This is a genomic window from Telluria sp. BA11, assembly GCF_056680305.1.
Genome location: NZ_CM155275.1, coordinates 4,977,548 through 5,208,233 on the forward strand (window position 1 = coordinate 4,977,548; position 230,686 = coordinate 5,208,233).

The 230,686-nt window shown below is 64.0% G+C and carries 191 protein-coding genes, 6 tRNA genes and 1 pseudogene (1 of these 198 only partly in view); 130 read left to right on the top strand and 68 right to left on the bottom strand.

Annotated features, from left to right (window positions below; genetic code table 11):
• Positions 1-589, top strand: partial view of a malate synthase A gene (gene aceB / locus AC1MGT_RS22025; protein ID WP_499502108.1) — the final stretch only. The gene continues 1,001 nt to the left of window position 1, outside the view; the window shows 589 of its 1,590 coding nt (coding positions 1,002-1,590); its start codon lies beyond the left edge, outside the window; its stop codon occupies positions 587-589.
• Between the two features lie 7 nt (positions 590-596).
• Here aceB and gloB read toward each other — a convergent pair whose 3' ends face one another.
• Positions 597-1,397: a hydroxyacylglutathione hydrolase gene (gene gloB, locus AC1MGT_RS22030; RefSeq protein ID WP_499504349.1), complete on the bottom strand. Its 801-nt coding sequence runs from the start codon at positions 1,395-1,397 to the stop codon at positions 597-599.
• A gap of 26 nt (positions 1,398-1,423) precedes the next feature.
• Here gloB and AC1MGT_RS22035 point away from each other — a divergent pair, with 26 nt between their 5' ends.
• From AC1MGT_RS22035 to AC1MGT_RS22060, 6 genes are all read left to right on the top strand, one after another.
• Complete coding sequence (locus tag AC1MGT_RS22035; protein WP_332532697.1) at positions 1,424-2,212, top strand: class I SAM-dependent methyltransferase; 789 nt, start codon at positions 1,424-1,426, stop codon at positions 2,210-2,212.
• Between the two features lie 18 nt (positions 2,213-2,230).
• A complete protein-coding gene (gene rnhA, locus AC1MGT_RS22040) occupies positions 2,231-2,707 on the top strand; it encodes a ribonuclease HI (protein WP_499502109.1) in 477 nt (158 codons plus the stop codon).
• A gap of 100 nt (positions 2,708-2,807) precedes the next feature.
• Entirely contained in the window at positions 2,808-3,509 is a 702-nt protein-coding gene (dnaQ, locus tag AC1MGT_RS22045) for a DNA polymerase III subunit epsilon (protein ID WP_499502110.1), read from the top strand.
• A gap of 69 nt (positions 3,510-3,578) precedes the next feature.
• A tRNA-Val gene (locus tag AC1MGT_RS22050) sits at positions 3,579-3,653 on the top strand.
• 131 nt (positions 3,654-3,784) lie between these two features.
• Positions 3,785-3,859, top strand: a tRNA-Val gene (locus AC1MGT_RS22055).
• Positions 3,860-4,136: 277 nt separating this feature from the next.
• Positions 4,137-6,107, top strand: a complete 1,971-nt coding sequence (locus tag AC1MGT_RS22060; protein WP_499502112.1) for an MHYT domain-containing protein — start codon at positions 4,137-4,139, stop codon at positions 6,105-6,107.
• 2 nt (positions 6,108-6,109) lie between these two features.
• Here AC1MGT_RS22060 and AC1MGT_RS22065 read toward each other — a convergent pair whose 3' ends face one another.
• Positions 6,110-8,083 carry a diguanylate cyclase gene (locus tag AC1MGT_RS22065; protein WP_499502113.1) on the bottom strand — a complete coding sequence of 658 codons (1,974 nt, stop codon included), beginning with the start codon at positions 8,081-8,083 and terminating at the stop codon, positions 6,110-6,112.
• Positions 8,084-8,535: 452 nt separating this feature from the next.
• On the opposite strand from AC1MGT_RS22065, the gene bcaP reads away from it, so the two are divergent.
• From bcaP to cphA (AC1MGT_RS22085), 4 genes are all read left to right on the top strand, one after another.
• Positions 8,536-9,936 (top strand): branched-chain amino acid transporter BcaP, encoded by a 1,401-nt coding sequence (gene bcaP / locus AC1MGT_RS22070; RefSeq protein WP_499502114.1) that lies wholly within the window; start codon positions 8,536-8,538, stop codon positions 9,934-9,936.
• 97 nt (positions 9,937-10,033) lie between these two features.
• A complete protein-coding gene (locus AC1MGT_RS22075) occupies positions 10,034-10,648 on the top strand; it encodes an isochorismatase family protein (protein WP_499502115.1) in 615 nt (204 codons plus the stop codon).
• A 132-nt stretch (positions 10,649-10,780) separates the two neighbouring features.
• Entirely contained in the window at positions 10,781-12,235 is a 1,455-nt protein-coding gene (locus AC1MGT_RS22080; RefSeq protein ID WP_499502116.1) for an iron-containing redox enzyme family protein, read from the top strand.
• Between the two features lie 90 nt (positions 12,236-12,325).
• Complete coding sequence (gene cphA / locus AC1MGT_RS22085; protein WP_499502117.1) at positions 12,326-14,959, top strand: cyanophycin synthetase; 2,634 nt, start codon at positions 12,326-12,328, stop codon at positions 14,957-14,959.
• A 258-nt stretch (positions 14,960-15,217) separates the two neighbouring features.
• Here cphA (AC1MGT_RS22085) and cphA (AC1MGT_RS22090) read toward each other — a convergent pair whose 3' ends face one another.
• From cphA (AC1MGT_RS22090) to AC1MGT_RS22100, 3 genes are read right to left on the bottom strand one after another with little or no spacing between them, the layout of a single operon-like run.
• Positions 15,218-17,806: a cyanophycin synthetase gene (gene cphA / locus AC1MGT_RS22090; RefSeq protein WP_499502118.1), complete on the bottom strand. Its 2,589-nt coding sequence runs from the start codon at positions 17,804-17,806 to the stop codon at positions 15,218-15,220.
• Positions 17,803-18,672, bottom strand: a complete 870-nt coding sequence (locus AC1MGT_RS22095; RefSeq protein ID WP_499502119.1) for a cyanophycinase — start codon at positions 18,670-18,672, stop codon at positions 17,803-17,805. Before AC1MGT_RS22095 ends, cphA (AC1MGT_RS22090) begins: the two co-directional genes overlap by 4 nt.
• A gap of 8 nt (positions 18,673-18,680) precedes the next feature.
• On the bottom strand, positions 18,681-19,592 hold the full coding sequence (locus AC1MGT_RS22100) for an isoaspartyl peptidase/L-asparaginase (protein WP_499502120.1): 912 nt from the start codon (positions 19,590-19,592) through the stop codon (positions 18,681-18,683).
• Positions 19,593-19,795: 203 nt separating this feature from the next.
• On the opposite strand from AC1MGT_RS22100, the gene AC1MGT_RS22105 reads away from it, so the two are divergent.
• The 4 genes from AC1MGT_RS22105 to AC1MGT_RS22120 all read left to right on the top strand — a co-directional run bounded on the left by AC1MGT_RS22105 (position 19,796) and on the right by AC1MGT_RS22120 (position 24,800).
• On the top strand, positions 19,796-21,061 hold the full coding sequence (locus AC1MGT_RS22105) for an Hsp70 family protein (RefSeq protein WP_499502121.1): 1,266 nt from the start codon (positions 19,796-19,798) through the stop codon (positions 21,059-21,061).
• Between the two features lie 39 nt (positions 21,062-21,100).
• Positions 21,101-21,760 carry a 3'-5' exonuclease gene (locus AC1MGT_RS22110; RefSeq protein ID WP_499504350.1) on the top strand — a complete coding sequence of 220 codons (660 nt, stop codon included), beginning with the start codon at positions 21,101-21,103 and terminating at the stop codon, positions 21,758-21,760.
• 127 nt (positions 21,761-21,887) lie between these two features.
• A complete protein-coding gene (locus AC1MGT_RS22115; protein WP_499502122.1) occupies positions 21,888-22,535 on the top strand; it encodes a tetratricopeptide repeat protein in 648 nt (215 codons plus the stop codon).
• 93 nt (positions 22,536-22,628) lie between these two features.
• The gene (locus AC1MGT_RS22120) at positions 22,629-24,800 is read left to right on the top strand and encodes a prolyl oligopeptidase family serine peptidase (RefSeq protein WP_499502123.1); all 2,172 of its coding nucleotides are present in this window, start codon (positions 22,629-22,631) and stop codon (positions 24,798-24,800) included.
• A 79-nt stretch (positions 24,801-24,879) separates the two neighbouring features.
• Here the strand turns inward: AC1MGT_RS22120 and AC1MGT_RS22125 are convergent, their stop codons facing one another.
• Positions 24,880-25,455 (bottom strand): helix-turn-helix domain-containing protein, encoded by a 576-nt coding sequence (locus tag AC1MGT_RS22125; RefSeq protein ID WP_499502124.1) that lies wholly within the window; start codon positions 25,453-25,455, stop codon positions 24,880-24,882.
• A gap of 174 nt (positions 25,456-25,629) precedes the next feature.
• Here AC1MGT_RS22125 and kbl point away from each other — a divergent pair, with 174 nt between their 5' ends.
• The 6 genes from kbl (at position 25,630) to moaD (ending at position 32,394) form a co-directional block, all read left to right on the top strand.
• Complete coding sequence (kbl, locus tag AC1MGT_RS22130) at positions 25,630-26,835, top strand: glycine C-acetyltransferase (RefSeq protein WP_499502125.1); 1,206 nt, start codon at positions 25,630-25,632, stop codon at positions 26,833-26,835.
• A gap of 26 nt (positions 26,836-26,861) precedes the next feature.
• Positions 26,862-27,824, top strand: coding sequence for an NAD-dependent epimerase/dehydratase family protein (locus AC1MGT_RS22135; protein WP_499502126.1), 963 nt, complete (start codon positions 26,862-26,864; stop codon positions 27,822-27,824).
• A gap of 37 nt (positions 27,825-27,861) precedes the next feature.
• Positions 27,862-29,244 (top strand): L-serine ammonia-lyase, encoded by a 1,383-nt coding sequence (locus AC1MGT_RS22140; RefSeq protein WP_499502127.1) that lies wholly within the window; start codon positions 27,862-27,864, stop codon positions 29,242-29,244.
• Between the two features lie 148 nt (positions 29,245-29,392).
• Positions 29,393-30,868: a threonine synthase gene (gene thrC, locus AC1MGT_RS22145; RefSeq protein ID WP_499502128.1), complete on the top strand. Its 1,476-nt coding sequence runs from the start codon at positions 29,393-29,395 to the stop codon at positions 30,866-30,868.
• 1 nt (position 30,869) lies between these two features.
• Positions 30,870-32,129 carry a molybdopterin molybdotransferase MoeA gene (locus AC1MGT_RS22150; RefSeq protein WP_499502129.1) on the top strand — a complete coding sequence of 420 codons (1,260 nt, stop codon included), beginning with the start codon at positions 30,870-30,872 and terminating at the stop codon, positions 32,127-32,129.
• A gap of 7 nt (positions 32,130-32,136) precedes the next feature.
• On the top strand, positions 32,137-32,394 hold the full coding sequence (gene moaD, locus AC1MGT_RS22155) for a molybdopterin converting factor subunit 1 (protein ID WP_482898659.1): 258 nt from the start codon (positions 32,137-32,139) through the stop codon (positions 32,392-32,394).
• A gap of 44 nt (positions 32,395-32,438) precedes the next feature.
• On the opposite strand, the gene dctP is transcribed toward moaD, so the two are convergent.
• The 5 genes from dctP to AC1MGT_RS22180 all read right to left on the bottom strand — a co-directional run bounded on the left by dctP (position 32,439) and on the right by AC1MGT_RS22180 (position 35,439).
• Positions 32,439-33,479, bottom strand: coding sequence for a TRAP transporter substrate-binding protein DctP (gene dctP, locus AC1MGT_RS22160; protein ID WP_499502130.1), 1,041 nt, complete (start codon positions 33,477-33,479; stop codon positions 32,439-32,441).
• A gap of 179 nt (positions 33,480-33,658) precedes the next feature.
• Positions 33,659-33,883 (bottom strand): hypothetical protein, encoded by a 225-nt coding sequence (locus AC1MGT_RS22165; protein WP_499502131.1) that lies wholly within the window; start codon positions 33,881-33,883, stop codon positions 33,659-33,661.
• Between the two features lie 13 nt (positions 33,884-33,896).
• On the bottom strand, positions 33,897-34,832 hold the full coding sequence (locus tag AC1MGT_RS22170) for an alpha/beta fold hydrolase (RefSeq protein WP_499502132.1): 936 nt from the start codon (positions 34,830-34,832) through the stop codon (positions 33,897-33,899).
• Complete coding sequence (locus AC1MGT_RS22175) at positions 34,829-35,032, bottom strand: helix-turn-helix transcriptional regulator (RefSeq protein WP_183552114.1); 204 nt, start codon at positions 35,030-35,032, stop codon at positions 34,829-34,831. Before AC1MGT_RS22175 ends, AC1MGT_RS22170 begins: the two co-directional genes overlap by 4 nt.
• Entirely contained in the window at positions 35,029-35,439 is a 411-nt protein-coding gene (locus AC1MGT_RS22180) for a hypothetical protein (RefSeq protein WP_499502133.1), read from the bottom strand. Before AC1MGT_RS22180 ends, AC1MGT_RS22175 begins: the two co-directional genes overlap by 4 nt.
• Positions 35,440-35,575: 136 nt before the next feature.
• Here AC1MGT_RS22180 and AC1MGT_RS22185 point away from each other — a divergent pair, with 136 nt between their 5' ends.
• The 3 genes from AC1MGT_RS22185 to AC1MGT_RS22195 all read left to right on the top strand — a co-directional run bounded on the left by AC1MGT_RS22185 (position 35,576) and on the right by AC1MGT_RS22195 (position 38,509).
• Positions 35,576-36,832: a TIGR03862 family flavoprotein gene (locus tag AC1MGT_RS22185; protein WP_499502134.1), complete on the top strand. Its 1,257-nt coding sequence runs from the start codon at positions 35,576-35,578 to the stop codon at positions 36,830-36,832.
• A 74-nt stretch (positions 36,833-36,906) separates the two neighbouring features.
• Entirely contained in the window at positions 36,907-38,097 is a 1,191-nt protein-coding gene (locus tag AC1MGT_RS22190) for a tetratricopeptide repeat protein (RefSeq protein WP_499502135.1), read from the top strand.
• A gap of 52 nt (positions 38,098-38,149) precedes the next feature.
• Positions 38,150-38,509, top strand: coding sequence for a hypothetical protein (locus tag AC1MGT_RS22195; protein ID WP_499502137.1), 360 nt, complete (start codon positions 38,150-38,152; stop codon positions 38,507-38,509).
• A 3-nt stretch (positions 38,510-38,512) separates the two neighbouring features.
• Here AC1MGT_RS22195 and arfB read toward each other — a convergent pair whose 3' ends face one another.
• Complete coding sequence (arfB, locus tag AC1MGT_RS22200) at positions 38,513-38,920, bottom strand: alternative ribosome rescue aminoacyl-tRNA hydrolase ArfB (RefSeq protein ID WP_499502138.1); 408 nt, start codon at positions 38,918-38,920, stop codon at positions 38,513-38,515.
• A 187-nt stretch (positions 38,921-39,107) separates the two neighbouring features.
• Here arfB and AC1MGT_RS22205 point away from each other — a divergent pair, with 187 nt between their 5' ends.
• Entirely contained in the window at positions 39,108-40,325 is a 1,218-nt protein-coding gene (locus AC1MGT_RS22205; protein ID WP_499502139.1) for a YeeE/YedE family protein, read from the top strand.
• Positions 40,326-40,508: 183 nt separating this feature from the next.
• Here AC1MGT_RS22205 and AC1MGT_RS22210 read toward each other — a convergent pair whose 3' ends face one another.
• From AC1MGT_RS22210 to hpnC, 6 genes are all read right to left on the bottom strand, one after another.
• Positions 40,509-41,315: a GIN domain-containing protein gene (locus AC1MGT_RS22210; protein ID WP_499502140.1), complete on the bottom strand. Its 807-nt coding sequence runs from the start codon at positions 41,313-41,315 to the stop codon at positions 40,509-40,511.
• 5 nt (positions 41,316-41,320) lie between these two features.
• Positions 41,321-42,148 carry a DUF1700 domain-containing protein gene (locus tag AC1MGT_RS22215; RefSeq protein ID WP_499502141.1) on the bottom strand — a complete coding sequence of 276 codons (828 nt, stop codon included), beginning with the start codon at positions 42,146-42,148 and terminating at the stop codon, positions 41,321-41,323.
• Between the two features lie 15 nt (positions 42,149-42,163).
• On the bottom strand, positions 42,164-42,313 hold the full coding sequence (locus tag AC1MGT_RS22220; protein ID WP_343028146.1) for a hypothetical protein: 150 nt from the start codon (positions 42,311-42,313) through the stop codon (positions 42,164-42,166).
• Between the two features lie 31 nt (positions 42,314-42,344).
• Positions 42,345-43,754 carry a hydroxysqualene dehydroxylase HpnE gene (gene hpnE, locus AC1MGT_RS22225; protein WP_499502142.1) on the bottom strand — a complete coding sequence of 470 codons (1,410 nt, stop codon included), beginning with the start codon at positions 43,752-43,754 and terminating at the stop codon, positions 42,345-42,347.
• A complete protein-coding gene (gene hpnD, locus AC1MGT_RS22230; RefSeq protein WP_258837886.1) occupies positions 43,741-44,574 on the bottom strand; it encodes a presqualene diphosphate synthase HpnD in 834 nt (277 codons plus the stop codon). The genes hpnE and hpnD overlap by 14 nt, the downstream gene beginning before the upstream one ends.
• Positions 44,575-44,679: 105 nt before the next feature.
• Positions 44,680-45,489 (bottom strand): squalene synthase HpnC, encoded by an 810-nt coding sequence (hpnC, locus tag AC1MGT_RS22235; protein WP_499502143.1) that lies wholly within the window; start codon positions 45,487-45,489, stop codon positions 44,680-44,682.
• Between the two features lie 119 nt (positions 45,490-45,608).
• Between hpnC and AC1MGT_RS22240 the strand changes: the two genes are divergently transcribed.
• From AC1MGT_RS22240 to lon, 7 genes are all read left to right on the top strand, one after another.
• On the top strand, positions 45,609-46,778 hold the full coding sequence (locus AC1MGT_RS22240) for an efflux RND transporter periplasmic adaptor subunit (RefSeq protein ID WP_499502144.1): 1,170 nt from the start codon (positions 45,609-45,611) through the stop codon (positions 46,776-46,778).
• Positions 46,775-49,873: an efflux RND transporter permease subunit gene (locus AC1MGT_RS22245; RefSeq protein WP_499502145.1), complete on the top strand. Its 3,099-nt coding sequence runs from the start codon at positions 46,775-46,777 to the stop codon at positions 49,871-49,873. Before AC1MGT_RS22240 ends, AC1MGT_RS22245 begins: the two co-directional genes overlap by 4 nt.
• 158 nt (positions 49,874-50,031) lie before the next feature.
• Positions 50,032-50,118: transfer RNA gene (locus AC1MGT_RS22250), tRNA-Leu, on the top strand.
• 31 nt (positions 50,119-50,149) lie between these two features.
• On the top strand, positions 50,150-51,490 hold the full coding sequence (tig, locus tag AC1MGT_RS22255; RefSeq protein WP_499502146.1) for a trigger factor: 1,341 nt from the start codon (positions 50,150-50,152) through the stop codon (positions 51,488-51,490).
• Positions 51,491-51,568: 78 nt separating this feature from the next.
• Positions 51,569-52,186 (top strand): ATP-dependent Clp endopeptidase proteolytic subunit ClpP, encoded by a 618-nt coding sequence (clpP, locus tag AC1MGT_RS22260; protein ID WP_307732379.1) that lies wholly within the window; start codon positions 51,569-51,571, stop codon positions 52,184-52,186.
• A gap of 182 nt (positions 52,187-52,368) precedes the next feature.
• Positions 52,369-53,637 carry an ATP-dependent Clp protease ATP-binding subunit ClpX gene (gene clpX / locus AC1MGT_RS22265; RefSeq protein ID WP_183552143.1) on the top strand — a complete coding sequence of 423 codons (1,269 nt, stop codon included), beginning with the start codon at positions 52,369-52,371 and terminating at the stop codon, positions 53,635-53,637.
• 269 nt (positions 53,638-53,906) lie between these two features.
• Positions 53,907-56,321 (top strand): endopeptidase La, encoded by a 2,415-nt coding sequence (gene lon / locus AC1MGT_RS22270; protein WP_183552144.1) that lies wholly within the window; start codon positions 53,907-53,909, stop codon positions 56,319-56,321.
• Between the two features lie 73 nt (positions 56,322-56,394).
• Here the strand turns inward: lon and AC1MGT_RS22275 are convergent, their stop codons facing one another.
• Positions 56,395-57,363 carry an IS1595 family transposase gene (locus tag AC1MGT_RS22275; protein WP_499502147.1) on the bottom strand — a complete coding sequence of 323 codons (969 nt, stop codon included), beginning with the start codon at positions 57,361-57,363 and terminating at the stop codon, positions 56,395-56,397.
• A 241-nt stretch (positions 57,364-57,604) separates the two neighbouring features.
• Between AC1MGT_RS22275 and AC1MGT_RS22280 the strand changes: the two genes are divergently transcribed.
• The 5 genes from AC1MGT_RS22280 to AC1MGT_RS22300 all read left to right on the top strand — a co-directional run bounded on the left by AC1MGT_RS22280 (position 57,605) and on the right by AC1MGT_RS22300 (position 62,581).
• Entirely contained in the window at positions 57,605-57,877 is a 273-nt protein-coding gene (locus AC1MGT_RS22280) for an HU family DNA-binding protein (RefSeq protein WP_499504351.1), read from the top strand.
• An 81-nt stretch (positions 57,878-57,958) separates the two neighbouring features.
• A tRNA-Asp gene (locus AC1MGT_RS22285) sits at positions 57,959-58,035 on the top strand.
• Positions 58,036-58,060: 25 nt separating this feature from the next.
• Positions 58,061-58,137: transfer RNA gene (locus AC1MGT_RS22290), tRNA-Asp, on the top strand.
• 234 nt (positions 58,138-58,371) lie between these two features.
• Positions 58,372-60,291, top strand: a complete 1,920-nt coding sequence (locus AC1MGT_RS22295) for a SurA N-terminal domain-containing protein (protein ID WP_499502148.1) — start codon at positions 58,372-58,374, stop codon at positions 60,289-60,291.
• 142 nt (positions 60,292-60,433) lie between these two features.
• On the top strand, positions 60,434-62,581 hold the full coding sequence (locus AC1MGT_RS22300; protein WP_499502149.1) for a beta-glucosidase: 2,148 nt from the start codon (positions 60,434-60,436) through the stop codon (positions 62,579-62,581).
• 2 nt (positions 62,582-62,583) lie between these two features.
• On the opposite strand, the gene mnmH is transcribed toward AC1MGT_RS22300, so the two are convergent.
• The gene (gene mnmH, locus AC1MGT_RS22305; protein WP_499502150.1) at positions 62,584-63,645 is read right to left on the bottom strand and encodes a tRNA 2-selenouridine(34) synthase MnmH; all 1,062 of its coding nucleotides are present in this window, start codon (positions 63,643-63,645) and stop codon (positions 62,584-62,586) included.
• A complete protein-coding gene (locus AC1MGT_RS22310) occupies positions 63,642-64,298 on the bottom strand; it encodes an arylesterase (RefSeq protein ID WP_499502151.1) in 657 nt (218 codons plus the stop codon). The genes mnmH and AC1MGT_RS22310 overlap by 4 nt, the downstream gene beginning before the upstream one ends.
• A gap of 49 nt (positions 64,299-64,347) precedes the next feature.
• On the opposite strand from AC1MGT_RS22310, the gene AC1MGT_RS22315 reads away from it, so the two are divergent.
• Entirely contained in the window at positions 64,348-65,025 is a 678-nt protein-coding gene (locus AC1MGT_RS22315) for an ABC transporter ATP-binding protein (RefSeq protein ID WP_183553667.1), read from the top strand.
• 4 nt (positions 65,026-65,029) lie between these two features.
• Here AC1MGT_RS22315 and AC1MGT_RS22320 read toward each other — a convergent pair whose 3' ends face one another.
• Positions 65,030-66,550, bottom strand: coding sequence for an NAD(P)H-hydrate dehydratase (locus AC1MGT_RS22320; RefSeq protein ID WP_499502152.1), 1,521 nt, complete (start codon positions 66,548-66,550; stop codon positions 65,030-65,032).
• Positions 66,551-66,659: 109 nt separating this feature from the next.
• Between AC1MGT_RS22320 and AC1MGT_RS22325 the strand changes: the two genes are divergently transcribed.
• Together AC1MGT_RS22325 and AC1MGT_RS22330 are read left to right on the top strand one after the other, a co-directional pair.
• Positions 66,660-70,259 (top strand): hydantoinase B/oxoprolinase family protein, encoded by a 3,600-nt coding sequence (locus AC1MGT_RS22325; RefSeq protein WP_499502153.1) that lies wholly within the window; start codon positions 66,660-66,662, stop codon positions 70,257-70,259.
• An 85-nt stretch (positions 70,260-70,344) separates the two neighbouring features.
• Positions 70,345-70,818 (top strand): FKBP-type peptidyl-prolyl cis-trans isomerase, encoded by a 474-nt coding sequence (locus AC1MGT_RS22330; protein WP_499502154.1) that lies wholly within the window; start codon positions 70,345-70,347, stop codon positions 70,816-70,818.
• Here the strand turns inward: AC1MGT_RS22330 and AC1MGT_RS22335 are convergent.
• From AC1MGT_RS22335 to AC1MGT_RS22350, 4 genes are all read right to left on the bottom strand, one after another.
• Entirely contained in the window at positions 70,815-71,747 is a 933-nt protein-coding gene (locus AC1MGT_RS22335; protein ID WP_499502155.1) for a YdcF family protein, read from the bottom strand. The genes AC1MGT_RS22330 and AC1MGT_RS22335 overlap by 4 nt on opposite strands.
• Positions 71,748-71,828: 81 nt before the next feature.
• On the bottom strand, positions 71,829-72,068 hold the full coding sequence (locus AC1MGT_RS22340) for a hypothetical protein (protein WP_499502156.1): 240 nt from the start codon (positions 72,066-72,068) through the stop codon (positions 71,829-71,831).
• Between the two features lie 28 nt (positions 72,069-72,096).
• Complete coding sequence (locus AC1MGT_RS22345; protein WP_499502157.1) at positions 72,097-73,404, bottom strand: TonB family protein; 1,308 nt, start codon at positions 73,402-73,404, stop codon at positions 72,097-72,099.
• 11 nt (positions 73,405-73,415) lie between these two features.
• Entirely contained in the window at positions 73,416-75,047 is a 1,632-nt protein-coding gene (locus AC1MGT_RS22350) for a response regulator (RefSeq protein WP_499502158.1), read from the bottom strand.
• Positions 75,048-75,272: 225 nt separating this feature from the next.
• Between AC1MGT_RS22350 and purL the strand changes: the two genes are divergently transcribed.
• A complete protein-coding gene (gene purL / locus AC1MGT_RS22355; RefSeq protein WP_499502159.1) occupies positions 75,273-79,304 on the top strand; it encodes a phosphoribosylformylglycinamidine synthase in 4,032 nt (1,343 codons plus the stop codon).
• A 427-nt stretch (positions 79,305-79,731) separates the two neighbouring features.
• Here purL and AC1MGT_RS22360 read toward each other — a convergent pair whose 3' ends face one another.
• From AC1MGT_RS22360 to AC1MGT_RS22390, 7 genes are all read right to left on the bottom strand, one after another.
• The gene (locus AC1MGT_RS22360) at positions 79,732-80,112 is read right to left on the bottom strand and encodes a GNAT family N-acetyltransferase (RefSeq protein ID WP_499502160.1); all 381 of its coding nucleotides are present in this window, start codon (positions 80,110-80,112) and stop codon (positions 79,732-79,734) included.
• Between the two features lie 114 nt (positions 80,113-80,226).
• A complete protein-coding gene (locus AC1MGT_RS22365) occupies positions 80,227-81,003 on the bottom strand; it encodes a peptidylprolyl isomerase (protein ID WP_258834112.1) in 777 nt (258 codons plus the stop codon).
• Between the two features lie 84 nt (positions 81,004-81,087).
• Positions 81,088-81,867 carry a peptidylprolyl isomerase gene (locus AC1MGT_RS22370; RefSeq protein ID WP_499502161.1) on the bottom strand — a complete coding sequence of 260 codons (780 nt, stop codon included), beginning with the start codon at positions 81,865-81,867 and terminating at the stop codon, positions 81,088-81,090.
• Positions 81,868-81,971: 104 nt separating this feature from the next.
• Complete coding sequence (locus AC1MGT_RS22375) at positions 81,972-82,265, bottom strand: BolA family protein (RefSeq protein ID WP_499502162.1); 294 nt, start codon at positions 82,263-82,265, stop codon at positions 81,972-81,974.
• Positions 82,262-82,894 (bottom strand): septation protein A, encoded by a 633-nt coding sequence (locus AC1MGT_RS22380; RefSeq protein WP_499502163.1) that lies wholly within the window; start codon positions 82,892-82,894, stop codon positions 82,262-82,264. The genes AC1MGT_RS22375 and AC1MGT_RS22380 overlap by 4 nt, the downstream gene beginning before the upstream one ends.
• Before the next feature lie 13 nt (positions 82,895-82,907).
• Positions 82,908-83,303, bottom strand: a complete 396-nt coding sequence (gene msrB, locus AC1MGT_RS22385) for a peptide-methionine (R)-S-oxide reductase MsrB (protein WP_183552199.1) — start codon at positions 83,301-83,303, stop codon at positions 82,908-82,910.
• A gap of 31 nt (positions 83,304-83,334) precedes the next feature.
• On the bottom strand, positions 83,335-84,825 hold the full coding sequence (locus AC1MGT_RS22390) for a protein adenylyltransferase SelO (RefSeq protein WP_499502164.1): 1,491 nt from the start codon (positions 84,823-84,825) through the stop codon (positions 83,335-83,337).
• Positions 84,826-85,023: 198 nt separating this feature from the next.
• On the opposite strand from AC1MGT_RS22390, the gene AC1MGT_RS22395 reads away from it, so the two are divergent.
• From AC1MGT_RS22395 to AC1MGT_RS22405, 3 genes are all read left to right on the top strand, one after another.
• On the top strand, positions 85,024-86,691 hold the full coding sequence (locus tag AC1MGT_RS22395; RefSeq protein WP_499502165.1) for a 3-(methylthio)propionyl-CoA ligase: 1,668 nt from the start codon (positions 85,024-85,026) through the stop codon (positions 86,689-86,691).
• Between the two features lie 73 nt (positions 86,692-86,764).
• On the top strand, positions 86,765-86,962 hold the full coding sequence (locus AC1MGT_RS22400; RefSeq protein ID WP_499502166.1) for a YqaE/Pmp3 family membrane protein: 198 nt from the start codon (positions 86,765-86,767) through the stop codon (positions 86,960-86,962).
• Between the two features lie 103 nt (positions 86,963-87,065).
• On the top strand, positions 87,066-89,156 hold the full coding sequence (locus tag AC1MGT_RS22405; protein WP_499502167.1) for a 3-hydroxyacyl-CoA dehydrogenase NAD-binding domain-containing protein: 2,091 nt from the start codon (positions 87,066-87,068) through the stop codon (positions 89,154-89,156).
• A gap of 63 nt (positions 89,157-89,219) precedes the next feature.
• On the opposite strand, the gene AC1MGT_RS22410 is transcribed toward AC1MGT_RS22405, so the two are convergent.
• Positions 89,220-90,923: an MFS transporter gene (locus tag AC1MGT_RS22410; protein WP_499502168.1), complete on the bottom strand. Its 1,704-nt coding sequence runs from the start codon at positions 90,921-90,923 to the stop codon at positions 89,220-89,222.
• A 224-nt stretch (positions 90,924-91,147) separates the two neighbouring features.
• Between AC1MGT_RS22410 and AC1MGT_RS22415 the strand changes: the two genes are divergently transcribed.
• Genes AC1MGT_RS22415 through AC1MGT_RS22425 form a run of 3 tightly spaced genes read left to right on the top strand, consistent with a single transcriptional unit; the run spans position 91,148 to position 93,176 of the window.
• Positions 91,148-91,450, top strand: coding sequence for a Dabb family protein (locus AC1MGT_RS22415; protein ID WP_499502169.1), 303 nt, complete (start codon positions 91,148-91,150; stop codon positions 91,448-91,450).
• Between the two features lie 11 nt (positions 91,451-91,461).
• On the top strand, positions 91,462-92,244 hold the full coding sequence (locus tag AC1MGT_RS22420; protein WP_499502170.1) for an SDR family oxidoreductase: 783 nt from the start codon (positions 91,462-91,464) through the stop codon (positions 92,242-92,244).
• 23 nt (positions 92,245-92,267) lie between these two features.
• Positions 92,268-93,176 (top strand): SDR family oxidoreductase, encoded by a 909-nt coding sequence (locus tag AC1MGT_RS22425; RefSeq protein ID WP_499502171.1) that lies wholly within the window; start codon positions 92,268-92,270, stop codon positions 93,174-93,176.
• Between the two features lie 15 nt (positions 93,177-93,191).
• Here AC1MGT_RS22425 and AC1MGT_RS22430 read toward each other — a convergent pair whose 3' ends face one another.
• Genes AC1MGT_RS22430 through ygfZ form a run of 3 tightly spaced genes read right to left on the bottom strand, consistent with a single transcriptional unit; the run spans position 93,192 to position 95,319 of the window.
• Complete coding sequence (locus AC1MGT_RS22430) at positions 93,192-93,953, bottom strand: NRDE family protein (RefSeq protein ID WP_499502172.1); 762 nt, start codon at positions 93,951-93,953, stop codon at positions 93,192-93,194.
• A complete protein-coding gene (locus AC1MGT_RS22435) occupies positions 93,944-94,249 on the bottom strand; it encodes a DUF4936 family protein (RefSeq protein WP_499502173.1) in 306 nt (101 codons plus the stop codon). The genes AC1MGT_RS22430 and AC1MGT_RS22435 overlap by 10 nt, the downstream gene beginning before the upstream one ends.
• 2 nt (positions 94,250-94,251) lie before the next feature.
• Positions 94,252-95,319 carry a CAF17-like 4Fe-4S cluster assembly/insertion protein YgfZ gene (gene ygfZ, locus AC1MGT_RS22440; RefSeq protein ID WP_499502174.1) on the bottom strand — a complete coding sequence of 356 codons (1,068 nt, stop codon included), beginning with the start codon at positions 95,317-95,319 and terminating at the stop codon, positions 94,252-94,254.
• Positions 95,320-95,431: 112 nt separating this feature from the next.
• On the opposite strand from ygfZ, the gene mltG reads away from it, so the two are divergent.
• The 13 genes from mltG to AC1MGT_RS22505 all read left to right on the top strand — a co-directional run bounded on the left by mltG (position 95,432) and on the right by AC1MGT_RS22505 (position 104,988).
• On the top strand, positions 95,432-96,433 hold the full coding sequence (gene mltG / locus AC1MGT_RS22445) for an endolytic transglycosylase MltG (protein ID WP_499502175.1): 1,002 nt from the start codon (positions 95,432-95,434) through the stop codon (positions 96,431-96,433).
• A gap of 14 nt (positions 96,434-96,447) precedes the next feature.
• Positions 96,448-97,056, top strand: coding sequence for a dTMP kinase (gene tmk / locus AC1MGT_RS22450; protein ID WP_499502176.1), 609 nt, complete (start codon positions 96,448-96,450; stop codon positions 97,054-97,056).
• A gap of 2 nt (positions 97,057-97,058) precedes the next feature.
• Positions 97,059-98,075, top strand: a complete 1,017-nt coding sequence (locus tag AC1MGT_RS22455) for a DNA polymerase III subunit delta' (protein WP_499504352.1) — start codon at positions 97,059-97,061, stop codon at positions 98,073-98,075.
• A gap of 10 nt (positions 98,076-98,085) precedes the next feature.
• A complete protein-coding gene (locus AC1MGT_RS22460) occupies positions 98,086-98,463 on the top strand; it encodes a PilZ domain-containing protein (protein WP_183552247.1) in 378 nt (125 codons plus the stop codon).
• A gap of 35 nt (positions 98,464-98,498) precedes the next feature.
• The gene (locus tag AC1MGT_RS22465; protein WP_258834127.1) at positions 98,499-99,017 is read left to right on the top strand and encodes a GNAT family N-acetyltransferase; all 519 of its coding nucleotides are present in this window, start codon (positions 98,499-98,501) and stop codon (positions 99,015-99,017) included.
• Positions 99,018-99,082: 65 nt separating this feature from the next.
• Positions 99,083-99,865, top strand: a complete 783-nt coding sequence (locus tag AC1MGT_RS22470) for a TatD family hydrolase (protein WP_499502177.1) — start codon at positions 99,083-99,085, stop codon at positions 99,863-99,865.
• 3 nt (positions 99,866-99,868) lie between these two features.
• On the top strand, positions 99,869-100,537 hold the full coding sequence (locus AC1MGT_RS22475; protein WP_499502178.1) for an ankyrin repeat domain-containing protein: 669 nt from the start codon (positions 99,869-99,871) through the stop codon (positions 100,535-100,537).
• A 124-nt stretch (positions 100,538-100,661) separates the two neighbouring features.
• Positions 100,662-101,576 carry a class I SAM-dependent methyltransferase gene (locus AC1MGT_RS22480; RefSeq protein WP_183552254.1) on the top strand — a complete coding sequence of 305 codons (915 nt, stop codon included), beginning with the start codon at positions 100,662-100,664 and terminating at the stop codon, positions 101,574-101,576.
• Positions 101,577-101,914: 338 nt separating this feature from the next.
• Positions 101,915-102,115 (top strand): hypothetical protein, encoded by a 201-nt coding sequence (locus tag AC1MGT_RS22485; protein WP_499502179.1) that lies wholly within the window; start codon positions 101,915-101,917, stop codon positions 102,113-102,115.
• A 113-nt stretch (positions 102,116-102,228) separates the two neighbouring features.
• Positions 102,229-102,456: a DUF6139 family protein gene (locus AC1MGT_RS22490; RefSeq protein WP_499502180.1), complete on the top strand. Its 228-nt coding sequence runs from the start codon at positions 102,229-102,231 to the stop codon at positions 102,454-102,456.
• A gap of 189 nt (positions 102,457-102,645) precedes the next feature.
• Complete coding sequence (gene lpxO, locus AC1MGT_RS22495) at positions 102,646-103,545, top strand: lipid A hydroxylase LpxO (RefSeq protein ID WP_332532131.1); 900 nt, start codon at positions 102,646-102,648, stop codon at positions 103,543-103,545.
• 125 nt (positions 103,546-103,670) lie between these two features.
• Positions 103,671-104,270 carry an NAD(P)H:quinone oxidoreductase gene (wrbA, locus tag AC1MGT_RS22500; RefSeq protein WP_499454467.1) on the top strand — a complete coding sequence of 200 codons (600 nt, stop codon included), beginning with the start codon at positions 103,671-103,673 and terminating at the stop codon, positions 104,268-104,270.
• 19 nt (positions 104,271-104,289) lie between these two features.
• Positions 104,290-104,988, top strand: a complete 699-nt coding sequence (locus tag AC1MGT_RS22505) for a glutathione binding-like protein (protein WP_499502181.1) — start codon at positions 104,290-104,292, stop codon at positions 104,986-104,988.
• Positions 104,989-105,007: 19 nt separating this feature from the next.
• Here AC1MGT_RS22505 and AC1MGT_RS22510 read toward each other — a convergent pair whose 3' ends face one another.
• Positions 105,008-105,742, bottom strand: coding sequence for an SDR family oxidoreductase (locus AC1MGT_RS22510; protein ID WP_499502182.1), 735 nt, complete (start codon positions 105,740-105,742; stop codon positions 105,008-105,010).
• A 224-nt stretch (positions 105,743-105,966) separates the two neighbouring features.
• Positions 105,967-107,937 carry a peptidase U32 family protein gene (locus AC1MGT_RS22515; RefSeq protein ID WP_499502183.1) on the bottom strand — a complete coding sequence of 657 codons (1,971 nt, stop codon included), beginning with the start codon at positions 107,935-107,937 and terminating at the stop codon, positions 105,967-105,969.
• A gap of 164 nt (positions 107,938-108,101) precedes the next feature.
• Between AC1MGT_RS22515 and AC1MGT_RS22520 the strand changes: the two genes are divergently transcribed.
• The 9 genes from AC1MGT_RS22520 to AC1MGT_RS22560 all read left to right on the top strand — a co-directional run bounded on the left by AC1MGT_RS22520 (position 108,102) and on the right by AC1MGT_RS22560 (position 119,964).
• Entirely contained in the window at positions 108,102-109,205 is a 1,104-nt protein-coding gene (locus tag AC1MGT_RS22520; protein ID WP_499502184.1) for a LacI family DNA-binding transcriptional regulator, read from the top strand.
• 386 nt (positions 109,206-109,591) lie between these two features.
• Positions 109,592-110,812 (top strand): fumarylacetoacetate hydrolase family protein, encoded by a 1,221-nt coding sequence (locus AC1MGT_RS22525; RefSeq protein WP_499502185.1) that lies wholly within the window; start codon positions 109,592-109,594, stop codon positions 110,810-110,812.
• Between the two features lie 65 nt (positions 110,813-110,877).
• On the top strand, positions 110,878-111,681 hold the full coding sequence (gene xylB, locus AC1MGT_RS22530; protein ID WP_308638191.1) for a D-xylose 1-dehydrogenase: 804 nt from the start codon (positions 110,878-110,880) through the stop codon (positions 111,679-111,681).
• Positions 111,678-112,550, top strand: coding sequence for an SMP-30/gluconolactonase/LRE family protein (locus AC1MGT_RS22535; RefSeq protein ID WP_499502186.1), 873 nt, complete (start codon positions 111,678-111,680; stop codon positions 112,548-112,550). Before xylB ends, AC1MGT_RS22535 begins: the two co-directional genes overlap by 4 nt.
• 21 nt (positions 112,551-112,571) lie before the next feature.
• The gene (locus tag AC1MGT_RS22540) at positions 112,572-114,350 is read left to right on the top strand and encodes an IlvD/Edd family dehydratase (protein ID WP_499502187.1); all 1,779 of its coding nucleotides are present in this window, start codon (positions 112,572-112,574) and stop codon (positions 114,348-114,350) included.
• Between the two features lie 112 nt (positions 114,351-114,462).
• Complete coding sequence (gene xylF, locus AC1MGT_RS22545) at positions 114,463-115,467, top strand: D-xylose ABC transporter substrate-binding protein (RefSeq protein ID WP_499502188.1); 1,005 nt, start codon at positions 114,463-114,465, stop codon at positions 115,465-115,467.
• Between the two features lie 95 nt (positions 115,468-115,562).
• Positions 115,563-117,116, top strand: coding sequence for a D-xylose ABC transporter ATP-binding protein (xylG, locus tag AC1MGT_RS22550; RefSeq protein ID WP_499502189.1), 1,554 nt, complete (start codon positions 115,563-115,565; stop codon positions 117,114-117,116).
• 16 nt (positions 117,117-117,132) lie between these two features.
• Positions 117,133-118,275, top strand: coding sequence for a sugar ABC transporter permease (locus tag AC1MGT_RS22555; protein ID WP_499502190.1), 1,143 nt, complete (start codon positions 117,133-117,135; stop codon positions 118,273-118,275).
• Between the two features lie 168 nt (positions 118,276-118,443).
• Positions 118,444-119,964: a tyrosinase family protein gene (locus tag AC1MGT_RS22560; RefSeq protein ID WP_499502191.1), complete on the top strand. Its 1,521-nt coding sequence runs from the start codon at positions 118,444-118,446 to the stop codon at positions 119,962-119,964.
• 67 nt (positions 119,965-120,031) lie between these two features.
• Here the strand turns inward: AC1MGT_RS22560 and AC1MGT_RS22565 are convergent, their stop codons facing one another.
• Positions 120,032-121,612, bottom strand: coding sequence for an aldehyde dehydrogenase (NADP(+)) (locus AC1MGT_RS22565; protein WP_499502192.1), 1,581 nt, complete (start codon positions 121,610-121,612; stop codon positions 120,032-120,034).
• A gap of 213 nt (positions 121,613-121,825) precedes the next feature.
• On the opposite strand from AC1MGT_RS22565, the gene AC1MGT_RS22570 reads away from it, so the two are divergent.
• The 8 genes from AC1MGT_RS22570 to AC1MGT_RS22605 all read left to right on the top strand — a co-directional run bounded on the left by AC1MGT_RS22570 (position 121,826) and on the right by AC1MGT_RS22605 (position 133,892).
• Entirely contained in the window at positions 121,826-124,072 is a 2,247-nt protein-coding gene (locus AC1MGT_RS22570; protein WP_499502193.1) for an exo-alpha-sialidase, read from the top strand.
• Positions 124,069-126,372 carry a glycoside hydrolase family 95 protein gene (locus AC1MGT_RS22575; RefSeq protein ID WP_499502194.1) on the top strand — a complete coding sequence of 768 codons (2,304 nt, stop codon included), beginning with the start codon at positions 124,069-124,071 and terminating at the stop codon, positions 126,370-126,372. Before AC1MGT_RS22570 ends, AC1MGT_RS22575 begins: the two co-directional genes overlap by 4 nt.
• Before the next feature lie 29 nt (positions 126,373-126,401).
• Positions 126,402-128,081 carry a GH35 family beta-galactosidase gene (locus AC1MGT_RS22580; RefSeq protein WP_499502195.1) on the top strand — a complete coding sequence of 560 codons (1,680 nt, stop codon included), beginning with the start codon at positions 126,402-126,404 and terminating at the stop codon, positions 128,079-128,081.
• 47 nt (positions 128,082-128,128) lie between these two features.
• Entirely contained in the window at positions 128,129-130,996 is a 2,868-nt protein-coding gene (locus AC1MGT_RS22585) for a glycoside hydrolase family 31 protein (RefSeq protein WP_499502196.1), read from the top strand.
• A gap of 64 nt (positions 130,997-131,060) precedes the next feature.
• Positions 131,061-132,152, top strand: coding sequence for an SGNH/GDSL hydrolase family protein (locus tag AC1MGT_RS22590; RefSeq protein ID WP_499502197.1), 1,092 nt, complete (start codon positions 131,061-131,063; stop codon positions 132,150-132,152).
• 231 nt (positions 132,153-132,383) lie between these two features.
• Positions 132,384-132,662 carry a hypothetical protein gene (locus AC1MGT_RS22595; RefSeq protein WP_499504353.1) on the top strand — a complete coding sequence of 93 codons (279 nt, stop codon included), beginning with the start codon at positions 132,384-132,386 and terminating at the stop codon, positions 132,660-132,662.
• On the top strand, positions 132,587-132,910 hold the full coding sequence (locus AC1MGT_RS22600; RefSeq protein ID WP_499504365.1) for a hypothetical protein: 324 nt from the start codon (positions 132,587-132,589) through the stop codon (positions 132,908-132,910). Before AC1MGT_RS22595 ends, AC1MGT_RS22600 begins: the two co-directional genes overlap by 76 nt.
• A 247-nt stretch (positions 132,911-133,157) precedes the next feature.
• Positions 133,158-133,892: an SDR family oxidoreductase gene (locus AC1MGT_RS22605; protein WP_499502198.1), complete on the top strand. Its 735-nt coding sequence runs from the start codon at positions 133,158-133,160 to the stop codon at positions 133,890-133,892.
• Between the two features lie 79 nt (positions 133,893-133,971).
• Here AC1MGT_RS22605 and AC1MGT_RS22610 read toward each other — a convergent pair whose 3' ends face one another.
• On the bottom strand, positions 133,972-134,115 hold the full coding sequence (locus tag AC1MGT_RS22610) for an alpha/beta fold hydrolase (RefSeq protein ID WP_499502199.1): 144 nt from the start codon (positions 134,113-134,115) through the stop codon (positions 133,972-133,974).
• A gap of 595 nt (positions 134,116-134,710) precedes the next feature.
• Between AC1MGT_RS22610 and AC1MGT_RS22615 the strand changes: the two genes are divergently transcribed.
• Entirely contained in the window at positions 134,711-137,590 is a 2,880-nt protein-coding gene (locus tag AC1MGT_RS22615; RefSeq protein WP_499502200.1) for a PAS domain-containing protein, read from the top strand.
• Here the strand turns inward: AC1MGT_RS22615 and AC1MGT_RS22620 are convergent.
• The 5 genes from AC1MGT_RS22620 to AC1MGT_RS22640 all read right to left on the bottom strand — a co-directional run bounded on the left by AC1MGT_RS22620 (position 137,523) and on the right by AC1MGT_RS22640 (position 146,620).
• Positions 137,523-139,151 (bottom strand): GH39 family glycosyl hydrolase, encoded by a 1,629-nt coding sequence (locus AC1MGT_RS22620; RefSeq protein WP_499502201.1) that lies wholly within the window; start codon positions 139,149-139,151, stop codon positions 137,523-137,525. The genes AC1MGT_RS22615 and AC1MGT_RS22620 overlap by 68 nt on opposite strands.
• Positions 139,148-139,558: a helix-turn-helix domain-containing protein gene (locus tag AC1MGT_RS22625; protein WP_499502202.1), complete on the bottom strand. Its 411-nt coding sequence runs from the start codon at positions 139,556-139,558 to the stop codon at positions 139,148-139,150. The genes AC1MGT_RS22620 and AC1MGT_RS22625 overlap by 4 nt, the downstream gene beginning before the upstream one ends.
• Positions 139,559-139,599: 41 nt before the next feature.
• A complete protein-coding gene (locus tag AC1MGT_RS22630) occupies positions 139,600-141,804 on the bottom strand; it encodes a beta-glucosidase family protein (protein WP_499502203.1) in 2,205 nt (734 codons plus the stop codon).
• Between the two features lie 49 nt (positions 141,805-141,853).
• Positions 141,854-143,533 (bottom strand): sodium:solute symporter family transporter, encoded by a 1,680-nt coding sequence (locus AC1MGT_RS22635; RefSeq protein WP_499502204.1) that lies wholly within the window; start codon positions 143,531-143,533, stop codon positions 141,854-141,856.
• 90 nt (positions 143,534-143,623) lie between these two features.
• The gene (locus AC1MGT_RS22640) at positions 143,624-146,620 is read right to left on the bottom strand and encodes a TonB-dependent receptor (RefSeq protein WP_499502205.1); all 2,997 of its coding nucleotides are present in this window, start codon (positions 146,618-146,620) and stop codon (positions 143,624-143,626) included.
• 589 nt (positions 146,621-147,209) lie between these two features.
• On the opposite strand from AC1MGT_RS22640, the gene AC1MGT_RS22645 reads away from it, so the two are divergent.
• The 10 genes from AC1MGT_RS22645 to AC1MGT_RS22690 all read left to right on the top strand — a co-directional run bounded on the left by AC1MGT_RS22645 (position 147,210) and on the right by AC1MGT_RS22690 (position 157,925).
• Entirely contained in the window at positions 147,210-147,560 is a 351-nt protein-coding gene (locus tag AC1MGT_RS22645; protein WP_499502206.1) for a hypothetical protein, read from the top strand.
• 136 nt (positions 147,561-147,696) lie between these two features.
• A complete protein-coding gene (fdnG, locus tag AC1MGT_RS22650; RefSeq protein WP_499502207.1) occupies positions 147,697-150,771 on the top strand; it encodes a formate dehydrogenase-N subunit alpha in 3,075 nt (1,024 codons plus the stop codon).
• 3 nt (positions 150,772-150,774) lie between these two features.
• Positions 150,775-151,704, top strand: coding sequence for a formate dehydrogenase subunit beta (fdxH, locus tag AC1MGT_RS22655; protein ID WP_499502208.1), 930 nt, complete (start codon positions 150,775-150,777; stop codon positions 151,702-151,704).
• A 10-nt stretch (positions 151,705-151,714) separates the two neighbouring features.
• A complete protein-coding gene (locus tag AC1MGT_RS22660; protein WP_258834163.1) occupies positions 151,715-152,344 on the top strand; it encodes a formate dehydrogenase subunit gamma in 630 nt (209 codons plus the stop codon).
• 181 nt (positions 152,345-152,525) lie between these two features.
• Positions 152,526-153,557 (top strand): formate dehydrogenase accessory protein FdhE, encoded by a 1,032-nt coding sequence (gene fdhE, locus AC1MGT_RS22665; protein ID WP_499502209.1) that lies wholly within the window; start codon positions 152,526-152,528, stop codon positions 153,555-153,557.
• Positions 153,558-153,559: 2 nt separating this feature from the next.
• Positions 153,560-155,017 (top strand): L-seryl-tRNA(Sec) selenium transferase, encoded by a 1,458-nt coding sequence (gene selA, locus AC1MGT_RS22670; RefSeq protein WP_499502210.1) that lies wholly within the window; start codon positions 153,560-153,562, stop codon positions 155,015-155,017.
• Complete coding sequence (gene selB / locus AC1MGT_RS22675; protein ID WP_499502211.1) at positions 155,014-156,933, top strand: selenocysteine-specific translation elongation factor; 1,920 nt, start codon at positions 155,014-155,016, stop codon at positions 156,931-156,933. The genes selA and selB overlap by 4 nt, the downstream gene beginning before the upstream one ends.
• A 43-nt stretch (positions 156,934-156,976) precedes the next feature.
• Positions 156,977-157,072, top strand: a tRNA-Sec gene (locus AC1MGT_RS22680).
• Between the two features lie 23 nt (positions 157,073-157,095).
• A complete protein-coding gene (locus AC1MGT_RS22685; RefSeq protein WP_499502212.1) occupies positions 157,096-157,542 on the top strand; it encodes a glycine cleavage system protein H in 447 nt (148 codons plus the stop codon).
• The gene (locus tag AC1MGT_RS22690) at positions 157,539-157,925 is read left to right on the top strand and encodes a DsrE family protein (RefSeq protein ID WP_499502213.1); all 387 of its coding nucleotides are present in this window, start codon (positions 157,539-157,541) and stop codon (positions 157,923-157,925) included. Before AC1MGT_RS22685 ends, AC1MGT_RS22690 begins: the two co-directional genes overlap by 4 nt.
• 324 nt (positions 157,926-158,249) lie before the next feature.
• Here the strand turns inward: AC1MGT_RS22690 and AC1MGT_RS22695 are convergent, their stop codons facing one another.
• Entirely contained in the window at positions 158,250-161,480 is a 3,231-nt protein-coding gene (locus AC1MGT_RS22695) for a di-heme oxidoredictase family protein (RefSeq protein WP_499502214.1), read from the bottom strand.
• A 305-nt stretch (positions 161,481-161,785) separates the two neighbouring features.
• Here AC1MGT_RS22695 and AC1MGT_RS22700 point away from each other — a divergent pair, with 305 nt between their 5' ends.
• From AC1MGT_RS22700 to AC1MGT_RS22710, 3 genes are all read left to right on the top strand, one after another.
• Positions 161,786-162,484, top strand: a complete 699-nt coding sequence (locus tag AC1MGT_RS22700; protein ID WP_499502215.1) for a hypothetical protein — start codon at positions 161,786-161,788, stop codon at positions 162,482-162,484.
• 132 nt (positions 162,485-162,616) lie between these two features.
• Positions 162,617-163,591, top strand: a complete 975-nt coding sequence (cyoE, locus tag AC1MGT_RS22705) for a heme o synthase (RefSeq protein WP_499502216.1) — start codon at positions 162,617-162,619, stop codon at positions 163,589-163,591.
• Positions 163,592-163,686: 95 nt separating this feature from the next.
• Positions 163,687-165,249: an alpha,alpha-trehalose-phosphate synthase (UDP-forming) gene (locus tag AC1MGT_RS22710; protein WP_499502218.1), complete on the top strand. Its 1,563-nt coding sequence runs from the start codon at positions 163,687-163,689 to the stop codon at positions 165,247-165,249.
• A gap of 53 nt (positions 165,250-165,302) precedes the next feature.
• On the opposite strand, the gene AC1MGT_RS22715 is transcribed toward AC1MGT_RS22710, so the two are convergent.
• From AC1MGT_RS22715 to AC1MGT_RS22730, 4 genes are read right to left on the bottom strand one after another with little or no spacing between them, the layout of a single operon-like run.
• Complete coding sequence (locus AC1MGT_RS22715) at positions 165,303-166,016, bottom strand: glycosyltransferase family 2 protein (protein WP_499502219.1); 714 nt, start codon at positions 166,014-166,016, stop codon at positions 165,303-165,305.
• Positions 166,013-166,627 (bottom strand): class I SAM-dependent DNA methyltransferase, encoded by a 615-nt coding sequence (locus AC1MGT_RS22720; protein WP_499502220.1) that lies wholly within the window; start codon positions 166,625-166,627, stop codon positions 166,013-166,015. Before AC1MGT_RS22720 ends, AC1MGT_RS22715 begins: the two co-directional genes overlap by 4 nt.
• Positions 166,620-167,393, bottom strand: a complete 774-nt coding sequence (locus AC1MGT_RS22725; protein WP_499502222.1) for a PIG-L deacetylase family protein — start codon at positions 167,391-167,393, stop codon at positions 166,620-166,622. Before AC1MGT_RS22725 ends, AC1MGT_RS22720 begins: the two co-directional genes overlap by 8 nt.
• On the bottom strand, positions 167,381-168,406 hold the full coding sequence (locus AC1MGT_RS22730) for an acyl-CoA dehydrogenase family protein (RefSeq protein ID WP_499502223.1): 1,026 nt from the start codon (positions 168,404-168,406) through the stop codon (positions 167,381-167,383). Before AC1MGT_RS22730 ends, AC1MGT_RS22725 begins: the two co-directional genes overlap by 13 nt.
• Before the next feature lie 176 nt (positions 168,407-168,582).
• Here AC1MGT_RS22730 and AC1MGT_RS22735 point away from each other — a divergent pair, with 176 nt between their 5' ends.
• Positions 168,583-169,041, top strand: a complete 459-nt coding sequence (locus AC1MGT_RS22735) for a DUF2721 domain-containing protein (RefSeq protein ID WP_499502224.1) — start codon at positions 168,583-168,585, stop codon at positions 169,039-169,041.
• 130 nt (positions 169,042-169,171) lie between these two features.
• Here AC1MGT_RS22735 and AC1MGT_RS22740 read toward each other — a convergent pair whose 3' ends face one another.
• Complete coding sequence (locus AC1MGT_RS22740; RefSeq protein WP_332532083.1) at positions 169,172-169,552, bottom strand: translational machinery protein; 381 nt, start codon at positions 169,550-169,552, stop codon at positions 169,172-169,174.
• 180 nt (positions 169,553-169,732) lie between these two features.
• Between AC1MGT_RS22740 and AC1MGT_RS22745 the strand changes: the two genes are divergently transcribed.
• A complete protein-coding gene (locus AC1MGT_RS22745) occupies positions 169,733-170,146 on the top strand; it encodes an Rrf2 family transcriptional regulator (RefSeq protein ID WP_499502225.1) in 414 nt (137 codons plus the stop codon).
• Here the strand turns inward: AC1MGT_RS22745 and AC1MGT_RS22750 are convergent.
• Entirely contained in the window at positions 170,124-171,068 is a 945-nt protein-coding gene (locus tag AC1MGT_RS22750) for a LysR family transcriptional regulator (protein ID WP_499502226.1), read from the bottom strand. The genes AC1MGT_RS22745 and AC1MGT_RS22750 overlap by 23 nt on opposite strands.
• 116 nt (positions 171,069-171,184) lie before the next feature.
• On the opposite strand from AC1MGT_RS22750, the gene AC1MGT_RS22755 reads away from it, so the two are divergent.
• Positions 171,185-172,435, top strand: a complete 1,251-nt coding sequence (locus AC1MGT_RS22755; RefSeq protein ID WP_499502227.1) for an SGNH/GDSL hydrolase family protein — start codon at positions 171,185-171,187, stop codon at positions 172,433-172,435.
• A gap of 10 nt (positions 172,436-172,445) precedes the next feature.
• On the opposite strand, the gene AC1MGT_RS22760 is transcribed toward AC1MGT_RS22755, so the two are convergent.
• Positions 172,446-173,456 (bottom strand): tyrosine-type recombinase/integrase, encoded by a 1,011-nt coding sequence (locus AC1MGT_RS22760; RefSeq protein WP_499502228.1) that lies wholly within the window; start codon positions 173,454-173,456, stop codon positions 172,446-172,448.
• Positions 173,457-173,881: 425 nt separating this feature from the next.
• On the opposite strand from AC1MGT_RS22760, the gene AC1MGT_RS22765 reads away from it, so the two are divergent.
• Both AC1MGT_RS22765 and AC1MGT_RS22770 read left to right on the top strand, forming a co-directional pair.
• Positions 173,882-174,097 carry a hypothetical protein gene (locus tag AC1MGT_RS22765; protein ID WP_499502229.1) on the top strand — a complete coding sequence of 72 codons (216 nt, stop codon included), beginning with the start codon at positions 173,882-173,884 and terminating at the stop codon, positions 174,095-174,097.
• A gap of 298 nt (positions 174,098-174,395) precedes the next feature.
• Positions 174,396-174,983 carry a TMEM175 family protein gene (locus tag AC1MGT_RS22770; RefSeq protein ID WP_499502230.1) on the top strand — a complete coding sequence of 196 codons (588 nt, stop codon included), beginning with the start codon at positions 174,396-174,398 and terminating at the stop codon, positions 174,981-174,983.
• A gap of 158 nt (positions 174,984-175,141) precedes the next feature.
• Here AC1MGT_RS22770 and AC1MGT_RS22775 read toward each other — a convergent pair whose 3' ends face one another.
• Entirely contained in the window at positions 175,142-176,104 is a 963-nt protein-coding gene (locus AC1MGT_RS22775; RefSeq protein ID WP_499502231.1) for an alpha/beta fold hydrolase, read from the bottom strand.
• A gap of 207 nt (positions 176,105-176,311) precedes the next feature.
• Between AC1MGT_RS22775 and AC1MGT_RS22780 the strand changes: the two genes are divergently transcribed.
• Positions 176,312-176,782, top strand: coding sequence for a DoxX family protein (locus AC1MGT_RS22780; protein ID WP_499502233.1), 471 nt, complete (start codon positions 176,312-176,314; stop codon positions 176,780-176,782).
• On the opposite strand, the gene AC1MGT_RS22785 is transcribed toward AC1MGT_RS22780, so the two are convergent.
• From AC1MGT_RS22785 to AC1MGT_RS22800, 4 genes are all read right to left on the bottom strand, one after another.
• Positions 176,742-179,690 carry a sensor histidine kinase gene (locus AC1MGT_RS22785; protein WP_499502235.1) on the bottom strand — a complete coding sequence of 983 codons (2,949 nt, stop codon included), beginning with the start codon at positions 179,688-179,690 and terminating at the stop codon, positions 176,742-176,744. The genes AC1MGT_RS22780 and AC1MGT_RS22785 overlap by 41 nt on opposite strands.
• A 220-nt stretch (positions 179,691-179,910) precedes the next feature.
• The gene (locus AC1MGT_RS22790) at positions 179,911-180,744 is read right to left on the bottom strand and encodes an alpha/beta fold hydrolase (RefSeq protein WP_499502237.1); all 834 of its coding nucleotides are present in this window, start codon (positions 180,742-180,744) and stop codon (positions 179,911-179,913) included.
• Between the two features lie 59 nt (positions 180,745-180,803).
• On the bottom strand, positions 180,804-182,672 hold the full coding sequence (locus tag AC1MGT_RS22795) for an amidohydrolase (protein WP_499502239.1): 1,869 nt from the start codon (positions 182,670-182,672) through the stop codon (positions 180,804-180,806).
• Between the two features lie 27 nt (positions 182,673-182,699).
• Positions 182,700-183,326 (bottom strand): response regulator, encoded by a 627-nt coding sequence (locus tag AC1MGT_RS22800; protein ID WP_499502241.1) that lies wholly within the window; start codon positions 183,324-183,326, stop codon positions 182,700-182,702.
• Positions 183,327-183,534: 208 nt separating this feature from the next.
• Between AC1MGT_RS22800 and AC1MGT_RS22805 the strand changes: the two genes are divergently transcribed.
• From AC1MGT_RS22805 to AC1MGT_RS22830, 6 genes are all read left to right on the top strand, one after another.
• Positions 183,535-184,239, top strand: a complete 705-nt coding sequence (locus AC1MGT_RS22805) for a YoaK family protein (protein WP_499502242.1) — start codon at positions 183,535-183,537, stop codon at positions 184,237-184,239.
• Between the two features lie 107 nt (positions 184,240-184,346).
• Complete coding sequence (locus tag AC1MGT_RS22810) at positions 184,347-185,033, top strand: hydrolase (RefSeq protein ID WP_499502244.1); 687 nt, start codon at positions 184,347-184,349, stop codon at positions 185,031-185,033.
• A gap of 76 nt (positions 185,034-185,109) precedes the next feature.
• Positions 185,110-185,406: a XapX domain-containing protein gene (locus AC1MGT_RS22815; RefSeq protein WP_499502246.1), complete on the top strand. Its 297-nt coding sequence runs from the start codon at positions 185,110-185,112 to the stop codon at positions 185,404-185,406.
• 18 nt (positions 185,407-185,424) lie between these two features.
• Positions 185,425-185,829: a response regulator transcription factor gene (locus tag AC1MGT_RS22820; RefSeq protein ID WP_499502248.1), complete on the top strand. Its 405-nt coding sequence runs from the start codon at positions 185,425-185,427 to the stop codon at positions 185,827-185,829.
• Entirely contained in the window at positions 185,826-190,493 is a 4,668-nt protein-coding gene (locus AC1MGT_RS22825) for an AAA family ATPase (RefSeq protein ID WP_499502250.1), read from the top strand. The genes AC1MGT_RS22820 and AC1MGT_RS22825 overlap by 4 nt, the downstream gene beginning before the upstream one ends.
• Positions 190,490-191,113, top strand: a complete 624-nt coding sequence (locus tag AC1MGT_RS22830; protein WP_499502252.1) for a response regulator transcription factor — start codon at positions 190,490-190,492, stop codon at positions 191,111-191,113. Before AC1MGT_RS22825 ends, AC1MGT_RS22830 begins: the two co-directional genes overlap by 4 nt.
• Before the next feature lie 20 nt (positions 191,114-191,133).
• On the opposite strand, the gene AC1MGT_RS22835 is transcribed toward AC1MGT_RS22830, so the two are convergent.
• The 3 genes from AC1MGT_RS22835 to AC1MGT_RS22845 all read right to left on the bottom strand — a co-directional run bounded on the left by AC1MGT_RS22835 (position 191,134) and on the right by AC1MGT_RS22845 (position 194,755).
• Positions 191,134-192,243, bottom strand: a complete 1,110-nt coding sequence (locus tag AC1MGT_RS22835) for a porin (protein ID WP_499502253.1) — start codon at positions 192,241-192,243, stop codon at positions 191,134-191,136.
• Between the two features lie 133 nt (positions 192,244-192,376).
• Complete coding sequence (locus tag AC1MGT_RS22840; RefSeq protein WP_499502255.1) at positions 192,377-193,009, bottom strand: response regulator; 633 nt, start codon at positions 193,007-193,009, stop codon at positions 192,377-192,379.
• Positions 193,010-193,063: 54 nt separating this feature from the next.
• Positions 193,064-194,755 carry an ATP-binding protein gene (locus AC1MGT_RS22845; RefSeq protein WP_499502256.1) on the bottom strand — a complete coding sequence of 564 codons (1,692 nt, stop codon included), beginning with the start codon at positions 194,753-194,755 and terminating at the stop codon, positions 193,064-193,066.
• A gap of 255 nt (positions 194,756-195,010) precedes the next feature.
• Here AC1MGT_RS22845 and AC1MGT_RS22850 point away from each other — a divergent pair, with 255 nt between their 5' ends.
• From AC1MGT_RS22850 to AC1MGT_RS22865, 4 genes are all read left to right on the top strand, one after another.
• Complete coding sequence (locus AC1MGT_RS22850) at positions 195,011-196,801, top strand: amidohydrolase (RefSeq protein WP_499502258.1); 1,791 nt, start codon at positions 195,011-195,013, stop codon at positions 196,799-196,801.
• A 79-nt stretch (positions 196,802-196,880) separates the two neighbouring features.
• Positions 196,881-197,264: an OsmC family protein gene (locus AC1MGT_RS22855; RefSeq protein WP_499502260.1), complete on the top strand. Its 384-nt coding sequence runs from the start codon at positions 196,881-196,883 to the stop codon at positions 197,262-197,264.
• Between the two features lie 513 nt (positions 197,265-197,777).
• Positions 197,778-198,902 carry an MFS transporter gene (locus tag AC1MGT_RS22860; RefSeq protein ID WP_499502262.1) on the top strand — a complete coding sequence of 375 codons (1,125 nt, stop codon included), beginning with the start codon at positions 197,778-197,780 and terminating at the stop codon, positions 198,900-198,902.
• 64 nt (positions 198,903-198,966) lie between these two features.
• Positions 198,967-199,302: a hypothetical protein gene (locus AC1MGT_RS22865; RefSeq protein WP_499502264.1), complete on the top strand. Its 336-nt coding sequence runs from the start codon at positions 198,967-198,969 to the stop codon at positions 199,300-199,302.
• An 8-nt stretch (positions 199,303-199,310) separates the two neighbouring features.
• Here the strand turns inward: AC1MGT_RS22865 and AC1MGT_RS22870 are convergent, their stop codons facing one another.
• The 4 genes from AC1MGT_RS22870 to AC1MGT_RS22885 all read right to left on the bottom strand — a co-directional run bounded on the left by AC1MGT_RS22870 (position 199,311) and on the right by AC1MGT_RS22885 (position 205,995).
• Positions 199,311-202,271 (bottom strand): Tn3 family transposase, encoded by a 2,961-nt coding sequence (locus tag AC1MGT_RS22870; protein ID WP_103243983.1) that lies wholly within the window; start codon positions 202,269-202,271, stop codon positions 199,311-199,313.
• A gap of 174 nt (positions 202,272-202,445) precedes the next feature.
• Positions 202,446-203,609, bottom strand: a complete 1,164-nt coding sequence (locus AC1MGT_RS22875) for a chromate transporter (RefSeq protein WP_103244708.1) — start codon at positions 203,607-203,609, stop codon at positions 202,446-202,448.
• A gap of 182 nt (positions 203,610-203,791) precedes the next feature.
• A complete protein-coding gene (locus AC1MGT_RS22880) occupies positions 203,792-204,730 on the bottom strand; it encodes a chromate resistance protein ChrB domain-containing protein (RefSeq protein ID WP_103827480.1) in 939 nt (312 codons plus the stop codon).
• A gap of 287 nt (positions 204,731-205,017) precedes the next feature.
• Positions 205,018-205,995 (bottom strand): DNA-binding protein, encoded by a 978-nt coding sequence (locus AC1MGT_RS22885; RefSeq protein ID WP_103243981.1) that lies wholly within the window; start codon positions 205,993-205,995, stop codon positions 205,018-205,020.
• Between the two features lie 190 nt (positions 205,996-206,185).
• On the opposite strand from AC1MGT_RS22885, the gene AC1MGT_RS22890 reads away from it, so the two are divergent.
• The 4 genes and pseudogenes from AC1MGT_RS22890 to AC1MGT_RS22905 all read left to right on the top strand — a co-directional run bounded on the left by AC1MGT_RS22890 (position 206,186) and on the right by AC1MGT_RS22905 (position 210,225).
• The gene (locus AC1MGT_RS22890; RefSeq protein ID WP_103243980.1) at positions 206,186-207,199 is read left to right on the top strand and encodes a tyrosine-type recombinase/integrase; all 1,014 of its coding nucleotides are present in this window, start codon (positions 206,186-206,188) and stop codon (positions 207,197-207,199) included.
• A 207-nt stretch (positions 207,200-207,406) separates the two neighbouring features.
• Positions 207,407-207,904 (top strand): annotated as a pseudogene (locus AC1MGT_RS22895) (MFS transporter); the annotation flags it as partial.
• Between the two features lie 26 nt (positions 207,905-207,930).
• The gene (locus tag AC1MGT_RS22900; protein ID WP_499502266.1) at positions 207,931-209,316 is read left to right on the top strand and encodes a NarK family nitrate/nitrite MFS transporter; all 1,386 of its coding nucleotides are present in this window, start codon (positions 207,931-207,933) and stop codon (positions 209,314-209,316) included.
• Positions 209,317-209,502: 186 nt separating this feature from the next.
• Positions 209,503-210,225, top strand: coding sequence for a carbonic anhydrase (locus AC1MGT_RS22905; protein ID WP_499502267.1), 723 nt, complete (start codon positions 209,503-209,505; stop codon positions 210,223-210,225).
• A gap of 61 nt (positions 210,226-210,286) precedes the next feature.
• On the opposite strand, the gene AC1MGT_RS22910 is transcribed toward AC1MGT_RS22905, so the two are convergent.
• Both AC1MGT_RS22910 and AC1MGT_RS22915 read right to left on the bottom strand, forming a co-directional pair.
• On the bottom strand, positions 210,287-210,673 hold the full coding sequence (locus AC1MGT_RS22910) for a hypothetical protein (RefSeq protein WP_499502268.1): 387 nt from the start codon (positions 210,671-210,673) through the stop codon (positions 210,287-210,289).
• Between the two features lie 140 nt (positions 210,674-210,813).
• Complete coding sequence (locus AC1MGT_RS22915) at positions 210,814-210,972, bottom strand: hypothetical protein (RefSeq protein WP_499502269.1); 159 nt, start codon at positions 210,970-210,972, stop codon at positions 210,814-210,816.
• On the opposite strand from AC1MGT_RS22915, the gene AC1MGT_RS22920 reads away from it, so the two are divergent.
• The 19 genes from AC1MGT_RS22920 to AC1MGT_RS23010 all read left to right on the top strand — a co-directional run bounded on the left by AC1MGT_RS22920 (position 210,971) and on the right by AC1MGT_RS23010 (position 230,317).
• Positions 210,971-214,666, top strand: a complete 3,696-nt coding sequence (locus AC1MGT_RS22920) for a nitrate reductase subunit alpha (protein ID WP_499502271.1) — start codon at positions 210,971-210,973, stop codon at positions 214,664-214,666. The two genes, AC1MGT_RS22915 and AC1MGT_RS22920, sit on opposite strands and share 2 nt — an antisense overlap.
• A gap of 25 nt (positions 214,667-214,691) precedes the next feature.
• Positions 214,692-216,251: a nitrate reductase subunit beta gene (narH, locus tag AC1MGT_RS22925; protein ID WP_499502273.1), complete on the top strand. Its 1,560-nt coding sequence runs from the start codon at positions 214,692-214,694 to the stop codon at positions 216,249-216,251.
• Positions 216,248-216,898 (top strand): nitrate reductase molybdenum cofactor assembly chaperone, encoded by a 651-nt coding sequence (gene narJ / locus AC1MGT_RS22930; RefSeq protein ID WP_499502274.1) that lies wholly within the window; start codon positions 216,248-216,250, stop codon positions 216,896-216,898. The genes narH and narJ overlap by 4 nt, the downstream gene beginning before the upstream one ends.
• Before the next feature lie 10 nt (positions 216,899-216,908).
• On the top strand, positions 216,909-217,592 hold the full coding sequence (gene narI, locus AC1MGT_RS22935; protein WP_332532071.1) for a respiratory nitrate reductase subunit gamma: 684 nt from the start codon (positions 216,909-216,911) through the stop codon (positions 217,590-217,592).
• A gap of 31 nt (positions 217,593-217,623) precedes the next feature.
• Entirely contained in the window at positions 217,624-218,370 is a 747-nt protein-coding gene (locus AC1MGT_RS22940; protein WP_499502276.1) for a peptidylprolyl isomerase, read from the top strand.
• A 143-nt stretch (positions 218,371-218,513) separates the two neighbouring features.
• Positions 218,514-220,454, top strand: a complete 1,941-nt coding sequence (locus AC1MGT_RS22945) for a type IV pili methyl-accepting chemotaxis transducer N-terminal domain-containing protein (RefSeq protein WP_499502278.1) — start codon at positions 218,514-218,516, stop codon at positions 220,452-220,454.
• Positions 220,455-220,476: 22 nt separating this feature from the next.
• Entirely contained in the window at positions 220,477-221,157 is a 681-nt protein-coding gene (locus tag AC1MGT_RS22950) for a response regulator (protein WP_499502280.1), read from the top strand.
• A gap of 72 nt (positions 221,158-221,229) precedes the next feature.
• Positions 221,230-222,159, top strand: a complete 930-nt coding sequence (locus tag AC1MGT_RS22955; protein ID WP_499502282.1) for a DnaJ C-terminal domain-containing protein — start codon at positions 221,230-221,232, stop codon at positions 222,157-222,159.
• Positions 222,160-222,171: 12 nt separating this feature from the next.
• Positions 222,172-222,525 carry a chaperone modulator CbpM gene (locus tag AC1MGT_RS22960; protein WP_499502284.1) on the top strand — a complete coding sequence of 118 codons (354 nt, stop codon included), beginning with the start codon at positions 222,172-222,174 and terminating at the stop codon, positions 222,523-222,525.
• Between the two features lie 284 nt (positions 222,526-222,809).
• Complete coding sequence (locus AC1MGT_RS22965) at positions 222,810-223,667, top strand: tyrosine-type recombinase/integrase (protein ID WP_499504354.1); 858 nt, start codon at positions 222,810-222,812, stop codon at positions 223,665-223,667.
• Positions 223,668-223,976: 309 nt separating this feature from the next.
• A complete protein-coding gene (locus AC1MGT_RS22970; protein WP_499502286.1) occupies positions 223,977-224,807 on the top strand; it encodes a hypothetical protein in 831 nt (276 codons plus the stop codon).
• A 380-nt stretch (positions 224,808-225,187) separates the two neighbouring features.
• Positions 225,188-225,859: a hypothetical protein gene (locus tag AC1MGT_RS22975; RefSeq protein WP_499502288.1), complete on the top strand. Its 672-nt coding sequence runs from the start codon at positions 225,188-225,190 to the stop codon at positions 225,857-225,859.
• 155 nt (positions 225,860-226,014) lie between these two features.
• Positions 226,015-226,314 (top strand): hypothetical protein, encoded by a 300-nt coding sequence (locus tag AC1MGT_RS22980; RefSeq protein ID WP_499502290.1) that lies wholly within the window; start codon positions 226,015-226,017, stop codon positions 226,312-226,314.
• A 468-nt stretch (positions 226,315-226,782) separates the two neighbouring features.
• Positions 226,783-227,151 carry a hypothetical protein gene (locus tag AC1MGT_RS22985; protein ID WP_499502292.1) on the top strand — a complete coding sequence of 123 codons (369 nt, stop codon included), beginning with the start codon at positions 226,783-226,785 and terminating at the stop codon, positions 227,149-227,151.
• A gap of 427 nt (positions 227,152-227,578) precedes the next feature.
• Positions 227,579-227,752, top strand: coding sequence for a hypothetical protein (locus AC1MGT_RS22990; protein WP_499502294.1), 174 nt, complete (start codon positions 227,579-227,581; stop codon positions 227,750-227,752).
• Between the two features lie 579 nt (positions 227,753-228,331).
• Positions 228,332-229,120 (top strand): hypothetical protein, encoded by a 789-nt coding sequence (locus AC1MGT_RS22995; RefSeq protein ID WP_499502295.1) that lies wholly within the window; start codon positions 228,332-228,334, stop codon positions 229,118-229,120.
• 8 nt (positions 229,121-229,128) lie between these two features.
• Positions 229,129-229,566 (top strand): hypothetical protein, encoded by a 438-nt coding sequence (locus AC1MGT_RS23000; protein WP_499502297.1) that lies wholly within the window; start codon positions 229,129-229,131, stop codon positions 229,564-229,566.
• 16 nt (positions 229,567-229,582) lie between these two features.
• Entirely contained in the window at positions 229,583-229,762 is a 180-nt protein-coding gene (locus tag AC1MGT_RS23005) for a hypothetical protein (protein WP_499502299.1), read from the top strand.
• A 270-nt stretch (positions 229,763-230,032) separates the two neighbouring features.
• Positions 230,033-230,317, top strand: coding sequence for a hypothetical protein (locus AC1MGT_RS23010; protein WP_499502301.1), 285 nt, complete (start codon positions 230,033-230,035; stop codon positions 230,315-230,317).
• Positions 230,318-230,686: the final 369 nt, after the last annotated feature.

The following is a 230,686-nucleotide window of genomic DNA, read 5'->3' on the forward strand; positions in this document are numbered from 1 at the left end:
GAACGATCCGGAGAAAAACGAGATCGCAATGGGCGGCGTGCGCAACGACAAGGCGCGCGATGCGACCGATGGCTACGACGGCGGCTGGGTCGCGCATCCGGGGCTGGTGGGTCTGGCGATGGAAGAATTCACCAAGGTGCTGGGCGAGCGGCCGAACCAGTTCGACAAGCAGCGCCCCGATGTTGTCGTGACCGCCGCGCAATTGCTTGACTTCAAGCCGGAAGCGCCGATCACGGAAGCCGGCCTGCGCTACAACATCAACGTCGGCATCCATTATCTGGGCGCCTGGCTGGCAGGCAATGGCTGCGTGCCGATCCACAATCTGATGGAAGACGCCGCGACGGCCGAAATCAGCCGCTCGCAGGTGTGGCAGTGGATCCGGTCCGCCAAGGGCGTGCTGGAAGACGGCCGCAAGGTCACGGCCGACATGGTGCGCGCGATGATTCCGGAAGAACTGGAAAAAGTGAAGCTGGTGGCGGCCGATGGCACGCATGCGAGCTACGAGCGCGCCGCCACCATCTTTGAAGAGATGTCGACGGCGGACGCGTTCGCGGAATTTTTGACGCTGCCGCTGTACGAAGAAATCTGACGCCGCGTCAGAACGTATTCTTCCACGCCCGCAGCGCCGTAAACACTTCGAGCGGCGCTGCACCTTCAGCCACACGCCCTGCGGCAATCAGGCTGCGCACGATCGGCGCGCTCGTCGTGCGCAGGAATGGGTTGGTGGCTTTTTCCAGCGCAATGGTCGAGGGGATGGTCGGCTGGCCGGCGGCGCGGCTGGCCCCATCAGCTTCCACGCGCGCAGCAAGCGCCGTGTTGCCGCCATCCACGGCCTGCGCAAACGCCAGGTTCGACATCGTGTATTCATGCGCGCAATACACCAGCGTCTCATCCGGCAGCGCCGCCAGTTGCGCCAGCGACGCATCCATCTGCGCCGGCGTGCCTTCGAACAGGCGTCCGCAACCGGCGCCAAACAACGTGTCACCGCAGAACAGCCAGGGCGCGTCCGCGCCGCGGCGCACATAGGCGATGTGCCCCAGCGTATGGCCCGGTACATCCAGCACATCGAGCGCTAGACTAATACCCGGCACGGTAATGCGATCGCCCTGCGTCAACGGGTGCGTCACGACATCGATGCCGTCGTTCTTCGGGCCGAAGACCGGCACATCCCATTCGGCCAGCAGGGCGGGCACGCCACCGATATGGTCAGCATGATGATGGGTGAGTAGAATGGCAGTCAGGCGCAGGTCGTGCGCGGCCAGCGCCGCGCGCACCGGTGCTGCGTCGCCCGGATCGACGATGGCTGCATGTGTGCCGTCGTGAACCAGCCAGAGGTAATTGTCTTTGAAGGCCGGCACTGTCAGTACCGACAGGGCCGGCTGCCGTGGAGGTGTCATGGTCATGTGTATGGTCAAGAGGTGGCATGGATAGCGCTGCCGAGAAATCCATTATAGCGCTCGACAACTGGCTCCAATCGCCAGCTGGCGCGTACGTGCGCGCGTTCGAACAGGCCTGCCTCGAAGAATTGACGGCCGATATTTTCGGCTACAACGCGCTGCAGATCGGCGTGCCGCAGCTCGATGCGCTGGCCGCCAGCCGCATGCCCAACCGGTGGCAGGTGGCCACGCGCACGTCCAATGCGGACGAGCTTGCGTTCGCCTCAAACGGCCGCCAGATCGCTGCCGCGGCCGACTTCGCCGAGCTGCCGTTTGCGTCGAGCAGCATCGATCTGGTCGTGCTGCCGCACGTGCTCGAGTTCGCTGCAGAGCCGCACCAGGTGTTGCGCGAAGTCGAGCGCATCCTGATCCCGGAAGGACAGGTCATCATCTGCGGCTTCAATCCGGCCAGCTTGTGGGGCATGCGTCAGGGCATCGGGCGTGTCACTCGCAATGGCTACTTGCCGGACACGGGCGAATTCATTTCTATGCCGCGCCTGAAAGACTGGCTAAAATTGCTCAACCTGAGCGCCACGCGCAGCCATTTCGGCTGTTACGCACCACCATGCCGCACCGCTCATTGGCTCAGTCGGTTCGCGATGATGGAATCGGCCGGCGGCCGTTGGTGGCCGTATCTTGGCGCCGTCTACGTCGTGCATGCGATCAAGCGCGTCAAGGGGATGCATCTGATTGGCCCCGCATGGAACAAGAAAACCAGCAAGCGACCGGCGGCAGTGCCGGCGGCAAACCGGATTGAACGAATTGAAAGTGAATAGCAGGGCATGAGCGAAACAATGCACGACGCAAAAAGCGAAACGAACAACCATACCAACCCGACCCGGGTCGAGATTTTCAGCGACGGCGCCTGCAAGGGCAATCCGGGCACGGGCGGCTGGGGCGCGCTCCTGGTGTCGAACGGGCACGAAAAGGAAATCTTCGGCGGCGAACCCAACACTACCAATAACCGTATGGAATTGCGCGCCGTGATCGAGGCGCTGGGCGTGCTGAACCGGCCATGCGAGGTCGTGCTGCACACCGACAGCCAGTACGTCCAGAAAGGCATTTCCGAGTGGATCCATGGCTGGAAGGCGCGTGGCTGGAAGACGGCCGCGAAAGAGCCCGTGAAAAACGAAGACCTGTGGAAGGCCCTCGACCTGGCCCAGCAGCAGCACGCCGTCGAATGGCGCTGGGTGCGCGGCCACAATGGCCACCCTGGCAACGAGCGGGCCGACGTGTTGGCCAACAAGGGCGCCGCATCGGTACGGCGGTAGTCAGTCCCGCGTCCCGAGTCCCGCGGCCCGCGGCCCGCGCTGCGCAGCACGCCGCCGCAGTTGTTATACTGCGCCCGCACCCACTTTGAAGAATTGCACCATGCGTCAGATCGTTCTCGATACCGAAACCACAGGCCTGAACCCCCGCACCGGCGACCGCGTCATCGAAGTCGGCTGCGTTGAAATTTTCAACCGCAAGCTGACCGGCAATAATTACCACTGCTACATCAATCCCGAACGCGAGTCGGACGAGGGCGCACTGGCTGTGCACGGCCTGACCACCGAGTTCCTGAGCGACAAACCGAAGTTCCACGAAATCGCGCACGAACTGCGTGACTTCATCCAGGGCGCCCAGGTCATCATCCACAACGCGCCGTTCGACCTGGGTTTTTTGAACGCCGAATTCACGCGTATGGGCCTGCCGCCGTTCGTCCAGTATTGCGACGGCGTCATCGACACGCTGGTGCAGGCGAAAGAGCTGCATCCTGGCAAGCGCAACTCGCTCGACGCGCTGTGCGACCGCTACGACATCTCGAATGCGCACCGCAAGCTGCACGGCGCGCTGCTCGACTCGGAGTTGCTGGCCGATGTGTATCTGGCGATGACGCGCGGCCAGAATTCGCTGACCATGGATGTGGAAGAAGAAACCAGCAACGATGGCGAGGCGCTCGAAATCGTCCCGCTGGGCGAGATTATCGTCGTGACGGCCAGCAGCGATGAACTGGCCGAGCACGATACGGTGCTGGCTGGCCTGGATAAAAGTGTGAAGGGCAACTGCGTCTGGCGGACTTACGGGGCCTGATGATGTGAGCTGATTACGCTGCGCAGGGGTGACGCCAAGAAAATTCTGTGCCATAATATGCCTCGCTTCGGGAGGTTAGCTCAGGGGTAGAGCACTGCATTCACACTGCAGGGGTCGCAAGTTCGAAACTTGCACTTCCCACCAAGAATTTGCAAGGCCAGCAGAGATGCTGGCCTTGTTCGTTTCTGCGCCGGTTGTACAGTGCGCCGCTCGCATGCACACAGTCGATTGCCATTTGGCATAATTTATCCGCTGTGGCATAATACGGCCTCGCTGGGAGGTTAGCTCAGGGGTAGAGCACTGCATTCACACTGCAGGGGTCGCAAGTTCGAAACTTGCACTTCCCACCAACGAATATGGTTGACCAAAAAAGGCTTGCACTTCACTGTGCAAGCCTTTTTGCATTGTGCCCCGATCAGCGCTGCTCAACGACCAATCGGCCCGCTTACCGTCACGCACATTTTTGACATGAGTTAATGTCAAAAAAACGCGGTTAAACAGGCCGCGAGACGGTCTGAATTCAATCGCGCCCTTCGTTTCGCCCTGTACACTTGTCGTACAACCACCCGGCATGTGCTGTGTCCAAGCACGTGCGGGCATTCGAAACACTCAAGCAGCGAAGCTTTCATGGTGAATGGGCATTACCAACCCTTGCTGGTCGTCGTCTCGATCCTGGTCGGCATACTGGCGTCGTACACCGCCCTGAGTCTGGTCATGCGCGTCAGGCAGGCGCGGGGACGCGCACGGTATGTCTGGGTGACTGGCGGGGCCATGGCCATGGGCAGCGGCATCTGGGCGATGCACTTTGTCGGGATGCAGGCGTTCCGCCTCCCGCTGCCGATCGGCTTCGACACGACGACGACCTTCGTCTCGTGGCTGTTGCCGGTCGTCGCGTCCGGCCTCGCGCTCTGGCAAGTACGGCACCGCACGGTCCGGCCACGGCATCTTGCCGCCGGAGCCCTGCTGATGGGACTCGCCATCAACGCCATGCACTACGCCGGCATGGCCAGCATGCAGATGCATCCTGCAATCACCTACTCGCCATGGCTGTTCGGACTGTCGGTCGCCATCGCGATCGGCGCTTCGGCGCTGGCGCTGCAGATCGGCATGCGCATGCAGGAGGGGGCTCGCTCGCGCGGCACGCTGCAACTGGTGGCCAGCGTCGTCATGGGCGGCGCGATCGCCGGCATGCATTACACCGGCATGGCCGCCGCCCGTTTCGCACCGGGCAGTATCTGTGGCGCTGCACTGGTGGGCGTCAACCAGGATTACCTGGCGGCGATGGTGACGATCACGACGGTGCTGTTACTGAGCATCACGCTGCTCGCGACAATCTTCGACGCACGTCTCGAAGAGCGCAACCAGACCATCGCCGCCTCGCTCGTGGCCGCAGCCGAGCGCCAGAAGCTGTTCCTGATCGAGCAGCAGGCGCGACTCGATGCGGAAAACGTCAGTCAGATGAAGGATGATTTCCTGGCCACCCTGTCGCATGAGTTGCGCACACCGCTCAATGCCATGCTCGGCTGGTCGCAATTGCTGCTGCAAGGCGGGCGCGACGATGCTTCGCTCAAGCGCGGTCTGTGCACGATCGAACGCAATGCACGTGCGCAGTCCGAACTCATCGAAGACATGCTCGACATGAGCCGCCTGCTGGCCGGCAAGGTGCGCATCGATAACGTGCCGCTGCAGCCCCAGGACTTCATCAACACCGCGCTCGACACGACGCGGCCCGCGGCTCTGGCGCGCCAGGTAACGCTGATCAGCGATCTCGACGCCGGGGCCGGGCCCATTCTTGGCGACGGCGGCCGCATGCAGCAGGTGATGGTGAACCTGCTGTCCAATGCCATCAAGTTCAGCGAGCCGGGCGGTGTCGTGACCGTGACGCTGCGTACCCTGGAAGATGCCAGTGAGATCACGGTGCAGGATACCGGCGCTGGCATCCCGGCCGCGTTCCTCCCATTTGTGTTCGACCGGTTCCGCCAGGCCGATGGATCGTCTTCACGGCGTCATGGGGGCCTGGGCCTGGGCCTGGCAATTGCGCGCCAGCTGATCGACCTGCAGGGTGGCGCGCTGAGCGTGGCCAGCGCGGGCGAAGGGCAGGGGGCGGCCTTCACGCTGCGCATGCCGCTGGCAAGCAGCTGTGCCCCGGCGCCTGCTGCAGCGGTGCCTGTGCCAGGGTTGCCGCTGACGGCGCTGGCGCTACAGGGCTTGACGGTGCTGGTGATCGACGATGCGCTCGACTCGCTCGAACTGGTGCAGGCGGTGCTGGCGCCCAGCCAGGCCAGGATCCTGACCGCCACCGGTGCCCAGGAAGCGCTGCGCCTGATCGCGCTGCATCGGCCCGACCTGATCATCAGCGACATCGGCATGCCGGTTGTCGATGGGTTCGATTTCATCCGCAAGGTGCGCGCCTTGCCGGATCGCCTGATCGCCAGTGTGCCGGTGATCGCGCTCACGGCGTTTTCGCGCAAGGAAGACGAGCAAAAAGTCCTGGCGGCAGGGTTCGATGAATTTCTCGCCAAGCCGCTGGTGCCGGCGGCGCTGCTGCAGACCGTGGCGGCGGTCAATGCGCGTCGCGCACCGGTGCCGCTCGCTTAGGTTCAGGCCGCTACACCCGGCAACACCAGGTCAAGCTGCAGGGCGCCTTCCGGGCGGCGCAGGCCGGCCACGATATACGCGCGGTTGCGGCCTGCTTCCTTACCCTTGTACATGGCGCGATCGGCCAGGGCGATGGCTTGCTGCCAATCCATCGATGGCGCCGGCGCTTCATCCTCACCCGCGGCAAACGGGAGTGCCACGGCGCCGGCCGTGGCACTGATGGCCAGCAGCGTGCCGTCGGCCAGCAGCACCGGCGCGCTGGCGAGCGCGTCGAGGATGCGCTGCACCAGCAGTGGCCGCTGCGCCGGCGTGACGCCCTGCGAATACACGAGGAATTCTTCGCCGCCCCAGCGCAGCACCATGTCCGATTCGCGCAGCGTGGCGCGCAGGCGCTTGCCCACCTCGACCAGCACGGCGTCGCCGGCGGCGTGGCCGTAGTCGTCGTTGATGCGCTTGAAATGATCGATATCGAGCAGCGTGAAGCAGTCTGCGGCATCCGGTTGCGGCGCCGCTTCCCCGGTGCGGCTGCGCATGCGGTCCTGGAACGAGCGGCGGTTGTGCAGTCCCGTGAGCGGGTCATGCGCCGAATAGTGGGCCAGTTCGGCGTTCAATTCCGACAGGCGCTGGCCCGTGCGTTCCGATTTGCGATACAGCCATAGCACGCCCGAGCACAGCAGCAGCGCCAGCGCGGCACCCAGCGAGGCGGCCGTCTGGACCAGCGTGCGGTGACGCAGTTCAGCATCCTTCGCGGCGTTTTCCAGGCGCAGGCTGTCGATCTGGGCAACGCGCTCGCGTGACTTGAATTGCTCTTGCAACGCCGAGATCGCCTTGTTGCGGTCATTCAGCGCCAGTTGCTGCATGACCTTTTCGCGCTCCCGCAGCGTGGCGAGGGCCTCCTTGAAACGGCCCGCCCGCTCCAGCGCCTGGCTTTTTTCGTCCAGGATGCGCCCCAGTGTGGACAGGGCGCCGGCCTGGCGCATGGCGGCGCTGACCTCGTCGACCAGGCGCATGCCTTCCTGATAGCGCCGCTGGCCGAACAGCGCAAAGCCCAGGTTCGCTGTCGCCATCTGCAGGCTGATCCTGTCTTCGCTGTCCCTGGCAGGGATCAAGGCGGCGCGCGCGGCTGTTTCGGCCTGGCCGTAGCGGCCCAGCTTGAGGTAGGCGTTGGCGATATTACCCAGCACATTGGCCTCGACTGACAGCAGTTGATGCGTTTGCGCCAGCCCGAGCGCCCGCTCGAGCGCGACCAGGCCGGCTTCGGGCTGGCCTTGCGTGATGAGCGCGCGGCCTTCAAGGAACGACGCCGCCGCATCCAGCCGCGGCGGCAGGCTTGCCTTGCTGGCGCGTACTTCGCGCAGCGTCTCGAGCGCGCGCACGGGATCGCGCGCATTGACATACATGCGCGCCATGGCCAGCAGGATGTCGGCTTTGCGCGGGCTCCACAGGTCGGGATGGTTGTTGACCAGTTCGAGCGCGGGCAGGAAGCGCTGCAGCGCGCGATCGTACTGGCCGACGGTGCTGAAGGCGGCGCCCTGCAGTGCATCGAACCCGGCCTTGAACTCCAGGCTGTCGAGATCACGGTAGCGGGCGCCCAGCGTTTCCAGCAAGCCCAGCGCGCCGGCGGGATCATTGTTTTCAATCAGCCGATACACGCGGCCCAGGCTGGCCAGCGCCAGGTTGCGCGGATCGTGCGCAGTCGTGGCCAGCTTGATGATCTGTTCGTTGGTCTCGTACGCTTCGCGGTAATTGCCGCCATCGACCTGCACCCGGCGCAGCAGGAACAGATAACGGATCCGCACCGCATAGGGCGCGCCGGCGATCAGTGCCGGGCCTTCCTGCACCAGCAGGGTGCGGGCCTGTGCATGATATTTTTCCGCGATGACGGCAATGTCGTCGAGGCGCGACGTCTGGATGGGCGCTGCCAGGGCGCCGCCAAGCACCAGGGTGAAGCCGCCGGCCACCATTGCGCGGCGCATTCCAGGCCGCAGTCCGGGCCACCTCGACGCGTGCGCGGGCAAACCGGTAATCAAGTGTCCTGGGGTGACATTCATGGCGGGGAACAGCGGTGTCCAAACGGCGGGAGGCGGCCCATACGAGCTGGGGCGGTGACTACCCCCCATTATCGAATGTTGCACTTGGGAAATCAAGGACGCTCGATGCCGGCGCGCTGTTTACGCAACGCTCCTTTGGATTTGCCAGCGGGCACGTAAATTGCACCCGTTTCAGCAGATTGCTTTGATTCGAGACAACATTCTGGTTATATTGGCACACCTGCGAAAAAGCTGGAGATGACAGGTACAAGCAGCGGCGGTTTCAGGTCAGGCAAGCCGGCCCACCAGGCAGGATCCCGGGAGTGCGCCCGCCCATCAGGCAGGCGCAGTAATGACAAGACGCGGGACCACACCATTATTTGATTGGAGAACACGTAGTGAGTATTTTTAGAACCAAGAATCTGGATGCGATGATCGCCGCAAGCGCCAAGCCGGGCGGCCTCAAGAAAGTGCTCGGCCCGACCGACCTGATCCTGCTCGGCATCGGCGCCATCGTCGGCACCGGTATCTTCGTGCTGACCGGCACCGGCGCCGTCACGGCCGGCCCCGGCCTGTCGCTGTCGTTCGTCATCGCGGCCATGGCATGCTGCTTCGCCGCGCTGTGCTACGCCGAATTCGCCTCGACCGTCCCGGTCGCCGGTTCCATCTATACCTACAGCTACGCCACGCTGGGCGAATTCGTCGCCTGGATGATCGGCTGGGACTTGCTGCTCGAATACGGCCTGGCCACCTCGACCGTTGCGGTCGGCTGGTCGGGTTATTTCCAGTCGCTGCTGTCGGGCTTCGGCCTGGTGCTGCCTGATGCGCTGACCGCCGCCCCTGGCGCGCGCCCTGGCGTCGAGACCCTGTTCAACCTGCCGGCGTTCCTGATCATGATGGCCATCACGTTCCTGCTGTCGCTCGGCATGCGTGAATCAGCGCGCCTGAACAACGTGATGGTGATCATCAAGATCAGCGTCGTGCTGCTGTTCATCGCTGTCGGTGTGGGCCACGTCAAGCCGGAGAACTGGCAGCCGTACATGCCATACGGCATGACGGGCGTGATGAGCGCCGCCGCGCTGGTGTTCTTTGCCTTCATTGGCTTCGACGCCGTTACGTCGGCGGCCGAGGAAGTCAAGAACCCGGCCCGCGACCTGCCAATCGGCATCATCGGTTCGCTGATCATCTGCACCATCCTGTATGTCGTGGTCGCTGCGATCATGACCGGTATCGTGCCGCACATGGACTTCAAGGGCGTCGACCATCCGGTGTCGCTGGCGCTGCAGGTGGCCGGTGAAGACTGGGTTGCCGGCTTCGTCGACCTGGCTGCGATCCTGGGCATGAGCACCGTGATGCTGGTGATGGCGTATGGCCAGACCCGTATCCTGTTCGCGATGTCGCGCGACGGCCTGATGCCGGCGCGCCTGTCGAAAGTGCACCCGAAATACGGCACGCCATTCTTTGCAACCTGGCTGGTAGGCATCATCTTTGGTCTGATCGCTGCCGTGGTGCCGCTGACGGTGCTGGCCGAGCTGGTCAATATCGGCACGCTGGCTGCGTTCACGCTGGTCTCGATCGCCGTGATCGTGCTGCGCAAGAAGCGTCCTGATCTGCCACGTGCGTTCCGTTGCCCGGCTGTGCCGCTGATCCCGATCCTGGCGATCATCTTCTGCCTGGTCCTGATGTCGTTCCTGAGCTGGCATACCTGGGTCGCGTTTGCGATCTGGCTGACCATCGGCGCGGTCGTCTACTTTGGCTATGCACGCAAGCACTCGCTGCTGAATAACACGCCACAGTAAGCTGTTTTGCGCCCCTGCCAGCGCGGGGGCTTCATGGTAGGCTCTCGTTGGCGACGCCGTCATGGCGTCATGTGAACGAATAGCAAAGGAAACAACCATGAGTGCCATCGTGCTGGGTGGGGGCGACGCCCTCCTGATCGTCGACCCGCAGGTCGACTTCCTTCCCGGCGGCAGCCTGGGCGTCCCGCAAGGCGACGCCGTGCTGGCCCCAATCAATCGCCTGATCGACCTGTACCACGCGCATGCGCTGCCGGTGTACGTGTCGCGCGACTGGCATCCTGCATTGCATTGTTCGTTTGCCGACCAGGGCGGGCCGTGGCCCGTGCACTGCGTCGCAGGCAGCGATGGTGCGCGCTTTGCCGAGGGGTTGCATCTCGATGACGTCGTGGTCGTCTCCAAAGCCACCACGGTCGACGTCGATGCCTATTCGGCGTTCAACGGTACTGGTCTGGCCGACACGCTGCGTGAGGGCGGCATCCGGCGCCTGGTCGTGTGCGGGTTGGCGACGGATTATTGCGTGCTCAATACGGTGATCGATGCGTTGGCGGCAGGGTTCGAGGTGTTGCTCGCAACGGAAGCAATACGCGCCGTGGACGTCAATACGGGTGATGGCGAACGCGCCCTGGCGCGCATGCTCGATGCCGGTGCAATGCCGGTACAACTATCAAACAGTGGTCTGGTTCCAGAGCAGGCGTTGGGCGCAGCAGCGTAAGTCACTGCGTCACTCGATAATATTTTTGTAATCCCTATCTTACAGGCCGACAGCACGCCTACCGATTCTCTCGACATGCCTGAGCACGGATAATGCGGTACCGTCCATAGAACGCATTTCAAGAATCGAGACATGAGCCCAATGCTGTTAGCCGACGCGCCAGGCGTCCACCACGCGCCACTGCCTACCGGGCAGGGTGCGCGGAATCTGTATTTCTCGCTGTATGCCGATCCGGCAGCGCAGCCCGACGTCGCCAGGGCATTTGTCGACGGGCAGCTCGCGCTCGCGCGCGAGCTGCCCGTCGACCTGCCATCGAATATCAATGACCTGCAGGCGTGGATCGAAGAGCGCGCCGACATCGTCGGGCAGGAATACCGCGAATACCTGGCTGCGCGCAAGAATGGCGCGCCGCGCCGCTACTTCAGCACTCGCGCCCATGCGCTGTACTTCATCAAGGGCGTGGCCCCGACCAAGCTGGTCGACGGCGCCTGGCTGTATGGCCTGGTGCGCCAGTGGGACGACGTTGCATTCCACCCGCTGATCAAGACGTATCTCGAAGAGCTGGGTGACGGCTTGCCGGACAAGAACCACGTGACGCTGTACCGCAAGCTGCTGGCCACGCATGGCTGCGACAGCTGGGCAGGCTTGAGCGACAGCCACTTCCTGCAGGGCGCACTGCAACTGGCGTTGGGTCACAACGCCGAACATTACCTGCCGGAGATCATCGGCTACAACCTCGGTTACGAGCAATTGCCGCTGCACCTGCTGATCACGTCCTACGAGCTCAACGAACTGGGCATCGATCCGTATTACTTCACGCTGCACGTGACGGTCGACAACGCTGGCAGCGGCCATGCCCGCAAGGCGGTGCAGTCGGTCCACGACCTGATGCCACGCGTGGGCGACCGCGATGCCTTCTGGCAGCGCGTCGTCAACGGCTACCGCCTCAACGAGCTGGGCGCGAGCACCACGTCGGTGATCGGCGAGTTCGATCTGCAAGAGGAACTGGTCGACATCATGGCGGCGAAAAGCGTCGTCGGCAAGAACATGCACTCGGACTATTGCCGTGTGGCAGGGCGTTCGGTCAACGACTGGCTGGCCGAGCCAGCGCAGATTCCTGCATTCCTGGCCGCCCTGGAAGAAGCTGGCTGGATCAAGCGCGGTGAAGAGGTCGAGCACAGCCGCTTCTGGCGCCTGGTCGAAGGCGAGCGCGCCGAGATGTTCGGTGTGTTCAATGCCTACGAGCTGCAGGTGCTGCGCGACTGGATCACGAGCCACCCGGATGGCGGGCAGGCTGCCGGCCCGCGCGTGCTGACCGCCCGCGCGCGTCAGCGCACGCTCGACCAGCATGGCCTGGGCACCGAGCGCGGGACCGCGTTCCCGGTGCGCGGCCTGATCCGCCGCCATACTGGCGCCGATGCGCAGGACACGGGCAACGAACTGCGTGTGCTGGAACAGCAGGTTGCTTCCAGCAGCGGCAAGCAGGAAGCGATGGCGCTGCTGACGCGCCTGCTGTCGCCGCAAGTGCACCACACCACGGTGGGCCTGATGGCCACCCGGATGTACACGCAACTGTTCGACGCCTGAGGCGTCCGCACAGTGCACAAAGCGGCCGGTACACGTAGAGAGCGTGTGCCGGCCGTCGCTTCATCAACACCATAACAAGGGAACACCAACGTGCAAATCCTGGAACAACGCTTTCTGCGCGGACCGAACGTCCACGCCGATTCCCCCTGCCTGCTGTCCGTCGTCGATCTGGAAGACCTGTACGGCCTCTCGACGCGGGATATCCCTGGCTTCAACGATGCGCTGCTGGGCCTGCTGCCGGCACTGCGCGGTGAGCGCCTGTCCGACGGCGCCCCTGGCGGTTTTGCGCAGCGCCTGGCAGCTGGCACGTACCTGGGCCGGGTGATCGAAACCGTCGCCCTCGAGTTGCAGTCACTGGCCGGCGCACCCGCTACCTTTGGCCGTACGCGCCCGGTGAATGGTCATCCGGGCCAGTTCCGCGTGGTCGTCGCGTACACCTGCGAAAAGCTGGCCGAGCCGGCATTCGATCTGGCCGTTGACCTGGTCACGGCGCTGGCACGCGGTGAAGCGTTTGCGCTCGAACCGCGCCTGGAAGAACTGGGCGGTATCGCCGGGCGCTATGTGATCGGCACCAGCACGGCGGCCGTGTTGGCGGCGGCGCACGAGCGGGGCATTCCGACCCAGCGCATCACCGAAGAAGCGAACCTGTTCCTGCTCGGCTGGGGCGTGCGGCAAAAGCGTCTGCAAGCGACGACCACGGGCGAGACCAGCTTCATTGCCGTGAAGATCGCCAGCGACAAGCAGTTGACGAAAGCGTTGTTGAAGGAAGCCGGCGTGCCGGTGCCCGAGGGCGATGTCGTCACCACCGTGGAAGCAGCGCAGCGCGTGGCGCGGCGCCTGGCGGTGCCAGTCACGCTCAAGCCGCTCGACGGCAACCAGGGCAAGGGTGTCACGGTCGCCTGCGCGACGCCGGAAGACGTGGCGCTGGCATTCGAGTTTGCCCGTGGCTTCGGCCGGCGCGTGATCGTCGAACGCCATGTCGAAAGGCGCGATTACCGCGTGCTCGTGGCCTGCGGGCGCGTAGCGGCCGCCTCATGCCGCCGCCCGGCGCACGTCGTCGGCGACGGCAACCTGACGGTGCGCCAGCTGGTCGAGATCGAAAACGCGAACCCGGCGCGTGGCGCGGGCCACGCGACCATCCTGACCCGCATCACGCTCGACGAGCACGCCAACGACATGCTGGCGCGCCAGGGCTTCGACGTGGACAGCGTGCTGCCGGTGGGCGTCACCGCCGAACTGCGCGGCAATGCGAACCTGTCGACCGGCGGCACCGCCGAAGACGTGACCGACCAGTTGCCGGAATCGACGCGCCTGCTGTGCGTGCGGGCCGCCGCCAAGATCGGCCTGGACGTCGCCGGCATCGACATTGTCTGCCAGGACATCGCGCAGCCGCTCGCAGCGCAGCGGGGCGCCGTCATCGAAGTCAACGCCGCGCCGGGCATTCGCATGCACCAGTATCCGAGCGCGGGCGAACCGCGCGATGCGGGCGACGCCATCGTCGAAGGCTTGATGGGCAATACCGACGGGCGCATTCCCGTCATCGCGCTGACCGGCACCAACGGCAAGACCACCACCACCTTGCTGGTGGCCCACGCGGCGCGCATGGCAGGCAAGGTGACGGGCGTGACGACGACCGAGGGCGTCTTCATCGACGGCAAACAGGTCGTCAAGGGCGACTGCACCGGCTACTGGTCGGCGCGCACAGTGCTGGGTGCACCGGAAGTCGAGGTCGCAGTGCTGGAAACGGCGCGTGGCGGCATCCTCAAGCGCGGTCTCGCGTTCGATCGCTGCGACGTGGCGATCGTGCTGAACATCGCCGCCGACCACCTCGGCCTGGATGGCGTCGACACGATCGAAGATCTGGCGCAGGTGAAAGCGGTGGTGGCGCAGTCGGCCTCGAAAGCCGTCGTGCTCAATGCTGAAGATGCGCTGTGCGTGCAGATGGCGCGCCGCGTCAAGCCGGGCGCCGAAGTGCTGTTCTTCTCGATGGATCCGGAAAGCCCGGTGATGCTCAAGCACCTGGAAGATGGCGGCCGCGGCGCGTATCTGCAGGATGGCGCGGTGGTGCTGGCTGACGGCCACAGCCAGCAAGCGCTGTTGCGGGTGGAAAGCATGCCGATCTCGTTCGGCGGCCTGGCACGCTTCAATATCGCCAATGCACTGGCCGCCGCCGCCGGCCTGATGGCCGCCAACTTCAACCATCTGCACATCGCCGCCGGCCTGTCGACGTTCGTCTCGAACGGCCGCACGAATCCACTGCGCACGAACATGTTCGACGTGCGCGGCGTGACGGTCATCGTCGACTACGCGCACAACCCGGCCGCCTACGCCGCCATGGCCGACATGGCGCGCGGCATGCTGCCTGGTCAATTGATCGGCATCGTGACAGCGCCCGGCGACCGCCGCGACACCGACCTGGAACAGGTCGGCCGCGTCTGCGGCGAGCGTTTCGACGAGCTGGTGGTCTACGAATCGCAAAGCCGCGGTCGCGAACCCGGCGAAGCGGTCGACCTGATCCTGTCCGGCGCCGAAGAAGTGGTGGGCATCAGCGACACGCTGCACCGCGAGCTCGACGTCGGCAACGCCATCCGCCTCGGCCTGAGCCTGTGCAACCCAGGCGACGTCCTGATCTTCGCCTGCGGCTCATCCCTGCAAGTGTTCATCGACGCCATCCGCGTAACCGACCCCGAAAGCGCCGCCCTGATCGCCGCCCAAACAGCCTAACCCCAAGATCCCGAACAATTAGGGTCAGAGTAGAATTATTGAGCAATTGATCCGGATTTAAACAGACTCAGCTAATTGAGTCCGCCCAATCTGGAAAAGTTATCAAACAATTCGACACTGACCCTAATTGTTCATTTTCTTTGGTTACAGTTGTGCTGCAATGATTAATTGGGGTCAGTGTAGAATTATTGGGTCATTGATTCGGAGCAATGACGGTGCGTAAAAAAACGGCCCTTTGGGGCCGTTTGTCGTTGGGGCTCAGATTGCGGCGGCTTCGATTTTATTCGCCAGGTCCGGACGGGTGGGGCGGAGGGCTTCCGTGAGTTCGGAGATCGATGAACCGCAGCCGAAGACGAGGACGTCGCCGGGCACGCAGCGTGCCAGGCCCAGGCGGATGGCGCAGTGGACGTCGTGCTCGATCTGCAGGTGGTCTGGTGCAATCTTTGCCAGCTGGGCGCCGCGGGCGATGAGTCTTGCGGATTCACCCTTTGCGCGGCCGCGTGCTTCGCTGTCGTAGACGACCAGTTCGTCGAAGCCGGCGGCGCAGGTGCGGCCGATGTCGATCAGGTCGGCGTCGCGGCGGTCGCCTGGTGCAGCTACGACACCGACCAGGCGGCCGGCCGTCATGGCGCGCGCCATCTCGGCCAGCGCGGCGTAGGCGGCGCAGTTGTGGGCGTAGTCGACGACCACCGTCACGCCGTCGACATCGTACAGGTTCGAGCGCAGCGGATTGTGCTTGCTGTCCGAGACGAAACCCCGCAAGCCGGCGGCGATGTCGCGGTTGCTGAAGCCGCTGGCCATCAACGCTGCCGCTGCCGCCATCGCGTTGGCGATGTTGTAGCGCGCAAGACCGCCCAGCGACACGGGCATGTCGCGCACATCGAGCAAGGCTTCGTGCCGCATGCCCCCGGCCAGCACGATTGTCGAATCCTGCAGGTACACGCCGCGGCCACCGTGTTCGATGTGCGGCACCAGGACCGGGTCTTCGGCGTCCAGCGCAAAATAGATGATCTCGACGCCGTCAGCCAGCGTGTCCGCCATCTTCACGCAATACGCGTCTTCGGCATTGAGCACCACCGCGCGCGTCGCCCTGGCCGCCACGACCGCCTTCACCCTGGCCAGATCCTCGATCGTGTCGATGCCATCGAGCCCCAGATGATCGGCCGAGACATTCAGCACCACCGCCACGTCGCAGCGGTCGTAGGCAAGGCCGCGCTTGATGATGCCGCCGCGCGCCGTTTCCAGCACCGCGAAGTCGACCTCGGGCGAACCCAGGATGCTGCGCGCCGAATGGTAGCCGGTGCAGTCGCCTTCATAGGCCAGCTGCCCGTCCAGGTAGACACCGCTCGTCGTCGTGACGCCGGTACGCAGTCCGGCCAGGCGCACCACGTGCTCGATCAGCAGGCTGGTGGTGGTCTTGCCGTTGGTGCCCGTCACCGCGACCACCGGAATGCGGCCATCGTCGTCGCCGAACAGGGCCCGGGCGATGGCGTCACCCGCATCGCGCGGCGCGCCGCGGCTCGGGTACTGGTGCATGCGGATCCCCGGCGCGGCATTGACTTCGATGATGCCGCCGCGCTGATCGCGCAAGGGCAGGGCGATGTCGTCGCAGATGATGTCGATACCCGCGATGTCCAGGCCAATGGTGCGCGCAGCGCGGATGCAGATGTCGCGCGTTTCTTGCGGCAGCAGATCGGTCACGTCTTCGGCGGTGCCGCCGGTGGACAGGTTGGCGTTGCCCCGCAGGTCGGCGCTGATGCCGGCCGTGAGCACCGTATCGAGCTCGTAACCCTGGCTGGCCAGTGTCTCGACGGCCAGTGCATCGAGCGGAATCTTGGTGAGGATATTCGTGTGCCCGTCACCCCGTGCCGGATTGCTGTTCTCGCGTTCGACCAGCTCGCGGATCGTCGAGTGGCCATCGCCCGTCACGCCAGGCGGGCGCCGCCACGAGGCAGCGGCGATACGGCCGCCAGTGACCAGCACGCGGTAGTCGCGTCCCCGTAAGTACTGCTCGACGATCACGCGGCGACCGTGCAGGCGCGCGTGCTCGAAGGCCCGTTCGACGCTGTCCGGCGTGGCGCAATCGACCGTCACACCCTTGCCCTGATTGGCGTCCAGCGGTTTGACGACCACCGCGCAGCCCAGGCGGCGTGCGACGCGCTGGGCGGCCGTGCTTGTGGTCACGACCTCGCCACGCGGCACCGGTAGTCCGGCCTGCGCGAGCAGGGTCTTGGTCAGGTGCTTGTCGCTGGCGATGCTCACCGCGATCGAATTGGTGGCGCCGGTGATCGTCGCCTGCAAGCGCTTCTGGCGGCTGCCCCAGCCCAGCTGGAACAGGTTGGCGTCATCAAGCAGCCGGCGCGATGGAATGCCGCGCCGGTGCGCCGCATCGAGCACGGCGCCGGTGCTGGTGCCGATCGCATGCTCACTTGCGATCTCGCGCAGCGCCGCCACAGCGGCATCGAGATCGAACGCTTCATCGCGCGTCAGCGCGGTCAGCAGCTTGACGCCAACCTGCAGCGCTTCGCTGGCGACCTGCTCGACGCCGTAACCGCACACGATGCGCCGGCGCTGTTCGTACCCCGTGACCGCCAGCGTCGCACCTTGCACGCCAGGGGCGCCCGCGAGGCGCTGCAGTTCCATGATCACGGGTTCAAGCGCGTCGATGGCCAGGGCGTCGTCAGACAGCCGCACGGCCGCCGCCGCTGGCAGCTCCGGCATCAGCGCCAGCAGGCGCGCACCGAAGCCACGTCCCTTCGTATTCAGATTGTCGACGACCGCCATCAGGCACGGCGTCTCGGCATACAGGTTCGGGCCCCGCAGCAGGCGCTTTTCGACGACCTTCATGAAAGAGGCGTGCGCTTCGTGACGATCTGCAGGAAGTCCAGCAGCGACGCCGGAATGCGCCTGCCCACCTGTTCATCGCCAATCGGCAGTGAATACTTGGCGCCAGCGGGGAGCAGGTGCAGGCGCACGTCGATCAGTTCCGGGATGGCCCGGTCCTTGATCTCGGCGACGTTGCTGCTCATCGAGCGGCCGTCGACGACGGTCACCGCGCCTTCGCCCAGCACCTCGATGCCCACGCCGCGCTCGATCACGAGCGCCGTGTCTTCATCGATGCCAATGCCTTGCAGGTACGGGTTCTGCGCGACGATCGACAACAGGCGCGACAAACGCTGGCGCTCCGAGAAATGCTGGTCGACGACGACGCGGTGCAAAAAGCCCAGACCCGCGCCCAGGCTGACCGAGCCTTTTTCGGGCAGCAGGTCGGTGCGGCCCTGCGCGAGCATGTGGCCCGACATCGCCGATGCACCGGCGCTCGTGCCGCCAATGGTGGCGCCGCGCACCTTCAGTGCGGCGTGCATTTCCGCGTCCAGCGCCGTGCCACCGATCAGCGCGAGCAGGCGTTTCTGGTCGCCGCCCGTCATGAAGATGCCATCGGCTTCGGCGACCTGCCGCACGAAGTTCTCGTCGTTGGCGTCGTCGCGGCTCGTGATTTCGAGGTGGCTGTGCCGGGTCACGCCCAGTGCGCCGAAGGCATCATCGTAGATGTGCCACATCTCGTCGGCGATCTGGCTGGCGGCCGTGATCACGACGATGCGGGCGTCGATGCCGCCGGCCAGTTCGACAAAGCGCGACAGGATCTGCATGTCGTGCTGGCGGTCTTCATGGCCGCCAATGATGACGAGGTGGCCGTTGCGCGGTGCGTTCATTTCCTGGTTCATCGTTGTACCATTTTCGAAGTGGGCATATCGCTGTTGCTGAAAGCGCCGGCATCCGTGCGGCTCACCGCAATCAGGCCGACCTTGATGTCCGGGGTGAACAACGCCACACCGCGCTGCAGCGCGTCCGCCAGCGGGATGCCATCGGCAATCCAGCCGTACACGGTGCGCGCCAGCAGATGGCGCACGATCTGCTCACCGATGCCGGTGGCGGCGACGGCGCCTTCCGGGCCGGCAAAAAAGCCACTGCCGATGATCGGCGCATCGCCGACGCGGCCCAGCAGGGCCGGCGCCGAGCCGCCGCTCGAACAGGCCACGGCAAAGTGGCCATCGGCGCCCCGTACGACAGCGCCGACGGTGTCGCACGCCACGCCTTCGGGCAAGCGCATGGGGGTATTGTAATTCCAGTAGTGCTCGATCAGGTCGCGATCGAGGCCCGGCATCACCGGCATCGAGCCGGCCAGTTGCGCCAGCAGCTTGCGGTGCGCGGTGCGCTGGCGTTCCGTCACCGGGGCGGCGTCCGGCATGCCGATCGTGCGTGCGAAGCGGCTGGCGCCTTCGCCCACGAGCAGCCAGTGCGGCGTGTCGGCCACCGCACGCGCCAGGCGCACCGGGTTCTTCACCGACTGCACGCAGGCGACGGCGCCAAGACGGCCGCGCGTGTCCATGATTGCCGCGTCCATTTCGACTGTGGCGCCATCCAGGCCCAGCACCGAGCCGCTGCCGGCATTGAAGCGGCCATCGTCTTCCATCGTGGTCACGGCGCCGATGGCGGCGTCGAGTGCGTCGTCATTGATTTCCAGTTGCGCCAGGGCGCGGCGCGCGGCGAGCACGCAACCGTCTTCGTGGTCGCGCGACGTGCCGGCGCCGCCGTGAACAACGACAGCGCCAGCGTGGGGGGTATTGCTCATGCGGTCAATCTTTCTGCTTTATTGTTGTCGTGGCCAGCGTGCAGCACTGGCAGCGCATTGCCGGGCGATTATCCGGTGTTCACCCATGACGCCATATCGGTACGCCTGCCGCCTCCCTGTAAGAGCTTGCTTACAGCGGGAAGCGGGGGAGCGATACTTGACGGAATCTGTTACCATACCGCCCCTTCAAGATAAAGGTTCCTATGGTGCACGCTTGCGGCGTTGACTTCGGCACGTCAAATTCCACGGTCGGCTGGTATCGGCCCGGCATGATGCAATCCGCCCCGACGGCGCTGTTGACCCTCGAGGACGGCAAGCCCACGCTGCCGTCGGTGGTGTTCTTCAACGCCGACGACGACCGCGTCAGCTACGGCCGCGCTGCGCTTGCCGAATATCTCGAAGGCTATGAAGGCCGCCTGATGCGCTCGCTGAAAAGCCTGCTGGGCACGAGCCTGATCGATGGCCAGACCGAGGTCGCGGGCCGTTCGGTCTCGTTCCGTTCGCTGCTGGCCCAGTTCATCGGCGAGGTCAAGCACCGCGCCGAAAGACAGGCCGGCCAGCCGTTCCAGAGCGCGGTGTTCGGGCGCCCCGTGTTCTTCATCGACGACGACGCCCAGGCCGACCAGCTGGCCGAGGATACGCTGCTCGACGTGGCGCGCTCGGTCGGTTTTCGCGACATCGGTTTCCAGTACGAGCCAATCGCCGCCGCCTTCGATTACGAATCGCGCATCGACCGCGAAGAACTGGTCCTGATCGCCGACATCGGCGGCGGTACGTCCGACTTTTCGCTGGTGCGCCTGGGACCCGAGCGCGCCGGCCGGCCCGACCGCCGCGACGACATCCTGGCCAATGGCGGCGTGCACATCGGCGGCACCGATTTCGACAAGTACCTGAGCCTGGCGAGCGTCATGCCGTTGCTCGGCTACGGCAGCAAGCTGCGCTCGGGCGCCGAGATCCCGTCGAGCTACTACTTCAACCTGGCCACCTGGCACACGATCAACCAGGCCTACACGCGCAAGAGCGTGACGCAGCTGGCCGACCTGGCACGCGACGCAGCCGAACCGGCCCGCATCGCGCGCCTGCAGAACCTGATCGAAGACCGCGCCGGTCACTGGCTCGCAATGCAGGTCGAAGGCGCCAAGATTGCGCTGTCCGACACCGACATGGTCAACCTGCAGCTCGATCGCCTGTCGCCGCCCGAGTCGCTGGACATCGCGCGCGCGCAGTTTGAAGCGGCGATTGCGCAGCTGGTCGAGCAGGTCGCCACCACCGTCGGCAAGCTGTTCGCCGATGCCGGTGTCAGGCCGGCCGATGTCGATACGGTCTTTTTCACGGGCGGTTCGAGCGGCGTGGGCTTGCTGCGCGCGCGGATTGGTGCGATGGTGCCGGATGCGCGCCGCGTCGAGGGCGATCTGTTCGGCAGCATCGGCACCGGCCTGGCGCTCGATGCGCTGCGCAAGTTCGGCTGACACCCCGCTGGAACAGCACACAAAGGAGCAAGGATGAGTATGTACGACCGACCGCTGGTGATGCTCGACTTCGAGACCACCGGCCTGTCGCCCGACATGGGCGACCGCATCACGGAAGTGGCGGCGCTGCGCATCGTCGGCGGCGAAGTGACCGAGCGTTATGTCTCGCTCGTCAATTGCGGCGTGCGCGTGCCGTCGTTCATCACGGCCCTGACCGGCATCACGCAGCAGATGGTCGACAGCGCGCCGCCTTCGCACCAGGTTGTGCCAGAGCTGCTCGACTTCATCGGCGGCGACGTCCTGTCGGCGCACAACGCCAGCTTCGACGAAAAATTCTTGAAGGCCGAAGGTGCGCGCCTGGGCCGAACGACGCAGCACGTGGGCCTCGTGTGCTCGCTGAAACTGTCGCGGCGCCTGTTCCCGGGCCTGGTCAGCTACAAGCTGGGCCAGCTGTCGAGTCAGCTCGGCATTCCATTCGTCGGTACCGCCCACCGGGCCGAGGCCGACGCACAGGTCGCTGCCGACGTGCTGCTGCATGCTGCGCGGCATCTCGGGCGCACCTGCGGCATCGATCGCGTCGAGCCGAGTCTGCTGGTGTCGATCAACAAGGTCGCTGCCGCCAAGATCCCGGTATTTCTCGAAAAATACGCGGCCACCGTGCGCGAACGCCGGATGGCTGCCGAGGCGCATTGCGGCTGATCTCAGCTGATTTCGCCTGACGCCTGATTGTGCGCTCGCAAACCGCGCAGCGCCGATCTACTTAAACTTTTGGCAATGGAATCGGCTGCGCTTGCGGCCGTTCGCACGACTTGCCGAAAGGATCTGGATGAGCTCCGACCATGCCGCCCGCGCCGGCGCCGCGACGTTCTCCTGGTACCACCGCGCTGCCTGGCAAGGCAATCCCTACGCCCAGTTCAACCTGGCCCAGCTTTACCTGCGCGGGCACGGCGTCGAGCGCGACGATGTGCAGGCCGCCGCCTGGCTGGCGCGCGCCGCCTCCCACGGCCTGGCCTATGCCCAGAACCATCTCGGCGCCTTGCACTACAGCGGCCGGGGCGTGCCGCCTGACCACGCTCTTGCTGCGCGCTGGTTCCGCCGCGCAGCGCAGCAGGGCGATCGCTCGGCGCAATACAATCTCGGCCTGCTGTACCGCAAGGGGCGCGGCGTGACCCTGTCCCATCCCACTGCATTGAGCTGGTTCTACCGGGCGGCCGAGCAGGGCATGGCGCGCGCACAGGCGCAGCTGGCGCACGGCTATCTGCACGGGCTGGGCGTGACGGTCAGCCATCCGCTGGCGATGGCGTGGTACCGCAAGGCCGCTTTGCAGGGGCACGTGGCCGCGCAGGTTCAGCTGGCGCATATGTACGCGCGGGGCCTGGGCGTGACGGCCAGCAGCGCGCGCGCCCTGTACTGGTACCGCCATGCGGCAGGCGCGGGCAATGCCGTGGCCAGGCGCGCCCTTGGCCTGATGTAGCGGCCGCCGGCGGGCGGTTTGCACTGTTGTCGTTTCGCGCTATGATGCCCTGCGGCCACAAGCCGACCTCATCATTCACAGACCGAGAACAACATGCACATGAAACTTGCCACGCTTGCCGCCGTGTTGGCCACGACCTTCAGCGCCAATCCAGCGCTCGCACAAAGCTGTTCCACCAAAGGCACCGGGCCGACCTATCCGGTAACGAAGAAAGTCGACCAGACGGACAATTACCACGGCACCGTCGTCGCCGATCCGTACCGCTGGCTCGAAGACGCCAACAGCGCCGAAACGAAGATGTGGGTCGACGCCCAGAACAAGGTGACCCAGGCCTACCTGGCCGCAATCCCGCAACGCGAAGCGATCCGCCAGCGCCTGACGCAGTTGTGGAACTACGAGCGTTACAGCGTGCCGGGCAAGGAAGGCGGCCGCTACTTCTACACGCGCAACGATGGCCTGCAGAACCAGGCGGTCCTGTACACGTTGAAAAACCTGAATGACGAGCCGCGCCTGCTGCTCGACCCGAACAAGCTGGCCGCCGACGGTACCGTCGCCCTGGCCGGCACCGAAGTGAGCCCAGACGGCAAGCTACTGGCGTACAGCATCGCCGCGTCGGGCTCGGACTGGAACGAGATCAAGCTGCGTGACATCGAGACCGGCAAGGACCTGCCCGACCACATCAAGTGGGTCAAGTTCTCGAGCACCGCCTGGACCAAGGATGGCAAGGGCTTCTTCTACAGCCGCTACGACGAGCCGAAGGAAGCGACCAAGTTGGCCGACGTCAACTACTTCCAGAAGCTGTATTACCACCGCATCGGCACCCCGCAAAGCGCCGACACGCTCGTGTATGACCGCGCCGACCAGAAGGAGTGGGGCTTCGGCGGCCAGACCACCGATGACGGCCGTTACCTGATCATCACCACCACCAAGGGCACGGCGCCAAAGTACCGCGTGTCGTACAAGGATTTGTCGAAGCCTGACGCGAAGGTGGTCGACCTGATCGACAACTTCGACGCCGGCTACGACTTCATCGACAACGTCGGCAGCGTGTTCTACTTCAGCACCGACCGCAAGGCGCCCAAGAAGCGCATCATCGCGATCGACGTCAGCAAACCGGCGGAGTCCAACTGGAAAGAGGTCGTCGCCGAAAGCGCCGACACGCTGGCCGGCGCCGACATCGTCAACAACCAGCTGGTACTCGAGTACCTGAAGGATGCCCGCAGCGTCGTGCGCGTGGTCTCGCTCGAGGGCAAGCCGGTGCGCGAGATCGCGTTGCCGGGGATCGGCACCGTCGCCGGCCTGTCGGGCAAGCGTGGCGACACCGAGACCTTCTATTCCTATACCAGCTTCACCAGCCCGACCACGATCTACCGCCTGAACATGGCCACCGGCCAGAGCACCGTGTTCCGCCAGCCGAAGGTCGCGTTCAATCCGGCCGACTATGAAACGCGTCAGCAGTTCTACACGAGCCGCGACGGCACCAGGGTCCCGATGTTCATCGTGTCGAAGAAGGGCCTGAAAATGAACGGCCAGAACCCGACCTACCTGTACGGCTATGGCGGCTTCAATATCTCGCTGACGCCGGGCTTCTCGCCGGCCAACCTGGCATGGATGGAAATGGGCGGCGTGTATGTGGTGGCCAATCTGCGCGGTGGCGGCGAATACGGCGAAGCCTGGCACCAGGCCGGCACCAAGCTGCAGAAGCAGAACGTGTTCGACGACTTCATCGGCGCGGCCGAGTGGCTGGTGGAGAACAAGGTCACGTCGCCGCAGAAGCTGGCCATTGGCGGCGGCAGCAACGGCGGCCTCCTGGTCGGCGCCGCCACGACGCAGCGCCCGGACCTGTTCGCGGCGGCGATTCCGTCGGTGGGCGTGATGGACATGCTGCGCTTCCACAAGTTCACGATCGGCTGGGCCTGGACCTCGGACTACGGCTCGTCCGAGAACCCGGATGAATTCAAGGCGCTGGTCAAGTATTCGCCGCTGCACAATCTGAAGGCCGGCACCTGCTATCCGGCCACGATGGTGACGACGGCCGACCACGATGACCGCGTCGTCCCGGCGCACAGCTTCAAGTACGCCGCTGCTGCCCAGGCGGCGCAGGCCGGCAGCGCGCCGATCCTGATCCGCATCGACACCAAGGCGGGCCACGGTGCGGGCAAGCCGACGAGCAAGCAGATCGAGGAAGTCGCGGACCGCTGGGGCTTCCTGTCGCGCGAGCTGCACATGAATGACGCCGCCGTGACGGCCGCCGGCGCCAAGTAATACCGGGCACATGCAAACATGGCCGCCGGAGCGATCCGGCGGCCATGTTGTTTTGTACAGCCGCTGTCTGGTGCTTCTATTACCGGTGCACGACCACCAGCACCGCCTTGGCCTCGGTCTTGCCCGTATTGCGGATCACATGATTCTGGTCGGCCGGGTAGCGCGCCGTCGCGCCGTGGCGCACTTTTTTCTTCTCGTTGCCCACTTCCAGTTCCACGGTCCCCGTGATCACCGTCAGGTGTTCGCCCGTGCCGGGATCATGCGCCTGCGACGCCAGTTCGCCACCGGGCGCCAGGGTCAGCTCATACCATTCATACTTGCCAGCCAAATCCATCGGGCCGAGGATGCGCAGGCAATAGCCGGCGTGCGCGCCGGGCAGGGTGGGGATTTCGTGCGCGTCCACCAGCCGGATGAGTTCCGTCGGGCGCACTTCGGACGACAGCAGTTCGCCAATCTGCACGCCAAGCGCATTGGCCAGGCGCCAGGTGATGGCGATGGTGGGGTTGGCTTTTTCGCGTTCGATCTGCGACAGCATCGATTTCGATACGCCGGCAATGCGCGACAGGTCTTCCAGCGTCAGGCCACGGGCCAGGCGCAGGCGTTGCAGTGTGGCGCCGACTTCGGGCGGCGCGTTGTTGGTTGAAATAGTATTCATTGCCGCATAAGGTGTTGAGGACCGGCTTGCCAAGTCGATTGGGCAAGGGTAATATCCACTATATTGAATCTTTGTTCGATATACAGGATAAGTCTTCTACATCGAACAAACCCACGGTACAGCATCCGCCAACTGCCGGTCAAGCCGGACCATCCACGGAACAGGAAAAACACCATGAGCGACCAGACTTTCTACAGCGGCCTGCAGCAAAAACTCGACACCTTGCGTAGCGATGGCTTGTTCAAGCCGGAGCGCGTGCTGGCTTCGCGCCAGGGCGCCGAAGTGGTCGCGCAGGATGGCCGCACCTTGATCAATATGTGCGCGAACAACTACCTTGGCCTGGCGGGCGACCCGGAAACCCAGCAAGCCGCCGCCGCCGCGCTTGAAAAGTACGGCTACGGCCTGTCGTCGGTGCGCTTCATCTGCGGCACGCAGACCGTGCACAAGGAACTGGAAGCGGCGCTGTCGACATTTCTGGGCACCGAAGACACGATCCTGTACGCCGCCGCGTTCGACGCCAATGGCGGCGTGTTCGAGCCGCTGTTCGACGAGAACGACGCGATCATCTCGGACGCGCTGAACCACGCGTCGATCATCGACGGCGTGCGCCTATGCAAGGCAGCGCGCTACCGCTACGCCAACAACGACATGGCGGACCTCGAAAAGCAGCTGATCGCCGCCACCGAAGCGGGCAAGCGCCACAAGATCATCGTCACCGACGGCGTGTTCTCGATGGACGGCACGATCGCCCAGCTGGACAAGATCGTCGCACTGGCCGAGCAGTACGGCGCGCTGACCATGATCGACGAGTGCCACGCATCGGGCTTCATGGGCGCGACCGGCCGCGGCACCCACGAACACTGCGGCGTGATCGGCAAGATCGACATCATCACCGGCACGCTGGGCAAGGCCCTGGGCGGCGCGATGGGCGGTTTCACGTCGGGCAAGAAGGAAGTGATCGAGACGCTGCGCCAGAAATCGCGCCCGTACCTGTTCTCGAACACGCTGGCGCCGATGATTGCCGGCGCCTCGCTCGCGGTACTCGAGCGCATCTCCAAGTCCACCGAACTGCGCGACCGCCTGATGGAGAACACCGCGTACTTCCGCGCCGAGATCGAGCGCATCGGCTTTACGATCAAGCCGGGCACGCACCCGGTGGTGCCGGTGATGCTGTTCGACGCACCGGTCGCGCAGAAATTCGCGGCGCGCATGTTCGAGCTGGGCGTGCTGCTGTCGGGCTTCTTCTATCCGGTCGTGCCGATGGGCCAGGCGCGCGTGCGCGTGCAACTGTCGGCGGCGCATACCCGCGAACAGCTGGACGTCGTGCTCAAGGCATTCGAACAAGCCGGCCGCGAGCTGGGCATCATCAAGCAACAATAATAAATAAACACGCAAGGAATCACAGCATGGAACGCATCCTCATCATCGGCGCCAACGGCCAGATCGGCAGTGAACTGGTCAGCGCGCTGGCCGAGCGCCACGGCGCGCAGAACGTCATCGCGTCGGACATCGGCGAGAACAACCTGTACGGCGCCGCGCGCTACACCCGCCTGAACGTGCTGGACCAGGATGCGCTGGCAAGCCTGATCGCCGACGAAGACATCACCCAGGTCTACCAGCTGGCCGCCATGCTGTCGGCCACCGGCGAAAAAGCGCCACTGAAGGCCTGGAGCCTGAACATGGATGGCCTGCTCAACATCCTCGAGATCGCGCGCGAGCGCGGCGACGCCGGCAAGCCACTGAAAGTCTTCTGGCCCTCGTCGATCGCCGCCTTTGGCCCGAACACGCCGGGCGAACAGACGCCGCAGTTCACGATCATGGACCCGACCACGATCTACGGCATCAGCAAGCTGGCCGGCGAGCGCCTGTGCGAGTACTATCACAGCAAGTATGGCGTGGACGTGCGCAGCATCCGCTATCCCGGCATCATCAGCTACAAGTCGCCACCGGGCGGTGGCACCACCGATTATGCGATCGCGATCTTCCACGCGGCGCTGCACGGCGAGACGTACGAATGCTTCCTCGGCCCCGAGACCACGCTGCCGATGATCTACATGCCCGACGCCATCCGCGCCACCATCGAACTGATGGAAGCGCCCGCCGAACAGGTCGTGATCCGTTCGTCGTACAACGTGGCCGGCGTGTCGTTCAACCCGCGCGAACTGGCCGCCGCCATTCAAAAGGCGCGTCCCGGGTTCGCCATCGCCTACGCCCCCGACAGCCGCCAGCAGATCGCCGATTCGTGGCCGAAAAGCCTGGACGACAGCCGCGCGACGTCGGACTGGGGCTGGCAATCGCGCATCGGCATCGACGAGATGGTCGATTCGATGCTGGCCAATATCGATGTCGGCATCAAGGCGGCAGCGTAAGACCTCGCCTCAATAATAAAAAAGCAGGAGACACAAGATGGACATGAGCGTGTTTGATTTGTTCAAGATCGGTATCGGCCCGTCGAGTTCCCACACGGTGGGGCCGATGGTCGCGGCGCGCCGTTTTCTTCTTGAAAGCGGCATGCTGGACGAGGCGGTCGGCGTCGAGGCGCACCTGTACGGTTCGCTGGCGCTGACGGGCGTCGGCCATGCCACCGACAAGGCCGTGATCCTGGGCCTGATGGGCGAGACGCCGCAGGAGCTCGATCCGGCGTCGGTCGACGACAAGCTCGATCTCGCCGCGCTCGATGGACAGATCGCACTGCTGGGCATCAAGACGGTGCCGTTCGACGCCCGTGTCCACCTGGTCTGGCACAAGGCCTCGACGCTGCCCGAACACCCGAACGGCATGCGCTTCGTGCTGCAGCTGCGTGACGGCAGCATCATCGAGCGCATCTATTATTCGGTCGGCGGCGGTTTCATTACCGCGGCCGGCGAAGCGCAGGCGCGCACTCTCGAGCCCGTCGGCACGCCGGTGCCGTACCCGTTCGACACGATGGTCCAGCTGCTCGAGCACGGCCGCACGCACGGCCTGACGATCCCGCACATGCTGCGCGCGAACGAGCGCGTGCGCATGAGCGATGCCGATCTGGATGCTGGCCTGGATCGCCTGTGGCGCGTGATGCGCGACTGTATCTGCCAGGGCCTGAAGACGGAAGGGCGCCTGCCGGGCGGCCTCAATGTGCGCCGCCGCGCGGCAGCCCTGTGGAAGCAGGCGCAGGAAACCCAGCCACAGAACGCCTTGCCGCACGACGCCGTGCAGCAGGTCAGCCTGTACGCGATGGCCGTCAACGAAGAAAACGCCGCCGGTGGCCGTGTCGTCACGGCGCCGACCAATGGCGCCGCCGGCATCATCCCGGCCGTGCTGCGCTACTACGCCGAAGACTGCCGCCCGATCGATCCGCAGCGCGGCGTGCGCGACTTTTTGCTTACGTCAGCGGCGATCGGCATGCTGTGCAAGAAGAACGCATCGATCTCGGGCGCCGAAGTGGGTTGCCAGGGCGAGGTCGGCGTGGCGTGCGCGATGGCGGCCGCCGGGCTGGTCGCAGCGCTGGGCGGCACCAACGAGCAGATCGAAAACGCGGCCGAAATCGGCATCGAACACCATCTGGGCATGACCTGCGATCCGATCGGCGGGCTGGTGCAGATCCCGTGCATCGAGCGCAACGGCATGGGCGCGATCAAGGCGATCACGGCGGCGTCGCTGGCGCTCAAGGGCGATGGCGTGCACTTCGTGAGTCTGGACAGCGTGATTGAAACGATGCGCCAGACAGGCGCGGACATGCAGGTCAAGTACAAGGAAACGTCGCTTGGCGGCCTGGCCATCCACGTCGTGACGGTCAATCACGCCGCCTGCTGATTTACATCGGTTCAGCAATCGTTGGGCGGCCAGGGCATCGGCCGCCCAATCTTATTGGGTGACATGACTTTTTTGCAGCACAGCATACAATTTCTCTGGCTCCCACTATAATTGACGATCCACCCGAGCCAACTGGATCTACAACCGTATGCACTATGTGTCCACCCGCGCGACGAGCGCGTCCGCAGCACGCAATCCCGAGAATTTCTGTGACATCCTGCTCGGCGGCCTGGCCCCGGACGGCGGCCTGTACCTGCCGGCCGAGTACCCGCAGGTCACGAGCGCCGAGCTTGACGCGTGGCGCACGCTGTCGTACGCCGACCTGGCCTTCGAGATCCTGCGCAAGTTCGCTACCGACATTCCGGACGCCGACCTCAAGGCCATCACGACGCGCACCTACACGCCCGCCGTGTACTGCAACGCGCGTGCCGGCGAGTCTGCTGCCGAGATCACCCCGCTGCGCGTGCTGGAAGACGGCCGCAATGGCAAGCTGATCCTGCAGGCGCTGTCGAATGGCCCGACGCTGGCGTTCAAGGACATGGCGATGCAGTTGCTCGGCAACCTGTTCGAATATGCACTGGCCAAGAACAGCGATGAACTGAACATCTTCGGCGCGACCTCGGGCGACACCGGTAGCGCCGCCGAATACGCGATGCGCGGCAAGAAAGGCGTGCGCGTGTTCATGCTGTCGCCCCACGAGCGCATGAGCGCGTTCCAGACCGCGCAAATGTTCAGCCTGCAAGACCCGAACATCTTCAATATCGCCGTCAAGGGCAACTTCGACGATTGCCAGGACTTGGTCAAGGCCGTCTCGAACGACCTGACGTTCAAGGCGCGCCAGAAGATCGGCACCGTCAATTCGATCAACTGGGCGCGCGTCGTGGCCCAGGTGGTGTACTACTTCCGCGGCTACCTGGCAGCGACGACGAGCAACGACCAGAAGGTGTCGTTCACCGTCCCGTCGGGTAACTTCGGCAATATCTGCGCCGGCCACATCGCCCGCATGATGGGCCTGCCGATCGACAAGCTGGTGGCTGCCACCAACGAAAACGACGTGCTCGACGAGTTCTTCCGCACCGGCGTGTACCGCGTGCGCAAGGCGGCCGAGACGTTCCACACGAGCAGCCCGTCGATGGATATCTCGAAGGCGTCGAACTTCGAGCGCTTCGTCTACGACCTGGTCGGGCGCGACGCCGAACGTACGCACGCGCTGTTCCGCAAGGTCGACACGCATGGCGGCTTCGACCTGTCCGGCAAGCCGGGCAGCGATGGCGACGAATTCAAGCAGGTGGCCCGCTTCGGCTTCGCCTCGGGCCGCTCGACGCACAACGACCGCCTGGATACGATCCGGGACGTGGCCGACGACTACGACATCACCATCGACACCCACACGGCCGACGGCATCAAGGTCGCGCGCGAGCACATGGCGCCGCGCGTGCCGATGATCGTGCTGGAAACGGCGCTGGCCGCCAAGTTCAACGAGACGATCCTCGAAGCGCTGGGCACCGATGCCGAGCGGCCGGCCGGTTTTGACGACATCGAGGCGCTGCCACAGCGCTACGTCGTGATGCCTGCCGACGTCGCGCAAATGAAGGCGTACATCGCCGACCACACGGGGCTGTAGCATGAACGCACCAGGACAACGACCGCCGATGCTGACGGTGCGCGAGGCGCTGGACGTGCTGCTTGCCGCTGCGCGCCCCGTGACGGACATCGAAACGATCCCCACGCTGAACGCCAACGGCCGCGTGCTGGCAGAGGACCAGCTGGCTACCATTGACGTGCCATCGGCCGACAACACGCAGATGGATGGCTACGCCGTGCGCGCCGCCGACTGCGCGAGCGGCGAGGCGACGCTGCGCGTGGCCCAGCGCATCCCGGCCGGCCACGTCGGCCAGCCACTCGAACCCGGCACGGCAGCGCGTATCTTCACCGGCGCACTGATTCCACCGGGCGCCGACGCCGTCGTGATGCAGGAGCAGTGCGAGGCCGCGGGCGACAATGTGACCGTGCGCCATGCGCCGGCCGACGGCGAGTGGATCCGCCGCAAGGGCGAAGACATCGGCGCTGGCAGTGCGATCCTGACCGCTGGCACCCGCTTGCGCAGTCAGGAACTGGGGCTTGCCGCTTCGGTCGGCCTGGCGACGCTGCCCGTGCACCGGCGCCTGCGCGTGGCCGTGTTCTTCACGGGCGACGAACTGGCGATGCCGGGCGAGGTGGCAGCACAGGATCTGGCGCCCGGCGCGATCTACAACTCGAACCGCTTCACGCTGCGCGCGCTGCTGGAAAACTTCGGCTGCGAGATCACCGACTTCGGCATCGTGCCCGACACGCTGGCCGCGACGCGCGCCACGCTTCGCGATGCCGCGCAGGCGCATGACCTGATCATTACGTCGGGCGGTGTGTCGGTGGGTGAAGAAGACCATATCAAGCCGGCCGTCGAGGCGGAAGGGCGCCTGTCGATGTGGCAGATCGCCGTCAAGCCCGGTAAACCGCTGGCGTTTGGCATGGTGCGCCGTGAGGCCGAGGCCAACGCGGCTGATGCGTTCTTCCTTGGCCTGCCAGGCAATCCGGTGTCGAGCTTCGTCACGTTTCTGCTGTTCGTGCGGCCGTTCTTGCTGCGCCTGCAGGGCGTGCGTGGTCCGGTCGAGCCGCGCAGCTATCTGGTGCGCGCCGATTTCAACTTGCTCAAGGGCGACCGCCGCAACGAATTCCTGCGTGCGCGCTTCAATGCAGGCGGTGGCCTTGAACTGTTTGCGAACCAGGGTTCCGGCGTGCTGACGTCGACCGTGTGGGGCGATGGGTTGATTGATAACCCGCCGGGCAATGCGATTGCCGCGGGCGACCTGGTGCGCTTCATCCCGTTCGCCGAACTACAGCATTAGGATTGTCATGAAGATCAACGTGAAGTATTTCGCCGCGCTGCGCGAAGCAGTCGGTACGGGGCAGGAACAGCTGGACCTGCCCCCTGACGTGGCGACCGTGGGCGCCGTGCGTGAACTGCTGCGCGCGCGCGGCGGCGTATGGGCCGAGGCGCTGGCGCCCGAGCGTGCAGTACGCATGGCCCATCAGCAAGTGATGTGCGACGGCGCCACACCCGTGGCGGCCGGCGCCGAAGTGGCGTTCTTCCCGCCCGTGACGGGCGGGTAAGGCAGGTTTCTCCGCCCGTGACCGGCGGGTAAGTCCAAGCTCGACTAGATCGCGGAGATCGACTGCTCGGCCAGCGCCATCAGTTTGGCACAATTGCTGTTGCGGGCCGCGAAGTCCTTCCAGGCCGTATTGCGGGCGACTTCTTGCCAGCCGCGCAGCGCGTCGGGATTCAGGTCGACCACGCGCGCGCCGACGCCGCGGTACACGGTGGCGACTTCGGCATCGTCCATGCGCGCCGAATTCATCGCAAACTTTTCCAGATCGGCACCGACCGTCATCACCGCCTGCTGCTGCGCCTTGGTCAGGCGCTCGAACACGGTGCGCGACATCAGCAACGGCTCGAACATGAACCAGTACGAGCCGGCGCGCGCCGTCGTCAGCGAACGGGCGGTCTCTTGCAGGCGGAACGAGATCAGCGACGTCGATGACGTCAGCGCCGCATCGAGCGCGCCGCTGCGCAGGGCGTTGTAGATCTCGTTGGATGGCATGTTGACGACCGTGGCGCCGGCGTTTTGCAGCAGCATGTCCATCTCGCGCGAGCCGCCGCGCACTTTCAGGCCGCGCGCGTCTTCGGGCGTGATGATCGGGTCGCCGCGCGAGGCGACGCCGCCGGCCTGCCAGATCCAGCTGACGATGATCAGGCCCTGTTCGCGAAGGATGCGCGACAGTTCACGCCCGACAGGTGCGTTGCGCCAGCCATAGCCCTGTTCGTACGACGTGACCAGTGCCGGCATCAGGCCGATATTGGCTTCCGGCGCCTCGGCGCCCGCGTACGACAGCGGCACCAGCGCCATGTCGAGCTTGCCGCTGCGCAGCGCGCCGAACTGCGCGCCCGGCTGCATCATGGTTGAGTCCGGATAGATCGAAAACTTAACGCCGCCACGCGTGCGCTTTTCGACCTCGGAAGCGAACATGCGGCACAGACGGTCGCGGAAGTCGCCCCGCGCGATGCTGCCGCCGGGGAACTGGTGCGAGATCTTGAGATTGTTGGGCTGGGCCCACGCCGAGCCCATCCAGAGCGGGCTGGTGGCGAGCGCACCGAGTACTGTCCTGCGCGTAGCGAACGATTCGATTTCTACCGACATATACATCCTCCAAGATGTTGTAACGGACTGCCGGGCGAATCGTGGCGTGCCTCGTCGGTGCGGGCGTCATCGTTCGCAGCTGGCCACGACAAGAATATGCCTGCTACGCGGCATGTCAAGCAGAATATTGCAGATCTGACAAATCGAACATCGTGAAGGAATACTGTGGCCGGTGGTCGTCAGCGCACCTGCTCATCCTTGCAGACGGCGCAGCCGATCCCGCGGCTGGCCTGGCGCCAGCGCGAGCCGACGAAGATTGCCGCCGCCGCGGCGGACCAGCCCAGCGTCGCGGGCCAGGTGGCGGCCAGGCTGTCGCCGCGCATCAGGTCGACGGCGGCGAGCAGCAGGAACATGGTACCGGCGGCCAGCAGGAACTGGCCGATCCAATAGGTGACAGGGCGCATGGAAAACTCCTTATCAACGACGGTCGAAAAAGCGGCGCAGGATGCCGGCCAGGGCCAGCGGCTGGTCGATCATCAGGAAGTGCCGGGACGGCGCGATCGGTACCACCTCGACCGAGGGAATGCCCTCGACCAGGCTGCGGTAGTGCGCGACCTTGTCGTCGGCCGTCATGGTGTCTTGCGCCCCATCGTACTGGTAAAACGGCGCCACCACCAGCACCGGCGCGGTGATTTTTTCGAGGCCCGGGCGCAGGTCGAGCGCCAGCGCGTCGGCCACGTAGGCGCCGACGGCGGCGCGGTCGCTGCGCAGCAGCAGTGGCGTGATGTCGTCGGCCTTGCCGATGTCGAGCACGCCCTGGCCGCGCATGTACTGGCGCTGCTGGGCAGCCCAGGCGTTGGGGTCGGCGACGGCCATCGTGTCGCGCACCCGCTGCGCTGCTTGCGGGCGCTGTGCGGGCGGCATGTTTTCGGTGCCGGGGAACACCGGCAAGCCGTCGAGCGCCACGACGCCCCCGATGCCGTTGCCTAAATCCTGCGCCACGGCGTAGGCGAGCGTGCCGCCCAGGCTGTGGCCGACGAGGATCGGCTTATTGAGCTTGCGCTGCGCGATCAAACCTTCCAGTGCGGCGCGCGCGCCTTCGAAGGGTTCGCCAGTTGGGCCCGGGCGGCCGTCGAAGCCGGGCAGCGTCACGACATACAGTGTGAACTCGTCCTTGAACTGGCGGATCACGTCCTGCCACACCCACGGGCCGCTGGCCAGGCCAGGAATCAGGATCACCGGCCGGCCCTTGCTGCCATGGCGCTCGACCAGCAGCGCGCCGGATTCGAAGGTTTCGGCCGGCTTGATGCTGGCGGCAAAGCGGTTCGCAGTCTGGGGCGCCGGGGCCGAAGACTGGGCGGCGGCAAAGGGGGCGGCGCCAAGCGCCAGGGTCAACAACAGTGCAGCTTTCATGCGGTCTCCTGATCAGGTGTGAAGATGGCTTCGACCGGCAGGCCGAACAGCCGGGAAATGGCAAAGGCAAGGGGCAGGCTGGGATCGTACCGGCCCGTTTCAATTGCGTTGACACTCTGGCGCGAGACATCCAGGCGCTCGGCCAGGTCGGCCTGGCTCCAGCCCTGCGTGGCGCGCAGTTCGCGGATACGGTTTTTCATCGCGTCTGCAGCTTCTCGTACACCGAGCGTACCAGGCAGACGAGCATGGTCGCGACGCACAGCACCATCCACACGGCGAACATCGACATGCGTGGATAGCCGGCGGTCTCCAGAAAGCCGTAGCTGAAGGTGAGTCCGGCGGTCAGCCCGGAGGCCAGCGCGAACGATTCGAGCAAAAAGCTGCGAAGGTATTCGTCGACCCGGCCCAGATGACGGGCGATCGCCCACAGCGCCAGGCAAAAGCCGATCATCGGCGAGAGCAGCACCAGGATGCGCAGCAGGCCGTCGTCCATTGGCCTGCCGAAGCGGATGGAGGCCATCAGCAGCACAGCATAGACGAGGAACGCGCCGGCCATCTCGCGCAGATACGTCCTGTGAACCCGCTTCTCGTGCTTGCTCGCAGCCATCTGGTGCCTCTCGTGGTTAGTAAAGGATGCTTTACATCGTAGGCCCGTTATTTTGTGATGTCAAGCATCCTTTACATGATTTTCTGGGACCCGAAACCGACTACAATGCGGGTCCCGCTTTTTCTCGTTCGTCATCATGACCCAGCCCGCCAATCCTGCCGTTTCGCCCCGTGTCGTCGTGATCGGCGGCGGTCCTGCGGGCCTGATGGCGGCCGAGACGCTGGCGGCAGCGGGCGTGCAGGTCGACGTCTACGACGCGATGGCCAGCGTCGGGCGCAAGTTCCTGCTGGCCGGGAAGGGTGGCATGAACGTCACGCACTCGGAACCGTATGCAGATTTCGTGCAGCGCTACCGCGACCGCGCCGTGCACGTGAACGGCTGGCTCGAAGGGTTCGATGCCGACGCCGTGCGCGCCTGGATCCACGACCTCGGCATCGAGACCTTCGTCGGCACGTCGGGCCGCGTGTTCCCGCTCGAGATGAAGGCCGCGCCGCTGCTGCGCGCGTGGCTGCACCGCCTGAAGGACAGCGGCGTGCGCTTCCACATGCGCCAGCGCTGGCTCGGCTGGCAGGATGGCCGCCTGCGCTTTGCCACGCCGGACGGCGAACGGCTGGTCGAGGCCGACGCGACGATTCTGGCGCTGGGCGGCGCGAGCTGGGCGCGCCTGGGCTCGGACGGCGCCTGGGTCCCGCTGCTGCGCGAGCGCGGTGTCGAGGTGGCGCCGCTGGTGCCGGCCAACTGCGGGTTCGACACGGGTTGGAGCGCGCATTTCAGCAGCCGCTTTGCCGGCGCGCCGCTGTTGACGGTGGCGGCCGGCGTGCGCGGTGCCGACGGCGCCATCGCCTGGCGCAAGGGCCAGTTCGTCGTCACGGAAGGCGGCGTCGAAGGCAGTCTGGTGTACGCGTTGTCGGCACCGCTACGCGACGCGATTGCGCGCGATGGCAATGCCACGCTGTGGCTCGACCTGGCGCCGGATTACAGTGCTGAACGTGTGTTTGACGAGCTCACACGCGGGCGGGGTTCCCGCTCGATGTCCAGTCACCTGCAAAGCCGGCTCGGGATCAAGGGCGTCAAGGCGGGCCTGCTGCACGAGTGCCTGTCGAAGGCCGATTACGCCGATCCGGCGCGGCTGGCCGCTGCGATCAAGGCGCTGCCGGTGACCCTGCTCCGCACGCGCCCGATCGACGAGGCGATCAGCAGTGCGGGTGGCGTGCAATTCAATGCGATGGACGGCGAGAGCGCAATGCTGCGCGCGCTGCCCGGCGTGTTCGTCGCCGGCGAAATGGTGGACTGGGAAGCGCCCACCGGCGGCTACCTGCTGACTGCCTGCTTTGCCAGCGGACGCGCGGCAGGGCGGGACGTGCTGGTCTGGCTGGATGCTGCACAGCGGTGACATTCCGTGATCTAGTCGGGGCGCATGCTTGGTAAGATAAGCGCTTCATCAGCGTTTCGCGCCACGGCCCCTTCATGACTTCTTTTCGCGTACTGACGCTCGCAACCCTTCTCGCCGCTACGCATGTCGCCGGCGCCCCGAGCGCCCATGCAGACGTCGGTTGCGGCCAGCCGTGTCGTGGCCTGGTGCTCGAAGCGCAGGCGCTGGAGGGCCGCGCCCGCTACCAGGAAGCACTGGCGAAGTACAGGGCTGCCGAACAGGCCGATCCGACCGCCTCGATCCCACTGTCGCTGGCGGCGGGCCTGGTGCTGAAACTCTCGACGGTGGCGCCGCAGGACAAGGCGCCGCAGCTGCGCGACATGTCGCGCGCGCTGGCCGAGCGGGCAACGCTGCTGGCCGCCGACGATCCGGTGGCGCAGGAAGTCTTGCGCATGCTGGACGATCCTGCCCCACCACCGCTGCATCAGCCAAACCCCAGGGCGGCGAAATTGATGGCCGAAGGCGAGGCGGCGTTCGCGCGCCAGGACATCAAGGCCGCGCTGGCAAAGTACGAGGCGACGATGCTGGCCGATCCGCAGTATTCCAGCGCCTGGGTCGCTGCGGGCAACTGTCATTATGTGCAACGGGACTGGAAGGGCGCCGAGGCGCTGTTTCGCCAGGCGACCCTCATCGAGCCGCACAATTCGCAGGCCTGGCGCTACCTGTCCGACGCGCTGTTCTACCAGGACAAACGGGCCGCGGCCGAGGCCATGCTGTACAAGGCCATCGAGGCCGATCCGTCGCAGCGGCCCAACTGGAGCAAGCTGGCCAGGTACCGGGCCGGCGCCGGCTTGCCACTGAAGGCGCTGGGCTTGCGCCGCGGCGTGCGCGTGGCGGAGAATGCGGACGGGAAGTACGTGATCAGTCTCGATTCGAAAACGGATGCCGAGAAGACGCCCGATCACGCATTCCGGCTGGCGCTGGGTATGACGGAAGTAGCGCTGCGCACCGAAGACAAGGACAAGCGCCAGTCGGCGTTCGAGATCGAGCTCGAAACGTGGCGTCGGGCCTTGAAGATCGCCGACGAGGCCGAGGCCAATAGCGGCGAAGGCATCCTTGATCCGGGCCTGCTGCAGGTGCGGGCGCTGGCGCGCGAAGGGCAGCTCGAACCGGCGATCCTGCTGCTGATGTTCCGCCAGGCGTACCGGCCGGCGCTGGGAGCGTGGATGGTCGCAAATCCGGGTGGGGTCAAGTATTTCATCGACCGCTATGGCGTGATGCCTTGAGCATCCTGCAGCCGGGCGCTGGCATCCCGGGCTGGCAGGTATAGTCGACACCATGCCTTCTTCTTCCCGTTATCCGAATACGCCGGACGGCCGCTACTTCGTCGTCAAGGGGCGCCTCTGGCGCAGCAGCAATCCGCATCTGGCGCCGGAAGAGCGGCAGCAGTTGGTCAATGGGCTGATGGATGCAAGGCGGCAGGTCGGGGCGGCGCTAAAGGCGAACGATGATGCGGCCGAGCGTGCGGCCCGCGCCGGTGTCGACGAGGCCAAACGGGCGCTGGGAGAGCGCGGGCCGGTCTGGTGGACCGATGGCGCGCCGGATTACAACCGGCGCATGGTGGTCAATACGCCGTATGCGGTGTGGTATGCGGCGCTGGATAACGTGGAGTCCGAGACTTTGCACGCTTCCGAGTGACGTTCAGTCAGTAACCTTGCCCCGCAGTGCCTTGGTCTGGCTGCTGCGCGTCTTGCCGTCGAGCCGCCGCAGTTGCGAGCCGCGTGTCGGCCGGGTGGGGCGGCGGGTGACCGGCACGATCGCGGCCTTGTCGACCAGCTCCTGCAGGCGCCGCAGCGCGTCTTCCTTGTTCTGTTCCAGACTGCGCGACTGCTGCGCCTTCAAAACCAGCACGCCTTCATGCGAGATGCGCGTGTCGCGCAGCGCCAGCAGCCGCTCCTTGACCGGCTGTGGCAGTGATGACGCCGGAATGTCGAAGCGCGCATGGACGGCGCACGAGACCTTGTTGACGTTCTGGCCGCCCGGGCCCTGGGCGCAGATCGCGGTGAATTCGACCTCGGCCGGATTGATATGTGGAGTGATTGCGGCCATCTTGGTCCTGGTTTGGTCCTGATTGCATGATGCGCCGTGCAGGTTGGCAGCAGCTGGCGCATTGTAAGCGCTGACGCGCCGGCCTGCTGCCTGCCGTGTCTGCGGCGCGCAAAATGGGCGCGCGGCCAGCAACGATTGTCAAAAGCGACGACAATACCGGCCTACTTTCATTTGCACGGTCCCTGTCATGTCCAATTCTTCCACTCTGTCGATGCCGCCCCGTGTCGACCTCAATGTGCGCCCGCTTGGCGTGGCGTTGTTCCTGCTCGTGCTTGGCGCGTGGTATCTCGCACAGGCGGTGAGCGGCCGCCAGTCGGCGCTGTACATCGTCGGCGCGCTGCTCGGCGTGGCGCTCTACCACGCGGCGTTCGGCTTCACGTCCGCCTGGCGCGTGTTCATCGCCGACGGCCGCGGCGCCGGCCTGCGCGCGCAGATGGTCATGCTGGCCGTCGGCGTGGCGCTGTTCTTCCCGGCGCTGGCCGCCGGTACGCTGTTCGGCAACCCGGTGACTGGCCTGGTGCAGCCAGCCGGCACGTCGGTGATCTTCGGCGCGTTCATTTTCGGCATCGGCATGCAGCTGGGCGGTGGTTGTGCGTCCGGCACGCTCTACACGGTCGGTGGCGGCAGCACGCGCATGATCGTCACGCTGCTGTTCTTCATCATTGGCTCATTGATCGGCACCGCGCACATGCCGTTCTGGACCTCGATGCCGCAACTGGCGCCGCTCTCGGCCGTCAAGGAACTGGGCCTGGCGCCGGCGCTGGCGCTGAACTGGGGCATCTTCGCGCTGATCGCGTTCATCACGATCGTCGTCGAAAAGCGCCGCCACGGCAAACTGGTCCCGGCGCATGTGCAGCCGCCGCATCGCTCGCCATGGCTGCATGGCCCGTGGCCACTGCTGGCCGGCGCGCTCGCGCTGGTGGTGCTCAACTTCGCGACGCTGGCGCTGTCAGGTCGGCCGTGGGGCGTGACGTCGGCGTTCGCCCTGTGGGGCGCGAAAGCGGCTGCAGTGATGGGCATCGATACGGCCAGCTGGGCCTACTGGTCCACGAAAGCCAACGCCGCCGCACTGGCCTCGCCAATCTCGCAGGACGTCACGTCGGTGATGGACATCGGCATCGTGCTGGGCGCAATGCTGGCAGCGGCGCTGGCCGGCCGCTACGCCCCAGTCTGGCGCCTGCCGCTGCGCTCGCTGATCGCCGCCATCGTCGGTGGCCTGCTGCTGGGCTACGGCGCCCGCCTGGCCTACGGCTGCAACATCGGCGCGTACTTCAGCGGCATCCTGTCAGGCAGCCTGCACGGCTGGCTGTGGCTGGTCGTCGCCTTCATCGGCAACGTGGTCGGCACCCGCTTGCGCCCGTTCTTCGGCCTCGAAGTCGAGCGCCTGAAACCCACCGCTTGCTAAGCAAAAAGTAGGGTCAGTGTCGATTTATTGAGAAATTGATTAACTGAAGTTGTCAAACAATTCGACTCTGACCCTAATTATTCAAAAGGCAATTGCCCAACAATTGGGGTCAGAGTCGAATTATTGAGCAACTGATTTACTGAAGTTGGCAAACAATTCGACACTGACCCTATTTGTTGGGGGTTATTCTTCGTAGGTGACGCTGCCGCTGCCTGTGCGGCTGGTGCTGCGTTCGGCGGGGTTGCCGTAGACTTCGACGTCGCCGCTGCCGCTCAGGGTGATGCGGATGGTGTCGCGGGCTTGGACGACGCTGTCGCCGGAGCCGGTCTGGCTCAGCGTGACTTCGCTGGCGCGCAGGTGTTCGGCGTCGAGGCGGCCGGAGCCTGTTGTGTCGGCTTCCAGCGCGCGGGTGGTGCCGGAGACCGTGATGCTGCCGGAGCCCATCAGGCGGGTGTCGACGCGGTCCATGGCGGCGCCGCCATTGACGTCAAGGTCGCCGCTGCCCGTCAGGCCAACCGTGGCGTCGCGGTAGCGGCCATTGAAACGCACGCTGCCCGATCCATTGAGCTGGACCGCGATCGCGTCGCCCGAAAAGCCGCTGATCGTGCTGTCGCCGCTGCCTTCGATCGTCACCGACGTCAGCACTGGCAGCACCAGCTCGACCACCAGCGGTTCGCGGTGGCGCAGCACCATGCCGCGGATGCCAATCCGAAGGACCTTGCCGTCGCCGGTGACCTCGACGTTGCCCAGCATGCGCTGCTCGCCGCTCACCCGGAGCATTGGCGTGGCGCCGTAGCGCAGATTCAGGTCGATGGGGCCGTCGAGCTCGACGATCTCCACGCCGGCCGGCACCGGGCGCGTATCCTGCGCGACGGCGCGGCCTTCGGCGGCGCTGACTGTGCCGCTGGCCTTGAGCATGCTGTAGCTGAGCGCCACGAGCACCGCTGCCAGCAGCAGCAGGCTGAAACCCACTTTCATCAATGAGCGCATGGCGGCTATCCCTTCAACAACGACATGTTCATGTTCACGTAGCGGCGGATGCCGGCGATCGTGTACTTGCTGAACACCAGCGACAGCAGGAACAGCGCGATACCGCCGAGGATCAGCCCGCACCCGAGCACCACCTGCGTCGTGCGCGAATCGGGATCGAGGTCGGTCGTGATCTGAATGCGGCGCTCGGCCACCGCTTCGGCGCCGCGCAGCACGCGCGAGCGCTTGTCACGGTTGTCGCTGATGACGTCGGCGGCCTGTCCATCGTCGCCGGCCTCGGGCCGCAAATCCGGTCGCAGCACCGGCTCTTCGTACACTTGGATGCCATGCTCGCCGATCGACACCCGGGTCTGTGTTTCGCTTGCGCCGTCGTCGTTCGTCATTTCGAGGCGGCTCAGCGGGGCGCTCAGCACCAGCTCGTTCGAGCCGGCCAGGCCACTGGCGGTGACGGCAATGCCCGACACATAGACGCCAAACGCCGACATGTACAGCGCCATCAGCAGCGACGCAAACACCGCCGCCGGAATCAGCATGAACAGGTTGAACACCAGCAGGCCGAAGCCCGACACCATGGTGCGCGCCACGGAGCCCGCTGGCGGCGCCGGCTTGTGCGCCAGCTGCGCGAAATGGGCATTGGTGCGCAGCGTCAGTGCGACGTCGCGCGGGTCGCCCAGTTCGCGGGCGACATCCGGTTCAAGCCGCCCGAGCGCTGCGCCGTCGACGAAGCGCTGTTCGTACCAGGCGAGCGTCTTGGCCTGCACGTCGGGCGGCAGCCCCATCAACGCGCGCTTGAGAGCATCGAGGTAGTCGAGCTTGGAGAAAAAGTACGCCATACGATACGCGCCGGCCTAGTGGTGACCGAGGACCGGGATGGCACCGATCGCGCTGGCCGTGCCGTGCGCGGCGCCGCCGATCAGTTCCGGCATGACGAGTACGAGCGTGCTGGCCGCCACGAGAAGCAGCAGGGCGACCGTTCGCAGTCCGAGTCGGGGTGTCATGGTGGTGTCCATCAGGGGTGTTTCGATGGTGCTACTGTACGGCGCCGGCCGCCGCTGCACCATCGCCGTGCGACAGGCTGCGCTTTTCGCGGGGCAGGGCGCCGTAGGCGAGGATGGCCGTCGCTGCTGTCTGGCCGCTGCGCACCGCCGTCTCCAGCGTGGCCGGGTAGTCGCTGGCCGTGTAGTCGCCCGCCAGCACCACGCCCGGGAGTGGCGTAACGTTGCCTGGCCGGACCAGGCCGGGTGCGCAGGTGAACGTGGCGCGCTTTTCCGTGATCAGCTGTGTCCAGACCGGCGTGCCCAGTTCGGGCCGGCCAAAGTCGTGCGCCAGCTGCGCCGCAATGGCGCCCGCGAGCGCCTCGCGCGGCAGCGCTGCAGCCTCGGCGGCAGCGCTGACGACGACGGCGAACACGCCATCCTGGCCAGGATCGAGCTGGGCGCGGTCGAACACGAACTGGCCCCAGCGGCCCGCTTGCGGATCGTCCAGCAGTGCGTAGAACGGCAGGTCCAGGCGCGTGCCCGGTGCATATTGCAGGTAGCAGGTGGCAATCGGCTCGTAGGTGAAACCATCCAGTTGCGCGCTCAGTCCGGCGCAGTCGGCAAACGGCGCCAGCAGTGTAGCGCTTGTGCTGGCCGGCGTGGCCAGCACCACGGCATCAACCTGCTCGTCGCCCGCGCCCGTCGTCAGGCACCAGCCATCGCGATTCACGTTGCGCGCGAGCGCCGCAACCTTGACGCCAGCGCGCACCGCATGGCCTTCACGCGCCAGCCAGGCGCCGGTAGGCTCCGGAAACAGCGCACCCATCGCCACGCGCGGCAGCAGCATGTCGGATGCCGCGCGCCGGCTGGCGCCCAGGCTGTCGCGCAGCACGGCCAGGAACACATTGGCCGACGCGCGCTCGGGCGGCGTATTGAGCGCCGCGATGCACAGCGGACGCCACATCAGTGTGGTGAGTCGCTCGGTCTGGTCAAAACGTTCGAGCAGTTCGGCCACCGTGCAATCGACGTCCAGCGCCCAGCCCATCCAGCGGCCCGCGCTGTTGAAACGGGCCAGCGCGAGCTTGTCGGCGCGCGCCAGGCCCTTGGCGCGCAGCAGCGCGAATGCCAGGTGCAGCGGCGCGGGCAGGCGCGGCGCGACGAAATCCATGCCGGCGCCGCCGGGCGGATAGCGCATCTGCACCGGCAGGCGCAGCAATGCCGCATGGGGATCGACGCCCACCTGGCGCAGCATGCGCAGCGATTCGGCGTACGCGCCCAGCAGGATGTGCTGGCCGTTGTCCAGCGCCAGGCCGCGTACATCGACCCCGCGGGCACGCCCGCCAAGGGTGCGCGCCGCTTCGAACAGGATCACATCCGCGCCCTTGCGCGCCAGCGTCACTGCTGCCGCGCAGCCGGCCCAGCCCGCGCCGACGACTGCAACGCGCAGCCTAGGTGCGGACATACGTCTTCCACGCCAGCCACAGCTTGCGCAGCGGCGTGAGCGAGATGCGTTGATTGAGCACGTGGTAGCCGTCGCGCTGGATTTCATCGAGCAGCGTGCGGTAGATCGACGCCATCATGAGTCCCGGACGCTGGGCGCGCCGGTCTTCCTTCGGCAGCAGGGCCAGCGCTTCGTCGTAGATGGCTTGTGCGCGCTTGGCCTGGAACGCCATCAGCGCTTCGAATTTCTCGCTGTGCTGGAGCTTGAGCAGGTCGTTCGCCGTGACGCCAAACTGCTGGAGTTCGTTCACTGGCAGATAGATACGGCCCTTGCGCGCGTCGTCACCCACGTCGCGGATGATGTTCGTCAGCTGGAACGCGAGGCCCAGTTTTTCGGCATACGCCAGCGTTTGCGGATTGGTGTAGCCGAAAATGCTGGCCGACAGGATGCCCACGACGCCCGCCACGTGCCAGCAGTAGCGCTGCAGGCCCGGGTAATCGAGATAGCGGCTCTGGTCGAGATCCATCTCCATGCCGTTGACGATGGCCTGCAGGTGCTGTTCTTCCAGCTTGTAGACGGCGATATGGGGCTGCAGCGCCAGCATCACCGGATGCGTCGGCGTGCCCGCGTACATCTTCGAGACCTCCGTGCGCCACCAGGCCAGCTTGATGCGCGCGACGGAACCGTCGGTGGCTTCGTCGACGGTGTCGTCCACCTCGCGGCAAAAGGCGTACAACGCCGTGATCGCGCGCCGGCGTTCGGGCGGCAAAAACAGGAAGCTGTAGTAGAAACTGGAGCCGCTTTGAACGGTCTTTTGCTGGCAGTATTCGTCTGGAGACATGAAAATCGTCGTGGAGTGCTGGTTGGGCGGCTGCGGCACGGCTGTGCCGTCAGGCGAGCATTCTAGCAGGGTAGACAGCGCTGCCGGCGATGTGCGCCGTGACTTTTACATGCGCAGTGCGCCCCAGCCCACAGCAACCCAGTCCGCGGTGGCCAGCGTCGGGCGGTGCCTGAACACATCGTAACCGGCCCGCTCGATCCGGTCGAGGATGCGCAGGCCGCCCTGAACGATCATGCGCAGCTCCCAGCCGATGCGTCCCGGCAGCCGCCTGGCCAGCGGCGCGCCGGACAGCATCAACGCGCGAGCACGCTCGACCTCGAAGCGCATCAGGGCCTGGAAGGGTGCATCGACGACGCCCGCCTTCAGCGCCGTTTCGCTGACCTTGTACCGCGCCAGGTCTTCCAGCGGCAGGTAGATCCGGCCTTTCGTCAGGTCGATTGCGACGTCCTGGATGAGGTTAATCAGTTGCAGCGCGCTGCAGATCGCATCCGAGTCGCGCAGGTTGACCGTGTCGTCGGCCTCGTACAGGGCCAGCATCAGGCGCCCGACCGGGTTGGCCGAGCGGCGGCAATAGTCGAGCAGGGTCGCGTATTCCTGGTAGCGCGGCGTGACGACATCCTGCCGGAACGCCGACAGCAGGTCGCGCATCGGCCCCACCGACAGCCGGTACTGCGCCACGACATGCGCCAGCCGGGCGAACATTGGCTCATCGGGAACGCTGCCAGCCTCGATGCGGTCCAACTGCTGGTCATAGGCTTGCAGCGCCGCCAGCCGTTCGCCGGGCGCGGCGTCGCCTTCGTCGGCGAGGTCGTCGGCGCTGCGCGCAAAGGCGTAGATTGCCTCGACCGCCGGCACCAGGCGGCGCGGCATCAGGATCGACGCAACAGGAAAGTTCTCGTAGTGATTGACGGCCATATTTAGAGGGAAGACGCTAAAGTCGTCACATTGTCTATTTGCATGATTATAATTGCTGAATTACAAACTGGCGCCAGCGCAGCACTCCACGCGCCGCCAGCTTCGGCTTGAGACGCCGCATGCCCAGTCAAAGGATCACCACCGTGTTTGTCCGATTTTCTTCCCCAATCCTGCGGGCGGCCGTGCTCGCCTTCTGCGCCGCCGGCGCCCTGGCTGCATGCTCCAAGCCCGCGCCGCCGACTGAGGATATCCGTCCGGTGCGGGTGATCCAGCTGGTGGCAGATGCGGGCGCCGAGCGGTCCCAGTTTTCGGGCGACGTGCGGCCACGCTACGAGTCGCAACTGGGCTTTCGGGTGGGCGGCAAGATCATCGAACGCAAGGTGGACGTGGGCGCGACGGTCAAGCGCGGCACGGTGCTGATGCGGCTCGACCCGCAAGACATCAGGCTGGCCGAAACCCAGGCCCGCGCCACGCTGCGCGCTGCCGACACCGAGCGCGAACTTGCCGCTGCCGACTACCAGCGGCATGTCAATCTGCGCTCCCAGAATTTCGTCAGCCAGGCCGTCCTCGACGCCAAGCAAAGCGCGCTCAAGGCCGCCCAGGCCAATGTCGATGCAGCGCGCGCCGGCTTGCGCGGCCAGTCGAACCAGGCCGATTACACGACCCTGGTTGCCGACGTCGATGGCGTCGTCACGGCCATTGATGCCGAAGTGGGGCAGGTCGTTCAGGCTGGCACGCCGGTGGTGCGCGTCGCCCGAACTGCGGAGAAGGAAGTCGTCATCGGCATCCCCGAAAACAAGGTGGACGAATTGCGCCAGTCGGCCGACGTGGTCGTGCGCCTGTGGGCCGATGCAGAGCAGACCATCCCGGGCAAGATCCGCGAAATTGCGCCGATGGCCGATGCGGCGACCCGCACCTACACCGTGAAAGTCGCGCTGCCCGCCCGCGCCGATGCGCGCCTGGGGATGAGCGCGACGGTGGAACTGGCCACGGGCGCGGCCACCACCGGCGGCCTGCGTGTGCCGTTGAGCGCGCTGGTCAACAACAAGGGCGCGAGCAGCGTCTGGGTCGTCGAAAACGGCGCCGTCAAGCTCGTGCCGGTGCAGGTGGCCGGCCAGGTCGAGAACGACGTGCTGGTATCCGGCGCCGTGCGCGCCGGCCAGAACGTGGTCACGGCCGGCGTGAACCTGCTCAAGCCGGGCCAGAAGGTGCGCGTCCTCACCGCCGATGTCGCGCGCCGGGCGGACGCTGAAGCGGCCATGACGGCCAACGGCGGGGCCGCACGATGAAGGGCTTCAACCTGTCGCGCTGGGCGCTGGAGCACATCCCGCTCACGCGCTTTTTGATCGCCGCCTGCCTGCTGTTCGGCATCCTGAGCTACTTCGAACTGGGCCAGGACGAAGACCCGCCATTCACTTTCCGCGCGATGGTCGTGCGCGCCGTGTGGCCGGGCGCCACGGCGCTGCAGATGGCCGAGCAGGTCACCGATCCGCTCGAGCGCAAGCTGCAGGAAACACCCTACGTCAACACGATCCGCAGTTTCTCCAAGCCGGGTGAAACCACGATCCTGATCGAGCTGCGTGAATCGACGCCGCCAAAAGAGACCAGCGCCGCGTGGTATCAGGTGCGCAAGAAAATCGGCGACATCACCGCCACGCTGCCGCAGGGCGTCATCGGCCCGTTCTTCAACGACGAATTCGGCGACACGTACGGCTCGATCTTCGCGTTGTCGGGCGACGGCTTCACGTACGGCGAAATGCGCGACTACGCCGACTTCGTGCGCCAGCAACTGCTGCGCGTGCCGCTGGTGGCCAAGGTCGAGCAGTTCGGCGTGCAGAACGAAAAAGTGTATATCGAGTTCTCCAGCAAGAAATTCGCCCAGCTCGGGGTGCCGTTCGAGCAGATCGTGAACCAGATCGCCACGCAGAACGCAGTCGAGGCCAGCGGCGTGCTGGTCACGCCCACGGACAACCTGTCGGTGCGGGTGACGGGTGCGCTCGGCACGCTCGACCAGATCGAGGCGCTGCAGCTGCGCGCGGGCGGCACCACGTTCCGCCTCGGCGACTTCGCGACCGTCAAGCGTGGCTACCAGGATCCGCCGGCCGACAAGATGCGCTTCAATGGCAAGGAAGTCATCGGCCTGGGCGTGTCGATGGAAAAGGGCGGCAATATCATCACAATGGGCAAGGGGCTGGCCGACACGGTGACCCGCATCCGCGCGCAGTTGCCGGTCGGGATCGAGCTCGAACGGGTGGCCGACCAGCCGCAGGCCGTCAAGGAATCGGTCGGCGAGTTCGTCAAGGTGCTGATCGAGGCGGTCGTGATCGTGCTGGTCGTGTCGTTCCTGGCCCTCGGTCTGCACACGAAGCCTAAATGGCGCATTGATATCTATCCGGGCCTGGTGGTGGCGCTGTCGATCCCGCTGGTGCTGGCCATCACGTTCCTGGCCATGCGCATGCTCGACATCTCTCTGCACAAGATTTCGCTGGGCGCGCTGATCATCGCGCTGGGCCTGCTGGTGGACGACGCCATTATTGCCGTCGAAATGATGGTGCGCAAAATGGAAGAGGGCATGTCGCGCTTCGAGGCCGCCACCTTCGCCTACACATCGACGGCCATGCCGATGTTGACCGGTACCCTGATCACGGCGGCGGGCTTCCTCCCGATCGGCCTGGCCGAATCGGCCGCCGGCGAGTACACGTTCACGATGTTCTCGGTCAATGGACTGGCGCTGCTGATCTCCTGGGTGGTGGCGGTGATGTTCACGCCCTATATCGGCTTCATGCTGCTGAAGGTCAAGCCGCACGCCCATGGCGACAGTGGCCACGACGTCTTCGATTCCCCGGCCTACCGGCGTTTCCGGCGCATCGTGACCTGGTGCGTCGAATGGCGCAAGACCACCATCGCGCTGACGCTCGCCGTGTTCGCGCTGGGTATCTTCGGCTTCAAATTCATCGAGAAGCAGTTCTTCCCGGATTCGAGCCGGCCCGAGCTGATGGTCGAACTCTGGTCGCCCGAGGGCACGAGCTTTGCCGCCAACGAGGCGAACGTCAAGCGCTTCGAAGCGTTTCTGGCGCAGCAGCAGGGCGTGCGCAGCGTGACGAGCTATGTCGGCACCGGCAGCCCGCGTTTCTATCTGCCGCTGGACCAGATCTTCCCGCAGTCGAACGTCTCGCAGGTGGTCGTGCTGCCGGTCGATACCAAGGCGCGCGACGCGCTGCGCCTGAAGATTGTCGATATCTTCAAGCACGATTTCCCCGAAGTGCGCGGGCGCGTCAGGCTGCTGGCCAATGGCCCGCCGGTTCCGTACCCCGTGCAGTTCCAGGTGCTGGGGCCGGACATCGGCGTCGTGCGCGGGATCGCCGACCAGGTCAGGGCGACGCTGCTGGCCAATCCGAACACGCTGGGCGTGAACGATAACTGGAACGAATCGATCAAGGTGCTGCGCCTCGACCTCGACCAGGACAAGCTGCGCGCACTGGGCGTGACGTCGCAGGCCGTGCGGCGCGCGGTCAACACGACGCTCACCGGCACGGCGGTCGGCCAGTTCCGTGAATCGAACCGCCTGATCGACATGGTCGTGCGCCAGCCACTGGAAGAGCGCTCGACCATCACGCGCCTGTCCGAAACGCTGGTGCCCACCGCCAGCGGGCAGGCCGTGACGATCGGCCAGGTGGCGCGCGTGCGCTTCGTCTGGGAGCCGGGCGTCGTCTGGCGTGAAGGCCGCGAGTGGGCCATCATGGTCCAGGCTGACGTGGTCGACGGTATCCAGGGGCCGACCGTGACCGCGCAAGTCGACAAGCAGTTGGGCGCGCTGCGTGCCAGGCTGCCGGCCGGCTACGCCCTGACAATCGAAGGCGCCGCCGCCGACAGCTCCGAAGCCGAGGCCTCCATCGCAGCCAATGTGCCGCTGGTGCTGTTCATCGTGTTTGTGCTGCTGATGCTGCAATTGCACAGCTTCTCGCGTTCGCTGCTGGTGTTTCTGACCGGCCCGCTGGGCGTGGCGGGCGCCGCGATGGCGCTGCTGATCCTCGACCGGCCCTTCGGCTTTGTCGCGAATCTGGGCGTGATCGCGCTGTTCGGCATGATCATCCGCAATTCGGTGATCCTGGTCGACCAGATTGAGCAGGACATTGCCACCGGCAGCCATCCATGGGATGCGATCATCGAAGCGGCCGTGCGCCGCTGCCGGCCGATCCTGCTGACGGCCGCCGCGGCGGCGCTGGCGATGATCCCGTTGTCGCGCTCGACGTTCTGGGGCCCGATGGCGGTGGCCATCATGGGCGGCCTGATGGTGGCGACGGCATTGACGCTGTTATTCCTGCCGGCCTTGTATGCGGCGTGGTTCCGCGTCAAAAAGCCGGCAGGGGCGGGCGGCAAATGAATGCATCCACCCCCGCACTGGAAAAAATGATGCCCAATAGTGTCAGAAATTCCAGTAAAATAATCGATTGAAGTTGTAGCCCCTAAACAATGGAGTGCAGGGCGGCCGGGTTCTACTGTCGGGCGCCCTTTGTTTTTGAGGCGATATTGCAATCCTGAGCGAGGATGGCGAAATTGGTAGACGCACCAGGTTTAGGTCCTGACGCCAGCAATGGTGTGGGGGTTCGAGTCCCCCTCCTCGCACCACGAATAATTATTTTTTTGGACGATTTTTACAATGGCAACTGCAGTCGAAACCCTGGGTAAACTCGAACGTCGCTTGACGATCTCTTTTCCGGTCGCTGACGTCCGCACTGAAGTCGAGAAGCGCCTGAAACAGCAGGCCAAGACCGCCAAGGCGCCTGGCTTCCGTCCGGGCAAAGTGCCGCTCAAGATGGTCGCTGCCCAGTACGGCTACCAGATCGAATCGGACGTGCTCAACGACAAAGTTGGCCGCGCATTCAACGAAGCCGCTGTCGCCAACGAACTGCGCGTTGCCGGTTTCCCGAAAATCGAGCCAAAAGACGACGCCCCTGAAGGCGTCCTCGAATTCAACGCCACCTTCGAAGTCTATCCTGAAGTCGTCATTGGCGACCTGGCAGCCGTTGAAGTCGAAACCGTCGTGACCGAAGTGTCCGACACCGAAATCGACAAGACCATCGACATCCTGCGCAAGCAGCGCGTGCACTACCACACCAAGGGCGAAGAGGGCGAACACGGCACCGGCGGCGAGCCAGTCGCAGCTGAAGGCGACCGCGTCACCGTCGACTTCGTCGGCACGCTGGACGGCGTCGAATTCGACGGCGGCAAGGCTGAAGATTACGCGTTCGTGCTGGGCGAAGGCCGCATGCTGCCTGAGTTCGAAGCCGCAACGATCGGCCTGAAGGTCGGCGAAGCCAAGACCTTCCCACTGGCGTTCCCAGAGGACTACCATGGCAAGGACGTCGCCGGTAAAACCGCCGAGTTCACCATCACCCTGAAGGCTCTCGAGTGGGCGCACATGCCTGCAGTCGACACCGAATTTGCCCAGTCGCTGGGAATCGAAGACGGCTCGATCGAGAAAATGCGTGAAGACATCAAGGTGAACCTGGAGCGCGAAGTGCGCGCCCGCGTCAAGGCTCGCAACAAGGAAGCCGTGATGGATGCACTGGTCAAGGCCACCGAACTGGACGTGCCGACCGTGATGGTCGAGCAGGATTCCGAGCGTCTGGCCGAAATGACCCGCCAGGACATGGCACAGCGCGGCATGGACGTGGCCAAGCTGCCATTCCCGTCCGAGATGTTCAAGGACAAGGCCGAGCGCCGCGTGCGCCTGGGTCTGATCCTGTCGCAACTGGTTGCTGACAACGATCTGCAAGCCACGCAAGATCAGGTGAAAGCCCAGATCGAAGATTTCTCGCAAAGCTACGAAGATCCGAAAGAAGTCCTGAAGTACTACTTCAGCGATCGTCGTCGTCTGGGCGAAGTCGAAGCCCTTGTATTGGAAGAAAACGTCGTCAACTACGTACTTGGCAAGGCCAAGGTCTCGAACAAGACCGTCGCTTTCGATGAACTGATGGGCAGCGTCCCACAGGCTTAAGAAAAGCAGGCCGGCCCCTCGAGGCCGGCTTTTTTCAATGGCCCATTTGACCAACCCCTAACAAGGAACGAGACAGGTATGATGCACAATCCAGCACTGGATACACAGGCACTCGGCTTGGTGCCGATGGTCGTCGAGCAAAGTGGTCGCGGCGAACGCGCCTACGACATTTACTCGCGCCTCTTGAAAGAACGCGTGATTTTCCTGGTCGGTCCCGTCAACGACCAGATGGCCAACCTGATCGTCGCCCAGATGCTGTTCCTGGAAAGCGAAAATCCTGACAAGGATATCTCGCTCTACATCAACTCGCCGGGTGGCTCGGTCTCGGCCGGCCTCGCGATCCTCGACACGATGAACTTCATCAAGCCCGATGTCTCGACGCTGTGCACGGGTCTGGCGGCCTCGATGGGCGCCTTCCTGCTGGCAGCCGGCGCCAAGGGCAAGCGTTTCTCGTTGCCGAACTCGCGCGTCATGATTCACCAGCCATCGGGCGGCTCGCAAGGCATGGCCTCGGATATCGAAATCCAGGCCAAGGAAATCCTGTACCTGCGCGAGCGTCTGGCCCGCATCATGTCCGATAACACCGGCCAGAGCATCGAACAGATCCACCGTGACACCGACCGTGACCGCTTCATGTCGGCCGAAGAGTCGGTCGAATATGGGCTGATCGACAAGGTCCTCACGCACCGCGGTTAAGAAATTGCCCGAGCATCCAGCGTGATGTTGGAAAAAAACGCCCGGACGCGAACACGTTCGGGCGTTTGTTTTTTATTTCGGGTAGCATGTTCGCATGCGCACCAGTTGCGCCCTTGGATTCGCCCTTGTTGCGTTTCCGGTTAAGCGTTATATTCATAGCAATTCAATAGAGTCCTGCCCCCATGTCAGAGAAAAAATCCTCCAGCGGCGAAAAACTGTTGTACTGCTCGTTCTGTGGAAAGAGCCAGCACGAAGTCAAGAAGCTGATCGCAGGACCGTCGGTGTTCATCTGCGATGAATGCATCGACTTGTGCAACGACATCATCCGCGATGAAACCTCGAACGTCGAAACGGTCACGGGCGCCAAGTCCGACCTGCCGACGCCCCTTGAAATCACCGAACTGCTCGACCAGTATGTGATCGGTCAGCAAACGGCCAAGCGCATCCTGTCGGTGGCGGTGTACAACCACTACAAGCGCCTCAAGCACCTGGGCAAGAAAGACGAAGTCGAACTGGCCAAGAGCAACATCCTGCTGGTCGGTCCTACCGGCTCCGGCAAGACGCTGCTGGCGCAGACGCTCGCACGCATGCTGAACGTGCCGTTCGTGATCGCCGATGCGACCACGCTGACCGAAGCCGGCTACGTCGGCGAAGACGTCGAGAACATCATCCAGAAGCTGCTGCAGAGCTGCAACTACGAGGTTGAAAAGGCCCAGCGCGGCATCGTCTACATCGACGAGATCGACAAGATCTCGCGCAAGTCCGACAACCCGTCGATCACCCGTGACGTGTCGGGCGAAGGCGTGCAGCAGGCGCTGCTCAAGCTGATCGAAGGCACGATGGCATCGGTGCCGCCGCAGGGCGGGCGCAAGCACCCGAACCAGGACTTCGTCCAGATCGACACGACCAACATCATGTTCATCTGCGGCGGTGCGTTCGATGGCCTGGCCAAGGTGATTCAGAACCGTTCCGTCAAGAGCGGCATCGGCTTTGGCGCCACGGTCAAGAGCCTCGATTCCGGCTACAACGCCGAGATCCTGCTCGAAGCCGAACCCGAAGACCTGATCAAGTTCGGTCTGATTCCCGAGCTGGTCGGCCGTCTGCCGGTGGTAGCTGCCTTGTCCGAACTGACCGAAGAAGCACTGATCCAGATTCTGATCGAACCAAAGAATGCGTTGATCAAGCAATATTCGAAATTGCTGGAAATGGAAGGCGCCGAACTGGAGATTCGTCCGGCAGCGCTGCATGCAATTGCGAAGAAAGCACTGGCCCGTAAAACCGGCGCACGTGGCCTGCGTTCGATTCTCGAACATGCGCTGCTTGACGTGATGTATGAATTGCCAGGCCAGTCGAATGTCGTGAAAGTCGTGATTGATGAAAATACGATCACGAACGGCGCGAAACCTTTGCTGATTTACAGCGAAACGGCAAAAGCGTCGGGAGAAAACTGAAAAAAATCCGTCGGCGAGCGACAAATTGCTTGCCGCACGGATTCAACTCGGTACAATCAATCTCAATAAAAGAGCCCGGCTTCATTCGAAAAGCCACTCGCGGTACGCCGTGTGGTGGCTTTTTCATTTTCCGAGAGTCTTTTATTGGAACGGCTATATGCTCTGACAAGTAGGTTTTCTTTTACTTACAGAATATATTTTTGCCGGACGGTCTTGTGTTTTGGCTGTCCAGTGCCCAAGTTCAGAACACGCTTTTTATAAGGTATGCCATGACAACTTCGAAATTAACCGAGCAAACGACGCTGCCACTTCTGCCGTTGCGCGATGTGGTTGTGTTCCCGCATATGGTGATACCTCTGTTCGTTGGCCGCCCTAAATCGATCAAGGCTCTGGAAGCCGCGATGGAGCAGGGCAAAAGCATCATGCTGGCCGCCCAGAAGGCCGCCGCCAAGGACGAACCGTCCGCCGCAGACATCTACGAGATCGGCTGCGTCGCCAATATTCTGCAGATGCTGAAACTCCCGGACGGCACCGTCAAGGTCCTGGTCGAGGGTTCGCAGCGCGCCCGTATCGATACGATCAACGACGGCGCCACGCACTTCACGGCGCAACTGACGCCGGTCGAATCGGAAATCGGCGACGACTCCGAAGTCGAGGCGATGCGCCGCGCGATCGTCCAGCAGTTCGACCAGTACGTCAAACTCAACAAAAAGATTCCACCAGAAATCCTGGCGTCGCTCGCCGGCATCGATGACGCAGGCCGCCTGGCCGATACCGTCGCTGCGCACCTGCCGCTCAAGCTCGAGCAGAAGCAAGTGATCCTGGAGATCTTCAATGTCGCCAAGCGCCTCGAGCACCTGCTCGGCCAGCTGGAAGGTGAACTGGACATCCTGCAAGTCGAGAAGCGCATCCGTGGCCGCGTCAAGCGCCAGATGGAAAAGTCGCAGCGCGAGTACTACCTGAACGAGCAGGTCAAGGCAATTCAGAAAGAGCTGGGCGAGGGCGAAGAGGGCGCCGACATCGAGGAACTCGAAAAGAAAGTCGTCGCCGCCAAGATGCCGAAAGAAGCCATGGAAAAAGCCCAGGCCGAAATTCGCAAGCTCAAGCTGATGTCGCCGATGTCGGCCGAAGCCACCGTCGTGCGCAACTACATCGATACGCTGGTGTCGCTCCCATGGCGCAAGAAGTCGAAGGTCGCGATCGATCTGGCCAGTGCCGAAGCCGTCCTTGAACAGGATCACTATGGCCTGGACAAGATCAAGGAACGCATCCTGGAATACCTCGCAGTGCAACAGCGCGTCGACAAGCTGAAAGCACCGATCCTGTGCTTCGTCGGTCCTCCGGGCGTCGGCAAGACGTCGCTCGGCCAGTCCATCGCCCGCGCGACGAACCGCAAGTTCGTGCGCATGGCCCTGGGTGGCGTGCGTGACGAAGCCGAGATCCGTGGCCACCGCCGCACGTACATCGGTTCGATGCCGGGCAAGGTGCTGCAATCGCTGGCGAAGGTCGGCGTACGCAACCCGCTGTTCCTGCTCGACGAGATCGACAAGATGGGCGCCGATTTCCGTGGCGATCCATCGTCGGCCCTGCTCGAGGTGCTGGACCCTGAACAGAATCACACGTTCTCGGACCACTATCTCGAAGTGGACTTCGACCTGTCGGACGTGATGTTCGTGGCGACGTCGAACTCGTACAACATTCCGCCGGCGCTGCTGGACCGTATGGAAGTCATTCGCCTGTCGGGTTACACCGAAGACGAAAAGACCAGCATCGCGCTGCGCTACCTGTTGCCGAAGCAGTTGAAGAACAACGGCTTGAAGGAAGAGGAAATCAAGGTCGAAGAGACCGCGATCCGCGACATCATCCGTTACTACACCCGCGAAGCCGGCGTACGTTCGCTCGAGCGCGAAGTGTCGAAGATCTGCCGCAAGGTCGTCAAGATGCTGCTGCTGAAAAAGCCGGGCACGGGCGCCGACAAGCGCGTCATCGTCAACGGCAAGAACCTGGACAAGTTCCTGGGCGTGCGCCGCTATGACTTTGGCGTCGCCGAGAAAGACAACCAGGTCGGCCAGGTGGTTGGTCTGGCCTGGACCGAAGTCGGTGGCGATCTGCTGACGATCGAAGCCGTCAACGTGCCGGGCAAGGGCGCCATCATCCGCACCGGTACGCTGGGCGACGTGATGAAGGAATCGATTGAAGCCGCCCGCACCGTGGTGCGCAGCCGCGCCGCGCGTCTCGGTATCAAGAACGAGGCGTTCGAGAAGGCCGACATCCACATCCACGTGCCGGAAGGCGCGACGCCGAAGGATGGTCCGTCGGCCGGTATCGGCATGACGACGGCGCTGGTCTCGGCCTTCACGGGCATCCCGGTGCGCGCCGATGTGGCGATGACGGGCGAGATCACGCTGCGCGGCGAAGTCCTGCCGATCGGTGGTTTGAAAGAGAAACTGCTGGCAGCGCATCGCGGTGGCATCAAGACGGTGCTGATTCCCGAGCAGAATGTGAAGGACCTGGCCGAGATTCCGGACAACGTCAAGAACAAGCTCGAGATCGTGCCGGTGCGCTGGATCGAGAAAGTGCTGGAGATTGCACTGGAGCGTCAGCCGCAGCCGTTGGTGGAAGATCCAGCGGTGGCCGTCGCGCCAGCGCCGGTGGAAGCCAAGCCGGAAGTGGTCAAGCACTAAATAGTATCCAGCTGCTTGCAGCTTCCCGAAACAGGCGCCCGTGTGGCGCCTGTTTTTTTTGGCTCAGTCAGCGTTATCTGTTGATGACACTGATAGCAATACTAAAAAATTGTTCTGGCGAAAAAATTCGCGCACTATCCAGCGCCCAGCGCCAGCCCAGATAATTGGGTAGATAGCGTGACGCCACGCCCCGAAAGCCCTGTAGCCAGGTCTTGAACCGCTGGTGGTAGGCATTCACGTTCTGTACATGGATGGCAAGGTTGCCTGGCCGCCTCGCACGCACCCCGGCGCGCAAATTGACCGTCTCGTGCGCGATCCTGTGCTTGCGTGCAAAGGCGCGGTAGGCAGCGTGGCTGTCACTAACCAGCAAGGCCTGTCGATCGAGCCTGGGCAGCAAGTCACGGTCGAGTTGCGCAGCGGTGAGCGCTCCTCGGCCAGTGACGGCATCGCCCGTGCGCCCCTCGCGATCGCGCGCGACCAGGATGCAGTCCAGTTCAGCGGAAATGCCCCGTTTGGCAGCGTGGCCGCCGCGGCGGCGCGCTGGCCGATCGAGCGTGCGCGACCCTTTTTGTGACTTGAGTAGGAACGTTTCGTCAGCTTCGACGATGCCGTTGAGCGCCGCGGGCCGGTCGAGTTTGACCCAGTGCAGGAAGCGGTGGCGCCATCGAAAGGCTGTGTTGCGGTGTACCCCGACATGATCTGCGGCCTTGCGCACGGGGAATGAATCGAGCAGCACCTGCGAATACGCGAGCCATTTGGCTTTGTGCCTGAGCCGCGCCAGTGGCGTGCCGGTCAGGTCGTTAAAGGTGCGGCCGCAGGCGCAGCAGCGGTAGCGCTGCAAGTCGTTGGCGAACCCGTGCCGGTAGCAACGCTCGTTACCGCATCTGGGACAGCAGCGGCGTGGCGCTCTGACCTCACTGATGAGCGCGACCACCTGTTCGAGCCCGGCTGCAGGATGCAGGGCATCAAGCACTTGGCGGCGCTGCGGCTGATTCAGTGACGGCAGTTTTGCTATCCAGCCCTTGAAACGTGGCGCTTTCATGATTGACTCCTGACGCTGGGGACAGGGTTGGACCATTGGAGTGCTCGTCAGTTCAAAGGTAGTCTCTATTTAACGTTGACTGCGCCTTTTTTTTGCGTCGTCGGGATGGCGCATCTTATGCCACAGATGAACCTGCGTTGAAGCGGCCTCGCTTGACAGCGTCATGTTGCCCTTGTTTAATACGGCCTGCACTTTTGCAGCAGCGGCGCGTGTGCGTCACGAACGGGAAACGAGGGAACGAGTGAACAAGTCAGAACTGATCGAAGAAATCGCGAAGTCCGCGGACATTACCAAGGCATCGGCAGCGCGTGCCCTCGACGCCGTGATCGACGCCGTGACCGAAACCCTGAAAAAGAACGACAGCGTGACCCTGGTCGGCTTTGGCACCTTCACGGTCGGCGAGCGCGCCGCACGCACGGGCCGCGATCCGCGCACCAAGGAGCCCATCAAAATCAAGGCTGCACGCGTCCCGAAATTTAAGGCTGGTAAAGCGCTGAAAGATGCTGTAAACTAATGCCTTCTTCGCGGTGACAAGCGAAGGAAAGCAACAGGGGTGGTTGTGTAGTCCCTGATGTTTGTTGGTGTGTTTTTTGCTGGAGCGGTAGTTCAGTTGGTTAGAATACCGGCCTGTCACGCCGGGGGTCGCGGGTTCGAGCCCCGTCCGCTCCGCCACAAAAAACGCACAAACATTATGTCTGGAGCGGTAGTTCAGTTGGTTAGAATACCGGCCTGTCACGCCGGGGGTCGCGGGTTCGAGTCCCGTCCGCTCCGCCAGAATATAGTAGCAAGAATGCTCCCCCTGCGGGGAGCATGGCTTGGACGAGAAGGGATTTCCCTGTAGGGAAATCAGCGGCCTGCAGCATGTAGGCGAGTCCCGTCCGCTCCGCCAGAATTGCGTAAAATAGGGGTGGCTCGCTGAGCCGCCTCATGATGAGAAGAGGCGAACGCGAGTTCGCCTTTTTTTTTAACTTGTGCTGTTATTGCATTCTCAACCTTGAATGGCTGACCATGTTTGAATTTATTCGGAACAACAAGCGTTGGATGTACGGGATCCTGCTTCTTTTGATCGTCCCATCGTTCGTGTTTGTCGGGATGGAGAGTTACCAGAGTAATGATGCCGGGACCCACGTCGCCACCGTTGGCGGCGAAAAGATCTCGCGCCAGGAATGGGAAGATGCGCAACGTCGCCAGATCGACCAGGCACGCCAGATGATGGGCGCCCAGTTCGACCAGAAGATGTTCGAGACCGCTGAAGCCAAGAAAACGATCCTCAATAATCTGGTTGGCGAACGCGCCATCAGCACCGAGATCGCCCGCTCGCACATGAACGTCAGCGATGCAACGCTGCAAAAGACCATCATGGAGATCCAGCAGTTCCGCCAGCCGGACGGTGGCTTCGACATGGAAGGCTACAAGGCTGCTCTGGCAGCGCAGGGCATGACGCCGGCGATGTTCGACCAGCGCCTGCGCCGCGACCTCACCGTGCAGCAACTGACCGGTTCGATCCAGGCCACCGCCTTTGCACCGCGCAGCGTCGCAACGCGCCTGTCGAACATCAACGACCAGGAGCGTGAAGTGCAGGAGATCGTGTTCCCGATCGCGACCTACCTGCCGCAGGTCAAGGTTACCGACGCGATGGTCAAGGCGTACTACGACAAGAACGCGACGCTGTTCCAGATTCCGGAGCAGGTCAAGGCCGAATACGTCGTCTTTAACGCTGCCACCGTCGAAAACCAGGTGCAGGTGTCGGACGCCGAAATCAGCGACTTCTACAACAAGAACCTCAAGAACTACACGACGCCCGAGCAGCGCAGCGCCAGCCACATCCTGATCACGGTGGCCAAGGACGCCAAGCCAGCCGACCAGGCCGCGGCCAAGACGAAAGCGGAAGCCGTGCTGGCACAAGTGCGCGCAGCGCCGGCCAATTTCGCCGCGATTGCCAAGGCCAATTCGCAAGACCCGGGCTCGGCCCAGGCTGGCGGCGATCTGGGTGTGGTCGAGAAGGGTCTGTTCGTCAAGTCGGTCGAAGACGCGATCTATGCGTTGAAAGAAGGCGAAACGAGCGGCCTGGTGCAGTCGGAATTCGGCTGGCACATCATCAAGCTCAATTCGATCAAGCCGGCGACGCAAAAGTCGCTGGACACGGCCCGTGAACAGATTGCAGGCGACCTCAAGAAGCAGAAGATGGCTGCCAAGTACACCGAACTGGCTGGCGTGTTTTCCGAGACAGCGTATGACCAGTCGGACAGCCTGAAGCCGGTGGCCGACAAGCTCAAGCTGCAGATCCAGACCGTCGACAACCTGACCCGTACGCCGAATCCGGCGCTGGGCGATGCACCGTTCAACAACGCCAAGTTCCTGACTGCCCTGTTCAGCAACGACGCACTGAAGAACAAGCGCAATACCGAAGCGGTGGAAGTCGCGCCAAGCGTGCTCGTGGCAGGTCGCGTGGTTGAACTGCGTCCGGCAGCCAAACGTCCGCTGGCCGAGGTCGAAGCGCAGATTCGTCAGCGCGTGACGATCGAGGAAGCGGTGCGCCTGGCACGCCAGGCAGGTGAAGCCAAGCTGGCTGCGGCCAAGGCGGCAGGCGATGCGACCGGTTTCGGCGCACCAGTGGTCGTCTCGCGCACCAAGCAGCCGACGATCAACCAGCCCGGTGCGATTGCCGTACTCAAGGCTGACGCCACCAAGCTGCCGGCGTATGTCGGTGTCGATGTGCCGGGCCAGGGTTACGCCGTCTATCGCATCAACAAGGTCTCGCAGCCGGCGCAGCTCGACGCGGCGCGCCGCAAGCAGGAAGCCGACCAGATCGGCAACATGATGGGCCAGCAGCAGATGGTCGATTACGTTGAAGCACTGAAGGTCAAGGCCAAGGCCAAGGTAACGGCCACGCCGTCGCAGCTGGGCACGAATACCGACGCGCAGTAAGTCGTCGCCTGTTCGGTCCTGATTGAAAAAGCCCGGTTGCGCAAGCAGCCGGGCTTTTTTGCGATGTGCTTAACCGACCCGGCGGATGGCATCTGGAACACTGGACGGATCAGCTACTCTCCATCATGAAGGGACCGTTCCAATGACCACTGCCACCACGAGCCGTCAGCGCGCTCAGGATCTCGTCGCGCGCATGACGGAGGACGAAAAGTTCGCCTGGCTGTCCGGCCCGATGGCCATTCCTCTGACGGACGAGCTCAAAGCGCAGGGCGCCATCGGTTCGGCTGCGTTCTACCCGGGCATCCCACGGCTGGGCATCCCTGCCATGCAGCAGGCCGACGCCAGTCTCGGGATCAGCAATATCGGCGGCGTTCGCCCTGGTGACCATGCGACGGGAATGCCCAGCTCGCTGCTGCTGGGCGCCACCTTCAATCGCCAGCTGGCACACGACAGCGGCGCCCTGGTCGGACGCGAAGCGCAGGCGAAGGGCTTCAATGTGCAGCTTGCAGGTGGCGCGAACCTGATCCGCGAACCGCGCGGCGGACGCAATTTCGAATACATCAGCGAGGATCCGCTTCTGACCGGCGTGCTGGCCGGCCACTCGGTCGCCGGCATCCAGGCCCAGCGCATCGTCTCGACCGTCAAGCATTTCGTCGCCAACGGTCAGGAAACCGGGCGCGTGATGGTCAGCGCGAACCTGGCCGAAGCGGCGCTGCGCGAATCCGACCTGCTGGCGTTCCAGATCGCCATCGAGATCGGCAAGCCGGGCGCCGTCATGCCCGGCTATAACCTGGTCAATGGTCACTATGCGTCCGAGAACGCCTTTTTGCTGCAACAGGTCCTCAAGGACGAATGGGGTTACGCCGGCTGGGTCATGTCGGACTGGGGCGCCACGCATTCAACCGTCAAGGCAGCACTCGCAGGCCTCGACGTGCAATCGGGCGCCAATCTCGACGATGCGCATTACTTCGGCCAGGCCCTGCGCGATGCGGTGCGCGAGGGCCAGGTGCCGCAGTCGCGCATCGACGATATGGTGACGCGCATCCTCACGAGCCTGATCGACGTCGGCGCGCTCGATGCGCCGCCGCTTGAGGGCCGCACGCAGCCGATCGACTTCAGCCAGCACAAGCTGATCGCGCAGCGCCAGGCCGAGGAAGGCATCGTGCTGCTCACGAACCGGAACGCGACGCTGCCGCTGCCGCAGCGCCTGGCCCGCGTGCTGGTCGTCGGCGCGCATGCCGACCATGGCGTGCTGTGTGGCGGCGGTTCATCGGCCGTAACGCCCATCGGCAGCCTGCAACTGCCCGGCACCAGCATCATGGGGATGGACGTGGCCAAGGTCGTTCAGCCGTCGTCGCTCGTCACCGCGATCAAAGAAGAAAGCGGCGCAGGCGACGTCGTGTTCGTCGACGGCACCGATCGGCAACAGGTGCTGGACGCCGCGCGCCACGCCGATGCGGTGATCGTGTTCGCGCAGGAGTGGCGCTCGGAGGGCCTGGACGCCGTGGGCCTCGCACTGCCCGACGACCAGGATGCGCTGATCGAGGCCATCGCCGGCGTCAACCCGGCGACGATCGTCGTGATCCAGTCGGGCGGCCCCGTCACGATGCCGTGGCGCGACAGCGTGGCCGCGATCCTGGCGGCCTGGTACCCGGGATCGGGCGGCGGGCCGGCCGTGGCGGGCGTGCTGTTCGGGCGCGTCAATCCCTCGGGCCGGTTGCCAGTGACGTTCCCGGCCAGCGAGGCGCAGTTGCCGCGCCCCGAACAGATCGATCCGGAAACCACGACGTCCAACCCGGCCACGCCGCGCAAGGGCGGCATCATCCCGCTCGATTACGATCTTGAAGGGTCGGATGTCGGCTATCGGTGGTTCACGCGTGAAGGGCATCAGCCGCTGTTCCCGTTCGGGTTCGGCTTGTCGTACACGACGTTTGCACTGAGCGGTCTGCGCGTCAGTGTGGATGGGATTTACACCGCGAGCGTTGAGGTGGCCAATACCGGCGCGCGTAGGGGTGCGGTCGTGGTGCAGATCTATATTGCCAAGCCCGGCGCCGACGGCTTCGTCAAGCGCCTGGCAGGCTTCACCAAAACGACGTTGGCGGCCGGAGAGCGCGTCAGCGTCGAGATCGACCTCGAACCGCGCATCCTTGCACGCTACCGGGTGGGTGGCGACGCGCCGGGCTTTGCCATCGAGCCCGGCATCTACCGCGTGTGGGCGGCGCAGCACGCCGGTGACGACGCGCTCTGGCAGGATGTCGCAATCGACGAGGCCCGCCGCATCGCCCCGTAGCCTCAGGCTGGCGCGTCGTGCAGGCGGCGCGCCGCTGCCAAGAAATCGCTGGTGCCGATATCGGCCAGCTCCACCACCTGCGCCTGCGGATACTGGACGAAGTTGCGGTCGATCGAGCGCAGGTAGGCCGGGTCGTAGTGCTGCACCAGCAGCTCGTCGACCAGCGCCGGCAGCGCGCCGCCTTGCGCCATCGCCTGCCAGTCGGCGATCTTGGCGCGGCCATGCACCAGCGTCAGGTGCACCAGTTGATCGGCCAGCACGGAAGGATCGGCGCAGAAGTGCTGGTAGTCTTCCATCAGCAGGCGCACGCGCGCGGGGCGCGCCAGTTGCAGGTCGATGCAGGGCGCGGCGCGCATGCGCACCATCACGGCATCCGGCACGCGCAGGTTGCCGACCTTCTTGCTTTCGGCTTCGACAAACACAGGGCGGGCCAGGTCGAAGCTGCGCAGCCTGGCCAGCACCAGCGTCTCGAACATCTTCTGGCTTGGCTGTGGTTCGTTCGGCAGGTGGCCCAGCACCGAGCCGCGGTGCGCGGCAAGCTGCTCCAGGTCGAGCACCTGCGCGCCGATGCCGTCGAGCGTTTCGAGCAGGCGGCTCTTGCCGCTGCCGGTCGGGCCGCAGACGACCCGGAAATCGACGGCAGGCGGCTCGGCCAGCGCCGCGCTGACCCAGGCCCGGTAATTCTTGTAGCCGCCGTCGAGCTGCGCCACCGGCCAGCCGATGCGCGCCATGATCAGCGCCATCGCGCCGCTGCGGTTGCCGCCGCGCCAGCAATACACCAGCGGACGCCAGTCACGCGGCTTGTCGTGGAACAGCGTGTCGATATGGTGCGCGATATTGCGCGCGATGATCGGCGCGCCGGCCTTTTTGGCGTCGAATGCGCTGGTCTGCTTGTACAGCGTGCCGATCAGGATGCGCTCGTCATTGTTCAGCACCGGGCAGTTGATCGCACCGGGAATATGGTCGAGTGCGAATTCGGCTTCGCTGCGCACGTCGATGATCGCGTCGAATTCACCGAGGCGCGGGAGCAGTGCGTCGAATCCTGCGACTTCCGGGTACTTCATGGTTGTTTCACCATTTTCTCGAACGTCGGCCAGATATTGTTCAGGATGATCGGATGCGCCTGCGCGGTCGGATGCAGGCGGTCTTGCTGGAACAGGGCCGGTTTGTCGGCCACGCCCTCGAGCATGAACGGCACCAGCGGCGATTTGGTCGACGTCGCCACGGTCTTGAACATGCCGAAGAAGCGCTCGGTGTAGGCGCGCCCGTAGTTGGGCGGCATGCGCATGCCCACCAGCAGCACGCGCGCTTTCTGCGCCTGCGCTGCGGCGATCATTGCGCGCAGGTTTGCCTCGGCCGACGGCACGGGCAAGCCGCGCAGGCCGTCGTTCGCGCCCAGTTCGATCACGACCAGGTCCGGCTTGTGCTGGCCAAGCAGGGCAGGCAAGCGCGCCTTGCCGCCGCTGGTGGTCTCGCCGCTGATGCTGGCGTTGACGACCCTCGCGTCGATTTTTTCGTTCTTCATTTTTTGTTCGAGCAGCGCGACCCAGCCGGCACCACGGGCGATGCCGTATTCGGCCGACAGGCTGTCGCCCACCACGAGGACGGTTTTTGGTGCAGAATAAGCGTTCGCCGTCGCCGCCAGGGACAGACTCAACCCCAGTGCAGCGCCGACAATTAATTTACCGAGAACTGCGTTCTTAAGAAAAGCAAGCATGCGTGATCATCCCGAGGCATTCAAAAATGACGTCACTGACGTCGGTGTAATGACAGGCCGGCCGCCCGCAATTGAAGTCAGCGGCTTGTCGAAGAAGGTCGCAGACGCCAGCGGCGAGCTGACCATCCTGCAAGAGATTGATTTTACCGTGCAACCGGCAGAGACGCTCGCGCTCGTCGGCGCTTCCGGCTCCGGCAAGTCGACGCTGCTTGGCCTGCTGGCAGGCCTGGACACGCCATCGTCCGGCACCGTGCGCCTCGATGGCACCGATATCTTCGCGCTCGATGAAGACGGCCGCGCCGCGTTCCGCAAGGCCAAGCTGGGCTTCGTGTTCCAGTCGTTCCAGCTGCTCACGCACCTGAACGCGCTCGAGAACGTGATGCTGCCACTCGAATTGCGGGGCGAATCCGGTGCACGCGAAAAGGCGGCCGACATGCTTGGGCGCGTCGGCCTGGGCAGCCGCCTGAAGCACTATCCCAAGTTCCTGTCGGGCGGCGAGCAGCAGCGCGTTGCGCTGGCGCGTGCTTTTGTCACGCAGCCGCCGCTGCTGTTTGCCGACGAGCCGACCGGCAGCCTCGATGCCGCCACCGGCGAGTCGATCATCGGGCTGATGTTCGAACTCAATCGCGAACGCGGCTCGACGCTGGTGCTGGTCACGCACGATCCGGGCATGGCCGCGCGTTGCGGCCGGACGATCACGATCGCCGCCGGCCGACTCGTCAAATAATCAATCAGCTGCCTGCGCGCACCTGCGCGTTGAGCACCTTGCGCACGGCCGCTGGCAGCTCACCTGCCGTCAGGCCGATCGGCCCCACGCCATCTTCCACCAGCGCGTCGGCCGCCGCGCCATGCAACCAGGCCGCCGCCGCTGCTGCTTCCTTGCCCGGCCAGCCCTGCGCGAGCAGGGCGCCGCAGATCCCCGCCAGCACGTCACCACTGCCTGCCGTGGCCAGCCCCGCGTTGCCCGTCGGGTTGATCAGCACCGCGCCATCGGGTCCGGCGATCACGGTGCCGGAACCCTTGAGAATCACGACTGCATGCATGCGCTGCGCCAGTTCGCGCGCGCTGGCCAGCCGGTCGGCCTGCACCACCGACACCGTCATGCCGAGCATGCGCGCCGCTTCCAGTGGATGCGGCGTGAGCACGCTTGGGGCGCTCCGCTGCGCCAGCCGTGCCTGCAGGTCGGGGCTGGCGCCGACCAGGTTCAGCGCATCGGCGTCGAGCACGAGCGGGCAGTCGCTGTCGAGCGCCTTGGCCACCAGCCGGATCGCGTCGACCGAATCGCCCATGCCCGGGCCGAGCACCAGCGTACGGCCAAACAGATCCAGGTCGTCGGCCGCGCGGAACATGATTTCGGGCTGGCTGCTGTCGTAGCCGGGCGGCGTGTTGAGCGCCGCGACATACACGCGCCCCGCGCCGGCATACAGCGCGCCGCGCGCGGCCAGCACCGGTGCACCGGCCATGCCATGTGCGCCGCCGATCACGGCGACGTCACCGAAGCTGCCCTTGTGCGAATTCTGGCGGCGCGCCGTGAAGCAGTGCGCAAAGGCCGGCAGCCCGTTCATGGCTGCCGATGCGGGCGTGGCGCCCGCATCCACGCCCAGCGTGTCCACGCGCACCATACCTGCGTGATCGCGCCCGTCGGCCGTGTGCAGGCCCGGCTTGTCGGCGATGAACGTGATCGTGTGCGTGGCGCGCACCGCGATGCCGTCCGGGCCGATGACGGCGCCCGTGTCGGCGTCCAGGCCACTCGGCACGTCCAGCGCCAGGATTGGACAGCGCACGGTATCCAGGCCAGCGACCACGTCGCGGTACTCGCCGGCGAGCGCGCGGGTCAGGCCGATCCCGAACAAGCCGTCGACGACGAGCGCCCACTGGCCATCGGGCGGCAGCATGTCGAGCCAGCCAACGGTACCCGAACGCGCACGTTCGTAGGCCGCGGCGGTTTCGCTCGAGGCGTCGTCGTTGCCCTCGCCCGGCAAGTGCAGCACGGTGGCGTTGACGCCGGCTTCGGCCAGGTTGGCCGCCACCTCCAGTGCATCGCCGCCATTGTTGCCGGGGCCGGCGAGCACCAGCACCGGCGCGCCACGCAGGCCATCCGGAGATGCACCCGCTGATTCGCGCAATAACTCGAGTGCATAGTCGGCGGCGGCCTTGCCGGCACGGGTCATCAAGGTACCCGGCGCCAGCGTGCTGCTGGCCGCTTGTTCGATGGCGCGCAGCTGCGCGACGGTGTAGAGAGGGTATGCCATGGTCGTTTGCGTGAATGAGAATGCGACCATTGTCGTGCATTCGCGCCAACGTTGGCGCGCCGTCCGCACTACAATGGCTGCCATCATCTGGTCAGCACAGGGAGTGAGTATGGATTGGCAGTTCTGGATCGACCGTGGCGGCACATTCACCGACATCGTGGGGCGCCGCCCGGATGGGCAACTCGTCACGCACAAGCTCCTGTCCGAGCACCCCGAACAGTACCGCGACGCGGCGGTTGCGGGCATCCGTCACCTGCTGGGCGTCGCCGCGGGCGCGCCGCTGCCGGCGTCCGGCATCGAGGCGGTCAAGATGGGCACGACCGTGGCCACCAATGCGCTGCTCGAGCGCAAGGGCGAGCCGACGGTGCTGGCCATCACGCGCGGCTACCGCGACGCGCTGCGCATCGCCTACCAGAACCGGCCCCGCCTGTTCGACCGCCACATCGTGCTGCCCGAGCTGCTGTACGCACAGGTGATCGAGATCGATGAACGCGTCGGCGCGCACGGCGACGTCGTGCAGCCGCTCGATGAAGCCGCCACGCGGGCCAGCCTGCAGGGGGCATTCGACGCCGGCCTGCGCTCGCTGGCCATCGTGTTCATGCACGGCTACCGCTACACGGCGCACGAGGCGGCCGTGGCCCGCATCGCGCGCGCGATCGGCTTTACGCAGGTGTCGGTCTCGCACGAAGTCAGTCCAATGATGAAGCTCGTCGCGCGCGGCGACACGACGGTGGTCGACGCCTACCTGTCGCCAATCCTGCGCCGCTACGTCGACCAGGTGGCCGACGAGCTGCCCGGCGTGAACCTGCAGTTCATGCAGTCCAATGGCGGCCTGACCGATGCGCGCGCGTTCCAGGGCAAGGACAGCATCCTGTCCGGTCCCGCCGGCGGCATCGTCGGCATGGTGCGCGCGAGCCGGCAGGCCGGCTTCGAGCGCGTGATCGGGTTCGACATGGGCGGCACGTCCACCGACGTGTCGCACTTCGCGGGCGAGTTCGAGCGCGTGTTCGAAACCCAAGTTGCCGGCGTGCGCATGCGCGCGCCGATGATGAGCATCCACACCGTGGCTGCCGGCGGTGGTTCAATCCTGCACTTCGACGGCAGCCGCTATCGCGTGGGGCCGGACAGCACCGGCGCCAACCCCGGCCCGGCCAGTTACCGGCGCGGCGGCCCGCTCGCGGTCACCGACTGCAACGTCATGCTCGGCAAGGTGCAGGCGGATTATTTCCCGCACCTGTTCGGCGCGCGCGGCGATGAAGCGCTGGACGTCGCCGCCGTGCGCCGCCGTTTCGACGCGCTGGCCGACGAGATTGGCGCGGCGACGGGTGACCGGCCCGCACCGGAAGCCGTGGCCGAAGGCTTCATCGCAATCGCGGTGGGCAATATGGCCAACGCGATCAAGCAGATCTCGGTGCAGCGCGGCCACGACGTCACCGACTACGTGCTCACCAGTTTCGGCGGCGCCGGTGGCCAGCACGCGTGCCTCGTGGCGGACGCCCTCGGCATGCAGACGGTGTTCATCCACTCCCTGGCCGGCGTGCTGTCGGCCTACGGCATGGGGCTAGCCGACCAGAGCGCGATGCGCGAACAGGCCGTCGAAGAGCGGCTGGTCGATGCGGTACTGCCGGCGCTCGCCGAACGTCTCGGCGTGCTGGGCGAGGCTGCGCGCGCGCAGTTGCAGGCGCAGGGTGTGGCGCCCGGGCGCATCACGCTCGTCGAACGCGTGCACCTGCGCTACGAAGGCACCGACTCGGCGCTGGTCGTGCTCGCGGGTGACATGGCAGCGATGACGGCGCAGTTTGAACAAGCCTATAAACGCCGCTACTCGTTCCTGATGCCGGCACGCGCGCTGATCGTCGAGGCGGTGTCGGTCGAGGCCATCGGCCAGTCCGATGCGCCGCCGGAGCAGTTGGTGGCCTCCACCGCGCAGGTCGGGGAACCGGCCCCACAGGACACCGCGCGCATGTACAGCGCGGGCCGCTGGCACGATACCGGTGTCTATGCCCGCGGCGCGCTGCAGCCGGGACATGCGGTGCGCGGTCCGGCGATCATCGCCGAAGACAATGCGACCACGATCGTCGAGCCGGGCTGGGAAGCGCGCGTGACGCCGTATGGCCACCTGGTGCTGCAGCGCGTGGAAGCCTTGCCCGAACGCCGCGCGATTGGTACCACGGCCGATCCGGTGATGCTCGAGATCTTCAACAACCTGTTCATGTCGATTGCCGAGCAGATGGGCCTGCGCCTGCAGAACACGGCGCACTCGGTCAACATCAAGGAACGCCTGGACTTCAGCTGCGCGATCTTCGACCACGACGGCAACCTGGTGGCCAATGCGCCGCACATGCCGGTGCACCTGGGCTCGATGGGCGAGAGCATCAAGACCGTGATGCGCGAGAACGCGGGCCGCATGCATGCAGGCGACGTGTACATTTTGAACGACCCGTACAACGGCGGCACGCACCTGCCCGACGTGACGGTGATTTCGCCCGTGTTCGACGAAGCGGGCGCCGAGATCCTGTTCTACGTCGGCTCGCGCGGCCACCACGCCGACATCGGCGGCACCACGCCCGGCTCGATGCCGCCCGACTCGAGCCACATCGAACAGGAGGGCGTCCTGATCAACAACTTCAAACTGATCGACGGGCAGGACGGCGTGCTGCGCGAAGAGGCGGCGCGCGCGCTTCTGGTGGGCGCGCGCTACCCGGCGCGCAATCCCGACCAGAACCTGGCCGACCTGCGCGCGCAGGTGGCGGCCAACCAGAAAGGCGTCGAAGAGCTGCACAAGATGGTGGCGCACTTTGGCCTGGACGTCGTGCGCGCCTATATGGGCCACGTGCAGGACAATGCCGAAGAAGCGGTGCGGCGCGTGATCTCGGCGCTCAAGGATGGCAGCTTCCACTACCAGCTCGACAACGGCGCGCACATCGACGTCGCGATTCGCGTGGACGCTGCCGCGCGCAGTGCAGAGATCGACTTCACTGGCACATCGGGCCAGCTGCCGAACAACTTTAACGCGCCGTCGGCCGTGTGCATGGCGGCCGTGCTGTACGTGTTCCGTACGCTGGTCGACGATGAGATTCCGCTCAATGCCGGGTGCCTGAAACCACTCAAGGTGATCATTCCGCCCGGCTCGATGCTCAATCCGCATTATCCGGCGTCGGTTGTGTCGGGCAATGTCGAAACCTCGACCTGCATCACCAATGCGCTGTATGGCGCGCTGGGCGTGATGGCGGCGGCGCAGGGCACGATGAACAACTTCACGTTCGGCAATGACCGCTACCAGTATTACGAGACCATCTCGGGCGGCTCCGGCGCGGGCGACGGTTTCAACGGCACCGACGTGGTCCAGACCAATATGACCAACTCGCGCCTGACCGATCCCGAAATCCTTGAATTCCGCTTCCCGGTGCGGCTTGAGCGTTATGAGATTCGTCCGAATTCGGGTGGGGCGGGGCGCTGGCAGGGCGGCAACGGCGGCGTGCGCCTGGTGCGCTTTTTAGAGCCGATGACGGCGGCGATCCTGTCGAACAACCGGATTCACGCGCCGTTCGGCATGGCCGGTGGCGGGGACGCAGAGCGTGGCCGGAACAGCGTCGAGCGCGCCGACGGCCGCATCGAGCAGGTGGGCCATATCGGCAAGATCGACATTGCCGCGGGCGACGTGTTCGTCATCGAGACGCCGGGCGGCGGCGGTTACGGCAAGCCGTAGGATGGGGCCGCATATTGTGGCCGGACCGATCGCCCTGTATGCTGCACCAGCATCGATTTTCAACACTACTACTACGAGAGAAACCATGAAACGTGTACTGACCTGCTCCGCCCTGGTGGCGGCAATGCTGCTGACGGTCACCGCCTGCAAGCGCGCCGAAGCACCGGCTACCCCTGCTGCTGCCAGCGCCGACAGCACCGTTAGCGCCACTGCGCCGGCCGTCGCCTCGCAACAGATCGACACCGTCGTCGGCACCGGCAAGGAAGCCACGGCCGGCGCGACCGCTGTCGTCAACTACACCGGCTGGCTGTACGAGCCGGCGGCGCCGCAGCAGCGCGGCAAGGAGTTCGATTCGTCGATCGGTCGCGAGCCGTTCAAGTTCCAGCTCGGCGCCGGCCAGGTCATCAAGGGATGGGATGTGGGTGTGCAGGGCATGAAAGTCGGCGGCAAGCGCACGCTGATCGTGCCGGCCGACATGGGCTATGGCGCCGGCGGCGCGGGTCCGATCCCGCCAAACGCCACGCTGGTGTTCGAGGTCGAACTGCTCGACGTGCTTTAATTCACAGCCGGCGCCGGTGCCTTTGCCGGTGCCGGTGCTTTCTGCAGCGCCGGTGCTGTCTCCAGTGCTGGCGCCGCTGTTAACGGCGGCGCCACCGTCGTCCGGCGCGGTGGCGTCGCCACCGCATCCTGTTTGGCTCCCGGCGCTTCGCGATCCCGGATCCGGTACCACGCCAGACCCAGCAGCTCATAGGTTGCATACCACGAGCGCCGCATCCCTTCCGCGCTTGGCAGCCACGCATCGAATCCGTAGTGCGGGTTGTAGACGAACATGGTTGGCGCCTCGACCACCTCGAGGCCTTCGCGCTCGAACACATTGCGCGCGCGGTGCATGTGCATCGCATCGGTCACGAGCAGAATTCGTTTGATCCCCGCCGGGCGCAGCAGCACATTGCTGTAGATGGCATTCTCGCCCGTGTCGCGCGAGCGCCGTTCGATCCACTTGACCGGCACCCCGAAATCCTCGCGCAGCGCCCTGGCCATGGCGTCAGCCTTGGTGTACCCCATGTCGATCCTGGCCGGATCGACGCCGCTGCCGCCATTGCCGCCCGTGACCAGAATAGGCAGGCCGGTGCGCCGCTGCAGGTGCGCGCCGTAGCGCAGGCGCGCCAGTGCGGTGTGGTCGGGGATGTCGCGGTTGTCGTATTCGCCCGCGCTGCGCAACCGGCCCGCTGCCAGGACGACGATGGCCTGGGCGCCGGCGCTTTCGGGCCGCGCCAGCGGCTTGGTCAGCTGCTCCAACGGTCCGACCAGGAAGCTCGATCCCGCGTTACTCGACATGAAGGTCAGCAGGGCGAGCCCGGTACCGGCGACGATGCGCCCGGCTCTGGGCCGGAAACGCCACAGCAACAAACCCAGCGCGATGATCAGGAACAGGCTGGTGGGAGGCAGGAAGAGGTTGCGGGGAAGGGCGTTGATTAGGTCGAGCAAAATGGAAGGCGATCGGGCCGCTGTAGTAACAATGACATCGACAGTAGACCGTAACTTGTGCAGTGCGTCAAGTTTGCGGGCCTAGACGCGATAGCCGGCGTTGAGCACGTACAGTTCGAGAGGCATGGCGACGATGGCGAGCAGCATGGGCAGCAGCCACACCAGCTTTCGTGTCCCGCTCATGCGCGGCTGCTGTTGCCGACGCGTGCGATACGCCCGATAACCTGCATACGCGCCCAGCGGCGGCAGGATGAAGATCGGGATGGCGAGCCAGAAGGTCAAGGCCGACAGCAGCGTCAGGGCGAGAGAGAGCAATGCCATGAGATGTGATCGTGGTCCGGTTGCAGGATCATTCGAAGCGCGGCTGCATTGCGGGGTCGGTCCTGCACCAGCGTTGCCGGCGTTCCCAAAGCGGCGGATGACTGTCGCGGGGATCCGCCACCAGCACCGCGGGCCGCAATTGTACATATCTGAGCACGGCGTCGCAGTTGCGCTGCGCAGCGGCGTGCTGGTACAGGGCAACCGCCAGGGCTTCCTCGCCGCGCTGCTCCAGCAACAGCCCATACCGGTAGAACGCGGTCGCGTGGCGCGCTCCCATGGCGCGCTCGTACAGGAGCGCCGCTTCATCGTCAGCCTGCGGCTGCGCGCGCAGCGTATCGAGCAGGACGCCGAGGGCAGTCTCGGCCCGCCCGTCGCTACGGCCCAGCGCCTTGCGGTACAGTGCTGCTGCCTCGACGTCGTCCTGCACATTGCCGAGCCCCAGCTCGTACGTGCGGCCCAGCAGGTACAACCCGGATGGGTCATCCTGCGCCGCAGCGCGCGCCAGCCAGCCGGCAGCGGTATGGCGTTCATCGTCGTTTACTGCGCTGCGCATCAGCATCGTGCCGAGTCGTACCTGGGCGTCAGGCAGGCCACCATCGGCGGCTTGCGTCAGCCAGTAAGTGGCCAGTTCGGGGTCGAGGTCGTTGCCCAGGCCATGCTGGTAGCTCCAGGCCAGGTTGGCCTGTGCCCAGCCATGCCCCTGTGCGGCCGCCTGTGCATACCACCAGGTTGCCTTCTGCCGATCGCGCGGTACGCCAGCGCCGCGCAGGTACAGGACGCCCAGATTGTTCTGTGCATGCGCATTGCCGGCCCGCGCCGCCCTTTCGTACCAGAGCGCGGCTTGTGCGAGATCGGTCTTGACGTGGGTGCCGCGCTCGTACCAGGTGCCGAGCCGGTTCTGGGCCGCCGGATCGCCGCCGGTCGCCTGCGCCATAGTGGCCGCCAGCAGCGGCGCGTCGGGTGCCGGGAATGTGCCGGTGTATGACCATTTGAATTGCGTCTTGAGCCAGCCGCTCGGCGCCTCGCCCGTGGACACCACTGCGTGATAGGTGCAACCGCGCGTGTTGTCGAGCGCAGCTTCGTCCAGGTCGGCCCGGCCCGCAGAACCGGTCACGCGCGCTTCGAGGAGATAGCCTTCTTCGTGGATGCGTAATTCGAGCGTGGTCGTGCCGCTGGCGTGCTGCGCCAGCGCGGCAGCGGGCCAGACGGGGCGCTGGCAGGCGTACAAATCGTATTTGAGTGCCGACTGCGCGTCGGCGGCGCGTGCCATGCCCGATCCGGTGATGGCAGTCGCGCCGATGGCAAGATAAAGCAGGACGGCTTGCATGCAGGTCATGAGCACGGCGTTCAGCCGGCCGCGATCCCGTACTTGCGCCGCGCTGCCTGGTATTCCTCGGTCAGCGTGGCCAGCCTTGGATGCTGCGCATCCTGGGCCCGGATGCCATCCAGCAGCCCGGCGGCGGTCTGGCCCAGGGGATGGTCCCAACCCAGTTCGTTGATCTGGCGCAGGATGCCGCCAGCGGTGGCAGCCATCACCTGCAGATTGCGCGGCGCCAGGTGCAGCGCTTCGCGCAGCGTCTGGACCGCGCCGCGCACGTCGCCCATATTGCGTTTTTCGTCGGCCACGCCCAGCAGGATCTGCGCCTGCGCCTTGAGCTGCTGGTCCATGTTCTCCAGCAAATCGGTGCGGCCGGCATTCACGAAGACCGTCATTGCCTGGTCGGGCGAGACCCCGCTGCTGGCGTCGTTCACCACGGTCAGCATCACGCCAGCGGCCTGCTCGTCGAGCCGGTGCGCCAGGCAGGCGCGCGCCAGTTCGAGTTTGAGGCTGGAGGACAGCGCATTGTTGGCGCGCACCGCCGACACGGCGTTCTGCAGGCCAGCCACGGCCGCGCCGCTGTTGCCGGTCTTGTCATGCAGGAGCGCGTTGGCATAGGCGTGGCAGGCATCGTAGCCCGGGGCCGCGCGCAGCGTGCGCTCCAGGTCGCGGATCGCGCCGCTGGCCTGCAGCAGGTCGCCGCGCGCCACCAGCGTCTTGACCAGGCTGACGTGGTCTTCGGGATCGCGAAACGCCGAGTAGCGCGCCTTGCCCACGACCTGGCGGAACGACGTCTCGGCCACGGCCATGTCGCCTGTGGTCAGCGCGAGCTCGCCCAGTTTGCGCAGGCGCCCCACGACGTGGGGCGAGATGGCCACCGCATCGGCCAGCACGCTCTGGGCCAGTGCCGGCTCGCCGTCCGCTTCGAGGCAGCGCGCGAGCAGGTCGTAGGCAGCCATCAGGCGCGGGTTGGCCACCAGCAGTTCTTCGAGGATCGCGCGGGCGTCATCAGGCTGATCCAGCGCGAGCATCGTGCGCGCCAGGCCCAGCACCGCCCAGCCCAGCGGGCGTTCGGTCAGCACGTCGCGGTAGACAGCGGCAGCTTCGGCATGTTCGCCCAGCGTCGTGTGTAATTCAGCGCGTACGCGCGCGAGGTCGGCTGCGAAGCGCGGCTGCGCCTGGGCGCCATTGGCGCACGCGAGGATCGCCTCGCGCAGCCTGCCTTGCGCCGCCAGCTGCCAGGCCGGGAGCAGGGCGCCGCGCCGATCGAGCGCGCGTTTGATGCGCGTGCTGATCAAGTCGACCGTGAACGGCTTGAGCAGGTAGTCAGTGGGAGCCAGTTCGGCGGCGCTGACGACCTTGGCGCGCTCGGCCTCGGAGGTGAGCATGATGAAGATGGTGGAGGGCGTAATCAGGCGATGCTGGCGCAGGTCTTCCAGCAGTTGCTGGCCGTCCTGGCCTTCGCCGGCGCCGCTAGCCAGGTCGTATTCGCACAGGATGATGTCAAAGGCGCGTTGCTGCAATTGGCGAATCGCCGTGTTGGCATTGACCGCGTGTTCGATCTTCGTGATGCCGGCCAGGCCCAGCATGTTTTGCAGGCTGGTGCGCATGCCCGGATTGGGATCGACCACCAGCACCGCCAGGTTCGCGTTTTCTTGCATCGTCGCTCTCGTCTGCTCTGGCCGCGTACGCCGGACGGCGCACATCGCAAGATTGTCCACCGTTAAGATACCGGCAAGTGCCGAATCGATCAAGGAAACCGACTCGCTGCGTGCGCGGGGTGCCTGCCGGTCGTCGATGGCGGCCCGGCCAGAGGGGGGAGGCTGTATAATACCGGCCTATCTTCCACCCTAGCAGCGACGCTGCATCAACCGACTGTCCAAGCCATGTTGATTCTGCCGGGTTCCAATGCCCTGTCCGCCTTCCGTAGCCAACGCCTCCTGAGCCAACTGCAAGCTGTCGCCCCGTCGATCGCCGCCGTCCAGGGCCGTTTCTACCATTTCATCGACACCAGCGCGCCACTGTCCATCGACGATACGTCGCGCCTGTCGGCCATGCTCACCTATGGCGAGCCTGCGCCGGAGACCCTGTACGAAGGCGTGACCGAAGCATTCTTCGTCATCCCGCGCCTGGGCACCATTTCACCGTGGGCCTCGAAAGCGACCGATATCGCGCGCAACTGCGGCATGGGCCATGTCCACCGCATCGAGCGCGGCATCGGCTACACCGTCGTGCTCAAGACCGGCATCCTGGGCAGCAGCTTCGGCGCGCCCAAGAAGCTGGCGGACGACGAGCTGCAGGCGGTCATCGGCCTGCTGCATGACCGCATGACCGATACCGTCCTGCGCAATGCCGACGATGCGCAGCACCTGTTCAATGAACTCGAAGGCAAGCAGCTCGAGAGCATCGACGTACTGGGTCTTGGCCGCGCCGCACTGGTGCGCGCCAACACCGAACTCGGTCTGGCGATGTCGGACGACGAAGTCGATTACCTGAACGACGCCTTCACGAAGGCGCAGCGCAACCCGACCGACGTCGAGCTGATGATGTTCGCCCAGGCGAACTCGGAGCACTGCCGCCACAAGATCTTCAATGCCGACTGGGTCATCGACGGCGAGAAGCAAAGCATCTCGCTGTTCGGCATGATCAAGAACACGCACCAGCTGAACCCGCGCGGCACCGTCGTCGCTTACAGCGACAACTCGTCGATCATCGAAGGCGCGACCGTCACCCGGTTCTTCCCGCGCGACGGTGAAGAGTACGGCCCGTCGACGGAGCTCGTGCACACGCTGATGAAGGTCGAAACGCACAATCACCCGACCGCGATCTCGCCATTCCCGGGCGCCTCGACCGGCGCCGGCGGCGAAATCCGCGACGAAGGCGCAACGGGCCGCGGCGCCAAGCCGAAGGCGGGCCTGGCCGGCTTCACGGTGTCGAACCTGGTGATCCCGGATGCCGTGCGGCCGTGGGAAAACGCGTCGGACGTGACGGGCCAGGTGCGCTCGGATGCTCTGTACGGCAAGCCGGAACGCATTGCCTCGCCACTGCAGATCATGATCGAAGGCCCGATCGGCGGCGCCGCATTCAGTAATGAATTCGGCCGGCCGGTCCTGGGCGGCTACTTCCGTACCTACGAACAGAATGTCGGCGCAGCCGGCGCGGTCTACGGCTATCACAAGCCGATCATGATCGCCGGCGGCATCGGCAGCATCTCGGCCGCGCACACGCACAAGGACGAGATCCCGGTCGGTAGCCTGCTGATCCAGCTGGGCGGCCCCGGCATGCGCATCGGCATGGGCGGCAGCGCCGCGTCGTCGATGGCCACCGGTACCAACACGGCCGACCTGGACTTCGACTCGGTCCAGCGCGGTAACCCGGAGATGGAGCGTCGCGCGCAGGAAGTCATCAACGGCTGCTGGCAGCTGGGCGCGCATAATCCGATCATCTCGATCCACGACGTGGGCGCGGGCGGCTTGTCCAATGCGTTCCCCGAAATTGTCAACGATGCCAAGCGCGGTGCGATCTTCAATCTGCGCAAGGTGCCGCTCGAAGAAAGCGGCCTGGCGCCGAAAGAAATCTGGTCCAACGAATCGCAGGAGCGCTACGTGCTGGCGATCGCCCCCGAGAGCCTGGCGAAGTTCGCCGCGCTGTGCGAGCGTGAGCGCTGCCCGTTTGCCGTCGTCGGCACCGCGACCGAAGAGCGTCAACTGCGCCTGATCGACGAAGAGCAGGCCGGTGGCCCGAATGCATCGCCCGTCGACATGCCGATGGACGTCCTGCTCGGCAAACCGCCGAAGATGACGCGCGACGTGCAGCACGTGCAGAACACGTTCCCGCCGGTGGACCTGACCGGCATCGAGCTGGTGGAAGCAGCGCGCCGCGTGCTGCAGAATCCAACCGTCGGCGACAAATCGTTCCTGATCACGATCGGCGACCGCACGGTGGGCGGCATGACGGTGCGCGACCAGATGGTCGGCCCGTGGCAGGTGCCGGTGGCCGATTGCGCTGTCACGGCGATGGCGTACGACGGCTTCCTCGGCGAAGCGATGGCGATGGGCGAGCGCACGCCGCTGGCCGTTATCGACGCCGCTGCGTCGGGCCGGATGGCCGTGGCCGAGTCCATCATGAACATCGCAGCCGCTGCGATCGACGATATCTCGGACATCAAGCTGTCAGCCAACTGGATGGCGGCCTGCGGCCAGCCGGGCCAGGACGCTGCGCTGTTCGACACCGTGAAAGCGGTCGGCATGGAACTGTGCCCGGCGCTGGGCGTGTCGATCCCGGTCGGCAAGGATTCGCTGTCGATGCGCACGACCTGGAACGACGCTGGCGAATCGAAAGCCGTGATCTCGCCGGTGTCGCTGATCGTCTCTGCGTTCGCACCGGTGGCCGATATCCGCCGCTCGCTGACGCCGCAACTGCGGACGGATGCGGGCGAGACCGCCCTGATCCTGGTTGACCTGGGCCGTGGCAAGAACCGCCTCGGCGCGTCGATCCTGGCGCAGGTCACGCAGCAACTGGGTGACTCGGTGCCGGACGTCGATTCGCCGGACGACCTGAAAGCGCTGTTCGGCGCGATCCAGGCGCTGAACAAGGACGGCAAGCTGCTGGCCTACCATGACCGTTCGGACGGCGGTCTGTTCGCGACGCTGGCCGAGATGGCCTTCGCCGGTCGCACCGGCGTGTCGGTCAACCTCGACATCCTGACGATGGAGAGCGGCCATGGCGCCGACTGGGGCGATGCCAAGAACTGGGCCGGCCAGGTGGCCGAGCGCCGCAACGAAATGACGCTGCGCGCGTTGTTCAGCGAAGAACTGGGCGCCGTGTTCCAGGTGCGCGTGGAGGACAAGACGGCGGTCATGAACGTGCTGCGCGAAGCGAACCTGGGCGCCTGCAGCCATATCATCGGCAAGCTCAATGACCGTGGCGCCATCGAATTCACGCGCGACGCGAAGGTCATCTACAACGAAAAGCGCAGCAGCCTGCACCGCCTGTGGAGCGAGACCAGCTGGCGCATCGCGCGCCTGCGCGACAATCCGGAGTGCGCGGACGCCGAATACGACCGCCTGCTCGACGAGCACGATATCGGCATGACGCCGAAGATCAGCTTCAACCTGGACGAGGATGTCGCTGCACCGTTCATCGGGACCGGCAAGCGTCCGCGCGTGGCGATCCTGCGCGAGCAGGGCGTCAACTCGCACATCGAAACGGCCTGGGTCATGCACCAGGTCGGCTTTGCAGCCATCGACGTGCACATGAGCGACCTGATTGCCGGCCGCGCCAAGCTGGATGACTTCCATGGCGTGATCGCCGTGGGTGGCTTCTCGTACGGCGACGTGCTGGGCGCCGGCGAAGGCTGGGCCAAGACCATCCTGTTCAACCCGCAGCTCTCGGACCAGTTCGCCCGCTTCTTCGCGCGCCAGGATACCTTCGGCCTGGGCGTCTGCAACGGCTGCCAGATGATGAGCAACCTGAAGTCGATCATCCCGGGTGCGCAGGCATGGCCGAAGTTCACGCGCAACAAGTCGGAGCAATTCGAAGCGCGCTTCGGCATGGTCGAAGTGCTGGACTCGCCATCGATCTTCTTCCAGGGCATGGCCGGCACCCACGCGCCGATCGCCATCGCGCACGGCGAAGGCTTCGCTGACTTCTCGCTGACGGGCGACTACGACGCATCGATCAAGGCAATGCGCTTCGTCGACAACCGCGGCCAGGCCACCGAAACGTACCCGTTCAACCCGAACGGCTCGCCGGGCGGTCTGACCTCGGTGACGACGGCCGATGGCCGCTTCACGGTCCTGATGCCGCACGCCGAGCGCGTGTTCCGCGCCTCGGTGCATTCGTGGGCCCCGGAATCATGGAGCGACGAGTCGCCATGGATGCGAATGTTCCGCAACGCACGCAAGTGGGTTGGCTGATCAGCTGACTGAAATGAAAACGCCTCCTCGGAGGCGTTTTTTTTGCGCCGTGGCACAGCCGGGGTCAGGTCTGACATTCGGACACGACCTCAGCTTTAGCCACTTCCAACACAGCCGGGGTCAGGTCTGACATTCGGACACGGCCTCAGCTTTAGCCACTTTCAACACACCCGGGGTCAGGTCTGACATTCGGACACGACCTCAGCTTTAGCCACTTCCAATGATGGCTTGTTCAGATTCGGCATGGGCGATGCCAGCTAAGCCGGACCGGTTGACTGTCGAGATCGTGTCCAATTGTCAGACCTGACCCCAGCTTTGCCAGCTTTGGTAAGTTGAATGTCGAGGTCGTGTCCGAATGTCAGACCTGACCCCGGCTTTTGCAGCTCTTGAAGTGAATTTGGACGCGCGGGTGGCGTCGCCACTCATCTTATGAGGCGTTGAGCACGAAGATGACGTCGTCGTTGCTTGACGGCGCAGGGCGCCAACCCAGTCGCGTATAGAACTGCGCGGCTCTGGTGCGTGCGCCCGTGCTTAGTGTCACGCGTCTGAAACCCAGCGAGAACAGCCACCCGGATGCCCGTGTCAGCAATTCCTTGCCCAGCCCTTGTCCCTCGAAACGCGGATCGACGAACAGGGCCCAGATTGAACCGTCGATCTTGTTGGCGTAGCTGAACGCGACGATCTCGTCATCGACCAGCGCCACCCAGCCGCGACCATCCTTTTCCAGAAAATCGGCATACATCTGCGGCGTGATTCGCGTGGGGTCGCGCAAGACATTCTCGGTCACCGCCAGGCGGATGCGGGTCATGTGCGGTATATCGTTGTACGCCGCTTCACGAAATACGGGATGCATAAACGCCAGCCTCCAAATAAAAAGAGCGCACCCTTGGGCGCGCTCTTTGCGGTCCAGCCAGGCAGCGAATTACTGCACTTTGGCTTTCTTGACCAGGGTCTCGCGATAGGCTGCCAGCTGACGCTGCTGCAGGCCTTCGGTGACTTGCTGCTTGACTTCTTCCAGCGCCGGCACCTTGGCTGCGCGCACGTCTTCCAGCTTGATGACATGGAAACCGAACTGCGATTTCACAGGCGTTTCGGTGATGGCGCCTTTTTGCAGGGCGACCATGGCTTTCGAGAACTCAGGCACATAGGTGGCCGCGCTGGCCCAGCCCAGGTCGCCGCCGTTCTGTGCGCTGCCGTCTTTCGACTGCTTGGCCAGTTCGTCGAACTTGCCGCCGGCTTTCAGCTTGGCGATGATGCCCTTGGCATCGGCTTCCGAATCGACCAGGATGTGACGCGCGTGGTATTCCTTGTCGCCGATCAGCGCTTTCTGCTTGTCGTACTCGGCTTTGACGTCGGCATCCTTGACCGGGTTCTTCTTGACGTAGTCCGCCAGCATCGCGTTGATGATGATGCTTTGACGGGCGTTGTCGATGGCCGACTTGACGTCGGCGCGGGCGCCGATGTTCTGCTTGTCGGCTTCCTGGATCAATACTTCACGGCTGATCAGGTCTTTCTTGATCGCTTCGCGCAGGTCAGGGGAGTCCGCAGCGCGGCCCTGGGCCACGACCTGCTTGACCAGCTGGTCGACCCGAGCTTGCGGGATTGCCTTGCCATTGACGGTAGCGGCGTTCTGCGCGAGGGCAGGCACGGCAACGACTGCAATCATGGCGAACAACAGGCTGGCTGGCTTCAAAATCATCGTTGAGATCCTATATAAACTCGAAAAGTATCGCCGCAGGCGACGAATGCCGGTGCGCGGTGTGCGCGCCGGCGACAGCACATCTTACTGCACCTTTGCCTTCTTGACCATTTGCTCCTGGAAGTCACGCAGCTTCTCTTGCGCGAGCGTCTCGGAGATCTGTGGCTTGACCTGCTCCATCGGTGGCAGCTTGGTCGCGCGGGTGTCGTCAAGCTTGATCACGTGGAAACCGGCATTGGTCTTGACCGGCACGTCGGTGATCGCGCCCTTGGCGAGCTTGGTGAAGCCGGCCGCGAATTCTGGCGGCATCGTGTTCGGGGTGACCCAGTCCAGATCGCCGCCGGTGTTGGCAGTGCCGGTGTCTTTCGAGGTCTTGGCGACGTCTTCGAACTTGGCGCCGCCCTTGATCTTGGCAATCGCTGCCTTGGCTTCAGCTTCGGTCGTCATCAGGATGTGGCGGACGTGGTATTCCTTGTCGCCCGTTTCTGCCTTGACCTTGTCGTAGGCGGCCTTGATCTCGGCATCGGTCACCGGGTTCTTGGCGATGTAATCGCGGGCCAGTGCGTTGACGACGATCGACTGGCGGGCGCTGTCCATGGCTTCGCGCACTTCAGGCTTCTTGTCCCAGCCTTGCTTGACAGCCTCTTGCATCAGCACTTCGCGGGCGATCAGGTCGTTCTTGACGGCTTCGCGCAGCTGTGGCGAGTCCTTGCCCTGGTTCTGAGCAACGACCTGCTTGACGACGGCGTCGGCGCGTGCCGAAGGAATCGCCTTGCCGTTGACCACTGCGATGTTCTGGGCAAAGGCCGGGGCCGATGCGATGGCAACGAGGGCTAACAGCAGGCGAGCAGGCTTAAAGGTCATGTGTATTCCTGTGACGGGTTTTAACTGGACGAGAGAAGTTCAGGTGGTGTACTTATCTGTTCGATTGTCGGGCAAATTTCTTAAAACTGCCTGAAAACCCGCTTTCAGGACAGCTCGGAAGGCGCGATGGCGTTGATGGCCAGAGCGTGGATTTCCGCCTTGTTGATCATATCGTGCACGGCATCATACACAAGACGATGGCGCATGACCAGCTTGAGGCCTTCGAAGCGCGACGACACGATTTTGACTGAATAATGGCTGCCGCCGGAGGCCGCGCCAGCGTGGCCCGCATGCAGATGCGAGTCGTCGCTGATCTCGAGCAGGGTAGGGGCCAGCTCGGCTTCGAGCTGGGCGCGCATGCGTGGTTCGCGATCGCTTTTGTCTGTCAGATTGGTCATGCGTCTTCCTCCTTGATGTATTTGTAGAGCATCATCGTTTGAATCATGATGAAGGCAAAGAATATGGCGGTAAAGCCGAACAGCTTGAAGCTGACCCAGGCACCGGTATCGTTATGGAAGACCACGAACGCCATCAACAGGTTCAGCAAACCCATGCCGACGAAGAACGCCATCCAGATGTAGCCGATGCGGTTCCACAGCGGCTCGGGCAGCTTCATGTTCGGTTCCATGACGGAGCGAATCAGGTTCTTGCGATAAAACACTTGCGCGATGAACAGACCCAATGCGAATGCCCAGTACAGGATCGTCGGCTTCCACTTGATGAACAGGTCGTCGTGGAAATAGATCGTGGCGCCACCGGCGACGAGGATCACGCCCAGCGTCAGCCACATCGCATTGTCGACCTTGCGCCCGCGCGCCAGCAGGTAACCGACCTGGCACACGGTGGCGATGATGGCCACGGCAGTGGCCAGCAGGATCGCCGACTGTGACGGCGGCACGCCGCCGCCTGCAATCAATGGCCCCAGATACTCGACGGCCATGCGATGCGCCCAGGCCTGGTTGCTGTCCCCATACTTATAGACGCCGAAGAACAGCAGGACCGGGAAAAAGTCGAACAGGAATTTCATCGTGCAATCACTCTCAGGCCGGGTCGAACCGCATCGAGGCGGAATTGATGCAATAACGCAGGCCCGTTGGTGGCGGACCGTCCGGGAACACGTGGCCCAGGTGCGCGTCGCAGACGCCGCAAATGACTTCGGTGCGCACCATGCCGTGGGTACGGTCGGTTTTCTCGATCACATTGGCTGGATCGAGTGCACGGAAGTAGCTGGGCCAGCCGCAGCCCGAGTCGAACTTGGTGTCCGACTCGAACAGTGGCGTATTGCAGCAGACGCAGCTGTAAATGCCATGCTCGTGGTGGTCCCAGAACTTGCCCGTAAAGGCGCGTTCGGTCGCCGCGTGGCGCGTGACTTCGTATTCCATTGGATCGAGCTGGTTACGCCACTCGGCGTCGGTCTTGGTGACTTTGTCGGTCATGATGTGGTTTCCTCGTGTCTCGTTGGTGTGTTTATGAAGAGCAGCTTACTTCGAGATGCGCGGCCCAATCGGGCGGCAGCTCGGCGTAGGCAGCATTGTCGGGTTGTTCGTCGAACGGGCGCTCGAGCACGGCCAGCAGCTTGTGCACGCCGCTGAAGTCGCCGTTCTGGGCCTGTTCGATGGCCGTCTGGGCCAGGTAGTTGCGCAGGATGTACTTGGGATTGACCAGGTTCATCGCCGCGCGCCGGGTCGCGTTCACGCTGTGTTCGCTGCGCAGGCGGGTGCGGTAGATTGCGGCCCAGGCGTCGAACGATGCGCGGTCGATGAACAGGTCGCGCAGCGGTTCATCCTGCTCGGGCGCATCCACCTGCAGGTCGCCCAGCAGGCGGAAGAACAATGTGAAATCGGCGTGGTTCGCTTGCAGCAGCTCGATCGTGTCTTCGAACAGCTTGGCATCGCCTTCCTGGGTCTCGAGCAAGCCAAGCTTGCCGTGCATCAGGATGTCCATCTGGCGGCCGAATTCGGGCCGGTAGACAGCCAGGGCTTCCTCGGCCACTTCGGGCTCACCAATCAGCGGCAGCAGCGCATTGCCCAGCGCATAGCAATTCCAATGCCCGACCGGCACCTGGTTGGCATACGAATAGCGCCCGCCCTGATCCGTGTGGTTGCAGATGTGGCGCGCATCAAACGCTTCCATGAAGCCGAACGGGCCATAGTCGAGCGTCAGGCCCAGGATCGACATATTGTCGGTGTTCATGACGCCATGCATGAAGCCCACGGCCTGCCAGTGCGCAATCATGCGCGCGGTGCGGCGCGTGACTTCGGCCAGCAGCGCCGCGTAGGGATTGGCTTCACCCGCGAGTTCGGGATAGAACTGCTCGATGACGTAATCCGCCAGCGTACGCAGTTCGTCCTGGCGGTCATGCGATGCCCAGTGCTCGAACGAGCCGAAGCGAACAAACGTCGGCGCCATGCGCGCCACGACGGCAGCCGTCTCGAGCGTTTCGCGGGCGATGCCTTGGGGCGAGCCGGTCAGGGACAGCGCGCGCGTCGTCGGGATGCCCAGTGCGGCCATCGCCTCGGAGCACAAGAACTCGCGGATCGACGAGCGCAGCACGGCGCGGCCGTCGCCCATGCGGGAATATGGCGTGCGCCCGGCGCCCTTGAGCTGGATTTCCATCGGGCCGGTCGGGGTGGCGATATCGCCCAGCGTGATCGCGCGCCCGTCGCCCAACTGACCCGCCCAGACACCGAACTGGTGGCCGGAATACACGGCGGCAAGCGGTTGCGAACGCGGCGCCACCTTGTTGCCGGTGAAGACCTCGACAAAATCAGGGCGCGCGAGATCCTCGACGGTCAGCCCGATCAGGGCGGCCGCAGGTTGGCTGGCCGCAATGAAATGCGGCGCAGGCAATGGCGTGGGCATCAGGCGCGTGTAAAACGCTGGCGGCAATTCGGCAAAGGAATTGTTCAGTGCAAGTTCGTCGGCAGTGATGGCAGTCCTCGTTGGCGTGGTCGGCAATGAAACGATTTTACCCGACCGCGATATTACGCGTGATCGGGCACGCCGGTTCGCGCGCGTTACACCCTGTAACGGCGCCGGTTCAGAAAGGCGTCATGACGCGCTGCATCATCGAATTGCGTTGACGCCGCGCCGCATCGCACACGACACTTTCGACGTTGCTGCTGAGCTTGATAACCCTTGAATCCCGGAGCCCACATGCCTGATTACCCGATGAGTCCCCTGCAAGGCCAGATGATGGATGCACCGCTGCTGGTTTCCGGCATCATCGAATTCGCCGCGCGCCATTATGGCGATGGCGAAATCGTCTCGCGCCGCGTCGAGGGCGACCTGCACCGCTACACCTGGCGCGACGCGGCCGCCCGCTCGCGCCAATTGGCCAACGCGCTGGACAACCTGGGCATCGCCATGGGCGACCGGGTGGCCACGCTGGCCTGGAACGGCTACCGGCACCTGGAACTGTATTACGGCGTCTCGGGCTCCGGCGCCGTGCTGCACACGATCAATCCCCGCCTGCACCCGGAACAGATCGCCTATATCGTCAACCACGCCGACGATCAGGTGCTGTTCTTCGACCTGACCTTCCTGCCGATTGTTGCCGCGCTGGCGCGCACCTGCACGGGCGTCAAGGCCTGGGTGGCTCTGTGCGACAGCGCGGCGCTGCCACGTGATACGGGCATCGACACGCTGCTGTGCTACGAAGACCTGATCGGCGCACAGAGCGACGACTATGCGTGGCCGCAGTTCGACGAACGCTCGGCCGCCAGCCTGTGCTACACGTCCGGCACGACCGGCAATCCGAAAGGCGCGCTGTATTCGCACCGCTCGACGGTCCTGCACGCGTACGCATCGGCCATGCCGAACGCGCTCAATGTCTCGTCGCGCGATGTCGTGCTGCCGGTGGTGCCGATGTTCCATGTGAACGCGTGGGGCTTACCGTACTCGGTGCCGCTGTCGGGCGCGAAGCTCGTGTTTCCCGGGCCGGCGCTCGATGGGCGCTCGCTGTACGACTTGTTCGAAGGGGAGGGCGTGACGTTCTCGGCGGGCGTGCCCACGGTCTGGCTGGGCCTGGTCAACCATGTGATCGAGCACGATCTGGCGTTCTCCACGTTCCGCCGCACGGTGATCGGCGGCTCGGCCTGCCCGCCGGCGCTGATGGACACGCTGATGGACCGCTTCGGCATCGAGGTCGTACATGCCTGGGGCATGACCGAGATGTCGCCGCTTGGCACGGCCTGCACATTGAACAGCGCGCACCAGGCACTGTCGCCAGAGGGGCAGCGCGCCGTGCTGCGCAAGCAGGGCCACGCCATCTATGGGGTCGACATGAAAATTGTCGACGACGCTGGCGCAGAACTGGTCTGGGATGGTGTGACGTATGGCCATCTGCTGGTAAAGGGGCCATGGGTCGTCTCCGGGTACTTCCGCGAAGAGGGCGGCAATGTGCTGGTCGACGGCTGGTTCCCGACAGGCGACGTCGCCACGATCGATGCTGACGGCTATCTGGCGATCACGGACCGCAGCAAGGACGTGATCAAGTCCGGCGGCGAATGGATCGGCACGATTGACCTGGAAAACGTGGCGATGGCGCATCCGGCCGTGCTGCAGGCGGCCTGCATTGGCGTCGCGCACCCGAGATGGGACGAGCGCCCATTGCTGGTAGTCGTGCGCCGGCCCGGCATGGACGTCACGCGCGACGCGTTGATCAGCTGGTTTGATGGCAAGGTCGCGCGCTGGTGGACACCGGACGACGTCGTCTTTGCCGACAGCCTGCCCGTCGGCGGCACCGGCAAGATCCAGAAGAACCGGCTGCGGGAAACGTACGCGCAGCATCGTCTGCCATCGGCGCAGAGCCGCGAAACATAGTTGTGCGACGCAGTTTGGGGCGGGCGGGTAAAGTTGTGTCACTTTTAACAATCTTCTACTCACAGGAATTCCCATGCGCCTGCTTATCGCCCTCATTTTCCCGTGGCTGACGTTCTTCACGATCGGTCGTCCTATTGCCGGCGTCATCTGCCTGATTCTGCAAATCACGCTGGTCGGCTGGCTGCCTGCCGCGATCTGGGCGGTGTACGCGCTGAACGAGTACAAGACCGACAAGAAGATCGTCGAGGCGAGCCAGCGCGGCCAATTCTGAACGGGTAATCACCATCCTGGCTTGCCCGAATAACACGTTCGTTCGTTTATTTGCGGTATAGTTGGCGGCTCGGTCATTCCCACTTTCAGGAGACGAAATCGACATGAGCGCCGACTACCAGGTGCACGGCAGCGTTGCCGTCATCACGCTGAACAATCCCCCCGTCAATGGCCTTGGCCTGGCTACCCGCACGGCAGCCGTTGCCGGCATCCGGCAGGCCGAAGCCGACCCGGCCGTCACGGTCATCGTGATCACCGGCGCTGGCAAGGCATTCTCGGGCGGCGCCGACATCCGTGAATTCACGTCGCCCAAGGCGCTCACCGAGCCCACGCTGCACACGCTGATCGCCACTGCCGAAGGCGCTGCCAAGCCGGTCGTTGCTGCCATTCACAGCGTGTGCATGGGCGGCGGACTTGAGCTGGCGCTGGGCTGCCACTATCGCGTCGCGGTGCCGGGTGCGCAGATCGCGCTTCCCGAAGTCAAGCTGGGCCTGCTGCCCGGCGCGGGCGGCACGCAGCGCCTGCCGCGCGTGCTGGGCCTGGAAAAAGCCCTCGACATGATCCTCACTGGTGCGCCGGTGTTGTCCGACAAGCTGGCCGGCACGGGGATGTTCGACCGCGTATTCGACGCGGGCGTCGACCTGCTGCCGGCCGCCATCGCGTTTGCCGAATCCATCGCCGCCGTCCGGCCGCTGCCGAAAGTGCGCGACCGCGCCGTTGCGCACCCGGACGCCGCCGGCTTCCTGGCAGCGGCCCGTGCGCGCGTCGATGCGACGGCCGGTCCGTTCCCGGCCCCGCGCGAGTGCGTCGAGACGGTCGCCGCGTCCGTCACCGCCGATTCTTTCGAGGCCGGTTTGCAGTTCGAGCGCGAACGCTTCATGTACCTGACCACGACGCCCGAATCGAAGGCGCTGCGCCATGCATTCTTTGCCGAGCGCGCCGCCGCCAAGGTGCCGGGCGTGCCTCCCGAGACCCAACCACGCCCGATTGCCAGTGCGGCCGTGGTGGGCGCCGGCACGATGGGCGCCGGCATCGCGATGAACTTTGCCAATGCCGGCATCCCGGTGACCATCCTCGAGATGAAGCAGGAAGCGCTCGACAAGGGCCTGGCCGGCATCCGCGCAGTGTACGAACGCAGTGTTGCCAAGGGCAAGCTCACGGCCGACAAGCTGGCGCAGCGCATGGCCTCCATCACCGGCACGCTGTCGTACGACGCGCTGGCGCAGGCCGACATCGTCGTCGAAGCGGTATTCGAGGACATGGACGTCAAGGAGCTGGTGTTCCGCGAGCTCGACAAACTGATGAAGCCAGGCGCGATCCTGGCTACCAACACATCGTCGCTCGACGTGAATCGGATTGCCGCATTCACGGGCCGGCCGCAGGACGTGATCGGCCTGCATTTCTTCAGCCCCGCGCATGTGATGAAGCTGCTCGAGATCGTGCGCGGGGCGCAGACTGCCCCCGACGTTCTGGTTACGGCACTGGCGCTGGCGAAAAAACTCAAGAAAACGGGTGTCGTGTCGGGCGTCTGCGATGGCTTCATCGGCAACCGCATGCTCGAGCAGTATCTGCGCCAGGCGTACGACCTGCTGGAAGAAGGCGCGCTGCCGGAACAGGTCGACCACGCGATCGAGGCGTTCGGCTTCGCGATGGGCCCATTCCGGATGAGCGACCTGGCCGGCAACGACATCGGCTGGCATATCCGCAAGCGGCGTGCGATCGAGTCACCAGACTTTGCCTATTCGAAGCTGCCGGACCTTTTGTGCGAACAGGGCCGCTTCGGGCAAAAGACGGGCGCCGGCTGGTACGACTACCAGGCGGGCGCGCGGGCGGCCACGCCCTCAGGCACCGTCGACGCGATGGTGACGCAGTACTCGGGCGAGATTGGTGTCGAGCGCCGCGCGATTGCGGACGCTGAAATCGTCGAGCGGCTCGTGTACGCGCTGGTCAATGAGGGCGCCAAAATCCTCGAAGAAGGCATCGCACTGCGGGCGTCCGACATCGACATGGTCTACCTGAGCGGCTACGGTTTCCCGCTGCACCGTGGCGGACCGATGCTGTATGCCGACATGGTGGGCTTGCCGGCCGTGCTGGCAGCAATCGAAGGCTTTGCGCGCGGGCGCAATGGGGAGGCGTGGACGCCGGCGCCGCTGCTGGTGCGGCTGGCCGCGGCGAATGGCGCGTTCAACGCCTGAACATAAAACGGCTTGATGCGTGGATGGCGCCGCCTTCCACGCATCAAGCACACAACAAAATTGCTAGTCGTTCGCGTAAATATTGTTGTCCTTGGTCTCCCGCACGAACAGCGCACCGATCACGAACGTGGTCATGGCGATGATGATCGGGTACCACAGGCCGTAATAGATATCGCCCTTGAATGCCACCAGCGCAAAGGCCGTCGTCGGCAACAGCCCGCCGAACCAGCCATTACCGATGTGATACGGCAGCGACATCGACGTGTAGCGGATCCGGGTCGGGAACATCTCGACCAGCATCGCCGCGATCGGGCCATACACCATCGTCACATACAGCACGAGGATGAACAGCAGCACGACCAGCATCGGCTTGTTGATCGCGGCCGGATCAGCTTTCTCCGGATAACCCGCGCTCGCCAGCGCCCCGGTTACCTCTTTCTTGAGCGCCGCTTCGCTGGCCTTGGAGGCATCGTTGAAGTTCAGGTTATCCGGCGTCATGACGGCGTTGAACGACTTGAACTCGGTCGTGCCGATCTTGATCGTGGCGACGGTGCCGGCTGGCGCGTCGATCCGGTTGTAGCTGACCGAGGCGGCCGTCAGCATGCGCGTGGCGATGTCGCACGATGACGGGAACTTGCGGGTGCCCGTTGCGTCGATCTGGAAGCTGCAGGTGGCCGGGTCGGCCACGACGAACACGGGCGCGGTGCGCAGCGCCGTTTCCAGTGCCGGATTGCCGTAGTGCGTGATGGCCTTGAAGATCGGGAAGTAGGTCGCCGCCGCAATCGCGCAGCCGCCCAGGATGATCCACTTGCGGCCGATCTTGTCCGACAGCGCGCCAAAGATGATGAAGAACGGCGTGGCCAGCAGCAGGGCGATCGCGATCAGGATGTTGGCCGTCGGGTCGGCAATCTTGAGCGTCTTGGTCAGGAAGAACAGCGCATAGAACTGGCCCGTGTACCAGACCACGGCCTGGCCCATCGTCAGGCCGAGCAGCGCCAGCAGGGCGATCTTGGCGTTCTTCGGTTTCAGGAATGCTTCCGACAGCGGCGCTTTCGACGTCTTGCCTTCGGCCTTCATCTTGGCAAACGCCGGCGACTCGTTCATCGACAGCCGGATCCAGACCGAAATCCCCAGCAGCACGACCGAGATCAGGAACGGAATACGCCAGCCCCAGGCCTGGAATTCTTCTTCGCCGATCAGCGTGCGGGTACCGAGGATGACCAGCAGCGACAGGAACAGGCCGATCGTCGCGGTGGTCTGGATGAACGCCGTGAAGAGGCCGCGTTTGCCATGGGGCGCATGTTCGGCCACGTAGGTCGCCGCACCGCCGTATTCACCGCCCAGCGCCAGGCCCTGCAGGATGCGCAGTGAAACGAGAATGATTGGCGCAGCAATGCCGATCTGCGCGTAACTGGGCAGGATGCCCACGAGGAAGGTCGACGCGCCCATCAGCAGGATCGTGATCAGGAACGTGTACTTGCGGCCGATCATGTCGCCCAGGCGGCCGAACACGAGTGCACCGAACGGGCGCACGATGAAGCCGGCGGCAAAGGCCAGCAGTGCAAAGATGAAGGTAGTGTTGGGGTCGCCAATGAAGAACTGCTTGGCGATGATCGTGGCGAGCGAGCCGTACAGGTAAAAATCGTACCATTCGAACACGGTGCCAAGCGAGGAAGCAGCAATGACCTTGCGCTCTTCCTTGGTCAGGCCAGCGGTGGTGGTGGTGGGTGGTACGGCGCCGACAGTGTTGCCGGGTGTGATAGCCATGGGTGGTCTCCGTTCATTGTTTTGTGTTTAAGCGGAAATGCTGATTGTTGGTCAGCCAACCCAATGTGCGCCTCGAACCTTACGCGAATCTTGCAAAATGGGTAGCCAGGAGCACCTGCTGTAAATATGTTTTTTTGTATGGTTTTGGCGAACGGTCGTGCGCTCGCTATACTGGTCGAGAAGGGCACGCAACGCTGCCCAAAACGCATACAACAGGAGCGCGAATGATCAAGCACATCGTCATGTGGAAGCTGAAGGAAGAGGCCGAAGGCGCAGACCGCGCGACCAATGCACGCGAGATGAAACGCCGGCTCGACGAATGCGCCGCGATCGTCCCTGGCATCATCACGTTCGAAGTGACACTGGCCCAGCCTGACCTCGAAGCCACCTACGACATCGTCCTGTATTCCGAATTTGCCGACCGCGCAGCGCTGGCGGCGTATGTCGCGCACCCGGTGCATCAGGCCGTGGTGCCCTTCATCGGCGCGATCCGCGAAGGCCGCCAGTGCATGGATTACGAAGTCTGACCGGAGGCTATATGCGCACTACGCAGGAACTGTTTTCACTGGAGGGCAAGACCGCCATTGTCACCGGCGGCTCACGCGGGCTCGGGCTGCAGATGGCGCAGGCGCTGGGCGAGCAGGGCGCCCGCCTGATCCTCACCTCGCGCAAGCAGGAAGAACTCGACGCCGCCGTGGCCCGGCTGCATGGCCTGGGCATCGAGGCGACTTGCTTTGCGGGCGACCTGTCCGACCCGGCGCACGCAACAAGCCTGGTCGAGACGGCGCTGGCGCGCCTGGGTCACGTGGATATCCTGATCAACAATGCCGGCGCCACCTGGGGCGCGCCGGCCGAGGATTATCCACTCGAGGCGTGGGACAAGGTCATGAACCTGAACGTGCGCTCGGTATTTCTCGTTTCGCAGGCGGTCGGCAAGCTGTCGATGATCCCGCGCCGCTACGGGCGCATCGTCAATATCGCGTCGATTGCCGGTCTGTCGGGCAACCCGCCGGATGCAATGCAGACCATTGCCTACAACACGTCCAAGGGTGCGGTCATCAACTTCACGCGCACGCTGGCCGGCGAATGGGGCCGCCATGGCATCACGGTCAATGCGATCGCGCCGGGCTTCTTCCCATCGAAGATGACGAAAGGCGTGCTGGCCGCTTATGGCGCCGAAGGCCTGGCAGCTGCAGCGCCGCTGGGACGGTTGGGCGACGACGAAGACCTGAAAGGTGCGGTGGTGCTGTTCGCCTCCGACGCCGGCAAGCACATCACGGGACAAATACTGGCGGTCGATGGCGGTGTCACCGCTGTCTGAACGTTCGGTCAAAGGACAAGACGATGGATGATTTCAAAGGCAAGGTCGCGGTCATCACGGGCGCGGCCAGTGGCATGGGCCGCGAGTTCGCCACCATGGCCGCCAGCCTGGGCATGAAGCTGGTGTTGGGCGACGTGCAGCGCAAGCCACTCGAGAAAGCTGCCGAGGAACTGATGGACGGCGGCGCCGAGGTCATCGCGATGGTGTGCGATGTGCGCAAGAGCGCGCACGTGCAGGAGCTGGCCGATTCGGCGATGGCGCGCTTTGGCGCGGTGCACCTGGTGTTCAACAATGCGGGCGTTGGCGCTGGTGGCCTGATCTGGGAAAATTCGAAGGAAGACTGGGAGTGGGTGCTGGGCGTCAACCTGTACGGCGTCGTCAATGGCGTTCGCGCGTTCATCCCCGTGATGCTCGAATGTGCGGCGAAGGATCCCGCCTACCGGGGCTATGTCGTCAACACCGCGTCGATGGCGGGCTTGATCAATTCACCGGCGCTGGGCCTGTACAACGTGTCCAAGCATGCGGTGGTGGCGCTGACCGAAACGCTGTATCACGACCTCAAACTGGTCGATGCGCCGATAGGCACGTCGGTGCTGTGCCCGTACTTCATCCCGACGCAGATCGCCCAGTCGCACCGGCACCGGCCGGATGAACTGCGCACTGATGAGATCATGACGGCCAGCCAGATGGCGGCGCAGGCACTGACCGAAAAAGCTGTGGGGTCGGGCAAGGTGTCCGCGGCGCAGGTGGCGCAGCTGACGTTCGACGCCATCCGCGCCGAGCGATTCTATGTGTTCTCGCATCCGCAGGCGCTGGGCACCGTGGCCGAGCATGCCGATGCGCTGGTACATGGCCGGCAGCCGCCCGATCCGTATGCGGCCACGCCGCACCTTCGCGACATCCTGAAAGCAGGACTCAAGGGACGGCGCTGAGCGGCCGACCCTTTATCAGGCTGCGGCTTGCTCGCCCGGGACAACGACGCGCTCGTGCAGGTCAGGCGCGCCGTTGAGGTATAGCTTGACCACCGTCGACGTGCGCGTGCCGTACTCCTCGGACTCGATGCAGACCGACGACAGCATCCGCTCCATCTCGAGCGGCACGCCGGTCTCGGGTAACCGCAGATCGGGTGCACGGGTCGTGTCGGCCAGCATTTCAAAGTACGCGTCTTCCGGCGCGCCCTGGCACAAGAGGCTCGCGAACTGCGCTTTCGTGCGCAGCACCTTCGGCCACGGCGCATCCAGCAAGCCATTCGAGATGCCGTAGATCCGGCCGCGCTCCAGCGGCTGACCATTGCGCGGGTCAGACTGCCCGCGGTTCGAGTACCAGTACAGCGTCTCGCCGTCGCCCAGCACCAGGTTGTAGCCGTTGTAGTGGTCCGGCTGCGCCGCGAGCTGGGCGACGTAGGCGCCCGCATCGAGCTCGCCCGCCAGGTAGTCGGCCACCAGTGCCCCGCGTGTCGGCGCATCGGGCTGACGTTCGCCCGGGCTGCGGATATTGGTCAACGCGGCAAATCGCGGGCCGTTCGGGCCCGTGAGTGACACGCCCATCCAGCTGCCGCCGCCTTGCAGGTCGCGTCCGGCGATCACGTGCGGATGCTCGGGCCAGGGCGCCGCGGGCAGGGCCGGGCGGTCATAGAATTCATCGCGGTTGGCGGCGGCGATGACGGGCACGCCAGGGACGACGTGCCATGCAAAGACGATCAGGCACATGGCGGCAACTCCGTAAAGACTTCGGCGCGGCGCGGGCCGGCGAGCAGGGATTCGAATCCGGCTTCGTCGACGGCACGCGCGAGCGCGGCGTCAAAACCGGCGGGGACGGACGGGTAGACTTCCATCCAGGTTTGCAGGCCATCCTGGTTGCCGGGCCTGCGCTTGAGCTGTACGCTCACGCCTTCGCTGGCGACGAGGGCTGCCTGCATCGCGCGCACCAGCGGGGCCAGTTGCGCGGTGTCGGCGTCGCGCACCTTGTAATACACGTACAAGTCAGAGACGGACAAATCGGCCATCGTCAGTCGTCGATCGCGTCGAGGCTGTACGGCATTGGCAGGAAGCTCACGCGTGCGCCGGTGGCCGAGCCCAGGCGCACTTCTTCCGTCAGCTGTGCCAGCTTGATTTCAACCAGCGCGTCGGCGCCGCCGATGCCGTTGGGCGCGACGTTGACGACCATGCCGCATGGCTGGCTCGGGTCGAGCAGCGAAAAGACTTCGTCGCCGGGGCGTGCGCCCGCGTCGTCAATACGGGCCAGCGCCGCGCGGCGCTTGATCTTGCCGAGATACTTGGTGCGCGCGACGATTTCCTGGCCCGGATAGCAGCCCTTCTTGAAATTGACGCCGCCGAGCAGCTCGAAATTGATCATCTGCGGGACAAACTGTTCCTGCGTCGCGGGGCCCACCTGCGGCTCGGCCGCGTGGATCGTCGCCAGTTGCCAGGCCTGGTCGCCGCCAACGGCGAGCTGCGTGCCCAGCGCCGACAGCGCAGCGCCTGCTGTTTCCGCCGACGTGAGCCACAGGTAGCGCGGCGCGCCGAACGCGTCGTTCAGGCGCAGCACAGTACCGAACGCGCCATCCGTTTTCGTCATCGGCGTGGCCGGCAGCGTCGGCACGATCTGGCCGAGCGCGGCTTGTGCGCGCGCGCCGCCCAGGCCCAGCACTGTGGCGAACGGCGCCGCATCGGTTGCATCGACGAGCTTGGCCTTGGAGCGCATGACGAACATCGACAGCCGTTTCTGCAGCGGCGCCTGGATGGCGCGCGGCAGTTGCAGGTAGACGGCATCATTGTTGCGCCACATCAGGAAGCTCGCCTGCAGGCGGCCCTTCGGCGTGCAGAAGCCCGCGAAGCGCACGTCCGTCGCCGTCAGGTGCTCGACGTCGTTGGTCAATTGCGTGTGCAGGAATTTGGCAGCGTCGTCACCGCTCACGGCGATCAGGCCCTGGTCGCGTACCGTCGCGATGAAGCCGGCGGTCACAGCGTCGAGCGTGAGCTGCGGGCCAGTGTCGATGGCCTGCGCGGCGACCGCGAGCTGGTCGTGACCGGATGCTGGCGAAGGCGTGTTCTGGATGTCTGTCTGGGTCGTCATCAAAATCCGCTTATATTTAGGCAATTAGGCTTTATCATTACGGCCTCATTATAGAGTTGTGTGGAAAATCGCGCCGGGCGCGGTCCATTTCGCACGTTGACCGCGCAAAGACATGGCACTGATAAAAAAATTACTCGTTACCGGCGTCATCGTTTCCGTCGCCGCCGCCAGCGGCTTTGCCTGGTGGACCAAGCAGGCCTTGCCTGTCCCCGGCGCGCCGATAGAATTTTCGATCAACCCCGGCAGCGGCGTGGCCGCCAGCGCGCAGCAGATGGCCGCCGCCGGCGTGCCCGTCAACCCGACGCTGTTCGTGCTGCTGGCGCGCCTGACCGGTGATGCGGGCCGCATCAAGGCCGGCAGTTATGAGCTCAAGCCGAACACGTCGCCGCGCCGCCTGCTGTCGCAACTGGTGCGCGGCGAGTTCGCGCAAGAAGCGGTGACGATCATCGAAGGCTGGAGCTTCAAGCAGATGCGCCAGGCGATCAGCAGCCACACGCGCCTGAAGCACGATACCGTCAAGCTGACCGACGCCGAACTGATGGCGAAGATCTCGACCGAGTATAAGGATCCGGAAGGCCTGTTCTTCCCCGATACCTATCTGTTTGCGAAGGGCTCGTCCGAGATCGAGATCTACCGCCGCGCGCACCAGGCCATGCTGGATCACCTGAACGAGGCCTGGGCAAAGCGCAACAAGGAACTGCCGTACAAGACGCCGTACGAGGCGCTGATCATGGCCTCGATCGTCGAGAAGGAAACGGGGCAGAAGAGCGAGCGCACGATGATCGCCGGCGTGTTCGTCAATCGCCTGCGCACCGGGATGCTGCTGCAGACCGATCCGACTGTCATCTATGGCATGGGCGACGCGTTCGTCGGCAAGATCGGCAAGAAGGACCTGCTGACCGACACGCCGTACAATACCTATACGCGCGGCGGCTTGCCGCCCACGCCGATTTCGCTGCCCGGCCTGCAGTCGCTGCAGGCGGCGCTCGCGCCGGCCGACACGCCAGCGCTGTATTTCGTCTCGCGCGGCGACGGCACGAGCCAGTTCTCCAGCAATCTGCCGGACCATAACCGCGCCGTGAATCGCTACCAGCGCGGGATCACCACCCAATGACAGAAGGTTGTTCCATGCAGGGCAAGTTCATCACGTTCGAAGGCATCGACGGCGCCGGAAAATCGACCCATATCGGTTTCGTCACCGATTTTCTCGCGGGCCGCGGCAAGACCGTGGTGGCCTCGCGCGAGCCGGGCGGCACGCCGCTGGGCGAAAAGCTGCGCGACGTGCTGCTGCACGAAACGATGCACCTGGAGACCGAGGCGCTGCTGATGTTCGCCAGCCGCCGCGAACATATCGCGCAGGTGATTGCGCCGCAGCTGGCGCAGGGCCACTGGGTGCTGTCAGACCGGTTCACCGATGCCAGTTTTGCCTACCAGAGCGGTGGCCGTGGCCTGTCGCGCGAAAAGATGGAAGCGCTCGAGGCGTGGGTGCACCCAGCGCTGCAGCCTGACCTGACGCTGCTGTTCGACGTGCCGCTGGAGGTGGCGCGCGAACGGCTTGCGGCCTCGCGCACGCTCGACAAGTTCGAGCGCGAGCAGGCCGAGTTCTTTGCCCGGTGCCGCGCCGAGTACCTGCGCCGCGCGGCGCAGTTCCCGGGGCGCTTCGTGGTGGTCGATTCGACGCGCAGCATCGAGGCGATCCAGCGCGAACTCGCAGATGTCCTGGAGCGCCTGCTGTGACGATGTATCCGTGGCAGGGCGCCGCCTGGACCCAGTTGCAGGCGCTGCGCGCGCGCATGCCGCACGCAATCCTGTTCCACGGCCCGGCCGGCACCGGCAAGGCCGACTTCATCGAAGCGTTTGCCCAGGCGCTGCTGTGCGAGAACGCCCGGCCGGACGGCCAGGCGTGCGGCGTCTGCGCATCATGCGGCTGGTTTGCCCAGCATAACCATCCCGATTACCGCCGCGTGCGGCCCGAAGCACTCGAGGACGAACCGGGCGCGGGCGACGAAGAAGGCGACGGCGATCGTAAATCGAAGTCGACCAAGGCGCCGTCGAAAGAGATCAAGATCGAGCAGATCCGGGCGCTGGCCGACTTCATGAATATCTCGACGCACCGCCAGGGCTTGCGTGTCGTGGTGCTGTATCCGGCCGAGGCGCTCAATACGCCGGCCTCGAACGCGCTGCTCAAGACACTGGAAGAACCGCCGCCGGGCACCGTGTTCCTGCTGTCATCGAATAGCCTGGACCGGCTGCTGCCGACGATCCTGTCACGCTGCCGCAAGTTCGCGCTGCCGATGCCGTCGCACGACGACGCGCTGGCCTGGCTCAACGCGCAAAGCGTGCCGGATGCCGACAGCTGGCTGCGCGAGCAGGGCGGCGCACCGCTGGCGGCGCTGGCCGCGTCGGCGCACGGCAGCCGTGAAGAACTCGACGTGCTGCTCGCATTTCTGGCGCGCCCGGCGCCGGATGCGGCGCTGCGCGCGGCCGACAAGCTGGCCAAGGCCGAGCTGCCGGCCCTAGTCGCCTGGACCCAGCGCTGGCTGTACGATGTGTTCTCGTACAAATTGTCGGGCAAGATCCGCTACTACCCGCGCTACCAGAAAGAGCTGGCAGCGCTGGCCGGCCGGGCGCGGACGAACAACCTGCTGCGCGCGATCAAGGCCATGAACGAGCGGCGCGGGGTGGCCGATCATCCGCTGTCGGCAAAATTATTTGTCGAGGACATGCTGCTTGAGTACACTGGCTGCTGTACATGAGAGGACCACGATGAGCGCCAATCCGCCAGATGCAACCGCAGCCCAGGCCCCGCGGCCGTCCGTGCTGTCGCTGGCGATCAAGGAGAAAGCGGCGCTCTATGCGGCCTACATGCCGTTCCTGCGCAATGGCGGCATGTTCGTCCCGACCAGCAAGCCATACCAGATCGGCGACGAGATCTACCTGATCCTGGCGCTGATGGACGATCCGAACAAGTACCCGATTGCCGGCACCGTCGCCTGGATCACGCCGGCGGGCGCCAACAACAACAAGGCGCAAGGCATCGGCGTGCATTTCCCGGCCGACGAATCAGGCCAGCGCGCCCGCCAGCGCATCGAAGAAATTCTCGGCGCCGCGCTGCGTTCGTCGCGCGCCACCCATACGTTGTAACTAACCAAATTCTGTAACTAACCCATTCCTGCTGCATGCCTTCCTACGTCCATCGCCTGGCACGACGCGACGACCTGCCGGTCATCGTCGATATCTATAATTCCACCATCGCCTCGCGCGACGTGACGGCCGATACCGAGCCGGTGTCGGTGCAGTCGCGCGAAGCCTGGTTCAACGAGCACACGCCCGACCGGCGCCCGCTGTGGGTGATTCACGATGCGCTCGACACAAGCGAACAGCCGGCCGTCATTGGCTGGCTGTCGTACTCGAACTTCTATGGCCGGCCGGCGTATTCGGGCACGGCTGAAGTCTCGATCTATATCGCGGAGAGTGCCCGTGGCCGTGGCCTGGGGCGCTACTGCCTGGAGCTGGCAATCGCGTTCGCGCCCGAGGTCAAGGTGCATACGCTGCTGGGGTTCATCTTCGGCCACAATGCGCCAAGCCTGGCACTGTTCGGTAAATACGGGTTCGAGACCTGGGCCAACTTCCCGCGCGTGGCGAATCTCGATGGGATCGAGCGCGATCTGATCATTCTGGGCAAGCGCGTGGCCTGAGCACGTGGCCTGATCATGACCGAGGCGGCCGTGCTGCGGCAGGGCGCCTCGCGTACAATGGCGGGATGTTTATCGATTCCCACTGCCACATCAATTTTCCGGAACTGGCCGCCCGCATGCCCGAGGTGCTGGCCAAGATGGCCGAGAACCAGGTCACGCATGCCCTGTGCGTGTCAGTCGACCTGCCGGACTTTCCGCAAGTGCTCGCGCTGGCCGAGCAGTATCCCCACATCTTCGCGTCGGTCGGCGTGCATCCCGACTACGAGGACACGCCTGAGCCGACCGTGCAGCAGCTGGTCGACCTGGCGGACCATCGGAAGATCGTCGCCATTGGCGAGACGGGTCTGGATTACTACCGCCTCAAGGGCGACCTCGACTGGCAGCGCGAGCGCTTTCGCGTACACATCCGCGCCTCGCGAGAGACCCGCAAGCCGTTGATCATCCATACGCGCGCCGCCAGCGAAGACACGATCCGCCTGATGAAGGAAGAGGGCGCCGGCACCGACGCCGGTGGCGTGGCGGGCGTGATGCATTGCTTCACCGAGTCGCTCGAGGTGGCGCAGGCGGCCATGGAGCAGGGCTTCTATATCTCGTTCTCGGGCATCGTCACGTTCAAGAGCGCCAAGGATTTGCAGGCGGTCGCGCTGGCCGTGCCGCTCGAGCGCATGCTGATCGAGACCGATTCGCCGTATCTGGCGCCGGTGCCGTTCCGCGGCCGCATGAACGAGCCGGGCTATGTGGCGCACGTGGCCGAGTACATCGCCACACTCAAGGGCGTGTCGCTGCGCGATGTCGCGGCGCAGACGAGCGAGAACTTCTTCAACCTGTTTCAGACTGCCAGGAGCTGACGCATGCGGATTGTTCGTTCGATGGCGCGCGTGTGCGCGGCGGGTGTGCTGGTGGCAGTGGCCGCCGGCTCTGTTGCAGCGGCGCCGCCGACTGACAAGCAGGTGTCTTCGTTCTTCCGTGCCGTGCAGATGGACGATGCGAGCACCGTGCGCAAGATGGTCGGCACGGTCGTCAACGCCAACGAACTCAATCCGCTGGGTGGCGAGCCAGCGTTGGTGCTGGCGATCCGCGAAGGCTCGGCGGCGGTCGTGCAGGATTTGCTGGCCCACCCGGGCACCGACCTGGAACGCAAGGCAGTCAACGGCAACACGGCGCTGATGATGGCAGCGTTCAAGCGCGATGGCGACACCGTGCGCGCGCTGCTGGACAAGGGCGCCAAGGTCAACCAGCCCGGCTGGACGGCGCTGCATTATGCGGCCGCCAGCGGTGACGCCGCGATCGCGCAACTGCTGATCGAGCGTGGGGCGAAGCTCGATGCACTGTCGCCACGGCCGTCGGGCGCCGTGACGCCTTTGATGATGGCAGCGCGCGAGGGACAGGACTGGATCGTGCGCCTGTTGCTGGCCAAGGGCGCGAACGTGGGACTGAAGAACACCGAAGGCTTCACCGCCGCCCAGCTGGCCAAGCAGGCCGGGCACGACAAACTGGCCGGGCTGCTGTCCGGCCGCTGATGGATGGCGAACGGCGTGCAGATTGAATTGGACGTTATTTGCCCCTCACCTCGACAGATTGCGCGCAGGAAAGAGTATCCATAATAGTCCTACGGTCCCACAACACAGGACGACGAGGATAATCATGCTGAACGAACGCGAAATCGAAAGCTGCTACCTGGGGCAGTTCATTCCAGTCCACTACCATCACAATATGCTGATGGACCAGAACCGGATGCACAGCTTCAAGTCCGCCATCCACTACTCGGTTTTCCCCGGCGCCAAGGTGCTGGAACTGGGCGGCGGCACGGGCGTGCTGTCGTTCTTCGCGGCGCAGAAAGCGTCGAAAGTCTATTGCGTCGAATACAACCCGGACATGGTGCGTGAAGCCCGCCGTTTCCTGGCCATGAACCCGAATGGCCACAAGGTCGAAGTCGTCCACGCCGACGCATTTGATTACCTGCCGCCGGAGCCGGTCGATGTCGTCATCTGCGAAATGATCCACGTCGGCATGCTGCGTGAAAAACAGGTCGAAGTGATCGAGTCGTTCAAGCGCCGCTACCTGGCCAAATTTGGCGGCCCGCTCCCGCTGTTCATGCCGGAAGCCGTCATCATGGCCGTCCAGCCGCTCCAGCAGGAATACGACTTCGACGGCTTCTACGCCCCGATCGTCCAGTTCCAGGAAACGGGCGTCGTCCAGCCCGGCACGATCGAGCTGTCGCAGCCCGCCGTCTACAGCATCATCGACTTCGGCCAACCGGTCGACAGCCTGATCGCCTGGGAAGGCTCGGTCCTGATCGAACAGTCCGGCACCCTGAACGCCATGCGCTTCGTGACGAAAAACGTCCTGGCCATCGTGCAGGAACAAGCCACGACGATCGACTGGCTGAACCACTACATGACGCTGCCGCTCTACACGCCCATCACCGTCAAAGCCGGCGACCTGCTGCGCCTGTCCTTCGCCTACCGCGCCGGCGGCTCCATCCCGTCCCTGCAAGCCTCGATCCAGGCCGACGTTGTCACCCAGTCGGTCACCGAACAAATCCCCGAATACGCCTAACCCAAATAGGGTCAGTAACCCAAATAGGGTCAGTGTCGAATTGTTTGACAACTTCAGTTAATCAATTACCCAATAATTTGACTCTGACCCCAATTGTTGGGTCATTGCTCGATGGATAAATAGGGTCAGTGTCGAATTGTTTGCCAACTGCAGTGAATCAGTTGCTCAATAATTCGACACTGACCCTAATTGTTTGGATTTAGCCTTGTGGCTATTGCCGGAACCGTTTATCGGGGTGGGTGACTGTTCGAGCCAGGAAAATGACAGTGCGTCGGATGGGGGTGGTCTCTTGAAGATGGTGGCCGGTAAAGTGCCTTCCTGTTCAACGTGGAGGCGATATGCTGAGTTTTCTGGTGTGGGTGCTGTTGTTGATGGTGTGCTGGCCGATCGCGTTGCTGGCGCTGCTGGTTTATCCCGTGGTGTGGTTGTTGCTGTTGCCGTTCAGGTTGCTGGGGATCGGTGTTGATGCCATATTCAGTCTGCTCAAAGGCATTGTCATGCTGCCGGCGAGGGTGTTGGGGCAGCGGCCGGGCCATTGATAACGTTATGGCACGACTGAGTGTTGGGCAATTAACAGACGCGTCGAGCGCGATCTTCTACTGTGAAGATGCTCGCTTTCATTCGAAAGCAAACATTAAATAGAGGAAATAATATGCGCCTGGATATCTACCGCCGAGCTGAACATGATGGCAAGTTTTCTTACCTGGCCGTGCCGGAATCGAAAAGCATTCCTGAAGAAGCCACCAACACCGATTGGGAAGTCGAAGCCCAGGGCTACGAGGTGGAAGACAATACCGATGCCATCAAGGATTTCGACATTGAACACCTGAGCGACCAGATCGCCGAAAAAGGGTATGCGATCACGTCGGTGACGCACTAAGATTTCCCCGGCGGGCCATCAGGCCTGCCAATATCTCTTCATCGGCAAGCGCGCAATTCGCGCCTTGTCGATGCCCCGGCATCTCTCTCTGAGAACCTGGCCCGCCCGCAACGGCCCCATAGCCGTTGTGGTATTCTGCGTCCTCGATCAAGCAAGCCAGCCACGCGATGGACTGGGACGGAGGATGGTATGAAGTGGGTTGTCGTCGGTTTTTACGTGTTATCGATCCTGCACATCCATTTCCGCGGCCGAGTCCGTTTACCGTTTCGTCGTCAGATTTTTGATCACTCGTCATTCATGGCGCCGATCAATATCTTCATGCACAAGTTTTCGCGCGTACCCAATACGCCGTTTACGCCGCTCTCCGAATTCCCCGAACTGGCCCGTCTGCAAGAGAACTGGCCCATCATCCGCGCCGAAGCCGAGAGCATGCTCGCGCTCAAGAAGATCAAGGCTGCCGAGCAGAACGATGACGCCGGTTTCAATTCCTTTTTCAAGAATGGCTGGAAGCGTTTCTACCTGAAATGGTATGACGCCAGCCACCCGTCGGCCGAGCGCCTGTGCCCGCAGACCTACGCGCTGCTGCAGTCGATCCCGTCCGTCAAGGCCGCGATGTTTGCCGAGCTGCCACCGGGCGGCAAGCTTAATCCCCACCGCGATCCGTTCGCCGGCTCGATGCGCTATCACCTGGGCCTGGCCACGCCAAACGATGATCGCTGCTTCATCGAAGTCGATGGCGAACGCCACAGCTGGCGCGATGGCCAGGGCGTCGTGTTTGACGAAACCTATATCCACTGGGCGATCAACGGCAGCGACAGCGACCGCATCATCCTGTTCTGCGACGTCGAGCGCCCGATGCGCTATCGCTGGATGCAAAGTGTGAACCGCTGGCTCGGTCGCAACCTGATGACGGCCGCCGCATCGCCCAACGAAACGGGCGACCAGGTCGGTCTGGTCAGCAAACTGTTCCGCATTTCGTTCTACATGGGCCAGTATCGCCGCCGCTTCAAGGCATGGAACAAGACCGCGTACAACATCACGCGCGTGGCGCTGGTCATCGCACTGGCGGCATTCATTTACTGGATCTGACGCGCGCGAGTCAAACGCCGCCTTGCGCCGATAATCAGACGACACGACAAGCCATTGTAGCGAAACCGGTATATTTACCGATCTCGCTACAATGGCTTTTCTGTTTTCACCTATCGGAGAAGCCCATGGCAAAAGTACTGGTTCTGTATTACTCGACCTACGGTCACATTGAAACGATGGCCAATGCAGTGGCCGAAGGCGCGCGCGGCGCCGGAGCAACGGTCGACGTGAAACGCGTCCCCGAAACCGTCCCCGAAGACATCGCCAAGAACGGCCACTTCAAGCTGGAGCAGGCTGCGCCGATCGCCAAGGTGGATGAGCTGGAGCACTACGACGCGATCATCATCGGCGCGCCGACGCGCTATGGCCGCATGCCGAGCCAGATGGCGGCCTTCCTCGACCAGACCGGCGGCCTGTGGGCACGCGGCGCCCTAAACGGCAAAGTCGGCGGTGCCTTCACGTCCACCGCTACTCAGCACGGCGGCCAGGAAACCACACTGTTTTCGATCATCACGAATCTGATGAACCTTGGCTTGACCATCGTCGGCCTGCCATACAGCTACCAGCAGCAGATGACGCTCGACGAAGTCGCCGGCGGCAGCCCGTATGGCGCGACGACGATTGCCGGCGGCAAGGGAGAACGTCAGCCGAGCGAAATCGACCTGGGTGGCGCGCGCCACCAGGGCAAGCTCATTGCCGAGACCGCCGCCAAGCTGTTCGGCTGATCGGGCGAGCGCCATCACCATGACCGATCTCTCCGCATTCTCCATCACGCAACGATGGCCGGTGCAGCATCCGGACCGACTGCAGTTGTATTCGATGCCGACGCCCAATGGCGTCAAGGTTCCGATCATGCTGGAAGAGATCGGTTTGCCGTACGAAGTGCACAAGGTCGACTTCGCCAAGGATGACCAGCATTCGCCAGCGTTCCTGTCGCTTAACCCGAACAACAAGATCCCGGCGATCATCGATCCGGACGGTCCCGGCGGCCAGCCACTGCCGCTGTTCGAGTCGGGCGCTATCCTGATCTACCTGGCGGACAAGACTGGCAAGCTCTTGCCCCAGGACCCAGCCGCGCGCTATCAGATCATCCAATGGGTGATGTTCCAGATCGGCAGCGTGGGGCCGATGTTTGGCCAGCTCGGTTTCTTCCACAAGTTTGCCGGCAAGGATTACGAGGACAAACGTCCCCGCGACCGCTATGTCGACGAGTCGCGCCGCCTGCTGGGCGTGATCGAGGGCCAACTGGCGCAGCATGCCTGGATCGCGGGTGACGAATTCACCATCGCCGATATCGCGATCTTCCCTTGGATCAATGGCCTGCTGAATTTCTACGAAGCAGGGGACCTGGTCGGCATCAAGGACTTCCCGCACGTGTCGGCCGCACTCACTACATTCCTCGCGCGCCCATCCGTGCAAAAAGGGCTCAAGATCCCGGCATGATCAAGCCGGCAAATCCGGTTCAGTAAGGACTGGCCGTCGGCCGCACGATCAGCTCGCTGACATCCACGTCGGCCGGCTGATCGATCGCAAACCCGATCGCGCGCGCGATGGCCTGGGGCTTGATCGCCACCTTGCGAAAGTCGCGCATTGCCGCGCGCGCAGCAGGATCCGAAATCGACTCGGCCAGGTCCGACTCCACGACGCCGGGCGACACCAGCGTCACGCGGATCGTGCCGCCGACTTCTTGCCGCAAACCCTCTGTGATGGCCGCCACGGCAAACTTGGTTGCGCAATACACTGCTGCTGTCGGGCTGACCGCATACGCGCCGATCGACGCGATATTGATGATCTGACCGCTGCCACGCGCCTGCATGCCGGGCAGCACGGCGGCAATCCCGTGCAGTACGCCGCGGATGTTGACGTCGATCATCTGGTTCCACTCGTCGATCTTCAATGCGTCGAGCTTCGACAATGGCATGACGCCCGCGTTATTGACGAGCACATCGATGCAGCCATGGCAGTCGAGCGCGAAGTCGGCGAACGCGGTCATGCTTTCCATGCAGGTGACGTCGAGCCGGGCGACGTCGGCAGTGCCGCCTGCAGCGCGGATGGCGCTTGCCAGCGCGATCAGCTGCTCGACACGGCGCGCGCCAAGGACGACGCGGTGTCCCTGCGCGGCAAGAAAACGGGCGGTGGCTTCACCGATGCCGCTGCTGGCGCCCGTGATGAGGATGACTTTCGATGCGTGTTCCATGCTGTGCTCCCTCGTGTGTTGACAGTGGCGCAAGTATGGGCATCGGGCGTGGCGTTGCCCATGCCGAAACCTCGGCATCGATTGCACGATCCTCCGGAAATGAAGAACGGCGCCCGAGGGCGCCGTGTTGATGAAAGTCCGATGTCGCTTTGCGGTTTGCGAAAGTGAGTTGAACGCGTGGACGGCATAGCCGTCCACCCTACCTCATGGCAGGCAACGGTGGATCAGGCCCTTGGCCGCTGGCGATGGAACGTCAGCGGCGTGTACGACACGGCCGATGGCGGCGGCTGCTTCAGGATGTTCGAGCGCATCGCGCCCACCACGTGCATCTCGCACGGCTTGCAATCAAAGCGCAGCGTGTAGCGGTCTTCGCCGCTGACCAGCGTCATCGGCTCGGCCTTCACCTGGCCCTGCACGCCTTGCACGCCCTTGGCCTGCTTCGGGCACAGATTGAACGAGAAACGCAGGCAGTGCTTGGTGATCATCAAGGAGACTTCGCCGGCTTCTTCATGCGACTCGTAGGCGGCGTCGATCAGCTGCACGCCATGCTTCTGGTAGAACGCGCGTGCCTTGTCGTTGTACACATTAGCCAGATAGCTCAGCTGCACGTCCGGATACACCGGCGGCGGCGTGGTCGCCGACTTGCGTTCGGGCCGCTGCCAGGCCGCCAGGCGCGCCGCTTCGTGCGCGGCAATGGCGTCGCGCCGCAATGCATTGATCGCCGCGCTCGGCACAAACCACGGCTGGCTCAGCTTGAGCTCGACATGGCCCGCCTCAAACATGGTGTTGCCGAGTTTGGCAACGCTGGCGCGCAATCCCGCATCGGCCTGCGCGGCCTGCGTCGCCGGCTGCAGGGCAATTGCCGCTGCTGCATGCGACGCGATGCAGTCCTCGTCGATGATGTCCAGTCGCAGTCCATCCGGCTGTTCGCTCAGCACCAGTTCCAGCGCCACCTTGCGCTCGGACGATTTCTTGTTGAGCGTTGCTTCCCAACCGTGGTCGCGGTTGCGATGGATGACTGTGCCGACCTTCAAGCCTGCCAGCGTCTGCATCGGCTCGTTCGGATACACGCGCCAGCGCTGGCCATCGGCCTCGTCGCCCAGCTTGTCGGCCTTGTTGGCCTGAATGCCGACCGTGTCGCGCTTGTACATATAGTTCAGGCCGTCGCCGTTGGCCATCGGCGCACTGGTGACGACATCGAAGCTGTCGCCATTCAGGCGCGCCACGATGCCCAGTTCCACACCCACGTACTTCGGCGAATCGAACGCGCCGATATCGGTCAGGCGGCCCTGCGCGAAATACTCGGTATGGCCGCGGTGGAAGTTCTTGTCGACATCCGGCGTGAACATGACGCGCGTGCGGCCGCTCGAGGCGCGCACGAATTCCGGCCGCTGGTCCAGCAGTTCGTCGAGCAGCAGACGGTAATGGGCCGTGATGTTTTTCACGTACCCCATGTCCTTGTAGCGGCCTTCAATCTTGAACGAGCGGATGCCGGCATCGACCAGTGCGCCCAGGTTGCGGCTTTGATCGTTGTCTTTCATCGATAACAGGTGCTTGTCGAACGCAACCACGCGGCCCTGGCCATCGCTGAGCGTGTAGGGCAGGCGGCAATTCTGCGAGCAGTCGCCCCGGTTGGCCGAGCGGCCGTTGTCGGCGTGCGAGATATAGCACTGGCCCGAATACGCCACGCACAGCGCGCCGTGCACGAAGTATTCGAGCGGCGTGTCAGTCACCTGATGAATCTTGCGGATCTGCTCGACGGTCAGTTCGCGCGCCAGCACCAGTTGCGAGAAACCGACGTCAGCGAGGAATTTCGCTTTCTCCGGCCCACGAATGTCGCATTGGGTACTGGCATGCAGCTGAATCGGGGGCAGGTCGAGCTCGAGCAAACCCATGTCCTGGATGATCAGCGCATCGACACCGGCCTCATACAGTTGCCAGATCTGCTTGCGCGCCAGCTCGAGTTCGCTGTCGTGCATGATCGTGTTCATGGTCACGAAGATGCGCGCCCGGTAGGCGTGCGCAAACTGCACCAGCCCGGCGATGTCCTCGAGCGGGTTACTGGCATTGTGCCGCGCCCCGAATGCCGGGCCGCCGATATAGACGGCGTCGGCACCGTGCAGGATCGCCTCGCGCCCGATCTCGGCGGTTTTGGCGGGCGACAGCAGTTCAAGCTCGTGGGCTAGCAATGACATGGGGAATCCTTCGATGCGAAGACCGGGATTATAGCCAGTCGGCGCGCTGCCGTCATGTGCCGCGACGTTGCGGCTCCCGCCGAAGCGAGAGGATGTTAGCGCAATCCCAAGCGTTGCTGTGCTAACATCAAGACCATTTCCTTGGCCTTGAAAACAATCCTGACATGAGTAAAGTGACGCTCGACAGCATCCGTGAAGCGATGGAACACGGTAAGCCAACGATGGTGGACGTCGCCAAACTGGCCGGCGTGTCCGCCATGACGGTCTCGCGCGTCATGAACGGGAAAACCCTGGTGCGTGAGAGCACCCGGCGCAAGGTCGCCGATGCGGTCGCTGCATTGAACTATACGCCGAACCAGGAAGCGCGCAATCTGGCCGGTTCCAAGCCGATCCGCGTCGGTTTCTTGTACAGCAACCCCAGCGCCGCGTACCTGAGCGAATTTCTCGTCGGCCTGCTGAACCAGTCGGGCCTGAACAATGTCCAGCTCTTCGTCGAGAAGTGCGAGGCGGGCAACCACGAAACCGAACACACGCAGCGCCTGATCGACAATGGCCTCGATGGCGTCATCTTGCCACCGCCGCTGTGCGACAGCGAAGCCGTGCTGGGTTGCGTGGAACGCGCCGGCATTCCCGCTGTCGTCGTCGCCTGTGGTTCGCCCGCGCCTGGCCTGGGCGCCGTCAGCATCGACGACTACGATGCCGCCCACTACATGACGCGCCACCTGATCGCCCTCGGCCACCAGCGCATCGGCTTCATCGTCGGCCACCCGAACCAGAGCGCCAGCGCGCGCCGTCTCGACGGCTACCGCGCTGCGATCGCTGAAATGAACGCCGACGCAGCCGACGAACTGGTGGTGCAGGGGATGTTCACCTACCGCTCGGGCCTGGACGCGGCCGAGCAGTTGCTGGCCCTTGCCGAGCGGCCGACGGCGATCTTCGCCAGCAACGATGACATGGCTGCCGCCACGGTCGCCGTCGCCCACCGCCTGGCGCTGGACGTGCCGGGCGACCTCACCGTGACCGGTTTCGACGACACCGCACTGGCCACGACCATCTGGCCCGAGCTGACGACCGTGCGCCAGCCGATTGCCGAGATGGCGCGCGAAGCAGTGCAGGCTCTGGTGCGGCGCGTACGCGCAATGCGTGAAGATGAACCGGCCGAGCCGGAGCAGACGCGCATGGACTTTGTCCTGGTGCGGCGTCAGTCCGATGCCGCGCCACGCGTGCGTCCGCCGGCACGCCTGCCTGCCGCTGCACGGACCCTCTGATCAAGATACCGTCCTGGTCCCGTCCTGGGCCGGGACCATTACGCGGCACGGGTTTCTGTGCCACTCCCGCCTGCCTGCAAGCTTTCCAATAATTCGTTGACAACCGTCCGAGCAGAAGTTTAGACTGCAATGGTTGCGCTAACAATTCTGTTAAAGGATTGTTGTGACGCACATTAAAATAATCAAAAAGCATCAGGAGACGACCATGCCAGACCCGCACACCCGGCTGCCCGCCGGCGTGGCTGCAGCCCTGCTCAGCCGCGCGCCTTCCCGTCACACCTCCTGAGTACCGGTTTGTCCCGACCGTACGCGCCACGCTGCCTTGCATCCGTCTTTGCATTCGTCAGCGCGCCCGCCAGGACCCGTCACCACGAACGAGAGAAAACATGACCGCATCTTCCGTCAATGCGCTACCCGGCGCGCTCCCCGACGCGCTACCCGCTGACATCGCGTCGGCCCTGCTGGTTGGCCGTGTCTGGCGCCCGGCGCCGATCGACGGCCCGGCAGTCGTCGCCGTGCGCGCCGGCCGGCTGATCGACATCACCCACCACGCAGCCACCGTCGCCGACCTGTTCGAGCGCGATGCCGCCGACATGCTGGCGATCGTCAAGAGTGCCGCGGGCGACGACTTGGGCGACGCCGCCAGCCTGCTGCAAGCGGCGCTGGACGGCGGCCTGGGCGAGGGCGGCGTCCGGCTGCTGGCGCCGTGCGACCTGCAGGCCATCAAGGCCGCAGGCGTGACGTTTGCCGTCAGCCTGCTCGAACGCGTCATCGAAGAACAGGCCAAGGGCGATCCTGCCCGCGCTTCTGCATTGCGCACGGAGCTGCAGGCGACCATCGGCACCAACCTGGCGGAGATGGTGCCGGGTTCCAGCGCCGCCATGCGCCTGAAAACGGAGCTGAGCGCGCGCGGCCTGTGGTCGCAGTACATGGAAGTGGGCATTGGCCCCGACGCCGAAGTCTTCACCAAGTCGCAACCGATGTCGTCGCTGGGTCATGGCGCCGTGGTCGGCCTGCACCCGTCGTCGCACTGGAACAATCCGGAACCCGAGATCGTGCTGGCCGTGAACAGCCGCGCCGAGACCGTCGGCGCCGCACTGGGCAACGACGTCAACCTGCGCGACATTGAAGGGCGCAGCGCGCTCCTGCTTGGCAAGGCCAAGGACAACAACGGCTCGTGCGCCATCGGCCCGTTCGTGCGCATTTTTGATGGCGACTTCACGCTCGACACGCTGCGCAGCTGCGAAGTGAGCATGCTGATCGAGGGCGCGGACGACGGCTTCACACTGGCCGGTTCGAGCCGCATGCGCGAGATCAGCCGCGACCCGCTCGACCTGGTCGCCCAGACCTGTGGCGCCCACCACCAGTATCCGGACGGCTTCATGCTGTTTCTGGGGACGATGTTCTCGCCAATCAAGGACCGCGGCGCGGCCGGTGGCGGCTTCACGCACCACCCGGGCGACAAGGTCACCATCTCGACCCCGGCGCTGGGCGCCCTGGTCAATACGGTCGGCCGCAGCGACACCATCGCGCCATGGACCTTCGGCGTGCGCGCGCTGTACCAGAACCTGGCGCGGCGCGAACTGCTGGCAGGCCGTCCGTCATGACCCCACCTGACGGCGCGCCCCACGATTTGCTTTCCGATTCGCTCCAAGATAACCACGAGTTCACGATGCACGATTCAACACCAGATTCCACCCCCGCCGCACTGGTCTACGCGACTTATCCCGACCTGCGCGACAAGCGCGTCGTCATCACCGGTGGCGGCACCGGCATCGGCAGCGAACTGGTGACGGCGTTTGCCGGCCAGGGCGCGCAGGTCTGGTTCCTCGACATCGCCAAAGAAGCATCGACTGCGCTGGCCGATGCGCTGGCCGGTTCCGCGCACAAGCCGCGCTTCCTGCCGTGCGACCTGACCGACCTCGATGCGCTGGCCGCGACCTTTGCCGCCATCGAGGCGGAGGCTGGCGGCATCGACATCCTGCTGAATAACGCTGCCAACGACGACCGCCACGGCATCGACGACGTCACGCCCGACTACTGGGAAAGCCGGATGGCGGTCAATCTGCGCCACACCTATTTCTGCAGCCAGGCAGCAGTGGCGATGATGCGCCGCCAGGGCAGCGGCGTGATCCTGAATTTCGGTTCGATCTCGTGGTACCTGGCGTCAAACCAGCTGTCGCTGTACATGATGGCCAAGGCAGCGATCGAGGCGATGAGCCGCGGCCTGGCGCGCGACCTCGGGGCCGAGAATATCCGGGTCAATACCGTCATCCCGGGCGCCGTACGCACGCCGCGCCAGCAGGCGCTGTGGCATACGCCGGAAGAAGAAGCGCGCATCCTGGCCGGCCAGTGCCTGCCGCAGCGCGTCGAGATGCAGGACGTGGCGGCGCTGTCGCTGTTCCTGGCCTCGAACAACGCGCGCCGCTGCAGCGGCCGCGAATACTTCGTCGACGCTGGCTGGTACGGCGCATGACCGGCGCCGTGCACTGCCTGTGGGACGTCAAGGCCACGCTGGGCGAGGGCGCCCTGTGGGATGCGGTCCGGCGCAAGATCTGGTTCGTCGACATCAAGGGCCGCCGCATCCACTGCTGCGACGAAGACGGCGGCGCGCGCCAGAGCTGGGATGCACCATCGCAGATCGGCTTTCTCGCACCGAGCGACGATGGCGGCATGGTGTGCGGTCTTGAAGATGGCCTGTACCGCTTTGCCGAGAACGACGGCGCGTTCATCGCGCTGGCCCGCGTCGAAGCCGACCTGCCGGGCAACCGCTTCAATGATGGCCACGTCGATGCAGCCGGGCGCCTGTGGTTCGGCTCGATGGACAATGGCGAGAGCGAGGCTACCGGCACGCTGTACCGCTTCGACGGCGCCGGCCAGCCGGCGCGCGCAATGGACGCCGGCTACATCATCACCAACGGTCCCGCCATCAGCCCGGACGCGACCACGCTGTATCACACCGACACGCTCGCGCGCGCCATCTACGCCTTCGACCTGGGGTCAGACGGCACGATCAAGGGCAAGCGCCTGTTCGTCACGCACGAAGGCAGCGGCCATCCGGACGGCATGGCAGTCGACGCCGAAGGGTACCTGTGGGTCGCCGTCTTCGGCGGCTGGCGCATCGACCGCTACGATCCGCAAGGACGCAAGGTCGATGAGGTGCGCTTCCCGTGCGCGAACATCACCAAGCCGGCCTTTGGCGGCGACGATCTGCGCACCGTGTATGCCACCACCGCGCGCAAGGGTCTCAGCGAGGCCGACCTGCTCGCGCAGCCACTGGCCGGTGGGCTGTTCACGTTCCGCACCGACGCGCCGGGCCTGCCGCAACATGCGTTGCACCTGTAACGCGCACTGGAGAATCACCGCATGACCAAGCAATCCACCTTCCGCTTCCGTTCCCAGGACTGGTTCGACAATCCGGAGCGGATCGACATGACGGCGCTGTACCTCGAGCGCTTCATGAACTACGGGATCACGCCCGACGAACTGCGCTCTGGCAAACCGATCATCGGCATCGCCCAGAGCGGCAGCGACATCACGCCGTGCAACCGCATCCACCTGGAACTCGTCAAGCGCGTGCGCGACGGTATCCGCGATGCCGGCGGCATTCCGATGGAATTCCCGCTGCACCCGATTTTCGAAAACTGCCGCCGCCCGACCGCGGCCCTGGACCGCAACCTGGCCTATCTGGGCCTGGTGGAGATCTTGCACGGCTATCCGATCGACGCCGTGGTGCTGACGACCGGTTGCGACAAGACGACACCGGCCCAGTTGATGGCCGTGTCGACCGTTGACATGCCGGCCATCGTGCTGTCGGGCGGCCCGATGCTCGACGGCTGGTTCGACGGTGAACTGGTCGGTTCGGGCGCGGCGATCTGGAAGGCGCGCCGCCAGCTGGCGGCCGGCTCGATCGACGAACAGAAATTCATGAACATCGCCACCGCCTCGGCCCCGTCGGCCGGTCATTGCAACACGATGGGCACGGCGTCGACGATGAACGCCGTGGCCGAAGCGCTGGGCATGTCGCTGACCGGTTGCGCCGCGATTCCCGCACCGTACCGCGAGCGTGGCCAGATGGCCTACGAGACGGGCCGGCGCATCGTCGGTCTGGCGATGGAAGACGTGCGCCCGTCGAACATCCTGACGCGCGACGCGTTCCTCGATGCGATCGTCGTCAATGCGGCCATCGGCGGCTCGAGCAATGCGCAGCCGCATATCATGGCCATGGCGCGCCATGCGGGCGTTGAAATCACCACCGAAGACTGGATGACCTACGGTTACGAAGTGCCGCTGCTGCTGAACATGCAGCCCGCCGGCAAATACCTGGGCGAGCGTTTCCACCGCGCGGGCGGCGTGCCGGCCGTGATGTGGGAACTCGACCAGGCGGGCCTGTTGCGTTCGGATCGCCTGACGGTGACCGGCAAAACGCTGGCCCAGAACATCGACATGCACCAGACGATGGACCGCGAGATGATCCGCCCGTTCGCCGATCCGCTCAAGGAAAACGCGGGTTTCCTGGTTTTAAAGGGCAACCTGTTCGATTTTGCGATCATGAAGACGAGCGTGATTTCGCCGAGCTTCCGCGAACGCTACCTGGCCACGCCGGGCGCCGAGAACTGCTTCGAGTGCAAGGTCGTCGTGTTCGACGGCTCGGACGATTATCATGCGCGCATCAACGACCCGGAATTGGGCATCGACGAGCACACGATGCTGGTCATTCGCGGTGCGGGCCCGATCGGCTGGCCCGGTTCGGCCGAAGTCGTCAACATGCAGCCGCCCGATGCACTGATCAAGCGTGGCATCAACAACCTGCCGACGCTGGGCGATGGTCGCCAGTCGGGCACCTCAGACAGCCCATCGATCCTGAATGCGTCGCCCGAGAGCGCGGCCGGCGGCAATCTGGCACTGCTGCACACGGGCGACATCGTGCGCGTGGATCTGGTGCACGGGCGCTGCGACGTGGTGCTGTCGGACGCCGAACTCGAGGCGCGCAAGCTCGACACGCCGCCCGGGATCCCGCCAAGCCAGACACCGTGGCAAGAGATCTACCGCGCGACGGTCGGCCAGCTGCACACGGGCGCCTGCATGGAACTGGCCTTGCCCTATCGGGCCGTGGCCGGCGCGATGCCGCGGCATAACCACTAAACCGCAGTTTGTACGATGACTAAAAGTGGCATTAATAGCCATTCTTGAGCAGAATGTCGGAACTTCGCCTGGACCCTACCGTCCAGGCGTCGAAAATACACTGGAGACAAGCATGAAAAAACTCATCACGGCAGTCGGCATCGGTTGCGCAATGCTGTTCGCATCCGCCCCCGCCATGGCCGATGCCAAGAATCCGAAGATCGGCTTTTCGATCGACGACCTGCGCCTCGAGCGCTGGACCCGTGACCGCGACTACTTCATTGGCGCAGCCGAAAAGCTGGGCGCGAAGGTCTATGTGCAGTCGGCCGACGCCAGCGAGCAGCGCCAGATCGCCCAGATCGAGAACCTGATCTCGCGCGGCGTGGACGTGCTGGTCATCGTGCCGTACAACGCGACGGTGCTGAACAACGCGATCCGCGAAGCCAAGAAGGCCAAGATCAAGGTGCTGTCGTACGACCGCCTGATCCTCAATGCCGATGTCGACGCCTACATCTCGTTCGACAACAAGGCCGTCGGCGAACTGCAGGCGCAGTCGATCGTCGCGCTTAAACCAAAAGGCAACTACTACCTGCTGGGCGGCGCGCCGACCGATAACAACGCCAAGATCCTGCGCGAAGGCCAGATGAAGGTGCTGCAGCCGCTGATCGACAAGGGCGACATCAAGGTCGTCGGCCGCCAGTGGGTCAAGGACTGGAGCCCGTCCGAGGCGATGGCCATCATCGAAAATGCACTGACCGCCAACGGCAACAAGATCGACGCCGTCGTGGCCTCGAACGACGCCACCGCCGGCGGCGCGATCCAGGCGCTGTCGTCGCAGAAGCTGGCCGGCAAGGTCCCGGTCTCGGGCCAGGACGCCGACCTGGCTGCGGTGCGCCGCGTGATCGCAGGCACGCAGTCGATGACGGTCTACAAACCGCTGCGCAATATCGCCACCAGCGCCGCGACCCTGGCGGTGCAACTGGTGCGCAACGAGAAGCCCGCCTACAACGCGCAACTGAATAACGGCTTCAAGCCCGTCAACACCATCCTGCTCAAGCCGATCCTGCTGAACAAGGCCAACGTCGACATGCTGGTCAAGGACGGCTTCTATACGCAGGGCCAGCTGGCCGGTAAATAAGCCGGCGTTACCCTGCTACAGCGCCCGCGCCTGCGGGCGATCCGGCTGGCGAGCCTCGCCGGCCGGTGGTCCAACGTCTTGAAACGAGTCTTTCGATGGCCGGCTATCTGCTTGAAATGAAGGGAATCGCCAAGCGATTCAACGGGGTGCCTGCGCTCGATGGCATCGACCTGGCGATCCGCCCGGGTGAGTGCATCGGCCTGTGCGGTGAGAACGGTGCCGGCAAATCGACGCTGATGAAGGTCCTGTCGGCCGTCTATCCGCACGGGACCTGGGAGGGCGAGATCGTCCTGGACGGCCAGCCGCTCCGGGCGCGCTCGGTGCGCGAGACCGAGGACGCCGGCATCATCATCATCCACCAGGAACTGATGCTGGTGCCCGAACTGAGCGTGGCCGAGAACATCTTTCTGGGTAACGAAATCACACTGCCCGGCGGGCGCATGGATTATCCCGCCATGAACCAGAAGGCCGCGGAAATACTGCGCGGCCTGAAGCTGCCGGACGTGAACGTGGTGCTGCCGGTGAAGCATTACGGCGGCGGGCACCAGCAGCTGATCGAGATCGGCAAGGCCCTGAACAAGAACGCGCGCCTGTTGATTCTCGACGAGCCGTCGGCATCGCTGACGGCGTCGGAAATCGCGGTCCTGCTCGACATCATCCGCGACCTGAAAAGCCGCGGCGTGGCCTGCGTCTACATCTCGCACAAGCTCGAAGAAGTCGCGGCCATCTGCGACACGGTCGTCGTCATCCGCGACGGCAAGCATATCGCCACCACGCCGATGGAAGCGATGAGCGTCGAGCGCATCATCAACCAGATGTGCGGCCGCGAGATGAGCCAGATGTATCCGTCGCTGCCGCATCCGGTTGGCGAGGTGGTCATGGAGGCGCGCCATATCACCTGCTACGACCCCGAGCAGCCGGGCCGCAAGAAGGTCGACGACGTGTCGTTCCAGGTGCGGCGCGGCGAAATCCTCGGCATCGCCGGGATCGTCGGCGCCGGGCGCACCGAACTGGTGACGGCCATCTTTGGCGCCTATCCGGGCAAGCACGAGGGCGAAGTCTGGCTCGAGGGCCGCAAGGTCGATACGTCCGAACCCTTGAAAGCCATTCGCGCCGGCTTCGCGCTGGTGCCCGAAGACCGCAAGCACCACGGCATCGTGCGCGACCTGTCGGTAGGCGAGAACATCACGCTGTCGGTCCTGCCGCGCTTTTCGCACGCTAGCCGCATCGACGAGCACGAAGAAGCGGGCGCCGTGAGTGAGCAGATCAGCCGGCTGGCGCTCAAGACCGCCACACCAGCCCTGGCCATCACGTCGCTCTCGGGCGGCAACCAGCAAAAGGCCGTGCTGGCCAAGATGCTTCTGACCGGCCCGAAAGTGCTGATCCTGGACGAACCGACGCGCGGCGTGGACGTCGGCGCCAAGTTCGAAATCTACAAACTGATGCTGGAACTGGCGGCGCAGGGGATCGCGATCATCATGGTCTCGTCCGAACTGGCCGAAGTCCTGGGCGTGTCCGACCGCGTGCTGGTGATGCAGGAAGGGCGCCTGAACGGCGACTTCGTCAACCAGGGCCTGAACCAGGAAACGGTACTGGCCGCCGCGCTGGGCCAGACGGCCGCGGCGCCGTCGATCCCTCACCACGCATGACAACCACAATCACACAATGACCACGATGACGTTCAAACGAATTTTCACGCAGTACAAGATTCTGGCGCTGCTGGTGGCGATCGCGCTGATCTGGGCCTTCTTCAGCTGGAAGACGGATGGCGGCTTCACCTCGGCGCGCAATCTGTCGAACCTGATGCGGCAGATGTCCATCACCGGCATCCTCGCCTGCGGCATGGTGTTCGTCATCATCGCCGGCGAAATCGATCTGTCCATCGGCTCGCTGCTGGGTCTTCTGGGCGGCATGGCCGCCGTGCTCGATGTCACGCATGGCTTGCCGCTGCCGCTGTCCGTCCTCATCGTGCTCGGCGCGGGCCTGTTGTGCGGTTTCCTGAATGGGTATCTGACGGCGTATGCGGGCATACCGTCCTTCATTGTCGGCCTGGGCGGGATGCTGGCGTACCGCGGGGTCGTGCTGGGGCTGACCGGCGGCGCCACCGTGGCGCCCGTGTCGCCGGGCATGGAACAACTGGGCCAGGCGTATCTGCCGCCGCTGTGGGGCAGCATCCTGGGCATTGGCCTGTTCGTGCTCACCTGTGTGCTGGTCTGGCGCCAGCGTGCGAGCCAGGCGCGCCACAAGCTGCCGGTGATCCCGATGTGGCGCTCGGCGCTGCGGGTGGTGGTGGCGGGTGCGGTGCTGGCCGGGCTGATCTCGACCTTCAACAGCTACGAAGGCATTCCACTGCCGGTGCTGATCCTGCTGGTGCTGCTGGGCGTGTTCAGCTACATTGCACGGCAGACCGTGTTCGGCCGCCGCATCTACGCGGTGGGCAGCAATATGGAAGCGACGCGCCTGTCCGGCATCGACGTGCGCAAGGTGAAGCTGTGGATCTTCGGCCTGATGGGCCTGATGTGCGCGCTGGCTGGCCTGATCAACACGGCGCGCCTGGCGGCCGGTTCGCCGTCGGCCGGGGTGTCGGCCGAGCTCGACGTGATCGCTGCCTGCTTCATCGGCGGCACGTCGATGCGCGGCGGCGCCGGCACCGTGCATGGCGCGCTGGTGGGTGCACTCGTGATGGCGAGCCTGGACAATGGCATGTCGATGCTGGACGTGGATGCGTACTGGCAAATGATCGTCAAGGGGTTGATCCTGACACTGGCCGTGTGGCTGGATGTCGCAACGCGCGGCAACACGCGTTAAGCTTCATTGGATTCATCGCTGTCAGCGCACTAATTGTCCGATGTGAGCCACGCGCTTTGGCGCGTTTTTGATCGCTGTTAAATCGGGCAATCGTGCGCGCGCCATCCGCCGGATCTTTTCCTACACTCGACTGAACATGTAGCGTTTTTTGTTCAGTCGGGGGATGCGATGAAAACCCACAGTGGTACCAGGAGAAGGTTTTTAAAAACAGGTATTGGGGTCACTGTTTTACAGTGTTTTCCGGACCTGGCGGCGGGCCAGGCAAGCGGTGGGCCGCGGCTCGAATGGAAGCAGTTCAAGACCACCAGCCAGTATCCCGCCTTCGTCAACGCGATTGCGACGATGCGCGCCAACGCCAATCAGGCCAGCCCGGGCTCACTGTCGTACTGGTCCAATGTGCATGTGAACACCTGTCCGCACGGCGTGCCGTATTTCATTTCGTGGCACCGCGGATATCTGTACTACTTCGAGCAGCAGTTGCGCAGTGTGTCCGGCAACCCCTATCTGACGCTGCCGTATTGGGACTATTACTCGTACGCGACCTTGCCAGCGGAGTTTACCGATCCGGCGCCCGGCAATCCACTGTACGTTCCCAGACAAAGTTCAAACGTTCGCAGCGCACTGAGCCTGGCGCCATTCTCGTCAGCGGTGCGCAATTTTCAGCGTGGCAAGAGCAACGCGTTCGAGCCGAGCATCGAAGACGTTCACAATCCCGTCCACGATCTGATCGGCGGCGTCATGAGCACAATGCAGTCGCCGCTCGATCCCATCTTTTTCCTGCATCACGCCAGTGTCGACCGCTTGACGCATGCATGGTCGCTGCTGACGGGAAAGACCATGCCCAAGTCAGCGAATCCGTATTCGTCGACCAACAGCGATGTCTATTGGGCGGGCAACCATGTGTATGCGAACGGTCTGAGCATCGAGCGCTACAAGACCAGAATCCCCGGCTGGCTGGGCACGACGTATGCGTCCAACGCTGTACCGACGACGCTGCCACCGGTCCCTGCCGTTTCTGCCGCCCGTGCAGCGCTGTTGGAGCGACCGCCGTTCCAGTCGTTCAGGACGGTGGCGGGGCGCCGCCTGTCGAGCACACGGCGGTCAGTGAGTGGCGTGGCGCAAGTGCCTTTCGATGAGCAATCGGTGTCGGTGCTGCTGCGGCTGGGGAAAAGCGATGCGGCAGAACTCGCACGGGTCGTTGCGCTGTGCCGTGATGTTGGTGAGCTGGATTCCCGGTCCGAATCTCGTTCCGATTCTCGTTTCGATTCTCTTTCCGATGCTCGACAGATGCCGGGGACGATCAAGCTGGTGTTTGACAACTTGGCCGTCGGCACGGCCGCGAAGAAGGGCGGCTTTTTCTATGCGCTGTATCTCGACCTGCCGGCCGTGGTTGCGTCGCAGGCGGAGCGTGAGGCGTCGCTCATCGGCACACTGGGCGCATTCCAGATCGCCGCTGCAGCGCACCACGGCACGCCACGGATCGAATTCGATGTGTCGTACCTGCTGGCGCGGCAAGACCGCGTCAATTTCAGCGAGTTGGTGTTGTCCTGGGTGCGTGTCGATGGCGATCGTCCGCCGGCCGGCAAGGCCATCCTGGCCAACGAGATCCGGGTCGAACTCGCGTTCGCCCCGGACGATGCGCATATGCTGTCAGGGGATGCCGAGGATATCGAACGGCAGCATTTGTAGACGCAGACGCAGACGCAGACCAGCGCCGCGGTGTTGGTGCCGCAACCCTGGTCCGCGTTCGTGGTGCTTACGCAGGCAGCTTCAGCTCGCCATTGATCAGGCGGGCGATTCGCAGCGGATTGCCGTCCTTGAGTGCATCGGGCAGCAGGCCGGCCGGCACGTCCTGGTAGCACACGGGGCGCAGGAAGCGTTCGATGGCAGTCGCGCCCACCGACGTGCTGCGTGGATCCGTGGTGGCCGGGAACGGGCCGCCGTGCACCATCGCATGCGCTACCTCGACGCCGGTCGGGAAGCCATTGAACAGGATACGGCCGACCTTGCGTTCCAGCAGCGGCAACAGGGCGCCGGCCAGCGCATGGTCGCTCGCGACCGCATGCACGGTGGCCGTCAGCTGGCCTTCCAGGTGGCGCGTCACGGCCAGCAGCTCTCCCTCATCCTTACACGCGATCAGCAGCGAGACCGGGCCGAAGATCTCTTCTTCCAGCGCCGGATTGGCCAGGAAGGTGGCGGCGTCGCACTCGTACAGCGCCGCTTTCGCCGCGCAGCCCGCGCCCTCGCTGCTGCCGTGCGCGACGAGCGTCACGCCCGCGATGCCGGCGCGAATGCCCACCGCGTCCGTATAGGCGGTATGGATGCCTGCGGTGAGCATCGTGCCCGCCGGCTTGAGCTGAAGCGCTGCCGTTGCTGCAGCGCGGAACGCGTCGAGCTGCGGCCCGGCCACGCCGATCACCAGGCCCGGGTTGGTGCAGAACTGGCCGACGCCCATCGTCAGCGAATCAACGAACGCACCTGCCAGTGCGGCACTGCCACTGGCCAGGGCGCCCGGCAACAGGTAGACCGGGTTGATGCTGCTCATTTCAGCGTAGACAGGAATCGGCTCCTTGCGGCGGCTGGCGATTTGCGCCAGCGCCAGGCCGCCTGCGCGCGAACCGGTAAAGCCCACGGCGCGGATCGCCGGATGGCTCACGAGGTCGCCGCCGATCATGTTGCCTTCGCCAATCAGCAGCGAGAAGACGCCTTCGGGCATGCCGCAGTCGAGCGCTGCCTGCAGCACGGCCTTGCCGACCAGTTCGGAGGTGCCCAGGTGCGCATTGTGCGCCTTGACGACGACCGGGCAGCCGGCGGCAAGCGCCGACGCGGTATCGCCACCGGCGACGGAAAACGCGAGCGGGAAGTTGCTGGCCCCGAACACGGCGACCGGGCCCACGGGGATCTTGCGCATGCGCAGGTCCGCGCGTGGCGGCGTGCGCTCGGGCAGGGCCGAGTCGAGCGTCGCTTCGAGGAACAAGCCGTCACGCACGACCTTGGCGAACAGGCGCAGTTGGCCGACAGTGCGGCCACGCTCGCCTTCGAGACGCGCCGTCGGCAAGCCGCTTTCCTGGCTGGCGCGCTCGATCAGCGCCGGGCCCAGGTCGATGATGCGCTGCGCGATCGTTTCAAGAAAATTGGCGCGCTCTTCCAGGCTCAGCGCGCGGTACGGCTCGACGGCAGCGTCGGCCAGCAGGCAGGCACGGGCCAGGTCGTCGGTCGAGGCAAGACCAAACTCAGGTTCGAGTTCCTGCTTCGTGCCCGGGTTGTAGGCACGCACGGTGCCGGCTGCGCCGCGCACGATGCTTGCGCCAATGATCATTTCTCCGTTGATGTTCATGCAATCTCCTGTGTTGAATTCGTGTAGGTCGCCAATGTTATACGCAATCATGCCTGCGTGGAGATGTCGGGCGATATCCTGCTTCTCATCCTGTAAATTATTTGTTAGCGCGAACATTCTGCTTGCCAGCGTCGTCTGTATTGTTTAGCATGGTTTGCAGCAAGCTAATAGTCGCCACCCACAGGCGACACATAAGAACAATCAGGAGACACCATGCCTTCCACGTACGCGCGCCAGCTTGGCGTGTTCGTGGGCGCGGTCGCGGCCATCGTCGTCGGGGCCGCTGCCACGGCCACGGCCACCGTCACGAACACAGTGACCGCAGCGTCATCTTCGGGCGCTGAGGTATCAGCGACTGCAGCGACTGCGTCAACCATCGCCTATGCCTGGGACAGCGTCGCCATCGGCGGCGGCGGTTTCGTGACGGCCGTCTTGCCAAGCCGCAGCGAGCCGGACGTCGCCTATGCGCGCACCGACGTTGGCGGCGCCTACCGCTGGAGCGCAAAAGAGGGCCGCTGGTATCCGCTGCTCGACTGGGTCGGCGAAGACCAGACGGGTTTCCTGGGCATCGATGCACTCGCCGTTGATCCGCACAACGCCGGCAACATCTGGCTGCTGGCCGGCATCGCCTATCTGAACGGCGGCCGCACCGCCATCCTGCGCTCGACCGATTACGGCAAGACCTTCGACGTCGTTGATGTCACCGCCCAGTTCAAAACCCACGGCAACGGCTTCGGCCGGCAAAACGGCGAGCGGCTCGCCGTCGATCCGGGATCGAATCAGTCATTGAATACCCGCCTGTACCTTGGCTCGCGCCGCAATGGCCTGTTCACCAGCAACGACGCCGGCAAGACCTGGCAGCGAAACGAGGCGCTGCCGGTCACGACGACGCCCAACGACGTCGGCCTGAACATCGTGCTGCCCGATCCTGCCAGCGTAAAGGGTGGCCACGCGCGCCGCGTGTTCGTCGGCGTCTCGCGCTTCGGCAGCGTCGGCCCCAACCTGTACCGCAGCGACGATGCCGGCGCGAGCTTCCATTCGGTGACAGGCGGGCCGGCGGGACTGATGCCACAACGCGCCGCGCTCGATGGCGCCGGCAACTTGTACATCGCCTACGCCGACGGCGCCGGCCCGCATCCGGACAAAAGCGGTACCGAACCAATGCAGCGGGGCCAGGTCTGGCGCTACGCGCTTGCCAGCGGCGCCTGGACCGACGTCACGCCCGCCGGCTGGACGCGCCCGTTCGCCGGCATCAGCGTCGACCCGGCCAACCCGCGCCGGCTCGTCGTCTCGACCATCAACACGTTCATCCGCCAGGGCGACGCCAAGGGCGACCGCATTCTGGTGTCGACCGATGCCGGCGCCACCTGGACCGACGTGATCGCGCGCGGCTTCCGGCGCGACGCCGCCGGCGTGCCGTGGCTCGAAGGGCACGCCATCCACTGGGCCGGGTCAGTTGAATTCGATCCCCGCGATCCCCGCGCGGTCTGGGTCACGTCCGGCAACGGCATCTTCCGCACCGCGAACATCGATGCCGTCCCGGCCACCTGGACGTTCACGGTCAAGGGTCTGGAAGAGACGGTGCCGCTTGGCCTGGTAAGCATGCCGGGCGCGCCGCTGGTGTCCGCCATCGGCGACTACGACGGCTTCGTGCACGACGATCCGGCGCGCCATGGCCGCATCCACAAGCCTGAAATCGGCACCACGACGGGCCTGGACGCTGCGGCGCGCCGGCCCGGCACCCTGGTGCGGGTTGGCGACGCGATGCTGGTCACGCGCGACGGCGGCGCTACCTGGAAAAAGACGCCGGCGATGCAGGGCAAGCGGGGCCAGATTGCCATCTCGGCCGACGGCGCGACGCTCGTGCACACGCCGCAGGATTCGACGACCTCGTTCCGCTCCGGCGACACGGGCGCGACCTGGACGCCGGTCGCAGGCCTGACGGGCAACCGGATGCGCGCCGTGGCCGATCCGGTGCGGGCGAACGTGTTCTACGCGTATGATGACAACGCTCTGGTGGCCAGCAGCGACAGCGGCGCCACGTTTACGGCGCGCGCCAGTCTGCCTTCGGGCGGCTCGCGCCTGATCCGCGCGGCGCCCGAACGTGAAGGCGACTTGTGGGCCCCGCTCAAGCAGGGGGGCCTCGCGCGCTCGATCGACGGCGGTGCCAGCTTCAAGCCGGTATTCGATATCGACTATTGCGGCGCGGTCGGCTTCGGCAAGGCTGCACCGGGCAAAACGTATCCGACGGTGTTCATCTGGGGCAGTGTCAAGGGCGTGCGCGGCATCTACCGCTCGCTCGACACGGGCGCCACCTGGCAGCGCATCAACGATGACGCGCACCAGTACGGCGGCCCTGGCGACGGCCACTTCATCGTCGGTGACATGAACCGCTTCGGCGTTGTCTACATGAGCACTGCCGGACGCGGCATCGTGCACGGAAAGCCTGTTACCCAATGACCTTGAATCACACGCTGCGCCTGGCGCTTGCCGCCACCAGCCTTGGCTTTGGCCTGACTTTTGCCGGCGCCGCGCTGGCCGCTCCCGACCTCGTCCTGCGCTACCACGCGCCCGCGCAGGACAACGACACCGGCTGGGAGAAGGAAGCCCTCCCGATCGGCAATGGCCGCATCGGCGCCATGGTGTTCGGCCAGCCGGGCCGCGAACACCTGCAGTTCAACGACATCACCCTCTGGACCGGCGACGACAAGACGATGGGCGCTTTTCAACCCTTCGGCGATGTGCTGGTCGACCTGCCGGCCCATGCGACGGGCGTGACCAATTACCGCCGCTCGCTCGACCTGGTGCGCGGCGTGCACACGGTCACCTACACGCACGATGGCGTGAACTACAAGCGCGAAGCCTGGGCCAGTTATCCAGCCCAGGTGATCGTGTTGCGCCTGTCTGCCGACAAGCCGGGCCGCTATACGGGCAGTGTCGCGCTGACCGACCGCCACGGCGCCCACCTGGCTGTCAACGGCAACCGTCTGTACGCGGCGGGCACGCTGGCCGGCTTTGTGTTGCCCGACCAGGCGCCGAGCACCAATGTGATGTCGTATGCGAGCCAGGTGCAGGTGCTCAACGACGGCGGCAAGCTGGCCGTCGACGGCCAGCGGATCGGCTTTGCGAATGCGAACTCGGTCACGCTGGTGCTGGGCGCCGGCACCAGCTTCGTGATGGATCCGGCGCGCCGCTTCGAAGGTGGCCACCCGCTGGCGCGCGTGACGCAGCAGGTGAGCAAGGCCGCCGCGCGCCCTGTCGACGAACTGCGCGTCGAGCACGAGCGCGATCTGGGCGGCCTGCTCAAGCGGGTCGAACTCGATCTGGGCCCGACGCTCGCCGAGCGCCGGGCGCTGCCGACCGATGCGCGTCTGCTGGCCTACACGCGCGATGGCGGTGACCCGGAACTCGAAGCCCAGTATTTCCAGTATGGCCGCTACCTGCTCACCGCCAGTTCGCGCGGCTCGCTGCCGGCCAATCTGCAGGGCCTGTGGAACAACAGCTATGCGCCGCCATGGAATTCTGACTACCACACCAATATCAACGTCCAGATGAATTACTGGCCGGCCGAGGTGACCAACCTCTCTGAGCTGGCCGAACCGTTCTTCGGCTTCGTGAACGGCCTGGCGCCGGTCTGGCGTCAGCAGACGGCGCAGGAATTCAAGGGCAAGGATGGCGCCCCGATTCGCGGCTGGACACTGCGCACCGAGTCGAACCCGTTCGGCGCGATGGGCTACCTGTGGAACAAGACGGGCAACGCCTGGTACGCCCAGCACTTCTGGGAGCACTATGCATTCACGCGTGACGAACGCTTCCTGCGCGAGACTGCCTATCCGATGATGAAAGAGGCCGCCGCGTTCTGGCAGGACTACCTGAAGGTGCTACCCGACGGCCGCCTGGTGGCCCCGCAAGGCTGGTCGCCCGAGCACGGGCCGGTGGAAGACGGCATCGCCTACGACCAGCAGATCGTCTGGGACCTCTTCAACAACACGGTGGAAGCGGCCGGCATTCTGGACATCGATCCCGAACTGCGCGCCGAGCTGACCAATATGCGCGACCGCCTGGCCGGTCCGCGCATCGGCAGCTGGGGCCAGCTGCTCGAATGGCTGGACGAGAAACACGATCCGGTGCTCGATACGCCCCAGGACACACACCGCCACGTGTCGCACCTGTTCGCGCTGTTCCCTGGTCGCCAGATCGGACCGGTGAAGACGCCGGAGCTGGCCGCTGCCGCCAAGCGCACGCTTGAAGCGCGCGGCGACGCCGGCACCGGCTGGTCGATGGCGTGGAAGATGGCATTCTGGGCCCGCCTGCATGACGGCGAGCGCGCCCACCGCATGCTGCGCGGCGTGCTGGCAGCGCCGGGCGCCCGCGCTGCCGAGCAGGGCGGCATCTTCTCGGAACATAACAATGCCGGCGGCACCTACCCGAACCTGCTCGATGCGCACCCGCCGTTCCAGATCGACGGCAATTTCGGCGCCACCGCGGCGCTGGCGGAAATGCTCGTGCAATCGCATGCGGGAGAAATCCAGGTCTTGCCCGGGCTGCCCAAGGCGTGGGCCACCGGCTCGGTGAAGGGCTTGCGCGCGCGCGGCGGCTTTGAAGTCGACATCGTCTGGCGCAAGGGACTGCTCAAGCACGTCACCGTGCGCGCCCCGTCGAATGACGGCAAGGTCAAGCTGCGCTACGGCGCCTGGGTGACCGAAGTCGAGCTCAAACAAGGGCAGAGCCGCACCGTGTCTGCCTCGCTGTTCAAATAAAAAACGACACCACGAAGGAGACAACCCGCATGACGCTGAACCAGATCGCCCGCCGCCTGACGCATCTCGCGCCGCTGTGCCTGGCCTTGACGGCGCACGGCGCGCTGGCCGCGCCCGAGTTGCCGCGCCTCGAAAGCAAGGACGGCCGCCACGCCCTGATCGTCGACGGCGCGCCGTTCACGATGCTGGCCGGCCAGGCCCACAACTCCAGCAACTACCCGGCGGCCTTGCCGAAGGTCTGGGCCGCGCTGAAGGATGCAGGCGCCAACACGCTCGAGATGCCAATTGCGTGGGAGCAGATCGAACCGAAGGAGGGCAGCTTCGACTTCAGCTTCCTCGACACGCTGGTCAAACAGGCGCGCGACAACAAGATCCGGCTCGTGATCGTCTGGTTCGGCACCTGGAAGAACACGGGGCCGGGCTACCTGCCCGAGTGGGTCAAGTTCGACAACGCGCGCTTTCCGCGCATGAAGGACAAGGACGGCAAGACCGTCTACAGCCATTCGCCGTTTGGCGAAGAGACGCTGGCGCTGGATCGCCGCGCATTCGTGCGCATGATGGAACACATCAAGAAGATCGACAGCGCGTACCGCACCGTCATCATGGTGCAGGTCGAGAACGAGGTGGGCACGTATGGTTTCGCACGTGATTACGGCGCCCGCGCACAGGCCGCGTTCGCCCAATCGGTACCGGCCGCTGTCGTGGCGCGCCAGACACCGAAGGTCAAGGGCGTGACGAGTGGCACCTGGTCCCAGGTATATGGCGACTACGCCGATCAGTATTTCCATTCATGGGCGATCGCCAGCTACATCGAGTCGATCGCCAAGGCTGGCCGCGCGGTCTACGACCTGCCGATGTTCGTCAACAACGCACTGCGCGAACCGGCGCTGGCGGGTGAGCCGGCAGCGCCGTGGCAGGCCAACTTCGCCAGCGGCGGGCCAACCTACGACGTGCTCGATATTTATAAAGCGGCCGCGCCGCACATCGACTTCGCCGCACCCGACATCTACATGCCGGAATCGAAAAAGGTCACGGCGATCCTCAAGTCGTTCCAGCGGCCCGACAACGCATTGATGATCCCGGAGATGGGCAATGCGCCCGGGTACGCGCGCTACGTGTACCAGGCCCTGGGCATGGGCGCAATCGGCGTGGCGCCGTTCGGCCTGGATTATGCCGACTACAGCAACTACCCGCTGGGTGCCAAGCACACCGACAAGCGAATGGTCGAACCATTCGCCAAGGTGTATGGCGTATTCGCACCGATGACGCGCCAGTGGGCGCGCTGGGCGTTCGAAGGCCGTACCTACGGCGTGGCCGAAGGCGACGACCGCGCCGCACAGACCGTGGCCATGAAGGGCTGGACCGCAAACGTGTCGTTCCGCGAGTTCCAGTTCGGCGAGCGCCAGTACCTGAAGGACAAGAACGAATACCAGTCGGGTACCGAGCAGCCGGGTGGCGGCGTCGCGTTCGCGCAGACCGGCGACAACGAATTCGTCATCGTCGGCCAGCAGGCACGCGTCAAGCTCTCCGGCAGCGGCGCCAACGACGGCAAGCCGTCGATGCTGGCGCGGGTCGAAGAAGGGCGCTTCGACGCGAATGGCAAATGGGTCATGGAGCGCAACTGGAATGGCGACCAGACCGATTACGGCCTGAACCTGCCGGCCACGCCGACCGTCCTCAAGGTCCGGCTGGACACCTATACCGAGTAAGCATAACAATTAACAAGCATAAAAAGTACACAACAGGAGATCGACAAATGCGTATGACACAAGTGGCGGCCGCAGTACTGATGCTGGCGGCAACCGGGGCCGATGCAGGCACCTTCCAACAGACCGCAACCGGTATCGAGGTGCGTCCCGACAGCGGCGCCAAGGTGGTGCGGCTGAACCTCATGAGCGACAACATCGTCCAGGTGGTCAAGCTCGACCAGGCCGACAAGACGCTCACGCCATCCCTGATGACGGTCGCCAAGCCGTGCGCGAGCAGCTGCGCCTTCACCGTCACGCCGGGCAAGGACACGGTCCAGCTCAAGGCCGGCAAGATCGCCGCCACCGTCTCGCTCAAGGATGGCCAGGTCGCCTTCTTCGATGCGAACGGCAAGCGCTTCCTGGCGCAGGCGTCCGAATCGATGCAGCCCGTGAACGTGGGCGGCAAGCCGTTCATGGCGATCAAACAGGGCTTCAACCACGGCACGAAGGATGCGTATTACGGCCTGGGCCAGCACCAGAACAACCAGATGAACTACAACGGCGAAGACGTGCTGCTCCAGCAGCACAATATGATCGCCGCAGTGCCGTTCGTCGTGTCCGACAAGGGCTATGGCGTCCTGTGGGACAACAACTCGATCTCGCGCTTCGGCGACCAGACGCCGTACGATCTGATGTCGCGCGACCTGGTGCTGCGCGGCGCCGATGGCAAGAGCGAAGGCCTGACGGCCCGCTACTACATCGGCGGCAAGCTGGCGCTGACGCGCCAGGAGAAAGACATCGATTACCAGTACCTGAAGGACCTCGATGAAAACTGGCCGAAAGAGCTCGGCCCGCACAAGGACCTGAAGGACGTGCGCGTGGTCTGGGAAGGCACGATGAGCAGCGACAAGCCGGGCGTGCACAAGATGCAGCTGTACTCGTCGGACTACGCGACGCTGACCGTCGACGGCAAGCAGGTCATGGACGTCTGGCGCATGGGCTGGAACCCGTGGTACCACAACTTCGAAGTCAAGTTCGCCAAGAACAAGCCGGTCAAGCTGCACCTGGAGTGGAAGCCATCAGGCGGCATGGTCGCGATCACCCACAACAATCCATTGCCGGCGCCGGAGCGTCATTCGCTGACGCTGTCGTCCGAGATCGCCGAAGCGATCAACTACTACGTCATCAGCGGCGACAACATGGACCGCGCGATTGCCGGCTACCGCCACCTGACTGGCCAGCAGCCGATGATGCCGAAGTGGTCGTACGGTTTCTGGCAATCGCGCCAGCGCTACGAGACGCAGCAGCAGCTGCTCGACACGGTGACCGAATACCGCAAGCGCGGCTGGCCGCTCGATAACATCGTGCAGGACTGGTTCTACTGGCCCGAAGATGGCTGGGGTTCGCACGACTTCGACCAGAAGCGCTTCCCGGACCCGAAGGGCATGGTCGACGCGGTGCACAAGCAGAACGCGCGCATCATGCTGTCGGTGTGGGGCAAGTTCTACGCCAATACCGACAACTACAAGGAGCTCGAGTCCAAGGGCTATATGTGGACCAAGAACGTCGAGAATGGCTCGCGTGACTGGGTCGGCAAGGGTTACCTGAACAGCCACTACGATCCGTATACCAAGGAAGCGCGCGACATCTATTATCGCCAGCTGAAGACGAAACTGGTCGACCTGGGCTTTGACGCCTGGTGGATGGACAATACCGAACCTGATGTGCTGTCGAACAGCCGCCTGGAAGACTTCAAGGAGCTGATCGGCCCGACCGTGTATGGCGCCGGCGAAATCACGTTCAACCCGTACAGCCTGGTGAGCACGGGCGCGATGGCCGATGGCCTGGCGCGCGACCAGCCGGACAAGCGCCAGTTCATCCTGTCGCGTTCGGGCTTTGCCGGCATCCAGCGCAATTCGGTGGCGGTGTGGAGCGGCGACACGGTCGGCCGCTGGAACAATCTGTTCGACCAGATCGCATCGGGCACGAACATGTCGATGTCGGGCATCCCGAACTGGACCCACGATATCGGCGGCTACGCGCAGGAAGTGCGCTACCAGACGGGTGACGTGGGCTCGGCCCAGGAAAACCGCGTCACCTCGCGCGCCGAGGCGAATCCGGAAGACATGAAGGAATGGCGTGAGCTGAACCAGCGCTGGTTCCAGTTCGGCGCCTTCTCGCCGCTGTTCCGTTCACACGGTGAAGTGGTCAAGCGCGAGATCTACAATATCGCCAATGGCGACGACACCATGCGCGACAATATGGTGTGGTACCTGAAGCTGCGTTATCGCCTGATGCCGTACATTTACACGATGGCGGCCGATACGCACTACGGTTCGGGCACGATGATGCGTGGCCTGGTGATGGACTTCCCGCACGACGAGAAGGTCAAGAACATCAAGGACCAGTACATGTTCGGTCCATCGTTCCTGGTGGCGCCGGTGTACGCGTACAAGGCCACGTCGCGCCAGGTGTATCTGCCGGCGGGCGCGGACTGGTATGACTTCCATACGGGCGAGCGCTTCAAGGGCGGCGCCACGCGCACCGTGCAGGCGCCGCGCGAACGCATGCCGCTGTTCGTCAAGGCCGGCTCGGTCATCACGGCAGGTCCGGTGACGCAGTATGTCGACGAGAAGCCGGATGCGCCGGTCACGCTGTTCGTGTATGCGGGCGCCAATGGCGAAGCCACGCTGTACGAGGATGACGGCGTGACCAACGCCTACGAGCGTGGTGAAGCCAGCCGCATCCGCATCGCCTACGACGACAAGACGGGCGTCGTGCAGATCGGCGAGCGCGCCGGCCAGTACAAGGGCATGCCGATGAAGCGCGAGTTCAAGGTGCGCGTCATCAAGCCGGGCGTGTCGACGGCGGAGAACCTGGACGCGGCCGACAAGACCGTGGTCTATGAGGGCAAGCCGGTGACCATCAAGCTGTAATCACGACGGCGCTTATCAACAGCCGGGTGCCAGCGTGTACCCGGCTTTTTTCGTACTGACTTCCATGAAAAATCTCGCGTATTCACTCGCCCTGGCTGCCTTGCTGCACTTGGGGTCAACTGGCGCTGCCAACCAGATCGCGGCGGACCATCCGCATCTGGCCTACACGGGCCGCATCGACATGACCGATGCGAAGGCGCCGGTCCTGAGCTGGCCCGGCACGTCGATTGTCGCCAATTTCACGGGCACCTCGCTGGCGATCGTGCTCGACGACCAGAACGGCAAGAATTACTTCAATGTGTTCGTCGATGGCGACACCACGCGGCCCGTCATCCTGCAGCTGGAGAAGGGCAGCAAGACCTATCTGGTCGCCAATGGCCTGGCACCGGGCGCGCACCGTTTTCTGCTCACCAAACGCACCGAGGGCGAGGAGGGCGCCACCGTCTTCAAGGGCATCGAACTCGATGACAAGTCGACGCTGGCCCCACCGCCCCCACGGCCGACGCGCAGGATCGAGTTCTTCGGCGATTCGATCACGAGCGGCATGGGCAACGAAGCGCCCGACGACGGGCGGGACGATCTGGGCAAGGACAAGAACAACTACCAATCCTATGCGTCGATCGCGGCGCGCCAGCTCGGCGCCGAAGCGCACATCACGTCGCAAAGCGGCATTGGCGTCATGATCAGCTGGTTCCCGTTCACGATGCCGGATTTTTACGACCAGCTGAATGCCGTCGGTGACAACGACAGCCGCTGGGACTTCAAGCGCTGGACGCCCGATGTCGTCGTCGTCAACCTGATGCAGAACGACAGCTGGCTGATCGGGCGTGATCACAAGCTGCAGCCGGAACCGACGGATGCGCAGCGTATCGCGGCCTACCAGGCCTTCGTCGCCCGCGTGCGCGCGCTGTATCCGAAAGCGTACATCGTCTGCGCGCTGGGGAGCATGGACGCAACCCGCGCCGGCTCCGTGTGGCCCGGCTACGTCACGTCGGCAGTGGCGAACCTGCGCGCATCAGGCGACGCGCGCATCGACACGCTGTTCTTCCCGTTCACCGGCTATGGCCAGCATCCGCGCGTCAAACAGCATCAGGCCAATGCGGACTTGCTGACAGCATTCGTGCGAACAAAGCTGGGCTGGAAGCGGGCCGAATAACATGTAGCGCCTGTCAGGTCACGAGCGAGAACGTTGCACTCTCGCCGGCGCGGATCGTCGTTTGCAGATGCGTCGTTCACGCTTGCCGGCATCACTGGCGATCTCGGCGCGCGAATCGGCCGAGTACTGGTAGCGCAGGGCGCCAGCGTCAACGCCATCGTTCGCCTCGGCACAGCGCCCCACTAATTGGCAGCCCTGCGCGAACTGGGCGTCGACGTCAAGGCAGTGGAAATGCGGGATACGGCAGGGCTGCGCGCGGCAATGCTCGGGTCACGCTGCATCGTGTCGGCCCTCAATGGCCTGGCGCCAGTGGTGATCGATACCCAGCAAAATTTGCTCGATGCGGCAGTGGCCGAGGGCGTTGCCCGCTGTATCCACAGCAGCTGGATTTCACCAGCAAGGACGATGTCGCGACGTTTACCGCGGCTGCAGCGATGGACGAGGCGGCGCCGCGCATTCTTCGTATTGCCGGGGAGACCGTGTCGCCGGTTGACCTCGCCCGCATCATGACCAAAGTGACGGGCCAGCGCTACGCGACACTGCGCGTCGGGAGCATTGGCGCATTGTCGGCGATGATCGCGATTACCCGGCAGCTGTCGCCGGCAAGTGACGCGCCGTTTCCTGCGTGGCAAGGCATGCAGTATCTACGCGACATGATGAGCGGGCGCGGCAAACTGCACCCGCTCGATAACGATCGCTACGGCGTGCGCGCATGGACGGGCGCGCATGAAGTGCTCGAGGAAACACACGCGGGATGAATGCGCGCTGGCCATAGCCTTTGGGTGCAATGATTATCAGTAAAACAGTTTGCGTGGTTCGGGCGTGTGCACCCGGCTGTGGCCGGCTTGGACTTCCATCCTGCCCAGGCCGTATTTGCCAACGTGAGAGAGACGGAATTGCTAGTGCAACATTGATCGGTAGCGCGATCAGTGTGTTCAAGGATTGATAGCTTATCAAATGCGCTCCCTGGCCCGATCATACGTTTTTTGATCGTAGAGGATCATCATGGAAAAGCACATCAACAAGATTGCCCTGGTTACCGGTGCAAACAAAGGCATTGGACTGGATATCGCGCGCCAGCTTGGCACCAAGGGTGTCACCGTCATCGTCGGGGCACGCGATGCCGGACGCGGCCAGGCGGCAGTCGACCTGCTGCGCAGCGAAAATCTGAACGCCCACTTCGTCCAATTCGACGTCACGGACGCGCGCAGCATTACGCAAGCAGCGCTGACAATCCGGGCGCAGCATGGCCGCCTGGATATTCTCGTCAACAACGCCGGTATCAGTGATGCTGCAGACGGCGCGCCCAGCGCGGCTTCCATCGATGCCGCGCGACGCCTGTTCGAGACGAATTTTTTTGGCCCGCTGACGGTAATACAGGCAATGCTGCCATTGTTACGGGTGGCACCGGGCGCCAGGATCGTCAACATGTCGAGCAGTCTCGGCTCGATGGCCGTCAACGGTGATCCAGCCAACCGTTACTACACGGCACGCCTGATCGGCTACAACGCGTCAAAAGCCGCGCTGAACATGCTGACAGTGCAGTTGGCTGAAGAATTGCGTGACACAGGGATTGTCGTCAATGCCGCCTGTCCAGGGTACGTGAGCACGGATTTGAACGGACATACTGGTTACCTGTCGACTGACGAAGCAGCAAAGGTTCCGGTGCGCCTGGCCCTTCTCGCAGATGGCCAGGTAAATGGCAAACTCGTCGATGCGTGTGGGGCAGTGGCCTGGTAATCAGGCAGGTGTGCATGCCCCGGCGATCAGGTCGACAACTGCTTGCATTTCTGCCTAACCAACCTCGGATGAAGCGATTTTAAGGCGTTGCGGTCCAGCCCTTGAGGAAGTCGAGCAGTTCGGCATTCACACGCTCGGGTTGTTCTTCCTGCGGCAAGTGGCCACACTGCGAAATCGTCACTGTACGAAGGTTACTCGCCATACCGGCCAAGATCGCGGCCATGTCGAACATCTTGCCAACACCGTAAAAGTCGGCACCCCATGGCGAGGGTCAGGTCTGACATTTGGACTCGAACTCTTCCTTAGTACCTTTACCAAGAAAGCCATAAATAGACTTTTTGCTAAGCTCGTGTCTGAATGTCAGACCTGACCCTGCTCGTGCTGCTCTCTTCCCTAGTGCGTTCAACAAAGCACCCATCAACAGACTTCTTGTTAAGCTCGTGTCTGAATGTCAGACCTGACCCCGCTGGTGCTGTTTGACTGCACTCGCGCTGTTCTTTCCATGGACAGGCTAAGGCCAGCATCCCGCGTCAGGCATTTTCGCGTCAACTCAGCCCTGCTCATGGCGTTCCTCGGTCGCAAAATGAAATGGAAGCCGACCGCGCACAGCGGTGCAAGCGTGCCGTCGTGGCCAGCACAACATGCTAATATGACCACGTTTAATGGGATGTGGGTAGGCATGTGCGTCCCATCCTGTACCTCTTTACATGGTTGTGGAATGGCAAACGTCAAGGCTCTCGAATCGCAGTATGCAGTGGCGCCAGGTGTGGCGGGGCAGCCCGAAAGGCGCGTCCGTTCGCCGGTCCGGTTGTAACCGGGTGGACGCCACCGTCACGCAAGAGCGCCTGTTCCAGGTCCTCGACATCGTATCCACTCTGGCGGGCCTCGACAGTGTCGACGATCTGGTGCAGCTGTCGCTGAACCGCCTCCCCGGGATTCTGCCGCTCGACCCGTCCGCGCTGTCCTTGATCGTTCACAGGTTGGTCCAGCCCGACCAGGACGCGCCATCTGCGCAGCAGATCGAGCACGCCCTGTGCACCGGCGCCAATACGTACAAGCGCGCATTCACGTCGCACGAACGCGAACTGCTGCACCACGTCTGCGTCGCCACGGGCGCAGCCCTGGCACGCATTGGCCAGGCGCGCGCTGGCAACGCCTTGCGTGAACGAGTCGAAAGGCTTGATCAGCGCTGCGCCCCGCGCGCCCTGGCGCCGGACCGCGCATGGGCCGTGAGCCTGGAGCCGCTGTGCATCATCGATGCCAACGGCTATGTCGAGTTGGCCAATCCGGCGTGGCAGACGGTGCTCGGCTGGACCGAAGCCCAGGTGTGCAGCCAGCCATTTACGGCGTTCGTGCACCGCGATGACCTCGCGGCGACGGAGGAGGCCTGGATCAAGGCCAGTGAGCAGGGGCAGGCGGTCGTGCGTTTCGAAAACCGTTACCGCACGAGTGGCGGGGTCTGGCGCTGGCTGTCGTGGGTGGCCGTGCCGGAGGACGGCAAGGTGTACTGCGCCGCGCGCGACGTCACTGACGAAAAAATGCAGCGCGAAGCGTTGATTCTCCGCACGCGCGAACGTGACGTGCTGGCCGCGGTGTTCCAGGCCACCGATCTGCTGTTGCAGGTGATCGATGCAGATTACCGCTTCCTGGCGATCAACCAGGCCAGCATCGATGACTACTGGCGCATGTTCAAGCGCCGTGTCGCGGTAGGCGATCGCCTGACCGACGTGCTGGTCGACCGGCCAGTGCAACTGCAGGCAGCGCTGGCGCTGTGGGACCGCGCGCTGGGTGGCGAGGCGTTCTCGCTTCAGCAAACGTTCGGCCAGGCGCCGCCCGAACAGCGCACCTGTGAAATGCGTTTCGAGATCTTGCGCGACCACGACGGCAAGCAAATCGGCGCCTTCATGACGGCACTAGACGTGACCGAGTGGCATGTGCAGCAGCAAGCGCTGGTGGAAACGCAGGAGGCGCTGCGGCAGTCCCAGAAGCTTGAAGCGATCGGTCAGCTCACGGGCGGTGTGGCGCACGATTTCAACAACGTCCTGGCAGTGATCAAGTCGAGCATCGAGCTGCTGCGCCGGGTACAGCTAGGTGACGAGCGCCGCCAGCGCTTCATGGACTCGATTTCCAGCGCGGTCACGCGCGGCGCCCGCCTGACCGGTCAGCTGCTTGCCTTTGCACGCCGGCAGGCCCTGCAGCCGGCCGTGTTCGACGTCGGGAATAGCACGCGTGCGATCGGGGAAATGATCGGGAGCCTGACCGGCGTCGGGGTCGAGGTGGTGCTCGACTTGCCCGACCAGGCCTGTTTCGTCAATGCGGATCAGAGCCAGTTCGATACTGCGTTGGTCAATCTCGCCGTCAATGCGCGCGACGCGATGCAGTCGCGCGGAACGCTGTCGGTCAAGGTCGAATCGGTCGACGGCTTGCCGCAGCACGGCCTGCAGCCGGCAATCGGCGGCACGTTTGTGGCCGTGTCGTTGCACGACACTGGCGCTGGCATCGCGCCGGAAAATCTTGAAAAGATTTTCGAGCCGTTTTTCACGACCAAGGGCGTGGGCCACGGCACCGGCCTGGGGCTGTCACAAGTGTTCGGCTTTGCGCGCCAGTCAGGCGGCGATGTGCGGGTCGCGAGTACGCCAGGCGCAGGCACGACCTTCACGCTGTACCTGCCGTGTGCAGATCAACCGGTTGCTGGCGGCAGCACGCCGAGCGTCCAGCACACGCTGCCCGGCGGCGGCGGCCTGCGCATCCTGGCGGTCGAGGACAATCCCGAATTGCGCGCGATGGTCGAGAGCTCACTGCATGAACTTGGCTACGCGACGACCATCGTGACCAGTGCGGAGCAGGCTTTGGCATTGCTGCGCGATGATCCCGAACCTTACGCGGCAGTGTTTTCCGATGTTGTCCTGCCGGGCATGACCGGGATCGACCTGGGGCGCGCACTGGCGCGCCTGCAGATCAACATCCCCGTCGTGCTCACCAGTGGTTACAGCCACGTGCTGGCGCAGGAATCGGACCACGGATTCCTGCTGCTGCCCAAGCCCTACGCCCTGGACGATCTTGCGCGTCTTCTCCACGAGGCTGTGCTCCGCGGCTACCGCGCTGCAAGCGTTGCCAAGGTCAGTACGACGCATGCCATGGCCCTCGTCGAAACCGTCTTTGGCCAGCCTGCACGCGCGCCGGACGAAGGGGTCGAGCGCGTACGGCTGGCGGAGCTGGCGGCCCTGCACATCATGGATACCGAAGAAGAAGCGGCATATGACGAGCTGACGCACCTGGCCAGCACGTTCTGCCAGACGCCGATCGCGCTGGTCTCGCTGATCGACGACAAGCGTCAATGGTTCAAGGCGCGCGTGGGACTGCAGGCCCGTGAAACACCGCGCGAACACGCGTTCTGCAGCCACGCGATCGAGCAACCGGAGCAGGTCATGCAGGTCGTGGATGCGACGCTCGATGCGCGCTTCGTCGGCAATCCCCTGGTGACGGGCGATCCCGGCATCCGTTTCTATGCCGGCGCGCCGCTGGTGACGTCAACCGGTCAGGCACTGGGTACGCTGTGCGTAATCGATACCGAGCCGCGCAAGCTGACCGTCCATCAGCTCGACGCGCTGCGCCTGCTCGCTGCGCGCGTCATCGAGCGTCTCGAGGCCCGGCGCGTCGAGTTGAGCCTGGGCGCACCGCGCGACAGCGAGCGTTAACGCGCCGCCTCAAGTTGCAGCAGGTAGACATCGTTCTCGCGCAGCGCAGTGCAGTGCTGAAAACGCCATCGCGCCCGACCGTCACTGCTTGCTGCTTCAACGGCTTTCCGGTCGCCGTCGCTTTCAATGCAGCGACCTGCGGACGTGTCAGCTGCTTGGGCGACCCCATCCCGATATACGCAGTGAACGCATCGTTCTGCTTGTAGCCCACCTGCGATACCGTCATCGTGTAGGCGCCGGGCTTCAGGCCGCGCATCGCCACCTTCACCTGGCCTTTCGATTTCGCAGGCAAGTCCTTGATGAAGTACTGCTGGTTGTTGATCCCCGCTGGCAGCGTGTGCGAGTAATCCCACAGCAGCACCTGGGCGTTGCCCTTGTCGTCGAGCGTCGCCGTCGAATCCTGGTCGGCGTTCTTCAGTTCGCGATTGCCCAGCTGGTTGAGGAACTGGTAGGCAAAATAGGCCGGCTTCTTGATCCCCTGCGTATTCATCAAGCCGAAGCCCCCGTGGAAGGCTTCAAAGCGCGGCCCGGCTTCCTCGAAGATGTCGGTGAACACCCAGTACGACATGGACTGCACGGCACCTGTGCTCTGCTTGAGCTTTTTCAGGATGTAGGCTGGCTGGTGGTAGCTGTCGTGAGTCGGATCGGACGGCGTGTACGACGAGCTCCATTCGGTATAGTGCAGCTCGAGCTTCGGCATGGCCGACGCGTCGATCTCCTTGCGGTTCTTGAGCACATCGTGGGTCACGGCCATCGGGTCGGGACTCAGGACCGTGCCGGTGGTCCCGAATTCGTCGAGAAAGCCCTGGTTCACGCCGTACGAGTGGGTGGAGACGAAGTCGAGCGGGACGGCGTTCTTGCTGGCGTACCCGATCATCTCGGGAATCCAGGCAGCACCGGCAGTGCCCGGGCCGCCCACGCGGTACGATGCATGGACGTTCTTGATGGCGCGCGCGGCGTGCGCGTACAGCCTGAAATACTCGTCCTGCGAGCCGGCCCAGAAACCATCCAGGTTCGGTTCGTTCCAGACTTCGAAGTACCAGCTCGCCACTTCGGCCTTGCCATAGCGCTCGGTCCAGTGCACGGTCAGTGCCTTGATCAGACGTTCCCATTGTGCGTAGTCGCGCGGCGGCGTGACATTACCGCGCCACCAGAAGATGGTCTTGGTGCCGCTGGCCATCGCGGATGGCATGAAGCCCAGTTCCACGAACGGCTTGATGCCGATGCTCAGCAGGTAGTCGAACAGCGCGTCGACGTACTGGAAGTTGTACTGTTCCTTGCCCTGCGGGTCGATGCGGAACACGGCCATGTCGTCGCTCAGCAGGCCATGCATGCGGATGTAGCGAAAGCCGGTGTCCTTGCGCAGTTCGGCCAGCTGCTGCTGCCAGTCGGCGCGCAAGCCCTCGTTGGCGCGGCCGGCGCCGACGGACAGGTTGAACATGCGATCGAGCTTGCCCTTGACCTGGGTGACATCGACGTCGATGACACGTTGCTGCGCATGGGCCACTGCTGGCAGCGCAAGCAGTGCCGCCAGCGTCATGGTGGTAATCGTGTGCTTCATGGGGTCTTTTCTCCGGATGTGGGCGAGGGGCAGATGGGCGTGCGATGCGCTTGCGCCCGAAATGCCTTCGGTGTGCAGCCAAAATCGAGCTTGAACAGCTTGTTGAAGTACGAGACGTGGTTGTAGCCGACCGTATAGGCGATGTCGGTGATGCTGGCCGAATTGCGTTCGGCCAGCAGGCGCGCTGCTTCGGTCAGGCGCAACCGGTTCAGGTAACCGGTGAACGTGCAACCCAGTTCAGCCTTGAGCACGTCGTTGACCTTGTTGCGGTTCACGCCAGCGCCATGCGCAACCGCGCCCAGCTCGAGATCCGCATCGGCGAAACGGCTGGCGATCGCGTGCAGGATCGCCGACCTTTCGCGGTCGCGGTCGCGGTGCGGTCCGGGCGAGCGCTGCTGGCAGGGCACGGGCGGTCAGTCTTTCAGTCGGTGGTCGCGCAGGTCCGCAATCAGCGCGCCCCGGCGGCAAACTCGCGCGCCGGCAGACGCACGGTCACCGTCGATACCGGCGCATCGGCCGCCGTCGACAGGATCACGCGGTACTCGCCAGCCGCGATCTTCCAGCGGTTGCTGGCGCCGTCGAACACCGCCAGCGTGCGCGGGTCGATCGTCACTTCGCTGGTGCGGTTTGCGCCGGCGTCCAGTGCCAGCTTGTCCCAGCCACCGAGACGTTTCGGTGCTTCCCAGCCGGCGCCCACTTTCGACACGTACACCTGCGGCACCGCCTTGCCGGCGCGCGCGCCGCTGTTGGCCACGTTAAAGCGCACGCGGATGCTGCCGTTCGTCGCGTCGGCCTTCAGGTTCGTGTAGGTGAAGCTCGTGTACGACAGGCCGTGACCGAACGCGAACAGCGGCTTGTGGCCTTTCAGGTCGAACCACTTGTAGCCGACGGCGGCGCCTTCGATGTCGTAGTCGACGTCAAAGCGCGTGTCCTTCGGCAGGTCGATGCCATCGATCTTTGGTCGCGGCAGATGGTTCTCGGACAGCGGGAACGTCTGCGGCAGGCGGCCCGACGCATCGACTTCGCCCGTCAGCACGCGCGCGATCGCTTCGCCGCCGTTCGTGCCCGGATACCAGGCCTCGACCACGCCGGCCACATCGTTCACCCACGGCATCGTGACCGGCGTGCCCGTTTGCAGCACGACGACGGTGCGGGCATTGGCCTTGGCCACTGCTGCGATCAGCGCGTCCTGGTTGTTGGGCAGCGCCAGCGTCGGCACGTCGGCCGCTTCGGACGTCCACTGCGTCGCGAACACCAGCACGACGTCGGCACCCGCCGCAACTTTCGCTGCCGCAGCGGCGTCCTTGCCATCGTGCCAGGTGATTTTGGCCTTGGTGCGCGCTGCCAGCGCCTTCATCGGCGAGCCTGGGAGGTAGACCATCGGACCTGGCCAGGCGGCCGGGCCTTCGTTCGGCACGGCCATGCCGCCGCGCGGGTAGACCTGCGCCGAGCCGCCGCCCGACAGCACGCCCTTGTTGGCGTGCCCGCCGATGATGGCGATGCGCTGCACGTCCTTGGCCAGCGGCAGCACGTTGTCCTTGTTCTTGAGCAGGACGATGGCTTCTTCGGCGTCTGCCTGCGAAATCTTGCCGTGCGCCGCGTAGTCGATGTCCTTGGCCTGGACCTTGACCGGATGATCCAGTGCGCCGTGCGCGCCCAGTGCCCACAGGATGCGGGCCACCATGTCGTCCAGACGGGCCTGCGGCACGTGGCCGTTTTCGACGGCTTCCTTCAGCGCGCCGTCAAAGTAGGGCGACTTGTCGAACGGGTAGCCCGACTGCTGGTCCAGGCCCGCCAGCGCCGCCGGGATCGTCGAGTGAGCCGCGCCCCAATCGGACATCACGTAGCCCTTGTAGCCCCAGTCGCCCTTGAGCACTTTGTTGAGCAGATGGTCGTTCTCGCAGCCATACGGCCCGTTGATGCGGTTGTACGAGCACATGACCGAGCCCGGATCGCCCCGTTCGATCGCGATCTGGAATGCCAGCAGGTCGGACATGCGGCCCGCGGCATCGTTGATCTTGACATTGAGGTGGTTGCGGCCCGTTTCCTGGTCGTTGTACGCGTAGTGCTTGAGCGTCGAGACGACGTGGTTGGACTGCACGCCGCGAATCTGTTCGCCGGCCATGATCCCGGCCAGCAGCGGATCCTCGCCCGTGTACTCGAAGTTGCGGCCATTGCGCGGCTCGCGCGCCAGGTTCACGCTCCCGCCCAGCATCACGTTGAAGCCCGACAGGCGCGCTTCCTTGCCGATCATCGCGGCGCCTTCGAACGCCAGCTGCGGATTCCAGGTGGCGGCGGTGGCAATCCCTGCCGGCAGCGACGTGCGCTCGCGCGCCTCCTTGCCCGGTTGCGAGGCCACGCCGATGCCGGCGTCGGTCAGCCACTGCGGCGTGATCCCCAGGCGCTCGATACCCTTGATGAAACCGGCCGACTGAGGCAGGGCGCCTGCAGGCGCTTTCTGGCCCTTGAATTCGGTGCCGAAGTAGCCAAAGACCATGCCGATCTTTTCATCGAGCGTCATCTGGCTCACCAGTTTGGCGGCGCGCTGTTGGGCCGCATCCGGTGCAGCGGCGGGTGCAGCATGCGCCGCACCAAAGGCGAGGGCGGCGGCGAGTGCGATGGCCGAGCGGCCGAAGGGCAAAGATGGGTGCATGTGTATGTCTCCTTGAATTTTTTATATTGGTGTTGGCAGCGCGGCGACCTTACCACCACGCGCTGTAGATCGCGATCAGCGCGATGCAGATGACGGTCGCGCCGAACGCGAACCCCGGCTGCACCTTGAACATCGATGCTTCGACTTCGACGCCCTTGCTCTGCTCGAGGCCTGCCTTTGGCCACAGCTTGCTGATGATGACCATGCCGATGATGACGACGACGAACACGGTCGCCATCCGGTCGACGAATGGAATCTCGTAGATGCCGGCGCTGTTCGGCACGGCGAATCCGATCGGCGCCAGGAACGACAGGTCCATCAGGCCTGGCAAAAACTTGAGGATGATCGAGCCGAGGAAGCCGCCGACCGTGGCAAACATCGCGGCACTGGCCGTGGCTGGCCGCCAGAAGAAGCCCATCAGGAACATGGCCAGGATGCCGGGCGAGACAAAGCCCGTGTATTCCTGGATGTACTGGAAGCCGCCTTTCTTGTCGATGCCCATGAACGGCGCGATCAGCACCGCCAGCAGCATCGCCACAACCACGGTCACGCGGCCGATCCAGACCATGCGCTGTTCGGAGATGCCCTTGTTGAAGGCTTTCTTGTGGATGTCGAAGGTGTAGATGGTGGCGATGCTGTTGGCCTTGCCGGCCAGCGAAGCCACTACCGCGGCCGTCAGCGCGGCAAACGCGATGCCTTTCAGGCCCGTCGGCAGCAGTGTGAGCAGCACCGGGTAAGCGCGGTCCGGATTGACGTCCGCGCCCACGCCCATCGATGCGCCCAGCACGCCCTGCTGGTGCAGCACGAAGGCCGCGATGCCCGGCAGGACGACGATCACCGGCATCAGCAGCTTGAGGCCGGCCGCGAACAGGATGCCCTTGCGCGCCGTGTGCAGGTCGGCGCCCAGTGCGCGCTGGATGATGTACTGGTTGCAGCCCCAGTAGTTCAGGTTCACGATCAGCATGCCACCGATCAGGATCGACACGCCAGGCAGATCGAGGTAATTCGGGTTGTCACGCGTGAGTACCATGTCGAAGTGCTCGGGCGCCACGCCCAGCAGGTGATTGAAGCCGGCCATCACGCCGCCGCCGCCATTGTTCTGCGCGACCAGGTCGAGTGCCAGCCAGGTCGTCACCAGGCCGCCGAGCACCAGGCACAGGACCTGGATCACGTCGGTGTAGCCGATGACCTTCATGCCGCCCAGCGTAATGATGACGGCGAAGACGGCCAGGAACACCATGCAGGTCCAGACATCGATGCCGGCAATGGCGCCGATGGCCAGCGCGCCCAGGTACAGGATCGAGGTCAGGTTGACGATGACGTACAGCGACAGCCAGAACAGCGCCATGACGGTGGCAACGGTGCTGCCGTAACGCTGTTCGAGAAACTGGGGCATCGTGTAGATGCGGTTGCGGCGGTAGATCGGCATGAAGAACACCGCCACCAGGATCAGCGTGAAGGCGCCCATCAGCTCATAGACCGCGATTGCCATGCCCATCTTGAAGCCCGAGCCGCTCATGCCGATGAACTGCTCGGCCGAGATGTTCGACGCGATCATCGAGGCGCCGATCGCCCACCAGGTCAGCGAGCCTTCGGCCAAAAAGTAATCGTGCGAGGCGGAAGCCGAGCGCTGCTTGCGCTTGTAGACCCAGAAGCCATAGCCGGCCACGATGATGAAGTAGACAAAAAAGACGAACGTGTCCAGCGACGAGAAAGTCGAGCTTTGCATTGGTCGGGTTTTCCTGGAAAAGCAAAAAGCCCGTTGACCTGCCGCGCGGGGCGGCAGGTCAACGGGCGTCGGGATTACATCAGCATCGAGTTAGAACGACACGCCCAGACGCACGCTGTAGCGGGGACCGCTGACGAACCACGCACGGCCCTTGTCGCCGATGTGGTGCGTCATGATCTGCTTGTACTTCGCGTCGGTCAGGTTGGTGCCCTGGAAGTCGAGGCGGAAGTTCTCGTTGAACTTGTAGCTGACGCCGCCATCGAGCTGACCGTAGTCGTCGGCCCAGATCGGCAAGCCCCAGGCAATCACGTTCTGATTGAAGGTCGGGCTGTCCGGATTGGTGTCGACGCCATTGGTGCCGTTGGTGCCGTTGTTGTTGTTACCCAGGAGGCTCTTCGAGCGCCAGCTGTAGGCCAGACGCGCGGACCATGGGCCCTTGTCATACAGCAGCGCCAGGTTGTACGAGTTGCGCGACAGGTATTCCAGCGGCAGGTCGCCGAAGGTACGGCCGTCGGTATCGCAACCGTTCAGGTTCAGGTTCAGGTTGGCCGCGCCGCTCACGTTCGAGCAGTACTGCGAGTACACCGGGCTGTACAGGTCACGCTTGCTCTTCACGTGGGTGTAGTTGGCCTGCACGCCGAAGCCCGACAACCAGCCTGGCAGCCTGTCGAAGTACTGCTGGTATGCCATCTCGATGCCGCGTGCCGAACCACGCGCGCCATTGACCGGGGTCGCCACATTGAAATCGATTACACGGCCAGTCGAGTCGGTCAGCTGGTAAGCCGAATTCTGCTTGACGATGATGTCCTTCAGGCGCTTGTCGAACACGGCGAAGGTCAGCGAACCGGCCTGGGCGAAGTACCATTCGGCAGTCAGGTCCATATTGCGCGAGGTGACCGGGCGCAGCAGTGGATTGCCGACCGATTCGCCGGTATGGGCCACGGACGTCACGTTGGTGACCTGGTCGGCACCAGTGCCGCTGGTCGTGCTCTGCACGCTCTGTCCCAGTGTGGTGTAGGCCTGCAACTGACCGAAGTCAGGTCGCGACATGCCCTTGCCCAGTGCAAAGCGGAACTGCAGCTGGTCGGTCGCTTTCATGCGCAGGTTCAGACTCGGCAGCCAGTTGTGGTAGCTGTTCTCGTAATCCTGGCGGCCGGCGAATGGCGCGATGTTCGGTACACCCAGGCCGGTGGTGCCGCCTGGCGGGATGATGAAGGTCGAGTTGTACACGGTGTAGCCGAACGACTTGTTGTCGGTCTTCACATAGCGCACGCCGATGTTACCGTCGATCGGCATCTTCATGTCGTCGAAGGCAAAGCGCATCTGCGTATAGATGGCTTTGGTCTTCTCGGACTGCTCGTTGTCGCCCGATGGGTTCGCTTCGCCGAAGGCGGCCGCTTTCCATGGATCGCAGCTGTTGCCGGCCTGCGCGCACAGCACGTCGTGGTAGCTGTGCAGCTGGGCGTAGGTGCCCGGATAGCCGGCCACGAGCGACTGCGCAGGGAACACGACGGCAGGGACGCTGGCGTCACCGTTGAAGAAGTTCTTGAACTGGTTGACCGTCGTCGGTGCGCTGAAGCGCGGGTCGCTCAGCGTTGCCAGCTGGTTGATCTGCCAGGGCATCATCCAGCGCTGGGAAATGGCCGACCAGTTGTAGTTCGGGTTCGAATTGATGGTCTTGGCATCGCGGTCGGTGAAGCGCACGCCGACGCGGATGTCGCGCAGGATCGGGTGGTCAAAGTCGTACTTGACGTCGCCTTTCCATGCGGTCTGCTCGGTGATGCTGCGGTCGCGGTGCTCCTGGGTGAAGGCCCAGAAATAGTTGTTCGGGTCGCTCAGACCGGCGGTTTGGGCCGCATCGAACATCAGTTTCGGATAGCTGCCGGTCAGGTCCAGATTCTGCTGCTGCATGATCGTGCCCAGCGCCACAGTCGAATCGAGGCCTTCGGACTCGGCCTTGACGTGCTGGACGTCCGAGGTCAGCGTCCAGTTGGTGGCCGGCTTCCACTCGACATTCCAGGCGACGTCGGTGGTCGACGAATCGCGGTTCGAGGTGCGGGTATTGTTGCCGAACTCGATGCCGTTATTGGTCGGATTCGACAGGATGCCGCTCATGAACGCACCGTTGGCGTCATACACGCCGTTGGTGACGCGCAGATTGGTCGGATTGCCTTCGGCCGAGAACAGCGCGTTCTCGTCCCACTGCATCTTGTACTTCGACTTGAAGTAGGTCAGGTGGCTGCGCAGCGTGTTGTCCAGCTTCCACTGCAGCGCGGCGTAGGCGCCCTGGCGCTTGCGCTCGAAGTCCAGCGTCCGCCACTGCGCGCCTTTCGGAATCCATACCGTGCGACCCGGTTCGGCATTGGCCACCGGGTAGTACGGTTCGACCTGGAAGGCGTCGGTGCGGGTATTGCTTTCAGAATTGGCGTAGTTGACCAGCACGCCGAATTCGCCCATGTCGGTTTTCCAGCGGTTCGAATACATGAACGAGCCGGCCGGGTCCTTCTTCTTGTTCAGTTCGGTGTACGTGCCTTCGACGCTGCCCGAGATGCGCTGGCCCTTGATGTCGAACGGCAGCGCCGTGCGCAGGTTGACCAAGCCCGAGATGCCGCCTTCGATCTGTTCTGCGGACGGGTTCTTGTAGACGTCGACGCCGGCCATCAGCTCTGGCGGGACATCCTCGAAGCTCAGGGCGCGGCCGCCATTGGATGAGAACGAGTCGCGGCCGTTGAGTTCCGAGCGCACCCAGGTCAGGCCACGGATCGACACGCCCGAGCCTTCGACCGAGAAGTGTTCCGGGTCGGAGCGCGACATGGTGCGGTCGATGGTAACGCCAGGGATGCGTTGCAGGACCTCGGTGATCGACTTGTCGGGCAGTTTGCCGATGTCGTCGGCGACGATCGAATCGACGACCTCGTCCGAATTCCGCTTGAGTTGCTGTGCGCTGTTGAGTGCGGCGCGCTGCCCGGTGATTTTGACGACCTGCGCTTCGGCAGGGGCCGGGGCGGCTTCCTGGGCAAACGCTGCGGACAACCAGCACAGGTGTGCCACGCCCACGGCAATCGCCGATCGATTCAGATGCTTCATTCTGTTGTCTCCGTCTTTGTTGTGAAGAGCCCATCTGCCGGGACTCTCTGCTGGAAATACCGTGCTCGTCAGGGGCGTAGGGGCGGCGTCCATGCAAGCTGTAAAATAATATAACACTAAATGTTAGGCGCAACCATTTTTTGTTGAGGCTTGTTGGCAAATACCATTTTTGCTACAAAGCACTTGACGCGGCTACTTCGTTTGATGTGGATAGGGTAGGGCGGCCAGTGGGTCCGTGCCGCAGCGGGACCCTGGTTAATCGCACAGCAGGTGGCCGCGATTTGTACCGTGCGAATGGGAAATTTGACGCTCCCCTGCAACATGCGCGAAGGCAGGCTACACTAGCGCCCGCCTCGATACAAACCATCCGTCCGCCGGTCCGGCAGACGGGGGAAAATGTCGGCAAAACCGCCGGAGAGGCGGCCAGACAGTCTTTACACGCGCCTTTGGCGAAAATATTCGTCATATAAGCGGGTCAAAACTCACGGAAAATCACCTTTTGCGAACGGCTGTGCGTAAAATACTTATTCAAGTAGTTCCGCATTTCCGCTATATTTTCAGTTGTATCTCTAAGTCAATGGATATTGCAATGATTCACATCAAACAAACAGCGCTCACCCTGCGCAATGCAGCCATCGTGGCGACCGCCGTATTCGCGCTGGCCGCTTGCCAGAAGAAGGAAGCGACCGCTCCGGTGCAGACGCCGGATGTCGCTGGTCCGAATGGCGCTGCCATTGATCCGCACGCAGGCCTGAAATCCGAATCGGCCACCGCCGACGCGGCAGTGCCGGAAACCGGTCCTGCCGAAGGCGGTACCGCGATCGGCGGCATGGTCGCCGGCCAGGATGCAGACTCGAACAAACCCCGCGACAGCGGTGCTTCAGAACCAACGGGTGGCGATGGCGCCACCACGCAGGCAGCGACGCCGCCGGCAAAATAATTGCCGGCGGGTCCAACGGCGCGCACACCGGCGCATGGTGGCGCCGGTAACGGTCAGGATGGAAAGAAAGCCAGGGCGACGACCCTGGCTGACCCCATTCTGATGTGCGCAATCCATTACTAGCAGGAGAATCTAGATGGGCATGAACAGAAGGCAGTTCCTCCGCGCAAGCGGTGCGGGACTCGCCGCCTCCACCATCGTCGCGCTCGGCTTCTCGCCGTTGCCGGCGATGGCAGAGACGCGGCACTATAAATTGGCGAAAGCCAAGGAGACGCGCAACACGTGTCCGTACTGCTCGGTGGGCTGCGGCCTGCTGATGTACAGTCTGGGCGACGGCGCAAAGAACGTCACCTCGGACATCATCCACATCGAAGGCGACCCGGATCACCCGGTCAATCGCGGTACGCTGTGTCCGAAAGGCGCCGGCTTGCTCGACTTCGTCCATTCGCCGAACCGTCTCAAGTTCCCGGAAATCCGCGAACCTGGCACCAACGAATGGAAACGCGTTTCCTGGGATGAGGCAATGACGCGCCTGGCCGGCCTGATGAAGGCTGACCGCGATGCGAACTTCATTGCGACCAACGCCGAAGGCCAGCTGGTCAATCGCTGGACGAGCACGGGTATGCTGTGCGCGTCCGCGTCGAGCAACGAAACGGGCTACATCACGCACAAAGCGATGCGTTCGATGGGCATGCTCGTATTCGATAACCAGGCTCGCGTTTGACACGGACCTACGGTGGCCGGTCTGGCCCCGACGTTCGGACGAGGAGCGATGACCAACCATTGGGTTGACATCAAGAATGCCGATGTTGTACTGATCATGGGCGGCAATGCCGCCGAAGCACACCCATGCGGTTTTAAATGGGTCATCGAAGCAAAGCATCACAATAAAGCCAAGCTGGTCGTGGTCGACCCGCGCTTTACGCGTTCGGCCGCCATGAGCGACTATTACGCACCGATCCGCGCTGGCTCGGACATCGCCTTCCTGGGCGGCGTCCTGAACTATCTGCTGACCAACAACAAGATCCAGACCGAATACGTCCGGAGCTATACCAACGCCCCGTTCATCGTGAACGAAGGCTTTGACTTCCAGGATGGCCTGTTCTCGGGCTATGACGAAGCCAAGCGTCGCTACAGCAATGAAAGCTGGGGCTACGAAATGGGTGACGACGGTTACGCCAAGGTCGATCCGACCATGGAGCACCCGCGTTGCGTGCTGCAAGTGATGAAGCGCCACTATTCGCGCTATACGCCTGAGCAGGTCAGCAAGATCACCGGTACGCCGGTCAAGCAATTCCTGAAGGTCTGCGAATACATCGCGTCGACTGCCCAGCCGGGCCGTGCGATGACGATCCTGTATGCACTGGGCTGGACCCAGCACAGCCAGGGTAGCCAGATCATCCGTACCGGCGCGATCATGCAGCTGTTGCTGGGTAACGTCGGTATCGCCGGCGGTGGCCTGAATGCACTGCGCGGTCACTCGAACATCCAGGGTCTGACCGACCTGGGTCTGCTGTCGAACTCGCTGCCGGGCTATCTGTCGCTGGCAACCGATAAAGAGCAGGACCTGGAAACGTACTACAAGCCGCGCGCACTGAAGCCTTTGCGTCCGAACCAGATGAGCTACTGGCAGAACTATCCCAAGTTCTTCGTCAGCCTGCAAAAAGCCTGGTGGGGCGATGCCGCGACCAAAGAGAACAACTGGGCCTTCGACTACTTGCCGAAAATCGACAAGCTGTACGACGTGCTGCAAGCGTTTGAATTGATGGGTCAGGGTAAATTGAACGGTTACATCTGCCAGGGTTTCAACCCGGTCGGATCGTTCCCGAACAAGAAGAAGATCATCGCCGGTCTGTCGAAGCTGAAGTTCCTGGTGACGATGGATCCGTTGAATACCGAAACGGCCGAGTTCTGGAAGAACTTTGGCGAGTCGAACGACGTCGATCCAAGCAAGATCCAGACGACCGTGTTCCGCCTGCCGACCACGTGCTTCGCCGAAGAAGACGGTTCGCTGTCGAACTCGAGCCGCTGGCTGCAGTGGCACTGGAAAGGCGCCGAAGCGCCGTACGAGTGCAAGCCGGACATCGAGATCATCGCCGACCTGTTCTCGCGCATGAAGAACCTCTATCTGAAAGATGGCGGTGCATTCTCGGATCCGATCACCAAGCTGTCATGGCCGTACAAGATTCCACACAGCCCTTCTCCTGAAGAGCTGGCCAAGGAATTCAACGGCAAGGCGCTGGCCGATATCTATGATGCAAAAGATCCGACCAAGGTCATTCTGAAGGCCGGCGAACTGGTGCCGGGCTTTGGCGTGCTGCGCGACGATGGCTCCACGGCCAGCGGTTGCTGGATCTATGCCGGCGCCTGGACGCAGGCGGGCAACCAGATGGCGCGCCGCGACAATGCGGACCCGTACAACATCGGCCAGACGCTGGGTTGGGCCTGGGCCTGGCCGGCGAACCGCCGCGTGCTGTACAACGGCGCCTCGGCCGATCCAAAGACGGGCAAGCCGTGGAATCCTGCGCTGAACCTGATCTCGTGGAACGGTACGGCCTGGAGTGGTTCGGATATTCCGGACATCCGTCCTGACGCCGATCCGGCCGAAGAGAACCGTACGCAGCCGTTCATCATGACGTCTGAAGGTGTGGCGCGTCTGTTCGCACCGACCGGCATGGCCGAAGGTCCGCTGCCGGAGCACTACGAGCCGTTCGAATCGCCGTTCCCGGTCAATCCGATGCACCCGAAAAACCCGCTTGCCCGCGCCAATCCGGCGGCCCGCGTGTTCAAGGGCGACATGGAAGCGTTCGGTACGGCCAAGGACTTCCCGTACGTCGCGACCAGCTACCGCTTGACCGAGCACTTCCACTACTGGACCAAGAACGTTGTCTCCAACGCGATTATCCAGCCACAGCAGTTCGTGGAAATCGGTGAAGAGCTGGCCAAGGCCAAGGGCATCACGAATGGCGACATGGTCAAGGTGTCGTCGATGCGTGGCTTCATCAAGGCCAAGTGTCTGGTGACCAAGCGCATTCCGCAACTGAACTGCGATGGCATGAAGGTCGATACGGTGGGTCTGCCGAACCACTGGGGCTTTGTCGGTGTGGCCAAGCCGGGCTTCCTGGTCAATACGCTGACCCCGTTCGTGGGCGATGCAAATACCCAGACCCCGGAATACAAGTCGTTCCTGGTCAATATCGAAAGGGTCTAAACAATGTCTTCATTACAATCTCTCGATATTGCGGCGCGTTCGGCAACCACTACGCAGTCGCCGGTGGCCCGTACGCACAAGCCGGAAGTTGCCAAGCTGATCGACGTGTCCAGCTGCATCGGCTGCAAGGCATGCCAGGTGGCGTGCATGCAGTGGAACGATCTGCGCGATGAAATCGGCGAAAACCACGGTACCTACGACAACCCGATCGACCTGACGCCACAGTCGTGGACCGTCATGAAGTTCTCGGAAGTCGTGACCAAGTCCGAGGAAGAGGGCGATCGCCTGGAGTGGCTGATCCGCAAGGACGGCTGCATGCACTGCGACGAGCCAGGCTGCCTGAAGGCCTGCCCGGCGCCGGGCGCGATCGTCAAGTACACGAACGGTATCGTTGACTTCATCAGCGAGAACTGCATCGGTTGTGGCTATTGCGTTGCCGGTTGCCCGTTCGACGTGCCACGCATCAGCAAGGTGGACTCGAAGGCCTACAAATGCTCACTGTGCGCTGACCGCGTTGCAGTGAACATGGAACCGGCCTGCGTGAAGATCTGTCCAACTGGCGCCATCCGTTTCGGCACCAAGGAAGACATGATCGAATACGCGGGTGACCGCGTGATCGACCTGAAGGAACGTGGTTACCAGAACGCCGGTTTGTACAACCCGGCTGGTGTGGGCGGCACGCACGTGATGTACGTGCTGCAGCACGCGGACAAGCCGAACCTGTATGCCGGCCTGCCCGAGAACCCGACCATCAGCCCGACCGTGGCGCTGTGGAAGGGTATCGCCAAGCCGTTGGGTGTGGCTGCGATGGTCGGTGCTGCTGTTGCCGGCTTCTTCCACTACATGAAGGTCGGCCCGATCGAGACGCACCACGACGAACCCGATGTTCAGCCGACGCCTGGTCCCGACCAGCGCGACGACGAACGGGTATAAGGAGAAGACCATGTTTATCACTCGCTATCGCGACATGACGCGCATGAACCACTGGGCCGTGGCCCTGTTGTTCATCTGCGCCGGATTGACTGGCCTTGCCTTGTTCCATCCGTCGATGTTCTTCTTCAGTGTGTTCTTCGGCGGTGGGCAGTGGACCCGCATCCTGCATCCGTTCTTCGGCTTGCTGATGGTGCTGGGTTTCGTGTTCCTGTTCTTCGCCGTCGTACGTGACAACTTCTGGACCAAGACCGATACGGCCTGGGTCAAGAAGGCGCCGGAACTCCTCAAGGGTAACGAGCACGCGATGCCGCCTGTACACAAGTACAATGCGGGCCAGAAAGCCGTGTTCTGGATCTTTGCCGTGAGCCTGGTGCTGCTGCTCATCACCGGCTTCATGTTCTGGCAACCATGGTTCGCGGACTTCTTCCCGATTCCGCTGCGTCGTTTCGCGATGCTGGTGCACGCGGCTTCGGCCCTGGCACTGGTGCTGAGCGTGATCATGCACGTGTACGCCGCCATCTGGGTCAAGGGCTCGTTCCGCGCCATGACCCGTGGCACGGTGCACGAGGACTGGGCCAAGTCGCACCACCCGCTGTGGTACAAGGAAGTGGCAGAGGACGCCAAGCGCAACAAGCGCTAACGTAGTATTGTTGCTCTTCTGAGTCAGCTTCAAAACCGTCGTTCCCGCGCAGGCGGGAACCTCAGTGTGCATGCGGTTCGATTCGCCGACACACTTGGGTTCCCGCCTCCGCGGGAACGACGTTCTTTGGCAGCTTGAACCGTATTGCCGTTGCAAGAATTCAATAGGAAGCATCCTTTCCATGAGCATTACCAAATCCACCAAGCTGCTCAGCCCCGAAGAAATCGCTGTCCGGGCTGGCGAGCAAATGCCGTATATCCAACTCCCGGTGCGCCGCGAGTTGTTCTCCGCCCGTGCCACCCGTCTGCGCCAATTGGCGCCGGGGCACGCGATGCACGATTTCTTGCTGTTTGCCGCCGAACTGGCCGCCGTGCAGCACGAAGTGCTGCAGGATTACCCGACCGTCACGCTGCCGACGCTGGACGACCTGGCCGCCGCCGCGCGCGCCGCCCAGGCACCGGTCCCGGCGCCGCTGTGGCCGCGCGATCCGGTCTGGCGCAGCGCAATGCGCCGCATGCTGGAGCTCTTGGCCCCGCGTCTGGCGGGCAGCCCGGCGCAAGCCGCCGTGCAGGCCCTGCTGGCCGCCGGTGACGACCATCTCGAAGGCCAGGCCGAACTGCTGCTGCAGGGCGCAGCGGGTCTGGACATGAGCGCCGCACCGCTGGTGGCGGCCGGTCTGCAGGTGTACTGGACGAACATGGTCCTGGCGATCCAGGAAGCGTATGGCGCCGCGCGCCAACAGCCGTACGGCCGCACGCTCGACATGACGACCTGCCCTTGCTGCGGCAGTCTGCCGACATCGTCGATCACGCGCGTCGACCAGACCGGCAGCAACTTCCGCTATCTGCACTGCTCGCTGTGTTCGGCGCAGTGGCACATGGTGCGGGTCAAGTGCAGCCACTGCGAAAGCACCAAGGGCATTCACTACCATTCACTCGAGGCGCTGGCCACGGATGGCGCGGTGCAGGATGCGTCGCAGGCATCAGTACAGGCCGAAACGTGCGACGAGTGTCATCACTACATCAAGATCGTGCGCATGGAGCGCGAGCTCAATGTCGATCCGGTGGCCGACGACCTGGCCTCGCTGACGCTGGACATCCTGGTGTCCGAAGCGGGCTACGAGGCGCATGGCGTCAACCTGCTGCTGCTGTCTGGCGGTGAGGAAGCACCAAGCGAACCGGCCATCGCACCACCATCGAACCGGAGTAATTGATCATGTCGCTCAGCGAGTCCGTGGTCCACGGCTCGAAGGCGACAGTCAAGGAGCTGCCTTCGATCGATAAACTGCTGCGTTTGCCATCGGTGCAGGCGCAGCTGTCTGTCCACGGCCACACGCTGGTCGCCGGGCAGGCACGCGCGCTGGTCGATGACCTGCGCGCGCAAGCGCTGGCCGGCGTGCTCGCGGCAAGCGCCGTGACACCCGATGCGCTGGGCGGGGCGCTGGCCGAGCGCATCGCTGGCCGGATCGCGCCGCGCATGCGCCGCGTGATCAACCTGACCGGCACGGTCATTCATACCAATCTGGGCCGCTCCGTGCTGCCGGATGTGGCGATCCGCCACCTCACGGCCATGATGGCCGGCCCGAACAATCTAGAATACAACCTCGACACCGGCTCACGGGGCGATCGCGACAGCATCGTCGAAGGCCTGCTGTGCGAAATCACCGGCGCCGAAGCGGCGACGGTGGTCAACAACAATGCCGCGGCGGTGCTGCTGTCGCTGGCCGCCCTGAGCGGCGGGCGCGAAGCAATCATCTCGCGCGGCGAACTGGTGGAAATCGGCGGCGCGTTCCGCATGCCGGACGTGATGGACAGCGCCGGCGCGCGCATGGTCGAAGTCGGCACCACCAACCGCACGCACCTGGCGGACTACGAGCGCGCGATCACCGAGCGCACGGCAATGCTGATCAAGGTCCATACCAGCAACTATATGGTGCAGGGCTTTACCAGTGCGGTGAGCGAGGCCGAACTGGCGCCGCTGGCCCGTGCCCGCGGCGTGGCGCTCGTGTCGGACCTGGGCAGCGGCTCGCTGATCGACATGGGCAAGTACGGCTTGCCGCAGGAACCGACGCCGCAGCAGATGCTGGCGGACGGCTGCGACGTGGTCATGTTCTCGGGCGACAAATTGCTGGGCGGGCCGCAGGCGGGCCTGATCGTCGGCACGCGCGAACACATCGGGCGTATCCGCAAATTCCCCATGAAGCGCGCGCTGCGCCTGTCCAAGCTGCCTCTGGCGGCGCTGGAAGCGACCTTGCAGCTGTACCTCCAGCCCGAACTGCTCGTGCGCGAATTGCCGACGCTTCGCTGGCTGACCCGCACGCAGGAGCAGGTGGCCGTGGCCGCAAATGCGATCCTGGAACCGCTGCGCGCCGCGCTGGCGCCGCGCTATACCGTTACGCTCGAACCGATGCTGAGCCAAATCGGCTCGGGCTCGCTGCCGATCGACCGCCTGCCATCGTGCGGGCTGGCGATCGCGCCTGTCCTGTCCGGCAAACGTGGCATGGGCACGGCGCTCGACGCGCTGTCGGACGCCCTGCGCGGCCTGCCGGCGCCGATCATCGGCCGCATTGCCGACGACCGGGTGCTGCTCGACTGCCGCTGCGTCGACGATCCAAGCGAAGTCATCAATCAATTGGCTGGCCTGCGCCTGGCCATCATCGGAGAAGCCCCATGATTGTCGGCACTGCAGGCCACATCGACCACGGCAAGACAGCGCTGGTGCGCGCGCTGACGGGCATCGACGCCGACCGGCTGCCCGAAGAAAAACGGCGCGGCATCACCATTGAACTCGGTTACGCCTGGATGTCGCTGGAAGACGGGCGCCGCATCGGCTTCGTCGACGTGCCGGGCCACGAAAAGCTGGTGCGCACGATGGTGGCCGGCGCCAGCGGCATCGACTTCGGCTTGCTGCTCATCGCCGCGGACGACGGACCGATGCCGCAAACGATCGAGCATGCGACCATCCTGTCGCTGCTGGGCGTTCGCCGTGGCGCGGCCGTAATCACCAAGATCGACCGCGTCGATCCGGCGCGCGTCGCCGAGACCGAAGCCCGCGTACGCGCACTGCTTGCGAGCAGCGGGCTGGATGAGTATCCGGTGCTGCACGTCTCCAGCGTGCGCGGTGACGGCATCGATGCCTTGCGCGCGGATCTGGTCGACGCGCTGGCCGATGCGCCGGGCGACGGCGTGGAGGGCGCGGGTTTCCGCATGGGCCTGGACCGTGCCTTCACGCTGGATGGCGTCGGCACTGTGGTCGCTGGCAGCGTTTCGGCGGGCGGCGTGACGATCGGCGACGCGTTGTCGCTGGCGTCCACGCCCGACGACACGTACCGCGTGCGCAGCCTGCAGGTGCACAGCCGCGCGGCCCAGGCGGCGCAGGCGGGCCAGCGCTGCGCCGTGGGCCTGGCGGGCCTGGAACGCACGGACGAACTGCGCGGCCAGGTGCTGTGCGACCCGGCCATTGCGCTCTCCACGCAGCGGATTGACGTCTGGCTGCAGGTGGCCACCACCGAAGACAAGCCACTGCGCTCGGGCACGCTCGTACATCTGCACGCAGCGACGCAGGATTGTCTGGCGACGGTGGCCGTGCTGGGCCAGCCGTCGATCGCCCCGGGCGCCGGCGCGCCGGCCCAGCTCGTGCTGCACAAGCCGGCCAATGTCTGGCATGGCGACCGTTTCATCCTGCGCGACGCGTCGGCGGTGCGCACGGTGGCCGGTGGCCAGGTGCTCGATCCGCTGGGCCCCATTCGTTATCGCCAGACGCCCGAGCGCCTGGCCTATCTGGACACGCAGCGCGCCATTGATCCGCAGACGCGCCTGCTGGGCGCGCTGGCACAGGCGCAGTACGGCGTCAATGGCGCCACCTGGCTGCGCAGCAGCGGCCTGGCGCGCTGGCCGTTCGACCTGGCCAGCGTTCCCGACATCGTCGTCGGTGCTGGCGGCGAGTGGCTGATCGCCCGCGCGCGCCTGGACGAAGCCCAGGCCGGCCTGCTGGCGGCCTTGCGCGACTTCCACGATAAGTACCCGGATGAAATCGGTCCCGACGTGCAGCGCGCGCGCCGTCTGGCGGCGCCGCGCATGCCCGAGGCGCTGTGGCTGCAACTCACGGGCCACATGATCGAGGCCGGCGTGCTCGCCCGCCGGAATGGCTTTCTGCATTTGCCGGAGCACGGCGTCGCCTTGCGCGCTGCCGAGCAGATCGTGGCCGAGCACGCGCTGCCGATGCTGCGTGAAGGGCGCTTCGATCCGCCGTGGGTACGCGATATCGCGTTGCAGGCCCGGTTGCCCGAAGCGCAGGTGCGCCAGGTACTCGGCCGCATGGCGCGCGGCGGCGACGTGTATCAGGTGGTCAAGGACCTGTTTTATCATCCGGCCGTGATGCATGAGCTGGCGGCGCTGGCGAGGAAGCTCGCCGCGGAAGAGGCCGGTGGCCAGGTCACGGCGGCACGGTTCCGCGACCTGACGGGCCTGGGGCGCAAGCGCGCGATCCAGATCCTGGAGTTCTTTGATCGCATCGGATTGCTGCGCCGCGTGGGTGATGTGCACCTGCTGCGGCCGGGAACGTTGCTGTTTTCCGAGAAATCACCGTGAGCCTGACGCAATTTTTCCGGACAAGGTAAAATCGCGGCTCAACGGAAGGAAATCGTCCCTGGTGGGGCGGCTGGGCTTCAAACCCAGTTGGTGGCGCCATGCGTCGCCGGGTGGGTTCGACTCCCGCATCCTTCCGCCATTCTTTCTGTTTGACACAATCCTATGATCATCCTCGGCTTCGACTATCCGGACGACTGCTATTTCGACCTCGACAACGATATGTGGTGCCGCCCGCTGGATGACGGCCGCATGCAGGTGGGCGTGAGCGCATTCGGTGTGCAGATCAGCGGCAACCATTTCTACATGTGCCGCCCCAAGCCGGTGGGTAATGAGGTCGAGCAGGGCAAGACGATGGGTGTCGTAGAGCTGAGCAAGACGGTCGTGACGATCAAGACGCCAGTGTCCGGCATGATCGTCGAAATCAACACGGCGCTCGAAGAAACGCCGGAGCTGATCCACCAGGACCCGTACGGCGCCGGCTGGATTTCCGTGATCCAGGCCAGCGACTGGGAGCGCGACCGCGCGCAGCTGGCACATGGCGCCGACCTCGTTGAACAGGCCGAGCGGCGCATGCGCCTCGAGCCGGTCGATGACTGGATCAAGCCGTGAATCCAGCACAGGCGGGTCTGGCGATCATGGTCTGGTCGTGCGATCTGACCCGGCCCGAGGCACTGACGACGCCGTTCATGACGGCGCAGGCCGCAGCGGCGCTCGACATGCCTGTGAAGATGTTATTCACCAATCAGTCGGTCGCCTGGCTGCTGCGCGAACACAGCGCGCGCCTGACCGGCTTCGGCGATGACCGCTGGACGGTCGGGCGGCATCTAGACGCCACGGTTGACCTGGGCGTCGAGATCCGCGCCTGCAGCCAGGCGCTTAGCGCCCTGGGTGCAGACTTGGCTGCGCTGTCGCCGCAATGTGCCGGCGTCGAGGGCATGGTGACGTTCGTCGAGCAGGGCAGCGCGCCCGGCTGGCGCATGCTGGTGTTCTAAGCCTGCGCGTCCAGGTAAGGATCATCGCGGCTCTTTCTGGCTGCGGCGTCAGCACTGCTTAGCCATCTGCTCGGTGCACACACAGCCGGGGTCAGGTCTGACATTCAGACACGGCCTCAGCCTGAGCCACGTCCAATGGTGTATCGACCAGCCTTAGCATAGCCCGGTGCCAGCTAGTTTCGACTATCCGGCTGTCGAGTTCGTGTCCGAATGTCAGACCTGACCCCCGCTTTTACATGACCCCCGCTTTTACAGTGCAGAATATGCGAGGCAAAAAAAGCGCCGGGCTGTGAACCCGGCGCCTTCGTTACAGCAGAGCGAACATCACAGCGAGCGCAGGAACGCCAGCAACGCCTCGCGTTCCACTGTCGCGAGCTTCTCGAAGCGCTTGCGTGCGGCGGCGGCTTCGCCTTCGTGCCACAGGATCGCTTCGCTCAGCGTGCGCGCGCGGCCATCGTGCAGGTAGCCGACCTTGCCATCCTTGCCCATCACCTTGTCGCTGTAACCGATGCCCCACAGCGGCGCGGTACGCCACATGCTGCCGGTGGCCTGGCCTTCGACGTAGTTGTCTGCCAGTCCCGGACCCATATCGTGCAGCAGCAGGTCCGTGTACGGCCGGATGGTCTGGTCGCGCAGCTCCGCAAACTGGTGCTTTGCGCCGGTCTTCATCGACGCCGTGTGGCAGGCCACGCAGCGCATCGTCTCGAACAGCTTCTGGCCCGTGGCAACCTGGCGCGTGTCGACCCGGTGCTCGTCAAGTGGCGCGACGCCTTTCGGGAACCCGCTGGCCAGGCTGCGCTGGGCCGGCACGGCCAGCAGCGCCAGGTAGTTGGAGATTGACTGCAGCTCCGCTTCCGAGATCCCGCGCTGGCGGGGCGCCGTGGCGCATGCGGCCGGGTTGGCGTCGCAAGAAAGGCTCGGGTAGACGGGCGATGTCACCGCCATGTCGGCCAGCAGCGCCGATGCCGCCTGGTGGCGCAACGTGGCCTTCGACGCTTTCCAGCCGAAGCGGCCCAGGCGCACGGCGCCGGTTTCGGGATCGAACACGAAGTTGGCCGTACCGCGCACGCCGTCGCCGTCCGGGCTCGAGCGCACGCGCGCCAGGATGTCGGCTTCCGGAATCGCCTCGAGCAGGCCGGTGCCGATCATCGGCTGGGCCGCGCGCAGCGAGACGGTCTCCGGCACCGGGCCATCGAACGCGATTTTTGGCTTGCGCAGTTCGACGTTCGTGCCGTCCGCCAGTTGCACCACGCGGGTGTCGAACCCGGTCACGCGCACGCCGGTGCCCCAGTTCTGCGGGGTGCCGTTGCTGGAGACCGCATTCATCTGCACCGTCGTGCCGTAGGTCGGGTGCGGCAGTTGCTGGCCTTGCGGACCAACGCGCGCCACGCGCACCGCCATGCCATCGAGGCGCTGGTTGATTGCCGCCGGGGCCGGGCTGCGGCCATTGCCGACGTGGCAGGCGATACAGGCGGACTGATTGAAGCGGCCGCCCTGCAGACCCACTGCCGCCGCATACGGGTCGTTGCCCGCTTCATTGTGCTCACCGGTGGTGAAGTTGGTGTGCAGCAGGCGCCGGCCTTCGACGAAGCGCTGCATGTTCTGCATGCCGACGTTGTTGTGCGGCTGCTGGAACATGAACAGGCCATTGTCGCTGTAGTTGTACGACACCGACCCGAGGCCGCCGGACAGCACGTCGTCCGGCAATGGCACCGAGTTCAGGCGCGGCTGCACGCCGTACCATGGGCGCAGACCCTGGCCGACGACATAGCTCCATTCCTGCGAGTAGTAGCGGATGCCGCCTGTGTCGCCCAGCGCGCCCAGTGCCTCGCGCGTCGTGAAGTACGACGGCGAGACTTCGATGATGTCGCCCTTGACGAGCGGTCGGCCCGGCACGCTGCGGCCGGTCTTGAAGCCGTCGCTGTTGAGCTCGCTGTGGCCCGGATAATCCTTGACCAGCAAGGTGCAGCCGCCATTGATGCCGTTGGCGCTGGCCAGCCGGTTGTTCTGCGGATAGGGCGTCGGCTTGCAGATCGGGATATCGTTATTGACCAGTTCGCCGGGCCGCATCCAGCCGTAGCCGGTCGAATACGGCTCGTCGAACTGGCGGAAGAACGCGACGCCGCCCTTGAGGAAGTCGACCGTCGTGTACTGGTTCACGACCAGCATCGGTTGCGTGACGCCCGCGACGCGGCTGTTGTCGATGATCTCGACGCCCCAGGTACGGTTCTTGTGATACTGCGGCACAAACGTCAGGTAGTTGCCCGGGCCCTTGTCAACGGGCAGGCCGCTGGCCGGATCGATCGTGTCGTTCGGGCCGTAGCCGATCTCGTTCCACTCTTCGCCACGCTCGCGGCCATGCCGGGCCAGGCCACGGGCGCCGAAGCGCGTCACCAGCGTGCCGTCCGCAAGGGTGAATTGCAGCGATTCGATCGGCTCGGCCGTGCCCGGCAGCGGGCTCAGGGCGGCGCCATTGGGCGGGAAGGCCACGGCCGACGTCGGTGCATCGGGGAGCGTGTTGTCGCTGCCCGGCGTCTTGAACTCGACTTCAAACAGCGAGTAGCCGTATTGCGTGGCGCGCGCGACACCCTGCAGGCGCAGGTAGCGGGCCCGAAAACCCAGATTGAAGAATTCCTCGACGCCACCCTTGCCGGTGCCGACATGGCGCAACTGCGTCCATGCCACGCCGTCGTTCGACGTGAGCACCGTGTATACCTTGCCGTACGATTGTTCCCAGGTCAGCTTCATGTAGCCGATTGCGGCAGGCGCGCCGAAATCGAAGTTGATCCAGGCGCCGTCCTCGGGCCGGCTCGACCAGCGCGTGCCGGGCTTGCCGTCGATGGCCATGCCGGCCGCCATGCCGCCATTCTCCGGCGTCGACGACGTCGCAGCGACTGGCTTGATGGCGACGCCGGGACGGGTCAGGTCAACGGGCAGTTCCGGCGCCGGCTGGCTCGGGCTGGGCGTCGGTGCGGCCGGCGTGCCGGTAAACGCCTGGAGTTCGAGGATCGAATAGCCATATTGGCCGGCGCGCTTGACGCCCTTCATGCGCAGGTAGCGCCCTTTGCCATTCAGGCCCGTGAGATCCTCCGTGCCGCCGACGCTGTCGGTGATGCTCTTGATCGTGGTCCAGCTGCTGCCGTCTTCGGACACCTGCAACAGATAGGCGCTCGCATGGGCGGCTTCCCAGTCGATGCGTACACGGGTGATCGTCTGCGTCGCACCGTAGTCGAGCGTCAGCGATTCATCGTCAGTGAAGCGGCTGCCCCAGCGCGTGGTGTTGTCGTGGTCGATCGCTGCCTGGCCATCGAGATCGCCCCGCTCGGCCGAGCTGGCCTGGGCCCTGACCGGAGTCAGCGCCGTCTCGGTGCTGGCGAACATGCCGGCCACGGTCCTGGACAGGCTGGCGCTGGCGTTCTGCATGACGGCGACAGGCGACTCCGTCGTGCCGCCACCGCAACCCGCCAGCAGTAGCGGGAGCAGCAGGATAGGTGCAAGTGGCACGCCGGGCATGCGGATGCGGCGTGACGACTGCCCGCGAGGCAGTTGATCCATGGTGAAACTCCTTCGTATGAACGTCGATGGGTGAACTTCCAACTGCTTTCCGCATGCCCCGACCATGTACACCGACCGGGATCGTTATAATTGCTCTATGGCAATTATTGACCATAAGGTAACCGACCGGTTCAAGACGTGTCAAGGAATCTGCGCCGATGTGACAGTTCCACGCCGATCGTCCCCAATAAATACGGTCCAGGCCCGTCGCATTTCTCCAAAAACCAATCGTGCGCGACCTGCCAATTCGTACAATTGCGAATTAGCCCGTTCAACCGGGCAACAATTTTGTAAGCGGAGAGACGATGGGGCGATTATTTTTATGGGCGAAAGCGCGCCCGGCGCAGTGGGTGCTGCTGGCAGCACTCGTGGCCTGTTACCCCGTTAGCCTGCTCCTGCCAGTGTCGTGGGGCCGTGAAGCGGGCGTTCTGGAGAACCTGCAGGTGCTTGTCTTGCTGAGTGGCTTCGTGCTGGCGGTGGTCGTCTTCATGCGGCGTCGCCCGGAACGCACGGCGATGCTGGCGCTGTGGGCCGCGCCCGTCTGGTTGCTGCTGGCGGGCCGTGAGCTCAGTTGGGGCCGGGCCTGGCGCGCCGTGCCCGGGTTCGATGCGGCGGGCAGGGCGCTGCCGCCGGAGCCGCTGTGGTTCCAGCCGCTGGTCTGGCCCGGCGCGGCATTGCTCATCGGCTGGCTTGTCTACAGCGCCTGGCATTACCGCATCGATGAGGTGGTGCGCGTGGCGTTCGTGCGCAGCGCGCCGTGGCTGCTGTTGTTCGTGGCGCTTGGTGCCGCCGTGGGTTCGACCTGCGCCGAGGGGCATATGTCGTGCCATATCGATCTGATCGCGTCCCGGTCACAGGTCTTCGAAGAACTGGTCGAGCTGCTGGCCTACGTGGCGCTGTGCAGCCTGCAAGCAGTTGTCCTGCGGCACCGGGTGCCGGCCCTGGGTCCACGTCATGAGCACGGGGTCGATGCGCGCGCTGCTCGCACAAAAGAGGTGCGCTGAACCGGTGTTACTGGCGGCGCGCATGTAGTTCGCTTGGCAAGTAGGACAAATTGCCCGTTGGTCGTGCCGCCGTTTTCCTCTAGCATGACGGGTTCTGTGAAATGACCACCTGCCTGCAGCGGTCGCCCGATCATGTCGAATTCAAAAGTTGTCGAAATCCCGCCGGCCGCCCTGGCCATTCCTGATGTCGCTACTGGCGTCGTTGCTGGCGCCTCGCCCGCTGGTGGCCTGGCGCAGCGCGTCGGCCAGTACTGGGCGCTGACCAAGCCTCGCGTGACGCTGCTGACCGTGTTCTGCGCCGTGATCGGCAGCCTGCTGGCCACGGATGGCGTGCCCGCCTGGTCCGTGTTGCTCTACAGCGTCGCCGGTATCTGGTTGCTCGCCGGTGCCGCCTTCGCCGTCAATTGTCTGCTGGAAGCGCAGATCGATGCAAGGATGACCCGCACGGCGCGTCGGGCCACCGCGCGCGGCGACCTGGGGCCCGCCCAGACGGTCGTGTTTTCGCTGGTGCTGGGCGGCGTCGGCGCAGCCTTGCTGTACACGCAGGTCAATCCGCTGACGATGTGGCTGACACTGGCCACGTTTGTCGGCTACGCCTTCATCTATACCTTGCTGCTGAAACCGGCCACGCCGCAGAACATCGTGATCGGCGGGTTTGCTGGTGCGATGCCGCCGGCCCTGGGCTGGGCGGCGGTGGCCAATGGCGTGCCGCTCGAGGCTTGGCTGCTGGTGCTGATCATCTTCCTGTGGACGCCGCCGCACTTCTGGGCACTGGCGATGGCGCGGCGCGACGACTACGCGCGCTCCGGCCTGCCGATGCTGCCGATCACCCACGGCATGGCCCACACCGGCCAGCAGGTATGGCGCTACAGCGTGGCGCTGGCGATCGGGACTGCGCTGCCATGGGCGGTCGGCATGAGCGGGCTGTTCTATCTTGCTTGTGCCTGCGCGCTGAACGCCGTGTTCCTGCGTCATGGCTGGTTGGTCCACAAGCATTACAGCGACGCGGTTGCGCGCAAGGCATTTGCCTGGTCGATCGTGTATCTGGCGCTGCTGTTCGGCGCGCTGCTGGCCGACCATTACCTGACCTTGCTGTTGGCGGTTTGAGCCACGTTGGGTTCGTCATCGAACAGAAGCGGAGAACGCTAACATCTTAAGCTGTTGCCATGACAGCTCGATACCACTCCGCCCCCACGACGAGGATGCGCAGCAATCCGGCGCCTCTACCCCTTCCAACTTTTCCGGGCGAGCGCCGCAAGATCGCGCGCCCCACAGCCTTGCTGCCCGAGGACGTGCGCGACAGCGCCGACCTGGCCCGCCTGATCGACCAACTTGGCTGTGGCGACGACCTGATCGTCGTGTCCAACCGCGCACCGTGCGTCCATTCGCAGACGAGTGACGGCGTTCATGCCCAGCGGCCCGCCGGCGGCCTGGTGACGGCGCTCGAAGCCGTCCTGTCCAAAGAAGGCGGCTGCTGGATCGCCCATGGCAGCGGCACCGCCGACCGTGCCACGGTCGACGCCAACGACCACGTCCTGCCCGAGCATCTCGACGCGCCGTATCGGCTGCGCCGCCTGTGGCTCAGCGATGCCGAAGTGGCCGGCTACTACGATGGCCTGGCCAACGAGGCGCTATGGCCGCTGTGCCACCGCACCGGCGTCGCGCCGACCTTCCGCCTTGACGACTGGTCGCATTACGTGGCCGTCAACCGGCGCTTTGCCGACGCCGTGATTGCCGAAGCTTCGAGCGAGCGGCCGGTGGTGCTGGTGCAGGACTACCACCTGGCGCTGGTGCCGCAGATGGTGCGCGAGCAGTTGCCGGACGCCGTCATCATCCTGTTCTGGCACATTCCGTTCCCCACCCCGCAGGTACTGGCCACGTTCCCATGGGCGCAGCAGATGATGGCGGGCTTGCTGGCCAGCACCGTGATGGGCCTGCAAACGCCAGCCGATCTGACCAACTTCAGCCTGGCGCGCGCTGCCATTCCCGGGGCCCAGGGCCGCGGCGCGGCGCACGCCGGCGCCTATCCGATCTCGATTGCGTGGCCGGCGAGGGATGACGTGGCCACGCCCGGCGTGCGTGACGCGGTGGGCAGCCAGTTCGGCATCGCGCCCGGCGTGCGATTGCTGGTCGGTGTCGATCGCATGGATTACACGAAAGGCCTGAGCGAGCGCCTGCAGGCGTTCGAACTGCTGCTCGAGCGGCGGCCCGACCTGCGCGGGCAGGTAACGCTGCTGCAGATCGGCGCGCCATGCCGCTCGGCGCTGGCCGCCTACCAGACGATCACGCGCGACGTGGGCGCGCTTATGCAGCGGATCAACGCACGCTTTGGCAAGGATGACTGGCAGCCGGTCGTGCTGCATGCGCAGAGCGCGGATGCCGCCACCGTGACGGCCTGTTACCGCGCGGCCGACGTATGCCTGGTCACGAGTCTGCATGACGGGATGAACCTGGTGGCGAAGGAATTCGTCGCGGCCCGTACCGACCTGCGCGGCGCGCTGGTGCTCAGCAGCCAGGCTGGCGCTGCCGCTGAACTGCACCAGGCTTTGATCGTCGATCCGCGTGACATCGCCGGCATGGCGCGCGCCATTGAACGTGCGCTGGACATGCCGCTGGATGAGCAGACCCGGCGCCTGCGCGCGATGCGCGGCGTCGTCAGTCAATACACGGTGTTCCGCTGGGCGGCGCAGTTGCTGGTGGATGGCATGCGCATCGAGGCGAGCCGCAGGGTTACGCGCAGCCCGGCACACGCTTATTTGCGTTGATTGTTTGCGTTGATTATTTGCGTTGACCGGACAACCGCGCCCCTTGCCGACACTCAGGTTGTCGGCAGGGCGGTTTCCATCTCGCAGGTCACGGCCAGCAGCGTGTCGCCAAATCCGCCGCGCGCCCGCGCATCCAGTCTGGCGCTGGTGAACACGCGCGGCAGCGCGCTCCAGGCAAAGCGGGCTCCCGACAGTTGGAGCGCCCGCACCAGCAGCACGTCTTCATGGCAGGCCACTGCGGCAAAACCCCCGGCCGCCTGGTAGGCCAGCGCGCAGACACCCAGGTTCGCCCCGTGAATGTGACGGTGATCTTCGCGGTCATGGTAGGTGCGGGCGAAATGCTCGCGCAGAAGTTGCGCCTTGTCCGCATGGGGCGACCAGTCGTCGACCGCCACCGAACCACAGACGACGTCGGCGCCCAGTGTGACCTGCACGGCCAGCCATTGCGGCGAGACGCGCGTGTCGGCATCGGTGAACGCGAGCCAGCGCGCCTCGGCTGCGATCAGGTGCAGCGCGCCGGCAGCACGCGCGCTGCCGACCTGGCGCGCGGCGATTTCCAGTGCGTCGAGCCGGCAACCGGCCAGCGCAAACGCCGTCTGCCATTCGCGCACGATCGCGGCCGTGCCATCGTCGCAGGCGTCGAGCACCACGCATACCATGACTGGTTCGCCGGCCAGTTGCGGATGCGTCGCTGCCCGCAGGACGGCTTGCAGGCAGGCGCCGAGACACGCTTCTTCGTTATGGGCAGGGATGGCGACGCCGATCATGCGCGTTCTCCCTGTACTCCCTGTAGCGGCGCCACCGGGCGCCAGACGTCGAGCACGAACGCCTCGTCGCGATGGTGCAGCGAGCGGCGCAGTCCGGGCAGTCCGTCGGCGAGATCGTGCACCGTGGCCGTCGGCGTGATGCGGTCGTCGAAGTCGTGCAGGTAGTGGCACAGCACGAGTTCGCCGTCCGGTGCCAGGTTGGCCGCAGCACCCGCCAGCATCGAGGCAATCGCGTCTTCGTCGAAGTAATACAGCAGTTCGCTGAGCACGATCAGGTCGAACGTGTCGTCCAGCGGCCAGTCGGCCGGCAGGCGGCGTGTCTCGAAGCGGATCCCGCGCGTGGCGGCGTCGGGGACGCGGCGCCGTGCAGCGTCCAGTGCACTGGCAGCGCCGTCGCACGCCAGCAGGCGGTCGCAACGTTCGGCCAGCGCCACGCTCATTTCGCCGTTGCCGCAGCCCGGCTCGAACGCGCTGCGGTAACGCGGCTTGCCCAGGCTGGCGAGCAGGATCGCGCGCTTGCGCTGTTCATACCAGGCGCCGCGCACGTCCCACGGATCGTCCGATTGGGCGTACAGGGTTTCGAAATGGGCCAGGGGTTGTGTGTCACGCATGGTCAGGGAAGTAAATTTCAAAAGGATGCAGGACGCGTTCCATGGCAAACGCGGGCAGGATGGGCGCTGCGCCGCTGCTGGCGTCGCCCTCGATCTGGCTGTGGAAACACCCGAGGGCGGCGCGCTTGCGCGCCAGCGCGTCGGCTGGCACGGGCAGTTTGCGCGCCTGCGCCAGGGGCATGGCATCGTCGCCCGGCGTACTCCAGTGCCAGCCCCAGACCGGCGCCTGCAGCACGCGGGCGCCGGTCTGGCGGGCGACGGCGCTGCACGCCAGCGCCGTCGATTCGTGGTCCGGGTGGCCATCGAAGCGCCAGGTGGTGATGACGATGTCGCCCGGCGCGATGATCGCGGCCAGCTGGCGCTCGAGTTCGGGCGCGGCCGCCGTGACGCCGCCGTCCGGGATATGCAGGCGTCGCACGCGGCTGGCGTCGATGCCCAGGTGGGCCAGGGCGGCATCCGTTTCATCGGTCCGTGCCTGGCGCAGGCGTTCGGGCGGCCACGCAGGCGAGCCGGGATGGCTGGCTTCGCCATCGGTGACGGCCACGATCAGCGGCGCGTTACCGCGCGCTGCGACCAGTTGCAGCAGGGCGCCGCAGGTCAGGATTTCGTCATCGGGATGGGGCGCGACCACGACGACGCGCGTGCCGGGCGGGATCAGCGCATCCAGCGTGATCTGCGGAACTGCGGCCAGCGCAGCGTCGCGCGCCCAATCGTCTGCTGCCGGGCCGGTGCCACCAATATGACGTGATCTGTTCACAAGGTCCATGGCGCGTCCTCCATGGAGGCGACCAGCTTGCCGACGGCTTCCAGGTCGCGCTCCGCATGGCTCTGGCGCATGAAGACCGGCAGGTCCGCATACAGTTGCGCGAGCGCGCCATCCTTGCACAGTGGACCCGCGCCCAGTGCGCGGCCCACGGCATGCAAGACTGTGTTGGCCGTCGCTTCGACGCTTAGGCGGACTGTCATCGCCGTGCGCATGGCATTCGCGCCCGGGGCGCTGTCGATGCTTGCTGCGGCCTCGCGGATCAGTGCGGCGCAGCCTTGCAGTGCGACCGAGACCTCGCCCAACTGGGCCAGGCGATGAGGGTCGCTGCGCTCGGCCAGCCGTTCACGCAGCGCATCGGCCAGACGCGTGGCGGCGCCGAACCAGCATGCAGCCACGCCTGCGCCGCCTTGCCAGAAGCCAGGGCGCTCAACATAGAAGCCCGGGCCTGCCAGCGGCATGGCCACGGCATCATCGAACCAGACATCGACACTGGCCGTGGCACGCATGCCGACCGCGTTCCAGCCGTCGTCCGTGACGCGCACGCCAGGCTGGCGCAGGTCGACCGCCGCCAGCATCGGGGCGCCATTCACATCCCAGCAACTCACCACCGCATGTGTGACGCCATGCGCCCCAGAGCACCAGGCCTTGCGGCCGCGCAGCACATGGCCGTGATCGACAGCCAGCAGAGCCAGGCGCGCATCGGGTGGTTCCGCACACCAGGTGCCCCAGGTGGCTTGCGGAGTGTCGGCCAGCGCGTGCGCCTGAGCTTCGTGCAGGATGGCTAGCGCATCCGTATGACCTTCAAACACCTTCGCCAGGGGCAGGTCATGCGCGCCAACAGCGGCGAGCGCCTGCCAGCGGGCGAGCGTCGCACCGTGGCCGGGCAGCGGTAGGTGTGCATGGCCAGCGCGCACGAGTTCGCGCAGCGCCTCGATCGGGGGCATGCCGGCGAGGCTGGTCAAGCTGCTGCGCAGGGTGGTCAGTGCCGGGACGGTTGAAACAGGATTCTGCATGGCGATGTGTTTTTATGGCAACGATCTGATCCTAGCAGGCGAGGGGCGATTTCGCCTGTTCGGCACATCACACAGTCATGCACTATCCAGTCGGCGCGGCGTCTGTTCGACACGCGTGCTTTGCATTCTGTTGCTGCTACACTCCTGCCATCTTCCTTCTCACGGACAGCGTTGCAATGAACTTCCAGCTCGGCGATATCGGTCAGGTCATTCAGTTGGCAATTGCGCCCGTATTCCTGCTGGCTGGTGTCAGCATCCTGCTGATCGTACTGACCAACCGGCTTGGCCGCATCATCGATCAGATGCGCTTGTTGGAAGATCGCGCCATCAAGTGCGTCGATGCCGAGTGTGTGGCTGCGCTGAGCGGTCTGCACCGCCGCTCCAACCTGATCAACATCGCCATTGCCGCCAGCACGCTGTGCGGCCTGCTGATCTGTCTCGTGATCGCCATGCTGTTTCTCGGCGATGCCACCGGCCTGCCGCTCGTCCATCTGATTGCTGCCAGTTTCATCGGCGCGATGCTGGCCCTGACGACCAGCTTCATCTGCCTGATGCGCGAGGTCTCGATGTCGTACCGCCTGATGCGCGAGCAGCAGTTGATGGCGATGGCCATGTGCGCGGGTCGTGCGGCCTGACTGTCTGGCAGTCGATCTACTTCAATTGATACTGCTGAAGTTGCGCTTTATGCGCAGGCGTTAAAAAACCCGCTATGCCATGACGGCAAGCGGGTTGGTAGCGCGCTGGCGCTGAAAGACTGTCAGCGAATTACTGCATGCCGCCGCTGCTGATGAAATGCTCGCGTGCGTAGGCCAGCAACTGGCCTTCCGATGGATGATCCACGGTTTCGACGGACTTGATCTTGTCGGCGATTGCCGGCATCTTGCTCGTCAGGTAGGAGACGAACGCGGTCTTTTCTTCGGCCGGGCCCACGACCAGGATCTGCTCGCTGTCGGTCAGTGCAGCGGCGATGTCCTTGTAGAACAGCGTGTTGTCATCGCCGTTGACATGGTTGTCGCCGTGCTTCTGGTGCGGATGCGGGTGGGTCGAATGGGTTTTCATCGATTCGGATTCCGACGCATTCTTGTCGAAGTGGATGACTTGGGCTTTGGTGTGGTCTAGCCAGACGACGGCGTTATTCAGGGACATGGTTGCTTTCGTGATGTAGTGTGATTCGAGGATAGCGCATGTGCGGTGAAGGCTGGGTGCGCTACCACACGCAGGGGCATTGACAGTGCGCTAAACTGAAACTCGACGAATTGCATTCAACTGGCGGTGATATCGATACTCCTGAAGTTTCGGTATCATGGCGTCAGGAGGATCACAACGATGAGAGCAGATTTCAGACTGGCGCGCATGCTGCACGTCCTGAGCCATATTCACGGTCGCACCAACACCACGAGTTCCGAGGAACTTGCGGTCATGCTCAACACCAATCCCGTGCTCGTGCGCCGGATGATGGGGGGACTGCGCGCCGCAGGGTATGTGACGTCGACGTCCGGGCGCAATGGCGGCTGGGTATTGGCGGTCGATCCCGACGCGATCACGGTGCTCGATGTGTATCAGGCCCTGGAAGAACCCGTGATCTTCGCAATCGGCGCGAATGTCGATCATCCAGGCTGCCCGCAGGAACAAGCAATCAACGGGGCGCTCGAAGTGGCCATGGCCCAGGCGGCTGGCACCCTGCTGCGTGAATTCGGGCAGGTGCGCCTGTCGGCCTTCATCGCGCCTGCGGCGACGTGAAGAGGGCGTTCGTCCGATCGCTTGCCGCCGGCGCTGGCACCGCTACATGAAACCCGCCCAGCTGCCGGAATTGCTCCACCGTGAAGTCGATGAAGGTCTTCACGCGCAGCGGCTGATAGCGGCGAGACGGCGTCAGCACGTACAAATCCTGGTGGCCGGCGGCCCAGCCTTGCAGCACCTGCACCAGTGCACCGCGCGACAACAGATCGTGGACCAGCCAGTCAGGACAAACGGCAATGCCGCTGCCAAGCACGATCGCGTCACGGATCGCCAGCGCGTTATTGACGCGGTACCGGCTGCGCACCGTGACCTGGATCGCCTGATCGCCGCGATGCAGTTCGATGGTGGTGCCGGGTGTCCACGCAAAGCGCACGAAGTCGTGGCCATCCAGGTCGGCCGGCTGCCGTGGAACGCCGCGTTGCTGCAGATACGCGGGCGAGGCCGCCAGAAAGCGCGGGATCGTGGCCAGGCGGCGGCCGGTGACATCCGGCGGCAGCGGTCCACCTAGCCGGAAAGCGATATCGACGCCTTCGGCGACCATGTCGATGTAGCGGTCATCCAGTACCAGTTCGATCTCCACGCCGGGATGCGCCGCCAGAAAGCGCCCGACGATCGCGTTGAGCTGCAGCTGCCCCAGGCCGACCGGCGCATTGATGCGCAGGAGGCCCGACAGTTGCCCTGCCATGCCCTGGACAGTACCGACGGCAGCATCGAATCCGTCGAGCACCAGTCTGGCATCGAGATAGAACTGCCGCCCCTGTTCGGTCGGCGACAAGCCCCTGGTGCTGCGCTGGAACAGCCGCACTGCCAGATGCTGCTCGAGCTGGGCCAGCAACTTGCTGACCGTCGGTTGCGTGGTCCCCAGATCGCGTGCGGCCGCCGACAAGCTGCCCAGCTCGAGTGTTCGTACAAATGTGCGCATGGCCCGGAGGGTATCCATCGATATATTCTCGAATCGAATGAGTGATGTTCCAATCTACCATCTTCCTGCCGATATCCGAATGACCTACCGTGGGCCCATCACCAACAAGGGATCCCATGAACCATCACTTTCACACCGCAGCGATCTGGATCGCAATCACACTCGCAGGCAACGCGCATGCAGGAGAAGTACGAACGAACTGGGTGACGTCCTGGTATGCAGCGTCCCAACCCGGCTGGGACAGCACGTTCGTCTTGCCGATGAACGTCCCTGCATTTCTGGAGGATGAGACCGTACGTGAGTACGTTCGCATCAGTGCCGGCGGGGATCGCATCAAACTGGTCTTTACCAACCGTTATGGCAAAGTCCCGCTCGACATCGGCGCGGTCAGCGTGATGACGCGGGCGGTGACGTTCGCAGGCGCGCGGCATGTGATGATCCCGCCTGGCACGTCGGTCACGAGTGACCCGATCTCATTGCCCGTTATGCCGCTGGCGCTGCTGCACGTCACGACCTATCTGCCACGGCGCACCGCCATCACCGGGTTCCACTGGGGCGCGTCGCAACGTATCAGCGTCGCTGCCGGCAACGCCATGCAGCCGGCCGATTTCTCGAAGGCGGCGCGGGTGGAAGGGCGCTTGTTTCTCAGTGCCGTACTGGTCGATGCATTACCGGGTGGCCGCACGGTGGTGGCGCTGGGCGACTCCATTACCGACGGCAATGGGTCGACGCCGGATGCGGATCAGCGCTGGCCCGATTTCCTTGCGCGCCGACTGGCGCCGCATGGCATCGCCGTGGCCAATGCCGGTATTTCCGGTGCGCGGCTGCTGAAAGATGGCATGGGCGAGAGCGCGCTGGCGCGATTTGGGCAGGATGTGCTGGGGCAGCCCGGGGTATCGGACGTGATTGTCCTGTTGGGTATCAACGATATCGGCTGGCCTGGCAGTCCATTCGCGCCGGCTGAACCGATGGTCACGCCCGACGAATTGACAGCGGGCTTTCGCCGGCTTGCGGCCACCGCGCATGCCAACGGCATCCGCATCACGGTTGGTACGCTGCCGCCGTTCGAGGGGGCGCTGGAGGGAACGCCGTTTGCCGGGCATTACAGCCCGCAGAAAGAGGCATTGCGCATGCGCTTGAACGACTGGATTCGTGGCGCCGGCATGTTCGATGCGGTGGTCGACTTCGACGCTGTGCTGCGCGATCCAGCGCGACCGCAGCGCTTGCAGGCCGCGTTCGATTCGGGCGACCATCTGCATCCGGGCGATGCCGGGTATCGCAGAATGGCCGATGCCATTGATATTGGCGCCATCGTTGTGCGTGATCCGGGCGCTCGTCGTGAGGCTGCTTCGGCCCGGCCACGGTGAGCCGGTCCGATCATCCTTGGTCGTCGGTGTTGTCGCCTGGATCCGGCTTGACGCGCGTGAGCTTGTAATCGGCCGCAGAGCGCTCGAGCGCCAGGCCGAGCACGTCCTTGAGGTCGTCAGGACTCGCGCCGTTGTCGAGCTGTTGCTTGGCGAACGTGTTGCGCAGCGTGCGGCCGCCGGAGCGCGCCAGATCCATCCCGGCGCGCTCGAAGGTGGCGCGCATCTGCACATAGACCGTTTTCCTCGTCATCCTGGCGCCGGCTGCATTGGCCGGAAAGACGAACTGGCCAGGGATGGCCAGCGTCTCGCGCTCGGCGAGCCATGGCAGCAGCTCGTCGGCGCCGTCGCGGGGGAGGGTGATCGTGTGTTCGTGGCTGGTGTCATGCTTTTCGTCGGGCGTGATGGTCAGCACGATCGAGCCGTCAAGCGCCTGCTGGCGGCCGATCTCGGACATCAGCAAGCCGATCGCTTCTGATACGCGCAAACCGGCCAGGGCAATGACGACCTGCATGGCACGATCCCGGCGGCGCTTCCAGCCCTCGAACGGGGTACTGGTACGGCGCTGCGGCGCCTCGGCTGGCAAGGCCGCAAAGAACCGCACCAACTGCTCGTCAGACAATGTACGGCCGGCTTCATCGCGCGTCATGTGGGCACGATCGATGTTGAGGATGGCGAGCTGCGCCGGGTTGGGGTTGACGTCCAGGTGCTCGTAGCAGCGCTCAAGGAGACGCAGGTAGCGGTAGGCGATCTTGCTGTTGAGGATCAGCTTTCCCTTGACAGTGCGGCCGATGAAACGGGCCAGGTCGGCGTGCGTGACCGTGGAGAAGGTGAGGCCTTGCTCCAGCATCCAGCCCGCCACGTTGGCAAACATGAAGTTGTAGATTTTCGCCGATGCTGCAGACGGAATGCGCAACGTGCCGTCGGCGGGCAGGCGGCGGCCCGTCTCGGCGAAGTCCGTGGTGGCGACAAATGCCTTGAAGGCGTTGATGGGATCACGGTCCCATGAAGTTGGTGTGGGCATGAACAAACGGGTCGGATGGAGATGAATGAGAATACCATAAAAAGGTAACTAACCAACACAGAAATCACCCAAAGCCACCATAACCCCATGTTCGACTGCATTCAAGACAGCAACCCAACAACCAGCTTGCAGAAGGAAGGTTTGATCGTACCTCGACCGACGGGGAGAAGTCCGTAATCTGGTGGATCAACGCAGTTCACTTTAGACAGGCTGATGCAGGAGGAGGGAACAATCAGTGACGTATCTGGCGACGCGTGACTTTCTGTGAGGTTCGAGGGATTTTTGTGAGATACCATCGAATCGGAGCTTGCGTTCATCTAACTGGAGGAAATATGCATCGATGCCCTCAATGTCACGATCGCTCCATCTCCGCTTCTTCGACGTTATTTACGACGCTCGACAGCACCGTGGCGTGCCCGACATGCATGACGATACTGCGCATCAAACGAAAATCGACGAATCACCTGGTGATCGCATACATGTGTCTCCGGGCGCTCCTGTCATCATTGCTACCAGGGGGCTATCACGTCGGGATGTTCATGGAAGCGAGCGTGATCATTGCCTTGGCAGTGATGCAATTCCTGTTGATTGAATACGAAGTTGTCGACGGCAGAAAGTCGCCACTTTCTTCGCCGGGCTAGTCGCTCCGGGATCATCTGCCGTTGGTCCCGTAACAGTCGTCCACCTGCGGCGCTGAAGCGACAATGAACAGGCTGACAAAGGAATCTAAACCGGAACTCCAGCAATTACGGAAAATTTTGTCGCGCTACCCTTGATGGATGCTTTGATCATCCCGGTGCAAATACCCGTCGCTCTTGCACTGGAAAAGGCGGCATTTGTGCCGGCAAAAAGGGACTGAGAATCGGACGCAGCCCGGCGGCCAGCACCACTATCTTTTGACAGGGGACAGCGCGCCGTCGTGCGCGCTAGGGTGGCGGCATGGACAAAAACCGCACCGAGGCATTCAGCGACGGCGTCATCGCCATCATCATCACCATCATGGTACTTGAGCTGCATGCGCCTGCCTCCAGCAGTCTGGCCGCCATAGCCGATGCCGGGCCGGCTCTGGCGCGCTACCTGCTCAGCTTTGTGTACGTCGGTATCTACTGGGTCAACCACCATGCTCTGCTGGACCGGGTGCGGCGCATCGATGCGTCGGCCCTGTGGGCCAACCTGCACCTGCTGTTCTGGATGTCGCTGATTCCCTACGTGACTGCGTGGGCCGGCCAGTACCCGATGGATCCGGTACCGGTGGCACTGTACGGCGTCATTCTGATGAACTGCGCTCTGGCCTTCACGCTGTTGTCGTGGTGCCTGCAGCGCGGTAGCGGCGCTGCAGGCACTGCCTGGACCAGCCGCAAGAACCGCATCTCGGTGCTGATGTACGCATTGGCCGTCCTGCTGTCGCTGTGGTCCACGCTGGCCGGTGCCCTGATCCACATGCTGCTCGCACTCATCTGGTTACGGCCGGACGTTCGCCAGCCGTCCACGGAAGCGGCAGACAGGGCAGAGACCCGAAACAGATGAGGAGAACACTGTGCTCGACCACGTGGAAGCACAGGTCTCCGCCTGGGTCGAAAGGCTGCGGCTGCCGGTAGAGGCGCCCGGCGCACTCGTGATCGCCGCCCGGGTACTGGTCGCACCAGCCCCCGTCCGGGAAGCCGGCGCAGCGTGCCTCAAGCGCGTCAAGCCTTGATGAAGGCCAGCAGGTCCTCGTTGAGGCGGTGCTTGTGGGTGGTTGGCAGGCCGTGCGGCGCGCCTTCGTAGACCAGCAGGGTGGCGTTCTTCACCAGCTTCGCCGCCGCCTTCCCAGAGGCGTCGATCGGGACGATCTGGTCGTCCGAACCATGCACGATCAGGGTTGGCACGTCGATCTTCTTCAGGTCGGCGGTAAAGTCGGTCTCTGAAAATTGCTTGATGCAGTCATAGGCATTCTTCAGCCCACACTGCATGCCCTGCGCCCAGAACGTGTCGCGCACGCCCTGCGAGATTTTCGCGCCCGGACGGTTGTAGCCATAGAAGGGTAGCGTCAGGTCCATGAAGAACTGCGAGCGGTCTTCCACCACTGCCTTGCGGATGCCGTCGAACACGTCCATCGGCAGGCCGCCGGTGTTCGTGGCCGACTTGACCATCTGGGGCGGCACCGCGCCCACCAGCACCGCCTTGGCCACGCGTTGATTGCCATGGCGACCGATATAGTGTGCCACTTCGCCGCCGCCGGTCGAATGGCCGACCAGCACCGCGTTCTTGAGGTCGAGGTGCCGGATCAGTGCCGCCAGGTCGTCCGCGTAATGGTCCATGTCGTTGCCGTTCCATGGCTGGCTCGACAGACCGTGGCCGCGGCGGTCGTGCGCGATCACGCGGTAGCCCCGCGATGCCAGGAAAAACATCTGGTCTTCCCAGGCATCGCCCTGCAACGGCCACCCATGGCTGAACACGACTGGCTGGCCGCTGCCCCAGTCCTTGTAATGGATGACAGTGCCGTCCTCGACGGTCAGGTAGTTGCCGGCGCGCCCGCCCGGCATGGAGGGACGTTGTGGCTTGGTCGCAGCGGCGGCGTTGCCGGCCACCGCAAGGCCGGCGCCGATGGCGCCGGACGCAGCGCCCGCAAGGAGGCTGCGGCGCGACAGGGTAGCTTGGTTCGACATGATGGATCCTTTCAGGTTGGACAGAAGCCTGTGCTCGCAAGCCCAGGGCTGGCTCCAGTCTAAAGAAGCGGGCCTTGCCTGAACCCGGCCAGAAGGCCAGGCCACCGGGACTGGCCGAACGATACGGGCCGTCCCGCAGTCCGGTCGCTACCATGCTGCTGCATACCCCGGACCCTGCGGGCTCACGACATCAATTCAGGAAATCACATGCATACGCTTATTCCGGCAGCAACCCGGCAGCATGCGGCAGCGCAGACGCGCGGTGACATCATCCGCTGGTGCTGCCTCTTGCTGCTGTGTTCGGCCTATCTGCAGGGCGGGCTGCAGAAGGCGCTCGACTTCCCCGCTGCGGTGGCCGAAATGCACCATTTCGGACTATCGCCCGCTGCGCCTCTTGCGCTGGCGACCATCGCCGGTGAGCTGCTCGCGTCGATTCTGGTCCTGTCCGGCAGGATGCGCTGGGCAGGCGCCGTCTACCTGGCGGGGTTCACCCTGGCGGCGAACCTGGTCGCCAACCGCTTCTGGGACATGTCGGGCATGGCGCGCACGATGGCGCAGAACGGCTTTTGCGAGCACCTCGGCCTGGCAGGCGCTTTCCTGCTCGTGGCTTGGAACGACTGGACGCGTGACGACCGGTTCAGCCGGCATAGGCCCGCACGCCGGGCACCGTCAGCCTGATAACCGCGCCTGCGCCGCTGCCCGATTCGAGTTCCAGGATGCCGCCGATGCGATCGGCACGCTCGCGCATGCCGACCAGGCCCCAGCGGCCGTCGGCGGCGCCCTTGTGCAACACCGCTGCGTCGATGCCCTGTCCATCGTCCGTAACGGACAGTACCAGACGCTCGTGCTGATACTCCAGGTTCGCATCGACGTGGGAAGCGGCCGCGTGGACACAGGCGTTGTGCAGCGCTTCGCGGGCGATGGCGGCCACCTCTGCGCCGATTCCGACAGCAAGGCGGCGCCGAAGGCCGCTGGTGCGCAGGCCGATAGCGATGTCCGGATGCGCCACCCGCAACTGGGCAATGCTGTCCTCCAGCAGGTCCTCGGGCTGTTCGCTGCCGACTGAACGCAGCTCTTGCAGCTGTTCGCGCCCCTCGCCGAGCGCCCGGCGGGCATGGCCGAGCACCTGTTCGATCTCGCCGCGCGCACCCGCGTCCCTGGGCAAACCCGCGGCGATCGCATCCACACGGAACACCAGGCTCTGGACCGTCTGCAGGAAGGTATCGTGCAAGGTACGTGCAATGCGTTCGCGCTCGGCCATCTTCACGTGCATGCGCTCGGCCACGCGCCGGGTCAGATAACGTACACGGTAGCGATAGGCCAGGAACAGCAGGGCAGCTATCAGCGCCATGCCGAACAGTTTGAACCACGTTGTCTGCCACATTGTCGGTTCGACCGTAAAGCGCAGCACCGCCTGGGTCGCGCTGCGCACGCCGTCTTCGTTGATGGCGTGCAGGCGGAATACATAATGTCCTGGCTTCACATTGGTATACGACGTCGTGCGGCGCGTGCCGGCGTCTTGCCACCCCGAATCGATCCCTTCCAACAGATACTCGAAACGCACACGCTCCGGCATGCGCAGCGAGGGGGCGGTGAAGTCGACGCGCAAACGTTCGGTACCCGGTGGCAGAATCGCCGCGTTCCAGCCGGGCAGTCCGGGGGTGAACACGGCCTTGTCGCTCGACAGGGACAAGATCAATGGTGTCGGCGCAACGTGGTTACGCTTCAGGTTCGCGCTGTCGACGCGCATCACGCCCCCGGTCGCTACCAGCCAGAGCGTGCGGCCGTCCACGGTCCATGCGCTGCGCCAGCGACTTTCGATGACGGCCCGGCCGGGATAGCCGTCCAGGGCATTGAAGACTTCGTAATTCAGCGGCAGATCGGGATTGTCGATGCTGCGCTTCCAGTTTGCAGCTGTCACATGGACCAGTCCAGCGGCGCCGTTCAGCCAGCGGTCACCGTCGGCCGTGACGACGAAGCCCGAGACATTGCGCAGGACACTCGCGTCGAGAGCGTGCAGCATGCGCAAGGCGCCACCCTGTACGACACCGGTGCCGTTGTCGCCACTGAGCACGAGGTCGTTTTCTGGAAAGATCGCCGCAGTCATGCCGAGGGCACGGATATCGATGGGCGGGCGGGTGGCGTCGGTCGCGAGGTCGTAATGGAATAGCTCGCCGTTTCCGGTAGCCAGCCACATCTGCCCAGGCCCGGCCAGGGCCGACTGATAAATCTTGGCCGGCAGGCTGAAGTTCCTGCCAGGCTGCCATTTGCCATCTCGCCAGCCGATCAATCCGATATCGGCTGCTGCTGTCCACAAGACCTTGCCGTCGTCCAGGATACCGAACAACCGCCGGTCCATCGGCTTCCCGTCGGCCCCTGGGGGCAGTGGTATCTCCGCCGCACCTTCCGCATGATGACGCCAGATGCTGCGTTTTCCGCCCACCAGCAAGGCGCCGGCAGGGTCCCGGCCCAGTACCGTGACCGGATGCCGGGGCTCCACCGGCACTGCGCGCTCGGGCAGCAACTGCCACATCTTGCCCGTCACTGCATTCGCGGTCCACATCCGTCCAGCGCCATCGGCGACCGTGCTGTAGACAACGCCTTCTCCCTCCAGTTCGGTGGGAAGCACCCGCTTCGGGCGAAACCGGTCGATTCCGCCTTCAGACGTGACCCAGGTCGCGCCTTCGCGATCCACCAGGATCGAGGTCAGGGTCTTTCCTGACATCTGGATCGTCGCGTCGGCGGGCGCGCCGGCCGGCCGCGCCACCTTGTATCCGGGAGCGGCATGACGCGCGGCGCCTGGCACCACGCACGGCGGCCCGGAACAGTCGAGCATCCACAGGGCGCCGTCGTCGGAGAACTGGCCTGTGCCGAGCGCCTCCGGGGAACGCGGGACAGTGCGACGGCCGGGCGAGGCGCCGGCCGGCAGCGACTGCATCTCGCCTTCGCCGGAGATCAGCCACAGCCTGCCGTCGGGCGCGCGCAGCAGGTCGCCCCCCTTGTCCAGAATGCGCGAGAAGCGGCGGGTCTGCCGGTCGAGCCGCCAGATACTGTGATCCCTGCTGATCCAGAGCTGGCCTTGCCCGTCCAGCAGGAAGCCACGCACGTCGAGTGCATCCCAGTCCTCACCCGCTTGAACGGCCAGCCAGCGATCTCCTTCGAGGCGATAGACGCCCTTGCTGACCATCCAGACGCTGCCATCGGCATCGGCCGACAGGACGTCGATCATGGCGCCCGGGTCCGGCGCTGGGGGCAAGTCCTGCAAACGGCCATCGGGATGCAGCACGGACATGCCTTCGGCAGCCCGGCCCATATACAACTCGCCGCGGCTGCCAGCGTGCAGATAGCGGATCATGTTGCGGTTCAGGCCCAGGCCGGGCGGAAGTGGATAGCGTGAGAACTGCACACCGTCGAACCGGTACAAACCGTCCATGGTGCCGAGCCAGAGCCAGCCGTCGGAGGTCTGCGCCATTGCGCGGATCGCTTGCGGCGCGCCTTCCTCGGCGGTCCAGCGCGTGTGGTGGTAGTTGCGCAGGTTCGGCGCTGGCGACAGCGTCTCGGCGGCCCCAACGGCCGGCGCAAGCATGGCGATCGCCAGCAGGGGGAGGGCGCGCAGCCATGCGCCGGGTGAAATGAGTGCGCTTGTGACCACTTTGCCTTGAGCTTGTCTGTCCTGAGGTGAGTGCGATACTAATTGAAGAAAGACGAAAGTGCCAGTGGGATGTAAGGACGGCGCGACGCCAGCGGCCGACACCCGATGTGCTGGACGCTCAGCACTCCCGCCTCAGGCGGGAGTGCCAGGCGCATCAGCTGCGCAGGAAAGCCAGCAGTTCGGCGTTCAGCTGGTCCTTGTGGGTCACCGGCAGCGCGTGACCTGCGCCCTCGTACACTGACAGGCGGCCCTGCGGCAGCAGTTCGACGGCACGGCGCGCGGTGCTGGCCAGCGGCACGATCTGGTCGTCGTCGCCGTGTACCACCAGTGTCGGCATCGTCATTTTCTTCAGGTCTTCCGTGAAATCGGTCTCGGAGAACTGCTTGATGCAGGCGTAGGCGCTCTTCAAGCTGCACTGCAGCCCCTGGATCAGGAAGGTCTGCAGCTGGCCGTCGGAGGTTTTGGCACCCGGGCGGTTGAAGCCGAAGAATGGCACCGCCAGATCAAGGAAGTACTGGGCACGGTCGGTCTTGACGCCGTCCCGGATGCCGTCGAACACCGACATCGGCACGCCGTCCGGATTCGCAGCCGAGACGATCATCTGGGGCGTGACCGCGCCCACCAGCACTGCCTTGGCGACGCGGTTGGTACCATGGCGTCCGATGTAGCGTGCCACTTCGCCGCCGCCGGTCGAGTGGCCAACCAGGGTGGCGCCGGTGATGTCCAGCGTTTCGAGAAGTGCCGCCAGGTCGTCGGCGTACGTGTTCATGTCGTTGCCGTGCCAGGCCTTGCTCGAGCGCCCATGGCCGCGGCGGTCATGCGCGATCACCCGGTAGCCGTGCTCGGCCAGGAACATCATCTGGTTTTCCCAGGCGTCGCCATTCAGCGGCCAGCCGTGGCTGAACACCACCGGGGTGCCGTGGCCCCAGTCGGTAAAGTAGATGATGGTGCCGTCGTGGGTGGTCACGGTGTTGATGGTGTGGCTCATGGTGTTTCCTTTCAGGGAGGCGGCGCGATGCCCGCGGCGCCGGGTTGGCGGTAAAAAACTCAGAAGGCGAAGCAGCTGCAGCCGAAGGCGCCCCAGAATCCGGCAAAGTCCGACACCGGCACGTTCGACCTGCGCGCCCGGTCGTGGGCGTGAGCATGTACGCCGCAGGAACCCCGGCACTGATGGGGCAGGGCGGTCGGTGTCGCTTTCCGGTAATGGCCCGGCACGGTGTTTACGGGCGACCAGTCGGGCAGCACGGGAATCGGCGGTGGTGCGATCGAACTGAATTCAGACTGGCCGTAGACGATCTTGCCGCCGACCACGGTCAGCACCGACTCGATGTCCTTGATCGATTCTTCCTCCGCGCGGAAGAAGTCGCTGGACAGCACCGCCAGGTCGGCCAGCATGCCTTCGCGGATGCGGCCCTTCTTGCCCGTCTCGCTCGAGAACCATGCGCTGCCGCTGGTCCACAGCTCGAGCGCGGTTTCGCGCGGCAGGCGCTGCGCCGCGTCGTAGAGGCGCAGTCCGCCGACCGTGCGGCCTGATACCAGCCAGTACAGCGCGGTCCAGGGGTTGTAGCTGGCCACACGGGTCGCGTCGGTACCGGCGCCGACCGGCACGCCGGTCTCCAGCATGCGGGTGATGGGCGGCGTGGCCTTGGCCGCGTCAGCACCGTAGCGCTCGACGAAGAATTCACCCTGGAAGGCCATGCGGTGCTGGATGGCGATGCCGCCGCCCAGGGCCTTGACGCGGTCGATGTTACGCGGGGTGATGGTCTCGGCATGGTCGAAGAACCAGGACAAGCCGGCGAAGGGGATGTCGCGGTCGACTTTCTCGAACACGTCCAGCATGCGCGAGATCGATTCGTCGTAGGTGGCGTGCAGGCGGAACGGCCAGCGCTGCTGCACCAGGTGGCGCACCACCTTCTCGAGTTCCGCTTCCATGCCTTCGGCCAGGTCCGGGCGTGGCTGCAGAAAATCTTCGAAGTCCGCGGCCGAGAACACCAGCATCTCGCCGGCGCCGTTGTGGCGGTAGAAATCGCTGCCGTCGCCCGGCTTGACCAGCGCGGTCCAGCGTTCGAAGTCGCCCAGCTCCTGGCCCTTGTTCTGGGTGAACAGGTTATAAGCGATGCGCACCGTCAGTTGCTCTTCTTTGGCCAGCGCATCGACGACGGCATAATCTTCCGGGTAGTTCTGGAAGCCGCCGCCGGCATCGATCACGCTGGTCACGCCCAGGCGGTTCAGTTCGCGCATGAACTGGCGTGTCGAATTGACCTGCTGATCAAGCGGCAGCGTGGGGCCCTTGGCCAGGGTGGCGTACAGAATCATCGCGTTTGGGCGCGCGATCAGCATGCCGGTCGGGTTGCCTGCCGCGTCGCGCACGATTTCGCCGCCTGGCGGATTGGGCGTGTCCTTGTCGTAGCCTACCGCGCGCAGGGCGGCGCGGTTGAGCAGGGCGCGGTCGTACAGGTGCAGCACGAACACCGGCGTGTCCGGCGCGGCGCGGTTGATCTCTTCGATGGTCGGCATGCGCTTCTCGGAAAACTGGAACTCGTTCCAGCCGCCCACCACGCGTACCCACTGGGGATGCGGGGTACGCTCGGCCTGCGCCTTGAGCATGCGCAGCGCGTCGGCCAGCGACGGCACGCCTTCCCAGCGCAGCTCCAGGTTGTAGTTCAGTCCACCGCGGATCAGGTGGATGTGCGAGTCGTTCAGGCCGGGAATCACGGTGCGGCCATTGAGGTCGATCACCTGGCTGTCAGGCTGGCGATGACGCATCACCTCGTCGGTATCGCCGACTGCCAGGAATCTGCCGTCCTGAATCGCCACTGCGCTGGCTTGGGGATTCTGGCGGTCGACCGTGTGGAAGCAGCCGTTGAACAGGATCAGTGGGGCGCTGTGGGTAGCGGTGCTGGTGGATTGGCTCATGATGGGTAGTCTCTGTTCCTGGATGGTCTAAAAGGCTTGCAGCAGGCCGCGTTGCTGCGCCACGGATGCAGCCTCGGTGCGGCACGATACGTTCAGCTTCGACAGGATGTTGTTGACGTGGTACTTCACGGTGCCCACGCCAATGCCCGCGTCGCGTGCGATCAGTTTGTTGCTCTTGCCCGCGCTCAGGTGGGCCAGGATGTCCAGCTCGCGTCGCGACAGCGGACTGGTATGGATGCGCAGCGCCAGCTTGTCCGCCAGCAGGGCCGGCAGGTAGCGTCGGTGCTCCACGACCTGGCGCACGCAGCGCAGGATTTCCTCGAAGCCGGCCTGCTTTAGCAGGTAGCCCGCCGCCCCCGCCTGCAGGGCGCGGTGCACGTTCTCATCACCTTCGTAACTGGTAAGCATCACGATCCTTGCGTCCGGATGCATCCTGCGGGTCGCGATGATGGCTTCGAGGCCGCCGCCCGGCATGTTCAGGTCGACCAGCATCACGTCCGGGCGCAGGCGCTCATACAGCGCAACCGCCTCGGCCGCGCTGGTGCCCTGGCCGAGCAGCGCCAGGTCCGGCTCGGATTCGATCAGGCTGGCAAGACCGGCCAGGATGAGGGGATGGTCGTCGGCGATGACCAGTGAAATTGGGGACTTGTCCATGCTGGATGCTCCGCTGTCCGTAGTCTGATGGCCGCATTGTCGGCGTGGCCGCCATGACGGTCTAGCTATACCAATGGATAGGAGGGGCAGGCCGTAAAACTGGCCAAATGGGATGGGCGCGACGTCCCCCGGCTGCCTACGATGTCGGGCAGCGGTGGCCGGTAACCGATCGATTACCGTCCATCCACCACCCAACCTGGAGATTCGCATGAGCGAACCAACACATCACCGCACGCAAGGTTTGGCGCTCGGTTTCCTGGCCGGCTATGTCGACACGCTGGGCTTTCTCGCCCTGTTTGGCCTGTTCACCGCCCACGTGACCGGCAACTTCATCATGATCGGCGCTGCGCTGGCCGACCCCGGCCGCGAGATGGTGCTGTTGAAGTTCCTGGCTTTCCCGGCCTTCATCGCCGGCGTCGTCATCGCGCGCCTGTTGATCGTCGCGGTCGAGCGGCGCGGCGGTACCGCGCTACGGCCGGCCTTGCTGCTGCAGGTCGTGCTGCTGTCGGGCTTCATGGCCTGCGGCATCGCGGCCACCCCGATCGGCGAACACGCCGGGTGGCTGGCGATGGCGGCGGGCCTGCTGGGCACCGCAGGGATGGGGGCGCACAGTGCCACCAGCCGTCTGCTGCTGGCCCATCTGGCACCGACTTCCATGATGACCGGGAACGTTACCCAGATCGTGATCGACCTGACAGACGCCGCCCGCGGGGCCAACGATCCGGGCTTGACAAGCAGGTGCGCCAAATTCATCTGGCCCCTGGCGGCATTCGCCATCGGCTGCGCCGTCGCGGCCTTCGCTTTCCACCGGTTCGGCTTTGCCGCGCTGGTACTCCCCGTCCTGATCCTGCTCGGCCTGATGGCGACCGAAACGCCGGCAATGCCGGTGCAGGAGCGGGCGACCCCGCCGTAAGGCAGGTATACCTTTGGATACTGGTTCCACAGCAAGCCGTGTCTTACGATTACCACCATTGCGGCCCACATCACGATGGGCCGCCCGAGCAATCAATGGAGAACATCATGCCCAATCCGAAACTCGAAGTCCTGACCCCGCAAAACTCCCAGCTGATCTTCATCGATCACCAGCCGCAGATGGCCTTCGGCGTGCAGTCGATCGACCGCCAGGTCCTGAAGAACAACGTGGTCGGGCTGGCCAAGGCCGCCAGGGCCTTCAACATCCCGACCATCATCACCACGGTGGAGACCGAGAGCTTCTCGGGCCATACCTACCCGGAGCTGCTCGACGTATTCCCGGGCAAGGAAATCCTCGAACGCTCATCGATGAACTCCTGGGACGACCAGAAGGTGCGCGACGCGCTGGCCAGCAACGGCCGGAAAAAGGTGATTGTCGCCGGCCTGTGGACCGAAGTCTGCAACACCACCTTTGCCCTGTGCGCCATGCTGGAGGGCGAGTACGAAATCTACATGGTGGCCGATGCCTCGGGTGGCACCTCGAAGGACGCCCACGACTTCGCGATGCTGCGCATGGTGCAGGCCGGCGCCGTGCCGGTCACCTGGCAGCAGGTGCTGCTCGAGTGGCAGCGCGACTGGGCGCACCGCGACACGTACAATGACGTGATGGCAATCGTGCGCGAGCATTCCGGCGCCTACGGCATGGGCGTCGATTATGCCTACACGATGGTGCACAAGGCGCCGCAGCGCATCACCGGCAGCCACGAAACGCTGGCACCGGTGCCCGCCAAATAATCCGTCAGCGCGGTAATCCGGCAGGGCCGGCACGGTGGCGCCGTGCCGCCTTGCCGTTCTTTTTATGGAGAATCCCATGAAAATCTATGTCGTCGCGTTGGCGGCCGGCCTGCTGGTCGGCCTGATCTATGCGCTGCTGCAGGTGCGCTCGCCGGCGCCGCCGGTTGTTGCCCTGGTCGGCCTGCTCGGCATGCTGATCGGCGAGCAGTCGGTCCCGCTGGTCAAGCGCATGCTCGCCAGGGAACCGATCACGGCGAGCTGGCTGCGCACGCATTGCGTGGCCCAGATCACCGGCATTCCAGCCAGCCCCACCGAAGCTGGAACGCCCACGGGTCGCGCTGATGCGCCGACGACAGGCGAGCCACATGCGTGAGGCGGGACGGGCAACGGCATGAACCAGCAAGCGAGCGACGATGCAGCACCGGCGCGCATCTGCGTCGTCGACGACGACGCCGCGGTACGCCAGGCCATGGCCAACCTGCTGCAGGCGGACGGCTACGCGACATTCCTGTTCGAGTCCGGCGAAAGCTTCCTCGCATCGCCACACTTGCCCGACATTGATCTTGTCCTGCTCGACGTCAAGCTGCGCGGCATCAACGGCTTCACGACCCAGGAGCGCTTCGCCGCCTTGGGCCTGGCCATTCCCTTGCTGTTCCTGAGCGGTCACAGCGACCGCGACATGGAACTGCGGGCGTCCCGCGCTGGCGCGATCGCGCTGCTGCGCAAACCGGTCGACCCCGACCTGCTGTTCGAGCACATCGAATGTGCCCTCAGCACCCGCAAGCGGCGCGGATGACGGCGTCGCTCGATCCACCTGCCGTGCCCGACGTGTCCGGATTGTATGGCCGGGAGTGGCAGCTGGCACAGCTGGCGGCGGACTTTCGCCGGGTGCGCAGCGAGCGCACCTTCGGGGTATCGGTCGTGCACGGACCCTCAGGCATCGGCAAGTCGGCACTGTTGGCGCGCTTCCTGGCCGACCCCTCTATGCGCGATGCGACGGTGATCAACGCCCGGGCCGACCAATACGGGGGAGACGCACCCTATGCGGCGCTCGTGGACGGGATGCGCGCGCTGGTGGTGGACATCCTCGGGCAGAGTGAAGCCGCGGTGGCGCACTGGCGCGGCCGCATCGGCGCCGGGATGGTGGATCCCGAGCTGACGCTTGCGCTGGTGCCGGAACTCGCCCTGCTGCTGGAAGGCGCGACGCCGCAGCTGCCCCAGGCATCCCTGGGCGGAGGCGGCCGGTTGGCGGCAGCGGTCCTGCAGCTGTTGCGTGCCTTCGCGAGTGCCGAGCGCCCGCTCATTATCGTGGTCGATGATGCCCATTGGCTCGACCCCGCTGCGGCCACGCTGCTCGAGCAGATCGTCGGGATGGCCGCCGGGCTGCCGGTGATGCTCGTGATCGCGACGCGGCCGCGCGCCGGCGGCGCCCTCGATGCGGCCGCCGGCCTGGGCCGGCGCCTGGCCTCGCGCGCCGCCTACTACCGCGAGCTGGCGGTCGAGACCCTGTCAGTGGCAGACCTGGAGCAGATGCTGGCCGATATCTTCGAGGGCGCGCAGCCGCAGCTGGAACGGCTTGGCGGCCTGGTGCACCACAAAACAGGCGGGCATCCGTATTTCGTGCGGCAGTTCCTGCAGGGGCTGGCCGACGGTGGTCTGGCGCACTACGGGCAGAAAGGCTGGGAGTTCGACTTCGACGGGATATGGCGGCGCCCCTTCACGGACAATATGCTGGGCCTTGCCCTGCAGGGCCTGATCCAGCTGCCACAGGAACTGCATGAACTGCTCGGCACGATCGCCGCGCTGGGACGGGCGGCCGACCTGGCCCTGCTGTGCGACGTCTCCGGCGCCGAGCCCGGGGCGCTCGACGACAGGCTGGCGCCAGCCATGCGCGCCGATGTACTGGCACGACGCGGCGGGATCTACGTCTTCACGCACGACCGCCTGCAAGAGGCGGCCTACGCCATGCTCGAGCCTTCGCGCCGCGCGCGGCTGCACTACGCCGCAGCCACCGCCCTGCTGGCGCGCGCGCGGCTGGACGGACAGGACCGTACCTTGTTTCACGGGGTCGACCACCTGGCGCACGCTGGCGCACTGGTACCGGCGGCGCAGGCGGTCGAACTGGCAACGCTGGCGGCGCGCGCAGGCCGGCTCGCGCGCCGCGCCTGCGCCTACGCTGCGGCCTGCGGCTACCAGCTTCAGGCCCTGGAGCTGCTGACGCGGGCGCCGGTGCCCGTACCGGGCGCCGCGCTCGCGGTCGCGCTCACGACCGAGATTGAGCTCGAACTGGCCCACGGCCGCTTCCTGACCGGCCAGCTGGACGACTGCGCTGCACTGGTGCGCAAGCTGCTCGCGACGGTGCCGGACCGGTTCGTCCAGGCCCAGGTGCAGTGTCTCGCGGTCGAGCTGGCGGTACGGCGCGGCCGCTACCTCGAGGCGAGCACCATCGCACTCGACGCCCTGCTCGGATTCGGGATCGCCATTCCCCGGGAACCGTCAGAGCAAGCGTGCGACAGCGCCTACGCCGCGCTGCGCGAGCGGCTGGACGGGCTGGGCGCTTTGACGCCGCTGACGGATCCCGAAGCCCGGATCGTGGTCTCGCTGCTGGCCAGCCTCCTGGTTCCCGCCGCCTTCACGTCGTTGAATCTGCTGTTCATGCAGCTGTGCCACATGCTGGAATTGACCCTGCGGCATGGCATGACGCCGGAAGCGGCCGTGTCGCTCGCCTGGCTCGGCGTCGTGGTATGCGAGCGCTACCGCGCGTTCAACGACGGCTTCGCTTATGCACAGGAGGCGCGCGAGCTGGTCGGGCGGCATGGCTACGCTTCGCACGAGGCGCAAGTCCTGTTGGCGCTCGACCAGGCCAGCGTCTGGACCCGGCCGCTGGAATTCTCGCTCGATTGCGCCCAGGCCGGCTTCGAGGCTGCGCGCGCGCAGGGAGATTTCACGATCGCCTGCTTCGAAGCCTGCCATCGGACCTGCATCCTGCTTGCGCGTGGCGACCGGCTCGACGCGGTGCGCGAGGAAATCGAACGCGCGCTGGCCTTCGTCACCCAGGTCGGCTTCGCGGATGTGGAAGCGATCCTGTGCGTGCAGCGCGATGTCGTGGACAGCTTGACGGCGGTTCAGCCGGCCGGCAGCGAGCGACCAGCGTTGCTGTGCCGGCACGGGCGGCCCGGCAACGGCAATGTCGAATCCATGTCGACGCTGCGTTTCTGGCACTGGCTCTACATCGGCATGCTCGACTACCTGGATGGCGATGACGTGCAGGCCTTGTTCTGCCTGGAGCAGGCCGGGTTGCTGGCGTGGTCGGCGCCGGCGCATCTGCACCAGGCCGACTATCACCTGTTCAGCATCCTTGCCTTGTGCCGCGCACCTGGCCTGGCCGCTGGCGACGCTGGTGACGCCCGCGTCCGTGCGCGTGTTGACGCGCACGTCGCCCAGCTTGCAAGCTGGGCCGCCGGCTACCCGCGCGGCTTCGCCGACAAGCTGGCGTTGGCCCATGCCGCCGTCCTCGACCGCGGCGGCGAGGCCATGGCCGCGCTTGCGGCCTACGAACGCGCGGCTGCGCTGGCAGAGGAGGGTGGCAGCGCGCACATCGAAGGGATCGCGCACGAATGCGCGGCGCGGCTGGCCAGGCACGGTGGACTCGCCACGGCGGCGACCGCGCACGCCAGCGCGGCGTGCGCGGCCTATCGCCGCTGGGGCGCGCTCGGCAAGGTGGCCCGACTCGAGGCTGCCTATCCGGGTGTGGGTGGCGCGGCTCTTCCTGGCCCGCCCGGCGCCACCGGGGCGATCCGCGACATCGACGGCGTCATTCGTGCGACCCGCGCCCTGTCGGAAGAGATCCACCCGGCGCCGCTGGTCAAGGCCTTGATGAGCATTGCGCTCGACTATGCGAACGCCCAGCGTGGCGTACTCCTGCGCCGCGACGGCGACCGGCTGCTGGTCCAGGCCAGCGCGCGCCTCGGCGCCGACGGCGTCGACATCGACATGACGGAGGTGGCGCCGGGCGAACTGGATCTTCCACTCACGATCATCCATACCGCATTGCGCTCGCGCGCGGCGGTCAGCGTCAGCGACAGCCAGCGTCCTCCCGGCCATGCGCTCGATCCCTATCTGCGCACTCACCCGCGCTGCGCTGCGATTGCGATTCCCATGATCAAGCGATCGCAACTGGTCGGCATGCTGTATCTCGAGAACCGGCTGTCGGCCTGCGGCTTCACCGGCGAGCATACCCAGTTGCTGTCGCTGCTGGCGGCGCAGGCGGCCGTGTCGCTCGAGAATGCGAACCTGTATGCTGAGCTGCTGCAGGAAAACCGCGAGCGGCGCCAGGCCGAGCGCGCCTTGCGGGAAAGCCGCGCGACCCTGCTGCTGGGGGAAGGGATCAACCAGAGCGGGAGCTGGACCTGGGAGGTCGAGGACGGCGTGGTCAACTGTTCTCCCGAGTTCCGCCGCATCTTCGGGCTCGACCCCGAGGTGACGTGGATCGCCTTCGACGCCCTGATGGCGCGCATCCATCCGGGCGACCGCACCGGTGCCGCACAGCTGCTGGGCGAGGCCTCCGCCGCCCGCACGGCGTTCCGTTTCGAGCACCGTATCACGGGGGCCAAAGGGGAGATCCGCCACCTGTCCGTCATCGGGCAGCCGATGGCCGACAACGAGACCGACACCTACGTGGGTACGGTCAGCGACGTCACGCGCCGGAAGGCCGAGGAGGCTTCCCTGCGACGGGCCCAGGAAGAACTGGTACGCGGGGCCAGGCTGACCACGGTCGGCCAGCTGACTGCGGCGATCGCGCACGAGGTGAACCAGCCGCTGATGTCGATCTCGAGCAACGCAGGCGCCGGCCTGCGCTGGCTGCAGCGCGAGACGCCGGCGCTCGAGAAGCTGGGGGACCTGCTGCACGAGATCGTCGGCCAGAGCCAGCGCGCCGGCAAGATCATCCAGACCCTGCAGGCGCTGGGGCACCGCAGCCCCCAGTTCCGCCCGGCCGACCTGCATGCGATGATACGGGATGCGCTTGCGCTCGCGCGCGGCGAGCTGGACCGCCACGAGATCAGGGTGGTGCTCGACCTGGCTGCCGGGCCGGACCGCGTCGAGGTCGATGCGGTCCAGTTGCAGCAGGTACTGGCCAACCTGCTGGGCAATGCGATCGAGGCGATGGCGGCCACCGCGGGCCGTGACCGGATCCTGCAGGTGGCGACAGTCTGCGTCCGGGACGGCGTCGAGGTACAGGTGTCCGACAATGGCGTTGGCGGCTTTGAGGCCGGGCTGGAAGCGATGTTCGAGCCGTTTGTCAGCACCAAGCCCGGGGCAATCGGCATGGGCCTGGCGATATGCCGATCGATCGTCGAAGCCCATGGTGGCACCATCCGTGCGCAGCCGCGCGCGCCACATGGCTGTCACCTGGTCTTCATCCTGCCGTTGACGGCCGACATGAAAGGAGATTCGCCATGACGGCGCCAATGGTATTCGTGGTGGATGACGACGACGCAGTGCGCGCGTCGATCCTGAACCTGCTCGCGGCCGAGGGTTTCGAGGCGCGCGGATTCGCGGCCGGCGCGGCCTTCATCGGGGCAGCGCGCCCGGATACGGCGGCCTGCCTGGTCTGCGACATGAAAATGCCCGAGCTGGGCGGCCTGGAGGTGGCCGCTGAAATGGCGCGCCAGGGTAGCGGCATTCCCATCATCTTCATGACCGGGTTTGGCTCGATTCCGATGACGGTGCAGGCGATGAAGGCCGGCGCCATCGAATTTCTCACCAAGCCGGTCGCGCCGGAAGAACTCCTGCGCGCGGTGCGTGACGGCCTGCGCACCGACGAGGCGAATCTGGCGGCGCGCCGGGAAACGGCGCAACTGCGCCAGCGCCTGTCGAGCCTGACCCCGCGCGAGCGCGAAACCATGGAGCTCGTCATCGGAGGCCTGTTGAACAAGCAGGTGGCCGACGCACTGGGTGTGAGCGAGATCATGGCCAAGACCCACAAGCGCAAGGTGATGGACAAGATGGGTGCGCGCTCCTTGCCCGACCTGGTGCGCTACGCAGAGCGGCTCCAGATCGCAAGGGCGCGTAGCCGCTAGGACGGCTGCGCCGGGCCGGCTCAGAACGCGTGCCTGATGCCGAGCGCGGTGCCGCGCAGGTGGGCGCCGGCGACCGGATCCAGTCCGTTGATGGCGAAGTCGACGGCCCCGCGGTCGTCGTTGTGGAGCCGCGTGTGGAAGGCAAACAAGGTGGTGCGGGGCGACAGGGCCAGCTCATAGCCGATGGTGGCGTGGACCGCGCCGGTGTCAGGTCCTGCGCTGATGAAGCCGATCCGTTCGCTCGCCTTTCCCTGGCCGTCCTGCGCTTTTGCCACGCCCAGGCTCAGCGCATGCTGGCCCATCTGCCGGGTCGCGGACACGTACCAGGCGTCGCGTCGCAGCGCGCCGCTGCCGGTCCGGTAATCCAGGCGCTCGGCGACCAGCGCCAGCCGCGTCGGGCCGAAGCGGTAGGCCAGCGCCAGCCTGGTGCCACGGTCGTCGCGGCCCGGCCCGTGGTAGTCGCGATGGCGTTCATGCGCCAGTGCCACGTACAGCGGCCCGCGCTCCAACTGCAGGGCTGCCGAGTCCAGTGCCGGGCGGGCGCCGCCGGCGGGGCGCTCCTCGCTGAAGCCGTGCGCCAGGCGTAGCGACAGGCCCCGCCAGGACGGCGTCCAGTAATGCAGGCTGTTCTGCTGGCGCCGATCGAAGGAACTGATATCGGAAAGGTTGTCGCTGCTGGGCGCAGCGCCGTTGCCCATGATGCTCATGTAGCCTGCTGTCGTCACGTAGAAGGGATCGAGATCGGCCGTCGAGGCATTGTAGGGCGTGGTCCAGTTGCCGGCGAACAGGGTACCCCAGCGGCCTTCGAGGCCGACCCGGGTGTTGCGCGAGGCGAGCGCACCGGTGCCGGTGTCGGGCGCAACCGCGCCCTCGACCTGCCAGATCAGATGCAGGGCGCCGCCTAGCGGCGCGTCGCCGCGCAGCCCGATCACCGAGCGGTAGTTCGCCAGCCGCGTCAGGCGCGCTGCGGCAGGGGGCGAGCGGCCGGCAAGGCCACTGGCTTGCGCCGACTCCAGGCCGAGATTGAGACGCCCGTAGAGTTGGGTCGTGTCGGACTGGGCCCGCGCGGCCGAGCCGAGGCAAAAGGGAAGCATGGCAAGTATGCCTGCCGGGAGAAGTCGTGTTTTCATGGTCAGTCGATGCCGTGGTGATGAATAGCTGCGGACCATGGCTGCCTGGTCCGTAACGCCTATCCTACGGTGGCGCAGCGCAGCGCGACCCTGCCGAATGACGGGGGCGCGCTGCGTGCAAGGCAGACGGGTGCTACAGGGTGATGTAGCCGCGCTTGATGGCCAGGGTCACCGCGTGGGTGCGGTCGCTCGCGCCCAGCTTGACGAGCACGGTGCTCATGTGGCTCTTGACGGTGGGTTCGCTGATGGTAAGAATTTCGCCGATCATGCGGTTGGAATTGCCGTCAGCAGCAAGGCGCAGCACCTCCAGTTCGCGCGCAGACAGTTTGTCGGCAGGGAAGTGGCCATCGACCTCGTCCTGTGCCACCTTGGCGATCACGCTCGCGCCCTGGTAGACGTGGCGCACGGTATGGGCGAGTTCGGCTGCGGACACGTCCTTTAACAGGTAGCCGGTAGCGCCTGCCTTTAGTGCGGCGATCACGCGTGCGTCACCGCTGAAGGTGGTCAGCACGATGATGCGGGCATCGGGATGCATGGCGCGGATCGCCACAATCGCCTCGAGCCCATCCTTGACCGGCATCTGGAGGTCCATCAGCGTCACGTCCGGCCGGTGGCGAGCGAACTGGGCGATGGCCTCGGCGCCATTGCTGGCCAGGCCGACGATGTCCATGCCGCCCTGGGCGCGCAGGGTGGCGGCAATCCCGTCTCGCATCATGGGATGGTCATCGGCGATCATCACGCGGATCGGCTGGTCGGGATGGTTCATGTGTTCATGTCGATGTGGGCAAGCTGTAAAACGAATAACAGTCTGGCGCGGCTTTCAGCCCAGGTCAAGCCGGTCCGGGTGCACGGGAACGATGAAGCGGAAACAGGCACCTCGGGGCTGACCCGGCTCGTAGGCGATCCGCCCCCCGTGTGCGCGCACGATGGCCAGGCAGATTGCCAGTCCCAGGCCAGTACTGCCGGGCTTGGTGCTGAACAGACTGCCGAAGACGCGCTCGCGGTGGTGCAGGGGGACGCCGGGACCGTTGTCGCTGATGCGCACTTCCACCTCGTGGCTGCCATGCGGGCGCGTGGCGATGCTGATTTGTTTCGGTCCGGCCGGTGCGCTGGAGCCGGTCAACGCCTCGATCGCATTCACGAGCAGGTTGGTCATGACCTGCTGCAGCTGGGTGGCATTGGCGTGAATCGTCGTCTCGCCCAGGCCCAGCGCAACCTTCACGTCGATGCCTTCCTTGCGCATGCGGCGCTGCAGGAGCTGGAGAACGTCGCGCGCGGTCTGGTCGACCTTCACCTGCCCCATATCGTTATTTCGGTGCGCCGCTAGCCGCTGCATGCTGCGCACGATCTCGCCGGCGTGCCGCCCGGCGTCGCTGATCAGGGCGATCGATGAGAGGGCGCGTTCAATGTCCGGCTCAGCCTTGCGCAACCATTTCCTGGCCGCTGCGGCGTGCAGTGAAATTGCCGCCAGCGGCTGGTTGACCTCGTGCGCGATCGACAAGCCGAGTTCACCGAGGCCGGCCGCTTGGACCGCATGCGCCTCCGTCGGCAAGCTGGGCGATTCGCCCGCGTGGCCGGACTCCACCAGGCCCCACCGTGACCGCAGGCAGGCACGCCGGCCGTGGGCCCCCCAGTGGCCGTAGCTGGTAAGCGCGGCCTGCCGGAAGTGGCTGCTGACCGAGCCCAGGCCGCAAGCATGGGCCAGGTGCGCCGCTTCTTCCCATGCCAGGGCAGCCATCCAGTGCCGCCCCTGGCCGGTGGCCGCGTCGGCCGCCGCCTCATAACCGCGCAAGGCGGCCAGGACATCGCCGTTGTACCGCGCAAGCGCTGCATCGGCCAGCAGGGAAAAGCTGGCGGCGTTGGCCGGGTGCAGCCAGGCCATGCGGCGCAGCTCCGCACAATGGATGTCCGGCTTGCAGTCGGCGCCAGCGTCCATGTTGCGCGACGTGGCCAGCGCAGCGAACAGGTGGAAACTCATGCGCTCTGCCGGAGGCTGCGGTGCAGCGGCGATGGCGCGGGCGCGGGCGATGGCGTTCATGGCTTGGGTTTGGGCATCCGCATACCAGGCTGTTTGCAGGACGGTGAGCCAGTGGCCGAAGCGATGTTCAAGCATCGCGCCATCGGGTGCGGAAGATGCCACCGCTTCGTCGCCGACCAGCAGAATGTCCAGCAGCGCGGCGCGGCCGGCCAGCTCCGCCCGGTCCTGCGCGCCCGCGGGCCGGCTCCTAGCCTGGGCCAGGCGGCGCGCCAGCTCCGGCAAGGGCATGCCTGCCACAAACCCGGTACTCGCAAGGCAGAGCGCAGCGCAGGCCGGCGCTGCATCATCTTCGCAGATGGAAGCCAGTTCGCAGGCCGCCTGTTCCAGGCTGGCCGTGACTGGCGTGACCATGGCCGCCAGCTGCCAGGCTGCATCGGGCTTGCGGCTGACCGCGATTGCGCGAGATGACGCCGCATGTGGGTGTGGATCACGCAGGGGCCGGACTGACAGGGCAGTGTGTGGAACCTGGTTCATGGGATGGGACGTGCTTTCATCGAGTGAACTATCTGGGGCGGGGCGCAGAAGGTCGCCGCCGATTGATTATGGCTGCTTGCGTTGACATATCATTCATACGATAGTTCTATGCGCGCGTGTTTTTGCAGGGCCCGGACGCCCGAAGAGCCGACTGCGCTGCCGTCCGCCCCGGCAAAATGGCAGGGGCCGGCCAGGTGCTGCGCTGCTATGGTGAGAAAAGCATGCAGCTCGCTTGAAACCAACGAAAGAAGCGCCATGAACCACACCATTCCATCCCGTCGTACCGGCGTCCATGCGACGTTGCTGGCTTCCGGCCTGCTGGCTGCAGCGGCGGCCCAGGCCCAGGCCGATCTGATCCTCACCAACGGCAAGATTGCCACCATGGTCCGCGAGGGGGAGTTCGTTCAGGCCGTCGCGGTCAAGGACGGCAAGGTGCTGGCAACCGGCAGCAATGCCGCTGTGCTGAAGCACAAGACCGCGACGACCCGGGTAATCGACACCGGCGGGCGCACCGTGATTCCCGGCCTGAACGATTCGCACACCCATGTGATCCGCGAAGGCCTCAACTACAACATGGAGCTGCGCTGGGACGGCGTGACCTCGCTCAAGCGCGCGCTCGACATGCTGAAGGAGCAAGCTGCGCGCACGCCGGAAGGCGAATGGGTGAAGGTGGTGGGTGGCTGGAACGAGTACCAGTTCGACGAAAAGCGCTTGCCGACGCTGGAGGAGATCAATGCGGCAGTGCCGGATCGGCCGGTCTTCGTTCTCTACCTGTACGGCTTGGGCTTCCTGAACAGGAAAGGCATCGAGACGCTCGGCTATACGAGCGAGACGAAGTACAAGGATGGCGTGGTAGAGCTGGACGCCAACGGAAAGCCGACAGGGCGCCTGATCGCCAAGCCGAATGCGCTGATCCTGTACTCGACCCTGGCCAAGACCAACAAGCTCGGCCGCGAAGACCAGGTCAATTCCACGCTGCACTACTACCGCGAACTCAACAGGCTGGGCGTGACCAGTGTCATCGACGCCGGCGGTGGCTTCCAGAACTACCCGGACGACTATGGCGTGACGATCGGGCTGGCGCGCGAGGGCAAGCTCACCGTGCGCACCGCCTACTACCTGTTTGCCCAGCGTCCCGGCAAGGAACTGGAAGACTTCCAGCGCTGGATTGGGATGACCCACCCAAAGAAGAACGACCACATGTTCTATCCGAATGGCTTCTCGGCGGAAGGTGCGGGCGAGAACCTGGTCGCCAGCGCGGCCGACTTCGAAAACTTCCTGGAACCACGTCCCGACCTGCCGACCCACATGGAGGGAGAGCTGGAGCAGGTGGTCGGCCTGCTGGTGCAGAAGCGCTGGCCGTTCCGGCTGCACGCCACCTACGGTGAAAGCATCGACCGCGACCTGGCGGTGATCGAGAAGGTCAACGCGACAACGCCGCTGAACGGGCTGCGCTTCATTGTCGACCACGCGGAGACCGTCACCGACGCCCAGCTGGCGCGCATCAAGAAGCTGGGCGGCGGCATCGCAGTCCAGGACCGCATGCACTTCCAGGGCGAGAGCTACTGGAAGCGCTATGGCGCGCAGACGCGCCAGATGCCGCCGATTCGCAAGATGCTGGACATGAAGATCCCGGTCGGCCTGGGCACCGATGGCACACGGGTGTCGAGCTATAACCCCTGGCCGTCGCTGTATTGGGCCGCCACTGGCAAGACTGCTGGCGGCATGGCGACCTGGCAGGCGAGGGATGTACCAAGCCGCTATCAGGCCCTGAGGTTGATGACCACGGGTTCGGCCTGGATGAGCGGCGAAGAAAAGCTCAAGGGAACGATCCGGCGTGGCCAGTACGCCGACTTCGTGGTCCTGCCCCAGGACTACTTCACGATGGAGGCGGAAGGCATCAAGCGCCTGGAGAGCCTGTTGACCGTGGTGAACGGCACGGTGGTCTACGGCGCCGGTCCTTATTCGCCGCTGAATCCGCAAATGCCGCCGGTGTCGCCGGCGTGGAGCCCGGTGGCTGTTTACGGCGGCTATCAGAACCGCTGAAGGGTGGCAGCCGCGGTTCTTGCACGCATGGCGTCCTGCGCTCGCGAATGAAACGTCACAACGAACAGGGAGATATCAAATGGAGATCGTCACGCATCACGGCGAAGGCAAGCTGCAGCAGATTATCGAGGTTGGATCGCATCGCCTCACTGCGGATGCGTCGGTTGAGGCGGGAGGCGAAGCGACCGGCCCCGAGCCTCACGACCTGCTGGCGGCAGCATTGGGCGCATGTACCGCGCTTACAGTGACGATGTATGCGCGACGCAAGGGTTACAAGCTTGACGATGTGAAGGTGCATATCAGCCACGGTCAGCAGGACGGGTCCTATGCATTTACCCGGAGTATTCATTATGTCGGTGAATTGAGCAGCGAAGAGAGGGCGCGCCTTACGGACATTGCGAACAAATGTCCGGTGCATAAGACGCTCGTGGGAACGATACAAATCGTGACGAATGAGAGTTGAGCCTGCATGGCTTGTCGCATGTGTTTTCATCCGCATCCAGAGGTTCCAATTACACCTGTCTCATTACTTTCAGAAGGCTCACGCGCTTCATTGACAAAACTGTCGAAGCCAACTGACAGAACAATCTGGTGCTTGGGGAAAGTAACAGCGAGATCTCGGCCGCTCAGCTAAAACACCTGCGCCGTTGCGACCGAATTCCCCACTGGCTGCACCGGCGCGTATCAATGCGGAAACGATATTCCAGGCCGAATATTCGGCATTCGAGCCGTCGCGTTTGCGCACCTGGGAAATTAGTCGCTGTCTCTGACAGGCCGCCGCGCCCTCCTTGGTGATTGAGGCCGATTGACGCCGGGCGCTGAAGTGATGTGCCGGCGGCTTGCACGTGCGCCAGTTCCCGGGCAAGGCGCCAATTGCCGTGGTTGCCTAGTCAGTTTGACGGAGGCGGCTAGGCCGCTTGCCATTCGTATTCACCCTTCTTGCCAATTGGCGCGGGTACCCGCGCCCACTAAGCTCATGCGATCCCCAAGGCGTCAGGAGAATCACGTGGCAAGCAAAAGCAAGGCAGGGCAGGTACTGGCCAGCAGCACGATATCGTTCACGATCTGTTTCGCAATCTGGATGATGTTCGCGGTGCTTGGCATTCCCATCAAGACGATGCTGGGCCTGAACGAAACGCAGTTTGGCCTGCTGGCAGCGATGCCGGTACTGAGCGGCTCGCTGGTACGTGTACCGCTGGGCATCTGGTGCGACAAGTATGGCGGACGTATTGTGTTCTTCCTGCTGATGCTGGTATCGGTGATCCCGGTCTACCTGATCGGCAAGGCGACCGCTTACTGGCAATTTTTGGTGCTGGGCCTGATCGTGGGTATCGTTGGCGGCTCGTTCTCGGTCGGCACGCCGTATGTGGCGCGCTGGTTCTCGAAGGAGCGCCGCGGACTCGCGATGGGTATCTTCGGGGCCGGCAACTCCGGTTCCGCGCTCACCAAATTCGTCGCACCGGCGATCATCGCTGCCTACGGATGGCAGATGCTGCCTACGGTGTACGCCGTGACGCTCCTGGTGACGGCAATCCTGTTCTGGCTATTCAGCGCGACCGATCCCACGCACCAGAGCGGCGCCAGTGTGCCGTTCTCGGAACAGATGAAAGTGCTTAAAGACCCGCGCGTGTGGCGCTATTGCCAGTACTACTCGGTGGTGTTCGGCGGCTATGTGGCGTTGGCGCTCTGGATGACCAAATACTACGTCGGCGAATACGGGTTCGATCTGCGTCTGGCGGCTTTGCTGGCTGCATGCTTTTCGCTGCCAGGGGCGAATAGGGAAAACGGAAAAAATCGGGCGCTAAGGCGATTTGGCCGACCATATCGCCCGCAAACCATTCCGCGCGGCCGACTTGCAAACGCCCTGAGTCCATGCTGTATAGTCGTCATTTATGACCGGGGGCGGTCTTTGCTTGGAAAGATAAAAGATGTCGAACGCGCAGCTGATGGCAGTAGTCGAGGTAGACAAAGAAGATCGGATAATTTGTCAGCGCGACGGCTGTGGCCACAGCGTGTACAAACGCATCCACATCGTGCGGGAGAACGGGCGCTTCACCGCTCTCGGCTCCGAGTGCTTCAAGCTCCTATACGGCTCCGATGACACCGGGGCGGTGCCCCTTTATGGATCAAGCGCTGGCCAGCTTCTTACCGACGCCGAGCGTCAGGTGCTAATCGATAATACTGACCGCTTCATTGCAATGCTTGAAGCGCAGCGGCTTCAACTGGAACATGCCCGAGCCCTGGATTTACGCGCTAGACTAGAAGAACAGCGCGAGCGCGAGGAAGCTGCCCGAATTATCAGAGGCGCGTCGGATGCGCTGCGTGACGAAGAACGCAATGCTCAGTCGCTTGCCCTGGAAAACTGCCGCCGGCAATACCCAGGGCTCAATCTGGCCACACCAGGCTGGCAGGGCTTGGTTTATTTAGAGAAGCTAAGAATCTTGCGTGAGGGTCGTGGGAATCGATTCACGCAGCCGCGAACTGAATCCTCCCTCTTCTAGATTATTTCCTACTCTTGGGGCTTACGCAGCTCCCTGAACCCGCCTTCGGCTATACGCTGCTGGCGCCACACATAGTCCCCGGTCAGGTTGATGTGCTCCCAGCCCAGCGGCGACAAAAATTGCAGCATGCCGTCGTCGGGCAACTTGCCTTTCTCACGCAAGGCCTGCGTCGCCCGCTCCAGGTAGACCGTATTCCACAGTACGATTGCGGCCGTCACCAAATTGAGGCCGCTGGCGCGGTACCGCTGCAGCTCGAACGACCTGTCGCGGATCTCGCCCAGCCGGTGGATGAATACCGCCCTGGCCAGCGCATTGCGCGCCTCCCCCTTGTTCAATCCGGCGTGCACGCGCCGGCGCAGCTCGACGTTCTGAAGCCAGTCCAGGATAAACAGCGTGCGCTCGATCCGCCCCAGCTCGCGCAGCGCGATCGCCAGGCCGTTCTGGCGCGGGTAGCTGCCTAGCTTGCGCAGCATGAGCGACGCGGTGACGGTGCCGTGCTTGATCGAGGCGGCCAATCGCAGCACGTCGTCCCAGTGTGCGCGCAGGTGCTTGATGTTCAAGCTGCCGCCGATCATCGAGCGCAAGGCCGGGTGATCGCCCACCTTGCCCGGCACGTACAGCTTGGTGTCGCCCAGATCGCGGATGCGCGGCGCGAAGCGGAAACCCAGCAGGTGCATCAGCGCGAACACGTGGTCGGTGAAGCCGGCGGTGTCGGTGTAGTGCTCCTCGATGCGAAGGTCCGATTCGTGGTACAGCAGGCCGTCGAGCACATAGGTCGAGTCGCGCACGCCGACGTTGACCACCTTGGTGCTGAACGGCGCGTACTGGTCGGAAATATGGGTGTAGAACAGCTTGCCGGGCTCGGCGCCGTACTTGGGGTTGATGTGGCCCGTGCTCTCGGCCCGGCCGCCCGCGCGGAAGCGCTGGCCGTCCGACGACGACGTTGTGCCGTCGCCCCAGTGCGCAGCGAAGGTGTGCTTGAACTGGGCGTTGATCAGTTCAGCCAGGCCGGCCGAATAGGTTTCGTCCCGGATGTGCCAGGCCTGCAACCAGGACAGTTTCGCGTAAGTGGCGCCGGGACTCGATTCCGCCATCTTGGTCAGGCCGAGGTTGATGGCGTCGGCCAGGATCGCGGACATGAGGAACGTCCGGTCCTTGGCCTGCTCCCCGCTCTTGAGATGGACAAAGTGGCGCGTGAAACCGGTCCAGTCGTCCACGTCCATCAGCAGTTCGGTGATCTTGATCCGAGGAAGCATGCCGCTGGCGAAGTCAATCAGCGCCTGGGCCTCGTCCGGCACCACCGCGTCCTGTGGGCTGATCCTCAGTCCTGTCTCAGTAATGATCGCATCGGGCAGTTCGTTCGTCAGCGCGAGCCGGTTGACGGTGACCAGCTGCTGTTCGAGCAAGAGCAAGCGGTCGTGCAGGTACTGGTCGCAGTCCTGGTTGACCGCGATCGGCAGCTCGCGCGCTGATTTCATCGCCCCGAACTTTTCCGTGGGTAGCAGGTATTCCTCGAAGTCGCGGAACTGGCGCGAACCCTGCACCCAGATGTCCCCCGACCGCAGCGAATTCTTCAGCTCCGACAAGACGCAAATCTCGTAGAAACGGCGGTCAAGACCTTCGTCGGTGATGACCAGCGGCTTCCACCGCGCCTTCACGAATGCGATCGGCGCGTCGTCCGGCACCTTGCGCGTCCCGGTCATGTTCATCTCGCGCAGGACGTCGATCGCGTCCAGAACCGCTTGCGCCGCCGGCGCAGCTTTAAGCCGAAGCACGTCCAGAAACTCGGGCGAATAGCGCCGCAGGGTGCTGTACTGCTCGCCCACCAGGTGCAGGTGGTCGAACGTTTCGGGCTGGGCCAGTTCTGCCGCCTCGGTCACGCTTTGAGTGAAGTCTGTCCACGGCAGCACGGCCTCGATCGCGGCATACGGGTCCCTGCCGGATTCCTTGGCCTCGACCAGCGCGCGCCCGATTCGGCTGTACAGGCGCACCTTGTCGTTTATGGCCTTGCCCTGCTTCTGGAAGTCCTGCTGATGCTTGTTCTTGGCTGCGCTGAACAGCTTGATCATAATGCGGTCATGTAGATCGACCAGTTCGTCCGTCACGGTGGCCATGCCCTCGATGGCCAGCGCCGCCAGCGTGGCATAGCGCCGCTCGTCCTCGAACTTGGTCAGGTCGCGCGGCGTCATCTGCGCGCCCTCGCGGGCCATCTTCAGCAGCCGGTTCTGGTGGATCTGGTGGCCAAGCCCTTCCGGCAGGGCCAGCGACTGGAACACCTTGAGCCGTTCGATGTGTTCGCGCATGTAGCGGGAATTGGGTTTGAGCGGCGACTGGCGCAGCCATACCAGCCAGGTAATGCTCATGTCGGGCGCCACATTGAGCAGGTTGTCCAGGGAGCGCCTGTGGTGACGTTCCAACGGCTCAATCAGCGTGCGATAAATTCGCCGGTTCGCCCTCGTCACAGCCTCGGCGCAGGCCCGTTCGATGACGGTCAGCGTCGGCAGGATGATGCGCTTCTGGCGCAGTGTTTCGAGGGAATGCGCGGCGAGGATCATTGCCTTGTCGGTCTGCATGGCGAGGTCGGCCAGGCAGTGCACCAGCTTGCGGAAATCCGGCAAGCCGAACACGGACAGCCCCAGGTAGGCGCGTAACTCATGCAGGTGCTCGTTGCGCGTTTTTTCGCGCTCGCCATATTCCGGCCAGGCGCCGGCGTCGCTGCGCACCTGCTTGGCAATCCAATGGATCACCGGATCTGGCAGCCTAGTGTCGCTGGCCAGCGCCTGGCCAGGGTAGCGCAGCAAGCACATCTGAACCGCGAAGCCGAGGCGATTGGCGGCGCCCCGGCGCTGCCGGATCAACGCCAGGTCGGCATCCGTGAAACTGTATTGCTGGATTAGGTCATCCTGACTTTCTGGCAACACCAGCAGGCTGTCGCGTTCGGTATCAGAGAGGAGTGAGCGGCGCGGCATTCGATCGGACCCTTCGAGGATAAGCCGGGATAAAGCCAGTAATGGGACGAAGCGAAAAAGTAATTAAGGAACGTACTTTTCTTACTTTCTAACTAAGAAGCTTCTTTGTGCTATGCCAAGACAAAACCAGAACGGCACGACGAAGGTCAGCTCCAGCAGACTCAGGCATTCCCCCTAGAACACCAGCCACCCGACCAGTCCAGCCGCGAGGATCACGACGACTACGTTGAGTTTGTTCTTCCAAGCATAAAGGAATGCCAAGGCCGCGGCGAAGATCGATATACCCGCCGTCAACGACGGCACACGCTCGGCGGTGACATGCGCCAGGTCGACGGTGGTGGCGCCAATCAGGCCGACGACCCCGGCCGCGACACCATCCAAAAAGGCGTGCAGCTGCTTGTTCTCCACAACCGCCTCCAGCCGGTCATAGAAGATCAGCGAGAACGCAAAGGCCGGCAGAAAGACACCGACCGTCATGGCCATCGCTCCAACCGGACCGCCCGCCACATAGCCGACGAACGTTGCGAAGATGATGAGCGGCGCCGGTAATACACCGGAAAGCGCCAGCCCATCCAGGAACTGCCCATCCGTCATCCACCCGCGCCCGACAGCGTCGTTGCGAACGAACGGAATCGCGGTATAGGCGCCGCCGAATGTGAGTAAGCCGGCTTTTAGTCCAGCCACGAAAATGAGGAGCACGGAGGCTTGGCCTTGAATGACCGTTTCCACAAGCTTCGCGGTGGGCGCGGCCGACATAGCAACGGCCGTAGCCAACGCCATCGCCCCAAGTGTCACCAGAAGCGCAAACGCCCGACGATTCAACACGAGCAAAGCGTACACAAGGCCACTCGCCGGCAGGGTGATCCAAAAGTCGACCCCGCCACTGGCTGCCAGCGCGCAAACGATGGCAATGACCCACAGCCAGCGACTAAGTAGGATGTGCTCTCCGATGCGGTGCACGGCGCGCACGATCAGCGCGATTACGGCCGCTTGTACACCAAGGAATGCGGCACCCAGCGAAGTGCCGACAATGTCGATCTCGAAGTACAGCCAGGACAGCGCAAACATCAGCAAGAATCCCGGGAGCATGAACCCAAGTCCCGCCAGCAAGCCGCCCAGCCGCCCCTTTGCTCGGATACCCAGATGAACGCAGATCTCGTGCGCTTCAGGACCGGGCAGCACCTGCATCACCGCAAGCAGTTTGTTGAAGCGTTTGCTCGAGATCCAGCGTTCCTCATCCACGAGTTCGCGGCGCAGCATAGCGATCTGAGCCACAGGACCGCCCCAAGCGAGCAGGCCGAACTTGAGGAATCGCACGAAAAGCTGGAAGTAGCTCATGGCTGGAGGAACGGCTTCAATCGCGGCATCTGGCGCCTCGTTCGGGCGGTACGATGCATCATTCGGGACGTTCAAAGGTGTTCTCCTTGCAGTTCAGTATAAGTAGGTCGAATACGCTGGATGTCCTCCTCGGCAGTCAGGCGCACAATATTTGAGCTCCGACGTCTTGGCGATCAGTACATTCAGGTCGTGGCGGTTCCGTTGCCAAAGCTGGCCATCAAACCGTCGAACACGGTCGAGGCCGCGTCCAGCAGTGCGTCGTCCTGGGCAAGGCTTTCGCGCATCCCGGCCAGCACGCTTTCGATGCCGGCGGCCTCTGGCGGCTGCACACCCCCGACATCGAGGTAATGCACCAACTGGCCGATCCGCCGGATGGCAGGTTGATCCAGTCCAAAGCTTTCGGCCAGCACCTCGAAGGTGACGCGGTTGCCGATATGGCTGAATGCCGCCCCATCGAAATCGAAGCCGATGGCGTCCGATGGGCAGTCTCCAGGGCTGGCCAGCCATTGGAAGTAGGCGCGGCGGTCGATGAAGCGCCGGATCAGCCAGGCGCTAGCTAGGCGATCCACCCACGGCCGCTGCCGCGTCGCCCAGATGCGCCCTTGGTAGTCCTCACACCGCAGTCGGCCGATCTCTCCTTCAGCCGACTGCGGTTCATCCGGCGACAGGGTTCGGGCACAGGCGAGTTCAAGCTCGCGTAGTGCGCAATCGACCTGTCGCTGTGGCTCGTCGGGAAAGAAATCGATCGCGACCAGAGCTGCAAAGGACTTGCGCAGCTTGCGCGTCTGCTTGAGCGTCTCCTGCACGTTAGCGGAGTCCAGCTCGCTTCGCCTCTGTGTGATCTCGGGTAACAAGGCGGCGTAATCCTGGCTACGGTCAAACAGCCGAGCGTAGTCCGTGTCATCGGCGGCTTCGGCATTCAATACATATGCCGAACCTCCACCGGAGACCACCTCGGCAGCCACTGCCGCCAGCGTCGAATGGCAGGCTTGGCAGTGCGGCATCAAGTACACGCCGTCACGTAGCACGGTGGCGCCGGCCGCTTTGAGTGCCCGCCAGGCACGCTGGCGGACAGTGGCATTCTCGGTGGGTAGGGAGAGAATTAAGGCAATTAGTTGCATGACGTAGAGTATAAATCAATAAAGACTTATACTCTACAAACTTTATGACGATGGCTGATACGAGGGTTGCCAGGATTACGATTTTTCGCAAAAACATGCCCAACCCATTGTTCCAAAATGGGAAAGTTTTCAATCTCGGGAGTGCCGCTTTGCACAGCGCACCCGGCTCAGGTCAAAATGTCCGGTTGCTGGCGAAGGTGATACCGCCCTGCGCTCGATCGGCCGGTCCTGACGCCCGCCATTTTCGACACCAAATTATTCCCAAAAATATTCAAGCCGGCCCGGCGCTACGGCTTCTTGCGCCTGCCGCCGGCGTTCTTGCCCGCAGAGCCTTCGATTTGCTTCCGTAGCTGGGCGTTTTCGTCTTCCAGCTCGGTGACACGCGTGTCGAGGCGCACGTTCTCGTGCTCGGCCTTGTCCAGCAGATCGGCCCCCATCGCGGCGTCCATGTGCTCGCGGCTGGCCATCTCACGCGCGGCGCCCAGCTGCTCGCGCAAGGTGTAGACCTCGCCCAGGTGCTCCTTCGCCTCGCCATTGGTGCGCTCGACCTGAATCTGCAATCCCTGCTTCTCCGCGCGTAGGACGGCCACCGCCTGCTGGTGCTCCTGCAGGTAGGTGCGCAGCTGCTGGGCGTCGTGCTCCAGCGTGCCGATGCGCGCTTCGAAGCCCTGCCGGTCACTCTGCCGCTGCGCGGCCGCCTTCTCCTGGAAGTGATCGAACTGGTGCCGGGCCTGCGCCAGCTGGTCGGTCAGCAGCCGGACCTCGGCCGCCCGGTCCGCCAGGCGCTGGGTGAGGCCGTCGTTCTCTGCCCGCAGGGCCGCGATCGCTACAGCGCCGTGCTGCCGCTCGTCGCGCTCGTGCGCGAGCGCCGCCTTCACCTCGGCCACTTCGGCAAGGAGCGTGTCCCGCTCGGCGCGCAGCTGGCGGCCGCCGGCGCGTTCCATCTCCAGCTGCTGACCGTCTTCTTGACGGGCCTTGTCGTGCGCGGCGCGCAACTGCTCAACCTGCGCCTGCGCGCCGGCCTCCAGACGCTGATACACACCCTTGACGGCTTCCAGCAGGTCGGCGGGCAGGCCGGCGCCGGCGGCGGCCGTCTCGCCTTGGTGCTGCGCTTTCCACTGCTTGAGCATGGGCGCGATGGTGCCCTTGCTGCCGGTGTCGCCAAGCGCGGCGCGGACGGTGTCCACGGTGGGGTTGGTGCCGGCGGCCGCCAGCTGGGTGGCGGCCTTGACCACCTGGGAGAAAAGAATGCCTGCGCGCGCCATGGTGGGCCTTTCGCGAAATTAAGTAACGTATTCCATAATACGTAATATCACGATATATTACGCTGTGTGTTTTTCGCCGTCACGCGCCAATTTACGCTTCGATAATGTTCGTTACAGCAGGCTATACCACCGGCGGCGTGCTATGCTGGCCGTAATCCCGTTATGAGCGCGCAATTGCGCGACGCCCGCCATGGCCACCACGCCCGCCGTCACCGATATGCCCGATACCGGGTCGGCACCGGCTATCCGTACCGCTGTTACGCCGCAGGACGACCACAACCACGCCGCGCGGCACCGCGTCTTTCTGGCTGCCGCCACGTCCGACAACACGCGCCAGGCGTACCGCTCCGCAGTTAAGCACTACCTGGACTGGGGCGGCGTGCTGCCGGCAAACGAGCCAGCCGTTATCCGCTATCTGGTGCGCTACGCCGACACGCTCAACCCACGCACCCTGGCGCTGCGCCTGACGGCGCTCTCGCAATGGCACGTCCACCAGGGCTTCGCCGATCCGGCCGCCACGCCGACTGTGCGCAAGACCTTGGCCGGGATCGCGCGCACCAATGGCCGCCCGAAGAAGAAGGCCAAGGCGCTGCCGATCGAAGATCTGGAGCTGATCGTGGCGAACCTGGCCAGCCTGGGCACGCTGAAGGCGGCGCGCGATAACGCGCTGCTGCAGGTGGGCTTCTTCGGGGGATTCCGGCGCAGCGAGCTGGTGGGCATCAAGGTCGACCACATCACCTGGGAAGCGCAGGGGATCACGCTCACGCTGCCACGCTCGAAGACGGATCAGACCGGCGAGGGCGTGGCCAAGGCGATCCCCTACAGCGCTGGGCCGTGCTGCCCAGCGACGGCGTTGCGGACATGGCTGGACGCTGCCGGCGTGGCCAGCGGCCCGGTCTTCCGGTCGATCAGCAAGTGGGGCGTGGTGGGCGCCGATCGCCTGAATCCGGCCAGCGTCAACACCATCTTGGCCGGCGCCGCCCAGCTGGCCAAGCTCGGCTACGTGCCGGAACTGTCCAGCCACAGCCTGCGGCGCGGCATGGCCACCAGCGCGCATCGCGCCGGCGCCGAGTTTCGCGACATAAAGAAGCAAGGTGGTTGGCGCCACGACGGCACGGTTCAGGGCTATATTGAAGAAGCGGGGTTGTTCGAGGAGAATGCGGCGGGTAGTTTGTTGCGTTCGCGCACCAGGACCAGCGGCTGAACTGGCTGCGCGCCGGCGGCTGATCTCCGCTGGGATGCGTAAACTTACTATACAGGTATCGTAACTTTACCCATGCCGGCCTCTGGCCACCGGCTGACAGCGTCACACCCCAAGGGGAATGGCCGCATTTGAAATCAACGGCTTACGCGGTTCGACGGTAGCCAGAAGGGCTTAGCGCCCGATTTTTTCCGTTTTCCCTATTCGCCCCTGCCAGGCGGCGTGCTGCGTGCGCTAGGCGGCTGGATTTCGGACCGTTACGGCGCTTACAAGGTCACCTGGTGGGTGATGTGGGTGTGCTGGGTCTGTTTCTTCCTGCTGTCGTATCCGCCGACCAGCATGGCCATCAAGACCGTCAACGGCGAAATGAACCTGAGCCTGGCACTGACACCGTGGATGTTTACCGGCCTGCTGTTCATCGTCGGTACGGCGATGGCTATCGGCAAGGCGTCAGTCTTCAAATTCATCGGCGACGAATACAGCGACAACATCGGCGCCGTCTCCGGCGTAGTGGGTCTGGCCGGCGGACTGGGCGGCTTTGTCTTGCCGATCCTGTTCGGTGTGCTGCTGGACCTCACCGGTGTCCGGTCGAGCGCCTTCATGCTGCTCTACGGAACCGTCTGTGTATCGCTGATCTGGATGCACTTCTCATTCAAGCCAGATGCCGCTGTGGCGCCTGGCGCCGCAGCACTGCGCGCGGCTGCCTGACTTTCAATCGCAATCTGGAGATATTCATGAGCAAATATGTGATCAACGCCTGGGAGCCGGAAAATCCAGCGTTCTGGCACGACGGTGGCAGTGCAACTGCCAACCGCAACCTGTGGCTGTCCATTCCGGCGCTGGCACTGGCCTTCGCCATCTGGATGGTGTGGAGCGTGGTGGTCGTCAACCTGCCCGCTATTGGATTTCAATACAGTACCAATCAGCTGTTCTGGCTGACTGCATTGCCCGGCCTGTCGGGTGCGACGCTGCGCATTTTCTATTCGTTCATGGTGCCCATTTTTGGTGGCCGCAAGTGGACCACGATCTCGACAGCCTCGCTGTTGATCCCGGCCATCGGCATCGGTTTTGCCGTGCAGGATGTCACCACCGGCTACCCGACCATGCTCCTGCTGGCCTTGCTGTGCGGCTTTGGCGGCGGCAATTTTGCCTCGTCGATGGCGAACATCAGCTTTTTCTACCCGAAGGCAAAAAAAGGCTATGCACTCGGCATGAATGCCGGCCTGGGGAATCTGGGCGTATCGGTCGTGCAGTTCGTCGTGCCGATGGTCATTACCGTCGGCCTGTTCGGCGCTGTTGGCGGAGCGCCCCAGCAGGCGATCAAGGCCGGAACGACGAGCACGCTGTGGCTGCAGAACGCCGGCTTCATCTGGGTGCCATTCATCATCGCCAGTACCGTGCTGGCATGGTTCGGCATGAACGACCTGGCCTCGGCCAAGGCCTCGTTTGCCGAGCAGGCCGTCATCTTCAAGCGCAAGCACAACTGGCTCATGTGCTGGCTTTACACCGGGACGTTCGGCTCGTTCATCGGCTATTCGGCTGGTTTTCCGCTGCTGATCAAAACCCAGTTCCCGGATGTCAATCCACTGCAATATGCCTTCCTGGGGCCGCTTGTCGGTGCGCTTGCGCGGGTACTGGGCGGCATCGTCGCTGACAAACTGGGCGGCGCGCGCGTGACCGTATGGACGTTTGCCTGCATGATCGCGGCTGCCTACGGCGTGATCTGGTTCCTGCCAAACGCCGGCACGAACGGCGACTTCACCGGTTTCTTCTGGATGTTCATGCTGCTGTTCGCCGGCACCGGCGTGGGTAACGCATCGACGTTCCGCATGATCCCTGTAATCTTCCTGACCGAACACCAGCGTGCGGCCAAGGGCAAGAGCATCGCGCTCCAGCACCAGGCGGTTGTCGATGCGAACAAGGAGGGCGCTGCAGTGCTCGGCTTCACGTCGGCGGTGGCGGCTTATGGCGCGTTCTTCATTCCCAAGAGCTACGGCACCTCGATCGCTTTGACCGGCAGCGCCGATGCAGCCCTGTGGTGCTTCATCGGCTTCTATGTCAGCTGCATCGTCATTACCTGGTGGTGTTACGCGCGCAAGGACGCGGACATGCCATGTTGATGGCGCTATGGCAGGTTTCTTTGCTACCTCTGCAGCCACTGCCATTCGATGCGGAACTCGTGCGCAAGCCAAGGCAATCAGGGCCACGTTAAACGTCGTATCCGACCGCGACGACCCGGACTTTGCCAAGCGTGCATGACGACGCTATGCCGGCTGATGCAATTCACGCCACCAAGGAGAACGTCGGTGCACGATATTGAAAAGTTTGTACACGGTTTCACATGCTTCCAGCAGCAATACTTCAGTGAACCGCAGAACGTGCCTGACAGTTTGCGGGCCGGGCAGCGTCCAGCCACGCTGGTCATCGGGTGCTGCGATGCACGCGTCGATCCCATGCTGCTGACCGGCAGCCTGCCGGGTGAGCTGTTCGTGGTGCGCAATATCGCCAACCTGGTGCCGCCATGTACGCCGCAGGCGCCGCCCGGCGTCAGTTCGGCGATCGAATTTGCCATTTGCAACCTCGAGGTCGAGCGTGTCATCGTACTTGGTCATTCGCATTGCGGCGGAATCCGCGCCCTGATGGGCCCGCGCACGCCAGTGGCCGAGACGGATTTCGTCGGTCAGTGGATGCACATTGCAGAGCCGGTAGCGCGCCAGGTGATGCGCGACCTGGCGCACCGCAGCAGCGCCGAGCAGCACAAGGCTTGCGAGCTCGCCAGCATTCTGCAGTCGCTCGACAATCTGCTGACCTACCCGTGGTTGAAGCGCCGCGTCGAACAGGGACTGGTCAAGCTGCACGGGTGGTATTTCGATATCGAGGCAGGTGCGTTGATGGCCTATTCTGCGCGGCAGCAGCGATTCTTGCCGCTTGTGTGTCCGCTGGTGCCACGCCGCGATGCGCAGCTCGGCCAGGTGGACAAGAGCGATCTGCCGTGGACCGACAGCGAGGAGGCTGCGCGCGCCGCTTGAGCCTCCGGCGTAACGCCGCGTTGCCAGCGCCGCCGCGGTCGGTTGCAGGGCGCGGCGGGCATCAGGCGTAGCGCAGTACGGCGCCACCGCGGCCAAACACGGCAAACCGGTCCATCTGACCGGCCCGAATATAACTCACCATCTTCTCCAGTGCTGCGTCGGTGCGCCGGCTGTCTGGCAGTAGGCCACCAGCGCCATCGAGCGTGCTCACCAGCACGACATCCCAATGCACGCCCAACTTGCTGGCCTCCGCTTCGAGGTTGGCGAATGTATCGAGCTCCCCGACCTGCTTGGCCACGCACATGACCGGAACCAGAGTCTGGCGCGGTGCGGCCGCCGTGGGGCCCGGTTCGGCCTCTGACGTGGCAAAGGCCAGCAGCAACCGTTGTGGCTCGTCCTGCATGGCTGCTGCAACCAGCAACCCTTCGAAACTGTCGATATTCATCATTGATTCCTGTTGATCTGCGGCGCGCGGCAAAGTGACGGCACCCTGACCCTTATAGCCTGCCCGCCCAAGCCTGCCAATCGGTTGCAGTAACTAGTGCGGATAGTCCTTATGGCGCGGTGGGGTGGCCTAGTCACAAAGGCCTACGCCGGACTAGCCATCTCGCGCTTGGCGGCCCGCTTCTTGCCGATACCCGGAACAGGGTGCGCTCCGTAGACTGCTGTCATCGGCGGTCCATGCAGCGTGCGTGGGACCGAATTCATTTCCTGGCCCGGCACGCGGCGCCAGCGAGGAGGCAGCATGAGTCATTTTCTGGATCGACTGAAGTTTTTCAGCAAGACCACATCGACGTTCTCGGACGGCCACGGCGCCGTCGTCGACGAAGACCGCACCTGGGAGAACACCTACCGCCAGCGCTGGCAGCATGACAAGATCGTGCGCTCGACACACGGCGTCAACTGCACCGGCTCGTGCAGCTGGAAGGTGTATGTCAAGAACGGCCTGATCACCTGGGAAACCCAGCAGACCGACTATCCCCGCACCCGGCCCGACCTGCCCAACCACGAACCGCGCGGCTGTCCGCGCGGCGCCAGCTATTCGTGGTACGTGTATTCGGCGCAGCGCGTCAAGTATCCGATGGTGCGCGGCCGCCTGATGGAGATGTGGCGTGAAGCGCGCCTGACAATGGACCCGGTCACGGCCTGGGACTACATCAGCCAGGATCCGGAACGTGCGGCGCGGTACAAGTCGGTGCGCGGCCTGGGCGGTTTCGTGCGCGCCACCTGGGACGAGAGCAACGAGATCATCGCCGCCGCCAATGCGCTGACCATCAAGAAATACGGCCCCGACCGCATCGTCGGCTTTTCGCCGATTCCCGCGATGTCGATGGTCAGCTACGCAGCCGGCACGCGCTACCTGTCGCTGATCGGCGGCGTGGCATTGAGTTTCTATGACTGGTACTGCGATTTGCCGCCAGCCAGCCCGCAGGTCTGGGGCGAGCAGACCGACGTGCCCGAATCGGCGGACTGGTACAACTCGACCTATCTGATGGTATGGGGATCGAACGTGCCGATGACGCGCACGCCCGATGCGCACTTCTATACCGAGGTGCGCTACAAGGGCACCAAGACCGTGGCCGTATCGTCCGACTTCGGCGAGATGGCCAAGTTCGGCGACATCTGGCTGGCGCCGAAGCAGGGCACCGACGCGGCGCTGGCCATGGCCATGGGCCACGTCATCCTCAAGGAATTCCACGCCGAGAGCCAGTCGCAGTATTTCAAGGACTACGCCAAGCAGTTCACCGACTTCCCGATGCTGGTGTTGCTCACCGAGCAGAATGGCTACCTGGCGCCCGAGTATTTTCTGCGCGCCTCGCACCTGGCACACAACCTCGACGAGACCAACAACCCCGACTGGAAAACGCTCGTCATCGACGACGCCAGCGGCGACATTGTTGCACCGGCCGGCTCAATTGGTTTCCGCTGGGGCGAGTCGGGCAAGTGGAATCTGGAGATGAAACAGGGCGGCAACAGCCAGCCGATCGATCCACGCCTGTCGCTCATCGACAGCAGCGATGCGGTGGTCTCGGTCGGCTTCCCGTACTTTGGCGGCCGCGATGCGAATGACATGTTGCCACGCAATGTACCGGTCAAGCGGATCACGCTGGCCGACGGCAGCAGCGTGCTCGTGGCCACCGTGTTCGACCTGACGCTGGCCAACTACGGCATCGACCGCGGCCTGGGCGGCGGCAACGTCGCCACGAGCTTTGACGACGATGTCCCGTACACGCCGGCATGGCAGGTCAAGCATACCGGCGTGAAGGCGGCCGACGTGATCACCGTAGCGCGCCAGTTCGCGCAGAATGCCGACCAGACCCGCGGCAAGAGCATGGTCATCGTCGGCGCGGCGCTGAATCACTGGTACCACATGGACATGACGTACCGGGGCATCATCAATATGCTGATGATGTGCGGCTGCGTCGGCCAGTCGGGCGGTGGCTGGGCCCACTACGTCGGCCAGGAAAAGCTGCGCCCGCAAACGGGCTGGACCCCACTGGCCTTCGCGCTCGACTGGAACCGGCCGATGCGCCAGATGAACGGCACCTCGTTCTTCTATGCGCACACCAGCCAATGGCGCCACGAAAAGCTGCACACCGAAGAAATCTCGTCGCCACTGGCGGGGGATGACGTGGCGCCGATGAGTCTGCTCGATTACAACGCCAAGGCCGAGCGCATGGGCTGGCTGCCGTCCGCACCGCAGCTGCAAACGAACCCGCTGGATGTGGCGCGTGCCGCCCTTGCTGCGGGCAAGACACCGGCCGACTACGCGCTGGCCCAGATCAAGGCCGGCAAGCTCGAATTCTCGTGTGACGACCCCGACAATCCTGCGAACTTCCCGCGCAATATGTTCGTCTGGCGCTCGAACATCCTGGGCAGCTCCGGCAAGGGCCACGAATACTTCCTGAAGTACCTGCTCGGCACGCAGAACGCGTTGATGAGCAACGAAGACGATTGCATCAAGCCGCGCGACGTCAAGGTGCGGCCCGCCGCTGAAGGCAAGCTCGATTTGCTGGTGGTCCTGGACTTTCGCATGTCCACGACCTGCCTGTATGGTGACATCGTGCTGCCAACGGCCACCTGGTACGAAAAGGACGACCTGAACACGTCCGACATGCACCCGTTCATTCACCCGCTGTCCGAGGCCGTGCAGCCCTTGTGGCAGTCACGCTCGGACTGGGACATCTATAAGGGCATTGCCGAGAAATTCAGCGAGATCGGTGGCGCGCTGCTGGGTACCCAGCACGATCTGGTGCTCACGCCGCTGATGCACGATACCCCGGGCGAGCTGGGCCAGCCGTTCGATCCGAAGGACTGGCGCGCCGGCGAGTGCGAGCCGATTCCGGGCAAGACCATGCCGAACATGACGGTCGTGGAGCGCGACTATACGCAGATCTACAAGAAGTTCACGTCGGTCGGGCCGCTTCTCGAATCGGCCGGCAACGGCGGCAAGGGCATCGCCTGGAAGACCGGCCACGAGGTCGAGGTGCTGCGCGGCGTGAACCGCGTGGTGACGGAAGAAGGCGTCTCGAAGGGCCAGCCGCGCCTGGACACGGCGATCGATGCCTGCGAAATGATCCTGTCGCTGGCACCGGAAACCAACGGCCACGTGGCAGTCAAGGCCTGGGCCGCGCTGTCGGCGATGACGGGCCGCGACCATACCCATCTTGCGCTGCCGCGTGAGCACGACACGATCCGCTTCCGCGATGTGCAGGCCCAGCCACGCAAGATCATTTCATCGCCAACCTGGTCGGGCCTGGAGTCGGAAGAAGTCAGCTACAACGCCTGCTATACGAATGTGCATGAGATGATCCCGTGGCGCACGCTGACCGGCCGCCAGCAGTTCTATCAGGATCACCGCTGGATGCGCGACTTCGGCGAAGGCTTGTGTGTCTACAAGCCGGCGATCGACACCAAGACCACGGCGGCCATGCTGGGCGCCAGCCCGAACGGCAACCGCGAGATCGCGCTGAACTTCATCACGCCGCACCAGAAGTGGGGGATTCACTCGACCTACTCGGACAATCTGCGCATGTTGACGCTCTCGCGCGGCGGGCCCCACGTGTGGCTGTCCGAAACCGACGCCAAGGCGGCCGGGATTGTCGACAACGACTGGCTCGAGGTGTTCAACGTGAATGGCACGCTGACGGCGCGCGCCGTCGTCAGCCAGCGCGTCCCCGAAGGCATGACGATGATGTACCACGCCCAGGAAAAGATCATCAATGTGCCGGGCGCGGAAATCTCGGGCAAACGGGGCGGCATCCACAACTCGGTCACGCGTACCGTGACCAAGCCGACCCACATGATCGGCGGCTATGCGCAGCTGTCATGGGGCTTCAACTATTACGGCACGGTCGGCTCGAACCGGGATGAATTCGTCCTGGTCCGCAAGATGAACAAGGTCGACTGGCTGGAAGGCCCGTTGGAGCAACCGGCATGAGCGCGTCACCTTCAAGGAGCACAGAATGAAAATCAGAGCGCAAATCGGCATGGTCCTGAACCTGGACAAATGCATCGGCTGCCACACCTGCTCGGTCACCTGCAAGAACGTCTGGACCAGCCGCGATGGCGTCGAATACGCCTGGTTCAACAACGTCGAAACCAAGCCCGGCATCGGTTACCCGAAGCAGTGGGAAAACCAGGACAAATGGCAGGGCGGCTGGCGTCGCACCGCCGCCGGCAAGCTCGAGCCACGCCAGGGCAGCCGCCTGAAAATCCTGGCCAACATCTTCGCCAATCCGAACCTGCCGCAGATCGACGAGTACTACGAGCCGTTCACCTACGACTACGAGCGCCTGCAGAACGCGCCGTTGTCCGAGACGCCGCCGACCGCGCGGCCCATCTCGGTATTGACCGGCAAGACGATGGAAAAGATCGAGTGGGGCCCGAACTGGGAAGACGATCTGGGCGGCGAATTTGCCAAGCGCAGCCAGGATCAGCTGTTCAACAATATGCAGAAGGAGATGTACGGCACGTTCGAGAACACCTTCATGATGTACCTGCCACGCCTGTGCGAGCATTGCCTGAACCCGACCTGCGTGGCGTCGTGCCCGTCCGGTTCGGTTTATAAACGCGAGGACGATGGCATCGTGCTGATCGACCAGGACAAGTGCCGCGGCTGGCGCATGTGCATCTCGGGCTGCCCGTACAAGAAGATCTATTACAACTGGTCGTCGGGCAAGGCCGAGAAATGCACGTTCTGCTATCCACGCATCGAGGCTGGCCAGCCGACCGTGTGCTCGGAAACCTGCGTCGGGCGCATCCGCTATCTGGGCGTGCTGCTGTACGACGCGGACAAGATCGAAGAAGCCGCGTCAAGGGCCGATCCCCGCGACCTGTATCCGTCGCAGCTTGGCCTGTTCCTCGATCCGCACGACCCGGCGATCATCGCCGAGGCGCGCCTGCAGGGCATTCCGGACAGCTGGCTCGACGCCGCCAAGCGCTCGCCCGTCTACAAGATGGCGGTGCAATGGAAGGTGGCATTCCCGCTGCATCCGGAATACCGCACGCTGCCGATGGTCTGGTATATCCCGCCACTCTCGCCCATCCAGGCGGCCGCCGAATCGGGCCGCATGGGCCGCAACGGCATCCTGCCCGACACGCAGAGCCTGCGCATTCCCGTGCAGTACCTGGCCAACCTGCTCACGGCCGGCGACGGGCCGCCAATCGTGCGGGCACTTGACCGCATGCTGGCGATGCGTGCCTACATGCGCAGCAAGACCGTCGAGAAGGTCGTCAACCTGGACGTGCTTGAACAAGTGGGGCTGGACCAGGCCACGGTCGAGGACATGTACCACATCATGGCGATTGCCAATTACGAAGACCGATTCGTGATCCCGAGCAGCCACAAGGAGATGGCGGAAGACAGCTTCAACGAGAAGGGCAGTTGCGGCTTCAGCTTCGGTAACGGCTGCGCCGATGGCGTCAGCGAGCCGAGCCTGTTCGGCAAAAAGAAGCAGGGCTCGACCATCTTCATGGCGATGCCCCGTTCGCGCAAGAAGGCTGTAACCCAGGAACCATCATGAAAACCTACCAAGTCCTGTCTGCACTGCTGCAATACCCCGAGCGCGCGCTGTGCGAGGCGCTGCCCGAACTGAGCGCGGCACTGGTGCCGCACGAGGGCGCCCTGAGCCGGCTCGCCCCGCTGTTTGCGCACCTGGCGGCAACGCCGCTGATCGACCTGCAGCAGCAGTATGTGATGACGTTCGACCGCAATCCGTCGCACTCGCTGCACCTGTTCGAGCACATTCACGGCGAATCGCGCGACCGCGGCCAGGCGATGGTCGACCTGCTGGCCGAGTACAGCCGCCATGGCCTGCAGATGGTCGGCAACGACCTGCCGGATTTCGTGCCGCTGTTCCTCGAATTCATCGGCCAGCAGACCGATGACGAGGCGGCCCGCCTGCTGGGCGATGCGATCCATGTGCTGGCCCACATCGGGGGCAAGCTCGCCGCGAATGCAAGCCCGTATGCGTGCGTGTTCGCGCTGCTCGAGACGATGAGCCCGGTTGCCGCGGAAGTGCTCACCGAGCCGCCCGTGCGCGACATGGACGAAGCGCTGGAAACCTTTGGCCCCGGCGCAGACGGGGTCGAGCCCCTGCTCAAGACGATGACCGGCGGGGCCCAACCGATCAACTTCTATCCGAAGGCCGCTGCCACGCAGCGCCCTTGAAGGAACCGCCATGAACTACCTGAATCAATTCCTGTTTGGGATTTATCCGTATATCGCGCTCGTCGTCTTCCTGCTCGGCAGCCTGATCCGCTTCGACCGCGAGCAGTACACCTGGAAATCCGAGTCGAGCCAGACCCTGCACACGGGCTGGCTGCGGCTGGCCAGCCCGCTGTTCCACGTGGGCATACTCGGCCTGTTCTTCGGTCACGTCGTCGGTTTGCTCACGCCTGTCGTGGTCTGGGACACGCTCGGCATCGACCACGGCACCAAGCAGCTGGTGGCCATGGTCGCCGGCGGCGTCATGGGGTTGCTGACGCTGGTTGGCCTGCTGCTGTTGCTGGCCCGCCGGTTCTCGAACGACCGCCTGCTGCGGGTGACCACCTTCCGCGACAAGATCGTGCTGTTCTGGATACTGGCCACGCTGTTACTGGGGCTCTCGTCGATTTTCGCGTCGGCCTCGCATATGGATGGCCACATGATGGTCATGCTGATGACCTGGGCGCAACACGTGCTGACCTTGCGCGGCGACGCGGCCTCGTTCGTCATCGACGCGCCGCTCGTCTTCAAGCTCCACCTGTTCATGGGTATGTCGCTGTTCGTGATTTTCCCGTTCACCCGCCTGGTGCACGTCTGGAGCGGCTTTGGCGCCCTGGGCTACCTGGGCCGCGCCTGGCAACTGGTGCGCGCACGCTGATTCCGCACGCTGATTCGTCAAGGAGAACATCATGGGTATTGCTGTCAACGGCGTCGAACTGAGCGACGCCACCATCGCGCGCGAACTGGCGCACCATCAGGGCGCAGCCAACCCGCTCAAACAGGCGGTGCACGAACTGGTGCTGCGCGAAGTCCTGCTGCAGGAAGCGGCGCGCCTCGGATTGGACCAGTTAGAAGAGGACGACCGCATCGAGGCGCTGTTCGTGCGCGAAGTGCGGGTGCCGGAACCCGATGCACAGGCCTGCCTGCGCTATTACCAGAGCCAGGCCGCGCGCTTTTCCAGCGGCGCCATGGTCGAGGCGCGCCATATCCTGTTCCAGGTAACGGCGTCGGCGCCGCTGGACCTGGTGCGCCAGACTGCCGAACTGATCCTCGACGAGTTACGGTTACGCCCCGAGCGCTTTGCAGCGCTGGCCGGTGAATACTCGAACTGCCCGTCCGGCGCCGTTGGCGGCAGCCTGGGCCAGCTGGGACGGGGCCAGTGCGTTCCGGAATTCGAGGAGTTACTGTTTCGGCTCCAGCCGGGTGAGCTGTCAGGCCGCCTGCTGGAAACGCGCTTCGGATTGCACATCGTGCAGGCTGAACGCCGCGTGGAGGGGAAGCAGGTACCGTTCGACGCGGTGCACGAACAGCTTGCCGACGAACTGCGGCGGCAATCGTGGCAACGCGCACTGCACCAGTACCTGCATATCCTCGTGGGCCGTGCGGGCATCGAGGGCGTGGAACTGGAAGGGGCGGACAGCCCGCTGGTGCAGTAGCCACCGGGAGTGACTGAAGTTTCCATGCGTTCAGATACTGGGTATATACTCGGTGAGACATCCACTTGTTCTTCTACCGACGGAGCCGCCATGCGTCATGCTGTTCCAGGTCTTGCACCTTCAGGCCCGCGCGCAGTTGCGCCGTGCTGACCCCGCTCGTCATCTCGACGTGGCAGAAGCTGTCCACGCGCATTGTCGTCATGCTCGTGAGTTTTTTGTGCCTGGGCTTGACGGTCATCGGCTCGACCTTGCTGCTGACCTGGCAGCTCGAAGGCAGCGCCGGGGCCATCAACGTCACCGGCAGCCTGCGCATGAACAGCTACCGGCTCGGGATGCTGCTGGCGGCTGCGCCGGCGCCTGGCGACAGGCCGGTGCACCGGGCGAGGGTGCTTGCACAAGTCGGGCAGATGGACGAGACCCTTTCGCTGATTCGCAGGGGTGATCCGCAGCGGCCGTTGTTGCTGCCACCCGGGGCCGAGATCCAGGCCGGCTTTGGCCACGTCAACACGCAGTGGCACAACGCGCTGCGCCCGCAGATTCTGGCGCACCTGGACCGCTTGACCGCGTCGCAGACGGGGCAGGATGATCTGGAAGCTGGCATCGCCCAGTTCGTCAGTCGGGCCGACACGCTGGTGCGCCTGATCGAGCGCGACAGCGAGGCCCGGGCGTTCTGGCTGCGCGCGTCGCAATTGGCCTTGCTTGCACTGGCACTGATCGGCACGATTGCCGTGATTTATCTGCTGTTCAACATGATCATTGCTCCGGTCGAGCGCCTGCAAGGGGGCATCGAGCGCATGCGCAAGCAGGATTTCAGCGTGCGGCTGCCGGTCGACAGCAACGACGAATTCGGCCGACTGGCACAAGATTTCAATCTGATGGCCGATCGCCTGCATGGGCTGTATGGCAATCTGGAGCAGCTGGTCGAGACCAAGACCGTCGCTTTGGAAAGCCGGAATCTGGAGCTGTCGCTGCTGTTCGAGAGCGCGTCGTTCCTTCAGCATCCCCAATCGGCAGAAGCGCTGTGCGCCGGATTCCTCACCCGGATCCGCACGTTCTTCAACGCCGATGGCGGCTCGGTGCGCGTGCTCGATCCGACGCGCGGCATCCTGCACATGATGTGTCATCAGGGTATTTCAGACGAACTGATGGAAGCCGATCACTGCCTGAAAGTGGGCGATTGCCTGTGCGGCGACGCGGCCCTGAAGAAAATCTCGGTCGTGCACGATATGCGCCGCATGCCCGAATCGGTGCGCCTTGCATGTCATCGCCAGGGCTTTGCGACCGTGTCAGTGTTTCATATTTTTGCGCAGAGCCAGCATCTGGGCTTCTTCAACCTGCATTTTCGGGAAGCGACCACCTTCAATCCGCGCCAGCTGGCCCTGCTCGAAACGCTGGGGCAGCTGCTGGGCACGGCCATTGAAAACCAGCGCCTGGCCGAACGTGAGCGCGAGATGGCCATTTCCGAAGAGCGCAATCTGGTGGCACAGGGGCTGCACGACAGCATCGCGCAAAGCCTGAACTTTTTGAATTTGCAGGTGCAGATGCTGGAACAGTCGCTCGCGCAGAATCACTACGAGGACGTTGCCACGATCGTGCCGGCGCTGCGCGCAGGCGTCGAAGAGAGCTATCAGGACGTGCGCGAGCTGCTGCAGAACTATCGGACCCGGCTGCAAGAAGGGAATTTTGTGCAGTCGCTCGAAGTCACCGTGGCAAAGTTTCGCCGGCAGACGGGCATCGAGATCGCGTTGCAGGCCGATACCGACGGGGCGCCTTTCCCGCGCGAACAGCAGTTGCAGATGCTCTTCATCGTGCAGGAGGCGCTGTCGAATATCCGCAAGCATGCGGGCGCCCGGCACGTGCAGGTCCGCCTGCATGACCGGCACGACTTCTCGCTCAGCATCGATGACGACGGCGCCGGGTTCGATCCGGCGCTGGTCGGCGCCGAGGACGACGGCCATATCGGTATCCACATCATGGGCGAGCGCGCCCGCCGGATGCATGCGACGCTGGACATCACATCGGCGCCGGGCAACGGAACGCAGGTGCAGCTCAGTCTGGCAAGCGCGCAGCGGCGCGCTGCCTAGCCATCACGGAACAAGAAAAAACATGGAACAACCTACCGCCCCGGGCGCCGGAACAATCAGCGTGCTGCTGATCGACGATCACACGTTATTCCGTAGCGGCATACGCTCGCTGCTGCAGCGTCATCCGGAATTCACGGTGGTCGGCGAAGCCGCCGACGGTGTCGACGGCATCAAGCGCGCGCTGCAGCTGCAACCGCAGGTCATTCTGCTCGACCTGCACATGCCCGGCATGTCCGGACTCGAGACGCTCCACCTGCTGCTCCAGGATTGCCCGGACAGCGCCGTCGTGATGCTGACCGTGTCCGAAGATGCACTCGACCTGTCGGCCGCCTTGATTGCCGGCGCGGCCGGGTATCTGCTCAAGAATATCGATACCGATTTCCTGACCCGCGCGATCCGCCGCGCCGCCGCAGGTGAAACCGTCGTCGCCGAAGCCATGACAGCCAAGCTGGTCGCCCAGTTGCACGGTGGCGCGTTGCCCGTGGCCTCGGAGCTTGACAAACTGACCCCGCGCGAACGCGAGATCATCGGCTGCCTCGCCCGCGGAGAAAGCAACAAGGCGATTGCCCGCACGCTCGACCTGGCCGAAAGCACGGTCAAGATCCATGTCCAGAATGTTCTCAAGAAGCTAAAACTGACCAGCAGGGTGCAGGCGGCCGTCTTCGCCGTCGAACACGGCATCCTGAGCAGCAGTGCCCGATAGCGGGCGGAGCAGGGTGCTTGAACGGCATAAATTCGCAACAGCTGACATTGCAGTTACTTTCCCGGGATCTCTGTGAAATATAAAGACTACTACCAGACCATGGGCGTTCCGCGCACCGCCAATGCTGACGAGATCAAGCAGGCGTATCGCAAGCTGGCACGCAAATTTCACCCTGATGTCTCGAAGGATGCATCGGCCAAAGAGAAATTCCAGGCAATCGGCGAGGCTTATGCGGTCTTGAAAGATCCTGAAAAGCGCCTTGCTTACGATGAGCTTGGCAAGGCGCCGGAAGGCGCCGACGTTGCGCCGCCGCCCGGATGGCAGAACAACTTCAGCACGACTGGGGCCGGCTTCGACGACGCCGACCTTGCCGATCTGTTCGCCGCGTTCGGACGTGGCGGAAGGGGTGGTCAAGCACGTCGGCCAGCGTCCCTCCGGGGCCAGGACGTGGATATTTCTGCACCCGTCACGCTCGAGCAGATCCACGGCGGCGGCGAGATTGAAGTGCGTGCGAATCTGCCCGAGTCCGATGCACGCGGCGTGCAACATCTGGTCAGCCGCACGTTTCGCATCACGATCCCAGCCGGCGCGGCCAACGGTCAGCGGCTGCGCCTGGCAGGCAAGGGTGGTCCCGGCCACCATGGTGGTCAGCCCGGCGACCTGTACGTTGCGCTGGCACTGACGCCGCACCCGTTGTATCGCCTCAGCGGGCGCGATCTGTACATGGATCTGCCGCTTGCTCCGTGGGAGGCCGTGCTTGGCGCAGCGGTTCGGATTCCGACACTGGATGGCCACGTCGAGCTGACCGTGAAGGCGGGATCCACAGCGGGCCAGCAACTGCGCCTGGCCAAGCGTGGCTTGCGCGGGCCCGATGGTGCTGCCGGTGCGCTTTACGCGGTCATCGTCATCAAGGTTCCATCGCAAGTCAGCGATGCCGAGCGTACGCTGTACCAGCAACTGGCAGAAACGTCCAAGTTTCAGGCCCGTGCCAACTTCGGCTAAGGAGATTTACTCATGTCCATGCAAGTGACTCATGCGGTCTGGCTTAACGATACGGCGGTGTGTTCGATTGATCATCTGGTTGAAGTATCTGGTTTGTCGCCCGATGACATCAGGAATCTGGTCGAGGATGGCGTGATGGCGCCAGCCGATGCAGCGGATCCGGCGACCGGCTTCCATCTGGCGCACGTGCTGACTGCGAGACAGGCGCGCCGGCTGCGCGATGACTTTGAACTGGACCGCAACGGTCTTGCGCTGGCACTGACGCTGCTGCGCCGTATCGAATCACTTGAACAGGCGTTACACATGGCGCAATTGGGTCATGGGTTTGTTTTGCCGGTGGCCGGGAGCTTGGTTGGGAAAGACTGACTCCATAGCTGAATGGCGCAGATGTGAATCAGCCTGCAAGCACTTAAGCAAGAAACCAAACAGCGCATTCTTGGTAGTTTTGGGGCGGTGTCGCATGCATTCATATTCTTGGATATCGAATATTCCATTAATTCGTGTTGCGTTTGCAAACTACCCTTGAGCGTTGCGCATGCGCCGGTGCCGAACGCAACACCTGTCGCCTGAAATCCGTCAATTTCCAGCTGCGCTGTTGCGTGAAGCCATCCGCTTAGTCGAGCCTGTTCAATGAAATCCTGTTGCAGCGCATGAGCGGTCGGGGCATAGCCACAATTTCCGGCGCTGCGGCGGTAGAAAGTGTTTCCAAGACATCACTAGCTATCACCAGCCGCTTTTCCGAGGACCGCGGAGAACAGGCCATGGTATCCTTAAAAAAGAGCCTGAACGGTTCTCCCTCTGAATCCGTCTTCAATCCATCTTGTTCAGAGGTTCGCATGGCACAAGCCACATCGCTCCAGCCGGGGCAAATCCGTCACCTGCTTCGCGTAACAACGGCCTCCAGCAGGCATCCCGAGCGAGACACACTTGTCCTTTTGCTGGGCCTAACGGCCGGCATGCGCGTGACCGAAATCGTACAGATTGAAGTGCAGGACGTGCTATTCCCTTCGAATACGCGCTATGAAGAAATTAGTCTGTGCGCCGCGATCACCAAAGGATGCCGGCAACGCTGCATTTACCTGAGTCACACAAAGGCCATTGACGCAATCAATCAATATCTGAGCTACCAGGTCGTGCGGCGCATGCGAACGACCAGCGCTCCGAGCCGGTACCGAGGCCTTGAGCCGGCAAGCGAGCTGATCCTGACGCACAAGGGTTACAAGTTTCATCTCAACACGAAGCGCAGGGTCAGCAGGGCCAGCGAGCCAGTCGATTATCTGGCGTGCTTTAGCTTGCAATCGCACGTCACAAAGCTGTACAAAGACGCCGGCGTACGAGGCAGGTCCTTGCACAGCGGTAGGCACACGACGGCGTCTAGGTTTATTCAAGAGGGGTCAGATGTGGAAACCGTCCAGCTTCTACTGGGACACGCCGAACTGGACCAGGTTTGTCCGTATCTTCAGTTGTCGCAAAAGCGCCTAGAAGAGGAGTTCACCAACTTCCTTTGAGGCAGTTCTGCATCACAAGGCCAGTATCGAAACCAGCAGCCATATGGTTGCGATCACCGAGTGAAATTTCGTCAACTTTTTATGGACCAGACATGTATGCGGTTATAAAATTGCACAATTGAAATTCGCTTAGTATTGCCAAGCGCCTACTCTGGCCAGAACCTACTTAGGAAAAAAATCGGTAGGAGTACAGGACGGACCGAATCAACTGCAGAGTCATTTGTGCGAGGCTAGTCCGGAATTATAAAAACGCCGACTGACTGCGAAAAAAAAAATCGACCTGAAAGGTACACCATGTTACCAGTCCGCATGATGCTCATGTGCTTATTGCTGCTGCAGGCCGCCACCGCGGTCGCGACGCCCGCAATTGAAATCGACAAAGTAGAGCGCACCAACACCGGCATGACCATTCGCGGTAGCTCGGCGACCCTGCCGCCCGGTACTAAGCTATGGGCCACGACCATCAAGTTCGACGGCAAACCTGTTGGCGACGCCTTTGTGCTCAGCGACAATGAAGTACGACTTTCGCCGGACCGGAGATTCGTCGCCCACCTCAAGCGCAACAATAAATCGGCTTACCCCCCTGCACAAGGGAGCTACCAGGTCGAGCTCTACGCCATTTTCAATCGCGCATGGCAGGAAGTGACTGTCCTTAAGGCGGCTGGTGCCAAGCTCGACAACGAAGGACGCGCGCTCGATTCGGAGCCGCGTGCACTCCCTGCGTCGCCGGACTTGGTGAAGGAAGAACTCCTGGGCGAGCGTCCGCGCGTGCTGAGAGCGCGGCGCACCGTGCAACTGAAAGGCGTTGACGCCCCAGGAACGGTGGAACCCTATACCAAAAAGGTCATTGTCGAGATCCACGACATCAATGCCGACAACAATCCGATCCGGGCTTTCAACGCAACCGCGCTTACCGTGAATGCGGCGATCAAGAAGGCGCGGCCAGTCGGGAACGGGCGCGCCATGTCGGTAATTTGCAGGGGCGATTTTAAGGATGGAATGGGCCAGCGCTACCTTGCTGACGACCTGATTACGCCGGAGGGACGTCCTAACCCGGCATTCGCGATCAATGACTACGCCGTTATGATGGACATATGCGTGACCCAGGAAACGCAATATTCGGCCCGCCGACGCAAGTAGCCGAATGCTAAGAGATAGTCAGCCCTTCGCATCTCCCGAGCGGCTATATCGGCTCGCGCACGAAATTAGCAGCTCTATGGACTTGGACTTGGTAGTTGAGCGGTATAGATGCAGCCGCATCGAAAACGCGCGCTTTGTATGCGCCCGATAACTGGCCGGTGACCAACAAGGATGAAATATGACGAAGACTGGAGCTACTGTCGAACACTGGTAAGCGCCACCTGCGCACCGGCGCCCCACCTTGCGCTACGAGCTTTCGGCGTTTGATGGGAGCGAACTCAGCGGTGCTAGACTAATAAATTGGCTGAAGATCAAAATCCTCGCAAACAACTTTACCGGCCTTCCATTTATTATCAGGTCTAATTCCGAAAGGTTAGCGAATGTGGCAATCTCGTAGTCCACAAGTCTATCGATATTTAGAAAAAGCATTTGTTGAGAAATTTTTTGACACTGGTGCACTACGACTCAGCTCTTTCAGAAAATTTGGGCAACACGCCGATGAGCAGCGGCTTGATAAGGGTGAAGGAGTGGTTAGGGTAATTCACGAAAGTCAGGAGGGTGTGGGCCACACTTTATTCGGCGAGATCACAGCCGGCAAAGCCTCGTATGTACTCTGCGCTAGCCTTATTCCTTCTAGAGACTTAATGAGAAGTTTTGGAGTTGACTCCGCGATTGTGATTTACGATCCGATTGGTTTCGCCAACGCAGTTGCAGCACACGTGCCTGGCTTTCTGGATGGTATAGATGGGCCGTGCAGTTACCAAGGTGCTCCCCTAATTCTGAGATCAGGAGCCATACCGCCTTGTGCTCTTGAAGAGCCAGTCAATGCAGCTAAAGTTGGACGCTTTTTAGAGGATTTAGCAGGACTCCACCCCCATTTCTTAAAACACCATTCTTTTAAAGTCCAGAACGAGTGGCGGTTCGTATGGAGAACAAATGCATGGACGCAAGATCACTTGGACATTGTAGTACCCGAAGCCAGACACTTCTGCTCAATTTGGAATGACCGCCACGGAGAAGTAATGGCAGTCGAACAGAACCTTGTACGGTAGCGGCGTCCTCGCCGAAAGTGACCAGCGCTTTTGCAGAGAACAAACCCCTCCGTGCTACGACTAAACTAGCGGAAACACGCACAGCAGCATCTGCGGCTCGGATGACGGGCCTGGTGCATTGAGAGTCGGCTCAGTGCCGGCGAATGAGGAAACAGATGAGAAACCATACTATCGCCGCGCTGCTAATGGTGGTCACCCTTGTGGGATGCAACCGTTCGCCTGGGGCACTCGAAGGAACATGGATGGTCGACGGTTTAGTACCGATGACGATCACGTTCCGCCCTGGGGAAACAGAGGCGATGGGTGTGATCGAACAAGTCGACTACGCCACGAAAGGGAACGTGGTCAAGGTGACCTACAAGGATGGGATGATGAAGGGTTCCGCGATCGCGTTCACGATCGTGGACCGAAACACAGTGACCAATCCGATGTACACCCTTCGCCGCATTCAGTAATGGAAAAGCCCCAGCAGTACTCACGCCGCGCTTGACGCGGCTGTGGCATTGAAAGAGGTCGGGCGTGATTCCTGATCAGCGAGGAAGATATGCATCAGGACACAGAACTTGGGTACGCAAGAGATTTTTCCGGAAAGCTTCACAGCCTGCAAGGGAACACGCAAGCAATTCAGGATGCGCTGTTAGGCAGTCCAAGGACAAATGGCGTCGGCATCGTGCCGAGGGTACTGTTCGGCGCCATCAGAACCTTATGGTAGAGAGAACGGAAACGGTGCACAGCAGCATCCACGGCCCGCATGACGGGCAGGGTCTATTGAAAGCTGACACGATGTCGGCGTACAAAGAAATCCAGAGATGACTGTCACCCGACGCTTGCCAGTAGCCAATATAGTGAAAGAGGAACCGTATGTCGCCAGAGATGCACGCCGCCGTCACCGCCTTCAAAAATGAGTGTCCTAGGGGGTGTCAGTGCGACCCCAATCGAACCCTCTTTACACTCTAATCACCGTAGACGGTTGGCCGGCGAAAGTACATTACGAATTCCGCGACAACGCAGAAAGCCGAGAACTCTACGTCGAATTCCACATTGAGGATTCTCAATACGAAGGCATCAAGGAAACACTCAAGGCGATTGTCGCGAAGGTTGGCGAAATCAACGGGTTCAAATTCGAATATTTCGAGTCGCGCAGCTGGCCTAGTCGCAAGACGCGTCCATCGGCGAGCATTGCGGTGCTCAAAGACCTGGATGGAAGGATAGTGGCCGCAACGATGCGCAGTCTGATCGAAGCTACGCGTGGGCCGCTGGGCCTCGCGTTGCACGAGTACACCGCCTTGTAACAACCTTGAAAAAATGAACGACTTCACAACGCTTGATGATAAAGAAATCGTTGACTTCTTAATTGAACACTTCGACGACTTCACCGACGAGAAATCGCCAGATTTCCCGCGCAACATACGCCTGGTTTGGCGAGTAGCCGCTTGGTAATCCTTAGAAAAAACGAGGGTTTGCAGTAGTCGCAAGAAACTGCGGAGTAGGGTACCGGCCGGCCCATGCTGAGTTAGATTTCCTGTACACCGATCCCGAAGCGTGGGGGAACGGAGAAGCCAGCGCCCTGATTGAGCAAATCAAGCAGGATCCAGTCGTGGGCATGCCCTGATGGCGACGGTGTCTTTGTAATGTGGTATGGGCCTCCAGTAGCTAGCTGGCCAAGGAAAATAAGAGGCGAAAATTGGGAAGCGCGAGGCGTACCGTATAGCTGTCAAGATGGCTGCAGCGAATTTCGAGACGATGGATCTGGCGCAGGTTTTTGGCGACGACATTGTTGACCAGATTGACGCACAGCCGGGCCTAGATCAAATCTTGGATCAAGCGCACAAGAAAGCTGTGGCACGAATTCTCGCGCTCATCAAAGACCAGAATACGCCGTTCATCAACTAAACCGAAACTCCACGAATCACCGAAAAAAATGACACCTTATGCGAAATTGATAGCAGGCGGAGTGGCAGCAGCGATAGCTATCGCCTTGCTGGCCTGGACTATCTTAGCGAACCGACCTGAGACCCGCTGTTTGGACTTTTATCAAGAGAAGGTTGGCGCCACCCTGAAACTCGTATCAAGTGAGCGCATAGGTACGAGCACCTGGATCACGGTCGCAGGTGGGCCGGATGGGATTCGTTCGACAGCCGTTTGCCAGTTTCATTCTGACGGCAAAGTAGACCCAGTGGGGACGGACTTGGCGTGGATGACGAAGCTTACGGACGAGTCCATCGCCTGCCTCGATAGGAACAGCAGGCTATGGAATGCTGGGCAAATGAAATACCAAGGCCGCACACAAGACTGCGGAGAAGAGGCGATCAGTAGAAAAAGCCGGTGGTTACGCATATTCAACGACGGAGATATGAGCGCTACATTTGGCCGACGATGAGAAAGCGGAAATCCCGACCAGTAGCAACCACGGCGCGCATGACGGGCCTTATGCATTGAGAGCCGGCACGGTGCCGGCGAACGAGGAAAAACATGGAGCAGTTATTGTTCATCGACCTATTCTCGCCACGGCCCGATACTTGGGAATTGCGCGGCGATCCGCACCTATGGGATGAGCTCTCGACTTATCTCGCGGAGGTAGCGATGCCAAATTCGGCAAATGCAGTTCGCCAGATCATCGCGAGTGCTATCGAGACCCTGACGGGTACCGCCCTGGAGGGAAGTGACGTAGTTGCGGTCGATCGGTATCCCGACGACGGCGTGTCGAGCCGTCATGTGTCTCTGCGATACTGGAACCAGACAGCACTTCCGCTTCTTGTTTCCCGATTTCGAGGGCAGCCGCCGAAAACGAGAGACTACTTCGCAGAGCTCTACGTAGCAGGCCTGTTCGGCGACGCCGGCTGGGCTGTGTACTTCCCGAAGCGCGACGTTGGCTTCGACTTCGTCGTATCAAAGCAGGCGCCAGGTAGCGTCATACTCCGCCCGATACAAGTTAAGGGACTGTATCCGACGCCGGAGAAGCGGGACAGAGTTACATATGGATTTGAGGGCGTCCTCAGCGCTGTGCACCCTGAGATGGTCGTGGCTATGCCTTTCTTTTCAGCGACAGAGCACGCTGCTGCGCCGACGTGTGTCGCCTTCATGCCCTTGATTGCCATGCGGGACCGCGAACGTGGCGGCGTTCGCTGCGTTCCATGCAGCATGTTCCAAGGCGTGCCGCGGCCGCGCCCAAGCTTCCTTCATTTCATGGACCACGCGGGGATAAAGGCACTGGAAGATCCAGCTTGGAGCGCCTCGGCCCCGATCGGTATCGCTTCATAGGAAAACAGATGAGCGTCGACAGCTTCACCTTTGAAGAAGTACCGCAGCAGGAACGGTGCTGTTGGTTTGTCCGCTATGGCGCAAAGACGGTGTTCGACCGTAGGCTCCGCTCGAAGGATGAGGCAAGCAGTTGGTTTGACAATTTCGGGCGTCGCCTGGACTGGCGTGCCGGCTTCGCGGCCAGGCTGCGTGGCGATGACAAAGACATTGAGATCGTGGACAGTAAGGGCCAGGTCGCAACGGTAAAGGAAAACGACATGCTGAACGAACTCCTGCCCGACGTGCGCAAGCTGCTGCACCTGGTGCGCAAGCTGGAAAACTTTGACGCAACGGTAGCTGCTGCTCGCGCTGCTGGCGAGGCGATCGAGCCTGAACAATCTGCCCTGGACGAGCGCAAGCGCATAGAGAAAGAGTCCGTGTACCTGCGTGAGAAATGGGGCATCTAGCCCAAGGAAAACCGATATGACCATTGAAGCAGGCAAAACCTATTTTTTTACTAAGTCAGGCAACGAGGTTCGGGCCATGGCACCGACAACGCCGTATCGTGGGCCGGCGATGTGGCAAGTCGAGCGCACGACGGGCGCCAGTGCCGGTAAGCGCATGGACGTCTCTGCACGTGCCCTGGTAACGCAGCTGAGCTGACAAGGAAAAGTATGCATCAAGATACACAAGTAGGGTATGCCAGGGATTTTTCAGAAAAACTCGAAGGCATCCAAGGGAACACGCAAGCGATCCAGGATGCTCTTCTGGGCAGTCCAAGGACCAACGGTGCAGGGCTAGATGAACGCTTGGTCGATAGCTGGAAGATGCAAAAGCAGTGCTATGACCGGCTAGACGGGATACGCAATATCCTATGGGTCATCGCTTCCATTCTTCTGGTCCACACAGTCCACCATTGGTAGAGTGGAAAACATGGAACCGAAAAATCTGCACCCGGTCATGGAATATGCCACCCGCCAATCCAAGGCGATTGCATGTCTGCGGCAACAAGGTCACAAACAGGCCACCATCGTCTTGCTGTTCGCAGCGATCGATCAGATGGATTGCTTGGCGGACGAGAATGAGACTTTTGGAAAGGAGGGTTTCACAGCATGGGTGCGGCGCTGTATGCTCGATCAAAATCCTCATCTGCTATCTGGCGCAAGCGCGTTCGACCTATGGGGTGCCCGCTGTGGTGCTGCATACGGGCGCGCCTGATCAAATTAGTATCGCACCGGTAAAGCGAGACGAATTTTCTATAGCTCCAACTTGGGCCAGGTCGAAGTACCCGGCCTGGAGGTACTGGTTCTTTCCATTGAATGGATCGGAATGGCTTTTACCGCTGCGCTCATGTACGTCATTGAGGACTTGCAAGCGGACGAAGCGAAGGATGCGCGTGCGCGAGCAAAGCTGGACTGCATGCTTGTGGACCAAGTTCCGATTGCCAAGGGTTGAAAAAAGGCGGAAAGCATGTTTGCAAAATTTATCTGGTGGCTCACCGGTTATATTCCGATCCACCACGGTCCGACTGTCACCATTTATGAATTTAGTGGTGTTCAACAACGATGCTCCCGCTGCGGTAAAGAT

Excerpts from the sequence above, each read along its gene's own strand:
- gloB (WP_499504349.1), bottom strand. The coding sequence starts at position 1,397 with ATGACACCTCCACGGCAGCCGGCCCTGTCGGTACTGACAGTGCCGGCC.
- AC1MGT_RS22035 (WP_332532697.1), top strand. The coding sequence starts at position 1,424 with ATGGATAGCGCTGCCGAGAAATCCATTATAGCGCTCGACAACTGGCTC.
- rnhA (WP_499502109.1), top strand. The coding sequence starts at position 2,231 with ATGCACGACGCAAAAAGCGAAACGAACAACCATACCAACCCGACCCGG.
- dnaQ (WP_499502110.1), top strand. The coding sequence starts at position 2,808 with ATGCGTCAGATCGTTCTCGATACCGAAACCACAGGCCTGAACCCCCGC.
- AC1MGT_RS22060 (WP_499502112.1), top strand. The coding sequence starts at position 4,137 with ATGGTGAATGGGCATTACCAACCCTTGCTGGTCGTCGTCTCGATCCTG.
- AC1MGT_RS22065 (WP_499502113.1), bottom strand. The coding sequence starts at position 8,083 with ATGCGCCGCGCAATGGTGGCCGGCGGCTTCACCCTGGTGCTTGGCGGC.
- AC1MGT_RS22075 (WP_499502115.1), top strand. The coding sequence starts at position 10,034 with ATGAGTGCCATCGTGCTGGGTGGGGGCGACGCCCTCCTGATCGTCGAC.
- AC1MGT_RS22080 (WP_499502116.1), top strand. The coding sequence starts at position 10,781 with ATGAGCCCAATGCTGTTAGCCGACGCGCCAGGCGTCCACCACGCGCCA.
- cphA (WP_499502118.1), bottom strand. The coding sequence starts at position 17,806 with ATGAAGGTCGTCGAAAAGCGCCTGCTGCGGGGCCCGAACCTGTATGCC.
- AC1MGT_RS22095 (WP_499502119.1), bottom strand. The coding sequence starts at position 18,672 with ATGAACGCACCGCGCAACGGCCACCTCGTCATCATTGGCGGCCATGAA.
- AC1MGT_RS22100 (WP_499502120.1), bottom strand. The coding sequence starts at position 19,592 with ATGAGCAATACCCCCCACGCTGGCGCTGTCGTTGTTCACGGCGGCGCC.
- AC1MGT_RS22105 (WP_499502121.1), top strand. The coding sequence starts at position 19,796 with ATGGTGCACGCTTGCGGCGTTGACTTCGGCACGTCAAATTCCACGGTC.
- AC1MGT_RS22110 (WP_499504350.1), top strand. The coding sequence starts at position 21,101 with ATGTACGACCGACCGCTGGTGATGCTCGACTTCGAGACCACCGGCCTG.
- AC1MGT_RS22115 (WP_499502122.1), top strand. The coding sequence starts at position 21,888 with ATGAGCTCCGACCATGCCGCCCGCGCCGGCGCCGCGACGTTCTCCTGG.
- AC1MGT_RS22120 (WP_499502123.1), top strand. The coding sequence starts at position 22,629 with ATGCACATGAAACTTGCCACGCTTGCCGCCGTGTTGGCCACGACCTTC.
- AC1MGT_RS22125 (WP_499502124.1), bottom strand. The coding sequence starts at position 25,455 with ATGAATACTATTTCAACCAACAACGCGCCGCCCGAAGTCGGCGCCACA.
- kbl (WP_499502125.1), top strand. The coding sequence starts at position 25,630 with ATGAGCGACCAGACTTTCTACAGCGGCCTGCAGCAAAAACTCGACACC.
- AC1MGT_RS22135 (WP_499502126.1), top strand. The coding sequence starts at position 26,862 with ATGGAACGCATCCTCATCATCGGCGCCAACGGCCAGATCGGCAGTGAA.
- AC1MGT_RS22140 (WP_499502127.1), top strand. The coding sequence starts at position 27,862 with ATGGACATGAGCGTGTTTGATTTGTTCAAGATCGGTATCGGCCCGTCG.
- thrC (WP_499502128.1), top strand. The coding sequence starts at position 29,393 with ATGCACTATGTGTCCACCCGCGCGACGAGCGCGTCCGCAGCACGCAAT.
- AC1MGT_RS22150 (WP_499502129.1), top strand. The coding sequence starts at position 30,870 with ATGAACGCACCAGGACAACGACCGCCGATGCTGACGGTGCGCGAGGCG.
- moaD (WP_482898659.1), top strand. The coding sequence starts at position 32,137 with ATGAAGATCAACGTGAAGTATTTCGCCGCGCTGCGCGAAGCAGTCGGT.
- dctP (WP_499502130.1), bottom strand. The coding sequence starts at position 33,479 with ATGTCGGTAGAAATCGAATCGTTCGCTACGCGCAGGACAGTACTCGGT.
- AC1MGT_RS22165 (WP_499502131.1), bottom strand. The coding sequence starts at position 33,883 with ATGCGCCCTGTCACCTATTGGATCGGCCAGTTCCTGCTGGCCGCCGGT.
- AC1MGT_RS22170 (WP_499502132.1), bottom strand. The coding sequence starts at position 34,832 with ATGAAAGCTGCACTGTTGTTGACCCTGGCGCTTGGCGCCGCCCCCTTT.
- AC1MGT_RS22175 (WP_183552114.1), bottom strand. The coding sequence starts at position 35,032 with ATGAAAAACCGTATCCGCGAACTGCGCGCCACGCAGGGCTGGAGCCAG.
- AC1MGT_RS22180 (WP_499502133.1), bottom strand. The coding sequence starts at position 35,439 with ATGGCTGCGAGCAAGCACGAGAAGCGGGTTCACAGGACGTATCTGCGC.
- AC1MGT_RS22185 (WP_499502134.1), top strand. The coding sequence starts at position 35,576 with ATGACCCAGCCCGCCAATCCTGCCGTTTCGCCCCGTGTCGTCGTGATC.
- AC1MGT_RS22190 (WP_499502135.1), top strand. The coding sequence starts at position 36,907 with ATGACTTCTTTTCGCGTACTGACGCTCGCAACCCTTCTCGCCGCTACG.
- AC1MGT_RS22195 (WP_499502137.1), top strand. The coding sequence starts at position 38,150 with ATGCCTTCTTCTTCCCGTTATCCGAATACGCCGGACGGCCGCTACTTC.
- arfB (WP_499502138.1), bottom strand. The coding sequence starts at position 38,920 with ATGGCCGCAATCACTCCACATATCAATCCGGCCGAGGTCGAATTCACC.
- AC1MGT_RS22205 (WP_499502139.1), top strand. The coding sequence starts at position 39,108 with ATGTCCAATTCTTCCACTCTGTCGATGCCGCCCCGTGTCGACCTCAAT.
- AC1MGT_RS22210 (WP_499502140.1), bottom strand. The coding sequence starts at position 41,315 with ATGCGCTCATTGATGAAAGTGGGTTTCAGCCTGCTGCTGCTGGCAGCG.
- AC1MGT_RS22215 (WP_499502141.1), bottom strand. The coding sequence starts at position 42,148 with ATGGCGTACTTTTTCTCCAAGCTCGACTACCTCGATGCTCTCAAGCGC.
- AC1MGT_RS22220 (WP_343028146.1), bottom strand. The coding sequence starts at position 42,313 with ATGACACCCCGACTCGGACTGCGAACGGTCGCCCTGCTGCTTCTCGTG.
- hpnE (WP_499502142.1), bottom strand. The coding sequence starts at position 43,754 with ATGTCCGCACCTAGGCTGCGCGTTGCAGTCGTCGGCGCGGGCTGGGCC.
- hpnD (WP_258837886.1), bottom strand. The coding sequence starts at position 44,574 with ATGTCTCCAGACGAATACTGCCAGCAAAAGACCGTTCAAAGCGGCTCC.
- hpnC (WP_499502143.1), bottom strand. The coding sequence starts at position 45,489 with ATGGCCGTCAATCACTACGAGAACTTTCCTGTTGCGTCGATCCTGATG.
- AC1MGT_RS22240 (WP_499502144.1), top strand. The coding sequence starts at position 45,609 with ATGCCCAGTCAAAGGATCACCACCGTGTTTGTCCGATTTTCTTCCCCA.
- AC1MGT_RS22245 (WP_499502145.1), top strand. The coding sequence starts at position 46,775 with ATGAAGGGCTTCAACCTGTCGCGCTGGGCGCTGGAGCACATCCCGCTC.
- tig (WP_499502146.1), top strand. The coding sequence starts at position 50,150 with ATGGCAACTGCAGTCGAAACCCTGGGTAAACTCGAACGTCGCTTGACG.
- clpP (WP_307732379.1), top strand. The coding sequence starts at position 51,569 with ATGATGCACAATCCAGCACTGGATACACAGGCACTCGGCTTGGTGCCG.
- clpX (WP_183552143.1), top strand. The coding sequence starts at position 52,369 with ATGTCAGAGAAAAAATCCTCCAGCGGCGAAAAACTGTTGTACTGCTCG.
- lon (WP_183552144.1), top strand. The coding sequence starts at position 53,907 with ATGACAACTTCGAAATTAACCGAGCAAACGACGCTGCCACTTCTGCCG.
- AC1MGT_RS22275 (WP_499502147.1), bottom strand. The coding sequence starts at position 57,363 with ATGAAAGCGCCACGTTTCAAGGGCTGGATAGCAAAACTGCCGTCACTG.
- AC1MGT_RS22295 (WP_499502148.1), top strand. The coding sequence starts at position 58,372 with ATGTTTGAATTTATTCGGAACAACAAGCGTTGGATGTACGGGATCCTG.
- AC1MGT_RS22300 (WP_499502149.1), top strand. The coding sequence starts at position 60,434 with ATGACCACTGCCACCACGAGCCGTCAGCGCGCTCAGGATCTCGTCGCG.
- mnmH (WP_499502150.1), bottom strand. The coding sequence starts at position 63,645 with ATGAAGTACCCGGAAGTCGCAGGATTCGACGCACTGCTCCCGCGCCTC.
- AC1MGT_RS22310 (WP_499502151.1), bottom strand. The coding sequence starts at position 64,298 with ATGCTTGCTTTTCTTAAGAACGCAGTTCTCGGTAAATTAATTGTCGGC.
- AC1MGT_RS22315 (WP_183553667.1), top strand. The coding sequence starts at position 64,348 with ATGACAGGCCGGCCGCCCGCAATTGAAGTCAGCGGCTTGTCGAAGAAG.
- AC1MGT_RS22320 (WP_499502152.1), bottom strand. The coding sequence starts at position 66,550 with ATGGCATACCCTCTCTACACCGTCGCGCAGCTGCGCGCCATCGAACAA.
- AC1MGT_RS22325 (WP_499502153.1), top strand. The coding sequence starts at position 66,660 with ATGGATTGGCAGTTCTGGATCGACCGTGGCGGCACATTCACCGACATC.
- AC1MGT_RS22330 (WP_499502154.1), top strand. The coding sequence starts at position 70,345 with ATGAAACGTGTACTGACCTGCTCCGCCCTGGTGGCGGCAATGCTGCTG.
- AC1MGT_RS22340 (WP_499502156.1), bottom strand. The coding sequence starts at position 72,068 with ATGGCATTGCTCTCTCTCGCCCTGACGCTGCTGTCGGCCTTGACCTTC.
- AC1MGT_RS22345 (WP_499502157.1), bottom strand. The coding sequence starts at position 73,404 with ATGACCTGCATGCAAGCCGTCCTGCTTTATCTTGCCATCGGCGCGACT.
- AC1MGT_RS22350 (WP_499502158.1), bottom strand. The coding sequence starts at position 75,047 with ATGCAAGAAAACGCGAACCTGGCGGTGCTGGTGGTCGATCCCAATCCG.
- purL (WP_499502159.1), top strand. The coding sequence starts at position 75,273 with ATGTTGATTCTGCCGGGTTCCAATGCCCTGTCCGCCTTCCGTAGCCAA.
- AC1MGT_RS22360 (WP_499502160.1), bottom strand. The coding sequence starts at position 80,112 with ATGACCCGCATCCGCCTGGCGGTGACCGAGAATGTCTTGCGCGACCCC.
- AC1MGT_RS22365 (WP_258834112.1), bottom strand. The coding sequence starts at position 81,003 with ATGATTTTGAAGCCAGCCAGCCTGTTGTTCGCCATGATTGCAGTCGTT.
- AC1MGT_RS22370 (WP_499502161.1), bottom strand. The coding sequence starts at position 81,867 with ATGACCTTTAAGCCTGCTCGCCTGCTGTTAGCCCTCGTTGCCATCGCA.
- AC1MGT_RS22375 (WP_499502162.1), bottom strand. The coding sequence starts at position 82,265 with ATGACCAATCTGACAGACAAAAGCGATCGCGAACCACGCATGCGCGCC.
- AC1MGT_RS22380 (WP_499502163.1), bottom strand. The coding sequence starts at position 82,894 with ATGAAATTCCTGTTCGACTTTTTCCCGGTCCTGCTGTTCTTCGGCGTC.
- msrB (WP_183552199.1), bottom strand. The coding sequence starts at position 83,303 with ATGACCGACAAAGTCACCAAGACCGACGCCGAGTGGCGTAACCAGCTC.
- AC1MGT_RS22395 (WP_499502165.1), top strand. The coding sequence starts at position 85,024 with ATGCCTGATTACCCGATGAGTCCCCTGCAAGGCCAGATGATGGATGCA.
- AC1MGT_RS22400 (WP_499502166.1), top strand. The coding sequence starts at position 86,765 with ATGCGCCTGCTTATCGCCCTCATTTTCCCGTGGCTGACGTTCTTCACG.
- AC1MGT_RS22405 (WP_499502167.1), top strand. The coding sequence starts at position 87,066 with ATGAGCGCCGACTACCAGGTGCACGGCAGCGTTGCCGTCATCACGCTG.
- AC1MGT_RS22410 (WP_499502168.1), bottom strand. The coding sequence starts at position 90,923 with ATGGCTATCACACCCGGCAACACTGTCGGCGCCGTACCACCCACCACC.
- AC1MGT_RS22415 (WP_499502169.1), top strand. The coding sequence starts at position 91,148 with ATGATCAAGCACATCGTCATGTGGAAGCTGAAGGAAGAGGCCGAAGGC.
- AC1MGT_RS22420 (WP_499502170.1), top strand. The coding sequence starts at position 91,462 with ATGCGCACTACGCAGGAACTGTTTTCACTGGAGGGCAAGACCGCCATT.
- AC1MGT_RS22425 (WP_499502171.1), top strand. The coding sequence starts at position 92,268 with ATGGATGATTTCAAAGGCAAGGTCGCGGTCATCACGGGCGCGGCCAGT.
- AC1MGT_RS22430 (WP_499502172.1), bottom strand. The coding sequence starts at position 93,953 with ATGTGCCTGATCGTCTTTGCATGGCACGTCGTCCCTGGCGTGCCCGTC.
- AC1MGT_RS22435 (WP_499502173.1), bottom strand. The coding sequence starts at position 94,249 with ATGGCCGATTTGTCCGTCTCTGACTTGTACGTGTATTACAAGGTGCGC.
- ygfZ (WP_499502174.1), bottom strand. The coding sequence starts at position 95,319 with ATGACGACCCAGACAGACATCCAGAACACGCCTTCGCCAGCATCCGGT.
- mltG (WP_499502175.1), top strand. The coding sequence starts at position 95,432 with ATGGCACTGATAAAAAAATTACTCGTTACCGGCGTCATCGTTTCCGTC.
- tmk (WP_499502176.1), top strand. The coding sequence starts at position 96,448 with ATGCAGGGCAAGTTCATCACGTTCGAAGGCATCGACGGCGCCGGAAAA.
- AC1MGT_RS22455 (WP_499504352.1), top strand. The coding sequence starts at position 97,059 with ATGTATCCGTGGCAGGGCGCCGCCTGGACCCAGTTGCAGGCGCTGCGC.
- AC1MGT_RS22460 (WP_183552247.1), top strand. The coding sequence starts at position 98,086 with ATGAGCGCCAATCCGCCAGATGCAACCGCAGCCCAGGCCCCGCGGCCG.
- AC1MGT_RS22465 (WP_258834127.1), top strand. The coding sequence starts at position 98,499 with ATGCCTTCCTACGTCCATCGCCTGGCACGACGCGACGACCTGCCGGTC.
- AC1MGT_RS22470 (WP_499502177.1), top strand. The coding sequence starts at position 99,083 with ATGTTTATCGATTCCCACTGCCACATCAATTTTCCGGAACTGGCCGCC.
- AC1MGT_RS22475 (WP_499502178.1), top strand. The coding sequence starts at position 99,869 with ATGCGGATTGTTCGTTCGATGGCGCGCGTGTGCGCGGCGGGTGTGCTG.
- AC1MGT_RS22480 (WP_183552254.1), top strand. The coding sequence starts at position 100,662 with ATGCTGAACGAACGCGAAATCGAAAGCTGCTACCTGGGGCAGTTCATT.
- AC1MGT_RS22485 (WP_499502179.1), top strand. The coding sequence starts at position 101,915 with ATGCTGAGTTTTCTGGTGTGGGTGCTGTTGTTGATGGTGTGCTGGCCG.
- AC1MGT_RS22490 (WP_499502180.1), top strand. The coding sequence starts at position 102,229 with ATGCGCCTGGATATCTACCGCCGAGCTGAACATGATGGCAAGTTTTCT.
- lpxO (WP_332532131.1), top strand. The coding sequence starts at position 102,646 with ATGAAGTGGGTTGTCGTCGGTTTTTACGTGTTATCGATCCTGCACATC.
- wrbA (WP_499454467.1), top strand. The coding sequence starts at position 103,671 with ATGGCAAAAGTACTGGTTCTGTATTACTCGACCTACGGTCACATTGAA.
- AC1MGT_RS22505 (WP_499502181.1), top strand. The coding sequence starts at position 104,290 with ATGACCGATCTCTCCGCATTCTCCATCACGCAACGATGGCCGGTGCAG.
- AC1MGT_RS22510 (WP_499502182.1), bottom strand. The coding sequence starts at position 105,742 with ATGGAACACGCATCGAAAGTCATCCTCATCACGGGCGCCAGCAGCGGC.
- AC1MGT_RS22515 (WP_499502183.1), bottom strand. The coding sequence starts at position 107,937 with ATGTCATTGCTAGCCCACGAGCTTGAACTGCTGTCGCCCGCCAAAACC.
- AC1MGT_RS22520 (WP_499502184.1), top strand. The coding sequence starts at position 108,102 with ATGAGTAAAGTGACGCTCGACAGCATCCGTGAAGCGATGGAACACGGT.
- AC1MGT_RS22525 (WP_499502185.1), top strand. The coding sequence starts at position 109,592 with ATGACCGCATCTTCCGTCAATGCGCTACCCGGCGCGCTCCCCGACGCG.
- xylB (WP_308638191.1), top strand. The coding sequence starts at position 110,878 with ATGCACGATTCAACACCAGATTCCACCCCCGCCGCACTGGTCTACGCG.
- AC1MGT_RS22535 (WP_499502186.1), top strand. The coding sequence starts at position 111,678 with ATGACCGGCGCCGTGCACTGCCTGTGGGACGTCAAGGCCACGCTGGGC.
- AC1MGT_RS22540 (WP_499502187.1), top strand. The coding sequence starts at position 112,572 with ATGACCAAGCAATCCACCTTCCGCTTCCGTTCCCAGGACTGGTTCGAC.
- xylF (WP_499502188.1), top strand. The coding sequence starts at position 114,463 with ATGAAAAAACTCATCACGGCAGTCGGCATCGGTTGCGCAATGCTGTTC.
- xylG (WP_499502189.1), top strand. The coding sequence starts at position 115,563 with ATGGCCGGCTATCTGCTTGAAATGAAGGGAATCGCCAAGCGATTCAAC.
- AC1MGT_RS22555 (WP_499502190.1), top strand. The coding sequence starts at position 117,133 with ATGACCACGATGACGTTCAAACGAATTTTCACGCAGTACAAGATTCTG.
- AC1MGT_RS22560 (WP_499502191.1), top strand. The coding sequence starts at position 118,444 with ATGAAAACCCACAGTGGTACCAGGAGAAGGTTTTTAAAAACAGGTATT.
- AC1MGT_RS22565 (WP_499502192.1), bottom strand. The coding sequence starts at position 121,612 with ATGAACATCAACGGAGAAATGATCATTGGCGCAAGCATCGTGCGCGGC.
- AC1MGT_RS22570 (WP_499502193.1), top strand. The coding sequence starts at position 121,826 with ATGCCTTCCACGTACGCGCGCCAGCTTGGCGTGTTCGTGGGCGCGGTC.
- AC1MGT_RS22575 (WP_499502194.1), top strand. The coding sequence starts at position 124,069 with ATGACCTTGAATCACACGCTGCGCCTGGCGCTTGCCGCCACCAGCCTT.
- AC1MGT_RS22580 (WP_499502195.1), top strand. The coding sequence starts at position 126,402 with ATGACGCTGAACCAGATCGCCCGCCGCCTGACGCATCTCGCGCCGCTG.
- AC1MGT_RS22585 (WP_499502196.1), top strand. The coding sequence starts at position 128,129 with ATGCGTATGACACAAGTGGCGGCCGCAGTACTGATGCTGGCGGCAACC.
- AC1MGT_RS22590 (WP_499502197.1), top strand. The coding sequence starts at position 131,061 with ATGAAAAATCTCGCGTATTCACTCGCCCTGGCTGCCTTGCTGCACTTG.
- AC1MGT_RS22595 (WP_499504353.1), top strand. The coding sequence starts at position 132,384 with ATGCGGGATACGGCAGGGCTGCGCGCGGCAATGCTCGGGTCACGCTGC.
- AC1MGT_RS22600 (WP_499504365.1), top strand. The coding sequence starts at position 132,587 with ATGGACGAGGCGGCGCCGCGCATTCTTCGTATTGCCGGGGAGACCGTG.
- AC1MGT_RS22605 (WP_499502198.1), top strand. The coding sequence starts at position 133,158 with ATGGAAAAGCACATCAACAAGATTGCCCTGGTTACCGGTGCAAACAAA.
- AC1MGT_RS22610 (WP_499502199.1), bottom strand. The coding sequence starts at position 134,115 with ATGGCCGCGATCTTGGCCGGTATGGCGAGTAACCTTCGTACAGTGACG.
- AC1MGT_RS22620 (WP_499502201.1), bottom strand. The coding sequence starts at position 139,151 with ATGAAGCACACGATTACCACCATGACGCTGGCGGCACTGCTTGCGCTG.
- AC1MGT_RS22630 (WP_499502203.1), bottom strand. The coding sequence starts at position 141,804 with ATGCACCCATCTTTGCCCTTCGGCCGCTCGGCCATCGCACTCGCCGCC.
- AC1MGT_RS22635 (WP_499502204.1), bottom strand. The coding sequence starts at position 143,533 with ATGCAAAGCTCGACTTTCTCGTCGCTGGACACGTTCGTCTTTTTTGTC.
- AC1MGT_RS22640 (WP_499502205.1), bottom strand. The coding sequence starts at position 146,620 with ATGAAGCATCTGAATCGATCGGCGATTGCCGTGGGCGTGGCACACCTG.
- AC1MGT_RS22645 (WP_499502206.1), top strand. The coding sequence starts at position 147,210 with ATGATTCACATCAAACAAACAGCGCTCACCCTGCGCAATGCAGCCATC.
- fdxH (WP_499502208.1), top strand. The coding sequence starts at position 150,775 with ATGTCTTCATTACAATCTCTCGATATTGCGGCGCGTTCGGCAACCACT.
- AC1MGT_RS22660 (WP_258834163.1), top strand. The coding sequence starts at position 151,715 with ATGTTTATCACTCGCTATCGCGACATGACGCGCATGAACCACTGGGCC.
- fdhE (WP_499502209.1), top strand. The coding sequence starts at position 152,526 with ATGAGCATTACCAAATCCACCAAGCTGCTCAGCCCCGAAGAAATCGCT.
- selA (WP_499502210.1), top strand. The coding sequence starts at position 153,560 with ATGTCGCTCAGCGAGTCCGTGGTCCACGGCTCGAAGGCGACAGTCAAG.
- selB (WP_499502211.1), top strand. The coding sequence starts at position 155,014 with ATGATTGTCGGCACTGCAGGCCACATCGACCACGGCAAGACAGCGCTG.
- AC1MGT_RS22685 (WP_499502212.1), top strand. The coding sequence starts at position 157,096 with ATGATCATCCTCGGCTTCGACTATCCGGACGACTGCTATTTCGACCTC.
- AC1MGT_RS22695 (WP_499502214.1), bottom strand. The coding sequence starts at position 161,480 with ATGGATCAACTGCCTCGCGGGCAGTCGTCACGCCGCATCCGCATGCCC.
- AC1MGT_RS22700 (WP_499502215.1), top strand. The coding sequence starts at position 161,786 with ATGGGGCGATTATTTTTATGGGCGAAAGCGCGCCCGGCGCAGTGGGTG.
- cyoE (WP_499502216.1), top strand. The coding sequence starts at position 162,617 with ATGTCGAATTCAAAAGTTGTCGAAATCCCGCCGGCCGCCCTGGCCATT.
- AC1MGT_RS22710 (WP_499502218.1), top strand. The coding sequence starts at position 163,687 with ATGCGCAGCAATCCGGCGCCTCTACCCCTTCCAACTTTTCCGGGCGAG.
- AC1MGT_RS22715 (WP_499502219.1), bottom strand. The coding sequence starts at position 166,016 with ATGATCGGCGTCGCCATCCCTGCCCATAACGAAGAAGCGTGTCTCGGC.
- AC1MGT_RS22720 (WP_499502220.1), bottom strand. The coding sequence starts at position 166,627 with ATGCGTGACACACAACCCCTGGCCCATTTCGAAACCCTGTACGCCCAA.
- AC1MGT_RS22725 (WP_499502222.1), bottom strand. The coding sequence starts at position 167,393 with ATGGACCTTGTGAACAGATCACGTCATATTGGTGGCACCGGCCCGGCA.
- AC1MGT_RS22730 (WP_499502223.1), bottom strand. The coding sequence starts at position 168,406 with ATGCAGAATCCTGTTTCAACCGTCCCGGCACTGACCACCCTGCGCAGC.
- AC1MGT_RS22735 (WP_499502224.1), top strand. The coding sequence starts at position 168,583 with ATGAACTTCCAGCTCGGCGATATCGGTCAGGTCATTCAGTTGGCAATT.
- AC1MGT_RS22740 (WP_332532083.1), bottom strand. The coding sequence starts at position 169,552 with ATGTCCCTGAATAACGCCGTCGTCTGGCTAGACCACACCAAAGCCCAA.
- AC1MGT_RS22745 (WP_499502225.1), top strand. The coding sequence starts at position 169,733 with ATGAGAGCAGATTTCAGACTGGCGCGCATGCTGCACGTCCTGAGCCAT.
- AC1MGT_RS22750 (WP_499502226.1), bottom strand. The coding sequence starts at position 171,068 with ATGCGCACATTTGTACGAACACTCGAGCTGGGCAGCTTGTCGGCGGCC.
- AC1MGT_RS22755 (WP_499502227.1), top strand. The coding sequence starts at position 171,185 with ATGAACCATCACTTTCACACCGCAGCGATCTGGATCGCAATCACACTC.
- AC1MGT_RS22760 (WP_499502228.1), bottom strand. The coding sequence starts at position 173,456 with ATGCCCACACCAACTTCATGGGACCGTGATCCCATCAACGCCTTCAAG.
- AC1MGT_RS22765 (WP_499502229.1), top strand. The coding sequence starts at position 173,882 with ATGACGATACTGCGCATCAAACGAAAATCGACGAATCACCTGGTGATC.
- AC1MGT_RS22770 (WP_499502230.1), top strand. The coding sequence starts at position 174,396 with ATGGACAAAAACCGCACCGAGGCATTCAGCGACGGCGTCATCGCCATC.
- AC1MGT_RS22775 (WP_499502231.1), bottom strand. The coding sequence starts at position 176,104 with ATGTCGAACCAAGCTACCCTGTCGCGCCGCAGCCTCCTTGCGGGCGCT.
- AC1MGT_RS22780 (WP_499502233.1), top strand. The coding sequence starts at position 176,312 with ATGCATACGCTTATTCCGGCAGCAACCCGGCAGCATGCGGCAGCGCAG.
- AC1MGT_RS22785 (WP_499502235.1), bottom strand. The coding sequence starts at position 179,690 with ATGCTTGCGCCGGCCGTTGGGGCCGCCGAGACGCTGTCGCCAGCGCCG.
- AC1MGT_RS22790 (WP_499502237.1), bottom strand. The coding sequence starts at position 180,744 with ATGAGCCACACCATCAACACCGTGACCACCCACGACGGCACCATCATC.
- AC1MGT_RS22795 (WP_499502239.1), bottom strand. The coding sequence starts at position 182,672 with ATGAGCCAATCCACCAGCACCGCTACCCACAGCGCCCCACTGATCCTG.
- AC1MGT_RS22800 (WP_499502241.1), bottom strand. The coding sequence starts at position 183,326 with ATGGACAAGTCCCCAATTTCACTGGTCATCGCCGACGACCATCCCCTC.
- AC1MGT_RS22805 (WP_499502242.1), top strand. The coding sequence starts at position 183,535 with ATGAGCGAACCAACACATCACCGCACGCAAGGTTTGGCGCTCGGTTTC.
- AC1MGT_RS22810 (WP_499502244.1), top strand. The coding sequence starts at position 184,347 with ATGCCCAATCCGAAACTCGAAGTCCTGACCCCGCAAAACTCCCAGCTG.
- AC1MGT_RS22815 (WP_499502246.1), top strand. The coding sequence starts at position 185,110 with ATGAAAATCTATGTCGTCGCGTTGGCGGCCGGCCTGCTGGTCGGCCTG.
- AC1MGT_RS22820 (WP_499502248.1), top strand. The coding sequence starts at position 185,425 with ATGAACCAGCAAGCGAGCGACGATGCAGCACCGGCGCGCATCTGCGTC.
- AC1MGT_RS22825 (WP_499502250.1), top strand. The coding sequence starts at position 185,826 with ATGACGGCGTCGCTCGATCCACCTGCCGTGCCCGACGTGTCCGGATTG.
- AC1MGT_RS22830 (WP_499502252.1), top strand. The coding sequence starts at position 190,490 with ATGACGGCGCCAATGGTATTCGTGGTGGATGACGACGACGCAGTGCGC.
- AC1MGT_RS22835 (WP_499502253.1), bottom strand. The coding sequence starts at position 192,243 with ATGAAAACACGACTTCTCCCGGCAGGCATACTTGCCATGCTTCCCTTT.
- AC1MGT_RS22840 (WP_499502255.1), bottom strand. The coding sequence starts at position 193,009 with ATGAACCATCCCGACCAGCCGATCCGCGTGATGATCGCCGATGACCAT.
- AC1MGT_RS22845 (WP_499502256.1), bottom strand. The coding sequence starts at position 194,755 with ATGAACCAGGTTCCACACACTGCCCTGTCAGTCCGGCCCCTGCGTGAT.
- AC1MGT_RS22850 (WP_499502258.1), top strand. The coding sequence starts at position 195,011 with ATGAACCACACCATTCCATCCCGTCGTACCGGCGTCCATGCGACGTTG.
- AC1MGT_RS22855 (WP_499502260.1), top strand. The coding sequence starts at position 196,881 with ATGGAGATCGTCACGCATCACGGCGAAGGCAAGCTGCAGCAGATTATC.
- AC1MGT_RS22860 (WP_499502262.1), top strand. The coding sequence starts at position 197,778 with ATGCGATCCCCAAGGCGTCAGGAGAATCACGTGGCAAGCAAAAGCAAG.
- AC1MGT_RS22870 (WP_103243983.1), bottom strand. The coding sequence starts at position 202,271 with ATGCCGCGCCGCTCACTCCTCTCTGATACCGAACGCGACAGCCTGCTG.
- AC1MGT_RS22875 (WP_103244708.1), bottom strand. The coding sequence starts at position 203,609 with ATGAGCTACTTCCAGCTTTTCGTGCGATTCCTCAAGTTCGGCCTGCTC.
- AC1MGT_RS22880 (WP_103827480.1), bottom strand. The coding sequence starts at position 204,730 with ATGCAACTAATTGCCTTAATTCTCTCCCTACCCACCGAGAATGCCACT.
- AC1MGT_RS22885 (WP_103243981.1), bottom strand. The coding sequence starts at position 205,995 with ATGGCGCGCGCAGGCATTCTTTTCTCCCAGGTGGTCAAGGCCGCCACC.
- AC1MGT_RS22890 (WP_103243980.1), top strand. The coding sequence starts at position 206,186 with ATGGCCACCACGCCCGCCGTCACCGATATGCCCGATACCGGGTCGGCA.
- AC1MGT_RS22900 (WP_499502266.1), top strand. The coding sequence starts at position 207,931 with ATGAGCAAATATGTGATCAACGCCTGGGAGCCGGAAAATCCAGCGTTC.
- AC1MGT_RS22910 (WP_499502268.1), bottom strand. The coding sequence starts at position 210,673 with ATGATGAATATCGACAGTTTCGAAGGGTTGCTGGTTGCAGCAGCCATG.
- AC1MGT_RS22920 (WP_499502271.1), top strand. The coding sequence starts at position 210,971 with ATGAGTCATTTTCTGGATCGACTGAAGTTTTTCAGCAAGACCACATCG.
- AC1MGT_RS22915 (WP_499502269.1), bottom strand. The coding sequence starts at position 210,972 with ATGCTGCCTCCTCGCTGGCGCCGCGTGCCGGGCCAGGAAATGAATTCG.
- narH (WP_499502273.1), top strand. The coding sequence starts at position 214,692 with ATGAAAATCAGAGCGCAAATCGGCATGGTCCTGAACCTGGACAAATGC.
- narJ (WP_499502274.1), top strand. The coding sequence starts at position 216,248 with ATGAAAACCTACCAAGTCCTGTCTGCACTGCTGCAATACCCCGAGCGC.
- narI (WP_332532071.1), top strand. The coding sequence starts at position 216,909 with ATGAACTACCTGAATCAATTCCTGTTTGGGATTTATCCGTATATCGCG.
- AC1MGT_RS22940 (WP_499502276.1), top strand. The coding sequence starts at position 217,624 with ATGGGTATTGCTGTCAACGGCGTCGAACTGAGCGACGCCACCATCGCG.
- AC1MGT_RS22950 (WP_499502280.1), top strand. The coding sequence starts at position 220,477 with ATGGAACAACCTACCGCCCCGGGCGCCGGAACAATCAGCGTGCTGCTG.
- AC1MGT_RS22960 (WP_499502284.1), top strand. The coding sequence starts at position 222,172 with ATGTCCATGCAAGTGACTCATGCGGTCTGGCTTAACGATACGGCGGTG.
- AC1MGT_RS22965 (WP_499504354.1), top strand. The coding sequence starts at position 222,810 with ATGAGCGGTCGGGGCATAGCCACAATTTCCGGCGCTGCGGCGGTAGAA.
- AC1MGT_RS22970 (WP_499502286.1), top strand. The coding sequence starts at position 223,977 with ATGATGCTCATGTGCTTATTGCTGCTGCAGGCCGCCACCGCGGTCGCG.
- AC1MGT_RS22975 (WP_499502288.1), top strand. The coding sequence starts at position 225,188 with ATGTGGCAATCTCGTAGTCCACAAGTCTATCGATATTTAGAAAAAGCA.
- AC1MGT_RS22980 (WP_499502290.1), top strand. The coding sequence starts at position 226,015 with ATGAGAAACCATACTATCGCCGCGCTGCTAATGGTGGTCACCCTTGTG.
- AC1MGT_RS22990 (WP_499502294.1), top strand. The coding sequence starts at position 227,579 with ATGGCTGCAGCGAATTTCGAGACGATGGATCTGGCGCAGGTTTTTGGC.
- AC1MGT_RS22995 (WP_499502295.1), top strand. The coding sequence starts at position 228,332 with ATGGAGCAGTTATTGTTCATCGACCTATTCTCGCCACGGCCCGATACT.
- AC1MGT_RS23000 (WP_499502297.1), top strand. The coding sequence starts at position 229,129 with ATGAGCGTCGACAGCTTCACCTTTGAAGAAGTACCGCAGCAGGAACGG.
- AC1MGT_RS23005 (WP_499502299.1), top strand. The coding sequence starts at position 229,583 with ATGACCATTGAAGCAGGCAAAACCTATTTTTTTACTAAGTCAGGCAAC.
- AC1MGT_RS23010 (WP_499502301.1), top strand. The coding sequence starts at position 230,033 with ATGGAACCGAAAAATCTGCACCCGGTCATGGAATATGCCACCCGCCAA.